The organism is Nonomuraea sp. NPDC052634 (genome assembly GCF_040678535.1).
In the GTDB taxonomy this organism is placed as follows: domain Bacteria; phylum Actinomycetota; class Actinomycetes; order Streptosporangiales; family Streptosporangiaceae; genus Nonomuraea; species Nonomuraea fastidiosa.
This window is the reverse complement of record NZ_JBFATY010000012.1, coordinates 1-222,163: the sequence shown is the minus strand read 5'-3', so window position 1 is coordinate 222,163 and position 222,163 is coordinate 1. Positions and strand designations below refer to the sequence as shown.

The window sequence follows — 222,163 nt, the reverse complement described above, 5'->3', positions numbered from 1 at the left end:
TCACAGTGGCGACGTCGGCATCAAGCCCGCGCCCGCCGCTGCCATTACCAGCGACAGCGACGAATCATCGATCACTAAATGCGGCTGGAGTATTAACCGTCCCCGGCCGTTCTCCCCATAGGGTTCGTGTGACTTCTGCGCCCGAGTTCGACGGGCTCAGTCCCCACCTCGAACGGCGTACCATGCAGTTGGGAGGAGCCTTGACCGCACACGGCCTGATCGATACCACGGAGATGTATCTCCGCACGATTTACGAGCTCGAAGAAGAGGGCATCGTCCCCCTCCGGGCCCGCATCGCAGAGCGCCTTCAGCAAAGTGGCCCCACTGTCAGCCAGACCGTCGCCCGCATGGAGCGCGACGGGTTGGTCCGCGTCGAAGGTGACCGTCACCTCGCGATGACCGAGCTGGGGCGCACGCTCGCCACCCGCGTGATGCGCAAGCACCGCCTCGCGGAATGCCTGCTCACCCAGGTCATCGGCCTGCCCTGGGAAGAGGTGCACATCGAGGCGTGCCGCTGGGAGCACGTCATGTCCGAGTCCGTCGAGACGCGGCTCGTGACGCTGCTCGACAACCCGACCGTCTGCCCGCACGGCAACCCGATCCCCGGCCTGGCGGAGCTGGGTGCCCGCGAGCCCGCCGAGACCGGCGACGACGCGCTCGCCACGATGAGCGAGCTCGCCGCCAACGGCGATACGGCCGTCGTCGTGCGCCGAATCAGCGAACAAGTGCAAAGCGATCCCGCTGCGATGCTTAAACTCAAGCAAGTTGGGATACAACCCGGACGCGAGGTGACGCTCGCGGCGAGCGACGACGGTGTACGGGTGACAGGTGACGGTGACGCGAACGAAACTCCTGCGGAACTCCCCCGCGATATCGCCGCGCACGTTTTTGTCTCCAAGCGCTGACGCGCGCGCGGCTACTTGGTTGAATCCCTCTAGGGAGGCCCTCCACTCTCCCCTGGCCAAGACTGTTGCAGGAGTGCCCGTGGTCCGTCGTGCAGACACGCCACCCCGAGGAGTGGTCTCCGGATGAAGCGTTGGGGGGATCTGTCACAAGAAGCGGCCGATCACCTGGCTGCCGGGGCCGTGCTCGACCAGGCCGAGATGGCGGTCATCGTCACCGACCGTTTCAGCAATCTCCTCTACTGGAACCCGTTCGCCGAAAAGCTCTTCGGCACGCAGGACAGGTCGCCGTCGCGTGACTCGTCGCTGTCCCTCGGGATCCTGGAGAAGGGCCACCCGGTCGCCGTCGAGCTGGCCAAACACGTGCTCAACGGCGGCGTCTGGGAGGGCACGTTCGACGTGCGGCGCGCCGACGGCACGATCGTCTACGTCCGGGCGCAGGCGGTGCCGCTGCGCCACCCCTCGGGGCAGGTGACGGGCATCGTCCTGACGGCCAGGGAGGCGCTGCGCAGCAACGAGCGGGAGAAGGACCGCTTCGGTCTGCTGGAGCGCATCGGCGAGCGGCTGGCCGGCTCGCTGTACGTCGAGGAGACGCTCAAGCGGGTCGCCGAGATGCTGGTCCCCCAGTTCGCCGACCACTGCTTCATCGAGCTGATGGAGGGCGACCGGCTGGTCCGCCGGGTCTCCCAGCACGTACAGGGGTGGACGCCGCCGTCGGGCACATGGAAGCCGGTGGGGGCGGAGATCCGCTACCCCTCCGGCCACTACGCCGACACCGCGCTCCGCCGCCAGGAGACGATCCTGGTCGAAGACTTTTCCCGCAGCCGCTACCCCGCGCCCCACGAGGGCAGCGCGCGGCTGTGCGGCGAGATCGGCATGACCTCGGCCATCGTGGCGCCGCTGCTGGTGCGGGGCGAGACGCTGGGGCTGATGTACCTCGGGCTGTCCAACCTCACCGACCGCCGCAGCCCCCACTACGACGCCTTCGACCGCGACTTCGTGGGCGCCATCGCCACCCGGGTCGCGCTCGCGATCGACAACGCGCTGCTCTTCGAAGAGGAGCGCCACACCGCCGAGTCTTTCCAGAAATACCTGCTGCCGCGCGCGCTGCCGCAGCTCGACGGCCTGCAGATCGCGGTGCGCTACTACCCGGCCGCCCCGCTCGCCTCCCACGGCCAGGGCATCCAGACCCAGGTCGGCGGCGACTGGTACGACGTCATCCCGCTGTCGGCCGGCCGCGTCGGCATCGTGATCGGCGACGTCGAGGGCAGAGGCGCCAAGGCGGCGGCCATCATGGGCCAGCTCAGGGCCGCGCTGCGGGCGTTCGCCCAGGACGACAAGTCGCCGGCCGACATCCTGGCCAGGCTCGACGAGTGGACCCGCATCATCGCCACCCCCGAGCAGGACGACAAGGGCGGCGAGGTCAGCATCCCGCCGATCGTCACCTGCCAATACCTGGTCTACGACGCCTGGTCGCGGCAGCTGTCGTTCGCCAACGCCGGGCACGCGCCGCCGCTGCTGCTGGTCGACGGCGAGTGCCGCGAGCTGGAGATCGAGGAGGTCGGCCAGCCGCTCGGCGTGCGCGCCAAGGGCCTGCACGCCGACCTCGTCTACAAGGAGGAGACCCGCACGCTCCCGCCGGGCGCTGCGCTGCTGCTCTACACCGACGGCCTGGTCGATCGCCGGCCCAGCCGCGACGGCACCTCGCCGAGCGAGGAGGAGACGCTCGGCATCCTGTGCGAGAAGCTCTCCAAGCTGTCCGGCGCCGAGGTCGAGCGCATCGCCGACGCCGCCACGGTCGCGGTGCCCGGCGAGATCGACGACGACATGGCGATCCTCGTGGTCCGCTCCAGCGACGTCGATCTCGACGTCGAGTCCCGCACCTTCCCCGCCCAGCCGATCATGGTCGGCGAGGCGCGGCGCATGGCCGCGGAGGCCTTCGCGAGCTGGAACGTCCCTGAAGAGCGGGCCGAGCTGGCCTGCCTGCTGGTCTCCGAGGTCGTGACCAACGTGGTGCTGCACGCCGCCGCCGCGGGCGTGCCGCGCAGGGAGCTGGTCGTCGAGGGGCCGCCGCTGCCGTTCGAGGAGTCGTGGGACGTCCCCGGCCTCGAAGAGGAGGAGGTCGGCGACAAGGAGTTCACGCTGCGGCTGCGCAGGGGCGCGGAGTCGGTCTGGGTCGAGGTGTTCGACCAGGACCTGCGGCTGCCCCGCATCCGCAGCGCGGGGGAGAACGACGAGGGTGGGCGCGGCCTTTACCTGGTGGATCAGCTCGCCAGGCGTTGGGGCTCGCGTCCTACCAGGGAAGGCAAAGCCGTCTGGTTCGAGATTCCCACGCGCGGCAGGTGAGTGTTCTACTGGCGCAATGGACCTGGCCTTCGAACGACGGGGCTCCGGCGCGCCGCTGATCCTCATCCACGGCATCGGCCACCACTGGCAGGGCTGGCTGCCGGTGCTCGACCGGCTGGCCGCCGCCCGTACGGTGATCGCGCTCGACCTGCCCGGGTTCGGCGCGTCGCCCCGCCTGCCCGACGGCGTCCCCTACACCGCCGAGTCGCTGGCGGACGCGGTCGAGTCGTTCTGCGCGCGGCTCGGCGTACGCGAGCCGCACGTCGCGGGCAACTCGCTGGGCGGCTACATCGCGCTCGAGCTGGCCTCGCGCGGCGTCGTGAGCTCGGCCACCGCGCTGTCTCCCGCCGGGTTCTGGTCCCGCTCCGAGCTGCTCTACTGCCAGGCGGTGCTGCGCGCGCTGCGCGCCACGGCCCGCTCGCTGCCGGCGGAGCGGCTCGCCAGGACGGCGGAGAGCCGCTACCTGCGTACGGTGTCGGCCGGCGTCATGGTCGCCCGCCCCGGACGCCTCGACCCCGCCGCTCTGACCGCGGCCACCGAGGCGCTGGCGCGCTCGACCGGGTTCGACGAGACGCTGGAGTCGTTCGCCGGACTGATGCCGCCCGCCCCGCCCAAGTCGCCCGTCACGATCGCGTGGGGCGAGCACGACCGGCTGCTGCTGCGCCGCCAGGCCGTACGCGCGGCGCGCTGGTCGGGTCAGCGGGTGAAGCTGCTCAAGGGCTGCGGCCATGTGCCGATGAGCGACGACCCTGAACTGGTGGCCGGGGTCATCCTGGGGTCATCCTGCGGGGCTGGTGCGCGCTAGATCTTCGTCTGGCCCCAGAGCAGCAGCATGACCAGGATGAACACGATCATCACACCGGCGTAGCCGACGGGGCCGAGGCGGATCGCCCGGCGCACGCGATTGAGGCCCCAGGCGAACAGCAGTGCCAGGAAGATCAGGAGGATCAGGCCGCTGTCCATGCTGTCCAGTATGCGGCGGAATCGGGGTTGCCGCGCTGAAGGCGTCAGAATTGGAAGGATCGGCCGATGATCTCCTTCATGATCTCGGTGGTGCCGCCGTAGATCGTCTGCACGCGGCTGTCCAGCCACGCCTTGGCGACCGGGTACTCCAGCATGTAGCCGTACCCGCCGTGCAACTGCACGCAGCGGTCGACGACCTTGTTCTGTAGCTCGGTCGTCCACCACTTGGCCTTGGCGGCGTCCACGGCCGTCAGCTTGCCGTCGTTCAGCGCGAGGACGCACTTGTCCACGTAGTGGCGGGCGATCTCGGTCTCGGTGGCCAGCTCCGCCAGGACGAAGCGGGTGTTCTGGAACGAGCCGATGCTGCGGCCGAACGCCTGGCGGGTCCCGCAGTACTCGATCGTCTGCTCAAGCACCGCCTCCGCCGCGGCCACCGCCGCCACCGCGATCGACAGGCGCTCCTGCGGCAGGTTGTTCATGAGCTGGAAGAAGCCCTCGCCCTCCTTGGGGCCGAGGCGGTTGGCCACGGGGACGCGGACGTTCTCGAAGAACAGCTCGGCCGTGTCCTGGGCTTTCATGCCGACCTTGTCCAGGTTCCTGCCGCGTTCGAAGCCCTCCATGCCCCGATCCACCACGAGCAGCGTGATGCCCCGCGCGCCCGCCTCCGGGTCCGTCTTGGCCACCACGACGACGAGGTCGGCGTTGATGCCGTTCGTGATGAACGTCTTCTGCCCGTTGAGCACGTAGTGGTCGCCGTCGCGGACCGCCGTGGTCCTGATGCCCTGAAGGTCGCTGCCCGCGCCCGGCTCGGTCATGGCGATCGCGGTGATCAGCTCGCCGCTCGCGAAGCCGGGCAGCCAGCGCTGTTTCTGCTCGTCATTCGTCAGATCGACGACGTACGGGGCCATGACGTCGTTGTGCAGCGAGAAGCCGAGGCCGGTCGCGCCGTGGCGCATGATCTCCTCGACGATGATCGCGTTGTACCGGAAGTCCTTGACGCCCGCGCCGCCGTACTCCACCGGCACCGAGAAGCCGAACATGCCCAGCTCCCCAGCCTTCTTCCAGACCTCGCGCGGCACGATGCCGTCCTTCTCCCATCGGGGGTGGTGCGGCACGACCTCGCGGGCCATGAACTCGCGGACGGTCTCGCGGAAGAGCAGGTGCTCCTCGTCGAAGAGGTCACGCTCCATCAACGCCTCCCGGGCCAGAACTCCATTCTGTTACCGCCACGTATACCCGCTTTCGCAGACTCGTGGGGGACCCGGACACGGGTTCATCACAAGTGCTGGAAGGAGGGGGAATCAGCATGTGTTGCGGTGTTTCCCGCCATAAGATCTACCCTCGGTCTATTTGTGGGTGATCGGAGTCTCCGTGAGTCGGTGGCGCAGGGTTTTGATCGCCGGATCGGTGAGCTTAGCGGCAACGGCGGCATTCGTCGCGACGTCCACGATTCCCGGCCAGGCCGAGTCCTCGCTGGTCATGAAGTACCACTGCACGGGCGGCATCGCCGGTGCGGGCGTCGATCTCGAAGCACGCATGACGCCGCAGATCGAGTCGGGCACCATGAACGTGCGCTGGGACATGAAGTACACGAGCGTGCAGCGGTTCGGCTCGCCCGGCTTCTTCCCCGAAGGGTCCTCGCTCGACCTGGAGGGCACCGTCGACGTCAGCGGCGCCTGGGTCGGCCAGCTCCGGCCGAGGGGCGGCCAGCCGCAGGGCGAGCTGGTGCCCGGTGACTTCCTTGACCTGCCGGAAGGTCTCTCCGACAACGCCTCGATCACCCGTGCGGGGAATATCCGCTTCAAGCCCGGCAAACTGACCGTCCGCTTCACGCCCGCCGAGGGCGAGGCCATGGTCAACAACTCGGAGTCCGAGGTCACCTACACCGGCACGTGGCGCTCGCGGTACACGGGCAACGAGTACGACGACTACAAGCACGACATCAACGTGACCAGGGAGAAGGACGCCACGGCGCGTCTGGACTTCGTCGGCACCCAGGTCGCCTACATCGGCCGGCGTGAGAAGGACCTGGGCCCGGTCAGGGTGCTCATCGACGGTCAGCACGTCACCGACGGATTGGTCGAGCCGGGCAAGGACCGCAGCGGCAACCCGATGACCGGCACCGAGACCCAGCAAGTGCTCTGGACCTCGCCGCCGCTCAAATACGGCCCCCACTGGATCGAGGTCATCAACACCGAGGACAAGCGCGCCTACGTGGACGCCTTCCAGGTGACCACCAGCGGCATCAGCGAGCCGCCCGAGTACGGGGAGGCCACCTGCGAGCTTCAGGGCGACCCCGGTGCCATCGACGTCAACGTCCCCGGCCCCACCACGGACCCCACGGACGACCCGACCGAGGACCCGACTGAGGACCCCACCGACGAGCCCACCGACCCCGGTGAGGACCCCAATGACCCGAACGACCCTGGCCAGGACGGTGACAACAACGACGTCGGGACCATCGGCGAGCACGTGAGGGTGGTGCCGCAGGCGTCGAGCAGCACCTCGTCCAGCCCGACGAGCACCGGCCCGACCGCGACCAAGTACTACCGCGCCCAGGTCGCCAAGACCCCCAGCGGTGGCGTGGAGACCGGCGTGGCCCCCGACGAGGACGACCGGCCGCCATACGGACTGATGGCTACCGGAATGGTCGTCGTGGCGGGCAGCGCCGGCGGCGGGCTGCTGTTGCGGCGGCGGCGGGCCGCGCACGCGGGAGGTGCGTAAGCGATGACCGAGCAGAAGACCCCGATGCAGCGGGCGATGCCCGGCCTGCTCGTCGCCGGTTCGCTCGGCGGTGTCGGCCTGGTCATGGTGACCCTGCTGTCGCTCGCGCCGCCGGTGGACGACGGCTCCGAGCCGCGCGTGGTGGCGCAGGCGGAGTCGACGACGGTGGAGATGCAGAACGCGGGCGCGTTCGTGCTCCCGCCGACCGTCGGGCCCGGTGGCAAGAACGTGCCCCTGACCCCGGCCCGCCTGGACGCGCCGCCTCCGCCGGCGGCCGCGCCGATCGTCCCGGCCATCCCCAAGCCCAAGACCAAGACCACGCGGGTGCGGCCGACCCGCATCAAGATCCCCAAGATCAAGGTGAACGCCCCGATCGGCGCGGTCACGGTGGACAAGAAGGGCGCTCTCGGCACGCCGCCGCTCAATCGGCCCAACAGGACCGGCTGGTACAAGTACTCACCGGTCCCCGGCGAGGCCGGTCCTGCGATCATCAACGGCCACGTCACCACCCGCAGGGGCCCCGCCGTCTTCGACCGCCTGCGCGAACTGGCCAAGGGCGACCACATCTACGTGTACCGATCGGACGGGAAGGTCACCCGCTTCACGGTCAGCGGAATCGAGCAGGCCAGCAAGAACGCGTTCCCGACCAAGCGTGTCTACGGCAACACCAAGGACGCCCAGCTCAGGCTCATCACCTGCGGTGGGGTCTACAACAAGAAGACCCACCACTACACGGACAACATCGTGGTGTACGCGACGCTGTCCAAGAAGAAGGGGTGAGTGTGGGAAAGTTGGGGTGGATTCGCCGGTTTACGGGAAGTTGACCGAGACAGTTCGTAGGATCTCTACCTGACCGTGACCAACGGCTGGAATTCTGGCACGACTGTTGACACCGCTGTGAAACGGAGAAGGACCCGTGCTTATGTCCCAGGTGGGGCGCCGCCTCGCCCAGAAGACGTCCGCATTGGGGCTTGCAGGCACGCTCGCGGTCTTTGTCGGCTCGGTTTTTGCGCTGTCGTCGCCGGCTGAGGCCGCAGCAGCAGAGCCACTGAAGATGACCTACACGTGCTCGGGTGGCTACCTGAGCAGTAACTCGATGGTCTTAACCGCGACTCCTCCCACGTCGGTGGAGCCGTCCAAGCCCGCGACGATCGAGTGGACCTTCTCCCCACTGACCGCCACCAAGGCGATCGCTGCCAATGCCGCAGTCACCACCAGCGGCGGTGACCTCTCCGTGACCGGCGGTACCCCCACGACGCTGGAGGGCTCAGGAAGCGGGACAGCGACGACGGTCAGCCAGGGCGGCACATATACGCCGCCGAAGATGACTGCCACGGTCAATGTGACTGCGACGACGGGCGGCAATCTCGTCTTGAAGGTGGGCAACGCGCCGGTGACCATCACCGTGGCCGGCGAGCGAACGACTTGCACCTTCAGCTCCGCCACGCCCACTGAGACCTCGATCCCCGTCCAGACGGGTAGTAACAACGGCGGCACCGGCACCGACGTCGTCGAGTACAGGTGTGTCGGCCCGGAGACGACCGACACGCAGGATGTCGAGATCAAGGTGGAGCTGACCATGCCCACCTCCGCCAGGGTCAACCAGCAGTTCGCGATCAAGTGGAAGGGCACCTACACGACCGGCAAGGAGCTGACGGCTCCCAGCGGGCAGACGCTCAGCCCGAAGATCTTCGCTTATGCGGCCTTGACCGGCATCACCGGCCTGAGCTCCGCGACGGGTGAAGGTTCGACGGGCACGATCACGGCCAACAGTCCGATTCCGCTTCCCACCACGGCCATCGACGTCAAGGCCACGGCCAGCGCGGCGGGCACGGTCACGGTGAAGCCATCGAAGGTCAACTTCGGCGCGAACAGCCGCACCGGTAACACGCCGATGATCGAGTGCACCGTTCAGAACGAGGCTGACCTGAAGACTTACACGTTCACGGTCAGCAACAGCACCACCAGTCCGACGCCGAGCCCGAGCCCGACCACGACCACCCCGCGTCCGACGCAGACGCACACCGCGACGGTGACGATCACGCCGAGCGCCACCCGTTCGACCAGCACCCCCACCAGGAACTCCCAGACCCCCAAGGCGGGCGCGGACACGGGTGCGGGCGGCATGGCGGGCCCTGACGGGCGGCTGTTCATCCTGACGGGCACCGCGCTGGTGGCGGCGGCCGCGATCGGCGGGCTGGTCCTGCGCCGGCGCTCGATCAGGAGCTGATCCGCGGTGTCCGGCTACTACCCGTACGGCGGCGCCCAGGCTCCGGTCCCTCCTCCTCCGGAGCACAAGGGCAGCGTGGCGCTGAGGGCGGTGCTGATCGTGGCGGCCATCGCCGGGGTCGCCACGGTCGTGGCCGGTTTGCTGATCGTGCTGCGCTCGCCGGCCGAGTACGGCCTGCAGAGCAGCCGCGACAGCCTCGACCTGCAGGCGCAGCCGAAGAGCACCGCCCAGCAGGAGCAGGCGTACTTCCAGGCGCCGGCGAACGTGCCGCCTCCGCTGCCGCAGATCAACCCGGCCCCGCCGATGCTGCCCTCGACTCCGGTGCGGATCGTGATCAAGCGGCTCGGCGTCAACGCGCCGATCAAATCCGTGGGCCTGCGGAAGAACGGCACGATCGAGGTGCCGCCGCCGGACAATCCCAACCTTGTGGGCTGGTATCGCAACATGTCCACGCCGGGTGAGGCGGGTCCCGCGGTGCTCCTCGGGCATGTGGACACGCGTACGCGCCCCGCGGTCTTCGCCAGGCTGAAGGAGATCAGGAACGGCGATACCATCGAGGTCAAGCGCCAGGACAAGACGACCGCGGTGTTCACCGTCGGTGGCGTGGAGCAGGCGAACAAGAAGACGTTCCCGACCCAGCGCGTCTATGGCGGCCAGCAGAACGCGCAGCTCCACCTGATCACCTGCAGTGGCACCTACGATCGCACCACTGGCCACTACACCGACAACCTGATCGTCTACGCGACGATGACGAGCTCCTATCGAAGCTGAGCGCGGAGGCTGGCATGGGCTGGATGGCGAAGCGGAGACTGCGAACTGGCCCGACGGCGGCCGTTCCCGCGAAACCGGCTCAGGCGGAGCTGCTGCGGCTGGTCCGGCTCGCCGACCCGAAGGCCCGGCTCGACGGCGACGACATCGTGGCCACCGACGTGCGCGTGCACGCGCCGGTCGAGGCCGAGCCCGAGCTGACGGGCGGGGTGCTGGAGAAGGTGTGGGCGGTGCGGGTGTCCGCCGAGGGGCCGCTGCCGCTCAACTACTTCGACCGCTATCTCGCCGAGGGCCTGGCGTTCCGGCTGGGCGGGCTGGCGATCTGCCGGGGCGAGGTGAGCGATCCCGCCGATGACGACCAGGGCGGTCCCGCGGTGATCCTCCCCGTACGCCCGGCGCCCCAGGAGCTGTCGCCGCACCTGGCGCAGGAGGAGGACGGCCCCGCGTTCACGGCGGGCGACATCAAGGCGGTGCTGGTGCCGCAGGCGGGGCAGCCGCCGGCCGCGGAGGAGCTGCTGCCGTTCGCCACCGAGCTGACGGCGATCGAGCTGCGCGGCGCCGAGCCGGTCAAGCTGGGCGCGCTGGCGCTGGAGCTGGCGGAGTCGCTCAACGGCATCGCGGTGGATCGGTGGCGGTTCAGGATCGACGCGGCGGAGGATCTCGTGGCCCCGGAGCGACCTGCGGCCGAATGAAATCCTGTTGTACGCTGCCTCTAGTAACCGAATAATGCTCGGTTCTCAGGAGGCACTGTGGCAGAGGCGTACATCGTCGGGGCGGTCCGCACCCCGGTCGGCAAGAAGAAGGGTGGCCTGTCCACCGTCCACCCCACTGACCTGGCCGCGCACACCCTCAAGGCGCTGATCGACCGCACCGGCGTCGACCCCGAGGCGGTCGAGGACGTCATCATGGGGTGCGTCATGCAGTTCGGCCCGCAGAGCATGGACATCGCGCGCAACGCGTGGCTCTCGGCCGGGCTCCCCGAGACGACTCCGGGCGTCACCATCGACCGGCAGTGCGGCTCCTCGCAGCAGGCCATCCACTTCGCCGCGCAGGGCGTGCTCTCCGGCACGCAGGACCTCGTCGTGGCGGGCGGCGTCGAGTCGATGAGCATCGTGCCCATGGGCTCCTCGATCAAGGCGGCGCTCGACATGGGCATGCCGTTCCCGTTCGGCGACAAGTGGGTCGAGCGTTACGGCAAGCAGGAGATCTCGCAGTTCCGCGGTGCCGAGCTGATGTGCGAGAAGTGGGGCTTCACCCGCGACGTCCTCGAACAGTACGCCCTCGAGTCCCACCAGCGGGCCGCCAAGGCCATCGCCAACGGCTACTTCAAGGACCAGATCGAGCCGATCAACGGCGTCGAGGACGACGAGGGCCCGCGGCCCGACACGACGCTGGAGAAGATGGCCGCGCTGAAGACCCTCAAGGAGGGCGGCCAGATCACCGCCGCCACCTCCTCGCAGATCTCCGACGGCTCCGGTGCCGTGCTCATCGCCTCCGAGCAGGCCGTACGCGACCATGGCCTGACCCCGAGGGCCCGCATCCACCAGCTCGCGCTCATGGGCGACGACCCGGTCTACATGCTGACCGCGCCGATCCCCGCGACGCGGCGGGCGCTGAAGAAGGCCGGCATGTCGATCGACGACATCGACGTGGTGGAGATCAACGAGGCGTTCGCCCCGGTGCCGCTGGCCTGGATGCGCGAGCTGGACGCCGACCCGGCCAAGGTCAACCCGAACGGCGGCGCCATCGCGCTCGGCCACCCGCTCGGCGGCACGGGCGCGATTCTCATGACCAAGCTGCTGCACGAGCTGGAGCGCACCGGCGGCCGCTACGGCCTGCAGACGATGTGCGAGGGCGGCGGCCAGGCCAACGTCACGATCATCGAACGGCTCTGACCGGTTTCCCGAAGCGGTGCGGGCGCCGCCTCCAGGCGTAACAAGGGGAGGCGGCGCCCGCTTCTAACTACCCATCCCGGTAGTTGGCTTCTATCGCCCCTTGGGCGGGATGCGGCGTGGCGGCATGATGGGCCGCTTCGGCATCTTGGGCATGGGTCGCACCACGGGCAGGTGCGGACGGTTGTGCTTGGTGGCGCGAGCGCGCATAAAAGGCTCCTTTACGTAATTCGGCGACGCGGCTCGACGATGTCGATCGAGAGCCGGCGGGCGACGTCAGCTACCGCGTCACTGAGTGGACGGGGGACGGACGGGTCGCGTCGGGCGCGAATCACAGGTAAAGGACCATGCGCATGAGGCTACGGGCGCGCTCGGAACCCGTGCAACCTATTTATCCGGCATGCCGGAAAGGCCGGCGCCCGATGTGCGGGCCGGGCACGACGGCGTCCGGTGCGCAGGAGGCGGGTGCCGCGTCAGCCGGCCCTTTCGCGCATCCCTGCGGAGATCACGCGGTCGAGGGCGTCGCGCGACTCGCGCAGGGCCTCCATCGCGCGGTCGATCCTGTCCCGCTCCGCGCGGAGCTGCCCCAGCACGTCCGGGCAGGTGGGCGCGAGGCGCTCGCCCTCGCTCTCCAGGCAGGGCAGCACGGTGGCTATCGCGGACGTGCCCAGCCCGGCGGCGAGCAGGCAGCGGATGCGGCGCACGGTCTCGACGTGGGCCTCGGTGTACTCCCGATAGCCGCTCGGCGAGCGCTCGGGCCGCAGCAGCCCCTGCTCCTCGTAGTAGCGCAGCAGCCGCTCGTGCACGCCGGTGCGCCGGACGAGCTCCCCGATCCGCATGTGATCTCCCTCACCGCGCCTTGACTCTCACATCCATGTGAGACTCTAGCGTTCCCGCATGAGAAGCAGTGTGCTGGTGCCGGCCGTGCTCATGGCGAGCGTGTTCGTGGTCGGCACGTCCGAGTATCTGATCGCGGGATTGCTCCCACAGATGGCCGCCGACCTGGAAGTCTCGGTGTCCACGGCGGGTCAGGCGGTGACGGCGTACGCGCTCGGTGTCGTGATCGGCGGGCCGCTGGTGACGATCGCGACCGTGCGCTTGCCGCGCAAGGGGCTGGCGCTGGGGTTGCTGGTGCTGTTCGCCGCGGGGAACGCGGTCTGCGCGGTGGCGGGGTCGTACGAGGTGCTGATCGCCGGGCGGGTGGTCGCCTCGCTCAGCCACGCCGCCTTCTTGACCGTGGCGCTGATGATGGTCACGCGGGTGGTCGCGCCGGACCGTGCGGGCAGCGCGATCGCCGCCGTCGCCGCCGGTTTCTCCGCCGCCACGCTGCTGGGCGTGCCGCTCGGCGTGCTGCTGGGGGAGGGCGCGGGGTGGCGCACGCCGTTCGCGGTGCTGGCCGCGCTGGCGCTCGCCGTCGCCGGGGCGCTGGCCGCCGCGCTGCCGCGCCAGGACGCGCCGGCCACGAGCGTGCGCGAGGAGATCGCCACGGTGCTCGGCCGCCGCGTGCTGGTCGTGATCGCCACCACGGCGGTCGGCCTGGCCGCGACCTCCACCGTCTTCACCTACCTTGCGCCGGCGCTGACCGGCATCACCGGCCTCGGGCCCGGCGCGGTCTCGACGCTGCTGCTCGTCTACGGGGCGGGCAGCCTGGCCGGCGGTCTGGTGGCCGGGCGGCTCGCGGACCGTTCACTCGCGGGCACGGTGCGCGGCACGTTCATCGGCCTGGCGGTGGTGCTGGCCGCGTTCCCGTTCGCCGTGCCGTGGGCGGGCACCGCCGTCGTGGTGGTGCTGGCGCTGGGCGTGCTGACCTCGGCCACCACGCCCGCGCTGCAGAGCCTGCTGCTCCGGCACGCCGGTCAGGCTCCGATGCTCGCGACGTCGGTGAACGTGTGCGCATTCAACATCGGCATCGCGGCCGGGTCGGCGCTGGGCGGCGGCCTGGTGGCGGCAGACGGGCTGCGCTGGCTCGGCCTGGCCGCCGCCGGGCTCAGCCTCGTCGCCCTCGCCATCAGCTACGCCGCCATCCCCCGCCGCCCCGCGCCCGCGAGCGTGTGAGCCGTCCGTGTCGGTATGCGGCGTCTGTGAGTGTGTGAGCCGTCCGTGCCGGTGCTCCGTATCCGTGCGCGAGCCGCCACGACAGTGGCGGCTCGCGCGGACGCTACTCCTCCAGCTGGCCGAGCCGCCACTCCGCCAACGTCTTGATCTGCTCGTCGCGTGACCGGGCGGCATGGCGCAGCAGCGCCGGGTCGTCCTCGGCCATGCGGGCCGCGATCGCCGCCGCGAACAGCCGGGCCACCGGGTCGTCGCTCGCCAGCCCGGCGACCACCTCGCCGGGGTCGGGCTCGCCGGTGTCGGCGGCGATCAGCGCCTCGGTGTGCCGCCGGAGCTCGGGATCGGTGAGCTGCGACAGCCCGGCCATGAGCTGCTCGGTCGAGGCCATCGCCAGGAAGTGCAGAACCTTCCACCGGACGGCGGTGTCGGGATCGCGGCTCAGGGTGATGGCCTGGGCGAGGACCGGAGCGTCCTCCGGCTCCTCGGCGGCGAACAGCACGAACGTGATGGCGAAGAACCGCACCTGGTTACGCGGGTGTGCGAGCAGCGCGGGGACCTCGTCCAGCAGCGACGCCGCGCGGCCTGCTCGGTGGCGCGGTCGATGTCCTCAGGACGGTTGTTCCTCTTGTCGATCTCGTAGCCGAATCTCACAGATCTCCCCCGTTCAGGTCACGCATCGCCGCGTCCACGCGCCGCCGGACGAAGGTCTCGTCCAGCGGCTCCGGCAGGGCCGCGACGTGCGGGGCGACGCCGTCCACGATCTCCTGCGAGCGCCGCGCCGCGTCGTCCTGTGCCTGCTGGATCGCCTTCGTCAGCTCGCGGCCGATGACCGCGGGGGACAGGCGGAGCAGACGCGGGTTCAGATCGATGCCGGTCAGGACGCCGCCCGCTCCGGCCGTGACCCGGATGAACCCGTCGGCGGCCTCGCCGGTGCCCCGCACCTGGCCGATGAGCTGCTTCGCGCCGGACATCTTTCTCGCGCCCAGGTGGCGTCGCAAAGCTCGCCGTTCCCGTGAAATCGGGCTATAACGGCGACAGGGTGCCATCACGGCGGGCAGTACCCATGAGCACAGAACGGCGCAACGTCCGGAGGTGCCATGACCGAGCACGCCAAGTACGCGGAGTCCCGGGAAGTCGGCGAGCAGGCACGCGAGAAGGAGTGGACCCGTCCCAGCTTCGCCAAGCAGCTCTTCCTCGGCGACTATCGGCTGGACCTGGTGCATCCGGCCCCCACGCCGCCCGGCGACGCGGCCAAGCGCGGCGAGGAGTTCGTCAGGTCGCTGCGCCGCTTCCTCGACGCCCACGTCGATCCCCAGCTCATCGAGCGCACCGCGCAGGTGCCCGACGACGTGGTCAAAGGGCTGGCGCGGCTCGGCGCGTTCGGGATCACGATCAAGGAGGAGTACGGCGGGCTCGGCCTGCCGTACCTGTACTACTGCCGCGCTCTCATGCTGGTCGGCTCCTACTGCCCGGCGCTGGCCACGCTGCTGTCGGCGCACCAGTCGATCGGCGTGCCGCAGCCGCTCAAGCTGTTCGGCACCGAGGAGCAGAAGCGCGAGTTCCTGCCCAGGTGCGCGGCGGGGGAGATCTCCGCGTTCCTGCTGACCGAGCCCGACGTCGGCTCCGACCCGGCGCGCCTGGCCACCACTGCCGTACGCGACGGCGACGAGTACGTGATCGACGGCGTCAAGCTGTGGACGACCAACGGCGTCATCGCCGATCTGCTGGTGGTCATGGCCAGGACCGGTAAGAAGATCAGCGCGTTCGTCGTCGAGGCCGACACGCCGGGCATCATGGTCAAGCGGCGCAACGAGTTCATGGGCCTGCGCGGCATCGAGAACGGCGTCACCGTGTTCGACCAGGTCAGGGTGCCCGCCAGGAATCTCATCGGCAAGGAGGGCGAAGGGCTCAAAATCGCGCTCACCACGCTCAACACCGGAAGGCTCTCCCTGCCCGCCACGTGCGCGGGCAACGCCAAGTGGGCGGTCAAGATCGCCCGCGAGTGGGGGAGCGCGCGCGTGCAGTGGGGCCGCCAGGTCGGGCGGCACGAGGCCGTCGCCACCAAGATCGCCTTCATCGCGGCCAGTGCGTATGCCCTGGAGGCCGTCTGCGAGCTGACCAGCAGGCTCGCCGACGACCGGCGCAACGACATCAGGATCGAGGCGGCGCTGGCCAAGCTGTACGCGTCGGAGCTGTCGTACCGGGTGCTCGACGAGCTGGTCCAGATTCGCGGCGGGCGCGGCTACGAGACGGCCGCGTCGCTGGCCGCACGGGGCGAGCGCGGCGTGCCCGCCGAGCAGATGCTGCGCGACTCCCGCATCAACCGCATCTTCGAGGGCTCGTCCGAGATCATGCGCCTGGCCATCACCAGGGAGGCGGTGGACGCGCACCTGACGGCCGCGGGCGAGCTGATCAACCCGGACGCCGGCCGCCACGAGCGCGCCCAGGCGCTGCGCCGGGCCGGCCGCTTCTACGCCACCTGGCTGCCCACCCTGGTCGCCGGTACGGGCAACCTGCCCACCTCGTACGCCGCGTTCGGCCCGCTCGCCGCCCACCTGCGCTTCGTGGAGCGGACCAGCAGGAAGCTGGCCAGGTCCACCTTCTACGGCATGTCCCGCTGGCAGGGCGGCCTGGAGCACAGGCAGTCCTTCCTGGGGCGCATCGTGGACATCGGGGCCGAGCTGTACGCCATGACCGCCGCCTGCCTCAAGGCCGAGGAGGACGCGCGGGACCTGGGGCGGCGGCCGTACGAGCTGGCCGACACCTTCTGCCACCAGGCCAGGCGCCGGGTGGACGCGCTGTTCGCCAGGCTCTGGGACAACACCGACAACCAGGACGTACGCCTTGCCGGGTACGTGCTGGACGGCCGCTACACGTTCCTGGAGGAGGGCATCCTCGACCCGTCGATCGAGGGCCCGTGGATCGGCACGCCGGAGGGCGGCGAGAGCGTCCGGAGGAAGATCTCCTGACATCCGGTCTAGACCGGTTGTGATCCCGCCTTTCGTCAGGTGTTGCAAAAACGAGACGGACCGGTATAGACCGGCCACTTATCTCAGGCTTACGCTGACGCAAAACGCGGGCAAGCCGTGACTCGCGTGCCACATCCCTCTGGGCTGGGTCGGCCTAACTGGTACGGACCAGCTCGACCCGTCCGGCGAGTAGGACGAGAAGGCGGTATCTGCAGTGAACATCAAGCTTGTGGGCGGCGCCGCTCTCGGCATCGCGACCATGCTGGTCCTGTCCAGTTGCGGTGGCGGCGCCGGCGGCGGCGCAGACGACTCCCAGGCGAGCGACGGCCAGGTCACGCTGAAGATGGTCGCCGCCGACTACGGCGACGGTCCCGGCAAGCCGAACTCGGGCGAGAACTTCTGGAAGGGCGTCGTGGACGAGTTCCAGGCGGCCAACCCGAACATCAAGGTCGACGTCCAGGTCATCAACTGGAACGACATCGACAAGCAGGTCGCCACCATGATCCAGAACGGTCAGGTGCCCGACATCCTGCAGACCGGCGACTACTCGGGCTTCGTCAAGGACGGCCTGCTCTACAAGGTGGACGAGGTCCTGTCGCCCGAGGTCTCCGGCGACCTGCTGGAGAAGTTCGCCGAGTTCGGCAAGGTGGACGGCACCGCGTACGGCATCCCGTTCGTCTCCTCCGCCCGCGCGCTGTTCTACAACAAGGACCTGTTCGACAAAGCCAAGATCGCCGAGCCGCCGAAAACCTGGGACGAGCTGAAGGCCGCCGCCGAGAAGCTCAAGGCCGTCGGCGTCACCCAGCCGTTCGGCCTGCCGCTCGGCCAGGAGGAGGCCCAGGCCGAGTCGTTCCTGTGGATGCTGGGCAACGGCGGCGGCTACAAGGACGCCTCCGGCAACTGGGCGATCGACTCCCCGCAGAACGTCGAGACGTTCACCTACATCAAGGGCCTGGTGGACGCCGGCCTGACCACCCCCAACCCGGGCACCAAGGACCGCAAGACGGTCTGGGAGGACTTCGGCGCGGGCAAAGTCGGCATGGTCAACGGCGGCCCCATGTCCATCCCGATCTTCGACGCGGCCGGGCTGAAGAACTACGGCGTCGCGCCCATCCCGGGCAAGAACGGCCCGCTCGACACCACGCTCGGCGTCATGGACTGGATCATGGCGTTCAACAAGAACGGCCACGCCGCCGAGATCAAGAAGTTCTTCGACTTCTTCTACACCGGCAACGCCGCCCAGAAGATCTCCGACACCTACAAGCTGCTGCCCGTCACCAAGAGCGGCATCGAGAAGCTGTCCGGCGACGAGAAGCTCAAGCCGTTCCTCGACGCCCTGCCCAACGCCAGCTTCTACCCCTTCCAGGACCCCAAGTGGGCCGAGGTGAACCCGGCCATCAAGCAGACCATCGGCGGCGCGGTCAAGGACGACCCCGCCAAGGTCCTCGGTGAGCTGCAGAAGACCGCCGAGTCGGCCGCCGGCTGATCCAGCAGGACCAAGGTACGGCCGGCGCGTCGCCGGCCGTACCGTCCTGGAAAGGTGACTGATGAGAAGGTTGCGCGCCCTCGAACCCCTCGTATGGGTCGGGCCCGCCATCGCGCTGATCGCCCTGGTCGTCCTCTGGCCCGTGATCGAGATGATCAGGTCGTCGTTCCTCGAGATCAGCCGTCTGGGCGTGGTACGCGGCTCCGCCGGGCTCGCGAACTACGACAAGCTCTTCGCCGAGAAGGACTTCGCGGACATCATGGTCCGCAGCGTCATCTGGGTGATCGCGGTCGTCGCGCTCACCGTGCTGGTCTCGCTCGCCCTGGCCCAGCTGTTCAACCAGCACTTCCCGCTGCGCAAGGTCGCCCGCTGGGCGCTCATCGCGCCGTGGGCCGCCTCGGTGCTGATGACCGCGATCATCTTCAAGTGGATGCTCGACCCCGAGGTCGGCGTGATCAACCAGATCCGGCTGAAACTCGGGCTGATCGACGCGATGGGCGGGGCCTCGGCCGACCAGCTCGGTGACGCCTCGACCGCCATGCCGTGGCTGATCTTCGTCGCGGTGTTCGTGTCGGTGCCGTTCACGACGTACGCGCTGCTCGCCGGCCTGGCCACCATCCCGGCCGACGTCTACGAGGCCGCCAAGATGGACGGAGCCGGGCGGCTGCGGACGTACTGGTCGATCACGCTGCCGCTGCTGCGTCCCGCGCTCACCGTGGCCACGCTGATCAACGTCATGAACGTCTTCAACAGCTTCCCGATCATCTGGGCCATGACGCACGGGCAGCCCGGCTACTCCACGGCCACCTCGACGATCTTCATGTACATCCTCAAGGGCTCCGACATCGGCGAATCCGCCGCCATGTCCGTGGTCAACTTCGGCATGGTCATCGTGCTCACCGTGATCTTCCTGCGGGTGTCGCGGTGGAACAGGGAGGTGGCGTGATGGCCGTCGAGACCGCGCCGGCCCCGGTCGAGCGGCGCTCCCAGCCCCGCACGGTACGCGGCCCGAACAGCACGCCGCGGCTCAAGACCGTCCTCATCGCGGCCACCGCGTACGTCATCGCGTTCATCTTCCTGTTCCCGTACGTGGTCATGCTGCTGACCTCGCTGCGTTCGCAGGAGTCGCTGCGCGACGTGACGTTCTGGCCAGAGGAATGGGTGTGGAGCAACCTCACCGAGTTCTGGGGCAGCGGCCTGGCCGGGAACCTGTGGGTGACGATCAAAGTGGCGGCCGGGGCGACGCTGCTCGTACTGCTGGTCGCGCTGCCCGCCGCGTACTACACGGCCCGCCACCGCTTCCGCGGCCGCACCGCGTTCCTGATCCTCGTGCTGATCACGCAGATGTTCCAGCCCACCGCCATGGTGGTCGGCATCTACCGCGAGTTCTTCCAGTTCGGGCTCGTGGACTCGATCTGGGCGCTGATCCTCGTCAACGGCGGGTTCAACCTCGCGTTCGCGGTGTGGATCCTGAACGCGTACTTCTCCTCGATCCCGCGTGAGCTGGAGGAGGCCGCGTTCATCGATGGCAACGGCCGTTTCGGCGCGCTGTTCAGGATCACGCTGCCGCTGGCCATGCCGGGCGTCATCACCGCGCTGATCTTCACGTTCATCGCCGCGTGGAACGAGTTCGTGGTCGCGCTCACGCTCACCACGACCCCCGAGAACCAGCCGCTGCCCGTGGCGCTCAACTCGTTCATCGGGCAGTACCAGGTGGACTGGCAGAACCTGTTCGCCGGTTCGGTGATCGCCACCATCCCGGTGATCATCCTGTTCGCTCTGATCGAGCGGAAGGTGGTCGGCGGCCTGACCGCCGGCTCCATCAAGTAGGCCCGATCACGTAGACCCGTCAGGCCGCCCCAGGGCACCCGAAGGGGGCGGCCTGACGCGTTTCCGCTCAGTTCTCGCTCAGCTCTTGGGCACGGGCACGCGCGCGACGCAGAACACCGTCTGGCCGAACGGCGGGCGCACGAACCGCTCGATCAGCCGCGTCATCGGCACCACCGTGCGGTCGTAGATCTTCACCAGCCGGGGGTCGGGGTAGCCGACGCCGCCCCGGCGGACCGCGACCCACCAGGCGATGCCGCCCAGGAAGTTGATCGGCTTGAGCACCTCGACGTCGAGCCCGGCCTTGGCGACCGTGGTGGCCAGCGTCTTCGGCGTGTAGCGCTGCACGTGTCCCACCTTGCGGTCGAAGTCGCCGTACAGCTGCATGTAGCCGGGCACCCAGATGACGATGCGCCCGCCCGGCAACGTGACGCGCGCCAGCGAGCGCAGCGCCTCGGCGTCGTCCTCGATGTGCTCCAAGACGTTCATCATGACGACCGTGTCGACCTTGTCCCGCAGCGGGATGTCGGTCGGCAGGCCGAACTGCAAAACCTCGACGTCGTCGCGGGCGGCGAAGCGCTTTTCGAGCTGCTCGACGCAGTAGGGGTCGAAGTCGCTGACCACGAGCCGGTCGAGCCGCGGCAGGAACTGCTCGGCGAAGTGCCCCAGGCCCGAGCCGATCTCCAGCATCGAACGCCCGACGTGCGGGGCGACCATGTCGAACTCGTACTGCCGGTAGTTCTTGGCCTCGTCCCCACCGAGGTGGTTCTCCAGGGCCTCGTCACCGGCCGCCGGTTGCACTACACGGTCATACCCAGAAGACATAATCCCGTTCCTTCAAGGGGCACATGGATTGCCAGAGTCTAATGCCCACGCCGGTCACCAGGATGACACGATCAGCGAAACTCCCTTCCCACCCCGCCCGTGATGCGGTGGAATCCGAGACGGCATGGACGACGACGAGGCGATCGCCCGTTCGCTCAAGGGAGACCTGGCCGCCTACGAGGTGCTGGTCGCCCGCTACAGCACGCTCGCCCACCGCACGGCCGCCATGCTCGGCGCGGGCGACGAGGCAGAGGACGTCGTGCAGGAGGCGTTCGTCAAGGCGTTTCGCCATCTGGCCGGCTTTCGCCCCGGCGCGCCGTTCAAACCCTGGCTGCTGCGCATCGTAGCCAATGAGACCCACAACCTCACCCGCGCCCGTGGACGCAGGAGCGACCTCGCGCTGCGGCTGACCGCCGGCGAAGATGTGCGCGCGCCCGACGACCCCGAAGGCGCCGCCGTCGCCACCGACCGCCGCACCCGGCTGCTCGCCGCCGTCCGCGCCCTGCCTGATCGGGAACGTCAGGCCGTGGTCTGCCGGTACTTCTTACAGCTGAGCGAGGCGGAGACCGCGCAGGTGCTCGACTGGCCCATCGGCACCGTCAAGTCCAGCACCCACCGGGGGCTGGCCCGGCTGAGGGAGGAGGTGGGCGATGAGCTCGCGTGACCCGCACGAGGGCGACGAGCCGTACGCACGGCCTGAGCGGCGCGAGGAGCAGGCGGAGTACGAGGCGATCGAGGCCGAGCTGCGCGCCCTCGGCGACCTCCTTGATCCCCCGGCCCCGGCGCCTGCCGACGTCGCCGCCGCCGTCCGCGCCCGCCTCACCACCCCGGCACCGGACACCTCACAAGCAGGCGGCACGGAAGACGTGCCGGAGAGGCGGCGGCGGATGAGACCGGCGCGGTGGAAAGTCGCGGCCGCCGTGGTCGTGGCGGTCGCCGCGCTGGTCGCGGCCACCCCGCAGGGGAGGGCGGCGGTGGAGCGCGTTCTGCGGTTCGCGGGGATCGAGCTGCGGGTGGGCGACGCCACGCCGCCGCCGGTCACCACGACGGCGCCGCTGCCGGGCGAGCACACGGTCGCACCCGCCGACGTGCCCCGCCTGGCGAGGACCCCGGCCGCGCTGGGCCCGCCGCGGCGGACCACGGTGAGCGACGGCGGCCGGGTCGTGTCGATGTTCTGGCCGGGCGGGATCAGGCTCGACCAGTTCGTCGGCACGATGGACCCGATCATGTTCAAGAAGCTCGGCCCGCCGTACCCGGACTTCGCCGAGGTCGGCGGGCGCACCGCGTGGTGGATCGAGGGCGAGCACCCGCTCGGCTACATCAAGCGGGATGACGGCACCGAGGTGCCGCTGCGCCAGGCCGGGCCCACCCTGATCTGGCAGCACGGCATGCTCACCCTCCGGCTCGAAGGGCTGGAGAGCAAGGAGGAGGCCGTCAGGATCGCGGAGTCACTCGGGTGAGCCGGCCAGCCAGTCGTCCACGCCCTTGAGCAGCTCCTTGCGCACCGACTCGGGTGCGGTCGAGGACCGTATGGACTGGCGGGCCAGCTCGGCCACCTCCGCGTCGGAGAACTCGTAGACCTCCCTGGCCAGCTCGTACTGGCGCAGCAGCCGCGTGCCGAACAGCAGCGGGTCGTCGGCGCCCAGCGCGATCGGCACCCCCGCGTCGAACAGCTTGCGCAGCGGCACGTCCTTGGGCTCCTCGGCGACGCCGAGCCCGACGTTCGACGTGGGGCAGATCTCGCAGCAGATCTGCCGGTCGGCGAGCCGCTGCATGAGCCGCTCGTCCTCGGCGGCGCGCACGCCGTGGCCAACCCGGTCGGCGCCCAGGTCGTCCACGCACTGCGCGACGCTGCGCGGCCCCATCAGCTCGCCGCCGTGGGGCACCGACAGCAGCCCGGCACGCTTGGCGATGCGGAAGGCCCGTTCGAACTCGCGCGCCTGGCCGCGCCGCTCGTCGTTGGACAGGCCGAAGCCGACGACGTTCTTGCCGGCGTACTGGGAGGCCAGGCGGGCCAGGGTGTTCGCGTCGAGCGGGTGCCGGGTGCGGTTGGCGGCCACGATCACCGCGATGCCGATGCCGGTGTGCGCGGCCGCCTGATCCACCGCGTCCAGCATCAGCTCGAGCGTGGCCGTCAGCCCGCCGAAGCGCTGCGCGTAGCCCGACGGGTCCACCTGGATCTCCAGCCACTGGCAGCCCGCCGCCACCTCGTCCTCGGCGGTCTCGCGCAGCAGCCGGTAGACGTGTTCCGGTTTGGTCAGCACGGATCTGGCGATGTCGTAGAGCCGCTGGAACCTGAACCAGCCCCGCTCGTCGGTGGCCCGCAGCTTGGGCGGCCAGTCCTGCTCCAGCGCGTCGGGGAGATGCATCCCTTGCTCCCTGGCCAGCTCGATGAGCGTGGCGTGCCGCATCGAACCGGTGAAGTGCAGGTGCAAGTGGGCCTTGGGAAGCGCGTGCAGAGGCCGTGGCATTGGCATATCTTGCCACCGGTGCGAGTGTGGGGGAGCAAAGAATCCAGGTCGAGCGGCCGGCCGGACGCGGTCTGTGACGCAGGTCGTTCCGTACGCCCGCCGTCGCGGCGCGAACTGCGACAAGCCGGGCGCGGAGCGCTGGCGCCCGTACGCCCGCCGTCGCGGCGCGACCTGGGACAAGCCGGGCGCGGAGCGCTGGCGGCGCTCTCCTTCGCGGCGGCCGCGCTGGCCATTTACGCGATCTTCTCGTCGGGGTTCGGACGCGTTCCGCGCGCCGCGATACGTGCCCCCGAGCCCCTGCCCGTCCCCGCGCCCCTCCCGGCCACGACTCCGCCCGCAGCGGGCTCCGTGGCGGTTCCAGGGCCCGCTGAGACGGTCGCGGTCGTCTCCGAGCGGCTGTGGCTCACGTACCTGCCCGGCGGCCTGGTACGGACCGGCGGCGACGGCGGCACCGCGCGGTTCGCCTCGGCGGCCGGCGGGTTCGTCGAGGCCCGCGTGACGCGGGGCGCGGCGGCTCTGGACTGGGCGCGGTTCCGCGGCGGGATCGCGGTACGTGACGCCCGCCCCACCGCCGTGCGCGGCAGGCCCGCGGTGGCCGGCAGGCACCCGCAGGGCGGCCGGATGATCGCCTGGCTGGAACGTCCGGGTACGGGCGTGTCGATCCGGGTCAGCGAGTCGCTGGGCGGCGAGCTGCTCGCTCTTGCCGCCTCCATCAGGGCTGCTGTAGGAGACTAAAGACCTTTACCCCGGTTTACTCCGGTCATCGGTCATGTCAAGGGGGGTGTGGATGCGGCGGCCGGCTGCGGTGCTCGTCATGCTCGCGCTGGTGTCATGCGGCGTCGGCGGCGCTCCTCCCGTGGCGTCGCCGACCACCACTTCGCCCGCGCCCAAACCGGCGCTCACCGGCAGGTACGGCACCGTGCTCTCCTGCGACGGCCCCGGCATACGGCTGCCGGAGTCGCCGGCGGGGCTCAGCCCTGCGGGCACGTTCAGCCGCCTCGACTCGCTGCGCCGCCCGCTCAAGGTGCGCGGCCGCATCTGGAGCGACAACGACGAGCGGCTGTACGTCGGCGTGGTCTGCGGCCCGCGCACGGCCGAGCAGTTCGTCACGCTCGTCGCGAAGGCCACGCTCACCCTGTACGGCGGCAAGCCCGCCCTGCGCTGGACCACGCGGACGGGCGTGCGCTGCTTCATGTGGCTGGAGAGGCCGGGCACCGCCGTCTACATCGGCGCCACACCCGGCCTCAGCGGCGAGATCAAGCCCGTCGCCGCCGACATCACGGCGGGCTGACCCCTCGGCACGCGCTTTTCTGAGCGCGCCGCCCCCTGGAGGCTCTTCGGGGTGCGTCGCCTCCTGGAGGCTCTTCCGGTGCGTGGCCCCCTGGGGCTCGTCGGCCTCAGCGGGCCTCGGCGAGCAGCTTGCCGAGGCGGCTGACGCCCTCGACGAGGTCGGAGTCGCCCAGCGCGTACGACAGCCGGAAGTAGCCCGGCGTGCCGAACGCCTCACCCGGCACCACCGCCACCTCGGCCTCCTCCAGGATCACCTCGGCCAGCTCGCTCGACGACTGCGGCCGCCGCCCGCGCAGCTCCTTGCCGATCAGCTCCTTGACCGAGGGATATGCGTAGAACGCCCCCTTAGGTTCCGGGCACAACACGCCCGGGATCTCGTTGAGCATCTTGACCATCGTCTGCCGCCGCCGGTCGAAGGCCGCCCGCATCTCCGCCACCGCCGAAAGGTCGCCGGAGACCGCCGCGAGCGCCGCCATCTGGGCGACGTTGGAGACGTTCGAGGTGGCGTGCGACTGCAGGTTGGTGGCCGCCTTGACGACGTCGGACGGCCCGATCAGCCAGCCGACCCGCCAGCCCGTCATCGCGTACGTCTTGGCCACGCCGTTGAGGATCACGACCTGGTCGCCCAGCTCGGGCACGGCCGTGGCGATGCTGGTGAACTCGGCGTCGCCGTACACGAGGTGCTCGTAGATCTCGTCGGTGACCACCCACAGCCCGTGCTCGGCCGCCCAGCGCCCGATCTCCACCGTCTGCTCGCGCGAGTAGACCGCGCCCGTTGGGTTGGACGGCGAGACGAACAGCAGCACCTTCGTACGCTCGGTGCGCGCCGCCTCCAGCTGCTCGACGGTCGCGAGGTAGCCGGTGGACTCGTCGGTCACGACGTCGATCTGGACGCCGCCCGCCAGCTTGATCGCCTCGGGGTAGGTCGTCCAGTAGGGGGCGACGACCAGCACCTCGTCACCCGGGTCGAGCAGCGTCGCGAACGCCTCGTAGACCGCCTGCTTGCCGCCGTTGGTGACCAGCACCTGCGAGGGCTCGACGGAGTAGCCGGAGTCGCGGCGCGTCTTCTCGGCGATCGCCTTCTTCAGCTCCGGCAGGCCGCCGGCCGGCGTGTACTTGTGAAAGCGCGGATCGCGGGCCGCCTCCACCGCGGCCTCGACGATGTAGCCGGGCGTCGGGAAGTCGGGCTCGCCCGCGCCGAAGCCGATGACGGGCCGCCCGGCCGCCTTCATCGCCTTCGCCTTGGCGTCCACGGCGAGCGTGGCGGACTCGGAAATCGCGGAAATTCTCGCGGAGATGCGGGGTCGGGTGGACATGCGTCCATGGTCCCACGGGGCCGCCACACGCGCGTGACCTGGGGGATCAGGTTTTGGTTCGACGTGACGGGCAATGACCCGTATGCTTTCGCCTGGTCCTTCCGCCGCATGTCGGCGAGCGGTTCGGTCCAGGCAGTGAGTCGATCAGGGTAGTCTGGTCTACGACATAGGGCACTGGCGCAATTGGTAGCGCACCGGTCTCCAAAACCGGCGGTTGGGGGTTCGAGTCCCTCGTGCCCTGCGAGTGCGGTCCGCGCAATAATGGCGTGTAAGAGCGCGCCGCAAAACTGCGTTGGATACGACTGATCAGGTGAGGACTGTGGCGATCGACACGCGCGGCGAGACCGCAGACAAGCCGAGCGGCGAGAAGAAGACCCGCACCACCCCTGCCCTCTTCTACCGGCAGGTCGTCAACGAGCTTCGTAAGGTCATCTGGCCGACTCGTAAGGATCTCGTCACCTACACCACGGTCGTTCTGGTTTTCGTTCTGATCATGGTCGCGATCGTGTACGGGCTCGACAGCGCCCTAGGATGGGCGGTCCTCCGCGTTTTCGGCGGATCCTGACCGAAGACTTCGCCGGTGATCGCCTGACGGAGTCGCCATTCGAAACCACGAAAGAGGAAGAGTCACCGTGTCCGAGTCTTCAGTTCCGGCCGGCGAGTCCCGCGAAGAGTGGGACGGCGAGCTGGAAGAGGCCACCGAGGAGTCCGCTGCGGCGGCGTCCGAGGAGGCCGAGGTCGAGGAGAGCGACGAGGCGGCTGACGAAGAGGCCGCCGCCGTCGAGGACGGTTCGGTTCTTCCCGACGTCGACCCCGTTGAGGAGTTCAAGGAGTCGCTGCGCGGGCTGCCCGGCGAGTGGTACGTCATCCACTCCTACGCCGGCTACGAGAACCGCGTGAAGTCCAACATCGAGAGCCGCAACGTGTCGCTCAACATGGAGGACTACATCTACCAGGTCGAGGTGCCCACGCACACCGTCCAGGAGTTCAAGAGCGGCAAGAAGGTCCCGGTCAAGGAGCGCGTGCTGCCCGGCTACGTCCTGGTGCGCATGGAGCTCACCGACGAGTCCTGGGCCGCCGTCCGCAACACGCCTGGCGTGACCGGCTTCGTGGGCCTGTCCAACAAGCCGAGCCCGCTGAGCCTCGACGAGGTCGCCAAGTTGCTGGCGCCCGAGCCGACAGAGGAGACGAAGAAGGCCACCACCAAGGCCGCCGCCGGCCCGGCCGTCGAGTTCGAGATCGGCGAGTCCGTCACCGTCATGGACGGCCCGTTCGCCACGCTGCCCGCCTCGGTGAGCGAGATCAGCCCCGAGCAGCAGAAGCTCAAGGTGCTCGTGTCGATCTTCGGCCGCGAGACTCCTGTGGAGCTCTCGTTCAACCAGGTCTCGAAGATCTGAGACCATCACATACACTTAGACGTTCGGCCGGCCGCCTCTCGCGAAGGGCGGCCGCCGACATGTCAGGGGCGCAACCGCGACTCTGACGGCATCGCAATCAGGACCCGGAGAAGGACACATGCCTCCGAAGAAGAAAATCGCCGCACTGGTGAAGGTCCAGCTCCCCGCTGGCCAGGCCACCCCGGCGCCGCCGGTGGGTACCGCCCTCGGTCCTCACGGCGTCAACATCATGGACTTCGTCAAGCAGTACAACGCCGCGACGGAGTCCCAGCGGGGCAACATCATCCCCGTTGAGATCACGATCTTCGAGGACCGCAGCTTCACCTTCATCACGAAGACGCCGCCGGCCCCCGAGCTGATCAAGAAGGCCCTGGGCATCGACAAGGGCAGCTCCGTGCCGCACCGCGACAAGGTGGGCAAGCTCACCCGCGAGCAGCTGCGCAGCATCGCCGAGACCAAGATGCCCGACCTCAACGCCAACGACATCGAGGCGGCCGAGAAGATCATCGCCGGCACCGCCCGGTCGATGGGCATCACGATCGCCGAGTAAGACCTTCCCCAGACATCGTGGGAGGGCCGTTGAGACACGGCCCGCGCACCACTAGGAGTAAGAAATGAAGCGCAGCAAGGCGCACAAGGACGCGGCCGCCAAAATCGACCGCGACAAGCTCTACACGCCCGCCGAGGCCGCGAAGCTCGCCAAGGAGACGTCGACCACGAAGTTCGACGCCACCGTCGAGGTCGCGCTCCGGCTGGGTGTCGACCCTCGTAAGGCCGACCAGATCGTGCGCGGCACGGTCAACCTCCCGCACGGCACCGGTAAGACCGCCCGGGTCCTGGTCTTCGCGACCGGTGACCGTGCCGAGGCGGCCCGCGAGGCCGGCGCCGACATCGTCGGCGCCGACGAGCTGATCGACGAGATCTCCAAGGGCAACCGCCTCAACGAGTTCGACGCCGTCGTGGCCACGCCTGACCTCATGGGCAAGGTCGGCCGCCTCGGTCGCGTGCTCGGCCCGCGTGGTCTCATGCCCAACCCCAAGACCGGCACCGTGACGCCCGACGTCGCCAAGGCTGTGTCCGACATCAAGGGCGGCAAGATCGAGTTCCGCACCGACCGGCAGGCCAACCTGCACTTCATCATCGGCAAGACGTCGTTCGGCGAGCGCCAGCTCGTGGAGAACTACGCCGCCGCCCTCGATGAGGTGCTGCGTCTCAAGCCGTCGGCGGCCAAGGGCCGTTACCTGAAGAAGGTCACCTTCTCCACCACGATGGGGCCGGGCGTTCCCGTCGACCCCAACATCACGCGCGGCATCACGGCCGAGCTGGAGAGCTGAGCCTCCGCTTTTCCCTGCGCCCCCGTCCGAGCCTCTCGGGCGGGGGCGCTTGCGTTTCCGTACAGGTTCTCGCAGGCGGTCGCGGGGCATATGCCGTAGGTGAAGAGAGGCCCTGAGTCCGGCGTACCCGAGGACAAGGGCGCTGAGCTGCCTCTTCGGAGGATTGTGCGGAAAGTGTGCAGAGGATGTGAGGGATAACCCTGGGTTTTCCCCTATTTGCCGGGGGAAGCCGCCATATCGGGAAAGTTAAACGTAGGGTCAAGAACATGCTGAAGCGCACGATGAGTATGACCGCGGCCGGGGCCGCACTGGTGATGGCCGCGGTCGCCGGTTGTGGATCGAACGCCCAGCCCATCCAGGTCAACCTGGCCGCGTCCGAGGTGCTCACCCTGGCCGCGCAGAAGACCGCGGAGGTCACGAGCTACACGGTCGACGCCGTGGTGAACCTGACGCACCCCCAGGAGGGCAGCGGCACGGTCCAGGGCCGCATGCTCTACCAGAGCAAGCCGCAGCTCGCCGCCGACGTCACCCTCGACACCGTGAACTTCGGGCAGCGCAGCGTGCCCGGCGGTGTCCGCGCCGTGCTGCAGGGCGACACCGTCTATGTGAAGGTCGAGGCGCTCAAGGAGCTCGTGGGCGCCACCAAGCCGTGGATCAAGGTCCCGCTCAAGGAGGCGGACGGCGGCTCCGGCGAGGTCAACGAGCTGCTCTCCCGTATCCAGCAGTTCGACCTCGGCAACATGACCCAGCTCGTCACGGCCTCGCAGGACGTCAAGGCCGCCGGCAACGAGACCGTCAACGGCGAGGACACCACCCACTACACCGGCACGTTCCCGGTGGACGCCGCCGTCCAGCAGCTTCCCGCCGACGAGCAGGAGCAGGCCCGCGACCACCTGGCCGAGCTGAAGGACGTCAAGTTCGACATCTGGGTGGCGGCCGACGGCCTGCCCCGCAAGCTCGCCATGAACGGCGCCAAGGACGGCGCGAGCCTCGATGCGACCCTGTTCTTCAAGGGCTTCAACGAGCCCGTGAGCATCCAGGCGCCGCCCGCCGACCAGATCGGCGAGCTGCCGAAGGACACCACCAACTGAGAGCGATTTGGAAACTCGGCGGCCAGCACGTACTCTGGTCGGTGCCGAAGACCGCCGGTCGTCGTCAGGTGCCTAAATCTGGCGACCGAAGGATCCACGTCATGTGGACGGCCCGCGCAGGTGTGTGATGCGAGTTTCCCACATGGTCGATCCGTGTGCGTGAGCCCCGTGCGCCCTGCGCCGGGGCTGTTCTCATGTCGGGGGCCTTCGCCGGTGGCACATCTGGAAGGAGGCCCATGGCGAGGGCGGATAAGGCGACAGCGGTTGCCGAGCTCAAGCGCGAGTTCGAGGGCAGCGCCGCCGCCGTTCTGACCGAGTACCGCGGTCTCACCGTCGCGCAGCTCAAGGAACTGCGCACCACTCTCGGTGAGAATGCGAAGTTCGCCGTGGCGAAGAACACCCTGACCAAGATTGCGGCCAACGAGGCCGGCGTGTCGGGCCTCGACAGCCTGCTCACCGGTCCGACCGCGATCGCTTTCGTCAACGGCGACGTTGTCGAGGCGGCCAAGGGTCTGCGTGACTTCGCCAAGGCCAATCCCCTCCTGGTGATCAAGGGTGGCGTTCTCGAGGGCAAGACGCTCGACGCCAACGAGATCACCAAGCTTGCCGATCTCGAATCCCGCGAGGTTCTCCTCGCGAAGCTTGCCGGTGCCTTGAAGGCCAAGCAGAGCGCCGCTGCCGCGATGTTCGCCGCTCTGCCCACGCAGATGGCTCAGCTGGCCGAGGCCCTGCGCGCCAAGCGCGAAGAGGCGGGCGAGTAGCACGGGGGTTGCCGCAGTACACCGCGGTCCCGTTACCAGTTTTCAAGCAGTTCCTAGCGTAAGGAAACCATCATGGCGAAGCTCAGCACCGACGAGCTGCTCGACGCTTTCAAGGAGATGACCCTCCTCGAGCTGTCCGAGTTCGTGAAGGTCTTCGAGGAGACCTTCGACGTCAAGGCCGCCGCCCCGGTCGCGGTCGCCGCTGCCGCTCCGGCTGCCGGCGCCGCCGGCGGTGAGGCCGCCGCCGCCGAGGAGCAGGACGAGTTCGAGGTCATCCTCGAGGCCGCCGGCGACAAGAAGATCCAGGTCATCAAGGAGATCCGCGCCCTGACGTCCCTGGGCCTCAAGGAGGCCAAGGACCTGGTCGACGGCGCTCCGAAGCCGGTCTTCGACGGCAAGGTCAACAAGGAGCAGGCGGAGAAGGCCAAGGCTGCCCTCGAGGGCGCCGGCGCCACCGTGACCGTGAAGTAACTTCCCCTTCGCTTCACGCACAGCTCAACGAGAAGAGGCGGACACACCCTGGTGCCGGGTGTGCCGCCTCTTTTCGCGTTTCCGAGGTGCTTCAGGTGTGGTCGGCCAGGCCGGGGCGGTTTTCCGCGTACCGGTGTGCGCCGGGTCAGGCCCCTGTCGTTTTCGGTGCGGTGGCGCGGGCGGATCAGGCCGCGGCTGCGCGTACCTGGGCGATGGCGGTGGCGTCCATGTAGTCCCTGGTGTGGACGATGCGGCCGTTCGTCCCACCTGCACGGCGTCGCCTGATCGGCCCGGCCGTGGCCTCGACGGCGCGGCTTCGCGTGATCGGCCCGGCCGTGGCCCTCACGGCGCGGCATCGCCTGGCCGGGGCTCACGGGATCGCCTGGCCTCCGGCCGCGCCTCCTGGCGCTCCTGGCGCCCCAGGCCAGCGAGGAGCCCTCAGGCCATCGCAAAGCCCCGCAGGTCACCCCACAAGCCGCCCGAGGGCTCTGAGAGCCTCCTGGAGCCCTCTCAGGGCCTCCTGGTGGCATTTGCGGGGAATAGGCATGCCCTGACCGTTTCATCCCCGAGAGCGGGCTCTTCTTCATCTCCGAGAGCGGGGTCTCCGCGGTCACCAACCGCCTCTGTCGTTTGGAGGGATTCGGCGGCGGGTGTCGCGTTATGATCCGGCAGCGGCCGGCCGGGAGGGGAGTGAGCAGGTGGCAGGACTCGGTGCTCGGCCCGCCCGGATCCTCATCGCGGCGCTCAGCGGGGTGCTGGCGGTCCTGGTCGGCACGGGCGTGTGGATCGCGGCCCAGGCGCGCGACGAGCAGGGCAGGGCGGGCGACAGGCGGGCGGTGCTCATCGCGGCGGGCGAGCACGCCAAGAACCTCATGTCGCTCGATCACAAGAGCGTGGACGCCGACCTGCGCCGCATACTCGACACCTCCACGGGCGAGGCGCACGAGGAGTACGAGACCAACGCCGCCAAGCTCAAGACCACCACGGTCGAGAACAAGGTCGTCCAGCAGGGCGTGCTGCGCGCGACCGGCCTGGTCTCGATGACCGCGACGACGGCGCGGGTGCTGGTGGTCGCCGACGTGGAGATCCGCTGGGAGGGCTCGCGCAGCAAGCCTCAGGAGCGCTATTACCGCTGGCAGATGGACCTGACGAAGACCGGCGGGCGGTGGCTGGTGTCGAAGGTGGTGCAGGTGCCGTGAGGATCTTCGCGATCGTGCTGCTCAGCCTGCTCGTGGCCGTGGGCGCGGTGCTCGTGCCGACGATGTGGTTCAACCTGCGCGACCTGCGCGACGCCGAGGCCTCCGCCGTCGCGGCCGTGGCCGCGGCCAAGAAGCTCGCGCCCGACCTGCTCTCGTACGACTACCGCACGGTCGAGGAGGACCTGGCGCGCGCCGGCACGTTCACCACGGGCGAGCTGACCGAGCACTACAAGGAACTGGCCAAGACCCTCGTCTCCCGGGCGAAAGAGCAGAAGATCGTCCAGAACGTCTCCGTGGCGGCGGCCGGTGTCGAGCGCGCCGAACCCGGCAGGGTAGAGGTTCTGCTGTTCGTGAACACTGGTACGGTCAAGGAGATCCCCGGCAAAGAAGGGCTCCAGCAAGAGTTCACCCAGAACCGGGCGAGGTTCGTCATGGTCCGGCAAGATTCGCGCTGGCTGGTGGCGGGCCTGTCCACGCTGCTGGGCACCGCCTGAGGTCGTGGAGATCACCGGCGCGCCGCTATCTTCAATTGTTACCAAAATTCAGGTTTAGCGCAGCCTTTGGCGGGGGTACCTCAGTCACAGCAACACCGGTTGTCGGCATGGGTTCGCCCCCCGGTGTGACGGAGCGTTAGCCGCCCCCGTTCGCGGGTATCGTCTTGGGCCTGGCGGTAGGCGATCAGTCACGCAGGGGAGAAAACCCAGCGTCCGGGCCCTGAGTCGGCTGAAAGTCGGGTTCGCGGGCTTGACGTTTCCGCCTGAACGGGCGATGCTGCGACCAACGTGGAGCATGCAGCGAGGGCGAAGTGGACAGGCGTGTGCCGTTCGGCTACACTGCCCCTTTGCGCTGCCCTTTGACGACCCGCGATGCTTGCTCACGTTGCGAGGTTGTCTGGCGTGCGTGTAGTCAGTCCGCCGCGAGCCCTCGGAAGGACATCTGTTGGCAGCCTCGCGCAACGCCTCCGCCGTACCCGCCGGTCCCCGTCGCGTCTCTTTCGCGCGCATCCAGGAGCCCCTCGAGGTTCCTGACCTCCTTGCTCTGCAGACCGAGTCCTTCGACTGGCTGCTCGGCAACGAGAAGTGGAAAGCCCGGGTAGAGGCGGCTCGTCAGGCCGGGCGCAAGGACGTCCCGACCCAGTCGGGTCTCGAAGAGATCTTCGAAGAGATCAGTCCTATCGAGGACTTCTCGGGGACCATGTCCTTGTCGTTCCGTGACCACCGGTTCGAGCCGCCGAAGTACTCCGTAGATGAGTGCAAAGAGAAGGACATGACCTTCTCCGCCCCGATGTTCGTCACGGCGGAGTTCATCAATAACACCACCGGTGAGATCAAGAGCCAGACGGTGTTCATGGGCGACTTCCCGCTCATGACGCCCAAGGGCACCTTCATCATCAACGGCACCGAGCGTGTCGTGGTGTCCCAGCTCGTCCGTTCGCCCGGTGTCTACTTCGAGCGGACCGTCGACAAGACGTCCGACAAGGACCTCTACGGCTGCAAGGTCATCCCGTCGCGGGGTGCGTGGCTGGAGTTCGAGATCGACAAGCGCGACAGCGTCGGTGTGCGCATCGACCGCAAGCGCAAGCAGGCCGTCACCGTGCTTCTCAAGGCTCTGGGATGGACCAACGAGCAGATCCTCGAGCGCTTCGGCCAGTACGAGTCGATGCGGGCCACCCTGGAGAAGGACCACACGGCCGGTCAGGACGACGCGCTGCTCGACATCTACCGCAAGCTGCGGCCGGGTGAGCCGCCGACCAAGGAGTCGGCGCAGACCCTGCTCGAAAACCTGTACTTCAACCCGAAGCGCTACGACCTGGCCAAGGTCGGCCGCTACAAGATCAACAAGAAGCTGGGCGTCGACGCCGACATCACCCAGGGCACGCTGACCGAGGACGACATCGTCGCCACGATCGAGTACATCGTGCGCCTGCACGCCGGCGAGGAGTCGATGCCGGGCGCCAACGGCGACGTTCTGGTCGAGATCGACGACATCGACCACTTCGGCAACCGCCGCCTGCGCAGCGTCGGCGAGCTGATCCAGAACCAGGTCCGCCTGGGTCTCGCCCGCATGGAGCGGGTCGTGCGCGAGCGCATGACCACCCAGGACGTCGAGGCGATCACGCCGCAGACCCTGATCAACATCCGCCCCGTGGTGGCCTCGATCAAGGAGTTCTTCGGCACCTCGCAGCTGTCGCAGTTCATGGACCAGACCAACCCGCTGGCCGGTCTGACGCACAAGCGGCGTCTGTCCGCGCTGGGCCCCGGTGGTCTGTCGCGTGAGCGGGCGGGCTTCGAGGTCCGTGACGTGCACCCGTCCCACTACGGCCGGATGTGCCCGATCGAGACCCCTGAAGGCCCCAACATCGGTCTCATCGGCTCGCTGGCCTCCTACGGCCGGATCAACGCCTTCGGTTTCGTCGAGACGCCGTACCGCAAGGTCGTCGACGGCAAGGTGACCGACCAGATCGACTACCTCACCGCCGACGAGGAGGACCGTTACGTCAAGGCGCAGGCCAACACGGCGCTCAACCCCGACGGCTCGTTCGCCGAGGCCCGCGTCCTGGTCCGCACCAAGGGCGGTGAGACCGAGCTGGCCCGCGCCGAGGAGGTCGACTACATCGACGTCTCGCCGCGCCAGATGGTGTCGGTGGCCACCGCGATGATCCCGTTCCTCGAGCACGACGACGCCAACCGCGCGCTCATGGGCTCCAACATGCAGCGCCAGTCGGTGCCGCTGCTCAAGAGCGAGGCGCCGCTGGTCGGCACCGGCATGGAATACCGTGCCGCGACCGACGCGGGCGACGTCATCAGCGCGGAGAAGGCCGGCGTGGTCGAGGAGGTCTCGGCCGACTACATCACGGTCATGAACGACGACGGCACGCGGACGACGTACCGCGTGGCGAAGTTCAAGCGCTCCAACCAGGGCACGAGCTTCAACCAGAAGCCGATCGTCTCCGAGGGCGACCGGGTCGAGGTCAACCAGGTCATCGCCGACGGTCCCTGCACCGACCAGGGCGAGATGGCGCTGGGCAAGAACCTCCTGGTGGCGTTCATGCCGTGGGAGGGCCACAACTACGAGGACGCGATCATCCTGTCCCAGCGGCTGGTGCAGGACGACGTGCTCTCCTCGATCCACATCGAGGAGCACGAGGTCGACGCCCGCGACACCAAGCTGGGCCCTGAGGAGATCACCCGCGACATCCCCAACGTCTCCGAGGAGGTGCTGGCCGACCTCGACGAGCGCGGCATCATCCGCATCGGCGCCGAGGTCGTGCCCGGTGACATCCTGGTCGGCAAGGTCACCCCGAAGGGTGAGACCGAGCTGACCCCGGAGGAGCGGCTGCTGCGCGCGATCTTCGGTGAGAAGGCCCGCGAGGTGCGCGACACCTCCCTGAAGGTGCCGCACGGCGAGCAGGGCAAGGTCATCGCAGTCCGCGTGTTCTCCCGCGAGGAGGGCGACGAGCTGCCGCCCGGTGTCAACGAGCTGGTGCGCGTCTACGTCGCGCAGAAGCGCAAGATCACCGACGGTGACAAGCTGGCCGGCCGTCACGGCAACAAGGGCGTCATCTCCAAGATCCTTCCGGTCGAGGACATGCCGTTCCTGGAGGACGGCACCCCGGTCGACATCATCCTCAACCCGCTGGGCGTTCCCGGCCGAATGAACGTCGGTCAGGTCCTGGAGACACATCTGGGCTGGATCGCCGCCAGAGGCTGGGACATCTCCGGAGTCCAGGAGGCGTGGGCCGAGCGCCTGCGCGAGAAGGGCTTCGAGAAGGTCGAGCCGCGCACCAACGTGGCCACGCCGGTGTTCGACGGCGCCCACGAGGAGGAGATCGTCGGCCTGCTCAAGAACACCATCCCCAACCGCGACGGCCAGCGCATGGTCGAGCCGACGGGTAAGGCGCAGCTGTTCGACGGGCGTTCCGGCGAGCCGTTCCCCTACCCGATCGCGGTGGGCTACATCTACATCCTGAAGCTGCTGCACCTGGTGGACGACAAGATCCACGCGCGGTCCACCGGCCCCTACTCGATGATCACGCAGCAGCCGCTGGGCGGTAAGGCCCAGTTCGGCGGCCAGCGGTTCGGAGAGATGGAGGTGTGGGCCCTTGAGGCCTACGGCGCCGCGTACGCTCTGCAGGAGCTGCTGACCATCAAGTCCGACGACGTTCTCGGCCGAGTCAAGGTCTACGAGGCCATCGTCAAGGGCGAGAACATCCCCGAGCCGGGCATCCCCGAGTCCTTCAAGGTCCTCATCAAGGAGATGCAGTCGCTGTGCCTGAATGTCGAGGTGCTCTCCAGCGACGGCATGTCCATCGAGATGCGCGACACCGACGAGGACGTCTTCCGCGCGGCGGAAGAGCTCGGTATCGATCTGTCCCGGCGTGAGCCGAGCAGCGTGGAAGAAGTCTGAGGGGGAGATCGCACAAATGCTGGACGTCAACTTCTTCGACGAGCTTCGGATCGGGCTGGCGACGGCCGACGATATCCGTCAGTGGTCGCACGGCGAGGTCAAGAAGCCGGAGACCATCAACTACCGCACCCTCAAGCCGGAGAAGGACGGGCTCTTCTGCGAGAAGATCTTCGGTCCGACCCGCGACTGGGAATGCTACTGCGGTAAGTACAAGCGGGTCCGGTTCAAGGGCATCATCTGTGAGCGCTGCGGTGTCGAGGTGACCCGAGCCAAGGTGCGTCGTGAGCGGATGGGCCACATCGAGCTGGCCGCCCCGGTCACGCACATCTGGTACTTCAAGGGTGTGCCGTCGCGCCTCGGTTACCTGCTCGACCTGGCTCCGAAGGACCTGGAGAAGGTCATCTACTTCGCGGCGTACATGATCACGCATGTCGACACCGAGATGCGTGAGCGTGACCTGCCCTCGCTGGAGGCGAAGATCTCCGTCGAGCGGCAGCACATCGAGCAGCGCCGCGACGCCGACATCGAGGCCAGGCAGAAGAAGCTCGAGGCCGACCTGGCCGAGCTCGAGGCCGCCGGCGCCAAGGGCGACCAGCGGCGCAAGGTCCGCGAGGGCGCCGAGCGCGAGATGCGCCAGATCCGCGACCGCGCCCAGCGCGAGCTGGACCGGCTCGAGGAGGTCTGGAACCGCTTCAAGAACCTCAAGGTCCAGGACCTCGAGGGCGACGAGCTGCTCTACCGCGAGATGCGCGACCGCTTCGGCCGCTACTTCAAGGGCGGCATGGGCGCGCAGGCGATCCAGGACCGCCTGATCAACTTCGACCTCGAGGCCGAGGCCGAGAGCCTGCGCGAGACCATCCGCAGCGGCAAGGGCCAGAAGAAGGCCCGCGCGCTCAAGCGGCTCAAGGTCGTGTCGGCGTTCCTCAACACGACCAACTCGCCGCGCGGCATGGTGCTCGACTGCATCCCGGTCATCCCGCCGGACCTGCGCCCGATGGTGCAGCTCGACGGTGGCCGGTTCGCGACCTCCGACCTCAACGACCTGTACCGCCGGGTCATCAACCGGAACAACCGCCTCAAGCGTCTGCTCGACCTCGGCGCGCCCGAGATCATCGTGAACAACGAGAAGCGGATGCTGCAGGAGGCCGTCGACGCGCTGTTCGACAACGGCCGCCGCGGTCGCCCGGTCACCGGTCCCGGCAACCGGCCGCTGAAGTCCCTCAGCGACATGCTGAAGGGTAAGCAGGGTCGCTTCCGCCAGAACCTCCTGGGCAAGCGAGTCGACTACTCCGGCCGTTCGGTCATCGTCGTCGGTCCGCAGCTCAAGCTGCACCAGTGCGGTCTGCCCAAGCAGATGGCGCTGGAGCTGTTCAAGCCGTTCGTGATGAAGAGGCTGGTCGACCTCAACCACGCCCAGAACATCAAGTCGGCCAAGCGGATGGTCGAGCGTGCCCGCCCCGTGGTGTGGGACGTGCTCGAAGAGGTCATCACCGAGCACCCGGTCCTGCTCAACCGCGCGCCCACGCTCCACCGTCTGGGCATCCAGGCGTTCGAGCCGCAGCTCGTCGAGGGTAAGGCCATCCAGATCCACCCGCTCGTCTGCACCGCGTTCAACGCGGACTTCGACGGCGACCAGATGGCGGTGCACCTGCCGCTGTCGGCTGAGGCCCAGGCCGAGGCGCGCATCCTGATGCTCTCGACCAACAACATCCTCAAGCCGGCCGACGGCAAGCCCGTCACCATGCCCACCCAGGACATGGTGATCGGCCTCTACTGGCTGACCACCATGAAGGAGGGCGCGAAGGGCGAGGGCCGCGTGTTCGGCTCGATCGCCGAGGCGCAGATGGCCTTCGACCGTCGTGAGCTGGACATCCAGGCGAAGATCCAGATTCGCCTCAAGGACGTCCTGCCGCCGCGCGACTGGGTGGCCCCCGAGGGCTGGGAGCCGGGCGACCCGATCCGGCTGGAGACCACGTTCGGGCGGTGCCTGTTCAACCAGACGCTGCCGGACAGCTACCCCTTCGTCGACTTCCAGGTCGGCAAGAAGCAGCTGTCGCAGATCGTGAACGAGCTGGCGGAGACCTACCCCAAGATCGAGGTGGCCGCTTCGCTCGACGCGCTCAAGGACGCCGGCTTCCGCTGGGCGACCCGCTCCGGTGTCACGATCTCGATCGAGGACGTCGTCGCGCCCCCGAACAAGACCGAGATCATGGAGAACTACGAGCGCCGGGCCGACAAGGTCCAGCGCGAGTACGAGCGTGGTCTGATCACCGACGAGGAGCGCCGCCAGGAGCTCATCGAGATCTGGACCCACGCCACGGCCGACGTCGAGACCGACATGGTCAACGCCTTCCCGGCGACCAACCCGGTCTGGATGATGGTCAACTCCGGCGCCCGTGGTAACAAGATGCAGGTCCGGCAGATCGCCGGTATCCGCGGCCTGGTGTCCAACACCAAGGGTGAGACGATCCCGCGGCCGATCAAGGCCTCGTTCCGCGAGGGCCTGTCGGTGCTGGAGTACTTCATCTCCACCCACGGTCAGCGGAAGGGTCTCGCCGACACCGCTCTGCGTACCGCCGACTCGGGTTACCTGACCCGTCGTCTGGTCGACGTCGCCCAGGACGTCATCGTGCGCGAGGTCGACTGCGGCACCGACCGCGCGGTCCCGCTCAACGTGGCCGAGCGCGACGCCGCGGGCAACCTGGTCAAGGCGGAGAACGCCGAGTCCAACGTGCACGGCCGCATCCTGGCCGAGGACGTCGTGGTCGACGGCAAGGTCATCGTCCCGGCGGGTGTCGACATCAACGACAGCCACGTGACGAAGCTGGTGGAGGCGGGCGTCGAGACCGTCCGCACCCGCAGCGCGCTCGTCTGCGAGGCCAAGATCGGTGTCTGCGCCAAGTGCTACGGCCGCTCGCTGGCCACCGGCAAGCTGGTGGACGTCGGTGAGGCCGTCGGCATCATCGCCGCCCAGTCCATCGGTGAGCCCGGTACGCAGCTGACGATGCGTACCTTCCACACCGGTGGTGTGGCCGGTGCCGACATCACCCACGGTCTGCCGCGTGTCACGGAGCTCTTCGAGGCCCGCATCCCCAAGGGTGTCGCCCCGATCTCCGAGGCCGAGGGCCGCGTCAGGATCGACGAGACCGACAAGACCAGGAAGGTCGTGATCATCCCCGACGACGGGTCGGAGGAGGTCGCCTACCCGGTGTCGATGCGCTCGCGCCTGCTCGTTCAGGAGGGCCAGCACGTCAAGGTCGGCCAGCAGCTGGTCGCCGGTGCGGTCAACCCGAACGAGGTGCTGCGCATCCTCGGTCCGCGCGCCGTGCAGCTGCACCTGGTGGCGGAGGTCCAGCAGGTCTACCGCTCGCAGGGTGTGTCGATCCACGACAAGCACATCGAGATCATCGTGCGGCAGATGCTCAAGCGCGTGAACGTGCTGGAGTCCGGTGACACCGACCTGCTGCCCGGCGAGCTCGTCGAGCGGCCGCGGTTCGAGCAGATCAACCGCGAGACCGTGGCCGAGGGCGGCCAGCCGGCCGCCGGTCGCCCGGTGCTCATGGGCATCACGAAGGCGTCGCTGGCCACCGAGTCCTGGCTGTCGGCGGCCTCCTTCCAGGAGACGACCAGGGTGCTGACGGACGCGGCGATCCACGCCAAGTCCGACTCGCTGCTGGGCCTGAAGGAGAACGTCATCATCGGTAAGCTCATCCCGGCCGGTACCGGCATGCCGCAGTACCGCAACATCCGGGTCGAGCCGACCGAGGAGGCCAAGGCCGCGATGTACACCGTCGGTGGCTACGACGGCTCGGCCGCCGACTACACCTTCGGCACCGGCAGCGGCGAGGCCGTGCCGCTGGAGGAGTACGACTTCGGTCAGTACAACCGGTAAGCGGCTGACATAGCCAAGAGCGACGCGCCCGGGTCCCCCGAAAGAGGGGCCCGGGCGCGCTGCTGTTTCAGCTTCGTGATGTCCGGCGTGTGTCGGGTCCGTGTGGTGATGCCCGGCCTGGGCTGAGTGCGTCGCGACGTGTGGCCGGGCCGGGCCCGGCGCCGCGCTGTGGCGGCGGCCGGGCGGTGCGGACGGCGGGCTCAGGCCCGGGTCGGCTCCAGGTGGATGACCTCGCCGGCCGTGGTGTCCGGGGTGTCGATCCAGTTGAGCGCGATGAAGACCCGGGCGAGGTCGTCGGGGTGGATGCGGATGCCGGTGCGGTCCACGATGACCCGGCCGTGGCTGTTCATGCGTTCCAGGTACGCCATGACCTCCGGCTGTTCGCAGGCGGTGCGCAGGGGGACGCCGGTGCGCTCCTGGTAGAGGCGGGCGTCCATGCCCTCCACCGTGGTCAGCGCCTGGGACAGGAAGTGCAGCGTGAGCTGCGGCGCGTCCGCGGGCGCGTTGACGTCGAAGGCCAGCGGGTTGGCGTTGTAATGGGCCAGCTTGCCCTTCTGGTAGCTGAGGTAGCGGCGGCCGATCAGGGAGTTGGCACCCGAGCCGAAGCCGATCCAGTCCATGCGGAGCTGGTAGTACGCCTCGTCCGACTGGCAGCGGGGCGCGCCGAAGTAGGACATGGCGTACTCGGGGAAGCCCGCGCCCTCCAGCAGCTCCTTGGTGATGGCGTACGCCTGGAGCTGCTGGTTGAGGTCGAGCTTGGCGCCCCTGTGGACCTGCTTGCGCAGCACCGTGCCGGGGCTCGCCCGGTACGGGTAGATCGAGAAGTGGTTGATGGGCAGGGCCAGGGCCCTGCGTACGGACTCGGCGACCTCGTCTCCGGTCTGGCCGGGGAAGCCGACGATCAGGTCGATGTTGATGTTGGTGAAGCCGGCGTCGCGGGCGTTCTCGACGGCGGCCACGGCCTGGGCGGCGGCGTGGGCGCGGCCCAGGCGGCGCAGGCGCGTGTCGTCGAACGACTGGACGCCGATGCTGATCCGGTTGAAGCCCAGCTCGCGGAGCAGGCGCAGCTTGCCGGGGTCGAGGGACTCCGGGCTGCCCTCGATCGTCGCCTCCTTGACCGTACTGAGGTCGAACTCCGCCGACAGCGTGCCGTACAGGGACTCGATCTCCTGGGGGCCGAGGATGCTCGCCGTACCGCCGCCCCAGTAGACGATCTCGGGGTGATAGTGCTCTCTCAGCGCGGGCGCCTGCACGCGGATCTGGGTCCTGATGGCCTCCAGGTACGCCACCCGCCCCGGGCTCTGCTCGTTCAGCCGCAGGTCGCGTACGGGGACCTGGACCACCCAGTCGCAGAAGTGGCACTTGGAGTTGCAGAACGGGACGTTGGCGTAGATGAGCAGGGGCTTGGTCATGAGGAACCTCTCATGTGCATCTCCCTGACGCCGAAGATCTGGCTTTCGTAGAAGGCGAGCTTGGCCGGTCGCAGCTCGGTGAAGCGCCCGAGCAGCCGCTCCAGCGCGATGCGGCCCTCCAGGCGGCCGAGCTGGGCGCCCAGGCAGAAGTGCACGCCGTGGCCGAAGGCGAGCTGGCCGGTGAGCCGCCGGTCCAGGTCGAACAGCTCGGGGTCGGTGAACTGGCGCTCGTCGTGGTTGGCCGACAGCAGCCAGGCCATGACGAACCTGTTGGCCGGGATCGTCTCGCCGGCCAGCTCCACGTCCTGCGTGGTCACCCGGCCCGCCTGCATGAACGGCGAGCGCAGGCGCATGCTCTCCTCCAGCGCCTTGGGTACGAGCGACGTGTCGGCCCTGACCCGGCGCTCGGCCTCGGGGGCCTCGGCCAGGCAGAGCACGGTGTTGCCGATCAGCACGGTGCTCGTGACGTGCCCGGCCAGGAGGAGCAGGCTCGCGGTGTTGACCACCTGCTCCTCCTCCAGCCGCTCGCCGTCCACCTCGGCGTGGACTAGGCGGCTCAGCAGGTCGTCCCGGGGGCGGGTGCGGCGCTCGGCGCAGTGCTCGCGCAGGTAGGCGTTCATCTCCGCCATGGCCTCGGCCACCCGCCGGGCGAGCGAGGGGTCGGTGAAGTCGGGCACCTGCAGCGACATGAGCCGGTCCGACCAGGTGCGGAACAGGTCGCGGTCACCCGGCGGGATGCCGAGCAGCTCGGCGATGACGATGACCGGCAGGGGGTAGGCCAGGTGCTCGACCAGGTCGAAGTCCGGGTCCGGGAGGGCGTCGAGCAGCTCGTCGGCGATCGCGGCGATGCGCGGCTCCAGCGCCGCGATGGAGGCGGGCGTGAAGGCGGCGGTGATCAGCCGGCGCTGGTGGCGGTGCTCAGGCGGGTCGATCATCGTGATGCCGCCCTGCCCGAACGGCTGCTGCCCCATGAGCCTGGTGCGGTCGGAGGAGAACCGCTCGTGGTCCGCCAGGACGGCACGGACGTCGTCGTAGCGGAACACGTGATACATCCCGTACGAGTCCCGCCAGACGGGATGTTCGTCCCGCATCGTGCGTAACCAAGCGAAGAGCGTGGTACCGCCGTCGGCGGACGAAGGCGGCCCGGCGGGGAGCCCTGCCTGGGGCCCCGCCAGGGCAGGCGCGGGCGGTCCGGCGGGTGGTCCGGCGGCCGGTCCTGCGGGCGGTCCGGCGGGTGGTCCGGCGGGTGGTCCGGCAGGGGGCCTCGCTGGAGCGGGCGAGGGCGGCATGGCGGGAAGATCCGCTGGAGCGGGCGAGGGCTGCCTGGCCGGGGGCTCTGCGGGGGAGTGGGCGGCGGCCGTCATCGCGCCGCCCGCTTGACGCGTACCGGAAGGCTCTTCACGCCGAACATCGGGTCCTCGTAGTACTCCAGCGTCGCGTCCGGCCGGATCTCGATGTGCTCGAACCGGTCGAACACCAGGTCGAGCGCGACCTTGCCCTCTACCCTGGCCAGCGGGGCGCCCAGGCAGAAGTGGATGCCGTGGCCGAAGGCGAACTGGCGGTTGGGCTGGCGGCTCGGGTCGAGCCGGTAGGGGTCGGGGAACTGGCGCTCGTCGTAGTTCGCCGACAGCAGCCAGTTGATGACCATGGACCCGGCCGGGATCGGCGTTCCCGCCACCTCGACGTCGGTCGTGCACAGCCGGGCCGCCTGAGTGAGCGGCGGACGCAGCCTGAGCACCTCTTCGAACGCCGCCCCGATCAGCTCCCTGTCGGCTCTGATGGCGCTCTCGACGCCGGGCGCGTCGCGGAAGCACAGGAACGCGTTGCCCAGCGCCATGGTGCTGGTGATCTGGCCGGCGAGCAGCAGCAGGCACGAGGAGTTGACGATTTCGGCGTCGGTGAGCCGGTCGCCGTCCACCTCGGCCGCGATGAGCCGGCTGACCAGGTCGTCCTGCGGCCGGGCGCGGCGCTCGTGCACGTGGGTGAGGACGTACTCGCCCATCTCGCGCATGGCCTGGCCGACCATGCGCCCGATCTCGATGTCCCTGGGGTCCTCGACGTGCAGGGCGACCAGCCGGTCGGCCCAGGTGCGGAACATCTCCCTGTCGTGGATCGGGATGCCGAGCAGCTCGGCGATCACCATCACGGGCAGCGGGTGCGCGATCTTCTCGACCAGGTCGAACTCGTCCTCGTCGATGTCGTCCAGCAGCGCTGTCGTCAGCTCCGCGATCCGGGGGACCATGTCGGCGGACATTTTCGGGGTGAACGCCTGGCTGATGAGTTTGCGGAGCTTGCGATGCTCCGGAGGGTCGGTGAGCATCAGGCTGCCCGCGCTGAACGGGTCGCCTCCGGGACGCAGCCGGTTGATGTCCGAAGAGAACGTCGCGTAGTCCGACATCACCCGCTGTACATCGGCATGCCGGAAAACGTGGAAGATGCCGAATGCGTCGCGCCAGACGGGTTGCTCGTCCCGCATAGTGCCGAGCCACTTGAGCAGCGCACCGCCGCCGTCCTTGATTCGTGGCCGGGCGTCGGCGGGCATCGGCATGGTCGCGTCGGGTCGCACGTGGGTCTCGTTCACTTTCGGCTCCTTAGACGGAGGCGGCCATGGGCCGGCGGATCAGTTGCGCCCGGTAATTCGCCGCGGCCTCGTCGAAGATCTCGACGGTACGCCGGGCGGCCTCGCTCAGCTCCTCGGCGGGGAGCCGGACGGCGGGTTCGAACGAGCTCCTGACCACGCCGGCCAGGCAGTCGGCGCGGGCACCCGCGTCTAACGTCGCCCCCGCGATCTCGGCGTGCAGATGGAGCTTGATGAATCCGGAGAGAACGGCATCGAGCGCGAAGCCGTCACAGGGGTTCCACAATTCTTTGCCGTGCAGCATCCCGAGGTACTCACGGAATGGCGCGAACGTGGTGAAGCGGTAGCACTGGAAATCGAACCGCGGGTCGTCGCACGCCTTTCCGAGGATCTCTTTGTCGTGAGTGTAGAGCGCTCGGAAAAGTGGATATCTGAAGACCAGCGTGAAAAGTTCTCGGGTCAGTTCCGAGAGCCGCGCGACGGCGGGCCGCAGGAGCGCAATCCGGGAAATGTCCTGGCACACTCCGGCGATTTCCTGGATGACGAGTGTTCTTATCAGATCGTCCTTGGTGTCCCAGCTGAGATAAATTGTGCCCTTTCCGATGTCCGCTCGGCGGGCGATCTCGTCCATCGTGGTCCGCTTGTAGCCGGACCGCAGGAGCAGGCTCCTTGTGACGTCCATCGTCCTGCGTACGCGGTCGTCACTGGTCCTCCCGCCCGTGCTGCCGGTCGAGACGGTGCTCATGGCTGGGTGACTCCTCCCCGTAAGAGCTGGTGCGCCTGCCGGATTCCCGACAGTTCCGATCGCTAATTGGCCCCCTTTGTGCAATCGAGATAGCGGCATGTCAGAAGCCGACGCCGGCTCTGGCTCCTTATAGAGGGTAGCTTTCAAATAAGTTGAAATGTCCGGCTCCCAGCAGCCGGATGTCCCCCTTGTGTCCTCCCCCTGACCGTCTGACCAATCTTCGATTTCAGTCAGACAGTTCGCATTATTGACTCTTATCCATATGTACACCTAGCGTCGGCGATGTCGCAAGGGTGTTACATACCCGGCGATCACCCCCCAGCGATGCACATCTGTGCGTTTGCGTGGAAAGTCGATGGGGGTATCCACCCCCGGGAAGGAGAGTCCTAATGGACCTCAATGACCTGCCCATGGACGTCTTCGAACTCGCCGGAGACGACCTCGCCGTGGAGTCCCTTACCGCTGGTCACGGCATGACCGAGGTCGGCGCCTCGTGCAACTGCTTCTGCTACATCTGCTGCTCCTGCTCGAGCGCCTGACCCACGGGCGCGGACGCCGTGCCGCTGCGGCGTCCGCGCCCGTTTTCCTGCCGGTGAAGGAGCGAATGGGGCACAGGTGATGACGCTTACCGAACGGGAAGGTCCGCCGGTCGCGGTGCGCACGTGCGGGGTCGCGACGGAGAGGCTGGAATCGCTGCGCTGGGAGGAGTCCTACACACTGGCGACCCGGCTGCTCGCCGAGACCGCCGGTGTCGAGGCCGACGGGCGGCGGCTGGCCGTGGAGATCGGTGACGTCATCGGTGGCCTCGGCGCCTCCGGGCCTCGGCCCCTGCTCGTCGGGCTGCGCAGGGCGCTGCACGCGGGGCGGCTGCCCGCGGGGCGCGAGTGGGGGCCGGAGGCCGAGGCGGCGCTGCCGTACGAGCTGAAGGAAGAGGTGGCCGCGTGGGTGCGGCGGGCGCGCGAGTGCGCGGAGCTGCGGTCGCGGCTGCCCGAGGTGGTCGCCGAGGAGAGCCTGGAGCGGGAGGAACGCCTGCGCGCGGTGGCCGGTGACCCCGCCTTCCGCCGCGGGCTGTCGCTCGCCGGGCCGGAGCTCGCGGCCGAACTGGAGCGCTGGCTCGCCGATCCACGCCGCCGCCCCAAGCCGCAGAAGCTCCTCAGGCTGGCGAAATACCTGGCGCGGGCGGCGGTGAAGACCAGCCCGTACAGCACGTTCACCAGCACCGGGCCCGCGCTCTGGGGGAGCGCGGAGCGGCCGCTCGACGCCGGCGAGCCGGTGCCGGTGCTGGAGCTCGACGGCGTCAGGACGCATGCGGGCGAGTGGGTGCGGCTCAACCCGTCGGCCACGGTCGCGGGCGGCAAGGTGGAGTTCATCGGGCCGCCGCCGGGGGAGGCGCTGGTGTCGATCGGGACGACCGAGGCCGTCGCCGCGTGCCTGCGCGTCGTGGCGGGCGGGGACTGGGTGCACCGTGATCGGTTCGCCGAGGAGCTGCGTGCCGAGCCTGCCGCGGTCGCCGCGTTCGTCGGCAAGCTGATCGCGGCCGGGCTGCTCGAAGCCCGCCCGGCCGGCCTGCCCGCCGAGCTGCGGGAGGGGATCGCCCGTGCCGAGCGCGCCGCCGATCCGGCCGCCTACCGCCGTGAGCTCCGCCGGCTCACCGCCGCCGCGCGAGCGCACGCGGGCGGTGCGGAGGCTCACGCGCGCGGCGCGAGCAGCGCCGAGAAAGGCGCGGTCGGCGGGAGCGCGGGCGGCGCAGAGAAGAGCGCGGGCGGCGCGGAGAAGGGCGTCGAGGAGACGGCGGCGGTCCATGAGGTGACCGTCACCACGCGGCCCGTCGCGGAGCTCGACCTCGAGCGGTGGCGCGACGGATTGGCGGACCTCGACGTCGTACGCCGCTGGCTGGCCGTCTTCGATCCCAAGCACGCCATGCGCCTGGCCGTGGCCGACTACCTCACCACCCGTTACGGCCCTGACCCCGCGGTGCCGTTCCTCACCCTGCACCGCCACGTACAGCAAGAGCTCGCCGGCACCGGCGAGGCGGGCAAGGAACTGCGGGCCTTCCTCGGCCCGACGGCGGCTTGGACGCAGCCGCTCGCCGCGTCGGCCGTGCCCAGGATCCGCGAGCTGGAACGCCTGCGCGCCGGGGCGCGGGAGCTGGCGCTGCGCGTGGAGGACCCCGACGGCACCTGCCGTGTCGCGCCCGGGATGCTGGCCGAGCAGCTGGAGTCGTGGCCCTCCTGGCTTGCGATCCCCGAGTCCTCCGCCTGCTACGTGCAGGCAGCCGGCGGTTCGCTGGTGCTCAACGTGATCCACTGCGGCCACGGCCGGGCCCTGCGCAGGCTCGACCACCTCATCGAGCGCGCCGCCGGCAGCGTCGTGCGGGCCAGTACCGGCCACCCGGCCGAGCGCGCCACGCCGCACCGCGTCGAGGATCCGCCTGACGCGGTGTACGCCGAGATCTCCGGCGACCTGGGCTCCAGCCTCAACGCCCGCCCGCCGAGCACCCGCTACGAGATCGACTACCCGCACTCGCCCGGCACCCGCCCGCCCGAGCTGCGGCTGCCGCTCACGGACCTGCACGTGACGCTCGGCTCCGAGACCGGCCTGCCCGAGCTGCGCTCCAAGCGGCTCGGCCGCCGGGTGATCCCGCTGCACCTCGGCATGGCCGCCGAGTTCCAGCTCCCGCCGGCCGCACGGTTCCTCGAACGCGTCTTCGGGCCCGGCTTCCTGCTCCATCCCAGCTCGCCGCCGTTGGTCCGGATGGGCAGGGTACCGCCGGAGGTCACCCGCTATCCGCGGGTCGAGGCCGGGCGGGTGGTCGTGCAGCGCCGCCGCTGGCTGGCGCCCGCCGCGACGCTGCCGGTCCGGCCGAAGGGCGAGGACGACGCGGCGTACCTGGTGCGGTTGATCGCGTGGGCGGATCAGTACGGCGTGCCGCACCGCTCGTTCGTACGGGCCTGGCCGGAGCAGACAGGACAGGCCGGCCAGGACAAGGCGCGCAAGCCACTCTTCCTGGACCTGGCCGATCTGTTCCTGGTCAAGAACTTCGAGCGCCAGATACGCGGCTGCGCGTTCGCGCTCTTCGAGGAGGCGCTGCCCGATCCGGGGCCGGACCGGGTGACCGAATACCTGATCGAGATGGGGGGCCGATGAGCTGGGTGAGCGTGCACGTCTTCTCGCAGGGACCGCTCGACCAGATGATCATGGAGCTGGCCGGGCCGCTGCTCGGGGACGACGGCTTCTTCCTGCGCTACTGGGAGGGCGGCCCGCACCTGCGGATCAGGGTCAAGTCGCACCCGGCCGAGCACGTCGTGGCGCGGGCGGAGGCGTACCTGCGCGACCATCCGTCCGAGGCGGTGATCGACCCGGAGGAGTACGCCAGGCTCGCCGCCACCCTCGCCGCCCGCGAAGGGCTGTCCGGCCACACCGGCCGCCTCTATCCGAACGACTCCGTGCACCTCATCCCATACCGGCCGGAACACCACCGCTACGGCACCGGCCGTTCGCTCGACGCGGCGGAGCGGCACTTCCACGAGTCCAGCAGGATCGCCCTTGAGCTGATCAGATCCGGGCTTCCTCCCGCGCGCCGGGGCGCGGCCTGGCTGACCATGCTGCTGGTGGCCTGGCAGGTGGCGGGGGAAGGCCGGATGTTCGCGCCGCCGCCCGGCGCGCCGGTCGAAGCGCCGCACGACCGGGCGACCCGCGAGCGGCTGGCGGCGCTGGCGGCGCACGCTCGTACGGTGACGGCGCAGCCACCGCAGAGCGAGCCCGCCGGCGTGGTCGCGAGCTGGTACGCCTCGATCGCCCGGCTGGCCGATGAACTGGCGGCGGCCGGGTTCGACGCGCGGCGGACCGGCGAGACCGTCGATCTCGCCGCCCATCTGCTGGCCAACAGGCTCGGCATCCGCGTGCAGGAGGAGGCGCGCCTGCGCCACCTGGCGACGGGAGCCGTGCGGGAGCCGGAGGTGAGCGTCGGATGACGTGGACACGGCTGCGGGTCGACTATCACGACGGCCCGATGGACGACCTCATCCTGGACGCGCTGCGCCCGGCCTGGCGCGAGGGTACCCGCGGATACTTCGTCCGCCACTGGATACGCGGCTCCCACCTGCGGGTCTTCGTGGACGGCGACGCGAGGCGGACCGTCCGCGCGATCGAGCGGTACCTGGCGGCCCATCCGTCCGCGGGCACCACCGCGCCGGAGTCGCTGCTCCCTCTGCACGAGCGCCTGGCCGAGCTGGAAGGCGAGCAGGGGCCGCTGATGCCGTGGGAACCTGACAACACGGTCACCGCCGAGCCGCTCGGCATCGACACCGAGCTCGACCGGTTCCTGGCCGGCTTCTACGCCGACACCACCGAGGCCGCCTTCGAGGCGCTCGACCGGGTGCGCGGCGGCACGCCCCTGCCGGGGATCGCCTTCGACCTGGTGGTCTCCACCGTGCACCACCTGTCCGGTGGCGGCCTGCCCGCCGCCAGGACGTCGCTGCGCTCGCACGCCGAGGCGTACCTGGCGCGCACGCCCGGCCTGCGCGAGCGCTGGCAGGCGCACTACGAACGCAACAGGGCGGCGCTGACCGCCAGGATCGAGGCCCTGACCGCCACCGCCGAGCCCGCCGGCTGGCTGGACACGCTGCGCCGCACCCGTGACCGCGGCAGGGCGCTCATCGACGAGGGCCGCCTGCGCCTCGGCTACGACACCGGCGGCACCGCCACGCAGCCGCCGCTCGCCGAGGTCTCGGCGTTCCACCGCCGCCTGGAGACCGACGAGAGCTGGCTGGCGGTCAAGGACACCCCTGCCTTCGCCGCGTACCGGCTGGTGCTGAACTGCACGTACCTCCACCTCACCCGGCTCGGGCTCTCGCCCGACCGGCGCTTCCTCGTCTGCTACCTCGCCGCGAACGCCGCCGACGACGTCTACCGGGCGGTGGCCTCATGAGTCTCCTTATAAGAGAGGAACGGTACGAGCTGCGGCCCGGCGTGCACCTCGCCAGGCTGGGCTCGGGAGCCCGCCTGTTCGCCTGGCCGCACGCCGAGACGCTCGGCGACCTGACCGAGGCCGAGCTGAACCTGCTCCGCGACCTGGCCAAGGGACCCCGCCCGGCCTCGGGGCCGCTCGTCGAACGGCTCCGCGCGGGCGGCTGGCTCAAGATCACGGTGACCGATGGGGACCGGCCGCTCTACACCCTGGACCCGCTCCGCCCGCCGCCGCCCCGGCCCCCGGTGCCGGAGGAGCCGGTCCTGTCCAGGTTCGCCGCGCTGCGGCGGGACGGGGAGACGCTGGTGGCGAGCTCCCCGCTCGCCTGGTGCGACCTGCGGATCCACGATCCGGCCCTGGTGGCGGACGTGGTCAGCCCCGCAGGCGCACTGCTGGCCGACCTGGCGTGGGCGGGACTGGCCGTGGCCCGCGGCTCCGAGGAGGCCGAGCTGCGCGTCAGGCAGTGGGCGCCGCACGAGCTGGAGTTCCACGAACGCAGCCGCGTCGGCTACCGGGGCTACCTGGGCGACGGTTTCGGCGGGACGTTCTGGGCGCGCGGCCGGTTCGAGCCGCTGCGCGCCAGGCCGGAGCCGTACCCGGGTGAGGTGATCGGGCTGCGCGTCCCCGACCTGGAGGAGCTGCGGCAGAAGGACCCCACGCTCACCGACGTCCTGGAAGGCCGCAGATCGAGGCGGGAGCACGACGACACCCGCCCGATCACCCTGGACCTGCTCGGCGAGCTGCTCTACCGCACGTCCAGGGTGCGCGAGACCTGGGTCGCGGACGGCGTCGAGTACACCAGCAAGCCGTACCCCTCCGGCGGATCCGTCTACGAGCTGGAGATCTACCCCGTCGTGCGGAACGTGGCCGGCCTCGAACCCGGCATGTACCACTACGACGCGCACGAACACGTCCTGCGGCAGGTGCGCGAGGCCGCGCATCCCGCCGTGCGCAGGCTGCTGACCGTCGCCGGCCACGGCGCCGCCACCGGACAGCGCCCCCAGGTCCTGCTCGCGATCTCCAGCAGGGCGGGCCGGCTGCTCTGGAAGTACGAAGGCATGGGGTACGCGCTGACGCTCAAGCACGTGGGCGTGCTCTACCAGACGCTCTACTGCGTGGCCACGGCGATGGGCCTGGCCGCCTGCGGGCTCGGCAGCGGCGACTCGGTCGCGTTCGCCGAGGCGACCGGACGGGACCCGCTGGAGGAGTGCGCGGTGGGCGAATTCATGATCGGAACCGTGGAGGCACCGCGTTGATCGACTTCAAGCCCCGACTGCCGGCCGACGTCCGCTTCGCGCCCACCTCCGGCGGTGTCGCCTTCCTCACCAGGGAGGGCATCGTGCGGATGAACGGCGCCTCCGCCCACCTGTGGATGGAGCGGCTGGCCACGTACCTTGACGGGAGCAGGACCGTGGCCGAGCTGACCGCCGGGCTGCCCGATGAGCGGCGCGCGTTCGTGACGGGCCTGCTGACCAAGCTGCACGAGCGCGGCCTCGTCGAGGACGCGGCGCGGCCCGGCGGGCGCGCCCGGACCGGGGCGCTGGACCTGCCCGCGGGCCTGCGCTGCTCGTTACTGGGCGGCGGCGGCCGCTTCGGCGCGCTGCCCGCGGCTCTGGCCGACGCCCTGACCCGGCTCGGGCTGGAGGTCGTCAGAGCGGCCGGCAGCGCGGGGGACACAGCGGCCGGCAGCGCGTGGGGCACAGCGGCCGGCGGGGCGGCGGACGCGGCGGCCGGCAGGGCGGCGGGCCTGCCAGGGGCGTGCGACGCGGTGGTGCACCTGGCGGCGGCCGACGCGGACGGGCTGGCCGCCGCCGCGGAACTCGACCGGTTGAGCGCCGAGCACGGGGTGCCCGTCACGCACGTTCTGCTGCGCGCGGGCGAGGCGTGGTGGAGCGAGGCGGGGATCGCGGGCCGCGAGGTACCACCGCTGGCCGCGGGCTGGCGGCGGCTGGCCGCCATGGACGCCGGCCCGCCCGAGGCCGGGCCCGCCCGCGTGTCGTCCGTCGCCGCCGCCGTCGTCGCCGGGCAGGTCGCGGCGGACCTGGGCCGCCGCCTGTCGGGGACGCCGCGGGCGGACGGCGATCCCCGGCTGCACGTGGTGGACCTCGCCGGGCTGCACACCCGTACGCACACCTTCCTGCCGCATCCCGCGGTGGTGCGGCCGGCCGGGAGCGCGCAGGCGGGGCACTTCATGGAGGAGCTGACGGAGGAGGAGTTCTCCCGGCGGGCCGCCAGGCTGATGGACTCGCGGACCGGCGTGTTCGCCGAGATCGACGAGGGGGAGTACGGCCAGCTCCCGCTGCACGTGTCGGTCACCACGGTGGCCGACCCCATGGGCGTGCTGGGCAAGGCCAGGCCACGGGTGATCGGCGTGGGGCACGACTTCGCCGTGGCGCGGTACCGGGCGGCGCTGAAAGCGCTCGCCGTTCACGGGCTGCTCGCCTGCGACCCGCGCCGCCTCGTCACGGCGGACGGCAAGCCGCTGCTCCCCGAGGCCGCCGCGCCGGACGGGCGCCTGCCGGGCGACAGCACGCCGCCGCTCTCAGAAGCCGCCGTGACGGGCGCGAGCCTGCTCGAAGCCGCCGTGACGGGCGCGAGCCTGCTCGAAGCCGCCGTGATGGACGCGAGCCTGCTCGAAGACGTCGCGGCGGGGCGGGCCGAGGCGTTCGTCCGCGGCCGGGACCTCGTCAACGGCGACGAGGTCCTGCTGCCCGCGCGCGAGGTGTTCCTCGACCCGCACGCCACCGGGGCCGCCGCCGGCTATTCGGCCGAGGAGGCGCTGGTGGCGGCGCTGCTCCAGCACTGCGCAGCCGCCAGCGCCGGACGCGACGGGCCGCTGCCGCCCGTGGACGCGGCCGGCGCGCGGGCGGCGGACACCGAGACCGACCGCTCGCTCGCGCTCCTGGACGCGACCGGCCTCGACCACCAGGTGCTGGACGCCACCGGCCCCTCCGGCGTGCCCGTGTACGCGGGAACGCTGGACGGCAGGCTCGTGGCGCGGGCGGCGGGCGTCACACCCCTGGCCGCCCTGCGGGCCACGCTCGAAGGGATGCTCGCCGCGTACCAGGGCATTCCACCCGCCGCTCCGCTCCCCGACCTGCACCTGACCGCCGCCGACCGGCCACCGATCACGGTGGACGCGCACGCGGAGCCGCTCAGCGCCGCGCGGCTCGCCGCCGCGCTGGCCGGTGAGGGGCTGCGGGTCAGCGCCGTTCCGCTGGACCACGACATGGCGGTGCACGCGCTCGTGCCGCATGTCGTCCGCGTCGTCACGCACCCCCTCCAGGAGCCGCTTCATGGCTGAGGTCATCGGCACGGGCCTGCTGGCCGAGGAGATCGAGATCGCGCTGAAGCACCGCGACGACCGGGGAGAGTCCCAGGTGGTGATCAGCGCAGAAGACGGCTGGGCGTGCGACAGGACGCCGGAGACCGGCGCGGCGGCGTGGCTGCCGGTGCGGGTGGAGTACAACGTCGCCGTCGTCGGCCCGCTGCGCAGGCCCGGCGAGCCCGGCTGCCTCACCTGCTTCGAGACGCGGCGCGAGCGGATCAGGACCGACAGCGCAGACCGGGCCGCCATCCTCGCCGCGCACGGCGAGGAGCTGGCCGAGCGGCCGTCGCCGTACCTCGGACGGCTGGCGGCGGGCACCGTCGCGGCGCTGGCCGCGCACGCCGTGGACGGCCCCACGTGCACCGTCTGGTACGTCGACCTGCGCACGCTCACGGTCGAACGCCACCCGTTCCTGCCGGAGCCGCACTGCCCCGACTGCGGCGACCTGCCGGACGACGACCGCGCGTCCGCCGTGTTCGAGCCGGGAGACCTCCCGCAGCCGCCCGCCTACCGGGTCAGGGACGTGCTCGCCGAGCACGGCGAGCTGCTCGATACGTACGTGGACGGCGAATGCGGCCTGATCAGGCCGCTCGTCAGGGACACGCTCGGTGGCCTGGTGATCGCCGGGGCGATGCTGCCACTGCGCTTCGACGGCGGCTCCGAGCCCGGCGTCGGCAGGACGCGGGGATACCGCTCCAGCGAGGTCACCGCCATGCTGGAGGCGCTCGAACGGTGGGGCGGCGTCGAGCCGGGCGGCAAACGCACCCGCGTGCGGGCCTCGTACGCGGAGGTGGCCGAGGACGCGCTCGACCCGCGGACGCTGGGCGTGCACGACCCCTCGTCGTACGCCAGGGAGGGCTTCGGCTTCCGGCCGTTCACCGAGGACGCCGTCTGCGACTGGGTGTGGGGGTACTCCTTCGCCCGCCGCGCCCCCGTCCTGGTGCCGGAGAGCGTGGCGTATTACTACGTGCGCGGGAAGGACCGGCCGTTCCTGTTCGAGATCTCCAACGGGTGCGCGCTCGGCGGCAGCATGGCCGAGGCCCTGCTGTACGGGCTGCTGGAGACGGTCGAGCGGGACGCGTTCCTCATGACGTGGTACGCCCGCCTCGCCGTGCCGCGCATCGACCTCGCCACGGCCCGCGACCGCACCATCCCCCTCCAGGCGGCCGCCATCACGGCGGAGACCGGCTACCGGGTCGAGCTGTACGACACGACGATGGAGCACGGCATCCCCAGCGTGTGGGCGATGGGGGTACGGCAGGACGGCGATCAGCGCAGGCCGCGCATGGTGTGCGCGGCGGGCGCGCACCTCGATCCCGAGAAGGCCGTGCTGAGCGCGCTGAGCGAGCTCGGCCCGCTGCTGGCCGACCTCATCCGGCGCTACCCGGACGAGATGGACAGAGCGCGGGAGATGGTGGCGGACTCCGACCTCGTGACCACCATGCACGACCACTCCACCCTGTACGGCGCGGACGCCGCCTTCGAGCGGCTGTCCTTCCTGACAGGGGGCCTGACAGGGGGCACGGACGTGAGGCGGCTGCCGGACATGGCGCGCGTACCGGGCCCGTTCGACACCGGGCGGCTGGTGGACCGCTTCCTCGCCGAGGGCATGGACGTGGTCGTCGTGGACCAGACGACGCCGGAGCACCGCGCGGGCGGCTTCCGCTGTGTCAAGGTGCTGGTGCCGGGGACGCTGCCGATGACCTTCGGCCATCGCAACCGCAGGGTCCATGGGCTGAGCCGGCCTCTTGAGGTGCCCTACCGGCTGGGCCACCGCGACGCGCCGCTGACGCCCGCCGACCTGAACCCCGATCCGCACCCCTTCCCATGACGGGCCTCCCATGACGGACGAGCTGCGCGACCTGGCGATCTTCCGCGCCGACCTGCACGCGCACCCCGAGCTGTCCCATCAGGAGTCGCGCACGGCCGGCCGCCTGGCGGAGCGGCTGGCCGGCGCCGGCTGCGAGGTCACGACCGGGGTGGGCGGCCACGGCGTGGTCGGGCGGCTGTCGCGGGGCGACGGGCCCGTGGTCATGCTCAGGGCCGAGCTGGACGCGCTGCCCGTCAAGGAGGAGAGCGGCCTGTCGTACGCCAGCGCCGCCACCGCGACCTCGCCCGGCGGCAGGACGGTGCCCGTGTCGCATGCCTGCGGCCATGACCTGCACCTGGCCTGCCTCGCCGGCGTCGCGGGGCGGCTGGCGGCGTCGGGCGGCTGGCGGGGGACCGTCCTGCTGGTCGGCCAGCCCGCCGAGGAGACGCTGGACGGCGCGGCGGCGATGCTCGCCGACGGCCTGTACGAGCGGTTCGGCACGCCGGACGTGGCGCTGGCCCAGCACGTCTCGCCCTTCCCCGCCGGCCTGATCGCCTACGCGGACCCGCCCACCGCGGCGGGGGCCGAGCTGCGCCTGGTCGTCAGGGGCGACGGCGGCCACGTCACCCGCCACGCCGCACGGGCCGCGCGTAACCCGGTGCCGGCGCTCGCCGCGCTCGTCCACCGGATCGACGGGACGGCCTTCGACGAGGCGACCGTCACCGTGGGGACGCTGCACGCGGGCGAGCGGCCGAACGTGGTGCCGTCCGTCGCCGAGGCGGGGTTGACGGTCAGGGCCGCCACGCTGGACGCGGTGGACCGCGCCGTCGCGCGGATCACGCGGCTGGCGGGGGAGTACGCGGGAGCCGAGGTCACCGTGGTCTCCCGGGTGCCGCAGGGCGCGAACGACCCGGTGGCCACCGCTACCGTACGCAAGGCGCACGAGGCGGCCCTGGGCACGGTCGTCACCGCCCCGGGCGGTGCCGCCTGCGAGGACTTCCCCCTGTACGGTGTTCCGTCCGTCTATTGGTACGTGGGCGCGGCCCCCCGTACCGGCCGGGTCGGACACCCCCATACCGGGACCTTCTGTCCCGACCCGGTGCCGACGTTGCGAGCGGGGGTCACCGCTTTGCACGCGGCGGCTCTGGCAGTACTCGCGAACCCGTCACAGATCACCTCGCCGTCCCGATATCATGGGCGCGGGGCTGTAGCCGAGCCCGGCTGAACAGGCTCGGCGTCCCGGAGTGGCAAGGCTTATCCGCTTTGCCGCGCCGCTTTGACGTGTCGCAGAGGCGTAGGTAGTCTTGTGCTTCGTGCCCGTCGTAAGCGGGCCCTCGACCGTGCGCTCATTGCGGCGCGGGACGGCTTCCTGGCTCGTAATCCTCGCGGACGTGTCTGTGCGAATAGCGCGACACGCCCGAGCGCGGGGGCACCGAGGCAAGAAAAATCAGCAGGTCATGACACCGGCAGTACCTGCGACAAGACACATGACGTAACACCGGCCAAGGCACGAAACGGAGTGGCAGTGCCCACTATTCAGCAGTTGGTCCGCAAGGGCCGGCAGGACAAGGTCGCGAAGACCAAGACTCCTGCCCTCAAGGGGAGTCCGCAGCGGCGCGGCGTGTGCCAGCGCGTTTACACCACCACCCCGAAGAAGCCCAATTCGGCACTGCGTAAGGTGGCCCGCGTTCGGCTCACGAACGGCATCGAGGTCACGGCCTACATCCCCGGTGTGGGCCACAACCTCCAGGAGCACTCCATCGTGCTCGTGCGCGGCGGTCGTGTGAAGGACCTGCCGGGTGTTCGCTACAAGATCATCCGTGGTTCGCTCGACACCCAGGGTGTGCGCAACCGCAAGCAGGCCCGTAGCCGCTACGGCGCGAAGAAGGAGAAGAGCTAACAATGCCGCGTAAGGGTTCTCCTGGCCGTCGTCAGCTCATGGCTGACCCGGTTTACAGCTCGCCGCTGGTGACCGCCCTGATCAACAAGGTGCTCCTGGACGGCAAGCGCTCCATCGCGCAGTCGATCGTCTACGGCGCGCTCGAGGGCTGCAGGGAGAAGACGGGCAACGACCCGGTCGTCACCCTGAAGCGCGCGCTTGACAACGTCAAGCCGACCCTTGAGGTTCGCAGCCGTCGCGTCGGTGGCGCGACCTACCAGGTGCCTGTCGAGGTGCGCGCGGCGCGCAGCACCACCCTGGCCCTGCGCTGGCTGGTGCAGTACGCCCGCGCCCGCCGCGAGAAGACCATGACCGAGCGCCTCATGAACGAGCTCCTCGACGCCAGCAACGGCCTCGGGGCGAGCGTGAAGAAGCGCGAGGACACCCACAAGATGGCCGAGTCCAACAAGGCCTTCGCCCACTACCGCTGGTAGTGGATCCGACGAGACGACGAGGACGCGAGAGAAGTGGCCACCACGACCGCTCTTGACCTGGCCAAGGTCCGCAACATCGGGATCATGGCCCACATCGACGCGGGCAAGACCACCACGACCGAGCGCATCCTGTTCTACACCGGTATCAACTACAAGATCGGTGAGGTCCACGAGGGCGCTGCCACGATGGACTGGATGGAGCAGGAGCAGGAGCGCGGCATCACCATCACGTCTGCCGCGACGACGTGCGAGTGGCTCGGTCACACCATCAACATCATCGACACTCCTGGCCACGTCGACTTCACGATCGAGGTGGAGCGCTCGCTCCGCGTCCTCGACGGGGCCGTCGCCGTCTTCGACGGCGTCGCGGGTGTCGAGCCCCAGTCGGAAATGGTGTGGCGGCAGGCAGACCGCTACAACGTTCCGCGCATCTGCTTCGTTAACAAGATGGACCGCGTCGGCGCCGAGTTCCACCGCTGCGTCGACATGATGGTCAGCCGTCTTGGCGCCACGCCGGCCGTCATCCAGCTGCCGCTGGGTGTCGAGGCCGACTTCAAGGGCGTCATCGACCTGGTCAAGATGAAGGGTCTCGTTTGGAGCGCCGAGGCGGCGAAGGGCGAGATGTACGACGTCGTCGACGTCCCCGCCGACCACGCCGAGGCCGCCCGCGAGTGGCGCGACCGGCTCATCGAGACCGTCGCCGAGAACGACGACGAGCTGATGGAGCTCTACCTCGAGGGCACCGAGCCCACCGAGGACCAGCTCGTCGCCGCGCTGCGCCGCGCGACGCTGGCCGGCAAGGTCAACCCGGTGCTGTGCGGCACCGCGTTCAAGAACAAGGGCGTGCAGCCCCTGCTCGACGCGATCGTCGCCTACCTCCCGGCCCCGACCGACATCCCGTCCTTCAAGGGCCACGCGGTCGGCAACGAGGACAAGGTCGTCGAGCGCCACGCGGACGTGAACGAGCCGTTCTCCGCGCTGGCGTTCAAGATCGCAAGCGACCCGCACCTGGGCAAGATCACCTACATCCGCATCTACTCGGGCAAGCTCGAGGCCGGTTCACAGGTCATGAACTCTGTGAAGGGCAAGAAGGAGCGGATCGGCAAGATCTACCAGATGCACGCCAACAAGCGCGAGGAGCGCCCGTCGGCGATCGCCGGTCAGATCGTCGCGGTCATGGGTCTGAAGGACACCACGACCGGCGACACGCTGTGCGACCCGGCGAACCAGGTCGTGCTCGAGTCGATGACGTTCCCGGCTCCGGTCATCAACGTCGCCATCGAGCCCAAGACCAAGGGCGACCAGGAGAAGCTGTCCACCGCCATCCAGCGGCTGGCCGAGGAGGACCCGTCCTTCCAGGTCCGCCGTGACGAGGAGACCGGCCAGACGGTCATCTGGGGCATGGGCGAGCTTCACCTGGAGATCCTCGTCGACCGCATGCGCCGCGAGTTCAAGGTCGAGGCCAACGTCGGCCGCCCGCAGGTCGCCTACCGCGAGACCATCCGCCGCAAGGTGGAGAAGGTCGACTACACCCACAAGAAGCAGACCGGTGGTTCCGGTCAGTTCGCCCGGGTGATCATCGACCTGGAGCCGCTGGGCGAGGGCAACGACGGCTACGAGTTCGAGAACAAGGTCACCGGTGGCCGCGTCCCGAGGGAGTACATCCCGTCGGTCGACGCCGGCGCCCAGGAGGCCGCCGAGTTCGGCGTGCTGGCCGGTTACCCGATGGTCGGCGTCAAGGTGACGCTGGTCGACGGTCAGGCCCACGACGTCGACTCCTCGGAGATGGCGTTCAAGATCGCCGGTTCGATGGCCTTCAAGGAGGCCGCCCGTAAGGCCGAGCCGGTGCTCCTCGAGCCGATGATGGCCGTCGAGGTCACCACCCCCGAGGACTACATGGGTGATGTCATCGGTGACCTCAACGGTCGCCGGGGGCAGATCCAGGCGATGGACGAGCGGGCCGGCGCCCGTGTCGTCCAGGCGCTCGTGCCGCTGTCTGAGATGTTCGGCTACGTGGGCGACCTGCGTAGCAAGACGCAGGGGCGGGCGAGCTACAGCATGATATTCGACTCCTACGCTGAGGTGCCTCCGGGCATCGCCAAGGAGATCGTCGCGAAGGCCCGGGGCGAGTAAGTTCCGATCCGGCCGCGCGAGCGGGCGGACCGGGCGTACGTCCTGGTCCCTAGGTGCGGTGGTCACAACGGCCGCCGCACCGCCAAGGGGTTCGGATCACCCGGGCCCGAGTGTGTAGACGAAAGTCAGTCAGATTCTCTAAGGAGAGAACCAGTGGGCAAGGCCAAGTTCGAGCGGACTAAGCCGCACATGAACATCGGCACCATTGGGCACATCGACCACGGCAAGACCACGCTGACCGCGGCGATCACCAAGGTGCTCCACGACCGTTACCCTGACCTCAACGCCGCCACGCCGTTCGACAAGATCGACAAGGCGCCGGAGGAGAAGGCTCGCGGCATCACCATCTCCATCGCGCACGTCGAGTACCAGACCGAGAAGCGTCACTACGCGCACGTCGACTGCCCTGGTCACGCCGACTACGTGAAGAACATGATCACCGGTGCCGCCCAGATGGACGGCGCCATCCTCGTGGTCGCCGCCACCGACGGCCCGATGCCGCAGACGAAGGAGCACGTCCTCCTGGCCCGCCAGGTCGGCGTCCCCTACATCGTCGTGGCCCTCAACAAGGCCGACATGGTCGACGACGAGGAGATCCTGGAGCTCGTCGAGCTCGAGGTCCGTGAGCTCCTCACCGCGCAGGAGTTCCCCGGCGACGACGTGCCGGTCGTCCGCGTCTCCGCCCTCAAGGCCCTTGAGGGCGACGAGAAGTGGGCCGACAGCATCATCGAGCTCATGAACGCCGTGGACGAGAACGTCCCCGAGCCGCCGCGTGAGACGGACAAGCCGTTCCTCATGCCGGTTGAGGACGTCTTCTCCATCACCGGTCGCGGTACGGTCGTCACCGGCCGTATCGAGCGCGGTGTCGTCAAGGTCAACGAGCAGGTCGACATCATCGGCATCAAGCCGGAGAAGATCTCGACCACCGTCACCAGCATCGAGATGTTCAACAAGATGCTGGACGAGGGTCACGCCGGTGACAACGCCGCCCTGCTGCTGCGCGGTATCAAGCGCGACGAGGTCGAGCGCGGCCAGTGTGTCATCAAGCCGGGCACGACCACCCCGCACACCGAGTTCGAGGGCCAGGTCTACATCCTGTCCAAGGACGAGGGCGGCCGCCACACGCCGTTCTTCAACAACTACCGCCCGCAGTTCTACTTCCGTACGACGGACGTGACCGGCGTGGTGCACCTGCCCGAGGGCACCGAGATGGTCATGCCGGGCGACAACACCGAGATGCGCGTTGAGCTGATCCAGCCCATCGCCATGGAGGAAGGCCTGAAGTTCGCGATCCGCGAGGGTGGCCGCACCGTCGGCGCCGGTCGGGTCACGAAGATCATCAAGTAGCCAGACCGTCGGGGCGGCGGCCGGCCCCGGGCTCCGGGACCGGCCGCCGCACCACGTCCCAGCCGGAACCCGTACGCGAGAGCGGGCGGGAGCCGGCGCGGGAAGCCCCACGCGGGACACCGTGATCCAGCAGTCGCTTCGGCCGGTACCACGTGACCGAAGTCACTGCCGGATCACGGAAGAAAAAGGCAGATCGACTACGTCTGCCACGTGGGGTTACGCGGGCTTTTACCTGCAAGAACAGCGGCAACAGGCCGCACGATACTTTTTCAGACGACAGCGAAGGACACCGAGGCCACTATGGCGGGACAGAAGATCCGCATCCGGCTTAAGGCCTATGACCACGAGGTCATCGACAGCTCGGCCAAGAAGATCGTCGAGACGGTGACGCGGACTGGCGCGAAGGTCGCGGGCCCGGTGCCGCTGCCGACCGAGAAGAACGTGTACTGCGTCATCCGCTCGCCGCACAAGTACAAGGACAGCCGCGAGCACTTTGAGATGCGCACGCACAAGCGGCTGATTGACATCATCGACCCGACCCCCAAGACGGTCGACTCGCTCATGCGACTCGACCTTCCCGCGGGTGTCGACATCTCGATCAAGCTCTGAGGGAACGCACTGACATGGCTAAGACGATCAAGGGCGTCCTGGGCAAGAAGCTCGGCATGACCCAGGTCTTCGACGCGGACAACCGGATCGTCCCGGTGACCGTGGTCGAGGCCGGTCCGTGCGTGGTGACCCGCGTCCGTACCCCCGAGAAGGACGGCTACTCCGCCATCCAGCTCGGCTTCGGGCAGGTCGACCCCCGGAAGGTCAACAAGCCGCTCGGCGACTACCTGCGTAAGCACGACATCACCCCGCGCCGTTACTTCGCGGAGATCCGCACCGACGACGCGAGCGACTACACCCTGGGCCAGGAGCTGCTGGCCGACACTTTCGAGGCCGGCCAGTACGTCGACGTGACTGGCAAGAGCAAGGGCAAGGGCTTCGCCGGTGTCATGAAGCGGCATGGCTTCGGTGGTCTGGGCGCGTCGCACGGTACGCAGCGCAAGCACCGCTCGCCGGGTTCCATCGGTGGCTGCGCCACCCCGGGCCGCGTTTTCAAGGGTCTGCGCATGGCTGGTCGGATGGGTAACGTCCGCACCACCGTGCAGAGCCTGAAGGTTCACGCCGTCGACGTCGAGAAGAATCTGCTCCTGATCAAGGGTGCGATTCCCGGCGCCAACGGCAGCCTGGTCCTCGTTCGCACCGCTGCCAAGAAGGGGGCTTCCAAGTGAGCACCACTATTGACGTCCTCGACGCCAGCGGCTCGAAGACCGGCACCGTAGACCTGCCCGAAGACGTCTTCGGCGCCAAGGTCAACGTACCGCTGATCCACCAGGTGGTCACGGCCCAGCTCGCCGCTCGCCGGCAGGGCACCCACAAGGCCAAGACCCGTGGTGAGGTCTCCGGCGGCGGCAAGAAGCCGTACCGCCAGAAGGGCACCGGTCGCGCCCGGCAGGGCTCGACCCGCGCGCCGCAGTTCACCGGCGGTGGCACCGTCCACGGCCCCGTGCCGCGCGACTACTCGCAGCGCACGCCCAAGAAGATGAAGGCCGCCGCGCTGCGCGGCGCCCTGTCCGACCGGGCCAGCGGCGGTCGCGTCCACGTGGTGAAGTCCCTGGTCACGGGTGACACGCCCAAGACCAAGGCCGCGCTGGAGGCCCTGCGCAAGGTCACCAAGGCTCCGCGCGTCCTCGTCGTCGTCGACGCCGACGACGAGCTGACCTGGCTGAGCCTGCGCAACGCCCCGGAGGTCCACCTGCTGGACGCCGGGCAGCTCAACACCTACGACGTGCTCGTCCACGACGACGTGGTCTTCACCCAGGAGGCGTACGACCAGGTCGTGGCGCGGCTGAGTGGCGGGAAGGAAGACGCCTGATGGAGAAGATCGCCGACCCGCGCGACGTCATCATCAAGCCGGTCGTCTCTGAGAAGAGCTACGGCTTGATCGATGAGCACAACAAGTACACGTTCCTGGTGAAGAAGACCGCGAACAAGACCCAGGTCAAGATCGCCGTTGAGCAGATCTTCGGGGTCAAGGTCACCAGCGTGAACACCATCAACCGGCAGGGCAAGCGCAAGCGGACCCGTACCGGCTACGGCAAGCGTCCCGACACCAAGCGCGCGATCGTGAGCCTGGTGGAGGGCGATCGGATCGACATTTTCGGTCAGGTCGGCTAGCAGCCTGAGAAATGAGCGCGGACCGCAGGTCACGCGCGGGGTGAGACCGTCGCACTCCGGTGCGGCGGGCTCACCCATGTAACCGACGAAGGATGAACGAAAAAGATGGGCATCCGTAAGTACAAGCCGACGACCCCAGGTCGCCGCGGGGCCAGCGTCTCGGACTTCTCCGAGATCACCCGCAGCACGCCTGAGAAGTCGCTGCTTGCGCCCCTTCACAGCAAGGGCGGCCGCAACGTACACGGCCGAGTCACCGCGCGCCACCAGGGCGGCGGTCACAAGCGCGCCTACCGGATCATCGACTTCCGTAGGCACGACAAGGACGGCATCCCGGCCAAGGTCGCTCACATCGAGTACGACCCCAACCGCACCGCCAACATCGCTCTGCTGCACTACGCCGACGGCGAGAAGCGCTACATCATCGCGCCGACCGGCCTCAAGCAGGGCGACCGCATCGAGAACGGCCCCAGCGCCGACATCAAGACGGGCAACTGCCTGCCGCTGCGCAACATCCCGACCGGTACCTTCATCCACGCGGTGGAGCTCCGTCCGGGCGGCGGCGCGAAGCTCGGCCGCTCCGCGGGCGCTCAGATCCAGCTGCTCGCCAAGGAAGGCCAGTACGCCACCCTGCGTATGCCGTCCGGTGAGATGCGCATGGTCGACGTGCGCTGCCGGGCGACCGTGGGCCAGGTCGGCAACGCCGAGCAGGCCAACATCAACTGGGGCAAGGCCGGCCGTATGCGCTGGAAGGGCAAGCGCCCGACCGTTCGCGGTGTCGCGATGAACCCCGTCGACCACCCGCACGGTGGTGGTGAGGGCAAGACCTCCGGTGGTCGCCACCCGGTGAACCCGAAGGGCAAGCCCGAGGGCCGCACCCGCCAGGCCAACAAGGCCAGCGACCGGCTGATCATCCGTCGTCGGAGCAAGAGGAAGAAGCGGTAGGAGCAGCCGAGATGCCACGTAGCCTTAAGAAGGGTCCCTTCGTGGACGAACACCTTCAGAAGAAGGTGGACGCTCAGAACGAGAAGGGCACCAAGAACGTCATCAAGACGTGGTCGCGGCGCTCCATGATCGTTCCCGACATGATCGGGCACACGATCGCCGTGCACGACGGCCGCAAGCACGTCCCGGTGTTCATCACCGAGGCCATGATCGGCCACAAACTCGGAGAGTTCGCCCCGACGCGGACGTTCCGCAGCCACGTCAAGGAAGACCGCCGCAGCCGGCGGTAAGCGTCCCGGAAGTAGGAGAAAGCGATGGAAGCCAGGGCTCAGGCGCGGTTCGTCCGTGTCACGCCCCTCAAGGCCCGCCGTGTGGTGGACCTTATTCGCGGGCTGCCCGCTTCGGAGGCGCAGGCCGTGCTGCAGTTCGCTCCTCAGTCGGCGAGCGAGCCTGTCTACAAGGTGCTCAGCAGCGCCATGGCGAATGCGGAGCACAACTTCAATCTCGACCCCAGCACGCTCTACGTGAGCCGCGCGTGGGTCGACGAGGGCCCGACGCTGAAGCGGTTCCGCCCGCGTGCACAGGGTCGTGCCTATCGGATCAACAAGCGGACCAGCCACATCACTGTGATCGTGGAGTCCCGCGAGCCGAAGGGAAGGACCCGATAGTGGGCCAGAAGGTTAACCCGCACGGGTTCCGCCTCGGCATCACGACCGACTTCAAGAGCCGGTGGTACGCCGACAAGCTGTACAAGTCGTACGTCGCTGAGGATGTCGCCATCCGCCGCATGCTGCAGAAGGGCATGGAGCGGGCCGGCATCTCCAAGGTAGAGATCGAGCGCACCACGGACCGCGTGCAGGTGGACATCCACACCGCACGTCCCGGCATCGTGATCGGCCGGCGCGGCGCCGAGGCGGACCGCATCCGCGGAGACCTGGAGAAGCTGACCAAGAAGCAGGTCCAGCTCAACATCCTCGAGGTCAAGAACCCGGAGATCGACGCGCAGCTCGTCGCGCAGGGCGTCGCCGAGCAGCTGTCCAGCCGTGTCTCGTTCCGCCGCGCCATGCGCAAGGCGATGCAGTCGGCCATGAAGTCCGGCGCCAAGGGCATCCGTGTCCAGTGCTCCGGTCGTCTGGGCGGCGCCGAGATGTCGAGGTCGGAGTTCTACCGCGAGGGCCGCGTGCCGCTGCACACGCTCCGCGCGGACATCGACTACGGCTTCTACGAGGCCCGTACGACCTTCGGCCGCATCGGCGTGAAGGTCTGGATCTACAAGGGCGAGGCTCCGACCAGCCGCGCCGAGCGCGAGGCGGCCGCCGCCGGCGCTCGTGCCGGTCAGCGTCGCGAGCGTGACGACCGCCGTGGCGGTGGCGACCGTCCGCGCCGTGGCGGCGACCGCTCCCGTCGTAGCCGCGCCCCCCGTACCGAGGCGGCCGCCCAGGCCGCCCCCGAGACCGGCCCGGCTGCTCAGCCGGGTGCTGAAGGGAGCTGACCATGCTGATCCCGCGCAGGGTCAAGCACCGCAAGCAGCACCGGCCTAACCGCAGCGGAGTCGCCAAGGGCGGCACCAGGGTCGTGTTCGGCGAGTTCGGCATTCAGGCGGTGGAGCACTCCTACGTGACCAACCGCCAGATCGAGTCGGCCCGTATCGCCATGACCCGTCACATCCGCCGTGGCGGCAAGGTGTGGATCAACATCTTCCCCGACCGCCCGCTGACGAAGAAGCCGGCCGAGACCCGTATGGGTTCCGGTAAGGGTTCTCCGGAATGGTGGGTCGCCAACGTCAAGCCCGGCCGCGTGCTCTTCGAGCTGTCGGGCGTGGCGGAGCCGGTCGCGCGCGAGGCGCTTCAGCGTGCGATCCACAAGCTGCCAATGAAGTGCAAGATCGTTAAGCGTGAAGTGGGTGAGGCGTGATGGCTAAGGGCCTGACCGCCGGCGAGCTGCGGCTCGAGGACGAGGAGACCCTCGTCCAGAAGCTGAAGGAGGCGAAGGAGGAGCTGTTCAACCTCCGCTTCCAGGCGGCGACCGGTCAGTTGGAAAGCCATGGGCGGCTGCGCGCCGTCCGCCGCGAGATCGCCCGTATCTACACCGTGATGCGCGAGCGCGAGCTCGGCATCGTCACGGTCGAGAAGGAGTCGAGCGATGGCTGAGACCGAGACCACCACTGAGACCACCGAGGGCGCGCGCCAGCGGAACTTCCGCAAGGTCCGCGAGGGCCTCGTCGTCAGCGACAAGATGGACAAGACCGTCGTCGTCGCCGTCGAGGACCGCGTCAAGCACCGCCTCTACGGCAAGGTCATCCGCCGTACGACCAAGTACAAGGCGCACGACGAGCAGAACGCCTGCGGCGTCGGCGACCGCGTGCTGCTGATGGAGACCCGCCCCCTCTCCGCCACCAAGCGGTGGAGGGTCGTGGAGATCCTCGAGAAGGCCAAGTAAGGCTCTCTCCGATAGACCGCGCCTCGTGGGGGCTCTCAGAGCCCCCATGACGGCGTCCAAGGACGCGGGGTCACTCGACCCCGCGTCGCCTGCGGTGCGGTGCCCTGAGGGGCGCTGTGGCCGTGGGAACAAGACAACGACGGGTTCCGCCAGGCTCAGCGATGAGAACCGGCGCGACTAACAGGAGTAGACGTGATCCAGCAGGAGTCGCGGCTCAAGGTCGCCGACAACACGGGTGCCAAGGAGATCCTCTGCATCCGCGTTCTCGGCGGCTCGGGCCGACGCTACGCGGGTATCGGCGACGTCATCGTCGCCACAGTCAAGGACGCGCTGCCCGGCAGCACAGGCGTCAAGAAGGGCGACGTGGTCAAGGCCGTCGTCGTCCGCACGACCAAGGAGCGCCGCCGGCCCGACGGCTCCTACATCCGCTTCGACGAGAACGCCGCCGTCATCATCCGTGACAGCGGTGACCCTCGCGGCACTCGTATCTTCGGCCCGGTCGGCCGCGAGCTGCGTGACAAGAAGTTCATGCGCATCATCTCGCTCGCCCCGGAGGTGCTGTAATGCCGAAGCTCAAGGTGAAGAAGGGTGACCTGGTCCAGGTCATCGCCGGCAAGGACAAGGGTGCCAAGGGTCGGGTGATCGCCGCTCTTCCGCGCGAGGAGCGCGTGGTGGTCGAGGGCGTCAACCTGATCAAGAAGCACACCAAGGAGACCCACCAGGGCCCGCGTGGCGCCAAGCAGGGCGGCGTGCAGACCATGGAGGCTCCGATCCACGTGTCCAACGTGAAGAAGCTGAAGGACGACAAGCCCGCCGAGAAGAAGGCCGACGACAAGAAGGCCGATGAGACGGGTGAGGACAGCTGATGACTGCCACCACCACCGAGACCGAGCGCCCCACGCCGCGGCTCAAGACGAAGTACCGCGAAGAGATCGTTGACCAGCTCCGTGAGCAGTTCGGCATCAAGAACGTCATGGAGATCCCGGCGCTCACGAAGATCAAGGTCAACATGGGTGTCGGCGAGGCGGCTCGCGACTCCAAGCTGATCGAAGGCGCCGTCCGCGACCTCACCGCGATCACCGGCCAGAAGCCGGCCGTCGTGCGGGCCCGCAAGTCCATCGCGCAGTTCAAGCTGCGTGAGGGCATGCCGATCGGCGCGCACGTCACGCTGCGCGGCGACCGCATGTGGGAGTTCCTCGACCGGCTGCTGTCGCTGGCGCTCCCGCGCATCAGGGACTTCCGCGGCCTGTCGCCGAAGCAGTTCGACGGCAACGGCAACTACACCTTCGGTCTGACCGAGCAGGTCATGTTCCACGAGGTCGACCAGGACAAGGTGGACCGGCCGCGGGGCATGGACATCACGATCGTGACCACCGCGAAGAACGACGAACAGGGCCGGGCGCTGCTGAAGCTCCTCGGCTTCCCCTTCAAGGAGGCCTGATCATGGCGAAGAAGGCGTTGATCGCCAAGGCGGGGCGCAAGCAGAAGTTCCAGGTCCGTGCCTACACGCGTTGCTCGCGCTGCGGCCGGCCGCGCGCCGTCTACCGCAAGTTCGGGCTCTGCCGCGTGTGCTTCCGTGAGATGGCGCACCGGGGCGAGCTGCCCGGCATCACCAAGTCGAGCTGGTAGGTAACCTGAAGGGCGGCCTCGTGCCGCCCGTTCAGGCATTCATATTCCGGAAGAAGAGACAGGGCGTCCCGAAAGGGGCGTCCGCGACCACGCCGTAGGTCCACCGGCAGAGCAGGGAAGCCAAGCTCGTCCCTGACTTGGCCGACTGGAAACCCCGGCGAGGAAGGCCACTGGCCATGACGATGACCGACCCGATCGCAGACATGCTCACGCGTCTGCGCAACGCGAACGCGGCGTACCACGACAGCGTGTCGATGCCGTACTCGAAGATCAAGGCGCACATCGCCGAGATCCTCCAGCAGGAGGGCTACATCCAGTCTTGGAGCGTCGAGGACGCCAAGGTTGGCAAGAACCTCGTGGTGGAGCTCAAGTTCGGGCCCACCCGTGAGCGGTCGCTCTCGGGCCTGCGCCGGGTGTCGAAGCCCGGTCTGCGGGTTTATGCAAAGAAGGACAACCTGCCTCGAGTCCTGGGCGGGCTGGGCGTCGCGATCATCTCGACGTCCCACGGCCTCATGACGGACAAGCAGGCCAGCAAGCGTGGTGTGGGCGGGGAAGTCCTCGCCTACGTCTGGTAGAGGGGAGGAACACAGCATGTCGCGAATCGGACGGCTGCCCATCCCTGTGCCGAGTGGCGTAGACATCACGATCAACGGCCAGGAGGTCCAGGTCAAGGGGCCGAAGGGCACGCTCACCCACACGGTCGCCGAGCCCATCAAGGTCTCGCGCGACGAGGACGGCTCGATCGCCGTCACCCGTCCCAACGACGAGAACAAGGTCCGTGCGCTGCACGGTCTGTCCAGGACGCTGATCGCCAACATGGTGCAGGGCGTCACTCAGGGCTACTCCAAGAGCCTTGAGATCGTCGGCGTCGGTTACCGCGTCCAGGCCAAGGGCCCGACGCAGCTGGAGTTCTCGCTGGGCTTCAGCCACCCGGTCATCGTGGACGCCCCCGAGGGCGTCACCTTCCGCGTCGAGAAGCCGACCCTGTTCCACGTGGACGGCATCGACAAGCAGAAGGTCGGCGAGGTCGCCGCCAACATCCGCAAGTTGCGCAAGCCCGACCCGTACAAGGGCAAGGGCGTGCGTTACCAGGGCGAACAGATCCGCCGCAAGGTCGGAAAGGCTGGTAAGTAGGCATGGCTCCGAAGACTGCGTTCAGCAAGCACACGGCTGCCCGCACCGTCTCGCGGGCCCGCCGTCACCGCCGCGTCCGCAAGAAGGTCGTCGGCACGCCCGAGCGTCCGCGCCTGGTCGTCAACCGTTCGACCCGTCACATGTTCGTCCAGATCGTCGACGACACCGTCGGCCACACGCTGGTGAGCGCCTCCACCATGGACGCCTCGCTGCGCGCCCTTGAGGCGGACAAGACCGAGAAGGCCAAGAAGGTCGGCGAGCTCCTCGCTCAGCGGGCCAAGGAAGCCGGCATCACCAAGGTCGTGTTCGACCGCGGTGGCAACCGGTACGCGGGCCGGATCGCGGCGCTGGCTGACAGCGCGCGCGAGGGCGGGCTCGAATTCTAATGAGGGCCCGAGGATCGCAAATGATGGCAACTGAGAAGAGGAACCACTGATGGCTGCAGCTCCGCGTCGCGGTGGCGGCACCGGTGGCGAGCGGCGGGACCGTCGTGACGATCGCCGCGGTGGCGCCGCTGACAAGGGCGTCTCGTACATCGAGCGCGTAGTGAAGATCAACCGAGTGGCCAAGGTCGTGAAGGGTGGTCGGCGCTTCAGCTTCACCGCCCTCGTCGTCGTCGGCGACGGCAACGGCCTGGTCGGTGTCGGTTACGGCAAGGCCAAGGAAGTGCCCGCGGCCATCGCCAAGGGTGTCGAAGAGGCCAAGAAGCACTTCTTCAAGGTGCCTCGCATCCAGGGCACGATCCCGCACACCGTGCAGGGCGAGGAGGCGGCGGGCGTCGTGTTCCTGCGGCCCGCCTCGGCCGGTACCGGCGTCATCGCCGGTGGCCCGGTGCGCGCGGTGCTGGAGTGCGCCGGCATCCACGACGTTCTGTCCAAGTCGCTCGGCTCGGACAACCCGATCAACATCGTGCACGCCACCGTGGCGGCCCTCAAGGCGCTCTCGCGCCCCGAGGAGATCGCCGCCCGCCGTGGCCTGCCGATCGAGGACGTCGCCCCGGCGGCCATGCTCAAGGCTCGTGCCGAGGGCCTGGCCGAGGCCGCGGCGGCTAAGGCGGTGAGCTAGTCATGGCACGCCTGAAGATCACTCAGGTTCGCTCCAAGATCGGTGGCAAGCAGAACCAGCGTGACTCGCTGCGTTCGCTTGGCCTGAAGCGAATCGGCGACGTCGTCGTCAAGGAGGACCGGCCCGAGATTCGCGGGATGGTCTCCGTGGTGACGCACCTCGTCGAGGTGGAAGAGGTCGACTAGTCATGACTGAGAGCTCCAACAACGCGGCTCCGCTGAAGATCCACGACCTGCGTCCCGCCCCCGGCGCCAACAAGCCGAAGATCCGCAAGGGTCGCGGCGAGGCGTCGAAGGGCAAGACGGCCGGTCGCGGCACCAAGGGCAGCCGCGCCCGTACGACGGTCCCCCTCGGCTTCGAGGGTGGCCAGGTGCCGCTGCAGAGGCGTCTGCCGAAGCTCAAGGGCTTCTCCAACGCCCTGTTCAAGACGACCTACCAGGTCGTCAACCTCGACAGGATCGGCGAGCTGTTCCCCGAGGGTGGCGATGTCACCGTCGAGGCGCTGGTCGCCAAGGGTGCTGTCCGGAAGAACCAGCTCGTTAAGGTGCTCGGCTCCGGCGAGATCTCCGTCGCGGTGAACGTGCAGGCTCACGCCTTCTCGTCCAGCGCGAAGGAGAAGATCACCGCTGCCGGTGGTTCCGTTACCGAGCTGTAAAGACGCTATGACGAGGCGTGGGGGCTCTTACAATGGGCCCCCACGCCCGTAGTGCGTTAGAGTTCGCGAGACGGCAGGCTTCTGTCCGGCTCGTTTGACAATGAGACTTCAGATGGCAGATCCCCGCACCATCGCTTACTCACATCGCCGTATAGGCGCGCAGGAGGGACCGTGCTGACCGCGTTTACCCGGGCGTTCCGGACACCGGACCTGCGCAAGAAGTTGCTCTTCACCCTGGGCATCATCGCGCTATTCCGTCTCGGCTCGGTTCTTCCGACTCCGGGAGTCCACGTCCAGAACCTCGCCGCCTGTTTCGACCAGGCTCGCAGCGGCGAAACCGGCAATATCTACGGGATGGTCCAGCTCTTCAGCGGCGGCGCGCTGCTGAAACTTTCAGTGTTCGCGCTGGGCATCATGCCGTACATCACCGCGAGCATCATCCTGCAGCTGCTCGTGGTGGTCATCCCGCGCCTTGAGGCGCTGAAGAAGGAAGGCCAGGCCGGCCAGGCCAAGATCACGCAGTATACGCGTTATCTGACGATCGGCCTCGCCGTGCTGCAGTCGACGGCGTTCATCGCTCTTGCGCGTACGGGCCAGCTCTTCCCGAACTGCCAGCAGGACGTGCTGCTCGACCCGGACAACATCTTCGGCATCGTGACGATGGTGATCATCATGACCGCCGGTACTTCGGTGATCATGTGGCTCGGTGAGCTCATCACCGACCGGGGCGTCGGCAACGGCATGTCCATCCTGATCTTCACTCAGGTCATCGCGGTCTTCCCGTCCGAGCTGGCCAACATCTTCCAGGCGAACAAGTTCACCTTCGCGGTCGTCATGGTCGTCGGTGTGTTCATGATCGCCGCGGTCGTCTTCGTCGAGCAGGCGCAGCGCCGCATCCCGGTCCAGTACGCCAAGCGCATGGTGGGCCGCAGGATGTACGGCGGCACCTCGACCTACATCCCGCTGAAGGTCAACCAGGCCGGCATCATCCCGGTCATCTTCGCCTCGTCGCTGCTCTACCTGCCGCAGCTGCTCACGTCGCTCTTCTCGACCAGCGACAACGTGGTCATCACCTGGATCTCGCAGAACCTCGCCACGGGTGACACGCCGATCTACATGGCCACGTTCTTCGTGCTGATCATCTTCTTCACGTACTTCTACGTGTCGATTACCTTCAACCCCCCTGAAGTCGCCGACAACATGAAGAAGTACGGTGGATTCATTCCGGGCATCCGCCCCGGCCGTCCGACGGCTGAATACCTGAACTTCGTGCTCACCCGTCTGACCGCGCCAGGCGCGCTCTATCTGGGTCTGATCTCCATGGTCCCGATCGTCGCGCTGGCCGTGGCCGGTGCGAGCCAGAACTTCCCGTTCGGAGGGACGAGCATTCTGATCATGGTTGGTGTCGGCCTGGACACGGTGAAGCAGATCGAGAGCCAGCTCCAGCAGCGCAACTACGAAGGTTTCCTGCGGTAGTGCGTCTCGTTCTGGTCGGGCCCCCCGGAGCGGGCAAGGGGACGCAGGCCCAGTACATCGCATCGAACCTGTCCATCCCGAAGATCTCGACAGGTGACATCTTCCGTGCCAACGTGTCCGGCGGCACGGAGCTCGGCAAGCTGGCCAAGACGTACATGGACCGCGGTGACCTGGTGCCGGACGAGGTCACCATCGCCATGGTCCGTGACCGTCTGTCGCAGGACGACGCGCAGGACGGCTTCCTGCTCGACGGCTTCCCGCGGAATGTCGCACAGGCGGAGATCCTGCGCGACATGCTCAAGGAGTGGGGCCAGGAGCTGGACATCGTCCTGTCGCTGATCGTGGACGACGACGAGGTGGTGCGGCGGCTCGCCGGCCGGCGCACCTGCAGCCAGTGCGGCCGCATCTGGCACGTCGAGTTCGACGACAAGAAGGACGACAAGTGCGACGCGTGCGGGGGCGCGTTGTTCCAGCGTGACGACGACAAGGAGGAGACCGTCAGGCACCGCCTGGAGGTCTACCAGGAGCAGACGGCGCCGATCATCTCCTACTACGCCGACGAGGGCATCCTGGTCGGTGTGGACGCCACAGGGCCGGTCGAGGAGGTCACCCAGCGGGCCATGGACGCGATCCGGCCTTTCATGGGCTGAGCGCCGAGTACGACTGATTCGCGGAGGTGGCACGGGTTTCCGTGCCACCTCGCGGTTATTGTGGGGGAATTGGGCCCCCAGCGTGGCCCGTTGAGACCCCAGGGGGCAGAACATGTTCAAACGCAACAGGCACGGCATCCAGATCAAGACGCCGGAGCAGCTCGAGAAGATGCGGGCGGCCGGCCTCGTGGTCGGGCGTACGCTCGACCTGCTCAAGCGCACGGTGGAGCCCGGCATGACGCCGCTCGACCTCGACGTCATCGCCGAGAAGGCGATCAGGGAAGAGGGCGCGATCCCGTCCTTCAAGGGCTACCAGGGCTTCCCCGCGACGATCTGCGCGTCCGTGAACAACGAGGTCGTCCACGGCATCCCGACCAACGCCCGTAAGCTGCGCGAGGGCGACATCATCTCGATCGACTGCGGCGCGATCCTGGACGGCTGGCACGGCGACTCGGCCGTCACGGTGCCGATCGGCGAGGTGGACCCGAAGCTGACCGAGCTGATCCGGGTGACGGAGGAGGCCATGTGGCGCGGTATCGCCGCGCTGCGGCCGGGGCGCCACCTGTCGGACATCGGCTACGAGGTCGAGCGGTACGTCAAGTCTCAGGGCCGCTACGGCATCCCTCCGGAGTACGGCGGCCACGGCATCGGCACCGAGATGCACATGGACCCGTGGATCGCCAACCACGGCAAGCCGGGCCGCGGCCCGCTGCTGGAGGCCGGCATGTGCCTGGCCATCGAGCCCATGGTCAACCTCGGCACCGAGCGCACCCGCGTACTGGCCGACGACTGGACCGTGGTCACTGTGGACGGCAAGCATTCGGCGCACTTCGAGCACAGCGTGGCCGTGACACATAATGGACCTTGGGTGCTCACCGCCCTCGATGGGGGCAAAGAGCGCCTCGCTCATCTGCAGCCCTAGCCCCCTGGAGTTGGTGGGATGGCGAACAGCCCCGAGATGCGAGCCTCCGACGCCGATCGCGACCGCGTCGCCGCCATCCTCCGCGAGCACACCGCGCAGGGCCGCCTCACGATGGACGAGTTCAACGAGCGGCTGGAGCAGGTCTACAAGAGCAAGACGTACGGTGAACTGGCCAAGCTGACCTCCGACCTGCCGGATGTGGACCTGCGCAACCTGCCCGCCAAGGTGGCGAGCTCGGCGCCGGAGAAGAAGGGCATGCACTCCGGCATGGCGGCGGCCTGGAGCGCCTGGGCCGCGGCCAGCGGCATCAACTGGGTGATCTGGCTGATCGTGAGCATCACGTCGGGCGAGATGATCTATCCATGGCCGCTGTGGGTGATGGGGCCGTGGGGCGTCATCCTTCTGGTCAGCACGATCTTCGGCGGCAATCAGCCGAAGGAGTCATGAGGGCGGTCATCAAGGCCCCGCGGCCGCCCTTGCGTCGTACGGTCTGATGAGGACGCGCCCGGTCCGATGAGGACGCGCCCGGTCTGATGAGGTTGCGCCCGGCATCGTCGCGGCGGCCACTGCGTCGTACGGTCTGATGAGTTGCGGCGTAGGGTACACTTCTACATGGTTGTGTCAGGACACCTGGCACGCGTTTCGCGTTTTGGGCCCAGGTGTCGTACACTCCTTAGTCGGCTCACTATGACTTCTCACGCGTCGGCGGTCTTTGCCGGCCGTCGCTCTCTTCGAAGCGTGAAGGTCGCGGCTGCGTAGTGAACCGGAGCCTCAGACGACCGATCAGTGAAACGCGAGGAATTTTGGCCAAGAAAGACGGCGCCATCGAGATCGAGGGCACTGTGGTCGAATCGCTCCCGAACGCGATGTTCCGGGTGCAGCTCGACAACGGCCACAAAGTCCTTGCCCATATCAGCGGACGGATGCGGATGCACTACATCCGGATCCTTCCTGACGACCGGGTAGTCGTTGAGCTGAGCCCCTACGACCTGAGTCGCGGGCGGATCGTCTACCGATACAAGTAAGACGTCTGAGGAACACAAAGGACAATGAAGGTAAAGCCGAGCGTCAAGAAGATCTGCGACAAGTGCAAGGTGATCCGCCGGCACGGTCGCGTCATGGTGATCTGCGACAACCTGCGCCACAAGCAGCGCCAGGGCTAGTCGCCGCAAGGCTTCTCCGAGTCCGCCCCGCAAGGGAGCGGGCTCGACGCATGAGGAGCCTGAGTCAGTTAGCGCGTCTCACACCTGAGAAGGCGGCGTCAGCCGAACCACTCAGGAGACCCCCGGTCGGAGGCCGGGGCCCTCACCCCGGGCATTGGGGAGGGGTAGTGCGGCGCAAGACCTCCGCCACATAGAAGGAGAATGCCCGACCATGGCTCGCCTGGTTGGCGTCGACCTCCCCCGCGACAAGCGGCTGGAGATCGCTCTCACCTACATCTACGGAATCGGCCGCACCCGGGCTCAGGAGATCCTGAAGGCCACCGGCGTCAACGGCGACCTCCGCGTGCACCAGCTCACCGACAACGAGCTCGTCCCGATGCGTGACTACATCGAGGCGAACTTCAAGATCGAGGGTGACCTGCGCCGCGAGGTTCAGGCCGACATCCGTCGCAAGATCGAGATCGGTTGCTACCAGGGCATCCGGCACCGCAAGGGCCTGCCCGTGCACGGTCAGCGCACGCAGACCAACGCGCGTACCCGTAAGGGCAAGAAGAAGACCGTCGCCGGCAAGAAGAAGCCCGGTAAGAAGTAGTCCCGCATGGGGGTCGCCGACGCCCGGACCCGGTCGTTCACACGACCGGCGAGTGCCGGGCCGGCGCGATCGTCACACACAGCCGCGGACCGAAGACCTCAGGAGTAATGGCAAACAATGCCTCCTAAGAGCCGCCAGGGCGCGCCGAAGAAGGTGCGCCGCAAGGAGAAGAAGAACGTCGCTCACGGGCACGCCCACATCAAGAGCACGTTCAACAACACGATCGTCTCGATCACCGACCCGAACGGGAATGTGATCTCCTGGGCCAGCGCCGGCCACGTGGGTTTCAAGGGCTCCCGTAAGTCCACCCCGTTCGCCGCCCAGATGGCCGCCGAGAACGCCGCCCGCCGCGCCATGGAGCACGGCATGCGCAAGGTCGACGTCTTCGTCAAGGGTCCCGGCTCCGGCCGCGAGACCGCGATCCGCTCGCTGCAGGCCACCGGCCTGGAGGTGGGCTCGATCCAGGACGTCACCCCGGTTCCGCACAACGGTTGCCGGCCGCCGAAGCGCCGCCGCGTCTGACTTAGCCCAGGAGATACAGAGAAATGGCTCGTTACACGGGCGCCGACTGCAAGCTCTGCCGCCGGGAGAAGACCAAGCTCTTCCTCAAGGGCAGCAAGTGCGAGTCCGCCAAGTGCCCCATCGAGATCCGTCCTTACCCGCCGGGTGAGCACGGTCGCGGACGTCCCAAGGAGTCCGAGTACCAGCTTCAGCTTCGTGAGAAGCAGAAGACCCGCCGCATCTACGGCGTCCTCGAGAAGCAGTTCCACAACTACTACGAGGAGGCCGCGAGCCGGTCGGGCAAGTCGGGTGAGGTTCTGCTCCAGATCCTGGAGAGCCGCCTCGACAACGTCGTCTACCGCGCCGGGTTCGCGCAGTCGCGCGACGCCGCCCGCCAGCAGGTCCGTCACGGGCACTTCCTGGTGAACGGCAAGAAGGTCGACATCCCGTCCTACCGCGTTCGCGAGCACGACATCATCGAGGTCCGCGAGAGCAAGCGGAACCTGATGCCGTACGAGGTGGCCCGCGCCACCGCCGGCGAGCGCACCGTTCCCGCCTGGCTCGGTGTCGTGCCGGACAAGCTGCGCATCCTGGTCCACCAGCTTCCGGTACGCCAGCAGATCGACACGCAGGTGCAAGAGCAGCTCATCGTCGAGTACTACTCGAAGTGAGCCTCGGCCGGGGTGCGCACTGTCGCATCCCGGCTACGCTGTTCATCGGAGTGGCGTCATATAGCGGGCGTCACACGAAAAAGGGGAGAACCCGCTCATGCTGATCGCTCAGCGTCCGACTCTTCTGGAAGAGTCGATCGACGAGACCCGGTCCCGGTTCGTCATCGAGCCGCTGGAGCCCGGCTTCGGCTACACCATCGGAAACTCGCTGCGCCGCACGCTGCTGTCGTCCATCCCGGGCGCCGCCGTGACGAGCATCCGCATCGAGGGCGTGCTGCACGAGTTCTCGACCGTCCCCGGGGTCAAGGAAGACGTCACCGACATCATCCTCAACCTCAAGGAACTGGTCGTGTCCTCCGAGCACGACGAGCCGGTCGTGATGTACCTGCGCAAGCAGGGCCCGGGTGAGGTGACCGCGGCCGACATCGCGCCGCCCGCCGGCGTCGAGGTGCACAACCCCGAACTGCGCATCGCCACGCTCAACAGCAAGGCCAAGCTGGAGATGGAGCTGACCGTCGAGCGCGGTCGCGGCTACGTCTCCGCCGCCCAGAACAAGCAGCCGGGCCAGGAGATCGGCCGCATCCCGATCGACTCGATCTACTCCCCGGTCCTCAAGGTCACCTACAAGGTCGAGGCCACCCGAGTCGAGCAGCGTACCGACTTCGACCGTCTCATCCTCGACGTCGAGACCAAGCCCGCGATGAAGCCCCGCGACGCGGTGGCCTCCGCCGGCAAGACCCTCGTCGAGCTCTTCGGCCTGGCCCGCGAGCTCAACGTCGAGGCCGAGGGCATCGACATCGGCCCGTCGCCGACCGACGCGGCCCTGGCCGCCGACCTGGCGCTGCCGATCGAAGAGCTCAACCTCACCGTCCGCTCCTACAACTGCCTCAAGCGCGAGGGCATCCACACCGTGGGTGAGCTCGTCGCCCGCAGCGAGCAGGACCTGCTCGACATCCGTAACTTCGGCGCCAAGTCGATCGAAGAGGTCAAGCAGAAGCTGCACGAGATGTCGCTGGCGCTGAAGGACTCCCCGCCCGGGTTCGACCCGAGCGCGGTGGCCGGTGGCGGCTACGAGGACGACGACAGCGCGTACGTCGAGACCGAGCAGTACTGATTCCCAGTTAGCGCGGGCCCCCGATGGCGGGGGCCTGGCGGCCCGACTCCGGTACCTGGTACGGCCGGGGCGGGTGAACCTCAAGGAGAAATGACATGCCCAAGCCCACCAAGGGTGCACGTCTTGGCGGCAGCCCGGCGCACGAGCGGCTGATCCTGGCCAACCTGGCCACGGACCTGTTCCGCCACGGCAAGATCCGCACGACGGTCGCCAAGGCCAAGCGCCTGCGTCCGCTGGCCGAGCGCCTGATCACCAAGGCGAAGAAGGGCGACATCCACAACCGGCGTCAGGTCCTGACCGTCGTTCGGGACAAGGGCGTCGTGCACCACCTCTTCACCGAAATCGCGCCGACGTTCGCTGAGCGTCCCGGCGGCTACACCCGCATCACCAAGATCGGTGCGCGTAAGGGCGACAACGCCCCGATGGCGGTCATCGAGCTGGTGACCGAGCCGATGAACGCCGTCACCACCCGCCGCACCACCCCGGCCGCCGCTGCCGAGGCTCCCAAGGCCGAGGAGGCGAAGGCTGAGGAGACCAAGGCTGAGGCTCCGGCTGAGGAGAGCGCCGCCGAGGCCCCCAAGGCTGAGGAGGCCAAGGCTGAGGCTCCGGCTGAGGAGTCCGCTCCGGCCGAGGGCGAGGCGAAGAAGGACGAGGCCTGATCTATCAGGATTTCAGGCTTCTCAGGCTGAAGGAAGCGGGCCCGACCCCCTTTGCGGGGTTCGGGCCCGTTTTCGATTAAGGGAGGATCATCGTGGTACGGCTCCGCCTCGACCTCGCGTACGACGGGACCGACTTCTCGGGATGGGCCAGGCAGCCGGGACTGCGTACCGTCCAGGGGGAGATCGAGCAGGCGCTCGGGCGGATCCTGCGCCTCGATGCGCCGGCCATGCTGACCGTGGCCGGGCGTACCGACGCGGGGGTGCACGCGCGCGGCCAGGTCGCGCACGTGGACGTGCCCGAGGCGGCGCTGAAGGAGCTCGACGGGAACCGGGGGCCGCTGAGCGTCGATGAGCGGCTCTCTGTGCTCGTGCGGCGGCTCGGTGGTGTCCTGGACCCAGATGTACGGATTTATCGGGTCTCCGTGGCTCCTGAGGGCTTTGACGCCCGATTCTCGGCGCTCTTCCGGCGGTACGCGTACCGCGTGGGCGACGCGCCCGGCGGCGTGGACCCGCTGCGGCGGCGCGAGGTCGTCTGGCACAACCGGCCTCTCGACATCGACGCGCTCAACGCCGCCGCCCAGCGGCTGCTCGGCGAGCACGACTTCGCCGCCTTCTGCAAGAAGCGCGAAGGCGCCACCACGATCAGGGAGCTGCAGCGGCTCGACTGGACGCGCGAGCCGGACGGCGTGCTGGTCGCCACCGTCGTCGCCGATGCGTTCTGCCACTCGATGGTGCGGGCGCTCGTGGGGTCGCTGCTCGCCGTGGGGGACGGGCGGCGGCCCGTCGAGTGGCCGGGCGAGGTGCTGCGGCGGGGGGTGCGGGACTCCGGAGTGCATGTGGCCCCCGCACACGGGCTGTGCCTGGAGGAGGTCCGGTACCCGGACGATGCCGAGCTCGCCGCTCGGGCCGCTGCTACGCGGCGGGTTCGCACAGTGGCGGCGGACGCCGGCTGAGGCCGGGGCCGGGCGCGCGCGCCTGAGGTTGCCGGGTCGCGCATCGTCGCCTCTGTGGTCGCACGGGCGAGATGGGAACCGGGCGCGTCACGCGTCGTCGCCCTCGGGCTGAGCCGGTGAGACAGGGCGCTTGCCGCTCGTCGTGCCGGGCTCGTGCCGGGCTCGTGCCGGGCTCGTGCCGGGCTCGTGGCGGGCGGGTGCGCGCACCGGGCGTCGGGCTGTTGCGGGGTGGCGCGGCGGTGCGTGGTCGCCCGGCTCGGTCGGCCTGCACGTGGTACGCGCCGGCGGCGTGGGGGGAAGGCGGGGCAGGGGGAAGGCGCTGCGAGGTGCACGGCCTCACAGCCCGGTCGGGGTTGGAGGTGCACGGCCTCACACCCCGGTCGGGGTTGGGTGCCTTAGCGCCCCAGTGGGGGTGAGGTGCGCGGCCGAGGGGCGGCCGCGCTTGCCTCAGTTCCTGCCGGCGCGGCGTTCGAGGACGTCCGAGGTCAGGTCGCGGAACGCGGCGCTGACCTTCGGCAGCGTCTTCTCATCGGCCTTCGGCGTGTGGCCGTCGGCGTGGGTCGCGTAGCTGAAGACGATGTAGCGGCCCCACACCAGGCCGGCCGCGTAGCCGCCCGCGATGTGGACGCGTTCGCCGCCCGAGCCGTCCGGGCCGGGCAGCGGCCGGAACCAGACGTTGTGCGACAGGTCCTTCGCCTGGTCCACGGCGGCCGCGGCGTCCTTGTCGGGCAGCACGGCGATGCCCGTGGTGACCGCGTAGCGGCGCTTGCCGTCGACGTACGTCGCCCGCAGCACCCGGCTGCACTTCTGCTCCTTCAGCGCGTCGGCGAACGCGCCCGTCGCGGCCTTGTCGCAGGTCGTCTCCATGCCGGCCTTGACGCGCGTGAACGTCGTGCCCGCCGCGCTGACCTTCTTCTTCGGGAACGCCTCCGTCAGGGACAGCTTCTGCGGGTCGGTCTCCTCCGAGTCGAGTACGGACGTGGCCGTCGGGCTCTCGGGCGGCGGCGCGGTGGTCGCCTGGACCGTGGGCGGCGGCGCGGACGCCCGGGTGGCCGCCGTCGTCGGGGCCGGCGAGGTCACCGTCTGGTACGCGAAGAAACCACCCGTCGCCACGCCCGCCAGGGCCAGCGCGCCCAGCGTCACCAGCAGGGCCCGCTTGCTCTTGGCCGGTGGCGGAGGCGGCGGTGGCGTCTGGAACGGCGGCTGCTTGAACGCGCCCGGCGGGAAGGCCGGGCTGCCCTGCCTCTGGGCGGGGACGTTGAAGGCCGACGTCGGCTTCTGGCCCCACGTTTCCCTGGGGAACGGAAGTTCGGGCAGCTTGTCACCGGCCGCCGCAGCCGGAGCCTGGGTCGGCGGCCAGACGGGGACGTCGCCGGGCTCGGCGGGACGGGCGCCTTCCTGGCCGTGGGGCGGCGGCGTGGCCGTCCCGCCCGCTCCGGGCGCACCTTGCCGGCCAGGCGCAGTGCCGGGCGCGCCGGGTGCGGTGCCGGGTCCGCCTTGTCCAGCGCCAGGCTTGCCGGGCCCAGCACTCGGCGTGCCGGCGGCGCTTCCGTGCTCGCCTGAGCCGGTGCCAGGCCCACTGGGCACAGCGCCGGCCTCGGCGGACTCGGTCCCCGGCTCGCCGGAGCCCGCAACGGGTGCGCCTGGCCCGCCGGAGCCCGCAACGGGCGCGCCTGGCCCGCCGGAGCCCGCAACGGGTGCGCCTGGCTCGCCGGGGGCTGCTTCGGGGGCGCCGGGTCCGGTGCTCGGGGTGCCGGGGCCGGTGGCGGGCTTGTCGGCTCCTGTTCCAGCGGCCTCTGAGCCGGCGGCTCCTGTTCCAGCGGCTCCCGTTGCAGCGGCTCCTGCGCCAGCCTCGCCGCCCGCTGCCGCAGCAGCAGCCGTCGGCTTGGCGGGCGCGGTTCCGGGCTCGCCTTGGCCGGCGGAGCCGGGCCGGGCGTTCGGTGCGGCGGAAGCGGACCCTGCGGCCGGGGCCTGCTCCGCGTTGTGCGGGGTGGTGGTGTGGCCCTGGCCCTGGCCCTGGCCCTGGCTCTGGTTCTGGTTCTGCAGGTTGGCGACGCGCTGGGTGCTGTTCGGGTCCGCGGCCGGATCCGCCTGCACCGCAGAAATCGCCTGGGCGTCCCCCTGGGTGCCGGAGGGCGCGTGGGAGTCGCCTTGCGTGCCTGGGGTTGCGGGGGCGTGGGCCTGCGCGCCATGGGTCGCGTGGGAGTCGCCTTGCGCTCCGGGCGTTGCGGGGGCGTCCCCAGGGGCTGCTTGCGTGTCCCCGTGCGTGGCGGCGTTCGGGCGGGGGTGGGCGGCCGTGGGCTGGTCCGTGGTGTCCCCGGACGGGACCTGCTCCCCGCTGTCATGAGGCCGCGAGGCGTTGTCGGCAGGGCGCGTGGCGGCCTTGCGCGGGTGGACGGCCGTCGTCGAGGACTCGTCGCTCTCGTGAGCGGTCGTCGCGTCCGCGTTTGCGGCGTTCTGCGCTGTTGCGTCCGGGTGGCCGGTGCTCGCGGCGGTGGCCGTCTTGCGCGGCGGCTCGTTGGACGACAGGGACGGCGGCGAGACGGGCGCCGGTGCGTCGCCCGCGCGCGCCTGTTCGGCACCCTCGCGTTGCGCCATGTAGTCGGCCGCCGGGATGCCTTCAGGGTCGGTCGCGTACACGTCGGGGTCGGTCGCGTCGGCGGCGGCGTCCGGTGCGTTCGGGCTGGTGCCCGGGCCTGCCGCGTTCGGGTCCGTGGTGTCGGCGCGCACGCTTGCGCCGATGACGTTCGGGTCGGTGGCGGTCGCGTCCGCGCCCGTTCCGCCGTGGGGGTCCGTCGTGATGGCGTCAGGCTGGTAGTCGGTGTCGCCTGCGGCCACCTGGTTCAGGACGAACGGGGTGGGGTTCGGGTTGAAGGGCGGCGGCATGAACGGCTCGTCCGCGTCGGGCACGGCCTCCAGCTCGCCTGTGGCGGCCGGCCACGGGGGCATGGCGTGTGAGTCGGACTGCGGTGCGGGCCATGCGGGCATGCCGGCCGCTGCCGCCGTGAACGCCGGTGGCGGCTCCCACGGCGGCGTGCCCGAACCCGCCCCCTGCGCAGGCCAGGCGCCCTGGCCGCTCTGGGGCTGGGCGTTCGGGTGCCCGCCCGGCTGCGGGCCTGCGTGATGCTGCTGGCCCTGCTGAGGTCCGGCGTTGGAGTGGTCGTCCTGCTGGGGAGCGGGCTGCGGGTGGGCTGCTCCCGGCGCGTTCCATGGGTGTACGTCCTGGGGCCGGCCCGGTTGCCCCGGCTGGCCTGCCTGGCCCGGGTGGCTTGGGTGGCCCGCCTGGTCTGCCTGGCCCGGGTGGCCTGGTTGCCCTGCCTGGCCCGGCTGGGCCTGGTCGGTGTGCGGTGCCGCGAGCGGTCGGCCCGGGTGGGCGGGGCCAGCCGGGGGGTGCGGCTGTGACACGCCGAACGGCGCTGCGGGCGGCTGCTGGCCGAACGCGTGCGGGCCGCCAGGAGGCGCGCCGAAAGCCGGCGGGTTGTGGGCAGGGGCGGGGTGCCCGCCGTCCGGATGCTGTGCACCGGACGGCGGCGTGCCAGGCCCGCCCTGCCCGAAGGCATGAGGCCCGCTCTGACCTGGCCCGGCCTGACCCGGCCCGTCCGCCTGACCTGGCCCGCTCTGACCTGGCCCGGCCTGACCCGGCCCGTCCGCCTGACCCGGCCCGCCCTGAGCCGGGCCGTCCTGCCCGAATGCGTGCGGGCCGTTCGGTGCCTGGCCGAGGGGCGTGGCGGGGCCGCCCTGCTCGAACGCGTGCGGGGCGCCCTGAGCTGGGCTGCCCGGTGCCTGGCCGAACGGCGGCTGGCCGGGCTGGCCCTGCGTGTGGTCGAAGGGTGGCTGGCCCTGAGGGTGGTTGAAGGGTGGCTGGGCCTGCGGGGGGCCGAAGGCGTGTGGGCCGCCCTGCGCAGGCGGGAACGGGGGCGGGGCGCTTTGGGGGCCGGTGAAGGCCGGCTGGCCGAAGCGGGGCGGGAGGGAAGCCTGGTTGTGCCCGGGCGCGGGTGCGGCCCCGAAGGGCGGCTGCGGCGCGGGCTGGGCCTGCGTGGGGTCGGCGAGCCAGTCGTAGGGCGCGGCTTCGTCGCCGGGGATCTCCCACGGCTGGGCGTCCGCGGGCCGCCCCGGAGGCGGGACGTGGGCGTTCTGGGCGCCAGCGGCGGCGCCAGAGATGGCGGAGTCATGGGCGGTGCCAGGCGCCGACGAGTCCGGCCCGGACGCCGATGCGCCAGGCCCGGACGAGCCCGCGTGAGGTGCCGTTGTGCCCGGCCCGGACGTCGGAGAGCCCGGCTGGGATGCCGGTGCGCCCGGCTGGGATGCCGGTGTGCTGGGGTGGCCGCCGGCAGCCTGGGCGGCCGGCCCTGGCTGGGTGCGGGGGTAGGGGTCGCTGAGCTGGGGCGGGGACGGGTGCCCGGGGGCACCCGCCGCCGTGTCGCTCAGGGATGGGTGTGGGTGGGACGGCGCCCGCTCGCCGGAGGGAGCGAACGCCGGTGGAACGTCTCGCCCGTCGGTCTGGCCGAAGCTCGGCGGTGGCGTCGCTGGGGCGGCCGAACCGTCGGCCTCCCTCTGATCGTGCTCAGACCCGGGTTCCTGGCCACGCATAGCTGGGAGCCTAGCGAGCCGAACGAGATCGTTAAGCCGGTATGGGCGTTCCCAGGGGCATCACCAGCCCCTTTGCAGGGGGTTCGCCCCAAAAGAACACTCAGCTCAGTGCGCTGCCGGTCAAGGCGCGGTTGTCCAGGGCCTCGTACACGGTGGCCTTGGTGATGTCGACGATGGCCTGCGAGATCCGCTTCGACCCCTTCGAGTCGGGCTTGGTGCCGTCCTTGCGCTGGAACCAGACGAGGATCGCGTAGTGGCCGTACGTCGAGATCTTCGCGCCGCCCGCGCCGGAGCCGAGCTGCTTGGTGACCTCGTCCTTGCCGGGCAGCGGCTTGACGTAGTTGCTCGAGCTGCCGGCCTTGGCGACCTTGGCCGCCTGCTTTTCGGAGCTGAGGTTGGCCACGCCGATCGTGCCGATCACCACGCCTTCCTTGTCACGGAAGCTCGCGCGGACGAACTGGGTGCACTTGGCGGACTTGAGCGCCTTCTGCAGGGCGTCGCCCAGTGCGCCGTCCGTGCACTTCTTGTCCTGGCTGGTGATCGTCATCTGGTAGCCGCGCTTCGAGACGGTGAACTTCCGTCTCTTGCCGAACATCTCCTTGACCGTGATCGGGTCGGGGTCGGTCTTGCGGCTGGCGGCGAAGCCGTACTTGCCGGGCGGGACCGAGGGCAGCGGCGCCGAGGTCTGGCGGGACGCGGTGGTCTCGGCGGTGACGGGCTCGTCGGCGTTGTACATCATGACCAGGCCGCCGGTGAGCAGGCCGAGCACGACCAGGCCGCCGATGCCGGCGAGCAGCGGGCCGCGCGAGCGGCTGTTCTCGTCGTACGGGCTCCAGCCGATGCGGCTTTGCGCGGTGGTCTTGGCCGGGCGGCCGTCGCCGGCGCCGTCCTTGCCGTTGTCGGCGCCGGCCGGGGCACCGCGGTCCTTACGGCCACGGCGACCTGAGGACTTGTCGCCCTTGCCCTTCTTCTTGCCGTCCGCGCCCTTGCCGCCGTCGGGCTCAGGAGGGGTGCCGAAAGCGGAGGTGGGCTCGTTGGGGCCGGGAATGTTCGGCGCTCCTGCCGGGGGCCGGCGTTCGGGGCCGCCCTGACCGGTGCCAGGGCCGCCGAAGGCGTCAGAACCGAAGCCGCCCTGCGGAGGAGGACCGGCAGGATCGCCGCCGAAACCGCCGCCGGGACCACCCGGGCCGCCGCCGTGGCGGCCACCGTCGCCCGGCCCGCCCGGACCGCCGGGCCCGCCGCCGTGCCGGCCCGAGCCGCTCATGAACAGGCTGCCGGGAGGCTCGGCACCGCCGGGGCCGTTCGCGAGGGGATCGTCGCCAGGCCCGCCTCTGCGGGCGCGGCCGCCGCCGGCCGGGCCGTCGGCGGCGGCGAACATGCCGCCCTGGGCGTCGGCGGCCCCGCCACCTGCGGGGACGTTGCTCGTGAAGAGGCTGCCCGCCGTCGCGTCCGACGGTGCGCCGCCGCCCCTGGGCCTGCCGCCCATGCCGTAGGGGGCGCTGCCGGTGCCGTGCTCACGTTCCCCACTGCCGTTGGAAACCATGCGGCGACATTACCGTGATGTTCGTCATTGGGTTCCGAAGTCTTGGGTCCACCATGGGCCTCCCGGCCCGGATGCGACCCCCACGCCGATGGCCTTCAGGCGGCAGTCGAGGATGTTCCTGCGGTGGTCACGGCTGGCCAGCCAGCCGTTCACGGCCTCGGCGGGGGTGCTGTAGCCGGCGCCGATGTTCTCGGCGGCGCCCCAGCGGTATCCGGCGCGCTCCATCCGGTCCCAGGGGGACGAGCCGTCGGGGGAGTTGTGCGCGAGCTCGCCGGATCGGGCCATCTCCAGCGAGTGCGTACGCGCCGACCTGGTGAGCCCCGCGTCGACCCTGAGCGGCCCGCATCCGCGCTTGACCCGCGCGGAGTTGGTCAGCGTGACGACCTCGGAGGCCATGTCGCTCAGCACCCGTACGTCCTCGCGCCCGTTGTCGAACGCCGCCGACGGGTCGTCGTGCGAGTTGAAGCCCTCGATGCGCCCGTCGGGGGTACGGCGCGGTGCGGACGTCGCGGTGGGCTCGCCGACCTCCTTCTTGATGGTGATGCCCCGCGGGATGCTCTCCACCTGCGGCTGCGCCTTCTTCTGCGCGGTCGGCTCCGGGGCGGCGGTGGCGGCTGCGGGCGGCGCGGTCTCGCTGAGGTAGATGTGGGGGGCAGGTTCCTCTTCGCTGCTCAGCCGGCCGATCAGCACACCCGTGAACAGGACCGCCAGGAGGCAGGTCAGCAGGCCCAGGTGGTTCCGGCGCCGGAGGCCGCGCTGGGTGTGCCGGGTGCGAGAGAACTGCCACATACCGCCGCCAACGATAGGGATGTCTGGTCCTGGGAAAGAAGAGGTCCCAGGGAAACGAAACCTAACCGTTCTGCGGTCAGGTAGACTCACACAGGGTTACCGGTCTTTTTGACCTGCACGCCTATTGGCGGGTAGCTTAGGTTCGTTGTGTGCATAGGTCCTGCGTGACCGATGCGCGGCGCGTCCGGCGTCATCTCCCATGTGATGGAGACGGAAGGTCCGGGCCGTCGTGTGCCCGCACCGACCGACCAATGTGTAGCTGTCGCATCCGACAGCGCCGAAGACGCGAGCATAAAGAAGGCTACGACCGTGCGCACGTACTCACCGAAGCCCGCCGACGTCCAGCGTCAGTGGTACGTCATCGACGCGACCGATGTCGTGCTGGGCCGGCTGGCCAGCCACGTCGCGACCCTGCTCCGCGGCAAGCACAAGCCGATCTATGCCCCCCACGTCGACACGGGTGACTTCGTCATCGTGATCAACGCGGACAAGGTCGCGCTGAGCGGCAACAAGCTTGAGCAGAAGAAGGCGTACCGCCACTCGGGCTACCCGGGCGGTCTGCGTTCCGTCACGTACGGCGAGCTCATGGAGAAGCGGCCGGAGAGGGCCGTCGAGAAGGCCGTCAAGGGCATGCTGCCGAAGAACTCCCTCGGCCGGAAGATGGCCAAGAAGCTGAAGGTCTACGCGGGCCCCGAGCACCCGCACAAGGCCCAGCAGCCCGTGCCGTTCCAGATCACCCAGATCGCCCAGTAGTAGTTCGAAAGAGTTAGAGGAGAACCGTGGCTGAGCCCACCGGTGTCGAGACGGCCGTAGAGGCCGAGCTGGAGGACTACTCCGGCGAGGACTTCCCGTCCGAGTACACCACCGAGTCCGCCGCCAGCGCTGACGCTCCCGTGCGCAAGCCCGTCACCACGGGCAACTCGTACGGCACCGGCCGCCGGAAGCAGGCGATCGCCCGCGTGCGCATCGTCCCCGGCACCGGCAAGTGGACGATCAACGGTCGTTCGCTGGACAACTACTTCCCGAACAAGGTCCACCAGCAGATCGTCAACGAGCCCTTCGTGGTGCTCGGCGCCGAGGAGGCGTTCGACGTCATCGCCCGCATCGACGGCGGTGGCGTGACCGGCCAGGCCGGTGCGCTGCGCATGGGCCTTTCCCGCGCGCTGGCGAGCCTCGACGTCGAGGTCAACCGCCCGCCGCTGAAGAAGGCCGGCTTCCTCACCCGTGACGCCCGCGCCACGGAGCGGAAGAAGTACGGCCTCAAGAAGGCCCGTAAGGCTCCGCAGTACAGCAAGCGCTGACGTTGGCGCGCCTCTTCGGCACCGACGGGGTACGCGGGGTCGCGGGCCGCGACCTCACGGCCGAGCTCGCCATGGACCTGTCCGTGGCGGCGGCCCATGTCCTCGGCGATGCAGGCGCGTTCGCCGCCACCGGACGCCGTCCGGTGGCGGTCGTAGGCCGGGACCCGCGTGCCTCGGGAGAGTTCCTCGAGGCCGCCGTGGTCGCCGGCCTCGCGGCGTCCGGTGTGGATGTGCTGCGCCTTGGCGTGCTGCCCACTCCGGCCGTCGCCCACCTCACCGCCGCGCTCGGCGCCGACCTCGGCGTCATGCTGTCGGCCTCGCACAATCCGGCGCCGGACAACGGCATCAAGTTCCTGGCCCGCGGCGGCTTCAAGCTGTCCGACGCGGTCGAGGACGAGATCGAGCGCCGGCTGGGCGAGGAGTGGAGCTTTCCCGTCGGCTCGGGCGTGGGGCGCGTGCGTGACGCGTACGGTGAGGCCGACCGCTACATCTCCCACGTGCTGACCACGATGAACGCCCGGCTCGACGGGCTGCACGTCGTGGTCGACTGCGCTCACGGAGCGGCCCACATGGTGGCCCCCGAGGCGCTGGTGCGCGCGGGAGCCCGGGTCGAGGCCATCGGCGCCAGGCCCGACGGCCTCAACATCAACGACGGTCACGGCTCGACCCACCTCGACAAGCTGCGTCAGGTGGTCGTCTCGCGCGCGGCCGACGTCGGCGTGGCCTACGACGGCGACGCCGACCGCTGCCTCGCGGTCGATCACACGGGCGCGGTCGTCGACGGCGACCACATCATGGCCGTCCTGGCCACCGCTCTGCACAGCGAGGGCCTGCTGGCCAAGGACACCGTGGTGGCGACCGTCATGTCCAATTTGGGCTTCAAGCTCGCGATGCGCGAGGCCGGCATCTCCGTGGTCGAGACCGCGGTGGGCGACCGCTACGTGCTGGAGCGGATGAAGGCAGACGGCTACAACCTGGGCGGCGAGCAGTCGGGCCACGTCATCATGCTCGACCACGCCACCACGGGTGACGGCTTGCTCACCTCGCTGCAGCTGCTGAGCGTGATGGCCAAGTCGGGCGTGCCGCTCAAGGAGCTGGCCTCGGTGATGACGCCGCTGCCGCAGGTCCTGATCAATGTCAAGGACGTCGACAAGGACAGGGCCTCGGCCCCCGAGCTGGCCGCCGCCGTCGCGGAGGCGGAGGCGGAGCTGGGCGAGACCGGGCGCGTGCTGATCAGGCCGAGCGGCACCGAGCCGATGATCCGGGTGATGGTCGAGGCGGCCTCGGAAGAGCACGCCACGATGGTGGCGGCCCGCCTGGCCGACGTGGTCCGCAAGGTCTGCGGCGTCTGACGTTTCCGGGATCGGCCTGGAAGCCGGCCCAGGAGCAGAGAGTCAGGCGAAGGCCCGCGGGGAGATCCCCGCGGGCCTTCATTCTTGGAAGGACTCGACGCGGTGAGTCCCAGAGGAGGGCTACTCCTCGCCGGTGAGTGAGAACGCGCGCAGCCGCTGCCCGGCCAGCGCCACGGCGACGACGGTGACGACGAGCATGGCCGGGATGGCGAAGCCGAGTGCGACGTCCGCCTTGAGGAACGGCGAGTCGCTGATCTGGTCGGCGATCGACTGGCCCCAGCGCTGGATGGAGAACCTCCGCGCTCCGGGCACGAAGTTGCCGATCAGGCTCTCCCAGACCAGGGCGTAGACGATGCCGATCGTCACCGCGTGCCGGGTGACGACGCCGAGCAGCAGGAACAGCGCGGCGTAGGCGATGCCGGCGGCCAGCGTGCCGAGGGCGAAGCCGGCCGCGACGCCGTCCTCGTTCCGCAGCAGCAGCCAGCCCGACACGTACGTCGGCACGGCCGCGAACAGCGCCAGCAGCGACGTGGCGACCACGAACTTGGTCGTGACGATGGTCGGGCGGGAGATCGGCTTCGACATCAGGTGGATGATCGTGCCGTCGTCGATCTCGGGGGCGATGACGCCCGTGCCGGCGATGAGGCCGAGCAGCGGCAGCATGGTGCCGATGGCGAAGTTCTGCAGCAGCAGCACGGCCGAGCGCTGGTCGGCGGCGCCGAAGACGCGGAAGAGCACGGCGAGGCCGATCAGGGCCAGCGGCAGCAGCAGGAGCAGGATGATCCGCCGGCGCCCCAGCAGGGCCCGGTACGTGATGCCCGCGACGACAGTGTTCATGGCTCAGGAGCTCCTGTTGATGAGGTAGGAGAAGACGCTCTCCAGGTCCTCGTCCGCGGGGGAGACCTGGTGCAGGCTGACGCCCTCGGCGCGGGCGACCTGGGGCAGGAGGCGGGCGAAGCGGCGGAACTCGGTGGCCTGCACCTCCAGGCCGTCGGGGCGCAGCGTGAGACCGCCGGTGGAGTCGTCGCGTACGAGTGCGGCGGCGAGCTTCCTGTCGTCGCTGGAGCGGATGTGGAACAGGTGGGGCCGGTCCGTCATCAGCCGCCTGATCTCGCGGAAGTTGCCGGACGCGGCGTGCCTGCCGGCGACCAGCACCTCGATGTGCTGGGCGACCCGCTCGACCTCCTCCAGGATGTGCGAGCTGAACAGGATGGTCTTGCCCGCCGCTCCCATGCTGCGGATCAGGTCCATCAGGTGCAGCCGCTGGCGCGGGTCCATGCCGTTGAACGGCTCGTCGAGCAGCAGCACGGGCGGGTCGTGGACGAGCGCGGCGGCGACCTTGACGCGCTGGCGCATGCCCTTGGAGTACGTCTCGACCCGCCGGTCCTTGGGCTCCTCCATCTCGACGGTGGCAAGGGCCTTGCGCGCGGCCTCGTCGGGGTCGGGCAGGCCGTGCAGGCGGGCGGCCGAGAGCACGAACTGCCAGCCGGTCAGGAAGCCGTACACGCCCTCCCGCTCGGGGACCAGGCCGATGTTCCGGTAGATGTGGTGATTTTTCCAGACGCGGGTGCCGTCCAGCGTGACCGTGCCGCTCGACGGCGCGAGGAAGCCCGCCATCATGTGCAGGAGCGTCGACTTGCCCGCCCCGTTGGGGCCGAGCAGGCCCGTGACGCCCGGCCCGATCGTCATCGTGACGTCGTTGACCGCCACCACGTTGCCGTACCAGCGGGAGACCTGCGAAAGCTCGATCTTCATTGCGCGGCCGCCTTCCTGTAGCGCAGTGCGAGAGCGGCCAGGCCGACGGCGAGCAGCACCAGCAGCGCGATGATCGACGTGGCGCCGCCCGGGTAGGCGGCGTCCTCGATCGCGTGGGACGGCGTGCCGAACAGCGCGTGCTGGACCGAGTCGACCAGCCAGAACGGGTTGACCAGCCAGGCGTAGGTGGCCGCGGCCTCGTTGCCGGTGGAGTAGAGGGTGCCGTAGATGATCGGGACCGCGGCCGACGACAGCAGGTAGACCGTGATCACGGAGGCCACGCCGAGCCCGCGCCTGGGCGTGAACGAGGCCAGCGCGAGCCCGTAGACCGACAGCAGCAGCGCGAGCACCAGAGCCATGAGCATGGAGCTGAGGTATTCGCCGGTGGCGGGCGGCCCCGGCATGTCGATGAGCAGCTCGCCCACGAAGACCGCCGTGATCGGCGCCGCGACGAGCCCGAACACCGCGATGGTCATCGCCGCGACCTTCGCGCCGACGTAATCGGCGATCGAGCCGGGGCGCGACAGGTAGAGCGGCAGGACGCGATGGCGCAGGTCGGGCGCGACCACGGTGGGCGCCTGCGAGGCCAGGAAGATCGCGACGACGGCCTGCATGACGACCGCGAAGCCGCTGTAGTCGATGCCGCGCTGCTGGGCCAGGGCCATCAGGGCGATGTTCACGATGGCCGGCATGAACATGATGGCGACCAGCGAGTACGGCACGATCTTGCTGCGCGCGGGACGGCCGAGACCGAAGACGCCGCGCAGGCTGTGCACGGCCAGCGCCCTGGTCGCGTAGCCGCGGCCGAGCCTCGGGCCCTCGTAGTGGCGGTAGCCGATGTCGTAGATCTCAGACATGCGCGACCTCATCCCTGAAGACGTCCTCGATGCGGTGACGTCCCTGTTCGAGGCGGATCAGGCACAGCCCCAGCTCGGCGGTGGCGTCGCGGATGGCGTCGTACGTGCCGGGCCCCGCGACCTTGACGACGAGCTGCCGGCCCTGGCGCGAGACCGTCTGCCCGTCGCCGGACAGCCTGGCGGCCAGCTCGTCGAGCCCCTCGTCCACTTCGACGGTCAGGGTCTGCGTGGCCTGGGTGAACTCGCCGATGTCCGAGGAGCGCAGCAGCCGGCCCGCGTCGATGACGATGACGTGGTCGCAGATGCGCTCCAGCTCGCCCAGCAGGTGGGAGGTCACCAGCACGCTGATGCCGAACTCGGTGCCGATGCGCCGGATCAGCGTCAGCATCTCGTCGCGCCCGCGCGGGTCGAGGCCGTTGGTCGGCTCGTCGAGGAAGATCAGCTTGGGGTCGTGGACGAGCGCCTGCGCCAGCTTCACCCGCTGCTTCATGCCGGTGGAGTAGGTGCCGATGGCGCGGTAGCGCTCTTCTGCGAGCCCCACGTGGCGCAGCACGTCGGCGGCGCGCTCGCGGGCCGCGGTGCGCGGCAGCCCGGACATGCGGGCGAGGTGGACGACTAATTCGGTCGCGGAGACGTCGGGGGGCAGGCATTCGTGCTCGGGCATGTAGCCGACGAGCCGGCGGATCTCGGCGCCCTGCGTGACGATGTCGAAGCCGAGCACGCGGGCGGTGCCCTCCGACGGCGCCAGCAGGCCGAGCATCATCTTGATCATCGTCGACTTGCCGGCGCCGTTCGCCCCGACCAGACCGGTGACCCCGGGCCCCACGGTGACCGTGAGGTGGTCGACCGCGGTGACGGTGGGGAAGCGCTTGGTCAGCCCCTCGGTGGCGAGGATGTGCATGTGCCGGACACTACCCGTACGCCCGATGCCGCCGCCTCGGTCATACGGATGAACGCCGTCCTCCTTGAGACCGGAATCCGGCCTGGACCGCGGGTGCGATCGCGGCCCGGACCGGTCATCCTCGCGACGGGCCGGCAATCGGATGTCAACGAGCTGATGACACCGGTACGCGAGATTTCCTCACATGATCCGGTTCTGGTGTCACGAGCACGGCGAGGAGTGCTGGTTCGCCGATATCGACGACCAGGGGTGTGCGGGCAGGTTCGGGCGTTACGTGTACGAGGAGGCGTTCAGGTCTGGCGAAGACGCACCCGTCGTACGGAGTGGTCTGGGCCCTTCTTGAGCACCAGGTCGGCGCGACCCCGGGTGGGGGCGATGTTCTCGATGAGGTTGCGCTCGTTGATGTCGCGCCAGACGTTGACCGCGAACTCCGTGGCCTCCTCGTACGACAGGTCCGCGATGTGCCGGAAGTACGACTTGGGGTCTTCGAACGCGGTGCGGCGCAGCTTGTGGAAGCGCTCGACGTACCAGGTGCGGATGTCCTCGACCTTGGCGTCGACGTAGATGGAGAAGTCGAAGTAGTCGTTGACGGCCAAAGACGTGGGCGGGGCGGGCTGGAGGACGTTGAGTCCTTCGATGATGAGGATGTCGGGGCTGCGCACGGTCTGAGTGGCGCCGGGGACGATGTCGTATTCGAGGTGGCTGTAGACCGGCGCCTTCACCTCGGCCGCGCCCGCCTTGACCTCGGCCACGAACCTGACCAGCGCCCGCCGGTCATAGCTTTCGGGAAAGCCCTTGCGGTGCATGATGCCCTTGGCCTCCAGCACCGCGTTGGGGTACAGGAAGCTGTCGGTGGTCACCAGCTCCACGTGCGGGTGCTCGGGCCAGCGCGCCAGGAGGGTGTGCAGCAGCCGGGCCGTGGTCGACTTGCCGACCGCGACGCTGCCCGCGATGCCCAGGATGTACGGGACCCGCTGCTCCTCGTGTCCCAGAAAAGCGCTCAACACGCTGCTGCGCGCCTTGGACCCGGTGAAGTGCAGGTTGAGCAGCCGGGTCAGGGGGAGATAGATGTCGGTGACTTCGGTCAGGTCGATGGGGTCGTCGACCCCGCGCAGCTCTTCCAGCTCGTCTGCGGTGAGAGTCAAGGGCGTGTTCTTGCGGAGCTCGCTCCACTGCTCCCTGCTCAGTTCCACGTAGCCGTTGTTCACCTAGGCAGAGTAACGATGTGCGACAAAGCGGATCATGGCCGGGGTTGTCCCAGGCAATCCACAGCCTGTGGATGAAAACGTGGGATTACCGAGAACGACTTCTGGGAAAGGATCAAGGTTTCGACGCGCGGACGCGAGAGGTACGGTGCGGATACCGTCCTGACGGAGGTCGCCATGGACCGTCGCCGCTTCATCTCCGCCGTGGCCGCCGGGGTCGCCGGGCCGTTCGCCGGTGTCGCGTGCGTGAGCAGGCGGGGGCGGGCCAGGCCGGTGCCGGGGTACGGGCCGCTGCGTCCCGCACGCGACCTGCGCGACGGCGAGGTGCGGCTGCACCTGCCCGAAGGCTTCCGCTACCGGTCGTTCAGCGCGGCGGGCGACAGGTTCGGCGACGGCTCGACGGTGCCGGGCAGGCACGACGGCATGGCCGCGTTCAACGGACCTGAGGGCAGCACGATCCTCATCCGCAACCACGAGGTCAACGGCCCGGTCGGCGCGTTCGGCGACAGGAAGCGGGCCTACGACCCGATGGCCGGCGGCGGCACCTCCACGCTGCGCGTCACCCGCCACGGCGAGGTGATCGAGAGCGCGCCCTCGCTCAGCGGCACCATGATGAACTGCTCGGGCGGCCCCATGGCCTGGCGCGCCTGGGTGACCTGCGAGGAGACGGTCAACGGCCCCGACGTGGGCGACGACTTCTCCGGCGGCGACAACTCCAAGCTCACCCGGAGGCACGGCTACATCTTCGAGGTGCCGGTCGGCCGGCCCGCGAGCGCCAGGCCCATCCGCGCGGCCGGCCGCTTCGCCCACGAGTCCGTCGCCTTCGACCCGGCCACCGGCGCCCTCTACCTCACCGAGGACAACTTCGGCTTCCCCTCCGGCTTCTACCGCTACCTGCCGCCCAAGCATCCGGTGCTGGCCGGGCGGCTGCTCGACGGCGGCCGGCTGCAGATGCTCGCCGTCAAGGGCGCGAAGAACAAGGACCTGTCGGCGGGGCAGGAGCCCGGCGCCACGTACGAGACCGCGTGGGTGGACATCGACGACCCCGACCCCGAGTTCCGCGGCAGGCCGTCCAACGACGAGGCCGTGCAGGCCGTGGGCCGGCAGGGCAGGGAGCAGGGCGCGGCCGTCTTCTCCCGCCTGGAGGGCGCCGTCTTCCACAACGGCACCGTCTACTTCGTCTCCACCCAGGGCGGGGCCACCGCGCCGGGCGACGAGCCGCCCGACGGCTTCGGCGACGGGCGCGGCCAGGTGTGGGGCTATGAGACGTGGAGCGGCAGGCTCAGGCTCGTCTACGAGTCGCCCCGCTCGGCGGTGCTCGACCTGCCCGACAACGTCACCGTCAGCCGCCGGGGCACGCTCGTGCTGTGCGAGGACGGCGACGGCGCCAACTACCTGCGCGGGCTCACCAGGTCGGGGGAGATCTTCGACTTCTGCCGCCTCGAACCCATCGAGGGCGACCCCGGCGCCGAGTTCGCCGGCTCCACGTTCGGTCCCGGCGGCCACACGCTCTTCGTCAACATCCAGGCCAGGCAGGGCAGATCGCTGGCCATCTGGGGGCCGTGGGAGCGCGGCCCGTTCTGAGGAGCCTCTACGCTGGGACGATGATCCTGGGTATCGGCGTCGACGTCGTCGACATCGCCCGCTTCGAAGCCGCGCTGCAGCGCACGCCCGGGCTCAAGGAGCGGCTGTTCACCGAGGTCGAACGCCCGCTGCCGGTGCGCTCGCTGGCCGCCAGGTTCGCCGCCAAGGAGGCCGTGGCCAAGGCGCTCGGCGCGCCGAAGGGCCTCGGCCACCTGGAGGCCGAGGTGCGCTGCGACGAGCTGGGCAAACCCGAGCTGCACGTCTACGGCAAGGTCGCCGAGGCCGCGTACGGGCTCGGCGTCAAGCGCTGGCACCTGTCGCTCAGCCATGACGCGGGGGTGGCCATCGCCTACGTGATCGCGGAGGGATAGCGTCGAATCATGAAGACCGCCTACACCGCCGACCAGATCAGGCAGGCCGAGCAGGCGCTCATGGCCCGGCTGCCCGAGGGCACGCTGATGCAGCGGGCCGCCTCCGGGCTCGCCTCCGTCTGCGCCGATCTTCTCGGCCGCGTCTACGCAAGCCGGGTGGTGCTGCTGGTGGGCAGCGGCGACAACGGCGGCGACGCGCTGTACGCCGGGCAGCGCCTGGCCAGGCGCGGTGCCAGGGTGGAGGCCGTCACGGCCGGTTCCAAGACGCACGAGGCCGGGCTGCGGGCGCTGCTCGACGCGGGCGGCAGGGTGCTCGACCCGTCCGCGGCCGGCGCGGCGATCGAGACGGCCGACCTGATCATCGACGGTCTCGTCGGCATCGGGGCATCCGGCGCGTTGCGCGAGCCGTACGCGGAGCTGGCCAAGGCGGTGGCCGCCGCGCGCGGGCACGTCGTGGCCGTGGACGTGCCGAGCGGGGTCGACGCCTCAACCGGGCGGGTCGAGGGCGCGGCGGTGCGGGCGCGGGTGACCGTGACCATGGGGGCGTACAAGACGGGGCTGCTCGTCGATCCCGGGGCCGCGTACGCGGGGCGGGTCGAGCTGGTGGACATCGGGCTGGGGGCGTACCTGCCGGACCCCGACGTGGCCGCGCTCACCGGCGCCGATCTCGACGTGCTGCTGCCGCGCCCCCGCAACGAGTCCGACAAATACCGCAGAGGCGTGGTGGGCGTCGCGGCGGGGAGCGACCTGTTCACCGGAGCGGCCGTGCTGGCCGTCGGCGGCGCATTGCGCGGCGGCGCCGGCATGGTGAGGTACGCGGGCCGCGCCGCTCCCGTCGCCCAGGTGCGCTCCCACTGGCCGGAGGCCGTGGTGACGCAGCTCGACGCGCCCTCGATCGACCGCGTCGGCCGGGTGCAGGCATGGGTGCTCGGGCCAGGGCTCGGCACCGACGACTGGGCCCACGAGCTGGCCGCCGCCGTGCTGGCGTCCGACGTGCCGGTGCTCATCGACGCCGACGGGCTCACGCTGGTCGCCAAGGACCGCACGCTGCTGCGGCGCGCCGCGCCCGTCCTCATCACGCCGCACGCCGGCGAGCTGTCCAGGCTCATCGGCGCCGGCCGCGACGCCATCGAGGCCGCCCGCCTCGACCACGCCCGCAGGGCGGCCGCGGAGCTGGGCGTCACGGTGCTGCTCAAGGGCTCGACCACGGTGGTGGCCGAGGACTCCCGCCCGGTGCGGGTCAACACCACCGGCACGTCCTGGCTGGCCACCGGCGGCACCGGAGACGTGCTCGCGGGTCTCGCGGGCGCGCTGCTCGCCCAGGGCCTGAGCTGCTACGACGCCGCGTCCTGCGCCGCCTACCTGCACGGCGTCGCCGGGCGGCTGGCCGCCGACGGCGCGCCGCTGGCCGCCGGTGACGTGGCCAGCGCGCTCCCCGCGGCGATCCGGGCCGTGACCAGCACCAATTCGTGACGTCCAGGCCGGGCGAAGCGTGCCCGGCCACGGGCGCGAGCTGCCAGACTGGAGAGATGGACCACCCGATGATCACCCCCGCCGAGGCACGGGTCGACCTGAGCGCCATCCGGCACAACGTCGCCCTGCTCAAGGAGCGGGCCGGGGGCGCCGAGCTGATGGGAGCGGTCAAGGCCGACGCCTACGGCCACGGCCTGGTGCCCACGTCCGAGGCCGTGCTGCAGGGCGGGGCGGGCCGGCTCGGCACCGCGTTCATCCAGGAGGCGCTGGCGCTGCGCGCGGGCGGGGTGACCGCGCCCATCCTGTCGTGGCTGATCACCCCGGGCGAGCCGATCGCCGAGGCGCTGGCCGCCGACGTGGAGCTGTCGGCCTCCCATCCCGGGCTGCTCGACGAGATCGCCGCCGCCGCGCGCCGCACCGGCCGCGCCGCGAAGCTCCACCTTGAGGCCGACACCGGCATGAGCAGGGGCGGGGCGCCGCTCGCCGCCTGGCCCGACCTGCTGGCCAAGGCGCTCGAGCTCAAGGCGGAGGGCGCCATCGAGATCGTCGGCATCTGGTCCCACTTCGCCTGCGCCGACATCCCCGGGCATCCGTCGATCGCGCGGCAGCTCGAGGCGTACGAGGCCGCGCTCAAGCTGGCCGAGCAGGCCGGCGCGGCGGGCTCCGAGGTCATCAGGCACATGTCCAACTCCGCCGCCATCGTCACGCTGCCCGAGGCCCGCTTCGACATGGTCAGGCCCGGCATCGCGATGTACGGCCTGAGCCCCATCCCCGAGCTCGGCGACTTCGGCCTGCGCCCGGCCATGACGCTGGTGGCCAGGATCGGGCTGGTCAAGCGGGTCGCCGAGGGCTGCGGCGTGTCGTACGGACACCTTTACACGACCTCGTGCGAGACCACGCTCGCCCTGGTGCCGCTCGGCTACGCCGACGGCGTGCTGCGCCACGCGACCGGGCGGGCCGAGGTGCTGGCGGGCGGGCGCCGCCGGACCATCGCCGGCCGGGTGTGCATGGACCAGTTCATGATCGATGTGGGCGACGATCCGGTGGCGGCGGGCGACGAGGTCGTGCTCTTCGGCCCCGGTGACGGGGGCGAGCCGACCGCTCAGGAGTGGGCCGATACCCTCGGCACGATCACGCATGAAATCGTGACGAGGATCGGTGCGCGAGTGCCCAGGGTCTACCACAAGTGACGAAGGGCGGATCGCGGCGGCCATGAGTGAAGAAGGATCGGGCACATGACGACGACGACCAAGCGGCGCAAGGTAGGGATCGCCGGCGCGCTCGTCGGCGCGGCCTCCGCAGGCGTCGCGGCGGCGGCGCTGGCCAAGCGTTACGCGGTCGGCCGCATCCGGCTGCGCCCCGACACCGAGGCCAGCGAGCCGTTCGGTGAGCTGCGCGGCCGCGAGCACACGCTCATCACCTCCGACGGCAAGGCGCTGCACGTCGAGATCGACGGCCCCGAGCGCAAGCACCCGGCGGAGGACGAGGACCCGCCGCTGACCGTCGTCTTCTGCCACGGCTACTGCCTCAGCATGGAGTCCTGGCACTACCAGCGCAAAGACCTGCGCGAGACCCACCGCCTCGTCCTGTGGGACCAGCGCTCGCACGGACGCTCCCAGCGCGCTTCGGCCGAGGAGTGCACGATCGACCGGCTCGGAGACGACCTCGCCGAGGTCATCGCCGCTTTCGTGCCCGGCCCGTGCGTGCTCGTCGGCCACTCCATGGGCGGCATGACGATCATGGCGCTGGCCGACCGCCACCCCCACCTGTTCGGCGACAAGATCCGCGCGGTGGCGCTCCTCGCGACCTCGGCGGGCAAGCTGGCCGAGCTGACGCTGGGCCTGCCCGCCGTGCTGTCGAAGGTCGTCCACAAGGTCGCCCCGGCGACGGTGTCGATGCTGGGCAAGCGCGGCTCGCTCATCGACAGGACCCGCAACGCCGGCAGCGACATCGCGTTCCTCATCACCCGCTACGTCGGCTTCGGCGACTCCAAGAACGTCAGCCCGACCGTGGTCGACTTCGCCGAGTCGATGATCAGGGCCACCCCCACCCAGGTGGTCGCCGACTTCTACCCGGCGCTGATGAACCACGACAAGCTTTCCGCGCTTCACGTGCTCGACGCCGTGCCCACCGCGATCCTGGTGGGCGACCGCGACTGGCTGACCCCGCCCGACCACAGCAAGGCCATCGCCGCCGCGCTGCCCAAGGCCCAGCTCACCGAGGTGCCCGACACCTCCCACCTGATCCAGCTCGAGCGGCCCGGCATCGTCAACGACGCGCTGCGCGACCTGCTGAAGAGAGTGGAGCTGTAGGTGCGCATCGCGACTCCCGAGGACATGCGGGCCTACGGCGCCCGCCTCGCCGCCCTGCTGCGCGCCGGCGACCTGGTCGTGCTGTCGGGCCCGCTCGGCGCCGGCAAGACCACGCTCGTGCAGGGCCTCGCCGAAGGGCTCAAGGTACGCGGGCCGATCACCTCGCCCACGTTCGTCATCGCCCGCGTGCACCCGTCGCTGCACCAGGGGCCGCCGCTGGTCCACGTGGACGCGTACCGGCTGGGCGGCGACCTGGAAGTGGACGACCTCGACCTGGACGCCTCGCTGGAGGAGTCTGTCACCGTCGTCGAGTGGGGCGAGGGGCTGGTCGAAGGGCTGGCCGACGATCGGCTGGAGATCCGCATCGACCGCGAGGCCGGTGACGAGGCCCGCGTCGTGACGCTGCGCGGCGTGGGCGCCCGATGGGCCGACACGCCGTCTGATCCGCCGGAAGGCTGAAACGCAGGTCAAAATCCGGTAAGGCTGGCACCCTTGACGTACGGGGCCGGCGGTCTGAAACATGATCGTTGGTCAGTGATTGGCCCAGATTTTCTGGGTATCAGGAGGGGCGACATCCATCGTTTCGGTGGATGCTGGGTAGCAGGACGGCAAAGTGGGGTGCGGCCGGTGCTCAGGGTCAGACGAGTCGCGTACGCGGGAGCCATCGCCATGATCGGCCTGACCGGATGCACGGCCTCGGCCGACAGCGATCCGACCCCCACACCGAGCGGCAGCCCATCGGACACGGTGACGACGACGGCCAGTCCGACCACCGCGAGGCGCGACATCAACGTCCAGGTCAACCCCGACCGGGTCACCGCGGGGGAGACGTCCAAGGTGTGGGTCCTGGCCAACTGCCCGGTGCCGACCGGCGGGCCCGCCCACACCGGCACGGCCACGTCCAAGGCGTTCGTCAACGGCGTCACGCTCAACCCCGTGCCGCCGCCGTCGGCCTCGCCGACCGCCACCGCGACGCCCGTCTCTCCCTCGCCGTGGGTGCGCGGCGAGGCGCAGGTGTCGGGAACGGTCCGGCGCGGCTCGTACCGGGTGGACGTCAAGTGCGACGGCACCAACGACATGGGCCGCGCCACGCTGCGCGTCGTCGCCCCTGAGCCGGACGAGCCGGACTCCACCTCCACCACCGTCGTGCCCACCAAGGCCCCGCGGGCGGGCGGCGGCGGCACGTACGCGCAGGACGTCTCCGAGGATTCGTCGATCGGGCCCGCGGGCGTGCTCATCGCGCTCGCGGCGGTCGGCGGCATCGCCTTCGCGGTCAAGCGGCGCACCAGGGCATAACGTCATGGCCCGTCCAGGACGGGTGGTGCTCGCCGGCGCCGTGACCGGCCTGCTGCTGTACGCGTTCGGACACAACGCCGACATCGGCACCACCGCGAAACCCGCGCAGGCGTCCGTCGTGCCCAAGACCATCGACATCCCGTCGATCGACGTCGAGGCGCCGCTGATGAAGCTCAGGCTGCTGGAGAACGGCGAGGTCGAGCTGCCGCCGTACGAGAAGCCGAAGGTGGCCGGCTGGTACACCGGCAGCGCCGTGCCCGGCGAGAAGGGCGCCTCGGTGATCATCGGGCACGTCGACACCAAGACCGCCCCCGCCGTGTTCTACAAACTCAGGGAGTTACGCAAGGGCGAGACCGTGAAGGTCGAGCGCAGCGACGGCAAGGTCGTGCGCTACAAGGTGGACCGCATCGAGCAGGTGCACAAGGACGAGTTCCCGGCGAAAAAGGTGTACCTGGAAGACGGGCTCAAACTGGTAACGTGCGGTGGCAAGTTCGACTACGCCAAGGGCGAGTACGTCGACAACATCATCGTCTACGCATCCCAGGTTTGAGGCCCATGACGGACACCGATTCGGCGACCGACACCAATCCGCCAGCGACGGGCGCGCGCGTGCCCTGGGCCGACGTGCCCGCCTCCGTACGGGCCGCCATCGAGGACTTCCTCGGCGACGCCGTGGCCGAGGCCGTCACCCAGCCCGGCGGCTTCTCCCCGGCCGCCGCCTGCCGCCTGCGCACCCGCGGCGGCGGCAAGCGCGCCTTCGTCAAGGCCGTCGGCCCCGAGCCCAACGCCGACGCCGTCCGCATCTACCGGTCGGAGCTGCGGGTCGCCAGGGCGCTGCCCGCATCGGTTCCCGCGCCCCGGCTGCTCACCGGCTTCGAGCTGGACGGCTGGGTCGTGCTCCTCTTCGAGGACGTCGAGGGCCGCCACCCCGCCATGCCCTGGCGGCGCGACGAGCTGGACCGGGTGCTGGCCGCCATCGAGGAGATGTCCGCCGCGCTCACCCCCGCGCCCATCGACGTGCCCCCGATCGGTGAGGTGTTCGGCAGCCAGTTCCAGGGCTGGCACCACCTTCTGGAGGAGGACACCACCGGGCTCGACCCCTGGGCGCTGCGCCACCTCGGCGAGCTGGCCGAGCTGGAGACCGGCTGGGACGCCGCGGCCGCCGGCGACACCCTCGTCCACGCCGACCTGCGGGCCGACAACGTCCTGCTCACCGACGACCGGGTCTACGTCGTGGACTGGCCGTGGGCCGCACGTGCCGCGCCCTGGTTCGACCTGGCCGCGATGCTGCCGTCGGTCGGCATGCAGGGCGGGCCGGCGCCGTGGGAGCTGGCCGAGCTGCCCGGCGACGACGTCACCAAGGCCGTGGCCGCCATGACCGGTTTCTTCGTCCGCATGTCCAGGCAGCCCCCGCCTCCCGGGCTGCCCACGCTCAGGGCGTTCCAGCGGGCGCAGGGCGTGGTGGCCCTCGATTGGCTGAAGCGGCGTACCGGCTGGGCGTGACCCGCCCGGCGGGTAGGCTAGACAGTCGTGCTGGTCCTGGCCTTTGACACCGCGACGCCCGCCGTCACCGCGGCGCTCCACGACGGGGAGCGCGTGCTCGCCGAACACACCACGATCGACGCCCGCCGCCATGGCGAGCTGCTCGTGCCCACCATCGAGCTGGTGCTGGGCGAGGCGCGGGTGACGCTGCGCGAGGTGACGGCCGTCGTGGCGGGCAGCGGTCCCGGCCCCTACACCGGTCTGCGCGTGGGGCTGATGACCGCACAGGGCCTTGCGACCACGCTGGGCGTGCCCGCGTACGGCATCTGCACGCTCGACGCCGTCGCCTACGCGAGCGGGCGCACAGAGCCGTTCATCGCCGCCACCGACGCGCGGCGCAAAGAGGTGTTCTGGGCGCGTTACGCAGATATGCGCACCCGGACCGACGGCCCCTTCGTCGACCGCCCCGCCGACGTCCCCGTCGAGGGGCTGCCGGTCGTCGGCGCGGGTGCCCAGCTCTATCCCGACCTGCTCGGCGACGGCGCTGGGGCGCCGCCCTACCCCTACGCGGGTGCGCTGGCCGCCCTGGCGGCCGAGCGGCTCGCCAAGGGCGTCCCGCTCGACCCGCCGCGCCCCATCTACCTGCGCAGGCCCGACGCCGTCGTGCCGGGCGCCCCCAAGAAGGTGACCGCGTGAAACTCAGGCCGATGACCGAGGCCGATCTGCCTGCGGTCATGGAGATCGAGCGGATCACGTTCCCGCTCGACGCATGGAGCGAGGGCATGATGCGCGGCGAGCTCGCCGACATGCCCCGCACCCGCCACTACGTCGTGGCCCTGGTCGATGACGAGATCGTCGGCTACGCCGGGCTCGCCGCCGCGGCCGACCAGGCCGACGTGCAGACCATCGCGGTGCTGGAGAAGCACCGGCGCTCCGGTATCGGCAGCGCCATGCTGAGCGAGCTGCTCGACGAGGCGCGCCGCAGGGGCGCGCGGGAGATCTTCCTGGAGGTACGCGCCGACAACCCGGCCGCCCAGAGCGTCTACCGGCGTTTCGGGTTCGAGGAGATCGGCACCCGCCGCCGCTACTACGACGACGGCACCGACGCGATCATGATGAGGAGGCGGCTGGGTGACTGACGCACCCGTGGTCCTGGGCATCGAGACGTCCTGCGACGAGACCGGCATCGGCATCGTCAGGGGCCACACGCTGCTCGCCAACACCGTCGCGTCCAGCATGGACGAGCACGCCAGGTTCGGCGGTGTCGTGCCCGAGGTCGCATCGCGCGCCCACCTGGAGGCCATGACGCCCACCGTGGAGGCCGCGCTGGCCGAGGCCGGGCTCGCCTTCTCCGACATCGACGCCATCGCGGTCACGGCCGGCCCGGGGCTCGCCGGGGCGCTGCTGGTGGGCGTCGCCGCGGCCAAGTCCTACGCGCTCGGCCTCGGCGTGCCGCTCTACGGCGTCAACCACCTGGCCGCCCACGTCGCCGTCGACCAGCTCGAACACGGGCCGCTGCCCAAGCCGTGCATCGCGCTGCTGGTCTCCGGCGGCCACTCGTCGCTGCTGCTCGTGCCCGACGTCGCCGAGGAGGTCATCTCGCTCGGCGCCACCGTCGACGACGCGGCCGGTGAGGCGTTCGACAAGGTGGCGAGGGTGCTGGGGCTGCCGTTCCCCGGCGGGCCGCACATCGACAAGGCCGCCCTCGAGGGGTCCGGCAGCGCCATCGCGTTCCCGCGCGGCAAGATCGACGACGGCACGCTCGACTTCTCCTTCTCCGGGCTCAAGACGGCCGTGGCCCGCTGGATCGAGGCCCGTGAGGCCGCAGGAGAGCCCATCCACGTGCCCGACGTGGCCGCCTCCTTCCAGGAGGCGGTGGTCGACGTGCTGACCCGCAAGGCGCTGCAGGCGTGCCGCAAGTACGACGTGCACGATCTGCTCATCGGCGGTGGCGTGGCGGCCAACTCGCGGCTGCGGGCGCTGGCCCAGGAGCGGTGCGACGCGGCCGGCGTACGGCTGCGCGTGCCCCGGCCGGGGCTGTGCACTGACAACGGCGCCATGGTCGCCGCCCTGGGGTCCGACATGGTGGCGGCCGGTGTGGCGCCGTCGTCGCTGCAGATCCCGGCCGACTCGTCGCTGCCGATCACGACCGTCCACGTCTGAGCCGCCGGGCTCCCTTTCCAGCGGCGCCCGTTTCCGGGCTTTCCAGTGGCGCCCGTTTCTGCGGGACCCCTGCCCCCGCCCATGCCGCGCGGCGCGGGCACGGGCACGGGCGGGCGGAGGCGGGGCCGGTCCGTGGGGCTGCGGGGGTCAGTCCTTAGGGCGGGTCGGGCGGAGCAGGGCCTCGGCGAGCGCCAGCATGGTCTCCTCCAGCGCACTCAGCCGCTTGGCCAGCTCCTCGGCCGCGGGCTGCACGGCCCCGGACACCGCGCCCGACATCGTGCCCGCCAGCTCGTCGCCGTCGGGCCGCGAGCGCACCAGCTCGCTGAGCGCCTCCGTGGCGGCGGCCAGGCGCTCGGCCTGCTCGCCGGCCTGCGCCTTGATCAGCTCGGCCTGCTCGCTCACGTGGGTCTTGATCAGCTCGCCGATCTGCCCGGTCACCTGCTCGGTGACCTGCTCGGTGACCTGCTTCGTGACCCGGTCGGTGTGGTCGAGCGCGGCGGGCAGCTCGTCCACGCGGCGGCCGACCGCCTCGATGCGGTCGTCGACCGACTCCAGATGCTCACCGACCGACTCAAGGTGCTCGCCGGTCTGCTCGGCGCGCGCGGCCAGGCCGTTGAGCTGGGTGTCGATGCCACGGAACCGGCCGTCGATGCCGCCGAGCTGCCCGTCGAGCGCGTCGAAGCGGCTGCTGATGTGCTCTTCGGCCTCGACCAGGCGCTCGTCGATGGCGTCGACCTGGCTGTCCAGCCGGTTGAAGCGGCCTTCGTTGCGGGTCGCGATCTCGGCGGCGCGCTGCTCGCCTGCCTGCAGGCGCTCGTCGAGCGAGGCGAAGCGGGTGTCCATGCGGACGTCGATCGCGTCGAAGCGGTCGTCGTGGCGGCCGAGGTGGGCGTCGAGCGAGCCCAGCCGCTTGTCGACGGCGCCGAGCTGGCCGTCCATGGACGACAGCCGCTTGTCCACGCCGCCGATGCGGTCGTCGAGCCCGTCGAGCCTGGTGTCGATCTCGGCCAGGCACTCGTCGGCGGATTCGAGCCGGCTGTCGAAGCCGGTGAGCCGGGAGTCGAGGCCGGAAAGGCGGCCCTCGACGCGTTCGAGCCTGGCGTCCACGCCGCTGAGCCGGGCGGTGAGGCGCTGCTCGCTCTCGCCGAGCTGCACGGCGAGGTGCTGGTCGGTCTCGTCGAGGCGGGTGGCCAGGCGCTGCTCGACGCCCGCCAGGCGGGCTCCGGCCAGCTCGTCGGCCTCCTTGAGCCGGGCGACGAGCCGTTCGTCGGCCTCCAGCAGGGCCGTGGCGAGCCGCTGGTCGGTCTCGTCGAGGCGGGTGCTCAGCCGCTGGTCGGTCTCGCCGAGCCGGGCGGTGAGCCGCTGGTCGGTCTCGTCGAGCCGGGACGTCAGCCGCTTGTCGGTCTCGTCCAGCCGGGCCGCGAGGCGCTGGGCGGTGTCGTCGATCCTGCTGGTGAGGTGTTCCGACAGGTCGGATACGGCGACCTCGACCCGGTCCGTACGGGAGGTCAGCTCCGCCATCGACCGGTCGAGCCGGGTGAAACGCCCGGCCGCGGCCTCCATGCTGGCGTTGAGCCCCTTCAGGGTGGCGGCGAAGTCGGCCATGCCCTTGGTGATGCCGTCGGTGGTGTCGAGCACCGACTGGAGGCGGTTGAGCGCCTCGTCCACGCTCTCACCGACGGTGCCGAGGTCGGCCCACAGGCTGGGCAGGTCGGTGATGGGGGACATCCTGGCGTCCACCGAGCCGACCCTGTCGCCCACGGCGTCCACGTGGTCGCGTACGGCCTCGACGTGCTGGGCCAGGCCCTCCGCCCACATCGGCGGCTTGACGGCGATCTCGTCGAGCCGCCCGTTCACCGCCTCAAGGGAGCCGCTCAGCCCGCCGAGCTCGCGTTCGCGCACCTCGCGCAGCAGCCATTCCATGCCCTCAAGACGCTGGCGGATCTCGTCGAGCACCGCGCCCTGGGTGCGCTGCTCGTAGACGTGGTCCTGTGCGGCACGCGCGAGCAGGTCTCGCATCCTCTTGGGGACGACGTCGGCGTTGTACGCGCCCGATTGGAGAAGGGTGGTGTGGTTGGAATGGTCCACCGAAAGCTCCTTCGCTCGCCGACGGACTGCCGCGCAGTGGTCGGGTAGGTCCGGTTCATATCTGAAAGAGCGAGAACGCGGTTAACCGCAATAGGGGGAGAACTCCCGCCCGGCTACCTTAGCCGCTGGAGCAAGGTCCGTCAGACGCGAGGAGAAAGATCGAGGAAAACGGTTCGATGGCCGAATTTGGAGATTCAGGCAGGTGAGGAGGGCTTGCAGAGGATTACCGAGGGTTTGTCGAGAATCCTGGTCAGGACGATGACCATGGCGTTGTCGCCGCTGAGTCGCAAATCGGCGCGAAGGCGTTCGATGTCGACGGCGGAGCCGCGCTTCTTGATGGTGACATTGCCGATTTGTCGCTCTCGGAGGGCGGCGCGTAGCTTTTTCAGATTGAAAGGGATGACGTCCTCTATTTCGTATCTGGCGGCCCATGGGGTGTCCGTCGCGGCGTCGCTCGTCACGTACGCGATCATCGGGTCGAGCAGCCGCCCGCCGACCAGCTCGGCCACCTCACCGACGAGGTGCGCGCGCACGGCGGCGCCGTCGGGCTCGTACAGGTAGCGGCCGGGCGGGCCCACCGGAGCCGTGACGCCGGTGGCGGCCAGCTCGTGGCCGCCGGGCAGCAGCGTCGCGCGCCTGCCGCCGGTCACGCCGGCTCCCGCCCACAGCGTGGCCTCTTTGACCTCCCCCTTGTACGAGATCCACTCGGCCAGCGCGCCATCGGGGATGAACTCGTACGGGATGCCGGGAGCGACCTTGAGGCAGGCGAGACCGGCGCGCGAGACCAGGTCGAGCACCACCGGCCAGGGCGGCGAGTACGCCATGGGGTCGAACGTCCTGCCCTTGCCCGTGCGCCTGGCCGGGTCGGCGAACAGCACGTCGTACTCCTCGGGCCGCACCTCGGCCGCGTCGCCCACCCGCACCGTCACCCGGTCGCCCAGCCCGAACGCCTCCGCGTTCGCCCGCGCCACGGCCGCCGTCAGCGGGTCGGCGTCCACGGCCGTCACCGTGCACCCCGCCTTGGCCAGCGCGAGCAGGTCGCCGCCGATGCCGCAGCAGGCGTCGGCCACCCGCCCGCGCCCAGGAGTGATAAGGGTGAGCAGGCGGCGCGCGCGGTGCTCGGCGACCTCGGGGCGGGTGGCCTGTTCGAGGCCGTGCGGTGTGAAGAACATGCGGCCCGCGTCCGCGCCGAACTTGGCCCTGGCCCGCTGCCGCAGCCCCGCCTGGGTGAGCGCGGCGGAGGTCAGCGCCGCGTCGTACGTCTTGCGCAACGTCGTGGCCGCGGCCACCGGATCGGCCCCCACCAGCTCGCCCGCCTCGGCGAGCGCCCGCAGGCCGCGCGGGGTCAGCAGCTCGGTGAAGGCGTCGAGGTCCACGCCACCCGACGTTAGCGCCACGCGCGCCCTCCTCGGCACGAGGGCGCTTGCTCTTATGGGTAGAAAACGTGCGGGCGGGGTAGGGCAGGACACGCCGGGCGCTGTGCACGTACGGGCGGACGCGGTGCGGCGGTGGGGCGGGACACGCCGGGCGCCGCACACGTAGAAGACGGACGGATGCAGTGCGACGGTGGAGCAGGACACGCCGGGCGCCGCACACGTACAGATGGACGGACGCGGTGCGGCGGTGGGGCGGGACATCTCGGGCACGTGGGACACTGAACGAGGTCACAGGGCCTTTCCACGAGCCCCGATCGCTGTCGGCAGACGCGTTCGTGTTGACTGTCAAGCCCCTCTTGCATATGTTTCCTGTTGGCACTCTCCCCTTGAGAGTGCCAACGTGCGACGAGGCAGGTCTGACACCCGCGACGGCAGGCCCAGCTGGTCGCCTCTTCTAGATCATCGAAATCTGAAGGGGAGGTCCGATCGTGACGACCGCCACCAAGGTTCCCGTTAAGCCGCTCGGCGACCGCATCGTGGTTCAGCCGCTTGAGGCCGAGCAGACCACCGCGTCCGGCCTGGTCATTCCGGACACTGCCAAGGAGAAGCCGCAGGAGGGCAAGGTCCTGGCGGTGGGCCCCGGCAACTGGGACGAGGACGGCGAGAAGCGGATCCCGCTCGACGTCTCTGAGGGCGACATCGTCCTCTACAGCAAGTACGGCGGCACCGAGGTCAAGTACGGCGGCGAGGAGTACCTCGTGCTCTCCGCCCGCGACGTTCTCGCGATCATCGAGAAGTAAGCCGGATGTGTCGAGCCCCGGGCGCTCTTGAGGGCGGCCGGGGCTTTCGACGCTAGGAGAGGACTTTCAGCAATGGCGAAGATCCTGGAGTTCGACGAGGACGCCCGTCGCGCGCTCGAGCGCGGCGTCAACGCCCTCGCCGACGCCGTCAAGGTAACGCTCGGCCCGCGTGGCCGTAACGTCGTCATCGACAAGAAGTTCGGTGCGCCGACGATCACGAACGACGGTGTGACCATCGCTCGTGAGATCGAGCTGGAGGAGCGCTACGAGAACCTCGGCGCCCAGCTCGCCAAGGAAGTGGCCACCAAGACCAACGACATCGCGGGTGACGGCACCACCACCGCGACCGTCCTGGCCCAGGCCATGGTCCGTGAGGGCCTGCGCAACGTCGCCGCCGGCGCCTCGCCGCTGGCGCTCAAGCGCGGCATCGACAAGGCCGCCAAGGAGATCAGCGACCGCCTGCTGTCGAGCGCCCGCGAGGTCGCCGACAAGAACGAGATCGCCAACGTCGCGACGATCTCCGCGCAGGACGCGCAGATCGGCAACCTGATCGCCGAGGCCTTCGACAAGGTGGGCAAGGACGGTGTCCTCACCGTCGAAGAGTCCAATGCCATGGGCATGGAGCTCGAGTTCACCGAGGGCATGCAGTTCGACAAGGGCTACCTGTCGGCCTACATGGTGACCGACCCCGAGCGGATGGAGACCGTCCTCGAGGACGCCTACATCCTGCTCCACCAGGGCAAGATCTCCTCCATCGCGGACTTCCTGCCGCTGCTGGAGAAGGTCGCCCAGACCAAGAAGCCGCTGCTCGTGGTCGCCGAGGACGTCGAGGGCGAGGCCCTGGCCGTCCTGGTCACCAACAAGATCCGCGGCACCTTCACCTCCGTCGCCGTCAAGGCCCCGGGCTTCGGCGACCGCCGCAAGGCGATGCTGCAGGACATGGCCATCCTCACCGGCGGCCAGGTCGTCAGCGAGGAGGTCGGCCTCAAGCTGGAGCACGTCGGCATCGAGGTGCTCGGCACGGCCCGCCGCGTCGTCGTCACCAAGGACACCACGACCATCGTCGACGGCGCCGGTGACGCGCAGGCCATCGAGGACCGCATCAAGGAGATCAAGATTGCCATCGAGCAGTCCGACTCCGACTGGGACCGCGAGAAGCTGCAGGAGCGTCTGGCCAAGCTGGCCGGCGGTGTGTGCGTGCTGCGCGTCGGCGCCGCCACCGAGGTCGAGCTGAAGGAGAAGAAGCACCGCCTCGAGGACGCGATCTCCGCGACCCGCGCCGCCATCGAGGAGGGCATCGTCTCCGGCGGTGGCTCCGCGCTGATCCACGCCTCCAAGGACCTCGACGACCTCGGCCTGACCGGCGACGAGGCCACCGGCGTCAGCATCGTGCGCCGCTCGCTCGTCGAGCCCGCCCGCTGGATCGCCGAGAACGCCGGCCTCGAGGGCTACGTCGTGACCCACAAGGTCGCCGAGCTGGAGCCCGGCCACGGCCTCAACGCCGCGACCGGCGAATACGGCGACCTGATCGCCCAGGGCGTCATCGACCCCGTCAAGGTCACCCGCTCGGCCGTCCAGAACGCCGCTTCGATCGCGGGCATGCTGCTCACGACCGAGGCGCTCGTGGTGGACAAGCCCGAGGAGGAGGCTCCGGCCAACGGCCAGGGCCACGGTCACGGCCACGGCCACTGACCCTTCTCACTCCTTTCGCTGACCGTACGGCCCGCACCCTGCGTTGGGTGCGGGCCGTACGGCGTTTCCGGGACTTTCGGGTGTGCGGGTCTCGGGGTGTGCGGGTCTTGGGGTGTGCGGGAGATGGTCGGCGGGTGCCCCTCTGCGGAATCGCCCCTATAGCGGTATGCCGCAGGTCCTGCTGTGCGCGGAGGGCGAGGCGGGGGCTCCGCGCGGCGCTCGGCCGGGCTCCGCTCGGCTCGGCGACGAGCTGAGGCCGCGGCCTGCGGCGCGCTGGCATTGCGGCTTGCGGTCTGCGGCGTGTCGGCATTGCGGTCTGCGGCGTGCTGTTTCCGCGGTCTGTGGGGCGGGCCGACCCTGCGGTCTGCGGCGGCGTCCTGCGGTCCGGCGGCAGTGCCTCGGGGTGTGGCTTTCGGGGGGCGTGTTCTCAGGAGCGGGCCGCCGGGCTGGGGTGAGGGGGGCGGAGGCGAGCACGTACGCTGGGCGGCGGTTCCGGCGGTGTGCGGTCGGTTCGTGTGCGGGTCGTCGACGCGAGGAGGTGGCGGGGCGTGTTGTACGAGCGGGCGGTGGAGCGGTTGCGCAGGCTGGCGCGGGCGTGCGAGCAGACCCGGAAGGTGCGGGCGGACGAGCCGTTCCTGCGCGCTGCGTACGTGTTCGGCGACCTGCTGGACGGGGCCGATCCCGTCGAGTGCCTTGAGGTGGCGTTCATGCTGAACCTGCCCGGCGAGGAGGTGGCGTGGGGCACGCAGCCGCCGGGGACCGCCTGGCTGGTGGACTTCCTGGAGCTGGACAAGGGCGGGGTGGCCTACGTCTGGCGGTCCCGCGAGGATCCGGTGGCCAACCATCACATCCGGGAACCGGTGCGCTTCTGGTCGCTGGACGGAGTCGAGGAGGGTGTGCTCGCGGCGCTGGCGGAGCGGAGGTTCGGCGAGGTACGTGCGGCGGCCTCGGCGAGCGGTGCCGCGGGCGGCGGGGTGGCCGACATCGAGGCGGAGTTGCGTACGGCGCTGGAGCACCTGAGGGCGGTGCACGAGGCGTACTGGGACCGCCGTTGGCGACGTGCGCACAGGGGAGTGGGCCGCTATCCCGAGCATCACCTGTGGGAGGCCGTCCAGGGCTATCTGGAGCTGCTGGACGCACGCCACGGCCCACGCCGCGACTGAGCCGTGGGGGAGCGGGGCGCTCATGCGGGCCCCGGCAGGGCCCACGCGCTGCTTGCGCTCGGCGGGCGGTGGGGTCGGGTGCGGGGCTGTGGTGATAGGCCAGGGCTGGCGGGGGTCGGAGCTGTGGGGGCTTATCGGGTGATGGGGGAAAATGGGCGGAAAGGTGGATTATTGGTCGTAAACCAAGAGCAGGTGATAAGCGTCGGGGGCTATGACAAATGTCTTGCATTCCGGGTAATCAGGTGAAATATTATGCCAGCATAAAGGCTTAGTGTGGCCATCCGATTACTGCTCGTTATCGTCGCTTCAATGTGACCAATCCGTAGCCATTCGCCATGACGACAGGCCGGATCAGTACGGGCATCATGCCTATCGTGAGCGAGGGAAGCGTCGCCGACGCCAAAATTGGGGTAAGGCTCGCGTCGAGACTTCCGGCACGGACGGATGACTCCGACCTTAGGGAACTGACGAGCCTCGCCGTACAGGGGGATCGCAGCGCGATCGAATCCCTGCTCGGCGAGTTGCGTCCGATGGTGGTGCGGTATTGCCGCGCCAGGCTGGGCAGGGTTTCAGGGCAATATCACATTGCCGATGACGTCGCCCAAGAGGTGTGCATCGCCGTGTTGTCCGCGCTGCCGCGATACCGCGACATGGGGCGGCCGTTCGCGTCGTTCGTGTTCGGGATCGCCTCGCACAAGGTGGCAGATGCGCTCCGCAGCTCGGTACGGTCGGCCGTGCCGACACAGGATCTGCCCGACGGCCCTGATGACGGTCCGGGGCCCGAGGAGACGGTGGTCCGCTACATCGAAGTGGAGCACGCCAGGCGCCTGCTCGCCCGGCTGCCCGAGAACCAGCGGGAGTTGCTGCTGCTGCGAGTGGTGTCGGGACTCTCGGCCGAGGAGACCGGTAATGTACTCGGCATGTCACCGGGTGCGGTACGCGTCGCCCAGCATCGAGCGCTGGCCAGGCTGCGGCAGATGGCCGAGCTGGAGTCGGCTTGACCCCAGAGGACGAGACCGACGCGCTGCTCGACGCGCTCGGTCGCGGAGAGATGCCCGATCCGTGTGATCCCGCGGTGCGGCTGCTGGCCGCGCTACGGGATGACGTGGCTCAGCGGCGCTCCTCCGTGTCGATGACACCGTCGACGTAGCCTCGGGCGTAGTCCCAGCTGACGTAGTCGGCGGGGTCGGGATGGAAGGCCGGCTCGTGCACCTGCGGCTGGCCTTTTTCGATCATTTGCTTCAGGTTGCCGCGCAGCAGCTCCCAGTCGAAGAAGTGCTGCTCGCCGCACTCCGGGCAGTCGAGTACGAGCCCCAGCACCCCCTGCGGTTCGAGCAGGGAACGGAAGACCTCGACGTCGGCGAGGTCGGTGATGGCCTCGTCGCGTTCGGCGGCCGTGAGCGGCTCGGCATCGTCGAGTGCGCCCATCGCTGCCGATGGGTCGTTCGGATCGTCCGCGAACGGATCGCGGGGAACGTCTTCCAGCACCTTCCCACCATATGACCGATGCGGCCCGCGCGGTGAGTATTAGCTCAGCCATCCGCGCCTGGCGGCCTCCACACCTGCGTGGAAGCGGGATTGGGCGCCCAGCTCGGTCATGGCGTCGGACCATCGGGCGCGTACGGTCCTGACGGAGACGCCGAGCCGGCGGGCGATGGAGTCGTCGCACAGGCCCTGGGCCGCCAGGCGCAGGACCTGCATGACGCCGTCGGTCCTGGGTGCCCACGGCAGCGGCTGAGCGCGGGCCCACAGCTCCTCGAACAGCGTGCTCAGCACGCCCACGACGACGGAGGTACGTACGAGATAGAAGGTGTAGGCGTGGTCGGGGAGGTTGCCACCCCAGTACGCGGGCAGCCCGGCCATCTCGGAGCCCACGGTCATGAACCAGCTCGGCACCCGGTCGAGCGTGCGCGCCTGGCCGCCCGCCTCGATGACGTTGGAGATCTGGTCGCGCACCTCGGGGATGGCGAGCGTGGACACCGGAATGATGGCACGTACGGTAAGAAGGTTTCGTTTCTGCGCGTCAATCCAAGGATCCGCGAATTTACGCGCAAAATCGGTCATGGTGCGCTCGTCGGGAATCGCGGTCAGTAATGGCATCGGCGGGGCGGGTGACTGCACCGCGATGCCGCTGACGCTTTCGTACAGGATGTCCGAACCGCTCGCCATCTCGACCGTGAAAGGGCCGTTGCGCAGGTCGCGCCCGGCGTCGTAATCCCGGATCAGGCTGCGGATCGAGCCGAGCGCGGAGTCGATCCTGCGGCTCTCCTCGGCGAGCCGGTCGAGGCGCTCGGCGATGACCCTGCCGAGCGCGGCCGCGGGATGTCTGGCCAGGTACTGGCCGGAACGCTCGTCGATGACGCCCATCTTCACCAGGTCGTCGAGCTGGCGGCCGACCTTCTCGATCGGGCCGTCCATCGCCTGGGCGAGGTCCGATCGGGTCGCCCTGTGCAGGCGCAGCACCGCGGTGTAAAGGGCGGTCTGGGCCGAGTCGAGACCCAGCGTCTCGAAGGGATCGGACACAGTGGGAGACTCGTCGGGCATTATGGGCGGCTCCGTAGGGGGGACACGGGCGTGCCGCGAGGATAACTCCGCCATCCACGCCTGTCCCGCCGTTTCGCGTACTCGATCCGGCTCGATGCGGCGGAGTTGCAGCTTCGTGCAGTTGCACGTTTGCACATTGCTAAACGCCGCTCTGTAACGCACGCTTTACCTAGCGTCGGCATTCAGCGATGGGCGCGGCGGCGCCGGCCATCAGGACGCGGAGGGGGGTTCGGTGGTGCGGAGCGCCGCCTGCCCGGATGCCGATGGCCCGGAGGCGGGACGGATCACCGACCGTCCCGTCCCCGGGCGCTTTCCGATGCCGGGAGTACGAAGGCCGTGGGGGCTTTCGTCCTCCCGGCATCCGTGCGTTCAGGTCCCGCAAGCCCCAGTACCAGGTCCCCGGAAGCCTCGGCACCTGTCCGTGCGCGCTCCACGTCCTCCTGCCCCGTCCCTCCTGTGCCGGGGCGTCCTCGTACGAAGCGGGCAGGCCGCCTCCCTGCATCAATGCGTTTGGAGGCAGGCCCTAGACTTAGCTCAATCACGCGTGCGAGGCAGGGAGGGGCCGCGGCATGTCCAAGTTCACCGAGATGGGTCTGACCTTCGATGACGTGCTGTTGGTGCCCGCATATTCAGATCTCCAGCCGGGCGAGGCCGACACCACGGCCCGCCTGTCGCGCAACATCACGCTGCGGATCCCGCTGATCTCGGCGGCCATGGACACCGTGACCGAGGCCCGCATGGCGGTCGCGATGGCCCGGCAGGGCGGCATCGGCATCCTGCACCGCAACCTGTCGGTCGACGAGCAGGCCCAGCAGGTCGACCTGGTGAAGCGGTCAGAGGCCGGCATGGTCACCAACCCGGTGACGTGCAGCCCCGACGACACGCTCGCCGACGTCGAGCGGCTGTGCGCGACGTACCGGATCTCCGGCGTGCCCGTCACCGACGAGTCGGGCACGCTCGTCGGCATCGTGACCAACCGCGACATGCGCTTCGAGACCGACCAGACGCGGCCCGTCCGCGAGGTCATGACGAAGATGCCGCTGGTCACCGCGCCGGTCGGGGTCTCGCGCGACGAGGCGTTCGCGCTGCTGCGACGCAACAAGGTCGAGAAGCTGCCGCTGGTCGATCCCGACGGCCGGCTGCGCGGCCTGATCACGGTCAAAGACTTCACCAAGAGCGAGCAGTACCCGCTGTCCACCAAAGACGCCGACGGCCGGCTGCTGGTCGGCGCCGCGGTGGGCGTCGGCGGTGACGCCGAGGTGCGGGCCAAGGCGCTGATCGAGGCCGGCGTCGACGTGATCGTCGTCGACGTGGCGCACGGCCACTCCAAGGGCCTGGCCGACATGATCGCCAAGATCAAGGCCAACAGCAGCGTCGACGTCATCGGCGGAAACGTCGCCACCAGGGCCGGCGCGCAGATGCTGGTCGACGCGGGCGCCGACGCCGTCAAGGTCGGCGTGGGCCCCGGCTCCATCTGCACCACCCGCGTCGTCGCCGGAGTCGGCGCGCCGCAGATCACGGCCATCTACGAAGCGTCCAAGGCGTGCGCGCCCGCCGGGGTGCCGGTCATCGGCGACGGTGGCCTGCAGTACTCCGGCGACATCGCCAAGGCCATCGCCGCCGGCGCCGACACCGTCATGCTGGGCTCGCTCCTCGCCGGCTGCGAGGAATCGCCCGGTGAGCTGATCTTCATCAACGGCAAGCAGTTCAAGTCGTACCGTGGCATGGGGTCGCTCGGCGCCGTACGCAACCGCGAGCGCGGCGGCACCTCCTTCAGCAAGGACCGCTACGCGCAGGCGGACGTCGGCGGCGAGGACAAGTACATCCCCGAGGGCATCGAGGGTCAGGTCCCCTACCGCGGGCCGGTCGCCGCCGTCGCCCACCAGCTCGTCGGCGGTCTGCGCCAGGGCATGTGGTACGCGGGCTGCCGCACCATCGAGCAGATGCACACCGACTGCGAGCTCATGCCGATCACCGCGGCGGGCCTCAAGGAGAGCCACCCCCACGACATCCAGATGACCGTGGAAGCTCCGAACTATCACAGAAGGTAAGTTCATGACTCAGCAGGTGGAGATCGGCCGGGGGAAGACCGGGCGGAGGGCGTACTCGCTCGACGAGATCGGTTTGGTGCCCTCGCGGCGCACCCGCGACCCGGAGGAGGTGTCGATCGCCTGGCAGATCGACGCCTACCGGTTCGAGCTGCCCGTGGTCGTCGCTCCCATGGACAGCGTGGTCTCGCCGGCCACCGCCATCGAGATCGGCCGGCTCGGCGGGCTCGCCCCGCTCGACCTCGAAGGGCTCTGGACGCGCTACGAGGACCCGCTGCCGCTGCTTGAGGAGTGCGCCGCCCTCGACCAGCAGGCGGCCACCAAGCGGCTCCAGGAGATCTACGCCGCGCCCATCCAGGAGGAGCTGATCGGCCGCAGGATCGAGGAGATCCGCGCGTCCGGGGTGACCACGGCCGTACGCCTGTCGCCGCAGCGCACCGTGCAGTACCACAAGGCCGTCATCGACGCGGGCGTCGACATCTTCGTCATCCGCGGCACCACGGTCTCGGCCGAGCACGTCTCGGGGCGGGCCGAGCCGCTCAACCTCAAGCAGTTCATCTACGAGCTCGACGTGCCGGTCATCGTGGGCGGCTGCGCGACCTACACCGCCGCGCTGCACCTGATGCGCACCGGTGCGGCCGGCGTGCTCGTCGGCTTCGGCGGCGGCGCCTCCCACACCACCCGCAACGTCCTGGGCGTGGCCGTGCCGATGGCGACCGCGATCTCCGACGTGGCGGCGGCTCGGCGCGACTACCTGGACGAGTCCGGCGGCCGCTACGTCCACGTGATCGCCGACGGCGGCATGGGCACCTCCGGCGACATCGCCAAGGCCATCGCCTGCGGGGCCGACGCCGTCATGGTGGGCTCGCCGCTGGCGCGCGCCGTCGAGGCCCCCGGCCACGGCTTCCACTGGGGCTCCGAGGCGCACCACCCCGACCTGCCGCGCGGCCGCCGCGTCCACTTCGGCACGGTCGGCACGCTGGAGCAGATCCTGCACGGGCCGTCCAGCGTGGCCGACGGGTCGATGAACCTCATGGGCGCGCTGAAGCGCACCATGGCCTCCACCGGCTACTCCGACATCAAGGAGTTCCAGCGGGTCGAGGTCGTCGTGGCGCCCATCCAGCGCTGAGTACGTCGAGCGCGAGGCGCCGGGGGTTCGGCGCTTCGCGCTGGTTCCGGCACCTTCCGCTTCTCTGGCACCGCAGGCCCACCGCCTGCGGTGCTTCTCTTTTCGGCCGGCGTCTTTGCTGTGCGCCGTGATTTGTGGTCTGGTCGTCGCCTCTTCCGGCCCTCTGGGGGTGATGGAGGGGCGCTGTCTGCGGTGCTCGCGTCTGGGCTGCTGTCTTCGCTGTGCGCCGTGGTTCGCGGTCTGGCCGTTGTCACTCCTGGTCGTGCGGGGGTGGTGGGGAGGGGCGCTGTCTGCGGTGCGTGCGTTCGAGCTGCCGCTTTCGCTGGGTGCCGTGGTTTGCGGCGCGTCGCCTTCCCGGAGTGGTGTTGGGCTTGGTGCGATGCTGGGGCCAAGGGTGGATATGCCGGGGTTTGGGGGCTGATGCCCGTGTGCGTGGAAGGGGGGCGCCGATAGAGTGCCTGTCCATGGATTCGGAATCACTCGAAGACAGGGTCAAGCGGCTCGAACAGCAGGTGGCCTCGCTCCAGCAGTACCTCGGCATCCGGCTCGACGACAGCGGTGAGCTGCGGCTGTCGCCGGAGTTTCATGCGGCGGTGCGCGACGGCAAGCTGGTCAAGGCCATCGCGATCTACCGTAAGGAGACCGGGGCCTCGCTGGTGAACGCCAAGAAGGCGGTGGAGGCGATGCAGCGCCGCCAGGACGCGATCGAACGCTGAGCGCGGATGGCCGACCTCACCCACACCCACGCACTGACGTACGAGGGCGGCCGGGTCGTCAAGCGCTACGTCGAGCCCAAGCCCGGCGCGGCCGAGCGGGAGTGGCGGGCGCTGACCGTCCTCGCCGAGCACACCCCCGGCCTCGCCCCCGAGCCGATCGCGTACGAGGACGGCGTGGTGACGATGTCGCGGCTGGACGGGGTGCCGCTGCGCGGCATGGGTGGGGCGCAGGTGCGCCGAGTGGCGGCCCAGGGGCGCTCAGGCGGACCTGGCCGTCAAGGAGGGCCTGCGCTGGCTGGAGAGCCGGACGCCCGGCGAGCAGGGCGTCACGCCCGCGTTCAGCACGGGTGACGGCGACCTCGCCAACTTCCTCTGGACGGCACGAGCGTCCGCATCGTCGACTTCGAGGACTCAGGCCGCAGCGACCTGGCGTACGAGGTGGCCGAGATGGCCGAGCACGTGTCGATGTGGGTGGACGGCGAGATCGACATCTTGGCGGACATCTTGGCGGACATCGTGGCGGGCATCGTGGCGGGCATCGTGGCGGGCATCGTGGCGGGCATCGCGGCGCGCGACCCGCAATGACCCCCGTCTACGACGGGTTGAGGACGCCGAGCAGGTGGGTGACCTCGCGGGCGACCGCGTCGCGGCCCGCTTTGAGGTACTTGCGCGAGTCCACCACCCGCTCATCGTGGGCCAGGTAGTCGCGGACGGCCCCGGTGAACGCCTTGTTCAGGTGTGTGGCGATGTTGATCTTCTTCATGCCCCGCCGTACGGCCTCGCGCAGCACGTCATCAGGCACCCCCGAGGAGCCGTGCAGCACCAGCGGCACCGGCACGGCGGCCCGTAGCTCGGCGATGAGGTCGAGGTCGAGCACCGCGTCCTTGGTGGTCATGGCGTGGGAGGTGCCGACGGCCACGGCCAGCGCGTCGACGCCGGTCCGCGCCACGTAGTCGGCGGCCTCGTGCGGCTTAGTGCGCGCGCCGGGCGCGTGCACGCCGTCCTTGCCCCCGACCTCGCCCAGCTCGGCCTCCACCCACACGCCGCGCTCGTGGCACCAGGCGGCGACCTCGGCGGTGCTCGCGACGTTCTCCTCGTCGGGCAGGGCGGAGGCGTCGTACATGACCGAGCCGAGGCCGAGGCCGACGGCCTCTTCGACGAGCGCCCGGTCGGTGGCGTGGTCGAGATGCACGGCGACCGGCACCTCGGCGCGGCGGGCGACGGCGAGCGCGGCCAGCGCGATGGGTTCGAGCGCGCCGTGGTAGCGCACGCAGTTCTCGCTGATCTGCAGCACGACGGGCAGGCCGAGCGCCTCGGCACCGGCGACGATGGCGGTGGCGTGTTCGAGCTGGATGACGTTGAACGCGCCCACCCCTGCGGGTGACCGGGTCACGATGTCGCCGATGGGGGCGAGGGGCATGGCGGGCTCCTTCAGCTGATGGTGATCTGCGGGTGGATGTCGGCGTACACGTCGGGGGCGAACTCGCCGGCGACGGGCGTGGCGACGGCGGCGGCGCCGAGCGCGGCGGCGCGGCGCAGGCGTTCCGGCCAGGGCTCGCGTTCGACGAGGCCGAGGGCGAGACCGGCGACGAGCGAGTCGCCCGCTCCTGTGGGGTTGCCGTGCACGGCGTACGGCATGCGCGCGCGGAAGGTGCCCTCGCCGGTGACGGCCAGCAGCCCGCCCGCGCCCATGGACACGACCACCGCCTCGGCCCCCTGCCCGCGCAGGGCCTCCGCGCCCTCTGCTGGGCTGCCGGGCACGGCCCTGGCCAGCTCCTCGGCGTTGGGTTTCAGGATGGACGGCCGCCCCTTGGTCGCGTGGCGCAGCGGCTCGCCGTCGGCGTCCACAATGGCGGGCACGCCCAGGGAGGCGGCGACGGCGGCGAGCGTGGCGTAGGCGTCGGACGGCACGCCGCGCGGCAGGCTGCCGGAGAGCACGACCGCGTCGGCCCCGGCCAGCAGGGACTCGTAGTAGCGGGTGAACCCGGCCAGCTCGGCGGCGCTCACCTCGGGCCCCGGCTCGTTGAACAGCGCCGTGCGGCCCGCGTCGGGGTCGGTGACGGCGAGCGTGGTGCGGGAGTCGGCGGCGACCGCGTACAGGTCGTGGGGGATGCCGGCGGCCCGCAGGTCGGCTTCGATCGCCTGGCCGGTCGGACCACCGGCCAGGCCGGTGACCAGCACGTCGCGGCCGAGCGCGCGCAGCACCCTGGCGACGTTCACGCCCTTGCCCCCGGCCCGCCGGTGCACGCCGGCCACGCGGTTGACGCCGTCCCAGTCGGCGCCGGGCACCCGGTAGGTGGTGTCGAGGGCGAGGTTGAGGGTCACCGTGACGATCATCAGGGCTCCATGATCCAGACGCCGTCTTTCAGCACGCCGTCGACCTGCAGGGAGTCGGAGAGCACGACCAGGTCGGCGGCCTTGCCGACGGCGATCGAGCCGATGCGGTCGGCCAGGCCGAGCACGCGGGCGGGGGTCAGCGAGGTCACCTGTACGGCGTCCGGCAGCGACATGCCGAGCTCCTGGACCGCGCGGCGGAAGGCGACGTCCATGGTGAGCGTGGAGCCCGCGATGGAGCCGCCCTCGGCCAGCCTGGCCACGCCGTCGCGCACGTGGACCTGCATCGGGCCGAGCACGTAGTCGCCGTCGCCGAGCCCGGTGGCGGACATGGCGTCGGTGACGAGCATCGTGCGGCCCGGCCCGGCCACCTCGTACGCCAGCCGCAGCATGGCCGCGTGGACGTGGACCCCGTCGTTGATCAGCTCGACCGTCACCCGCTCGTCGTCGAGCAGCGCCGCTACCGGGCCGGGTGCGCGGTGGCCGAGCGGTGGCATCGCGTTGTAGAGGTGGGTGGCCACGGTGGCGCCCGCGTCGATGCCGGCGATGGTCTGCTCGTAGTCGGCGTCGCTGTGTCCGATGGCGGCGATGACGCCTTCGTCCGCGGCCATCCTGATCGTGTCGAGCGCGCCGGGCAGCTCGGGCGCGATCGTCACCATGCGGGCGTGCCCGCGCGCGGCCTTGACCAGCCCGGCGAACTCCTGCGGTGAGGGCTCGCGCAGCAGCGTGGGGTCGTGGGCGCCGCAGCGGGCCTTGGCGATGTACGGGCCCTCGAAGTGCACACCGGCCAGCAGGCCCTCGTCGCACAGCTCGGCCAGCGCGGCGGCCGCCCTGGTCAGGCCCTCGACGGTGTCGGTGACGAGGCTGGCCACGGTCGTGGTGGTGCCGTGGCGGCGGTGCAGCGCCACGGCGTCGCGCGCCTTGTCCTGCTCACCGGTGGGGAACGAGCCCCCCGCGCCCCCGTGGTTGTGCACGTCCACGAACCCTGGGACCACGTGGCGCCCGCCCAGCCGCAGGCCGGGTCCGGGGGCGGCGCCGTGGCCGACATGCGTGATGCGGCCGTCTTCGATGGTCAGCCACCCCTCGTGAACTCCCTCGGGCGTCACGATCCTGGCGTCGGCAAGAGTAAGGCTCATGAAGAAAGGATCACAGATCGCGTGAGGTGCATGGGCTCGTCGGGGTCGAGCCCGCGCGCGAAGGCACGGGCCACGGCGACCCGCTGGACGCGGATCAGCTCGGCCATCGGGTCGAGCGCGCCCTCGATGAACGTGCCGCCGGTCGCCTCGACCTGGGCGCGCAGGCCCTCGGGCGCGGTGCCGAGCATCCACGTCACCCGGCCGGGGCCCGCGATGCTGATCGGGCCGTGACGGTACTCCATCGCCGGATACGCCTCCGTCCACGACCTGGACGCCTCGCGCATCTTCAGCGCCGCCTCCTGGGCGAGGCCGACCGACCAGCCGGTGCCGAGGAAGCTGAACTGCTCGGCGTTCACCAACTGGTCGGGCAGCGGCTCGGCGACGGCCCGCTCGGCGTCGGCGATGGCCTGGGTGAGGTCCTCGCCGAGGCTCGCGCGGAGCATGGCGAGCTGGGTGGTGGCGAACCTGGTCTGCACGACGGACTTCTCGTCGGCGTAGTCGAGCACGATCAGGTCCTGCGCGGCGTCCTTGATCGGCGTGTTGGGGTCGGCGGTGACGGCCGTGGTCCTGGTGTCGATCCTGCCGAGCAGGTCGAGCACCTCGGTCGTGGTGCCGGAACGGGTCAGCGCGAGCACCCGGTCGTAGCGGCGGCCCGCGGGGAACTCGGAGGCGGCGAACGCGTCGGTCTCGCCGTGCCCGGCCCGCTCGCGCAGCGCCGCGTACGCCATCGCGATGAACCACGACGTACCGCAGCCGACCACGGCGACCCGCTCACCCCGGGCGGGGAGCGCGTCGGCGGGGACGTTCGCCACGGCGCGCCGCCAGCACGACGGCTGGGACGCGATCTCGGCTTCGGTGTGGGTGGTCACCACTTACCTCCAAGCTTGATTGTTTCTGCGTTTTTTATAGCAGAAAACGGCAAAAATGAACATCGGTGGCTCTGGGGTCCCAGGTTGTGCCACGCTTGCTCCTGACCTCATCCCCTTAGGAGGCCGACGTGTCCCGCTACGACCGCTGGAACGCCATCCTCGAACTGCTGGCGCAGGAGGGCAGGCTGTCGGTGGAGGAGGCCGCGCAGGCGCTGGACGTCTCCACCGCCACGATCAGGCGGGACTTCGACCAGCTCGCCCAGCAGCAGATGCTCATGCGCACGCGCGGCGGCGCGGTGTCGCAGAGCGTCAGCTACGACCTGCCGCTGCGCTACAAGACCGCGCGGCACGCCGACGAGAAGCACCGCATCGCCGCGGCGGCGGCCGAGCTGGTCTCGCCCGGGGCGGTCGTCGGGCTGAACGGCGGCACCACCACCTCCGAGCTGGCCCGCACGCTCGCCACGCTGCCCGCGCTGGAGAGCGGCTTCACGATCGTCACGAACGCGCTCAACATCGCCTCCGAGCTCACCGTCCGCAAGCACGTCAAGATCGTGGTGACCGGCGGGGTGGCGCGGCCGCAGTCGTACGAGCTGATCGGCCCGCTCTCCACCGGCGTGCTGGAGCAGGTGACGCTCGACGTCGCCTTCCTCGGCGTGGACGCGCTCGACGTCGGGCTCGGCGCGTCCGCGCACCACGAGGGCGAGGCCAGCGTCAACAACCTGCTGATCAGCCGGGCCGCCCAGGTCGTGGTGGTGGCCGACTCCTCCAAGATCGGCAGGCGGGCGTTCTCCCGGATCTGCCCCATCGAGCGGATCGACACCCTCGTCACCGACGCCCGGCTCAGTGACGATCTCGCCGCCCGGCTCACCGAGGCGGGCGTGAAGGTCGTACGCGCCTGAAAGCGGCCTCCCCTCGGGCCTGAGCGCGGCTCCCGGCATAAAGCGTTACAGGTCGGACGCTGTGCGGGTAGGTACCAGGAACAGCGACAAAGCCGTTTCAGGGGGAAATATGGCGTCGGGAAAGTGCGCGGCCCGTCTCGGGCCCGCCGAACGGGCCGAGGCGCTGGAGCGCATGAGGGTCCAGGAACTCGACGTCGTCGTGGTAGGCGGCGGCGTCGTGGGTGCCGGCATCGCGCTCGACGCGGTGACCAGGGGCCTTGACGTGGGGCTCGTGGAGGCGCGGGACTTCGCCTCCGGCACGTCGTCACGTTCGTCCAAGCTCATCCACGGTGGCCTGCGCTACCTGGAGCAGCTCAACTTCGACCTGGTACGCGAGGCGCTGCAGGAACGCGCCCTGCTGCTCCAGCGCATCGCGCCCCACCTGGTCAGGCCCGTGCCGTTCCTGTTCCCGCTGACCCACTTCGGGTGGGAGCGCCCGTACGTGGGCGCCGGCGTCATGCTGTACGACACGCTCGGCTTCGCGACCGGCCTGACCCGCGGCGTGCCGGGGCACCGGCACCTGTCGAGGAAGCGGGCGCTGCGCCTTGCCCCCTCGCTGAAGAAGAGCGCATTCACCGGCGCCATCCAGTACTGGGACGCCCAGGTGGACGACGCCCGCTACGTCGTGACCACGCTGCGCACCGCCGCCACCTACGGCGCGCACATCGCGCAGCGGACCCAGGTCGTCGGATTCCTGCGCGAGGGCGAGCGGGTCACCGGCGTGCGGGTGCGCGACCTGGAGACTGGCGACGAGTTCGACGTACGCGCCAGGCAGGTGGTCAACGCGACCGGCGTGTGGACCGACGACATCCAGGAGCTGGTGGGCGGCAGGGGGCAGATCCACGTACGCGCCTCCAAGGGCATCCACCTGGTCGTGCCGCGCGACCGCATCCAGTCGCTGACCGGCATCATCCTGCGTACGGAGAAGTCGGTGCTGTTCGTCATCCCGTGGGGCCGCCACTGGATCATCGGCACCACCGACACGGAATGGACGCTCGACAGGAGCCATCCGGCCGCCTCCCGCGCCGACATCGACTACCTGCTCGACCACGTCAACGCGATCCTGTCGGTGCCGCTGACCCGCGACGACGTCGAGGGCGTCTACGCGGGGCTGCGGCCGCTGCTGTCGGGCGAGTCCGACGAGACGTCCAAGCTGTCCAGGGAGCACGTGGTCGCCCACCCCGTGCCCGGCCTGGTGATGGTGGCCGGGGGCAAGTACACGACGTACCGGGTGATGGCGCGCGACGCGGTGGACGCGGTGGCGCACGGCCTCGACTACCGGGTGCCGCAATCGTGCACCGACCGCATCCCGCTGGTCGGCGCCGAGGGCTTCCAGGCGCTGTGGAACTCCCGGCACCGCCTCGCCCAGGAGTCGGGGCTGCACGTGGCCAGGATCGAGCACCTGCTGCACCGCTACGGCTCGCTCATCGACGACATCCTGGAGCTGGTCGAGCAGGACCCGTCGCTGGGCCGCCCGCTGGACGGGGCCGACGACTACCTGCGCGCCGAGATCGTCTACGCCGCCACCCACGAGGGGGCCAGGCACCTCAACGACGTGCTGACCCGGCGTACCCGCATCTCCATCGAGACCTTCCACCGCGGGGTCGGGGTGGCGCGCGAGGCGGCGGAGCTGCTGGCCGGGCCGCTCGGCTGGGACGGCGAGCAGGTCAAGCGCGAGGTCGAGTACTACACCAAGCGGGTGGAGGCGGAACGGCGCTCGCAGGAGCAGGACTCCGACCAGGAGGCCGACGCGATCAGGCTGGGCGCGCCGGAGATCGTCCCGGTGGTGGCGCCGGAGAACGCCTAGGGCAGGGCGGTCCGCGGCGCTGCGGTTGTCCGCGGACCGCCCTCATCCGAGGTGGTTCTGCGTCAGGCGCGCCCCGGCTCAGGCCAGGTTGTAGACGCCGGCGTCGTGCACGTCGAGCAGGGGCTCCTTGACGCCGTCACCGGAGTCGTCGGTCCAGTCGGAGTTGCCGGTCGAGATCAGCGTGCTGCGCACGGCCAGCGAGCCTGCCCGCGTGGTCGGCTTGGCCGACCCCGAGGTGAGCAGGGCCGCCGCGCCCGCGACGTGCGGGCTGGCCATCGAGGTGCCGCTGATCGTGTTGTAGCCGCCGCCGGGCCACGTCGAGTAGATGCAGGTGCCGGGCGCGGTGATCTCCACGGTGGAGCCGTAGTTGGAGTAGAAGGCGAGGGTGTCGTCCTGGTCGGACTCGCTGCGGCAGGACAGCGTGCTGCCGCCCTGGCCGCCGGCCTGCCCGTCGTTGTCGGTCAGCGCGGAGACGGTGACCACGTCGGGGTGGTTGGCCGGGAAGAACGAGGCGGTGTTGGCGCTGCTGTTGCCCGCGGCCACCACGACCACGATGCCGGCGTTGACCGCGTTCGTGATGGCGCTGCTGATCGCGCTGCTGGAGCAGCCGCTGCAACCGAGGCTGAGGTTGATGACCTCGATGGTGGAGCTGCGCGCCACCACCCAGTCGATGCCGGCCGCGATGCCCGCGAGCGAGCCTGAGCCGGAGGCGTTGAGCACCTTGACCGCGTGGATGCGCGCGCCGGGTGCGACGCCGACCGGGCCGATCGCGTTGTCGATCGCGCCGATGGTGCCGGCGACGTGGGTGCCGTGGCCGTTGTCGTCGGTGCCGGAGTTGTTGATGCAGAGGCCGATCACGCAGTTGGTCCTGGCGACCACGTTCAGGTCGGGGTGGCTCTGGTCGACGCCGCTGTCCACCACGGCGACGTCCACGTCCACGCGGCGGTCGTCGGTGCCGTCGATGTCGAGGTTGGGGTTGTCCGGGCCGAAGATCCGGCTCACGCCGGTCGGGATGGTCTGGGCGAAGTGGGTGACCACGGCGTCGGGCTCCACGCTGAGCACGCTCGGGTCCTTCTTGAGCTTCTCGGCGGCGGCGGCGCTCAGCTTCGCGGTGTAGCCCTTGAACGCGTGCTGGTAGACGCCGACCAGCTCGCCGCCGAGCTGCGACACCTGGGTCTCGGCCGCGCCGCGCGGCGCGCGCAGCGACGGGTTGAGCTGGACGATGTACGTGCCTTCCTGAGCGGCCTCAGGCGGCTCTGCCGCGGAGGCGGGCAGCGGCGCCGCGGCTAACGCGAGCGCGCTGAGCAGCGATGCGAGCAGGGGGGTGCGTGATCGCATGGCAGCGTGGGGCCCTTTCTCGTGAAGGCGGACCGGCGGTGGCTCGTGACGGGCGCGCCGTGTCCGACAAGACGGTGTAAGCGAATTTTTCACCGGTTGTCGGGATAAGTCCATAAAAAAGGTGCCGGTTCATTTGCGAACCGGCACCTTTTGGTTGCTCAACGAAGCGGGATCCACACTTGTGAATCGAGCGTCTCCATGTCGTTGACCTGGACGCCTTCATACGACACTGTCCAGATCGAGTCGCCGATGACCAGCGAGCGTTCGATACCCGGCCGGTATGGGTACTCGCCGCGCCGCTCCGGATGCTCGATCATGCCCAGCCGCCGTACCTCCTTGTCGTCGATCCTGAGCACCAGCGCGCCCGACTTGTCCGGCTGCACCAGCGGCACCACCGCGAGACCGGTCTTCGGCCAGTACAGGAACGCGTGCGGGTCCCACTCCGCGCCCGAGCCCGAGTCGCGCTGGAAGAACTGCGACAGCCGGCGCGGCGCCGCCGGGTCGCTCACGTCGAACAGCGACACCTGCGTGCCCAGCGTCCTGCCCTTCTCGCTGGCCTCCTGGCCGATGCCGATCAGCCGGCCGTCGGCGGCGGGATGCAGGTACGCCGAGTACCCGGTGATCTTCAGCTCGCCCGTCACCCGGGGATGTGCGGGGTCGCGCAGGTCGAGCGTGTAGAGCGGGTCCACCTGGCGGAACGTCACGCAGTAGCCGACCGGGCCGATGAAGCGCACCGAGTAGATGCGCTCGCCCTTGCCGAGGCCGCCGACCTCGCCCACCTTCTCCATGGTGTCGGCCTTGAGCACGTAGACCGCGCTGGAGCTGTCGCGGCCGTCGGACCGGTTGAGCGTGGTGGCCACGCGGAGGTGGCCGTCGTGCTCGGAGAGCGCGTACTGGTTGAGCAGCCGGCCGGGCACCTTGTCCGAGGCCACGTACGCGGGCGCGCCTGGCTTCGTGATGTCGAAGCGGTGCACCTCCGTCTCCTCGGGCGGCTGCGCGGGGGTGGGCTCCGGCGTGGGCGTTTCCGCGGGCACCGTCTCGACCGGCACCGTCTCGGCCGGCACCGTCTCGGCCGGCACCGTCGCGGCCGGCGTGCTCCCTGTGGTGGTCGGCGCGATCGGCGGGTCGGTCACCGTCGGCTCCTCCGCCGGGGCCACGGCCGTCGGGCGAGGCGAGGGCGGCGGCGGAAGCCGTCGCACCACGGGGAACCACCAGCGCGGGTTGCTGGCCACGTACAGGCTCTGGCCGGTGCCGTAGACGATGTCGCCGTCGGCGGCCAGCGTGATCGGGTCGGTGCCCGCCGCCGTGATGCCCTGGGCCAGGTCGATCGTGTGCACGGTCAGCATCGAGGTGCCGGTGTAGTCGGCGGGGTGGCTGACCCGCTCGCACGGCACCCGGCTCTGCGTGGTCCTGCCGGACGCGTCGGTGATCTCGATCCTGGGCAGCCACGCCTCGGCTGGGGCGTTCGCGATGACGGCCCGGTTCGCCGCGATCAAGTCCGATTCGCTGCTGCCAGGGCGCCGCTCGTGGAAGACGACGTCGGGCCGGCTGCGGGTGACGAGGCGGACGGTGGAGCCGACCAGCCGCGCGTCCACGTACGATCCCTGCGGCTTGATCGTGCCCAGCACCTTCGGCTCGCCCGCGAGGTCCACCAGCACGTACCGGGTGTCGCCCACCGGACCCCCGGCGATCCGCTTGTACATGATGTCCCCGCCGGCCATCAGCACCAGCGCCCGGTCGCCCGACACCAGCAGGTCCGCGGGGAAGCCGGAGCCGCCCTCGCCCTCGGTCAGCCGGAGCGAGGCGGTGATCTTCCTGGTGGCCGTGTCGATGACGCGCAGGGTGCCGTCGGTGACGGTGATGAGCCGCTCGCCGTCGGTCTTGACCAGGTCGGGCTCGTCCACGCCCGCCTCGTGCACGTTCGTCGTCGAGTGCTCGGGCGACTGCGTGACCGCACGCGCTTTGGCCTCGCTGCGCACGCTGTCCTGCCCGACCATCATCGGCATCGCGTCGCCGAAGCCGTAGGGCCCGACGTTGGCCGCGCTGCGCTCGCGCAGCTCCTCCAGCAGGTCGTCGCACCCGTCGTACGCCACCAGGCGCACCGCGCCGAGGCTCGTCCTCACCGGCGGCGGGCCCTGGTCTCCACCCGGCGACGTGGTGCAGGCGGCCGTGACCGCGGCCAGCGCGGCGGCCGCCACGGTCGTGCGGATCAGCGTGTTCATGCCCCCCATCACGGCCGGATCCGCCGGATGGTTCACGAGCCGCGCGCCGGATTCCTGGTGAAGACGGGGTCGACGTCCAGCTCTTCCGGGGCCTCCAGGAGCTTGCGCACCAGCTTGCCCTTGAAGTCGACCACCTGCACCTCGGCGTTGGCGCCGTTGTCGTTCTCCCAGCAGTACAGGTGCTTGTCGTCGTAGAAGCCGAGCACCTCGTCGCAGTCGGAGTAGAACGTGTGCAGCCGCTTGCCGGTGGCGGCGTCCCAGATGCAGTGGTCGTTGTACGTGCCGTCAGGGCAGTTGGTGACGTACGCCTTGCCCGAAGGCGAGAAGATGTCCTCCGTCGTGCCGGCGGGGAGCGTGCCGATCTTCTCCTGCGAGCGCACCACCCGGCCTTGGGGGTCGAAGAAGCGCAGGTTCAGGTTGTCCTCGGGGCCGTAGACGTTGACCGTGCCGACGTTGTCGCCGTCGAAGGCGAACATGTTCCTCCTGACGGCGGTGTCGCTGACGTCCACCCGCCTGACGCGCTTGGTGGCCACGTCGACCAGCATGAACCCCGGGTAGGTCAGCTCGTCGCCGACCTCCCGCGCGATGCTGAGCAGGATCGTCCCGCCGTCCTTCGACCACCGCATGATGATGCCGTCCAGCGGGCTCTTGACGGTCTTGATCGTGTGGCGCTGCCCGGTCCGGCGGTCGGTGATGACGATGAAGTCGTGATCGTCGGGGGTGTACTGCCTGCCCCTTGACGCGAGGTAGCGTCCGTCGGGGGAGACCAGCGACTCCATGTTGCCCGCGTACTTGGTGAACTTGCCGCGCAGCGAGTCCCTGGCGTAGTCGATCCAGTCGTCCTTCTTCGCGTCCTTGACCTCGTACGAGGTGAGCACGATGGCGTCGGACGGGCTTTCGTACAGGGAGATGTCGCCGCCGGGCAGCTTCCGCTTGGTGCCCTCGCCGGGCACGTCCTCCGCCTGGTGCTCCGCCTGGTCCTCGGTCCGGCCCTCGGAGTCGTCTCCGGTGGCGTCCCCGGTGGGCTCCTCGCCGGAGCCGCTGGGCTGCCGCTCCGTGTCCGCCGACGGGGTCGTGGACTGGAGCGCGGCCGTGCTCGCCGTCCGGTACATCTGGACGCCCGCGAAGATGACGGCGGCCAGCAGCAGCGCGACCGCCGCGGTGACGCTCGCCACCACCTGCCCCCGCCTGCGGTCCGGCGGCTTGGCGGCGGGGTGCGTGGGCTGGAGGTGCTGCCACGCGTGGGGGTGGCCCGGCGGGATGTGCTGCTGGGAAGGCGGTCCTGCGGCGGGCGCGCCGGTGTGCGGGGGCGTGCTTGCGGCGGGTGCGCCTGTGACGGGCAGGCCCGCGGGCCGCGGGCCCGCCTGGGAGAGCGGCCCTGAGACGGGCGAACCTAAGGCGGGCGGGCCGGGGAAGGGCGCGGACGATGCCGCCGCCGCGCCCTCCGCCAGCATGCCCGAGCCGGACGCCGGGTGCCGCAGCAGCCGCACCATCACCTGCTCGGCCGTGGGCCGCTGCGCCGGATCTTTGGCCAGGCAGGCGGCCACGACCTCGCGCAGCGTGCCGTCGAGCGGGCCGAGGTCGGGCTGCCGGTTGAGCACGCGGTTGATCACCGCGGGCATCGTGTCGCTGCCGAACGGCGCCTGCCCCGTCGCCGCGAAAATGATCGTCCCGGCCCACGAGAACAGGTCGGCCGCCGGTCCCACCGCGTGGCCCATGAACTGCTCGGGCGCCATGTACGACGGGGTCCCCACCACCGACTGGCTGATCGTCGTGGCGTTCAGCGCCCGCGCGATGCCGAAGTCGATGACCCGGGGCCCGTCGGCGCCGATGATCACGTTGGCCGGCTTGAAGTCGCGGTGCACGATGCCCGCCTGATGGATCGCGGCGAGCGCGGTCGCGGTGCCGACGGCCAGCCGGTGCAGCGCCGTCCCCGTGCGCGGCCCCTGCTCCTGCACCACCCGATGCAGGGAGGGGCCCTCGATGTACTCGCTGACGATGTACGGCCGATCCTGCTCGATCCCTGTGCCCAGCACGGCGGCCGTGCAGAACGGCGCCACGTGCCTGGCCACCTCGACCTCGCGCAGGAAGCGCTGCACGCTCGACTCGTCGCCCGCCAGGTCGGCCCGCAGCCACTTGACCGCCGCCTTGCCGCCCTCGGCGTCCTCGCCCAGGTAGACGACGCCCTGGCCACCCTCGCCGAGCCTGCCGAGCAGACGCAGGCCCCCCAGCGAGCGCGGATCTGCCGGGCGGAGCGGAGCGAAGGAAGCCATGCCAGAATTCTGGCCCCATGCCGCCCGTCTCGTGGGACTCCGCCGAGAATAGGGGAAGTTACCGCTGTCCGGCATATTGCCGCGATTCACTACGTTCCTGGCGAAAGCACGGACCTCGCGGGGGCATGACTGAAAAAGTGGAGACGTGAGCTGGAACGCACGAGCCCTCGACGTGCTGGCCGCGGGGGAGCCGACCCCGCTGATCGAATTCCCGGTTCGGGTCCCCGGGATCACGTTGTTGCTGAAGGACGAGTCCCGGCATCCCACAGGCAGCCTCAGGCACCGCCACGCGCGCGCGTTATTCCGCCAGGCCGTGCTCGACGGCCTGGTCACCGAGGGCGCGACCGTGGTCGAGGCCACGGGCGGCAACGCGGCGGTGGCCCAGGCGTGGTTCGCCCGGCGGCTCGGCCTGCGGTACATCGTGGTGATGCCGGGCAAGGCGGGGCCCGAGCGGGCGCGGCCGGTGGAGGAGCTGGGCGGCGAGTGCAGGTTCGTCTCGCCGCCGCTGGCCATCTACGACGCGGCGCGGCGGATCGAAGGGCACTTCCTCGACCAGTTCGGCAGGGCGGCCGAGCACGACCTCGCCGAGGAGCTGTTCGCCCAGGTGAGCCCCGACTGGGTGGTGACGGGCGCGAGCACCGGCGCGACCTCGGCGACGCTCGGCAACTGGATCAAGAAGCATGACCTCGACTGCCGGGTCGCGGTGGCCGACCCGGAGAACTCCGCGTACTTTCCTGGCTGGACGCTCGACGTGCGCGACTACGCCACCGGCATGCCCTCGCGCATCGAGGGCATCGGCCGCCCGCGCATGGAGCCGGGCTTCCGTCCCGACCTGATCGACCTGGTGATCCCGGTGCCCGACGCGGCCACGGTGGCTGCGGCGCGGCACATCAGGGGGGTCACCGGGCTGCCCGTGGGCCCGTCGTCCGGCACCGTGCTCTGGGCGGCGCTCGAGCTGATCGAGCGCATGGTCATGCGGGGCGAGAGCGGCACGATCGTCTCGCTGATCGGCGACGCCTCCGAGCGCCACCTCGCCACCTGCCACGACGACGCCTGGGCCGCCGAGCGCGGCCTCGACGTCGCCCGCCACGCCGACCGCCTCCGTCTGGTCAGCCCGGCAGGCTGAGCGTCCTTGGGCTCGCTCCTGGCCGGTGCGGCGGGCCGGGCGCCTCGAAGGCCCGCTCCTGATCGGCCTGGAGGGCCGGGCGCCTCAAAGGCCCGCGCCCGGTCGGTCCGGCGCGGCCGGGCGCTCGCAAGGCCCGCTCAGGTCAGGGAGTGGGCCACCCAGACGTTCGGCTCCACGTAGACGGCGTGGTCGTGCTCCACATCGCAATGCACCGGCGTCAGCGCCCCCGGCACCTCCACCGGCCCCGACCGGTCGAACGGCAGGCCGGTCCAGGCCCGCCACTCCGCCAGCGTGCCCGGCACCACCATCGACCGGGGCGCCACCTTGACGATCTCGGCGCCCGCCCGTACGTGCACCCGCAGCCACGGGTCCTGGGGCAGGCCGTCGGGGCGGGTCCTGAAGGCGTACTCGCTCATGGGGGTGTGCGGTTCGAGGTGCTTGTGGTTGGGACGTACGGGGGCGACGAGCGTGCGGAAGCCGAGCCTGGCGGCATGCTCGCGCAGGGCGGCCACCATCAGCGCCGACAGGCCCCTGCCCTGCAGGTCGCGGCGGACGGTGATCTCCAGCGCGGAGACGGCGTCGGGCTCCTGGCCGCGCTCGCGGGCCAGCCAGCCCGCCCGGATCACGCCGTCCCAGCCGTCGTCGGGCAGGCCGTCGCCGCCGGACACGTACGGGATCAGGCACGCCCGCGCCACCGGCCGCCCGGGTTCCGCGTCGTCGTCGGCCACGAGCACGTGGTGCTGGTGGCGGGTGGTGACGAAGGGGTAGTAGAGATCCGCGATGGGGTCGTTCAGGACGAACTGCGCCCAGGTGTGCTCCATGTCCCACAGGGTCGCGGCGAACTCGGGACGCTCAGCGAGCGTGGTGATGCGGAGAGCCATGCTGATCATCTTGCACCGCGCAGCAGCCGAAAGTGCCCGAAATTTCAGCACTAAAGACCCCATACCAGGGGTGCGCTAGCGTCGGCGGCATGACAGAACTTGACGCCAGGCTACGAGCCATCACCGACCTGATCGTGGCCGAGGCGCGCGAGGGCGGCGGCAGGCACGAGTACGACGGCCGGATCCAGGACCTGTCGCCCGAGGGCGTACGGGCCGGGCTGGCGCGGCTCGGCGAGGGACCCGCGCCCGCTGACGCGCACGACGCCAGGCACCTACAGGTGTTCGAGGAGAGTCTGCGCACCCAGTTCGGCGAGCTGGAGCTGCACCGCAAGAACCCCCTGATCCACCTGTCCAACCTCGACCTCGCGTGCTACGACCGCGACTACGCGCCGGAGGAGGAGCGCGCGGCGGCCAAGGCGGCCCACCTCGCGCTCTGGCCCGAGGCCGTGGACCAGGCGCTCGCCTCGCTCGACCAGGTGCCGGCCCCGGTCGCGAAGTCCCTGATCGGCGCGGTCAAGGGCCTCGCCGCCGGCATCACCGACGAGGCCGCGCTGGCCGCGCACGCCAGGCTCGTCGCGCACGTCGAGCGGGCCGCGCAGGAGGGCGACCCCGACGCGGCGCTCGGCGGCGACGCGCTCGCCCGGCTCATGGGCACCGCCGAGGGCCTGCCGGTGGACCTGGGCAGGCTGGCCGAGCGGGCCGACGCCGAACGCGACCGGCTGCTCGGCCTGCTCGCCGAGTCGTGCGCGAAGCTCGGGGAGACCGGCAGGCCCCCGCTCGACGTCGTACGCGAGCTGGTCAAGGACCACCCCGACGCCGACGGCGTCATCGAGGCCGCGCGGATCGGCACGGAGAAGGCCATCGCGTTCACCCGCGAGAAGGACCTCGTGCCCTACCACGACGGCGAGTGCCTGGTCGGCCTGGCGCCCGAGTCGCGCCGCTGGGCGATGGCCATGATGGCGTGGAACTCGCCCGGCGAGCCCGAGGGGCCGTCCTGGTACTACATCACGCCGCCCGAGCCCGACTGGCCCGAGCAGGAGCAGGAGGAGTGGCTGCAGGTCTTCAGCCGCACCACGCTGCCCGCCATCAACGTCCACGAGGTGGCGCCCGGGCACTTCTCGCACGCCAGGGCGCTGCGCCGGGCCCCGTCGGAGGTGCGCAGGCTGCTGCAGTCGATGGCGTTCGTCGAGGGCTGGGCGCACTATGCCGAGGAGCTGTGCGTCGAGGAGGGCTTCGGCGACGGCGACCCGCGCTTCGAGATCGGCGTCTGGGTGGAGGCGCTCATCCGCGTCACCCGGCTGGCCTGCGCGATCGGCGTGCACACCGGCCAGATGACGGTCGAGGAGGGCGCGCGCCGCTTCGAGTCGGACACCCACCTGGCCGGTCCCGCCGCGCTGTCGGAGGCGCGCCGGGCCACGTTCGACCCGACCTACGGCCGCTACACCTGGGGCAAGCTGCTCATCCTCGACCTGCGCGAGCGGGCGCGCAAGGAGTGGGGAGCGGGCTTCACCCTCCAGCGCTTCCACAAGGCCCTGTTCGATCTCGGCTCGCCGCCTCTGGGCCTGATGGACGCGGTGCTGTAGCGTCGCTCGGACTGATCGGGGAACGACCTATGGCGTGTCCCTAGGGAGGTCTGTACGTGCGCGAGCTCTCCGGCAAGGTCGCGGTGGTGACGGGTGCGGCCAGTGGCATCGGGAGGGCGCTCGCCCTCCGGTTCGCGGCAGAGGGAATGACGTTGATGCTCGCCGACGTGGACCACGGCGGGCTGGCGGAGACGGCGGCCATGTGCGGCGGCACGAAGGTGCTGACACAGATCACCGACGTGTCCGATGCCTCGTCCGTACGTCACCTCGCCGACCGCTGCTTCGGTGAGCTGCGCGCCGTGCACGTGCTCTGCAACAACGCGGGCGTCTTCCAGGGCGGCCACATGTGGACGCGGGACGAGGAGGACTTCTCCTGGCTGCTCGGCGTGAACCTGTGGGGCGTGCTGCACGGCATCCACTGGTTCGTGCCGCGCATGATCGAGCAGGACACCGAGGGACACGTCGTCAACACCGTCTCCGTGGCGGGACTGCTGGTGTCGCCGGGGACCGGCGGGTACGCGATGGCCAAGCACGCCGCGCTCGCCGCGTCCCTGGCGCTCGCCCAGGACCTGGCCGCGACGGGGTCGAAGCTGCGCGTCAGCGCGCTGTGCCCCGGCGCGGTCAGGACTCGCATCGCCGACTCCGACCGGTCGCGCCCGCCCACTCTGGCCACCACGCCCGCCGCGGACGAGGTGGCCGTCAAGGAGCGGATCGGCAAGGCGGCCGAGCGCGGCATGGAGCCGTCCGAGGTGGCCGACCTGGTGATCCAGGGCATCCGCGAGGAGCGGTTCCTGCTGCTGACCGACTCCTCGTACGCGGCGAGCCTGCGCCTGTACGTCGAGTCGCTGCTGACCGGTGAGGTGCCCGGCTACCAGTGACGGTCGTGCGCCAGCACGCGCACCACCCAGCGGCGCGGCTTGACCAGCAGGCGTACGGAGTCGCCGGGCAGCACGTCGCGGTAGAGGCTCTCGCCGACCCGGAAGCTGATCGCCTTCTCCGAGTGGCCGTCGTGCAGCGCGATGTAGTACTCCACCGACCGGCCCTGGTCGTCGGTGGTCTCATGGACCCAGCGCTTGACGACGTGCCCGGCGATCTCCTGGCGGCCCGAGCGGAGCGGCAGGTTGGCCGGCTCGATCTCGACGCCCTTCCAGCCGCTGCCGGTGAAGATCCACTCCTGGTTGCGGTTCGCCGGCGGCGATCCGGATCCGGCCACCTCCCGCCCGCGCCGGGTCAGCAGGAAGCCCTTGCCGTCCGACAGCAGCGAGACGCCCGCGACCATCGCCCCCACCGTCGCGATCCCCGCGGGCCAGGAGAAGAGCGCCACCACCACGGTCATGAACCAGGGGATGAACAGGGCCATGGTCAGCAGCACGGGGACGCCCATGCTGCCCCAGCGGTGGCGGGCCAGGCCGATCTCGATGGCGTGCTCCCGGACGAGCGGGACGAAACCCCGCTCCAGGTCCTCGGACTCGGGCACGAGGGCGATCACGGGCGCCCTCGGCGCTCCCGCCATGCGGACGCGCACCCGTTCGAGCACCCAGACCTCGTACGGGCGCAACGGCTCCGGCGGACGAATCGGGTTCAGCGACAGGCGGTCGCCGTCGATCGTCACCCAGCCGCGTCCTGCCAGCTCGAAGAGCACGGTGTAGAACACGTCCTGGGGACGCATGCCACGTAAGAGCTCGGCCACCGCCGCGGGCACCGGGTACGGGGGCGCCTCCTCGCCCCTGTCACGGCCCGACACCTTGAAGGCGGTGACCGTCGCGATGACCCACAGGGCCCACGCGATGGCCGGCCAGACAAGATCCATCGTTCTGTGTTAGCACGCCGGACCCGGCCAGGCCAGGTGCTCGAGCCGGGGCCGATAGACTGGGGTCACCGCTCTTCGCCTTGTCAGGGGGTTCTCACGGTGTCTGAATTCGACACGGTCTTGGTGGTCGACTTCGGCGCTCAATACGCGCAGCTGATCGCCAGGCGGGTGCGTGAGTGCCACGTCTACTCCGAGATCGTTCCCTCGACCATGCCGGTCGAGGAGATGATGGCGAAGAACCCCAAGGCGATCATCCTGTCGGGCGGTCCTTCGTCGGTCTACGCCGAGGGCGCGCCGCCGGTGCCCCACGGGCTGTTCGACACCGGCGTGCCCACGTTCGGCATCTGCTACGGCTTCCAGGCCATGGCGCAGGCGCTGGGCGGTGAGGTCAAGCGCACCGGCGCCGCCGAATACGGCGGCACCCCGCTCACGGTGCTCGACGAGGGCGCCATCTTCGCCGGGCTGCCGTCTTCGCAGACCGTGTGGATGTCCCACGGCGACAGCGTGGTCAAGGCCCCCGAGGGCTTCAAGGTGACCGCGTCCACCGAGCAGACTCCGGTGGCCGCGTTCGAGAGCGCCGAGCGCGGGCTCTACGGCGTGCAGTTCCACCCCGAGGTGCTCCACTCCGAGCACGGCCAGACGGTGCTCAAGCACTTCCTGGAGGCCGCGGGCTGCCGTCCCACGTGGACGATGCTCAACATCGTCGAAGACTCCATCGAGGCCGTGCGCCGCCAGGTCGGCGACGGCCGCGCCATCTGCGCGCTGTCCGGCGGCGTCGACTCCGCGGTGGCCGCCGCGATCGTCCAGCGCGCCATCGGCGACCGGCTGACCTGCGTCTTCGTCGACCACGGCCTGCTGCGCAAGGGCGAGGCCGAGCAGGTCGAGCGCGACTTCGTGGCCGCCACCGGCGTCAAGCTGCGGGTGGTCGACGCCTCCGACCGGTTCCTCAAGGCGCTCGAAGGGGTCACCGACCCGGAGGAGAAGCGGAAGATCATCGGGCGTGAGTTCATCCGCGTCTTCGAGGACGAGCAGCGCGCCATCATGGCCGACGGTCCCGTCGACTTCCTCGTCCAGGGCACGCTCTACCCCGACGTCGTCGAGTCCGGCGGCGGCACCGGCACCGCCAACATCAAGTCACACCACAATGTCGGCGGCCTGCCGGAAGACCTGCGGTTCACGCTGGTCGAGCCGCTGCGCTCGCTGTTCAAGGACGAAGTCCGCAGGGCCGGCGAAGAGCTGGGCCTGCCGGCCGCGATGGTGTGGCGGCAGCCGTTCCCCGGGCCTGGGCTCGCGATCCGCATCGTCGGCGAGGTCACCGGCGAGCGGCTGGCCATCCTGCGCGAGGCCGACGCCATCGCCCGCGAGGAGCTGTCGCGGGCGGGTCTCGACCGGCAGATCTGGCAGTGCCCCGTCGTGCTGCTGGCCGACGTGCGGTCGGTGGGCGTGCAGGGCGACGGACGTACGTACGGCCACCCCATCGTGCTGCGCCCCGTCACCTCCGAGGACGCGATGACCGCCGACTGGGCGCGGGTGCCCTACGACGTGCTGTCGCGCATCTCCACCCGCATCACCAACGAGGTACGCGAGGTCAACCGCGTGGTGCTCGACGTGACGAGCAAGCCGCCGGGCACCATCGAGTGGGAGTGACCCGGCGCTGAGCCGGGCCCCGCGACCTCGCGTCCGGCGCCCGGCTCCGTTCCTGTGACCTCATGCCCGGTGCCTGGCGCGGTCCGTCTGGTTCGCCTGGTTCACGTGGCCCTGCCCTCGCGGGGTCAGGCGACGGGGGCCTTGCCCGCGCCCGGCTCGGGGGCCGGTGCCGGCTGGGCGGCGGCGGGCTTGATGTGCTTGGGCAGCAGGGTCAGTGCCGCCACCAGGGCGAGCAGGGCGAGGCCCGCCGATCCGGCGAACGCCGCGTGATAGCCCGACACCAGCGCCTGCGGCGTGGGCTCGTCGCCCGAGACGGCCGCGGCGACCGTGGCCAGAGCGGCGATGCCGACCGAGATGCCCACCTGCGTGGTCGTGTTGAACAGCCCGGAGGCCATGCCCGCCTCGTCGGGCGCCGCCTGCGATGTGGCGGCCACGGTGACCGCGCCGATGAGCAGGCCGAAGCCGAAGCCGCCGAGCAGCTCGGGCGCGAGCAGCGTGGTCAGGAAGTCGCCACGTACGTCGATGCGCTGGTAGAGCAGGCCGCCCGCGGTGATGGAGACGAGGCCGGCGACGGTCGTGGCGCGCACGCCGTACCGGGTGAGCACGCGGCCGCCGAGGAACGACGAGGTCAGCGCGATCGTCACCGAGATGGCGACCACCGACATGGCCGACCGGGTGGCGCTGTAGCCGAGCACGTCCTGCGTGTAGAGGGTGAGCAGGAAGAAGATCGGCTGCATGGAGGCGGCCACCAGCATAATGATCACGTTGCCGGCCGCCAGCGTACGGCGGCGGAAGACGTCCAGGGGCACCAGCGGGTTGGCCGAACGCCGCTCGACGAGCAGGAACGCGGCGATGAGCACGAGCGAAAGCGCACCGAGCCCGAGAGTCCTGGCCGACGCCCAGCCGGCCTCCGTGGCGTCCGTCAGCGTGTAGATGAGCAGGCCGAGCCCGGCGGTCGAGGTGAGCGCCCCGGCCACGTCGAAGCCGCGCCCGGCGCCCGCTCCGCGCACGGCCGGCAGCATCACCAGCGCGAGCCCGCCGACGGCGAGCCCGATCGGCGTGTTGACCAGGAACACCGCACGCCAGCCGAACCAGTCGGTGAGCAGCCCGCCGAGCACCACGCCCGCGGACGCGCCCATGCCGCCGACCGCTCCCCACAGCCCCATGGCCTTGTTCAGCGCCGGGTCACCCCGGAAGATCCCCATCACCAGCGACATGCCCGCCGGCGCCACGATCGCGCCCGTGAGACCCTGCACCGCGCGTACGGCGACCAGCACCCCGCCCGACGACGCCACGCCGCCGATCAGCGACACCAGCCCGAACGTGAGCATCCCGGCGACGAACATCCGCCGCCGCCCCAAGTAGTCGGCGAGCCGCCCGCCGAGCAGCAGCAGCCCGCCGAACACCAGCGAGTACGCCGTCGTCGTCCACGACAGGTCCTGCGCCGTCATCCCGAGCTCGCGGCCCATCGGCGGCAGCGCGATGCCCACGATCGTGGTGTCGAGGATGAGCACGAACTGGGTGGCGGCGAGCAACGAGAACGCCGCCCACTTGTTCTTCATGGCCGAACTCCCTAAGGGAACGATTTGTAACGGTGGCCATGATGTGTGACCATCGAGGTCACCCGGAAGAAGGCACTTTCATGTATCAGGGGAACATCGCTGTACCAGAGCAGCTCAGGACGATCGAGGACGCCGAATTCCTCATCGAGAGCGGAGAGTGTCCCGTCCCGCCCCGCGAGATCCTCGACAGGATCGCGGGCAAGTGGGCGATCTTCATCATCGTGGCGACCGCCCGCGCGCCCCGGCGCTTCACCGAGCTGGAGCGGCTCATCGAGGGCATCAGCCGCCGCATGCTCACCCTGACCCTGCGCAACCTGGAGCGCGACGGCCTGCTCGAACGCACGGTCTATCCGACGGTGCCGCCCAAGGTGGAGTACCGCGCCACCGACATGGCGCTGGAGCTGTACGAGGCGATGCTCACGCTGACCAACTGGTCGCGCAAGTACAGCTCCGCCGTGGCGGAGGCCAGGCGGCGCTACGACGAGCGCCAGGCCGCCGAATGCGACCGGCTCTGACCTCCGCGCGCGCCTGAAGCAGGCGCGGCGGCTCCTCGGCGGAGACCTGCCGCCTGAAACGGGGACGGCGGCTCCTCGGCGGAGACCCCCGCCTGAAGCAGGGGCGGCGGCTCCTCGGCGGAGACCTGCCGCCCGGTGCCGCGCCGCCGCGCCCGGCGGCGCGGCACCAGGCCGCCCAGCAGCAGCGGCACCAGCAGCGCCCCGGTGAGAATGGGCGCGGCCATGTAGCGGAAGTCCTGCGCCGAAATGTTGGCGAGGACCGCGAGCTGCTGGCCGGCGACCACGGCGGCGACGCCGAGCGCGTAGCGGTTGCGCCGCGTCAGCGCGGCCAGCGCCGCCGCCGCGTACGACAGGTACGCCCACGACGCCCCGCGCCACAGCACCCAGTCCCACTGCGGGGTGAGCGCGCCGGCCAGCCACGGCGACGCCACCTGGTACAGCTCCATGGACAGCGGGCGCAGCGAGAACACCCCGCGCCCGGGGAAGTCGGTGACCTTGCCGGGGCCGACGTAGGTGTCGGCGTTCGGCCGCAGCGACAGCCGGTAGGTGGCGCCGCCGGTCGCCGCCGCGTCGGCCACCGGCCGCCAGGCGATCGCGCCCCGGCACAGCCTGGCCCGCACCACCAGCTCGGGGTCGGTGACCAGCAGCCGCCGCCACAGGTCGAGCAGCTCGCCCGCGCGCATGTCGGCCTGCCGCCAGTCGAAGTCGCGCCGCCAGATCAGCGGGTTGATCGTGTAGCAGGTGCCGCCCTCCCACCAGCGGCGCAGCGGAGCGACCGAGCTCATCAGGCCGATGTCCCCCGGCGTGAACAACTCGGGGCGCTCCCGGTAGGCGACCGCGATGTCGCCGAAGGCGGTGTGGTAGACGTACGTCGGCGACGGGGCCACGATTCCGGCCCGCGGGTAGACGTGACCGGTGAGCACCAGGGGGAGCGAGGCGGCGAGCAGCCCGGTCAGCAGCAGGAGCACGCGCCTGGTCGTGACGATCACCACCAGCGCCAGCACGGTGACGCCCGCGATGAGGAAGCCGTTCGCGCGAAAGAGCCCGAGCAGCGCGAACAGCGCGCCGAGCCCGGCCAGCGCGGGCAGGGTGACGGCGCGCCTGGCCGCGATCCGCGCGCACGTGGCGGCGATCGCCACCGCGCAGATCGTGAACGGCACGTCCTTCCACAACGTCACCGTGAACGCGCCCACCGGCGGCGCGAGCGGCATCAGCATCGCCACCGCGGTCGTGAGCAGGCGCGGCGCGCCCAGCCGTTTCACCGACTGCGCCAGGTACGTCAGTGCCCCGGCCATGGCCGTCGTCTGGGCGAACGTCACGGCCCCGAGGTCGCCGGTCCCGGTGAAGCTCAGCCACAGCAGCGCGTCGTAGAGCACCGAGTGGTCGGCCACCCAGGGCCCGGCCACCGTGTGGCTGAGATAGAGCACCGAGTCGCGGCTGAACAGGCCGGGATAGAACGCCGCCCACCAGCAGCCGAGCACCGCCTGGACGATCAGGAAGGTCGCGAGCGCGACCCAGGGCCGGCCGGGCCGGGTGTCACTCCCCATGGTTCCCGTCTCGTGCTGCGGGAGCGCCTACTTCCTGAAGTAGCTCTCTCCGGCCACCGGACCCTTACCGCGCAGCAGCGTCGGCACGGTGACGAGGTGGTAGCCGCGCTTCTTGAGCTCCTTGAGGATCTCCGGCATCACCTGCACGGTCTGCGGCACCACGTCGTGCATGAGGATCACGCCGTCGCGCTTGGCCAGCTTCAGCACGGCAGCCTTGATCTTCTTCTTGTCGCGCAGGCTCCAGTCGAGCGTGCTGCCCGTCCAGAGGATCTGCGAGAGATCGTTCTGGTACGCGAAGTTCAGCACCCGGTCGTCGGTCTGGCCGTACGGCGGGCGGAACATTGTGGGCCGCTGACCGGTGACCTTCTGGATGGCCTGCTGGGCGAGCTTCAGCTCCTCGTTGATCTCGTCGTCGGAGCGGTGGGGCAGCGCGGCGTGCGAGTAGGAGTGGTTGCCGATCGCGTGTCCCTTGGCGAGGATCTGCCTGGCGATCTTGGGGTGTTTCTCGGCCCGCTTGCCCACGAGGAAGAACGTGGCCTTCGCGCCTGCCTTCTGCAGCGTCTTGAGCAGGGCGGGGGTGTAGGTGCCGGGCCCGTCATCGAACGTCAGGGCCAGACACTTGACCCGGGAGCAGTCGGTGGCGGCAGGCGCCTGCGCGGGCACGGAGGTCAAGGCCAGAGAGGCCGCGATAAGGGCATGAATCACCACATGCGCAAGCCTAGAGCCAACCAAGGGCCCCTCATGTGGCGGCAATGTCTCGTTCTGAACACCGATGAGCGCTGAGGCGGCGCGCGTGGCTTCCGGCGCGAGGCGCTGGGGCGTGCGGGTTCGTCGGCGCGAGGCGCGGGGCGGCGGAGTTCGTCCGTGCGAGGCGCTGGGGTGTGGGGGTTGGTCGGCGCGAGGCGTGGGGGCGCGGGGCGGGGACTCTTCGGCGCGGTGACGTGCCGCTGCCGGGGCGGCGGTGAGGTCCGTCAGCGGCGGAGGCGGGCGCGCAGGAACAGCGTGACGCCCTTCAGCGACCGCACCGGCAGCCACCGCTCGGCCTTGACGACCGCCGACAGCCCGGCGTTGACGGGGAACGGCAGCCTGCGCAGGTCGCTGCCCTCCGAGCGGCGCCGGTGCATGGCGACGAGTGGCCGCAGCAGCACGTTCCAGCTCCACACCCGCTCGACGGTCAGCCCGGCCTTCTCGACGACGACGGTGAGCGTGTCGCGGTCGTAGCGGCGTACGTGGCCGACGGCCTCGTCATGCGCCGACCACAGCGCCATGTCGCACGGCACCGCGATCAGCGCGTGCCCGCCGGGCGCGAGCACCCGCGCGATCTCGGCGGCGACCAGGTCGTCCTCGCGGATATGCTCGAGCACGTCGAACGCGGTCACCAGGTCCATGCTGCCCGCCAGGAACGGCAGCGCCCGCGCGTCGGCGCATACCGCGTCGAGCCCGCGCTCTCTGGCCGACTCCACCGCTTCGGGGGAGGTGTCGGCCGCCGTCGCGGCCCAGCCCGCCTCGGCCAGCACCCGCGTGTTGCCGCCGCCCGCCGCGCCGATGTCGAGCGCCCGGCCCGGCCGGCCCAGCCGGCGGAGCTGGGCGCGCAGGATGGCCCGCCGTTCGCGGTACCACCAGTGCGTGTCCTCCACCGCGACCAGCCGGCGGATCTCTGAGCGTTCCATCGGGTCAGTTCCTCGTGTCAATTCCTCGTGCGTGACAGGACGCAGCGGTCGAGTGCGGCGAAGCGGAGCAGGGTGAGCAGGCAGTACGTGGTGACGATCGCGCTCACCTCGGCCGCGAGCCCCGCCCACGGCGGCACGCTCAGCAGCGCGAGCGTGGTCAGCACGTACGTGGCGGCGACGAGCACGGGGCCGCGCAGCCGCATCGCGGCCCGCAGCCCGCAGGTCCAGCGCCGGTTGACCGCCAGCGTGCACAGCCCGGTGAGCACGAGCGCGCCCAGGTTGGCGGGCACCGGCGGCCAGAGGCCGCGCAGCGGCAGGTAGAGCAGCGCGTACAGGACGGCGGAGACGGTGCCGATGGCGGCGAAGGAGGTGATGGCGGCGCTGGTCACCACGCGCGGGGCGACCGGGGCCGGGCTCGGGTGCACGGGCGCCGGGTCGGGCCTGCGCACCTCGACGTCCGCGCGGCCGCGCGCCATCGACCAGGCGAGCCTGGCCAGCCCCTTGAGGTCGTCGAGCGCCGTCCTGAACACCTGGACGCGGGAGTCGGCGTCCTCGATCCAGTCCACCGGCACCTCGTGCACCCGCAGCCCGTTGTGCTCGGCGAGCAGCAGCAGCTCGGTGTCGAAGAACCAGGAGTCGTCCTTGACCCGGCTGAGCAGCGGCCTGACCACGTCGGCCCTGACCGCCTTGAACCCGCACTGGGCGTCGCTGAAGCGGGCGCCGAAGCCGTATCTGAGCAGGGCGTTGTAGCCACGCGAGACGATCTCCCTGCGCAGCGAGCGCCGGGTCCGCGCGCCGTGTGCGAGCCGGGTGCCGATCGCGATGTCGGAGTGCCCGCTCGCCACCGCGGCGAGCAGCGGAAACAGCGCGTCGAGGTCGGTGGACAGATCCACGTCCATGTACGCGACGATGTCGGCGGGGCTGGACCGCCAGGCCGCCCGCAGCGCCGCGCCCCGCCCCCTGACCTCCAGCCGCCTGGCGTGCACCTCCGCGAACTCGCCGGCCAGCGCCGCCGCGATCCGCCACGTGCCGTCGGTGCTGCCGTTGTCCACGATCGTGATGCGCCACGGCAGCGGGAAGCCGTCGAGGTAGTTGATCAGCGTGCGCACGCAGCCGGGCAGGGCGCGCTCCTCGTTGAGCACGGGGATGACGATGTCCACGCTCGCCGGGCGGCCGGCCTGCTGGTACGCCGGGCGGCGCACGGGGCGGACCGCCTTGCGGGGCACCGGGGCGTGGAGGCGGGGGCTCGGCTCCAGGGCGGCACGGGTCTCCATAGATCCCCCTGATGTTGCTCGTTGCCGTGAATCCACGACGATGGTGCTGGCGAAGTCAGGCGCGCCGGACGCGTTTCTCCGCGGCATTCCGCGGCGCGGTGCAAGCCTTTACCTTCGCCGCTCGCCTGAGCCGTCTACCTGAGCCGCCTGCTTGAGCCGTCTACCTGAGCCGCCTGCTTGAGCCGTCTACCTGGGCCGTCCGCCTGAGCCGGCGCTAGCGGAGCTGGTAGATCGAGGTGGTCGCGTTGCGGAAGCGCAGCCTGGCGTGCCCGTCCAGCTCGGGTCTGATCCCGGTGAACAGCCAGCGCACGCCGTAGGTCTCGGCGAGCCGCCGCACGTTCTCCGCCGTGGGGGTCAGGAACGCGGCGTCGTTGGCGGCCAGCCGCTGCCGGTCGGCGTACGGCACCGCGAGGTAGGACCGGTGGCCGGCCGCCCTGGACAGCGTGCTCTCCGCGTACGCCCAGCCTTCGACCAGCACCCGCCGCTCGCTGAACGCCGAGACGTGGAAATGCCTGCTGTCGCACACCCGCCAGCGGGGGTGGAGGCAGTGCAGGTCGGTGGCCACGACGTCGCCGGGCGATGAGTGGCCGCGCAGCCAGCGCCCGGCCTCCAGCGCGCCCTTGGGGATCAGCCGGGGCCGCCGCTCCTCGGGGGTGACGTGCGCGGCCATCACGCGTACGGAGGTGGGCAGCGCGTACCCGATGAGCAGCGCCACCACCGCGAGCAGGGGCCCGCGCCGCCGCAGCAGCCACCAGGCGACGACCGCCGCCACCACGAGCACCGCGTACGGCAGCACCACCCGCGCAAGCCGCCCGCCGCCGAACCCCGCGGCCGAGACCAGCAGCGCGCCCGCCGCCCCCAGACCGGCCAGGCAGGCAGCCCGCGCCCATGGCACCGGCCGTGCGGCGAGCATCCCGCACACCGCCGCGATCGACAGGTACGGCCGCGCGCCCTCCAGGAAGTAGAGCTGCGACTGCGCCGGATGCCCGAGCAGCACCACCGCGCCGATCCCGGCCGCCCCGACCCCCAGCATGAGCAGCAGCGGCGGCTCCAGCGCCCGCCGCCCCAGCCCGGCGGCCCCGCCCCACACGCAGACCAGGCAGAACAGGTGCACCACGGTCAGCACCGCCAGGACCGCGATCGGCGCCCGCGGTCCCCAGAGCGCGCGCATGGTGGCGAACGGGTCGAGCGCCGTGCCCTGGGCGGCGCCGCCGTACAGGACGACATGTGCGAACACCAGGAAACCCAGAGCCAGTCCCGCCGCGCTCAGCCATCGCCACGGCACCCGCCGCTGCACCGCCCACCGTACGGCCACGACCAGCGCCAGCCCGGCCAGCAGCAGCGGCAGGTACGTGGCCTTCGCCCCGCCCAGCACCGCGAGCAGCACCACCAGCGCCGCCCACCGCACCCGAGGCGCGAGGAGCACCGTCATCACGGCCGCGAACAGCAGCGCGCCGAACGTCTGCGTCGGGCTCGCCCAGACCGTGAACATCGACCGCGAGCTGAACACCACCCCAAGCACCAGCTCCGGGCTGAACAGGAAGTACGTCACCCCGGCCGCCGCCGCCCCCGCGCCCCAGCTCCCGCCTGCCCTGCGCCCCAGCACCGCCACCAGCACGACGGTCGCCGCCGCCATGGGCAGCGTGCCCAGCCCGTAGACCAGCGTCAGCGGCTCGATGCCGGTGACCCAGCTCGTGGCCGCCAGCTCGGCGTAGACGAACCAGTGGTAGGGCAGTGGCTCGCCCAGCACCACCGGCAGCGCGGGCGGCATGTGATGCCGCAGCTCGCCGACCAGCGCCAGGTGGTAGGGCATGTCCACGTACGCGGCCCGCACCGGCACCCCGTACAGGTGCACCGCGCTCCACACGATGAGGAACGCCACGATCCCGGCAAGCAGCCACGCGCACCACGGCGGCACCCGCTCGCTCAGCGCGGGCCCGCGCCAGTGCCGCCGCAGCCGGGGCACGCACGAAAACGCCGCCACCACGGCGACCGGCGCGACCAGCACCAGCAGCGGCCGTCCTGCGGCGCGGGCGGGGATGTAGGCGAGCACCTCGACCGCGTAGCCCATGGCCAGGCCCGCCGCGAGGTCCTCGGCCATCGACCGGCCGCCGCCCGCCAGCGCCCGCCACAGCAGCGTGCCCGGCAGCACCAGACCGAGTCCGGCGTACGCGGCGAAGATCGCCAGGTCGCGCCAGGACACCCCACACCACAGGAACGCCGCTGCGGCGAGCGCGCACACCAGCGCCGCCGGAGCCCACCCGGAGCCGAGCCCGCGCCCCCTGGACATCGACAGGCGGACCAGCGCGCTCGCGGGCGGGGCCAGCGTCATCCGATGACGGTCACCAGACGCGTGAACTCGGCCGGCAGATCGACGCCGTCCCACACCCGGTGGAAGCTCAGCGCGCTGCCCACCGGCACCATGCGATCGACGCCCCGCCCGGCCAGGTCGCGCGCCAGCTCCTCCAGCTCGCCCCTGCCGAACCCGAAGTGGGTCATCGTCTGGTCCCGCCGCTCGACCAGCGCCACCAGCTCCGCCAGCGACTCCAGCCTGGCGTGCGCGAACGTGCCCGCGCCCAGCCAGCGCCGGGGCGCCGCCGCCGCGGCCGACAGGCGCACGCAGGCCAGCGCGTTGCCGTGGAACTCCACGCTCTCCGCCAGCCCGTCGGCCGCCAGCCCGTACGTGGACACCCGCTTCTCCACCGCCATCGCCGCATCGACACCCCACCCGCGTACGGTCACCACCCGCGACACGTGCCCGGTGAAATCGGCCCGCGCCGCCTCGCAGTCGTCCTCGTCCCCGACCCAGAACACCGTGCGCGGCGACGAGCAGGCCGCCTGGTCGAACCAGTAGGTGTCGTTGACGAACCCCTCCGCGATCGACACCCGCGCCGCCCTCGGCGCGCACAGCCAGGCCGCCGCCCGCATCACCGCGAACGACGAGCGGTCGGGGAAGGTCAGGTCGCGGGCGTGCGGGGCCAGGGGGTGGCGGCGGATCTCGCGTACGGCTTCGTCGCCGCCCCACACCACCCGCAGGTCGCAGGCCGCCGACAGCGCGGCCGTGACCTCGTCGGAGCGGTGGTAGGAGATGATGCGCTGGGTCGCCGCCACCACCGGGTCGGCGGCGGCCAGCGTCTCGTGCAGCGTCTCCAGGATGGCCTGCGCCACCGTGCCCGAGCGGGGCGACAGGCGCACGACGTTGCGGTTGCCCATCAGCGCCGACAGCGCCCACGAGTAGACGAAGACCGTGTCGACGTTCGCGGGCGGCAGGTGGAAGATCAGGCCGCGCGGGACGCGTACGTGCTCGCCGCCCAGCTCCGCCACCGTACGGGCCAGCTCGCTCGGACGCAGGAAGAAGCCCAGCGAGCCCAGCTCGGGGTGGCGGCGGGCGAGCGCCGGCCGCAGCAGCCGCCTGCCGAACGCCGCCAGGAAGTCCCTGATCCGCTCGTCGCCCATTTGGAGCGGGTCGTCGGCGAGCTGCTTCAGCAACTCCTCGACCGGCACGGCCGCCCCCTTGGGGAACAGCACGTCAACGGTCTGGGGGCTTTGGTCGCGCCCGGGGCGGGCGTCGCGGGGGGAGAGGTCGTCGGACATCAGCCCCGCCCCATGGTGTCGCTACAGCCGCGCGCCTCGGCCCGCGGCAGCCGGCCCAGCACCTCGAAGCGCTTGCCCGGCCAGGGTCCGTCATCGACGCCGCGTACCACGCCGAGATCCTCGGTCAGCAGCACATGCCCCGGATACGACGTGGGCAACGTGCTGACCACCTCGACCAGCCCGGGGACGCCGGTGGGCGCCTCTTGCCAGGTCTCGGGGTCGCGGATCACGACGTCGGCGAAGTCAGGGCAGTAGAGCCCGTCACCCTCGGGTCCTTCCAAGAACACCGTCCCGATCTGCTCGACCATGCCGTAGAAGTTGTGCACCCTGCGCAGCCCGCACTCGGCCGCCAGCCGCCGCCGGAACTCGGCGTTGCCGACCGACTGCTCGGCCAGCCGCTTCCAGCCGCCCGAGTGGACGAGCACCCCCTGCGACAGGTCCTCGCCCAGGCCCAGCAGATGCAGCCAGACCATGAACGTGAACCCGAAGATCAGGAACGGCTCGCCGCCATGCCGGGCGAGGAAATCCTTGACCGCCCGCGCGTCCACCTCGCCCCGCTCGTCGAGCACGAAGGTGTGGTCGCGGCCGAAGTTCATCATCCCGAGCACGCCCGCGCCCCTGGCGCTCAGCATCGGGTCGCGCACCACCGAGCGCTGGTCCACCACCAGCATCGGCAGCCGCCGTTCGCCCAGCACCTGCCGCATCGTGGCGGCCAGCATGCGGGTCTGCGCCGCCGCGGCCGCCCGGTCGAGGAAGACGCGGCTCGGCGTCTGCCCGGTCGTGCCGCTCGACGTCAGCACCCTGAACACCTCGTGGGCGGGCACGCTGCGCAGCTCATGCGTCTTGAACAGGCGTACCGGCAGCCACGGCAGATCGGCGAGCCGCTCGTACGGCGGGTGCGCGCCGATCGCGTCGAGGATCCGGCGGTACGGCGGGCACGCGCGGCGGTGCCGCTCGGTCAGCGCGGCCAGCTCCGGCAGCAGCACGGCCTCCCGCTGAGCCGCTCCCAGCGTGAACACCGACCGCTCCGGCGGCGCCAGGACCGTGCCCGGCTGCGGGTGTGTCATGTCATCGACTCCAGCGCTCGATAGTCGACCTTGCCCGTCGCGAGCAGCGGCAGGCGGTCGATGTGGCGGACGTCGAAGCCGCTCCAGTGCAGCCTCAGCTGCGCCGCCAGCCGCCTGGCCAGCAGCGCCCGCGCGGGCTTGTCGAGGCTCTCCGTCCAGATCGTCACCCGGTCGTCGCCGCTGGTGGCGGCCACCGGGCCGGAGCCGCGCAGCAGGCGTTCGACGTCGTCGAGGTTGACGCGGGTGCCGAAGACCTTGGCGATGCGCTTGATCCGGCCCGTGACGTACAGGAAGCCCTCGTCGTCGAGCCTGCCGAGGTCGCCCGTGCGCAGCACGCCGCCCATGTCGTCGCCCCTCGCCAGGTCGGCGGCCGTCTCGGCGTAGCCCATCATCACGTTGGGCCCGAGGTAGACGACCTCGCCGTCGTCGATCTCCAGCCGCCCGCCGGGCACCGCCACGCCCACCGAGCCCGGCTTGTCGTCCAGCCGGTCGGGCGGCAGCACCGCGATGCGGGCGGTGGCCTCGGTCTGGCCGTACATCACGTAGAAGCGCTCCGCCTGCGCGGCGAACTCCTTCACCAGCTCCGGCGCCAGCCGCCCGCCCGCCTGGGTGAGCGTGGTGAGCGCGGGGTAGTCGGTGTGGTCGAAGCGCATCCGGCGCAGCATCGTGTACTGGTAGGGCACCGCGGCCAGCGAGGTGCAGGCGTGGGTGCGCAGATCGTTCCAGAACGAGCGCTCCAGCAGGCCCGCCTCGGTCAGCACCACCGTGCCGCCGGCCACCAGGTGGCTGTTGAGCACCGACAGGCCGTAGCTGTAGTGCAGCGGCAGGCTGGTGGGCGCGACCTCGCCAGGGCCGAGCGACAGGGCTGTGGCGATCGCGCGGGCGTTGGCGAGCACCGCGTGACGCGAGATGCGCACCAGTTTCGGGTTGCCCGTCGAACCCGAGGTGGCCAGCAGCAGGCCCAGGTCGGGATGCGGGTCCGGCGCGGTGCGGCGGCGCGGCGGCTCGGCCCCCGCCTGCGTGAACCCGATCAGCGCGCACGGCTCGAACCGCTCCGCCAGCTCCGCCAGCGTTGCGGCGGGCAGGTCGGGGTCGAGCAGCGCGATCGGCCGCCCGGCGTGCCACGCTCCGAGGTAGCAGAAGACGGACGCCAGCGTGTTGCGCATGCCGCAGAACACCGGCCCCGGCGGCAGCTTGTCGAGGTGCGCCGCCGCCCGCCTGATCGACCGCGCCAGATCCTCCCCGGACACGCCGTCCCGGTCACCTGCGGCGACCAGCCGGGCTTCCGGATGCGGGAACACCACGCTTTCGGGCGCCGCAACGGACCCGTCGGATTTTCCGGAACGCTGAGAACGCCAGACTGCGGTGGGACCGGCCTTGGCCCGCACCGAGACACCATCGGGTTCGCCGGCGTCCTGCGGACGCGAGAAGCCGGCGGGACCGGCGCCGGGCCCGCTGGACTCGTGGGCGGCCTGCAGAGGCGCGGCGGGCGCGGGATCGGCTTCGGACTTGCCGGATCCGGTGGCGGCTTGTAGAGGCGTGGTGGGCGCGGGATCGGCTTCGGGCTGCACCGGTGACCTCCCAGGCTCGTTGGCGACCTGCGGATGCGGAACGGCGTCGTGCCGTGCCTTCGTCCCGTCGGGGTCGCCGGCGGTTTGCTGCGGATGCGAGACATCGGAGGGAGGTGCGCCGGCGGGCCGCGCCGTCGGTTCGCCGAGTGCGCCGGCCGCCTGCGCGTGCGGCTGCGGGACGGCGGCGGGCACGGGTGGCGTGTCCTGGTCGCCGGTGTCATGGGAACGCGGGGTCGTCATGGGACCAGCCCGCCGTCCACGCCGAGCACCTGGCCGGTGATGAACCCGGCCTCGGGCGACAGCAGGAACGCCACCGCGTGCGCGACGTCGTCGGGCTCGCCGAGCCGGCCGAGCGGGGTCGCCGCGATCGTGGCGGCGCGCTCGTCGTCGCCGAGCGTGGCGAGCATGTCGGTACGGATGTAGCCGGGCGCGACGGCGTTGACCCTGATGCCGTGCGGGCCCAGCTCTTTGGCCGCCGCCATGGTGAGGCCGAGCACCGCCGCCTTCGTGGCGGAGTAGACGGTCTGCCCGGCGCCGCCCGCCCTGCCCATGATCGACGACACCAGCACCACGGCCGGATCGCCGCCCCTGCGCAGCAGCCTGAGCGCGGCCTGCAGGGTGTGGGCGGCACCGACGGCGTTGACGTCGAAGAGGCGGCCGATCGTCTCGCGGCTCGTCAGCCCGAGCAGACCCGCCGCGTGCACACCCGCGTTCACGACGAGCGCGTCCAGGCGGCCGTGCCGCTGGTAGATGCGCCGCATCATCGTGTTGATCTGCGCGGGGTCGGCGACGTCGCCGTGCACGGAGTCGGTGACGCCGCCGGTCTGCGCGGCCACCTCGGCCGCCGCCTTCGCGGCCCGCTCCTCGTCCCGGCCGTGCACCACGACCACGTATCCGGACGCCGCCAGCCGCACCGCCACCGCCCGCCCTATCCCCATCGTCGACCCGGTGACCAACGCCACCCGCGGCTCCACCGCCACCGCCTCCCCCTCCAGCTCGGCTTCCGGCTCCCGCGCAGGCCCGGCCTCCGCCGCGATCCGCCCGCCGGACGGGTGGGGCACACGGCGCTGCGCGGCCTCCCGGCCTTCCGCAAAACGCCGCACCGCCGTGGATCCCTCGCGCGCCGTGACCTCCCGCCTCGCCGCAGCCTCCCGGCTGCCCGTGGAACACCGGCTCGTCGCGGACTCGCGGTTCGCGGAGGGCACCCGGCGCTCGGCGGGCTCTCGACTCACCCCCGGCTCCCGGCACGCGTCGGACGCTCGATTCGGTGCGGATTCCAGGTGCACGGCAGGCTCCCGGCTCGCCGAAGGTGGCTGAGGTGCGGCGGCTTCTCGGCTCACCGCCGTGTCGCGGCTCACGGCCGGATCCCGCTGTGTGGCGGCTCTTCGCCCGTCTGCCGACGCGCGGTGCGCTGCGGGCTGTCGGTGCGCTGCCTGCTCTTGGCGCGCTGTGGGTGGTCGGCCCACCGCCGTCGTGCGGCGCGTCGTGGGCTCCTCGCTTGCTTCGGGTGGCTGCGGTGCTGTGGGCTCTTGGACTGCCGCGGGCTCTTGGCCGGTCGGCGGCGGCTCTCGGTGAGTCAGCGAGATTTCGCTTGGCGCGCACGTTCGGCGTGTCGCGGGCTTGCGGACCGCCCTCGGCTCGGCGCGTGGCCTTCTCCCTCCGCGGAGGGACTGCTGGGCGGGCTCCCCGTGCGGGGGGCGTGGGTGGAGGAGCGTGCGCGGGTCGGGGCCCCGGACGGCACCGGGGGTGAGGAGGGCGGCTGGAGCGACCTCGCGCTCAGACGGCGGCGGCGCCGATGCCATGCTTCTCCAGCAGCTCGGCCGCCTTGGCGAACGAGCTCATGTCGATCATCTCATCGGTGTCGATCATGATGGAGAACTCGTCCTCCATCGCCGCGATGAGCGCCATGTGCGCGAGGGAGTCCCACTCCGGGATGGCGCGGTATTCGAGGTCGTCGACGCCGGCGTCGGGCGGAAGATTGAGCGCCATGCGGAACACGGCCCGCAGGCGGTCGAGATGACTCATGATCACTCACTCTCTGTCTTCGAGCCATGACGAAGTGTAGCCGTATCGGGAACGCCTTGAAAAACCAAGCCCCCGACCTGAGTAATGGAAGCGTATAACGATGCGTGACCCGTGATGGGTGCTGGGAATGTCGGGAAGGACACGCCAGCCGTACGGGGGGAATGATGGACGAATCCAATCACTGGTACGGGCACTCCCGCATTCTCGGCAGATACTGTGGCATGCCGGATGAGGCGCCAAAGCGCATTCAAGGTTTCCTCCAGCATGGATGGAACTATCTGCATGGATTTCCGCCAAACGACCACTGGTGCAGCCCGGGATATCCGCGTTTCATCTGGTCGGACGTGCTGCGTCGCAGGGGATGGTCGATGGGCCGGCGGGGGCACTATCTCATCGGCGCGCCGTGGATCTACCTTCTTTACCTGGAGCCCGACCTCGGCGTACGGCAGGATCGCGAGGGTACGATCTGGTATCCCTTTCATGGCTGGGAGAAGTATTCCGTCAGCGGAGACCATGCCAGGCTCGCCGATGAAATCCGAGATGTCGAGATTGGCCCGGTAACGGTCTGCCTTTATTGGTTGGAATTCGCAAATCCGGACATTCGGCGGGCGTACGAATCGAGGGGGTTCCGGGTCATCTGTCACGGTGAGCGCGGCTCCCGCTGGGACGCGAGAGGCCGCGACTTCCTGCGCAAGCAGCTCGTCGAGCTGCGGCGCCACCGCAGGGTGGCCTCCAACCGGCTCGGCAGCGCGCTGTTCTACGGCGCGTCCGTCGGCTGCGAGGTCGCCGTCTACGGAGACCCGATGCAGTACGAGGACGAGCGGCCCGAGTACGGCGGCACCGCCCGCCGCATGCGGCTCTGGCCCGAGTTGCACGGCACGCAGGTCGATACCGAGCTGGCGGCCGAGGTGGCGCGGCGCGAGCTGGGATTCGAGTATCAGGCGACACCGGAGGAGCTACGGCGAATGTTCGGATGGAAGCGGGCCCGCAGCGCACCGTCGGCGGCGGTGACGAGACGCCGCCCCCGGCCCACCGCCGCGGCCACCCATCCCGGAGCGGGCGCGGCGGTCCGTGCCGACCTCCCGAAGGCGGCCGCACGTTTCGGGGCCGCCGCACGTTCCGAGGAGGGCGCACGTTCTGGGGCGGGTGCGGTGGTCCGTGCCGACCTGCCGAAGGCGGCGGCCGGACTCAAGGGGGCTGAAGCGGGCGATCGGGGTGGAGTGCGGAGATGAGCGTGAACGAGGCGCCCGCGAACGTACGGCTGATCGGCGGCGAGATGCTGCTCTGGTCGGACATGTCAGGCATCGGGGGCGTCACCGAGTGGCGCGGCGCGGCACTGGAGCTGATCAGGCGGCTGGTGCCCCCGGACGGCAGGGTGCTGCTGGTGGGCCCGCACCCGGAGCAGGTGGTGGACGACGTGGTGGCCAGGGCGGGCTCGGCGGCGGCGCTGGTGCGCTCGTTCCCCGACGCCCGCGCCCTGGGGGAGCGGCACCCGGAGCTGGAGGTGTTCTGCGGGCGGCTTGAGGCGCTGGACGTCGCCGAGCCGTACGACCTGGTGCTGGCGCTCGACGGCCTGCTGCGTACGCACTCGGCGGAGGCGCCCGCGTCGGCGTGGAGCGAGTCGCTGGCCGCGCTGGCCGGGCTGACCAGACCGGGCGGCCGGCTGGTCCTCGTGGTGCGCAACGATCTCGGCATCGACCGGTTCATCGAGGCCAGGCCCGCCGACCGCGAGTGCGGTGACGACCAGTGGGCGCCGCACGGCTTCGACCCCAGCTACCCGGGCGGCCCGGCGGCGCTGGACCACGGGCTGGAGTCGGCGGGGCTGAGCCCGCAGCGCTGCTACGCCGCCTACCCCGACCGGGAGGCGCCGCGCTCGCTGCTGTCGCGCGAGGCGCTGGCGGGCGAGCTGCCCGAGGCGCTGACGTTCCCGCTGAGCGCCCGGGAGAGCGACCGCATGCTGGTGGCCGACCCGCTCAGCCTGACCAGGCTCGTCTTCAGGCACGGGCTCGGCGAGGAGCTGGCACCGCTGTGGCTGGCCGTCGCCACGCGCCCGCCGCTCACCGCCGACCAGGCGCATCCGGCGCCGTCGGGGCCGGTGTCCGCGGACAGCGGTGACCGGGTGCAGCCGGCGCCGGCGGAAAGCGGGCACCCGGCGCATCCGGTGGAGCTGCCGCTCGGCCTCATCGAGGAGGGGCGGTCCCTGTACGAGCTGACCGGACACGGCACCAGGCGCCTGCCCGACGGCGAGGAGCGCCCGGTCCCCGCAGGCCGCGTGGTCGAGGAGATCCTGGTCGAGGCGTGCGCCCGCGAGGACGTCAAGACCGTGCGCGAGCTGCTGTCGTCGCTGGCCGAGTGGCTGGAGCGAAGCGGTGAGGTGTCGGCGGCGACCGACAGCCTGGTCTACGACGGCGAGCGCTTCGCCGCGGTCAACCCGTCCGCCGCCCCGGTCACGCCGCGGGAGCCGCGCGTGGTGCTGTGCCGGATCCTGTGGCGGTTCGCGGTCCGGCTGCTCGCGGCCGGGCACCACCATCCGTGGCCGTGGCCGCTGCAGGCCGACCAGCTCGCGCTGACGCTGTGCGGCATGGCCGAGCGGCCCTGCGACCACGGTGACCTCGACCTGGCACGCAAGCTGGACGCCGAGCTGGGCCAGCCGGCCGAGCTGGGCGAGCACGCGCCGACGTACCGGGATCTGCTGGGCGCCCGCGACCGGCTCGCCGACCAGCTCACCGCCGCCCTCGCCAGGATCTCCCGCCTGGAGACCAAGCTGTCCTACCGCGAGCGCGAGCTGGTGCGGGCCAAGGCCAAGCTGCGCAGGACGCAGCGCAAGGCCACCGCCTACCGCAGAACGCTCGGATACCGCCTCTCCCGCCGACTGGCCCGCCCCCGCAAGGTCGCCCGCCGCGTCATGCGGCTGCTGTCCGGCTGACCACACGATGAGGAGCTCCTGTGCCGGTTCTTTCGGTGATCGTCCCGTTCCACAACGTCGAGAAGTACATCGGACCCTGCCTTGACTCCATCACCGCGCAGACGCTGGACGACCTGGAGGTGATCTGCGTGGACGACGGCAGCGGCGACGAGGGGGCCGCCGCCGTCGAGGCCAGAATGGCGCAGGACCCGCGCATCAAGCTGCTCAGCCAGGACAATCACGGGGTGGGCCACGCCCGCAACGTGGGCGTACGCCATGCGACGGGCACCTACCTGGCGTTCGTGGACGGCGACGACACCGTGCCGCGCGACGCGTTCAAGCGCATGGTGTCCTCGCTGGAGACGACGGGCTCCGATCTTGCCTGCGGCAACGTGATGCGGCTCTACCGCAACCTGCTCATCCCGTCGTGGGCGCACCGGCAGGCGTTCGCCAAACCGGCCAAGCGCACCCACATCACCCGGCATCCGCTGCTGGTCCGCGACCGCATGCTGTGGAACAAGGTCTACCGCCGCTCCTTCTGGGACCGCCTCGGCCTGAGCTTCCCCGAGCGCATGTACGAAGACCAGCCGGTCGCCATGGCCGCCCACGTCGGTGCCGAGTCGGTGGACGTGCTGGCCAGGGTCGTCTACCACTGGCGGCAGCGCGACGAGCAGAACGCCTCGATCACCCAGCGCCGCCTTGAGCCGGCCAACCTGCGCGACCGCCTGCTGTCGGTGACGCAGACGGCCGAGCTGCTGGCGCGCGGCGCCCCCGGGCTCAAGACCGACTTCGACCGCGACACGCTGGACATCGACATGACGGTCGCGGTGGAGGCGATGGCCGCCATGGGCGAGGACGCCGAACCCGACCTGGTGGACCTGGCCGCCCGCTATCTCGACGGCGTGTCGCGTGAGGCGTGGCTGAGCATCCCGTTCGAGCACCGCCTGATGGTGCACCTGCTGCACCGGCGCAGGCTCGGCGAGCTGTCGCGGGTCTACGCCGAGGCCAGGCAGGGCCGGCTGCTGCCGAAGGTCGGCTCGTCGGGGTGGCTGCGCAAGCGCTGGTACGGCCGCCACCCCGCCATGCCGGGACACCTGTCGGAGGTCTCGGAGGAGCTGGGCCTGCAGGCCAGGCTGGTCAGCCTCGACTGGCACGACGGCGTGCTGCACGGCGCGGGCCGGGTCGCGGTCGGCAGGTTCGACGTGGGCGACCTGCGGCGGGCGCGGGTGCGTACGTGGCTGCGCGAGCGCGGCACCGGCGACACCGTCGTGCTGTCGGAGAACGACAGCTTCCCCACCTGGGAGGATGTCGAGCAGGAGGACGGCGTCCGCGCGCCCGAGCACGCCTTCCCGTTCAGGTTCGCCTTCGACCCGGAGGTGATGTCGCGGGGGCAGCTCGCCCGGCACGGCCAGTGGGATCTGCACGTGCGGGTGAAAGGCGGCGGGCTGCGCCTTGAGTGCCGGGTGGCCGGGCCGCGCTGGCTGCCGCCGCTGATACCCGCGCCGCGCCGCACGTCGGGGGTGTGGCTGGTGCCGGTACGCAGCGCCAAGGGAGCCTGGGGCATCCGGGTGCGCACCGCACAGGCGGTCATCGGCGACTGCCGGGTGGACGGCGGCGACCTGCTGCTGTCGGGACGGCTCACCGACCTGGGCGACGGCGAGCCCGTGCTGCGCCTGCGGCGCAAGAGCGATGGCGAGGAGATGTACTTCCCGGTGGAGCTGGACGGCCAGAAGTTCAGCGCATGCGTCCCGCTGGCCGGCATCGACGAGTGCGTGGGCCACGAGTCGTGGTGGGAAGTGATGATCGACCAGGGCCGCCCGCTGCGCCCGATCGTACGCTCGCGGCAGCGCACGATCACGACCGTGGACGAGCGCCGCTTCCTCATCGACCGCAGTGAGGACGGCTGCCTGCTGCTGGCCGAGCGCTGACGACCGGGCTCAGCGCAGGATGCCCGCCAGCGTCTCGACGACGCGGTCCTGCTGGGCGTCGGTCATGCCGGGCCACAGCGGCAGCGACAGCTCCTCGGCGTAGTAGGACTCGGCGTCGGGGCACAGGCCGCGGCGGTAGCCGAGGTCTTCGAACACCGGATGCCAGTAGGCCGGTACGTAGTTGACCTGCACGCCGATGCCGGCCGCGCGCATGCGGTCGTAGACCTCGCGCCGCCGCCCGCCGCCGATCCTGACCGGATAGAGGTGCCGGCAGGGGCTGACGTAGGCGCGCTGCGCGGGCAGCGTCAGCCCCGGCACGTCGCGCAGCAGCGTGTCGTAACGGGCGACCAGCCGAGCCCGCCGCTCGCGGAAGCGCGCGAGCCTGCGGAGCTGGCTGATGCCGAGCGCGCACAGCACGTCGGGCAGCCGGTAGTTGAGCCCGAACGCGTGCACCTCCTGGTGCCAGCCGCCCTCGTCGGGGTGACGCTGCTCGGCCGGCTCCCTGACCAGGCCGTGGTTCCTGAAGCGGGCCGCGCGCCGCAGCATGGCGGGGTCGGCCGCCGCCACCGCGCCGCCCTCGGCCGTGGTGACGTTCTTGGTGGGAAAGAACGAGAACGTGGTCAGGTCGGCGAGCGACCCCACCGGCCGGTCCTTGTACGCCGACCCGAGCGAGTGCGCGGCGTCGGCCACCAGCGCCGCCCCGCAACGCCCGGCCACCTCGCGCAGCTCGTCGTAGTCGGCGGGATGGCCGGCGTAGTCGACGGCGGTGATCGCCCGAGTCCTGGAGGTGACGAGCGCGGCGGCGGCGTCGGGGTCGAGGTTGCCGGTGTCGGGCTGCACGTCGGCGAAGACCACCCGCGCGCCGAGCAGCGCCGCCGTCGAGGCCGTCGCGACGAACGTCAGCGGCGAGGTGATGACCTCGTCGCCCGCGCCCACCCCGGCCGCGACGTAGGCGACGTGGAGCGCGGCGGTGCCCGAGGTGACCGACACGCACGGCACGCCGCCCGTCCACCACGCCAGCTCCGCCTCGAACCTGCCGACCGCGGGCCCGGTGGTCAGCCAGTCGCCGCGCAGCACCTCGGCGACGGCCTCGACGTCGGACTCGTCGATCGACTGGCGGCCGTAGGGCAGCATCAGCCGTTCACCATGGCGCGCAGGTCGTCGACCGACAGCCACTGGTCGTTGGTGTCGGAGCGGTAGGAGAAGCCCTCCGGCAGGGTCTCGCCGCCCTCCGGCGGCTTGTAGCCCCAGGTGGCGATGGTCGGCTGGACGACGTAGCGGTCGGCCAGGCGCAGCGCCCTGCGGCTGTCGTCGGGGCCGATCATCTCCTCGTGGAGCTTCTCGCCCGGCCGCACGCCGATCTCGTAGATCGGGCTGCCCGGCGCCAGCGCCTCGGCGAGGTCGGTGATGCGCATGCTGGGGATGCGCGGAACGTACAGCTCGCCGCCCTGCATCAGGTCGAACGAGTCGACCACGAACCTGACGGCCTGCTCCAGCGTGATCCAGAACCTCGTCATGCGCTTGTCGGTGATCGGCAGGCTGCCGCCCTGCTCGGCCAGGCGCTGGAAGAGCGGCACCACCGAGCCCCTGCTGCCGACGACGTTGCCGTAGCGCACGACGGAGAAGCGGGTCTCGTGGGCGGCGGCGTAGTGGTTGGCCGAGACGAACAGCTTGTCGGCGACCAGCTTGGTGGCCCCATAGAGGTTGATGGGGCTGCTCGCCTTGTCGGTGGAGAGCGCCACGACCTTGCGCACGCCGCAGTCGATGGCGGCCTCCACGACGTTCTGCGACCCGGCGATGTTGGTGCGGACGTACTCGAACGGGTTGTACTCGGCGGTGTCGACCTGCTTGAGCGCGGCGGCGTGGACGACGTGGTCGACGCCGTGCATGGCGCGGGTGAGGCGGTCGCGATCGCGTACGTCGCCGATGAACCAGCGAAGGCGCTCGTCGTCGCCGAAGAGCTGCTTGCTCTCGTACTGCTTGAGCTCGTCGCGGGAGAAGACCACCAGGCGGCGGACCCCGAGCGAGTCGAGCGCGTGGCGGATGAAGGCCTTGCCGAAGGACCCCGTGCCTCCGGTGATCAGAATCGACGATCCACTGAGAATGCTCACGTGGCCCCCTGAGTGCGCCGGACGGCGCTGTAGTCGTCGTGGCAAGCCGGTAGCATAGCGCGACCACACGATGACGAAGAGTCACACGGGGGATTGGGGCTTCGGTGCGGATTGTGGGGATCATCCAGGCTCGGATGGGATCGACGCGGCTGCCCGGCAAGGTGCTGCGCGAGCTGGGCGGGCGCTCGGTGCTCGCCTGGGTCGTACGCGCGGCGCGCGAGGCGGGCGCGCTCGACGACCTGCTCGTCGCCACCACCACCGAGCAGGCCGACGACGCGGTGGCCCGCGAGTGCGACCGGCTCGGCGTGGCCTGCCACCGGGGGCCGGTCGACGACGTGCTGACCCGGTTCGTGCAGGCGCTGGACGGGCGCCGGTGCGACGCGGTCATGCGGTTCACCGCCGACTGCCCGCTGCTCGACCCGGCCGTGATCAGGGAGGCCGCGCTGGTCTTCCGCGCCGTTCCCGGGCTCGACTACCTGAGCACGAGCCTGGAGCGCACGCTGCCGCGCGGGCTCGACGTCGAGATCGCCGGGCGCTCCGCGCTGGCCAGGGCCGACCGTGAGGCCACCGGCTTCCACCGCACCCACGTCACCTCCTACCTGTACGAGCATCCCGGCGAGTCCCGGCTGCTCGGCCTCACCTACCGCCCGGCGGCCGGCGACCTGCGGGTGACGCTCGACACCGAGGACGACTGGCGGCTGATCTCCGCCGTCGTCGCCGCGCTCGGCGACCGGTGCGTCCCGGCGAGAACGCTGATCGGGTGGCTGCGCGAGCATCCCGAGGTGTGCGGTCTCAACGCCCACGTCCGGCAGAAGGCACTCCAGGACGCGTGAGCGCCGGGTCTCTGGGCGCGGCCGTGCCGGGCGGTTCGCCCGGCGGGTCTTCGGGCGAGGTGCCGGGCGGGTCTTCGGGCGAGGTGCCGGGCGGGGCGGTGCGCGTCGGGGTGCGCTGTGACGCGGGCGCGCGCAGCGGGGTCGGCCATCTCGTACGTTGCGTGGCGCTCGCGGAGGAGCTGGTCACCCGCGGCGTCGAGGTCGTCTTCCTGGGCGAGGTACGCGACTCGCCGTGGGCGCGGGCCCAGCTCGACGGGCGCGGGCTGCCGCTGGTCCCGGCCCCTGGCGAGCCCGCCGGCCTGGCGGCACTGGCCCGCGAGCTGGCCTTGGACGCGGTGGTACTCGACTCGTACGCGCTGCCGCAGGACACCGGGGCGACGCTGAGGGCGGCGGGCCTGCCGGTGCTGGCCATCATCGACGGCGACCCGCTCGGCCAGGAGGCCGACCTCTACCTCGACCAGAACCTCGGGGCCGAGCGACGGCCCTTCACGCTGCCGGGCCGGCGGCTTGCCGGCGCCCGTTACGTGCTGCTGCGCGACAGCGTGCGGGCGCGTACGCGGCCACCGCGCGAGCCGGGACCGCCGCGCGTGCTCTGCTTCTTCGGCGGCACTGACAGCGCGGGCGTCGCCCCTCGCTGGGCGGACGCGCTCAACGCCACCGGCCTGCCCTTCTCCGGTACGGTCGTCAGCCCGGCGCCGTTCGACGCCGGCTCGATCGCCGTCATCCCGCCCACCGACCGGCTGCCCGAGCTGATGGCGGCGGCCGACCTGGTGGTGACGGCGGCGGGCTCGGCCGTCTGGGAGCTGCTGCACCTCGGCGTCCCGACGGCGCTGACCTGGGTGGCCGACAACCAGCTCATCGGCTACGAGGAACTGGTCGGCCTGGGCGCGGCCGCCCCGCTCGGCCCGTCCCCCTGTGGCGAGGCCACCGGCGTGCTGGCGCGGCTGCTCGCCGACCCCGCCGCCCGCGACGAGCTCGGCGGCCGAGGCCGGGGGCTGGTGGACGGCAAAGGCAGGGAGCGCGTCGCCGACGCCCTCCTCGCCCTCCTGCCGAAACGCCGGCTCCTGCTGAAGCCTCGGATCCAGCCGTGAGTGGCGCTAGATCAGATCCCAGCTCAGCGGCGTACCGAGCGGAACATCACGGACGAACCGCCGTCCCACGACCTGGTCGAAAGCGTCGGGATGCAGCCCACCGGCGGGCCGGATCGAGCGCACGTTCTCAGGGGTGACCGGCTCGCCCGCCCGCACATCGCGTACGACATGCAGAGAACGACGGAACCGCAGCCCCTCACGCTCCGACGGCCGCGGCCCGATCACCGGCTCGCCCAGCGCCTGCCAGGCCCGCTCGCTCTCGGCCACCAGCGCGGCCAGCTCGGCCGGCTCCAGCGAGAACGCGGCGTCCACGCCGCCGTCGGCCCGCGACAGCGTCACGTGCTTCTCGATCACGCACGCGCCCAGAGCGACCGCCGCCAGCGCGGCCCCGATGCCCGGCGTGTGATCCGACAGACCCACCACCGCGCCGGTGAGCGCGGACAGCAGCGGCAGCGAGCGCAGGTTGCTCTCGCCGGGCGGCGCGGGATAGGTGGCCGTGCAGGACAGCACGGCGAGCTGCGTGCACCCGGCGCCCCTGGCCGCCGCGACGGCGGCGTCGATCTCGGCGGCGGTGGCCATGCCGGTCGAGATGATGAGCGGCTTGCCGGTGCCGGCCGCGAGCCGGATCAGCGGCAGGTCCACGATCTCCGACGAGGCGATCTTGTACGCCGGCGTCTCCAGCTTCTCCAGCAGCTCGACCGCCGTGGGGTCGAAGGGCGCGGAGAACGCGACGAGCCCGCGCTCGCGGGCCCGCTCGAAGATCGGCCGGTGCCACTCCCACGGCGTGCTGGCGCGTTCGAAGAGCCGGTAGAGCGTCTCGCCGCCCCACAGCTCGTGCTCGTCGCCCACCCGGAACGCGGGCGCGTCGCAGTCGACGGTCAGCGTGTCGGGCGTGTACGTCTGCAGCTTCAGCGCGTGGGCCCCGGCGTCGGCCACCGCGTCCACGATGGCCAGCGCCCGCTCCAGGCTGCCGTTGTGGTTGCCGGACATCTCGGCGACGACGAACGGCGGATGCCCGGGCCCGATCGGCCGCCCCCCGATGGAGATCATGCGTGCTCCTTCCTGAGTTCGATGGTGACGACGTCGCGCGGCACGCCGTCGATCTCGCGCCGGTAGGAGCCCACCTCGGCGAAGCCGAACCGCCGGTGCAGCCGCAGCACCGGCTCGTTGCCGGCCAGCACCTCGCCGCGCAGCGTGGTCAGCCCGAGCGGGCCGAAGGCGTGCTGGATGGCCGCGCGCTCCAGGCCGATCCAGGCGGGCAGCAGCAGCCCCTGCCGCTCCAGGCCGTCGAGGTCGAGGTAGTAGCCCCAGTGGGCGGCGCCGCCCGCGATGCCGGTGTAGGTGACGACCCCGGCGGCGGCCCCCTCGTGGTGGTAGATCAGCACGCGTCTGCTCGTGTCGGCGCGGGTGGCCGCCCACCAGCGGGCGTGCTCGTCCGGCGTGATCTCGTGCGTGGTGAAGCTGGTGGCGCGGACCCGAGGGTGGTTGCGCCAGTGGCGCATGGCCGGCAGGTCGTCCTCGCGGGCTGCTCTCAACACGGCTCCCCCTACCGTTCGTGCTCGATCCTTTGCACAACGTAGCGGATTACGTGCTCGGTAAAGAGCTCATCAGGGACGGCCATCGCAGGCGTAGGCGGGGCGGGCGCCACGGCATGCTGCCCTCGAACGCACACCGAGTGCAAGGAGCAATAAGGCATGATCCCCCTGCTCAGCGTGGTCGTCCCCATTCACGACGTGGAGCCGTACCTGACCGAGTGCCTGAAGTCGCTGGCGGCGCAGACCCTTGAGGACATCGAGGTGATCGTCGTGGACGACGGCTCCACCGACGGCGGCGGGCGCGTCGCCGAGGACTTCGCCGCGCGCGACAGCCGCTTCGTCCTGGTCGTCCAGCACAACATGGGGCCGGGTCCTGCGCGCAACCGGGGCATCGCCAGGGCGCGCGGCACGTACCTGGCCTTCGCCGACGGCGACGACGTGGTGCCGCCCGAGGCGTACGAGCGGCTGGTCGGCACGCTCTCCGAGACCGGCTCCGACCTCGCCACCGGCGCCGTGCGGCGGCTCGTGGACGGCGAGCTCGAAGAGTCGGTCCTGCACGAGAAGGTGTTCAGGAGGCCGCACCTGTGCACGCACATCACCGACAAGCCGGTCCTGATCAGGGACCGCACGGTCTGGAACAAGGTGTACCGGCGCGCCTTCTGGGACCGCTGCGGCCTGCGCTTCCCCGCCGGCATCTACGAGGACGTGCCGGTCGCCATGCAGGCCCACGTGCTCGCGACCGGCGTGGACATGGTCGGCGACGTCGTCTACCACTGGCGCAAACGCGAGGAGGGCGGCACCTCGATCACCCAGCGCCGTTCCGAGCTGCCCAACCTCCAGGAGCGGCTGTCGGCCATCCGCTCGGTGCGCACGTTCCTCGACGACCGCGCGCCCGAGCTGCTCGACGGGTTCGACGCGCTCGTGCTGGAGAAGGACACGGTCTTCCTGTTCCAGGCCCTGGAGCGGTGCGCGGAGGGATCGCAGGACCCGGGGCCGCTGCTGGAGCTGGGCCGGGCCTGGCTGGCCGAGCTGGGGCCGCACGTGCTGGCGAGCGCGCCCTCGCTGCGCCGCCTTGAGCTGCACCTGCTGCGGCGCGGGCTGCTGCGGGAGCTGCGCACCGTGCGGGAGTTCCGTCGCGGACGCGAGGACAGCGCCCGCGTGGTGCCGCGCGGCTGGCGCACGACCGGCTGGTACGGCGACTACCCGTTCTTCCGCGACCGCCGCCTGCGCATCCCCGACGAGGTGTTCGACGCCCGCGACGAGCTCAAGCTGATCGCCAAGGTCGAGGAGTGGACGTGGACGGGCGGCGAGTACCGGCTGCGCGTCCACGTCGGCATCCACCGGGTGGACCGCAAGGTGCCCAAGGTGAACCTCTGGCTCAGCGACGGCCGCCGCAGGGTGCCGCTGGAGGTGCGGCGCAAGGGCCGCTACGGCGTCATCGCGACCGTGGACCCCGCCCGCCTGGCCGGCGCCGCCCGCCCCTGGAAGCTCGGCGTGCGGGCCGAGATGCGCGGCCTGGTCTTCAAGGGCTGGTGCCGCGACGGGGAGTCGGGGGGAACGTGGCGGTGGTCGTCGCTGGGGTCAGTGCCGGGATGGTCAAGAACAGGCATGGACATCCCCCAGTAGTTCCAGAGCGTAATCGCTTCGGCGCGTCGCGTGGTCATGCTGGGATCCATGAGGACCTATTCGCTGGATGACGTCTACGAGACACGCAAGCGGAGAGACTCCTGGTGGACCGTCTATTTCGTGGATCCGGTCGCCTGCCGGGTCGCCCTTCCCGTCGCCAACCACACCCGGCTCACGCCCAACGCCCTCACCGTGCTCTCGCTGGTCCTCGGCACGGTGTCGGCCGCATGTTTCGCGGCGAACCACCTCATAGCGGGCGCGGGCTTCTTCTATCTGAGCTTCATGATCGACTGCGTGGACGGCAAAATCGCCCGGCTGAAGGGCACGGGCACGCCGTTCGGCCTCTGGCTGGACTACGTGGGGGATCGCATCAGGGTCGTCCTGTGCGCCGGGGGGCTGGCGTACGGGCAGTACGCGCTGACAGGCGACGTGCGCTACGTCGTGCTCGGCGCGGCGGTGGCGGTCCTGGACCTGTTCAGATACGTCAACGCACCGCAGATGAAGCGCGTGCGCGAGGCCATCAGAGAGGAACGGCAGGAGGCCGAACCGCACCTCCTGGGCGGCCCGCAGCAGATCAGCGCCGATCCACTAGGGGCCGATCCACTCGGGGTGGACCCGGTCGGCCCGGATCCCTTCCTCACCGAGCACCCGGAGGGCGAGCCGCGGGGGCGTACGCCCCGGTCGCGGACCTTCCACCGGTTCTTCCGCAGGCTCAACAGGTTCCTGGCCCGTCATCGCGTGCGCTCGCACCTCGTGAGCGGCATCGAGTTTCACGCGGCGGTGTTCGTGATCGCGCCCATCGCGGGGGCGTGGGCGCTCATCCCGCTCGCCGCGGCGTCGGGGGCGCTGCTGCTCGCCAACGAGGTCTTCCTTGTGTACCGGATGTGGCTCTTCACGCGCAGGCACGGCGTGGGCTCGCCTCAGCAGAGCCGAGAGCACGTTCTCGTCTAAGTTTTCGGGGGTTAGTACGACATGAACGACCGGCCAGTCTTCGTCATCGGATGCCCGCGGTCCGGCACCACGATGCTCCAGCTCATGCTCCACTCGCACCCGCGCATCGCGGTGCCGCCGGAGACGCGCTTCCTCGTTCCCGCTTATTACCGCCGCCGCAAGTGGGGCGACCTGCGGGTCCCCCAGCGGCGCCGCGCGCTGGCGCAGTGGATCGCGACCGACCGCAGCACGAAGTTCCGCGAGCTGAAGATCGACAAGGACGAGTTCGTCCAGCAGGTCGTCGAAGGCCCCGGCTCGCTCGGCTCGGTGTTCGGCACCGCCTTCCGCATGTACGCCGACCGCTTCGACAAGGTCCGCTGGGGTGACAAGCGGCCCAGCTACGTCAAGCAGGTCGACATGCTGCTCAGGCTCTTCCCCGACGCCCAGTTCATCCACCTCATCAGGGACGGCCGCGACTGCGTGGCCTCGCTGAAGGAGATGCCCTGGTACACCCTCGACTCCTTCCACGCCATCTCGACCTGGGCCGAGGCCATCGACGCCGGCGGCAAGCTGCGCCGTACGCTGCCCGACGACACCTACTACGAGCTGCGCTACGAAGACCTCACCGACGACCCGATGACCGAGCTGAAGAAGCTCTGCCACTTCCTCGACGAGGAATTCTCGCCCGCGATGATCTCGCCGCGCGAGGCGGCCAGCGTGGCCGTGCCGCAGCACAAGGTCTGGCACAGCAACACCCACCGCGAGGTCACCCGCAGCCGGGTCGGCAGCTGGGCCAACCGGCTGGAGCCCTGGGAGATCTCGCTGTGCGAGCACATGCTCGGCGACCGCCTGGAGTCGATGGGCTACGAGCTGAGCGGCGCGCCCAAGCCGTCCAAGGAGCACATCACCACGGCCCAGAAGACGATGCAGAAGCGCAAGGCGAGCAGGATGCGCAAGCACATGCGCGACCGGATCAACCGGCTGCGCGAGCCCAGCCCGGTCGCCGCCCTGCTCACCTCGCGGCAGCGGTCGCTGGCCGGCGTGCCGCAGCAGCGCAAGGAGCTCACCGAGCCGGTGTGACCGGCTCGGCCCGGGTCAGCGCTCGATGTGGGCGAAGACCCGTTCCCAGCCGTCCAGCACGTGGTCGAGGCGGAACGCCTCGGCCCGTGCGCGGGCGTCGGCGCCCAGCCTGCGCCGCTCCTCCTCGTCCGACACCAGCCGGGCCAGCTCCGCCGCGAACGCCGCCACGTCGCCGGGCGGCACCAGCACCGGCGCGGCGGAGCGCACACCGCCCGACACGTCGAACGCCACCGCGGGCACCCCGTGCGCGGCCGAATCGAGCAGCACGATCGGCAGGCCCTCGTGCTCGCTGGTCAGCCCCAGGATCGAGGCGTTGAGATACTCGCCCGGCATGCGCTCGGCGGGCACCACCCCGCGGAACACCACGCGATCGGCCACGCCCTCGCGCTCGGCGTGCGCGCGCAGCCGCTCCAGCTCGCCGCCGTCGCCGATGAGGTGCAGCTCCCACGGCGGCGGCGCCTGCGACCTGGCGAACGCGCTGATCAGCCGGTCGAAGCGCTTGACCCCCTCAAGCCGGCCCACTCCCAGCACCCGGGGCGCGTCCAGCCTGGACATCTCCTGCGGCCAGCGGGCCAGCGGGTTCGGCAGCGCGCCCGCGTTCGGCAGCAGCGCGTGCTCAGAAAAGCGCACGGCGTCGTCATCACTGAGGAAGAGCGCCTGGTCGAGCGGCGGGTAGTGGCGGCGGATCGAGGCCAGGTGCCAGCAGCCGCGGGCGTGGTCGTACGAGCCGTGATACTGGCCGATCGGCCGGAAGCCGCGCGGCAGCAGCCCCGACACGCGGGCCACCACGGACGGCGAGGTCAGCACCGCGTAGCCGGGCGGGATCTCCCGTAGCAGCTCCCTCAGCCGCCGGTCGGCCAGCCTGCGGGCGATCGGGCCGTCGGCGGGCCGCCGGCTGATCAGGTGCCGGTGGTAGCGGGGCGCGTCCACGTACCGGAACGGGCGGCCCGTGCGGTGCAGGCCGATGACGTGCACCTCGTGGCCGCGCTCGGCCAGCCCCTGCGCCAGGGTGTGGGTGACCTGCTGGATGCCGCCGAGCGTGTCGGCGTCCAGGCAGGTGAACACGACGCTGCTCACCGGGCCTCCTCGAAGAAGTCGGAGACGATCCGCGCCGCCGCGTCGCCCCGCTCCTCCGCGCACCACATGCGGCGGAAGGCGGCGTAGCGCTCGGCGTAGGATTCGTGCACGGCGGGCAGGCGGCGCAGCACCTCGGCCAGCTCCTCCGTGGTCGTCACGCATGGCCCTGGGGCGATGGACGGCAGGTCGTGGTAGACGCCGCGCTCCGACAGGCGGTACTCGTCCCAGTCGTCGATGAAGAACACCATCGGCTTGCCGGTCAGCGCGTAGTCGCACATGACGGAGGAGTAGTCCGTCAGCAGCGCGTCCGAGGCGAGCATGAGGTCGTTGATCTCCGGATAGGAGCCCGCGGGGCGGACGAAGTGCCGCAGGCGCTCGGGTGGCCGGTAGCGCTCGACCGGGTGCGTGCGCAGCAGCACCACCCACTCGTCGGCCAGCTCCTCGGCCAGCAGCTCCAGGTCCACCCGCACCGACCGGCCGCTGCCCTTGGCCCGGTCGCGGTACGTCGGCGCGTACAGCAGGACCCGCTTGCCCGGCGGCACTTCGAGCCGCCGCAGCACCTCAAGGGCGCCGTCGCTGCGGCCGCCCGCCTTGACCAGCGCGTCGCAGCGGGGCGTGCCGCACCGGTACACCTTGCCCGCGTAGCCGTTGGACGGCAGGAACAGCCGGGAGAACTCCGCGCTCGGCGCGACCAGCGCGTCCCACCTGGCCACTGCGGCCCGCCAGCGCGCCCGCGGCCCGTCGAAGTCGCCGCGCAGGTCGGGCGCGTCGAACCCGATCGACTTGATGCCCTGGCCGTGCCAGGTCTGCAGGTAGCGAGTGCCGCGCGGCTTGGGGTAGTCGAGCGGGAAGCCGTGACTGTCCACCCAGATCCCGGCCCTGGCCATGGTGTAGACGTAGCGCCAGCTTCCCCTGCGGACGAGCTTGGCGTCGGCGGGGAAGTTGCCGCGCCCCCTGGCCACCGACCAGACCGCCTCGATGGGCAGCCGCCTCCGGCGCATCTCCTCGTAGATGGCGCGCGGGCTGCCGCTGTAGTTCTTGCCGACGTCCGACTCGAACAGCGCCAGGTTCTTGCGCGGCGGCAGCACCCTGACCAGCAGCTTGTACGCCAGCAGCTTCGTCCGCGGCGTGCTGATCCGCTTGATGACCTTCTGCTTGACCCGCCGCAGCACCGCCCTGGTGATCGAGTCGGGGCGCACGCACAGGTAGGCCGCGTACCCCTCGACCCCGACCGTGCAGCCGCGCAGCTCGATCGGCTCGGTACGCGGGTCCACGATGAGCCGGTCGGTCGTGGTGAGCCCGTCGGAGAGCCGGGTGAAGCCGATGCGCGGCTCGCACCTGGCGGCGGGCGGCGTGAACTCGACACGCGTGACGTACGCGCCCTCCGCCGACGGCTGCGGCTCGATCGGCACACGCAGCCGGCCGAGCTGGAGGAAGGCCATCCACTCCGGCGGCAGCGCGCCGAACGGATCGTACGTGCGCACGGTCATCCGCACCCGCCGCCCGTCGGAGGACAGGTCGATCACCTCGTGCCGCAGCCGGGAGGCGCTGAACGGCAGCTCGGCCAGCCGCAGCCGGGTGATGTCCATGCCGGGGGAGGGCGTGCTGCCCCAGTACGTGCGCCCGCCGCGCTGCACCGCCGTCCTGGGGGCGGCGCGCGGCCCGGTGAGCGAGCCCGCCGCCACCCGCAGGTCCTCGATCCGATCGTCGAGGATGAGCTGGGAGCAGACCCGGTCCAGCGGGTCCAGCCGGTCGAGCACCTCGCCGGGGATCTCCTCCAGGTACGGCCGCACGATCGAGGCGAATTCCTTGACCCACACCAGGTCGCGGGCGGGCAGCGGGTTGAGATAGACCCGTAGGTCCTGGCGCAGGAACCGGTACTGCCGGTGCGGCACCAGGTCGGCGGCCCCGTGCTCGCGCAGGATGTCGTCGCTCAGCCGGGCCGCGATCACCCGCTGGCGCACGTTCTCCAGGTCGGCGATGCTGAGCGAGATGGAGTCGTTCGCGGTCGAGCGGTGCCAGTGGTAGACCGTCCACGGCACGATCGCGAACCTGCGGGTCACCGCGTACAGCTCGGCGGCGAAGACGTGGTCCTCGTAGTGGACGTCCTCGGGGAAGCGCAGCACGCGGTCGCGCAGCAGCCGCACGTCGTAGAGCTTGTTGGTGCTGAAGCTGTCGAGGAACAGCTCCGGCTCCTGCCTGATGCCCTCGACCACGCGCCGCCGGGCGAACAGCGACGGGTAGTAGGGGTACAGCCGGCCGTTCGACTCGTGCAGCCGGGAGATCTGGCCGGCGACGAACTCGGCCCCGGTCCGCTCGATCTCGGCGAGCAGGCTCTTGCACGCGTGCCTCGGCAGCTCGTCGTCGCTGTCGAGGAACATCACGTACGGGGAGCGCGCGGCGTCGATGCCGTCGTTGCGCGGCGCGCCGCAGCCGCCGCTGTTGACCTGCCTGCGCAGGTAGCGGACGCGGGGGTCGCTCGCGACCAGGCGCCGGGCCACCTCGGGCGTGCCGTCGGTGCTGGCGTCGTCGGCGATGATCACTTCCAGGTCGCGCAGCGACTGGCCGAGCACGGAACGTACGGCTCTGGGCAGGCGGGCCGCGTCGTTGTAGGTGATCACGACCACGGTGCAATCCGGCATCGCACATCCCCCCGTTTGACGAACCCGGCGGGAATGGCACTTCCCCCGGCCCGGGAGAAGTGACCGGACTTGATGGACTATTTGCCCAAAATCACCGCATTATCCGGCGAATCACCCAGATGATGACAAGGAGCGCGGCCGCCGCGCCCGCGATCGGCAGGACGCGCTTGAGCAGCGGCTGCCCGGCGATCTCCAGCAGGTCGAGCGCCTCCTCGTCGGGCGTGCGGGACGAGCGCAGCGAGTCGACCCGCCGTTCCCGTGCCGACTCCTCGGCCGCCCGCTGTGCAGCCTCCTGTGCCGCCTGCTGTGCCGCCTCCTGCGAGGTTTCGGGGACCGCGCTCAGGTGCCGCTCCTCCTCGTGCGGCCCGCCATCGGACGGCTGAGCCGGCTCCACCTGCTCCACGGTGGGCTCCGACAGCAGCTCGGCCAGATTGGCCGCGAACCGCTCGATGAGCTTGCCGCCCACCTCCGCCATCACGCCGCGCCCGAACTGCGCAGGCCGGCCCGTGACGTTGAACGAGGTCTCCACCGTCACCAGCGTGGACTCCTCGCGCGCCCGCATGCGGGCCTTGACCGTGGCCGAGGCGGTGCCCGTGCCCCTGGCCTCCTTGCCCGACGCCTGGATCGTGAGCGAGTAGGAGTCTTTGTCGACGTCCTCGAACCTGGCCGTGCCCCGGTAGGTCACCGTGATCGGGCCGACCTTGACCTTCATCCTGCCGGTGAACTCGTCACCCTCGAAGGTGTCCAGCGTCGCCCCCGGCAGGCACGGCGCGACCCGCTCGACATCGAGCAGCACGGCCCACGCCTGCTCGATCGGGACCGGAACAGTGAACTCGTGCTCGAACCGCATCGCCATCGATCCGCTCCTTCTGCCGATGCTGTGACACTACGTCGCGATGGAAACACCCTGGAAGACCGGGGTCGCCCGGCACGGCGGGGCGCCCCGGAGGATGGGGACGCCCCGGAAGAGGGCGCCCCCGTCACGTCGTCAGGGCGCTCCGGCCGCGGCGCGGACCGCGCGGTAGGTCAGCACCCTGGCCAGATGTCGCCGGTAGTCCGGCTGGGCGTGCAGGTCGGCCGGGGGCGAGGTGCCCTCCGCCGCCGCCTCGCACGCCTGGCGTACCCGGTCGCCCAGCTCCACGCCGCTCAGGGCGCTCTCCGCGGCGGTGGCCCGCAGCGGGGTGGTGCCCATGTTCGTCAGCCCGATCCTGGCCTCGGCGATCGAGCCGTTCGAGCGCTTGACCGCGGCCGCCACGCCGACGATCGCCCACGACTGCGCGGTGCGGTGGAACTTCTCGTAGTGGAAGCCCCACCCCTCGCCCAGCTTGGGGATCTTCACGCCGGCCAGGATCTCGCCCTGGGCCAGCGCCGGCTCCCAGTAGTCCACGAAGAACTCCGACGCCGCAATCTCCCGCTCGCCCTGCGCCGAGACCGCCACCATGACAGCGTCCAGCGCCAGCACCACGGCGGGCAGGTCACCGGCCGGGTCCGCGTGCGCCAGCGAGCCGCCGAACGTGCCCCGGTGCCGGATCGCCGGGTCCGCCACGTGCGCCGTCGCCTGCGCCACCAGCGGGCAGCCCGCCCGCACCACCGGAGAGCGCATGACCTCGTCGTGCGTGGTCAGCGCGCCGATGTAGACGTGGTCGCCCCGGTCGTGCACGCCCTTGAGCTCGTCCAGCCGGCCCACGTCCACCAGCGTCGACGGGTACGCGAGCCGCAGCCGCAGCAGCGGCAGCAGCGACTGGCCGCCCGCCAGGACCTTGGCGTCCTCGTCACCGGCCAGCACCTCGCACGCCTCGGCGACCGAACCGGGACGCACGTAGTCGAACTGCGCGGGGATCATGGCCGCACTCCTTCCTGCGCGCGCTCCTGCAGGGCCCTCCAGATCCGCTCCGGCGTGCACGGCATCTGCACGTCGTTGATCCCGTACGGCCGCAGCGCGTCCACGACCGCGTTCACCACGGCCGGGGTCGAGGCGATCGTGCCCGCCTCGCCGACGCCCTTGACGCCCAGCGGGTTCGTGGTCGAGGGCGTCTCCGTCCTGTCCAGCGTGAAGCCGGGCAGGTCGGCGGCCGACGGCAGCAGGTAGTCGGCCATGGTCGTGGTCAGCAGGTTGCCCTCGGCGTCGTACACGGCCTCCTCGAACAGCGCCTGCGCGATGCCCTGCGCGATGCCGCCGTGCAACTGGCCGTTGACGATCAGCGGGTTGATCACCTTGCCGATGTCGTCCACCGCCACGTACGAGCGGATCCTCGTCTGGCCCGTCTCGGTGTCCACCTCCACGGCGCACAGGTGGGTGCCGTGCGGGAACGAGTACGTCTCCGGGTCGAAGGTGACCTCGGAGTCCAGCCGCGGCTCCACCCCGTCGGGCAGGTCGTGCGCGGTGAACGCGGCGTAGGCCAGCTCCTGGATCGTCTTGGCCGAGTCGGTGCCGCGCACCTTGAACGTCCCGGCCTCGAACTCCAGGTCGTCCGGCGAGCACTCCAGCAGGTGCGCCGCCAGCGTACGCGCCTTGTCCTTGACCTTCTCGCACGCCTTGAGCACCGCGATGCCGCCGACCACCAGCGAGCGCGAGCCGTAGGTGTCCATGCCCTTCGGCGCGATCGCCGTGTCGCCGTGCAGCACCGTGACGTCCTCGAACGGCACGCCCAGCGCGTCGGCCACGATCTGGCTCCACGACGTCACGTGGCCCTGACCGTGCGGCGAGCTGCCGGTGACGACCTCGACCTTGCCGGTGGGCAGCATGCGCACCGCGCCGTGCTCCCAGCCGCCCGCGCCGAACCTGGCCTCGGCCAGCAGCCGCGACGGCGCCAGCCCGCACATCTCCGTGTACGTGCTGACCCCGATGCCGAGCTGCACCGGGTCGCCCCTGTCACGCCGGTCGGCCTGCTCGGCGCGCAGCTTGTCGTAGCCGAAGAGCGAAAGCGCACGCTCGGTCGCCGCCTCGTAGTTGCCCGAGTCGTACGTCAGGCCCGAGATCGTGGTGTACGGGAACTCCTCGTGCTTGATCCAGTTGCGCCTGCGTACCTCCAGCGGGTCCAGGTTCAGCTCGGCGGCCAGCTCGTCCATCATCCGCTCGATGCCGAACGTGGCCTCAGGCCGGCCCGCGCCCCGGTAGGCGTCCGTGGGCATCTTCGTGGTGAACACGCCCGTGCAGGCGAACTCGTACGCGTCCATCTTGTAGATCGCGTTGAACATCGACGCGCCGAGCAGCGGCACGCCCGGCGTCAGCAGCAGCAGGTACGCGCCCATGTCCGCGAGCAGCTCCACCTTCAGCCCGCGGATACGCCCGTCGGCGTCGGCCGCGAGGCGGAGGCGCTGGATCTGGTCGCGGCCGTGATGCACGGTCAGGTTGCCCTCGGAGCGCGACTCCGTCCACTTCACCGGCCTGCCGAGCTTGCGCGCCAGCACCAGGCAGAGCACTTCCTCCGCGGTGACCTGCAGCTTCGAGCCGAACCCGCCGCCCACGTCGGGCGCGATCACCCGCAGCTTGTGCTCGGGGATGCCGGTCACCACGGCCAGCATGACCCGCAGCACGTGCGGGATCTGCGTGGACGAGTAGACGGTGAACGACTCGCCGTCGGTGTCGGCCAGCACCGCGCGCGGCTCCATCGCGGTCGGGATGAGCCGCTGCTGCCGGAACGTCCGCTCGATGACGACCGGCGCGCCCCTGAACGCCGTCTCGATGTCGCCCGAGACGGTCTTCATGCTGTACGCCTTGTTGCCCGCCTCGTGCACCTTCGGGCTGTCCGGCGCGAGCGCCTCCTCCATGTCGAGCACCGCCGGCAGCGGCTCGTAGTCGACCTCGATCGCGTCCAGCGCGTCGGCCGCGCGGTACCGGTCGGTCGCGATCACGCAGGCCACGGCCTCGCCGACGTACCGGACCTCCGACACCGCCATCGGCGGATGGTCCGGGATCACGATGTCCTCGGTCACCGGCCACGCGCACGGCAGGCTGCCCTGCTCATCCGCGAGGTCCTGGCCGCTGAACGCGGCCACCACTCCTGGCAGGTCGCGCGCCCCGGAAACGTCGACCCGCGTGATCCTCGCGTGCGCCATCGGGCTGCGCAGGAACATCACGTGCAGCATGCCGGGCCGGGAAAGGTTGTCCGTCCACTGCGTGCGCCCCGTCAGCAGCTTGGTGTCCTCTTTCCGCCTGCGCGGACGGCCGATCTCCTGGACGGTCATGACGTGCTCACCGCCTGCCCCATCTCCTGGGCGCCCTTGCGGACGGCCCGCACGATGTTGCAGTAGCCGGTGCAGCGGCAGAGGTTGCCCTCCAGGCCCTGCCTGATCGTCTCCTCCGACGGCTCGGGATCCTCCCTGAGCAGGTCGATCGCCGCCATGACCATGCCCGGCGTGCAGTAGCCGCACTGCAGCGCGTGCTCCTCGTGGAAGGCCCGCTGCATCGGATGCATCTGGCCGTTCGCGCCCAGGCCCTCGATGGTGACGACGTCGCAGCCGTCGGCCTGCACGGCCAGCACCGAACAGCTCTTGACGCTCTTGCCGTCGAGCATGACCGTGCAGGCCCCGCAGTTGCTCGTGTCGCAACCGACGGGCGTGCCGGTCTTGCCCAGCCGCTCTCGTAGCAGGTGAACGAGGAGAAGCCGCGGCTCGACGTCCTCCTCGTACTTGACCCCGTCGACGGTGACGGTGATTCGGGGCATACGTCCTCCCTCACTTAGCAGGGGGAAAAGCGGACACTCCGAACCTACGCCGGTGTCTTGCCCGGTCAAGGGTCACTTACCGCGGACGGCCTTCGAGATGATCGCCACCAGCCCCGCGAAGGCCAGTCCCAGCACCAGCACGCCCACCAGGACCAGCGGATCCGTGAGCGCGCGGGTCACCGTCAAAATTCCCAAAACTATGAACAGGACACCGCTCAGCAGCGCCATCCAGTCCGTTCTGTGCACGCGGCGCGGCCGCTCCTCGAGATCACGCCGCATGGCGCACCGTCATGTCGCCGAGGCCGCCCTTGAGGTTCAGCACGATCGTCGAGACCTTGCCCTCCGGATCGACCTCAGGCTCCAGCACCTTGTTCACCTTCAGGTCCACGCCGCCGCGCAGCGACTGGCCGATCACGATGTCGCCGACCTTGTTCGTCGCGTGCACCTCGACCCTGACCGTCGGCGGCACGATCACCTCCAGCTCGCCCGCCTGCACCGCCGCGTTGAACGTGACCTTCGACCCCGGTGGCAGCTCCAGCTCCGACAGGTCCAGCTTGCCGTCGCCCACTCCCACGTCGTACAGCCTGCCGGCCTCCGCCACGCTCGTCGGCACCCACTCCGCCGGGCCGATGTTCTTCGGCATGCCTCCGAGCACGAACCCCATGCCCACGACCAGCGCCACCGCCGTGCCGCCCGCCACCAGACCGGCGCCCCTGCCCCACCAGGCGGCCACGAGCAGGCCCGCGCCGATGGTGATGAGCATGGCGCCGCCGACGATGGTCGGGCTCACCCCGGCGGCCGACCGGGCTTGTGCGACCACGACGATCCCTCCAACGATGATGGCGAGCAGAATGGTTATCGCGCCGATGTAGGACTTCGGCTGCGGCGCGCGCTGCGGCCGATGCGGCGGCCGCGGGTGCGGTCCCGGCGCGGGCATCGGACGCCGGTAGAGCGCCGGATCGTACGGCGAGTAGGCGGCCGCCCGCCTGGCCGGATCCAGCGGGCGGTACGGGCCGTGCGGGGCGAACGGCTCGCCCTGCCCGTGATCCACCGCCGTCGGCGGGTCGGGGCGGTAGCCCTGCTGCGCGTACGAGCCCTCCTGCGCGTACGGCGGCACCGGGTGCTCGGCCGTCACCGCCTCCGGTGACGCCGGGCCCTCGAACTGCTCCCGCCAGTACTGCCGCTCCTCCCAGTCCCGGGAGGTGGGGCGTGGTGTTTCCGGCGCTGCGGCGGGGTCCGTGTCCTCCGCCTGCCCGCTCGCGTCCTGCGTCTGCGCGCCCGTGTCCTGGGCCTGCGCGCTCGCGTCCGGGGCGTGTGCTGCGTCCGTGTCCTGGGCGTGTGCGCTCGCGTCCTGGGCGTGTGCTGCGTCCGTGTCCTGGGCGTGCGCGCTCGCGTCCTGGGCGTGTGCTGCGTCCGTGTCCTGGGCCTGTGCGCTCGCGTGGGAAGCCTGCGCGGCCGCGTCCTCAGACGTCGCGCCTGCGTGCGGTGGCTGCGCGCCTGCGTGCGGTGGCTGCGCTCCTGCGTCGTCCTGTGCCGCCTGCCCGGCGGCGTAAGGAGTCTGCGCGTCCGGCGCGTTCACAGCCGGGGTCGCCGTGTCGCGGTCGCCCTGGCGGTGGCGGCTGGCTCGGTAGGCGGCGTCGCGTACGCCCGCCGCGGCCTGGCGCAGGCCCTCGATGGCCGTGGCCGGGCTGGTCTTGCCGGGCGGGTCGCTGACGGCCTCCTCGACGGGCACCGCTTCCTGGCGCATGGCCGCCGCACGTTCCTGAGGCGCGTCCGCCGCGCCGGGAGCCGTCGTCTCCGGCGTACTCGTACCGGATGTTTCCGGGACGCCCGCAGTGGGAGGCGGGCCGACGGGGGAGTCCGCCCGGTCGCGGCCCGGCTCGGTAACCGGGGACGGGCGGCGTACCGCAGTGGTGGGGGGAGCCGCACCGGCGGGAGCGCCGAAGCCCGGCGCGGAGACCGGGAAGGCGGGGTTGTGGCCGGAGTCGAACGCGGCGGACCCGGCCGGGCGCCGGCGGCTCAGACGTTCCGGCATCGACCGGACCAGCGCCACCAGATCGACGCCGTGCGTGTGCGCCGCCAGCAGCGACACGGCCAGGAACACCCCGACCACCAGCGAGCCCATGTCCAGCCACACGGTGGCCAGATTGATCGCCAGCCCGAACGCCAGAACCGCCGTCAGCAGCGCCATCACGGTCTCGGCGTCGAAGTCGCGCCGCGTCCACTGCTCGATGATCCCCGGCCGCCCGTTCGGCTCCTTCATCAGCAAGTACGCCGCCAGATACAGAAACAGCCCGATACCGGACCCGAGCAGCAGCACCGCGAAGGCGACGCGGAAGACCACGGGATCGATGCGGGTGTACCGCCCGAGCCCGGCGCAGACTCCCATGAGGAAGCGTCCCTCGCTGCTGCGTCGCAGCTGGGAGGGGGGCGAGGCCGGTTGCCTTGGCGGTGCTTGCGTCATGTACCCCATCGTGGCGCGCGCGAGCCTTGCCCGCATCCGGGAGACCCCTGACCGGACCCTGGGGCCGTTCCCTGATGCCTCTTCACCCCAAGGCATGTGACCATGGCCATGTTATGGCTGACCAGAAGACACTCGCCGAGCAGAGCGGCGACACGCCTTATCGCCGGATGCTGCGCCCCATGGAGGGCCGCCTGCTCGGTGGTGTCGCCCAGGGGCTCGCGGCACAGCTCAAGCTCGATCCGGTCGTGATCAGGCTGATGTTCGTGCTGCTCTCCGTCGTGGGCGGGGTGGGCGCGGTGGCGTACGCGGTGCTGTGGATGGTGACGCCGCGCGAGCCGCATGAGGGACAGATCCCGCCGCGCGACTGGAGCCAGCTCGCCGCGTTCTGCGCGATCGGGGTGGCGCTGCTGGCGTTCGGCTGGCTGACGGGGGCCTCGCAGGGCGGCATCGGCATGCTGCCGTTCGCGGTGGGCGGGATCGGCGCGCTGATCCTGTGGCAGCAGGCCGACCCGGAGCGGCGCCGGAGCTGGATGAGCGGCGCGACCAAGAGCATCAGGAAGAACCGCGTGCGCACGCTCCTCGGCGTCGCGCTGGTGGTGATCGGTGCGGCGGGCTTCCTGTACTCCCAGGGCGAGCTGGTGCAGGCCAGCCAGGGGCTGCTGTTCACGGTCGTGGTGGTGGGCGGCCTCGCGGTGATCGCCGCCCCCTGGCTGGCCGGCCTGTGGAAGGAGCTCCAGCTCGAACGGCGCGAGCGCATCCGCCAGGAGGAACGCGCCGAGGTCGCGGCCATGGTGCACGACTCCGTGCTGCACACCCTCACCCTGATCCAGCGGGTGGCGCACGACCCGCGCGAGGTCACGCGGCTGGCCCGCTCCCAGGAGCGCGAGCTGCGCAACTGGCTCTACCAGCCGGCGCAGGACGCCGACGCGACGGTGGCGGCGGCCGTACGCAGGATCGCCGCCGAGGAGGAGGACGCGCACGGCGTGCCCATCGAGGTGGTCTGCGTGGGCGACATCGACCTCGACCCGGGCGGCAAGCTCGCCGCCATGCTGAAGGCGTCCCGCCAGGCGATGGTCAACGCGGCGAAATACTCTGAAAGTCCGTCCATCTCGGTGTACGCGGAGGTCGAGGGTGAAGAAGTCACGATTTTCGTGAAGGATCGTGGCAAGGGGTTCGACCTCGACGCGATCCCGGTCGACCGGATGGGCATCAGGGAGTCCATCATCGGCAGAATGGAGCGGCACGGCGGCACCGCCCGCATCCGCACCGCGCCGGGTGAGGGCACGGAAGTGATGTTGACGATGAAGGTGGAGAAGGCATGACGCGCGTACTGATCGTCGATGACCACCGGTTGTTCCGATCGGGCGTGCGCGCCGAGCTGGGCGACTCGATCGAGGTGGTCGGCGAGGCCGAGGACGTCGAGTCGGCGGTCCAGGCGATCGCCGAGCACCAGCCCGACGTGGTCCTGCTTGACGTGCACATGCCGGGCGGCGGCGGCCAGGAGGTGCTGCGGCGGGTGCTCGGGTCCGGGTCGCAGGTGCGGTTCCTGGCATTGTCGGTGTCCGACGCGGCCGAGGACGTCATCGGCGTCATCCGGGGCGGGGCTCGCGGCTACGTCACCAAGAACATCAGCGGCAAGGAGCTGACCGACGCCATCAAGCGGGTCGCCGAGGGCGACGCGGTCTTCTCACCGCGGCTCGCCGGGTTCGTGCTCGACGCGTTCGCCTCCTCCGAGGCGCCGTCCATCGACCCCGAGCTCGACTCGCTCACCCAGCGGGAGCGCGAGGTGCTGCGGCTGATCGCGCGCGGGTACGCGTACAAGGAGATCGCGAAGGAGTTGTTCATCTCGGTCAAGACCGTCGAGACGCACGTGTCGTCGGTGCTGCGCAAGCTCCAGCTCTCGAACCGCCACGAACTCTCCCGCTGGGCCACCGCCCGCCGCCTCGTCTGACCCTCGCCTTCGAACGGCGGCTCGCCGTCCCGCTCTGATCGTCCGTTCAGAACGGCCGCCGGTGGGCTCGTCCGGCCGCTCCGCTGCACGGCGGCTCGCCGCGCCGCCCAGCCGTCTCGTGTGATCGGCGACCTGCCGTCTGTTGAACGGCGGCTCGCCGCGCCGCCCGGGCCGCGCGCCGCCCGGGCCCCGCGCGCCGGCCAGATTCCGCCGCGCCGGCACGATTCCGCCGCGCCCCCGGCAGTCCCGCTGAGCGGCCGCCCATCGGATCGCTCGGCAGCGCGGCTGGACGGCCGTCCGTGGGCTCGTCCGCTGCCTCGCTGGGCGTCAGCCCTGCGCCCCCCGCACGGTCCTCTTGTGCAAGCTGCCGCTCGCAGGCCCGCCTGCTCGTCACCCTGGCGACGGCGGCAGCCTGCCGCCACCTACGTGGCCCCGTGAGCGGCTCCGCCAGTGGGTGCCTGCTCACCTGCCTGAGCGCCCCGGTCGCTTCGGCCCTCCCTCACAGCCCTCAGCCGCCTGCTCCGGCAGCCCCTCGGGCGCGAGAACGGGCTTGCTCGCAGACCGCCTGGCCCGGTCCCGCCGGTCGCACGTCGGCCACCCGGCCCTTCCCGAGGGGTCGTGCGCACCGGCCACCGGGTTTGCTCCCGGCAGTTGCGCACCGGCCACCGGGTCCTTCCCGGCAGTTGCGCGCTGGCCATCGGGTCCTTCCCTGGAGGTCGCGCACCGGCCACCGGGTCCTTCCCCAGGAGGCCGCACACTGACCACCGGCCCCTGGCCGCTTTCCCCGGAGGTCGCGCACTGGCCGCGTGCTCGTCGTTCCGTGTGGCCACCTGCTGCCTACCTGCTGCCCACCTGGGCCGTTCCCCCGTGCGGTGGGGCACTGGCGCGTCTGACCTCCCTCTGAAGGCCACCCATCTTGCAGGTTTTTGTTCAGTTTTGGACGTTACGAGAAAGTTACCCGCATTAGGCAGTCGAATCGGTTGCCCAGTTTGTCAGATAAGGAGGTAGTCGAAAGCACTTAGTCCAGGAGTACCCCCTTGAAGCGCGTCACCCGGATGCTTCCGGCCCTGGTCGCGCTCGCCGCCGCGTCGGCCTGCGCGGCGCAGAGCGCCCCCGCCTTCCAAGCCCAGAGCGCGGTCGTCGTCCCGGCGGCCGTCACGACCAGCCCCACCGCCGCTCCGAAGGCCACTCCGACCTCCGGGTCCGGCGTGGCCCGTACGGCGAAGAAGGTCAAGCTGGGCATCGCCGACATCACCCCGATGGGGGAGAAGACGGAGAAAGTCGGGGTCGGGTTTCCGATCATCGTCACCTTCGACCGCGACGTGAAGAACAAGGCACAGGTCGAGGCGCTGCTCGACGTGCAGCCTGAAAAGCCGGTCGAGGGGGCCTGGCGCTGGGTGTCGAAGCGCAAGGTGATCTACCGGACGAAGACGTACTGGAAGCCGTATCAGAAGGTGCGCTTCACCGCGCGACTGTCCGAGCTGCCCGGCAACACCGGCGCCAAGGACGTCTCGCGCACGTTCGCGGTGGGCGCGAAGAACATCTCCGTCGTGAACACCCGGACGCACCAGATGAAGGTGTACCGCAACGGCAAGCTCGCGAAGAAGATCCCGATCAGCGCGGGCAAGGGCGGCCTCATCCGCAACGGCGTGGACGTCTACCTCACCACCAGCGGCGTTCACCTCACCATGGGCAAGAAGGCCGTGGAGACCATGACGTCCTCCTGGATGGGCGTCACCGACCCGAAGGATCCCCGCTACTACAAGGAGGAGATCCCGTGGGCGGTGCGGATCTCCGACAGCGGTGAGTACGTCCACCAGAGCGCCGGCTACTACCAGTACCTCGGCCGCTCCAACCAGAGCCACGGCTGCGTCCGCGCCACCCCGGCCGGCGCCAAGTGGTTCTACAAGATCACCCAGCGCGGCGACGTCGTGAAGATCACCGGCACCAAGCGCAAGCTCCAGTGGAACAACGGCTGGAGCTACTGGCAGCTCAACTGGACCCAGTGGAAGAAGGGCAGCGCGCTCAAGAGCAGCTGACCTGCCTCTGGAGTTCCGCCGCAGGGCCGCTCACCCCGCACCGGGGGAGCGGCCCTGCGCCGTTGGTACATGAACGCCCGAACCAGCGGAATCCCGGCGGTCGGCGCGGCTCTACCGTCGTACGGCCGGCCCTTCAGGAAAGGCGGGGCGACAGCCCTTCAGGAGCGGCGGCGCGGCGCAGCGCCGTACCGCCGGCCCGTACCGCCGGCTCAGCAGAAGATCCGGCTCAGAGCTTCAGAAGAAGTGCGGCTCAGAGCTTCTCCAGCGGCGCGTACGCCAGCAACAGCGTCTTCTCCCCGCCACTACCGAAGTCGATCTTCACCTTGGTCTTCTCCGCGACCCCGTCCACGGACACCACCGTGCCCAGCCCGAACGCGTCGTGCGAGACCCGGTCACCGGGCGCCAGCGACGGCACCGATCGGCCGCCCCCGCCCTTCTTGGCAGGGGCCGGGCGCGCGGCCGGCTCGCGCCGCGTGGCCGCGCTCCAGGCGGACTTCTCCGGGTCGGTACGCCACTCGATGAGCTTGGCCGGCACCTCGTTGACGAATCGGGACGCGGGGTTGAACGACGGTGCGCCCCACGAGCTGCGCACGGCCGCCCGGGTCAGGTAGAGCCGCTGCTGGGCCCTGGTGATGCCGACGTAGGCCAGCCGCCGCTCCTCCTCCAGCTCCTTGGGCTCGCCGAGCGACCGCACGTGGGGGAACACCCCGTCCTCCATGGCCGTCAGGAACACGACCGGGAACTCCAGGCCCTTGGCGGTGTGGAGGGTCATCAGCGTCACCACGCCCTGCCCGCCGTCGTTGTCGGGGATCTGGTCGGCGTCGGCCACCAGCGACACCTGCTCCAGGAACTCGACCAGCGTGCCCTCCGGGTTGGCCTCCTCGAACTCCTGGGCCACCGAGATCAGCTCGTTGAGGTTTTCCAGGCGGGACTCGTCCTGCGGGTCCTCCGAGGCCTCCAGCTCGGCGCGGTAGCCGGTGGCGACCAGCACCTCCTCGGCCAGCGCCGACGGCGGCATGCCCTCGGCCTTGCCGGTCAGCTCCTCGATGAGCGCCACGAACTCGCGTACGGCGTTGAGCGAGCGCGTGGCCATCCCGTGGGCCTCGTCGGCGCGGCGCAGCGCGTCCCAGAACGAGATGCGCTCGCGCGACGACAGCGCCTCGATCATCGCCTCGGCCCGCTCGCCGATGCCGCGCTTGGGCACGTTGAGTATCCGCCGCAGCGAGACCACGTCGTTGGGGTTGGCCAGCACCCGCAGGTAGGCCAGCAGGTCCTTGACCTCTTTGCGCTCGTAGAAGCGCACGCCGCCGACCACCTTGTAGGGCAGGCCGGTGCGGATGAAGATCTCTTCGAACACGCGGGAGGCCGCGTTGGTGCGGTAGAAGACCGCCACGTCGCCGGGCTTGACGCCCTCCTCGTCGCTGAGCCGGTCGACCTCCTGGGCGACGAACATGGCCTCGTCGTGCTCGTTGTCGGCGACGTACCCGACGATCTTGGGGCCGTCGCCCTGGTCGGACCAGAGGTTCTTCGGCTTGCGCGACTCGTTGCGGGAGATGACGGCGTTGGCGGCGGCCAGGATGTTCTGGGTCGAGCGGTAGTTCTGCTCCAGCAGGATCGTGCGGGCGTCGGGGTAGTCGCGCTCGAACTCCAGGATGTTGCGGATCGTCGCGCCGCGGAAGGCGTAGATCGACTGGTCGGCGTCGCCCACCACGCACAGCTCGGACATGTCACTGCCCGAACGCACCAGCTCGCCGTCGTCGGTGCGCAGCTCAGGATGCCCCACCAGCTCCCTGATCAGGACGTATTGGGCGTGGTTGGTGTCCTGGTACTCGTCGACCAGCACGTGCCTGAACCGCATCCGGTAGTGCTCGGCGACGTCGGGGAAGAGCTGGAACAACGTCACCGTGTTCATGATGATGTCGTCGAAGTCCATCGCGCCGGCCTCGGTCAGCTTGAGCTGATAGGCCTTGTACGCCTGCGCGAGCGTCTTCTCCAGATGCGAGCCCGCCCGGTCGAGCGCGGTCTCGTAGTCGACCAGCTCGTTCTTGAAGTTGCTCACCTGCGCGGAGAACGAGCGCGGCGGATAGCGCTTGGGGTCGAGATCCATCTCCCGGCACACCATGGCCATCAGCCGCTGCGAGTCGGCCTGGTCGTAGATGGAGAAGCTGGACGGGAACCCCAGCCGCTTCGCCTCACGCCGCAGGACCCGCATGCAGGCACTGTGGAACGTCATGATCCACATCGCCCGGGAACGCGGACCGACGAGCTTGTCGATGCGCTCCTTCATCTCCTTGGCGGCCTTGTTGGTGAAGGTGATGGCGAGGATCTCGCCGGGATGCACCTCGCGCTCGGCCAGCAGGTAGGCGATGCGGTGCGTGAGCACCCGCGTCTTCCCCGAGCCCGCCCCGGCCACGATGAGCAGGGGACTGCCATGATGGATCACGGCCTCGCGCTGCTGTGCGTTGAGGCCATCGAGCAAGGGGTGGTCAACAGAGACTTGGGTCGGCACCCACCCAGGGTAAGACGCTTCACCGACAAAAGACGCCCGGATGCCGGCGACGGGCGCTCCGGTCGGCCCCCGAGTGCGTCAGGAAAGAGGGATCATGCTGGCTGAAAGCGAGATCAACCGCGTGCTCGTGGTGACCGCACACCCCGACGACGTCGACTTCGGCGCGGCGGGGACGGTGGCGCTGTTCGTCGATCGGGGCGTACAGGTCACGTACCTGCTCGTCACCGACGGCGACGCGGGTGGCAACGAGCGCGCACTCGACAACTCCGGCATGGCCCAGCTCCGCCGCTCCGAACAGCTCGCCGCCGCCAAGGCCGTAGGCGTGACCGACGTACGCTTCCTCGGCTACTCCGACGGCCGGGTGACCCCCACGCTGGAGCTCCGCCGCGACATCGCCCGCGTCATCCGCCAGGTCAAACCCGACCTGGTCATCACCCACCACCCCGACCGCAACTACAAGTTCATCGCCCCCAGCCACCCCGACCACCGCGCCGTCGGCGGTGCCGCCCTCGACGCCGTCTATCCGGACGCGCGCAACCCGTACGCGTTCCCCGAGCTGCTCAAGGAGGAAGGCTTGGAGGCGTGGACCGTACGCGAGGTCTGGCTCACCGGCGGGCCCACCCCCGACCACTGGGTGGACATCACCGCCACCATGGAGCGCAAGCTCGCGGCCCTGCAGTCCCACGTGAGCCAGGTCTCCCACGTCGAAGGCTTCACCGACTTCGTCAGGAGCCGCTTCGCGGCGTGGGCCGAACAGGCCGGCTTCGGCCCAGACCACTACGCCGAAGGCTTCCAGGTAGTCCCCACTGCCTGACCCCCTCGCCCCGCTCCCCAGGTCCTTGATCCTCCGCTCACCGCCCCGCCCCTCCCGTAACCCCGGCGCACGTGTTCCTCTGCCGCTTACGTCTTACGTCGCCGACGAGAACTTCAGCCCGCCATCCGGCCTGACGCTGGAGAACGTTCTGGCACGGACCGACGGTCGAGGGTGGCAAGCGAGGCGGAGACGCGGGCGAAGAGGTAGCCGAGGGAGTTCGTGGCCAGGTGGAGCATGGCGGGGGTGAGGAGCCCACGGTGCCGGCGTAGCTCGCAGAAGAGCACCCCGGCGGCCGCCGTGGACACGACGCTGCCCACGACCACCCGGGCCGCGTCGAGCCGACCCGGCGACTCCCCGGCCGTCAGCGCGCCCAGCGCCGGGTTGGCCCTGGCCATGTCGATGGACGGCAGGATGTGCCACAGCCCGAACAGCCCGGAGGAAACGGCCGTGGCGGCGACCGTGCCGTGACGTTTGCGCAGCATGCCGTACAGCGCCCCTCGGAAACCCACCTCCTCCAGCAGCACCGTCCCGAGAGGAACCTGAAGCAGCGCCTCCTCGACGACCCGGGCGCGCGACAACGACAGCGCCCGCTCGTCGTGGAAGAGCGGCCTCGTACGCGGCGACGCGACGCCCACGGTGTACACCGCGGCCACCGCCGCCGCCAGCACACCCCCGGCGACCGCCCCCCGCCGCCCCTGCTCGAACCCGATCTCCTCCCACGTCAACCCGGACCTGCGCGCCATGGCCACGAGCGCGCCGGTGGCGACCGTGGACGTCAGGGGCCCGAGGCGCGGAGCGACCTTGTTGTTGAGCACGTTGGCGGCGGCCAGCACGGCCATCGAGCGAAGCAGCACCCTTGCAGGCTACGTCCCTGCTTCCCGCCCCTTGCCCTGTACGGCCATCCGAGTCCCGCACGGCCATCCGAAGTCCCGCACGGCCATCCGAAGTCCCGCACGGCCATCCGAAGTCCCGCACGGCCATCCGAAGTCCCGCACGGCCATCCGAGTCCTGCACGGTCATCCGAGTCCTGCACGGCCATCCGAAGTCCCGCGCCGCACGGCTACGCGAGCCCAATGAGCCACGCGAGTGCCGCACGGCCACGCGAGCCTCGCGCAGCCCACCGATCCCTGGACGGCCACCCCGGCGCCTTGCGCTCCCGAGCCCTGGGTGGCTGCCCTGCGCCCCCGGCAGTGTCCCGTGTCATGGTCGACCGTCTCGTGCCTTCCGCGGTGCCCATGCGGTTCGCGCAGCCGTCCCATCGTCTTTGCACGGCCGTGGTTGCCCGTGCGGTTTGTGCAGCCGTCTGGTCGTCTCCACACGGCCGCGCGCGTCGTTTGCGCAGTCGCTCCGCGTCTCTCGGACAGCGTGCGCGTCCTCTGCTCACGTTGCGCGGCTCGCGGCTGCGCTCGGTCGTCCCGCGTCTCGCCTTGCTGCCCGCGCGACTCGCGTAGCCGTTCTGCGCGTCCGCACGGCTGGGCGGGCCTGCGCCGCCAGCCGCGCTTCGCGCGGCTTACTGAGCCCCGCGCGGCCGCCCTGCGTCTTACACGGCGAGCCGAGCCCCGCACGGCAACCCGCGTACCGCACGGGCATCCCGCGGATCGCACGGGCATCCTGTCCCGCACAGAGCCTGTCCCGCACGCGCCCCCAGGCCCACGACCTGACCTACTCCCACTGCCGCTTGGGCCGCGGGGTCGCTCGCCCCGGCGAAGTCCACGTGCTGGGGTGCCGGTCGTGGAGTTGTCGCCGTTGTGAGCTGCGGGCGTGGGCACGGCTTCACGTGCGCTGTTTGGTCGCCTGGGTCAGGAGGCGGTGGGGCGGGCTAGGCGGGTGCGGCGGCGTTCTGCGGGGGTGAGGCCGCCCCAGATGCCCTCCGCCTCTCCGGCGTCTAATGCGTATGCTCGGCACTCCTCCAGCACCTGGCAGCCGGCGCAGATCGCCTTGGCCTGGGCCTCCTGTATGGGGGTGGGGGCGAGGGGGAAGAAGAGGTCAGGGTCGCTGGTGCGGCACGCCCCCCTGCGCAACCAGCCGATCTCCTCCAGTGGCATGCAGCAACGGTAGGCCCAAAGGAAGATCGGCGGCATCATCCTGTGGGTTGAACTGTGGTGTACGACCAGGTGGTGATGCGTCCCAGATCCCGGGTGTCGCAGACCCGACGTTCCAGATCCTGGGTGTCCCAGATCCCGGGCGTTTCAGATCCCGGGTGTCCCAGATCCCGGGCGTTTCAGATCCCGGGTGTCCCATATCCCGGGCGTCCGAGACCGCGGGCATCCCAGACCGCGGGTGGTGCGACGTCCGCGCCCCAACGGTCCTCCGCAATGTCGTCGATGGTCATCAGGCCGATCGTCGATTCCTGCAGCCTGGGTCTGCTGCCGCGTCGCTTGTCCATGCGGGTCCGCTGCGCGTCGCTTGTGCACTCGGGTCCGCTGCGCGTCGCTTGTACACCAGGGGCCGCTGGAGCGTCGCGTGTTACCAGGGCCTGGTGGCGTGTCCCTGTCGTCACGTTCGTCTCGCATGTCGCCTGGTCCTGACACACCGACGTGACGTTCGTCGCCGTGATGTCGGCCGACGCGACGCTCGCCATCTGAGCTCACTGCGCAAGGCCCAGCCCGACCGCGGGTCCGGCGACGCGACCCGCCCGATCAGCAGGCGCCCACGCCCTCCTGGTACCCGGTGGCGAACGACGCCTGCCGCTGCTCCGCCGTCCCATGGGCGGACGGGTCGAGCCAGTCGTCCGTGGGGTCGCCGGCCGCCGCGAGGCTGAGGAGCAGCTCCTCCTCGTCGCCCTCCTCGGCGGCCAGGGCGCCCGAGTTGACCAGGCCGGCCAGGGTGGCGCCCGCGTAGCAGTCGGCCTGCAGCTCCATCTGGACGTTCAGCTCGAAGCCGGTCCGGAGCTGCGCCTGAACGGCATGCCCGAACTCATGCGGAATGATGACATAGACGGATCCGTCCCCCATTTCGCTCCACAAGGACTCCAGCCAGTCCTGGTCGAACGCGATGAAGTGCCCGATCGGGCAGTAGAAGGCGTTGTTGGGCACGGCAGGCTCATCACCGCAACTCGGCCCGAACCGCCCCGAGTAGGGGATGAAGTCAGCGATAGGCCGATAGATCCGCCCGGACTCCTCGAACTGTGCCCGCCAGAACTGCTCGGTCAGCGTGCGCGCCGTCCGTACGTCCCCCTCGAACGTGTCGTCCCCCGCCCGATCCGTGGACGACCGGTGGACCGCCCCGCAACCGGAGACCGCGACCAGCACCAGCGTCAGGACGGCGGCGACCAGCGCGCGCGCCACGGGCGTCACGCGTCCCACGTGTGCACGGGTTCGTTGGTGTGCATGCGTTCGATGTACTCCAAGGTCATGGCCCGCAGCGCCGAGTGCCTGTCGCCGCCCCGCGCGCGCACCTGCTCCACCTGCCAGCTCGCCCCCGTACGCCCCGTCAGGCACCGCCCCTCGATGATCCCCAGCAACCGGTCCGCCACGACCCCGTCCACACCCCACTCGGCAAGCCCTTCACGCGCCAGCGGCAGCAGCCGCCGCAAGATCAGCTCGGCGGCCGGCACCTCGCCCACTCCCGGCCAGTACAGCCGCGCGTCAAGACCGTATCGTGCGGCAGCGGCCAGATTGTCCGCCGCCGCCTGGAACGACATCCGGCTCCACACCGGACGCTCGTCGTACGGCAGCACCTGCATCAACCCGTAGTAGAACGCCGCGTTGGCCGCGATGTCGGCCACGGAGGGCCCCGCTGGCAACACGCGGTTCTCCACGCGCAGATGCGGTACTCCGTCAACGACCGCGTACACCGGCCGGTTCCAGCGGTAGATGGTGCCGTTGTGCAGGGTCAGCTCGTGCAGCTCTGGGGTGCGGCCCCGTTCCAGCTCGGCGCGCGGGTCCTCGTCCGCGCACAGGGGCAGCAGCGCGGGGTAGTAGCTGACGTTCTCCTCGAACAGGTCGAAGACGCTGGTGATCCACCGTTCGCCGAACCACACCCGCGGCCGTACGCCCTGCGCCTTCAGCTCCGCCGGCCGCGTGTCCGTCGCCTGCTCGAACAGCGCGATCCTGGTCTCCCTGTGCAGTTCCTTGCCGAACAGGTACGGCGAGTTCGCCGCGACCGCCACCTGTGCGCCCGCGATGGCCTGGGCGGCGTTCCAGTGCGCGGCGAACATGTCGGGGCTGACCTGGAGGTGCAGCTGGACGCTCGTGCACGCCGCCTCGGGGGCGACGCTGTCGGCGTGGGTGTCGAGCCGTTCGACGCCCTCGATGAGCAGGTGCAGGTCCTCGCCCCTGGCGGCGAAGATCTGCTCGTTGAGCAGGCGGAAGCGGGGGTTCGCCGAGAGCGTGCCCTCGCCGATGTCCTGTTCGCGCAGCGTGGGCAGGATTCCGACCAGTACGAGGTGCGCGCCCACGGAACGCGCCCGGGACTCGGCGTGGTTGAGCCGGGCCCGTACGTCGTTCTCCAGACTCGGGACGCCGTCACCCGCCAGGTCCTGGGGCTCGATGTTGATCTCGACGTTGAACTGCCCCAGCTCGGTGGCCCAGTCCGGCTGCGCGATGGCGGCGAGCACCTCGGCGTTGCGCATGGCTGCCTCGCCCCGCGCGTCCACGATGTTCAGCTCGATCTCCAGGCCGGCGAGCGGGCGGTCGAACGCGAAACGGGACTCGCGCAGCATCGTGGCGAACACGTCGAGGCAGCGGTGCACCTTTTCCCGGTATTGCCGGCGGTCGTCCCTGCTGAACACGACGACCGGCACATCCCTGCCCATATCTCGAAATGTCGCACGTCGAAGCCCACTAGGCCATACCGCGAAGGCAAAGGAACGCCGGTTTTCCACAGGCTCGGCGGTGTTGTCCACAGGACGGCTCGCGGGGGTCGCGGGGCTGGCTAGGGTTCAGGCATGCGCGTACTGATCACCGGCGGCGCCGGTTACATCGGGAGCACGATCGCCTCGGCGTGCCTCGATGCGGGGATCGACCCCGTGATCCTCGACAGCCTCGTCAGGGGGCGGCGGGAGTTCACCGAGGGGCGGGTGTTCTACGAGGGGGATATCAGCGACGGGCCGCTCATCGACAAGATTTTCGCCGAACATCCCGACATATCAGCCGTCGTCCACTGCGCCGCGCTCATCGTCGTCCCCGACTCCGTGTCCGACCCCATCGGCTACTACCGCGCCAACGTCGCCAAGAGCCTCGACCTCGTCGAACACCTCATCCGCAACGGATGCACGCGCATGATCTTCAGCTCTTCGGCGTCGATCTACCAGGCGGGCGACGACCACACGGTGACCGAGGAGTCGCCGCTCGCCCCGCAGAGCCCGTACGCGCGGACGAAGGCGGTCTGCGAGGGCATGTTCGCCGACATCGCCGCGAGCCGGCCCATCAAGATCCTGTCGTTGCGCTACTTCAACCCCGTCGGGGCCGACCCGCGCATGCGCACCGGCCTGCAGCTCCGCCGGCCCAGTCACGCGCTGGGCAAGATGATCGAGGCGTACGAGAAGGGCGTGCCGTTCCAAATCACCGGCACCCGCTACCCCACCCGCGACGGCACCGGCATCCGCGACTACATCCACGTCTGGGACCTCGCCGAGGCCCACGTGGCGGCGCTGCGGCGGTTCGACTCGCTGGAGACCGGCGCGATCAACCTCGGCACCGGCGCCGGCACCACCGTCCGCGAGCTGGTGGAAGCCTTCAACCGGGTGGCGGACCGGCCGATCGAGACCGTCGATGCGCCCGCGCGCCCCGGCGACGTGGCCGGCGCCTACACCCGCAGCGACCGGGCTCGTGAGCTGCTGGGGTGGCAGGCCCGCTACTCGCTGGAGGACGGCATCCGCCACTCCCTCCAATGGGCCGCCCTCCGCCCCACCCGCCTCCCCGACCCTGCGGAGGCCGTGGCGGGGTGAGGGAACCTCCGGCCGGGGGCGGGGTCGCCGGTACGGGCCGGCTTGGTGAGGCTGCTTGGAAAGCACGGGGGTGCGGTCGCCCCGACGAGGCGGCTGGTGAGCTTTCCGGGGGGGCAGGGCGCGGTCGCCTGTGCGGGTCGGGGTGAGGCCGTACGGACGGAGCGAAGCTGTACGGACGAGGGCGAAGCCATACGCACTGGGTGAGGCCGTGTGGGTGGGGGTCTGCCCCGGCAAGGGCGCCGGAGCAGGGCAGAACGGCCTCTCGGAGGCGGTCGGTTGGCCTGACGCCGGGCCCTCAAGGCGTAACGCGGGCCCCACAAGACGTAACGCCGGGCTCCGCGAAGAGCGGGACCCGGCGCAAGGGGGTCGTTACTCGACCGGGTTGAGCGCGTCCAGCGAACTGTCAGGGATCTCCTGCGGCACGCCGCTGTCCTCGCCGAGCTCGCTGTAGTCGATGACCTGGTCCGCCGGCGGGGCCTTGACCGTGACCTTGCTGCCCCAGCCGGTGTAGCGGGTGTTCACGGTGGACGTGGTCTTGCCGAGCAGGCCGAAGTCGAACGCGTACTGGCTGCGCAGCCGGCTGACCAGGCCCTTGGAGTTGACGTCGAGCACGTAGCTGATGGCGACCTTGCCGAGCCGCTTGTCGACCTTCTCGCCGTAGAGCTTGGCGAGCCGTCCGAAGGTGATGGCTCCCCGGTACGAGCCGCCCTTGACGCTCTTGGCCTCGCTCACGAGCTCCTTGAGCACCTTGGGCCGGAAGATGTCCAGCGGCTGGTTGCCGGTGCGCGGGATGCCGGTGTTCGGGTAGCGCACCCACTTCTTGCCGTCGGGAAGTTGCTGGCTGAACAACCCGCCTTGCGCGTACGTGTATTTACCGACCGTGATCGACCGCGGCGGCGCCGCACTGAGCAAGCTCGCGCCTTTCCCGCCGCTACGCAGGTCCGACGCCACGATTCCGGACTTGCCGAAAGCGAGGGTGCCGTTCGTGGTGACGGTTCCGTCGGTCTTCGTGCCCGAGACCTTGGTGACGGCGGACTCGGAGATCCGCACGCCCTTACCGGCGGTGTACTGCTTCTTCAGCGCCTTCACCGGGTCCGCGGGCGCGGCCTGCGCGGGCGTTGCGGTCACGAGCGTGGCCGCCGACGCCAGCGCCAGGCCCGCGAGAATTCGCTTCATAGAGTTTCCTTCAGCATTTAAGGCAAGAGCGGGGAGCAAGCCTGACATTGGAAGATCACGAAGATATATCGCGCGGCGGGTCTTATGTCGGCTAAATGATGCAATTGAGATCTGACGCCCGCCCTGAAGAAGTGAGATCACCGTCACATAGCGGAAGAACCGCGACCCGATGACCTGGGCAGGTCAAGCTTCGGGCTAGGCTTCACTGGCGGAAACGCCCGGCACGACCCCTGAGCGTAGGAGCTCGCCGTGACAGAGCAGAGCGAGGAACGAAGCCGCGCACGGCGAAGCGCACGCGACCATCAGCACAGATGCCCGGGCCGTCGAACATCAGTCGGATAAGCAAGGACGGACCCTCGTGGACCTGTTCGAACATCAGGCGAAGGAGCTCTTCGCTGACTACGGCATCCCGGTGCCACGCGGCATCGTCGCCCACAACGTGGAGGAGGTGCGGTCGGCGGCCGAGCAGCTGACCGGCCGCGTTGTCGTCAAGGCCCAGGTCAAGACCGGCGGCCGGGGCAAGGCCGGCGGTGTGAAGGTGGCCGACGACGCCGCCGACGCCGTGGCCAAGGCTCAGGCGATCCTGGGCATGGACATCAAGGGCCACACGGTCCACAAGGTACTGGTCGAAGAGGCCAGCGACATCGCCGAGGAATACTACTTCTCCTTCCTGCTCGACCGGGCCAACCGCACCTTCCTCGCCATCTGCTCGGCCTCGGGCGGCATGGACATCGAAGAGGTCGCGCACGCCACGCCGGAGAAGGTCGCCAAGGTCCCCGTCTCGGCGCTGACCGGCGTCGACCGCGCCAAGGCCCGCGAGATCGCGGTGGCCGGCGGTCTGCCGGAGAAGGCCCTCGACGGCGCCGCCGAGCTCATCGAGAAGCTCTGGTGCTGCTTCGTCGACGAGGACGCCACGCTGGTCGAGGTCAACCCGATGATCCTGTCGGCCGACGGCCAGGTGAAGGCGCTCGACGGCAAGGTCACGCTCGATGACAACGCCGCGTTCCGCCAGCCCGACCACGAGGCGCTCGCCGACAAGGCCGCCGAGGACCCGCTCGAGGCCAGGGCCAAGGAGAAGGACCTCAACTACGTCAAGCTCGACGGCAGCGTCGGCATCATCGGCAACGGCGCCGGCCTGGTCATGTCCACGCTCGACGTGGTGGCCTACGCCGGTGAGGAATTCCCCGGCAAGCCGAGGCCCGCGAACTTCCTCGACATCGGCGGTGGCGCGTCCGCCGAGGTCATGGCGGCCGGCCTGGAGATCATCCTCTCCGACCCCGACGTGAAGTCGATTTTCGTGAACGTCTTCGGCGGCATCACCGCCTGCGACGCGGTCGCCAACGGCATCGTCGCGGCGTTCAAGCTGCTGGAGAGCCGCGGCGAGGCCGTGACCCGCCCGCTGGTGGTCCGGCTCGACGGCAACAACGCCCAGCTCGGGCGGCAGATCCTGGCCGACGCCGCGCTTCCCGGCGTCGAGCTGGTTGACACGATGGACGAGGCGGCCAAGCGCGCCGCCCAGCTCGCTGCGGTAGGTGCGTGACCCATGGCCATCTGGTTGACGGAGAACAGCAAGATCATCGTTCAGGGCATGACCGGTGGTGAGGGCACCAAGCACACCCGCCGCATGCTGGCCGCCGGCGCCAAGGTCGTGGGCGGCGTGAACGCCCGCAAGGCGGGCACCGTCCACGAGGGCCTGCCCGTGTTCGGCACGGTCAAGGAGGCCATCGAGAAGACCGGCGCGGACGTGTCGGTCGTGTTCGTGCCGCCGAAGTTCACCAAGGACGCGGTGAAGGAGGCCATCGACGCCGAGATCCCGCTCTGCGTGGTGATCACCGAGGGCGTGCCGGTGCACGACTCGACGGAGTTCTGGGCGTACGCGGTGGCCAAGGGCAACAAGACCCGCATCATCGGCCCCAACTGCCCGGGCATCGCCTCGCCCGGCGCCTCCAACGCCGGCATCATCCCCGCCGACATCACCACGGCCGGCCGCATCGGCCTGGTCTCGAAGTCCGGCACGCTGACCTACCAGCTCATGTACGAGCTGCGCGACTTCGGCTTCTCCACGGCCGTCGGCATCGGCGGTGACCCGGTCATCGGCACCACCCACATCGATGCGCTGCAGGCGTTCCAGGAGGATCCGGGCACCGACGCGATCGTGATGATCGGCGAGATCGGCGGCGACGCCGAGGAGCGGGCCGCCGCCTACATCGAGCAGCACGTCACCAAGCCGGTCGTCGCCTACGTCGCGGGCTTCACCGCCCCCGAGGGCAAGACGATGGGCCACGCGGGCGCCATCGTGTCCGGCTCGGCCGGCACCGCCCAGGCCAAGAAGGAGGCGCTGGAGAAGGTCGGCGTCCGCGTCGGCAAGACCCCCTCCGAGACGGCCCGCCTCATGCGCGAGATCATGCAGGCTCGCTGATCGTTTCCCACAGGGCTTCGCGTGGTATGCCGCCATGCGAAGCCCTGCGCGTGTCCGGGTGCCGGACGGGTGCCGCCTGTGCCGGAAGCGACGGCGGAACAGAACAAGGCGATGCCCGGCGCGTCAACCAAGCTTCGGTCGGGAAAGATTGAGAAAATCGCCTACTGTGACGGCGATCCTCGACCAGTTGCGTACTGCCCCCCGGTCAGTACTCGGCAAGCTCCCCGGAGCCCCGAGCGACGACGACGAGACGCGGCGGCCGCTGCCGGTGTCGGGAATGCTGGCCGCCGCCTGCACCCTCGGTGTCGGCCTCGCCGTGCTCACCACGCTCACGCTCGTCGGCTGGATAGCCGCGCCGCGCGGCACCCTGGGCGCCGGGCTGCCCGGAGTCTTCCGAACGGCGGCGCAGCTCTGGCTGGCCGCGCACCACGCGGGCTTCGCGATCCCCGGCGGCCGGGTCGGTCTGCTGCCGCTCGGCCTGGTGATCCTGCCCGCCATCCTGCTCTACCGCGCGGCGCGGTGGATGGCCCGCGACGCCGACCTGCGGCTGCGCCTGCCCGCCCGGCTGCCCAAGAACAGCCCCAAGGAGCAGGCCGGCGCGCGGCGGCGGGCCCAGCTCGTGCTCGTCGTGCAGGCGGGGGTGTCGCTGGCGGCCCCGTACGCGATGCTGGCCGGCCTGATCGCGCTCGTGGCCAGGAACGAGATCACCCAGCCGTTCATCGGCGAGGCGCTGCTCAGCCACTTCCTGCTGGCGTTCCTGGCCGGTTCGCTGGCCACGGCCAGGATGATCGGGCCGTGGCGGGTCATGCTGCGGCTGCTGCCCGAGCGCGTCCGCGCCCTCACCGTCGGCACGGCGGTGGCCACGGCGGTGCTGCTGGTGGCCGGGCTGGCGCTGGTGCTGCTCGCTGTCGTGCTCAACTTCGGCCAGGTCAGGCAGCTGTCGGAGGTGCTCTCGCCGGGGTTCGTCGGCGGGCTGCTGCTCATCCTGCTCCAGCTGCTCTACCTGCTGAACGCCGTCATCTGGGCGTTCTCCTACATCGCCGGGCCCGGGTTCGCGATCGGCGCGGACGCCCTGGTCGCGCCCACGGGCGTGCAGCTCGGCACCGTGCCCAGCCTGCCGATGCTGGGCGCCCTGCCCGAGAGCGGTCCGGTGCCCGCGTGGATGATGGCCGTGATCGCGGTGCCGTTCGCGGCGGGCGCGGTGGCGGGCGTGATGGTGGCTCGCATCTCGCCGTCTCCGTCGTACGAGGCGGCGCCGCTGTGGGGGTTCCTGACCGGCATCACCAGCGGGCTGGTGGCCGGGGTGCTCGCGGCGCTGTCGGGCGGGCCGATCGGCGGCGCGCGGCTGGCCACGGTCGGGCCGTCGCCCTGGGAGGTGGCGCTGTCGGTGGCGCTGGAGGTCGGCGTGGCGGCCGGCATCTCCGCGGGTGTGACGAACCTGCTGCTGCTCAACAAGCGGGCCAGGAAGCCGCTGGACAAGGCCGCGGCTCCCGTACGGAAGGCCGGCGCCGCGCTGGCCAGGGCGGCGAGCAAGGTCGGGCTCGCCGAGAGCGACCCGCGCCCGCTGCCCGGTCACTGGCTCGACGCCACCGAGGCCGACACCCAGGAGATCCCCGTCATCAGGGACGACTGGCAGGACGAGCACGCGTCCGCGGAGGCCGAGACGCTGGCCCAGGCCAGGCCGCGGCCCGCGGGGCCGGACCCGTCGGTGCCCCGGCCGCCGCGCAAGGACATCGTGGACGAGTCGGACGACAAGGGAGGCCACGTGATCTACGTCGACCCGTACGCCTGGGACCGCGACTAACGCCCGTACGCATGGGACCGCGACTCGCGCACGTACGGCTGGGACCGCGACTCGCGCACGTACGCCTGGGACCGCGAACAGCGGCCGTCACGGCCAGCGGCCATCACGGCCGCATCGCCCGGAGCGCACGTTACGGCTGCATCGCCCCGAGCATCTGCAGGACGTCGGCGGGAAGCTTGCGCTGGGCCGCCTCCTTGAACTCGGCGAAGCACTCGCCCTGCGAGGCCACCGTGCCTGCGCCCTTCATGCACTCCTGGTAGGCGGCGTATTCGTCCGCGAGATAAAGCTGCATGGCCGTGGCCATGGCCGACAGCACCAGCGCGAGCGAGGAGACGGTGATGCCGCCGACCGCCACGCCCGTGGGCTTGCCCTCGCTCTTGAGCAACGGCAGCGCCCGGATCCCCGCCATCAGCGCGAACAACGCCATGACCAGGCCCGCAAGGGGCAGCATGAACGTCATGGCCAGCGCTGCGATGGCCAACCAGATCGCTCGGCGGCCCGCTGACTCCGCGGGCTGCTGGCCTGCCGGTGCCTTCACCGGTGTCGACACCTGACCTCCTCTGCGTCGCCGGACGATGAACAGATACCCTGTGACCCCCACCCTGTTTCCTCACTTGGAGTGTGCGTGTCTAAGGCTGGGCGGCTCGTCGTCCTCGTCTCCGGCTCTGGAACCAACCTACAGGCCCTGCTGGACGCTTCCGCCGATCCGTCGTACGGCGCCCGCGTGGTCGCGGTAGGTGCGGACAGGGATGGCATAGAAGGGCTGGTCAGGGCCGAACGGGCGCAGGTCCCGACTTTTGTCGAGAAATTGGGTGATTACGCGACCCGAGATGAATGGGATCGCGCGATCGCGGCGCGTATCGCCGCGTACGAGCCCGACCTCGTCGTGTCCGCGGGCTTCATGAAGATCTTGGGCGCGCCCACCCTCGACGCGTTCCCCGTGCTCAATACCCACCCGGCGCTGCTGCCGTCGTTCCCCGGGGCCCACGGCGTGCGCGACGCGCTCGCCTACGGCGTCAAGATCACCGGCTGCACGGTGATGCTCGCCGACGAGGGCGTCGACACCGGGCCCATCGTGGCGCAGGCGGCCGTGCCCGTGCTTCCCGGCGACGACGAGGCGGTCCTGCACGAGCGCATCAAGCAGGTCGAGCGGCGCCTGCTCGTCGAAACCGTCGGCCGGATGGCCCGCGAGGGCTGGACGGTCAGCGGACGTATGGTCCGCATCGGCAACAACACAGGAGGGGAAACCACGTGACTCGCATCGCCATCCGGCGCGCGTTGATCGCCGTATACGACAAGTCCGGGCTCGAAGAGCTGGCCAGAGCCCTCGACGCTGCCGGGGTGGAGATCGTCTCGACCGGCGGCACCGCCGCCGCGATCTCCTCCTACGGCATCCCGGTGACGAAGGTGGAGCAGCTCACCGGGTTCCCCGAGTGCCTCGACGGGCGGGTCAAGACGCTGCACCCGCGCGTACACGCCGGGCTGCTCGCCGACGTCACCAAGCCGAACCACGTCGCCCAGCTCGAAGAGCTGGAGATCGACCCGTTCCAGCTCGTCGTCGTCAACCTCTACCCGTTCCAGCAGACGGTGGCCTCCGGCGCGTCCGACGCCGAGTGCGTCGAACAGATCGACATCGGCGGGCCCGCGATGATCCGCGGCGCGGCCAAGAACCACAACACCTGCGCCGTCGTCGTCGATCCCTCCTTCTACGGCGATGTCCGCAACGCGCTCGACGCGGGCGGCTTCACGCTCACCGAGCGCCGCCGTCTCGCCGGCATCGCCTACGCCCACACCGCCTCCTACGACGTGGCCGTGGCCAACTGGTTCGCCGGCACGTACGCGGGCGAGGAGGAGTTCCCGAGCTTCACCGGGTCCGCGTACGAGCGCAAGGCCACCCTGCGCTACGGCGAGAACCCGCACCAGCGCGCCGCACTCTACACCGCGGGCGAGGGCGGGCTCGCAGGCGCCGAGCAGCTGCACGGCAAGGAGATGTCCTACAACAACTACCTCGACGCCGACGCCGCCTGGCGGGCCGCGTGGGACTTCTCCGACCCCTGCGTCGCCATCATCAAGCACCAGAACCCGTGCGGCATCGCCATCGGCGCCGACGTGGCCGACGCCCACCGCAAGGCGCACGCGTGCGACCCCGTCTCCGCGTACGGCGGCGTCATCGCCGTCAACCGGCCCGTCAGCGAAGAGCTGGCCAGGCAGATCTTCGACGTCTTCACCGAAGTGGTCATCGCGCCAGACTTCGACGCCGAGGCCCTTGAGGTGCTGCGCGGCAAGAAGAACCTCCGCCTGCTGCGCTGCCCCGAAGGCCCCGCCAACGCCACCGAGTTCCGCAGGATCGACGGCGGCCTGCTCGTCCAGACCACCGACCGCGTCGACGCCTCCGGCGACTCCGCCGCCCAGTGGGAGCTCAAGACCGGCGCACCCGCCTCGCCCGAGGTGCTCGCCGACCTCGAGTTCGCCTGGCGGGCCTGCCGCTCGGTGAAGTCCAACGCCATCCTCCTCGCCAGCGGCGGCGCCACCGTGGGCGTCGGCATGGGCCAGGTCAACCGCGTCGACTCCTGCCGCCTCGCCGTCACCAGGGCCGGCGAGCGCGTCGCGGGCTCCGTCGCCGCCTCCGACGCGTTCTTCCCGTTCCCGGACGGGCTGGAGGTGCTGGCTGAGGCCGGCGTACGGGCGATCGTGGAGCCCGGTGGGTCGGTACGTGACGCGGAGGTCATCGAGGCGGCCGAGAAGGCCGGCGTCACCCTGTACTTCACCGGCACCCGCCACTTCTTCCACTGACGGCCGAACGCCGCTGGAGTATTGACCACGAGCGTTGTTGACAGTGGGGCTTGATCATCGAAGAAGCCTCCGATGTGGTGAAGGTGTCGAATCTGCACCGCTCGGAGGCGTCATGCCCCACCGTGACGCGCGTCTGACCGTCCACGCCCGCCGCGTGCCGGTCGAGCGGGTCCTGGCCGGGCGTCCGGGCTTACGCATGACGCCCCGGGCCTGCGCGGGTCGCTTGGGCCTGTGCGGGCGTTCGGGCTTGCGTGGGTGGCTTGGGCGTGGCCGTGACGTCCGGGGGCTTGCGCCGTGGCGTGCAGGGATCCGCCCGGTGCGTGAGCGCCTCCACAGCAGCCTGGGCTACCGCAGCCCCGCCGACTACGAGACCATTGCCGCTACCTGACCACCACAACGACGGTGTCCGCCAAAACGGAGCAAGCTCAGGAGTGTCTAGCTTCTCTGCGGCGCGCAGGGCCGCGTGGCGTGAGGGCAGGTGGTTCGGGTGCCTTCCGGCGCGGTCAGATGCGTGGAGCGCCGTGGCGTGCGTGGGCGCCTGGTGCGTGAGCGCCTCCGGTGCGTGAGGCGCGTCCGGTGTGTGAGTGCCTCCGGTGCGTGCAGGCGCGGCTGGCCTTGTGCGGCGCGTGTATGGCTCGGGCGCTAAGGCGCGTTCTGGCGTATCGGAACGTCTCAGCGCTGAGGTGCGCGCGGCGCGTCGGGCGCATTCACCGAAGGGACGCCGAACGCTGGGTGCGTTCAGCGTCGAAACGCCGAACGTCGGGCGTGCACGGAACGGACGCCGAGCGTTGGGTGCGTTCAGCGTCGGAACGCCGAACGTCATGCGCGCACCGCGGGACGCCGAGCGTTGGGTGCGTCAGCGTTCGGGACGCCGAACGTCGGGCGCGCACCGTGGGGACGCCGAACGTCGGGACGTAACCCGAACGCGCGTCGGGCGCGTTCAGCGTTCGGGACGCCGAACGTGGGGTGCGTTGAGTGCCGGAGGAGTAGAGCAGGGCCGGGGGCGACGCGCGAACCCGGGAGAACCGCTCCACGAGCGCCAAGGAACTTTGCTCAATCTTGTCGCTTTTATCCGTTTAATTGGCGATCAGTCGCTAACGGCGGTTAGCCTGAACTCCTCCTCCCCACCCGTCCTTCGGAGTTCCTCTATGGCCCTCGACACGTTCCTGCAGGCATTCATCACCCTGAACGGCCTCGCCACGAACCCCGTGGTCCTCGTGGTGCTCGCCCTCATCGGTGCATACCTGGGCGGACGCGTCGTGGAACTCATCCCGTACACCCGCCGCATCATCGAGCGCCGCGAAGCCCAGCTCGCCGAACGCGAGTAGACGGCCCCGCGCAGACGCCCCGTCGACCTGCCCGAGCCCATCGACTCGCCCGAGCCCATCGACTCGCCCGAGTAGGCATCGAGCGGCACTCGAACCCCACCTCGGTGCGATCTCCGTAGACGGAGCACCCCTCTTCGTGCCCGCGGCCGTGATGCGCTGCGCTAGACGCACAACGACACCACCGAGGGGTGCGAACGCCCGTCCACCGGTCAGGTCGTTGACGCGAGTGCCTGCCAGGCCAGGTTCGCGGCCCCGGCCAGCCCGGCGCGGACCCCCAGCGTGCTCTGCTTCACCTGGACAGCCCGTACGAACGCGAGCCCGGCCACGTCATCGAGCGCCCGCTCCAGCGGATCGAACAGCACAGGGCCCGCCGCCGACACCCCGCCGCCGATCACCACCATCGTGACCTCGGCGGCGGCGGCCGTGGACGCGATCATGCCGGCCAGCGCCCTCGCACCCCGCTCGAACGCCTTGACCGCGATCTCGTCCCCGGCGGCGGCGTCCCGAGCCAGCGCCCGCGCGTCCGGCCGCTGCCCGTCGCCCTGAGCCTGGCCCTCTTCACCCTGGGCTTGCCTCCGTCCGCCCTGACCCCGGCTCTTCTCACCCTGGGCCTGCCCCTCTCCGCCTCGGGCCTGCCCCTCTCCGCCCTGGGCCTGCCCCTCTCCGCCCTGGGCCTGCCCCTCTCCGCCCTGGGCCTGCCGCTCTCCGCCATGATCGCGTGCCTCGGGGAGCCCTTCCCTTTGCACGCCTTCGTCGACGGGGGAGTCTGCGGAGCCGTTCAGGGAGGGGGACCAGCCGTTCTCCAGGGCCCAGCGCGTCATGTTCGGCCCGCTGGCATAACGCTCCACGCAGCCACGACCGCCGCACTCGCAGCGTTCGCCGTACGGGTCGATGCTCATATGCCCGACATGCCCGGCATTGCCTGTGGGGCCGAGGAGCGGGGCGCCGTCGATGACCAGACCGCCGCCGATGCCGGTCGACACCACGATGCCCAAGAGCGACGAACACCCGCGTCCGGCGCCCAGCCAGTGCTCCCCGAGCGCGAAGCACTGCGCGTCGCCCGCCAGCAGCGTCGGCAGCCCGGTGAGCTTGTGCACTTCGTCTCGCAGCGGGAACCCGCGCCAGCTCGGCATGTTGACAGGGCTCACGGTGCCGGTCGCCAGGTCCAGCGGGCCGGCACAGCCGATGCCGACCGCCTGCGGCTCGGGACCGCCGGCCGTCACCTCCGCGATGAGGGCGGCGAGGGCCGACATGACCTCCGTACGCGGGGTCGGCCGGGTCGCGGAGCGCAGGATGGCCCCCTGCTCGTCCACCAGCGCGGCGGCGAGCTTGGTCCCTCCGATGTCAATGGCAAGTACGCAGTTCATCAGTGTTTGTGGTGGTTGTCGGGCTGGCGAGGGTCGCCGGGATGCTCCAGGCCGGGTACGAGGGTGACCTTCCTGGCCCGCATGTCGTCGAGCCAGCGCGCGAACGCTTTCCGCCGAGCTGCGGCGAGCAGGTCGGCGTCGGGGCCGGTCGGCCGGGAGGTGTGTCGAGTCAGTGTCTGCACGGTTCCTTCCGGTACGTAGGGCTGCGCTGTGGCCTCGGCTGCCGGGGAGGGTGATGAGGCGACGGCTGCCAGAGGCTGTGCAGCGGTGTGGGCCGCCTGGATTGGTGGCGTGGCGGGGACCGTTCGGGTCGGTGACGAGGTGAGGACTGTCTGAGTCGGTGGTGCGGAGGGGGACATTGGGGTCGGCGGCGTAGTGGTGGCCGCTTGGGTGAAGGCCGTGGGTCCAGTCGTCCGCGCGGCGGGGCCGGTCGTCTCGGAGGCGGGGCTGTTCGTCTGAGGGGCGGGGCTGGTCGTCTCGGAGGCGGGGCTGGTCGCCTGAGGGGCAGGGTCGTTCGCCTGGGGTGGCGTGGGTGTGGCGGTTGCCACGTGCCAGCCGAGGGTGTCGCGGACGGGGCCGACCAGGGTGTCGTACGGGTGGCTCTGCAGGGCTTCGGCGATCGCGGTGGGCAGGGAGTCGAGCGTGATCGGGCCGAGGGGTTCGAGGTCGGACGGCGTCGCCGCCTGCGCCTCCGCGAGGGTGTCGAAGAGGCGGTGGCGTACGTAGTGACGGGCCGGTTGCTCGGGAGCCGGTGGACGACGCCATTCCTCAGGAACGGTCACCGTGGCCGTGACGTGCTCGAACACGGCCCGCACCCAGGGGCTGCCGTTGTAGGCAGCCGCGTTGATCGAACCAAGTTCTACTGCGGCCACCCGATCGAGGGTAAGGGCTTCCGTCCCGCCCCTTACGCCCGGGTCTCCCAAGGCAGCGCCCGGCGCCGACGGCGAGGCTGGCGGCGAGGCCGGGGCTGGAGCGGGTGCTGGCGGCGAGGCCAGGGCAGGGGCGGGTGCTGACGGGGAGGCCGAGGTCGGCAGTGGCGAGGAGGCGGAGGTCGGTTGCGGTCCTGGGGTCAGGCCGAGGTCGGCTGCCGTGGACTCGCACAGGATCTCGGTGAGGATGACCTGGGTGAGCCAGCGGGCGAGCTGACGGTCCTCCGAGGTGCCGGGCGTGGGAAGGGCAGCCTTGAGGGGGCCGTTCCGCAGAGCGGCGAGGCGAGCGTCGAGGCGCTCGCGGGGGACCGGGCGACCATCCACCCAGCCGATCACCGACGTCGTGCCGTCTTTGGTCGGCCCGTCGGCCGGTGTGGTGGTGTCGTCAGCGGCCCACCCGCTGTTCGGTGTGGTGGTGTCGTCTTCGGTCCGCCCGCTGTTCGGTGTGGTGGTGTCGTCTCCGGCCAGCCCGCCGGCCGGTGTCGTCGTGTCGTCTCCTGACGGCACGACGGCCGGCGGGGTTCGGGTGTCCGTGTCCAGGCGGTGTGGCGGGGTCATCGGGTCACCTCCAGCCGTACTGCCGGTGCGTACTGGCAGCGGCCGAACCACATGACCTTGGCCAGGGCCCACGCGTGGCCGGCCGCGTGGTCGCGGGGGACCTCCACCGGGAACGACAGCTCGGTGGTGGCCCCGGCCGCCACGGTGAAGCCCTGGATGACCTCAGGAAGCATGGCCCAGGTGCCCCACGGAGAGGCCAGCTGGGCCTCGCCGCGGATCTCGTCGGATGTGGTGTTGGCGAGCCGCAAGGTGAGCCGGGCCCGGTCGCCCGGCCGCAGCGTGAGGGCGCCGGTGACCGGGGTGACGGACAGGCCCGTGGGACGTGCCGTGTCAGAGGTGGTGCCCTTGGTGGCGACGGACTGCTCGGGCCACGCGCCGGAGACCGGCAGCTCGGGGACCGGGCCGATGGCCACGGTGGTGATGTCTTCGATGAGCTGCCCGTTCGTACGGGTGCGCGCGGCGATGAAGTGCAGGCCGGGCGCGGGCTCGGCAGGCGGCGCCACCGTGACGGGGAAGCGGACGTGCCCGCCGGGGGCGAGACGGAACGGGCGGGCCGACGGGGTGGCCGTCCAGCCCTCCGGGACGCGGATGTCCACGATGCCCTCGTGGGGGGCGTCTGTGAGATGGGAGGCCAGGACGACCTCCACCTCGAACGGCCCTTCCGGCGACTCCACGAGGCCCGGCGAGACGGCGATGGAGACCGGCAGGTAGCCGAGCGGTGCCGGGCCCTTGTTGTGCAGCCAGTAGCGGCTGTAGACGGGCTGGGCCTGCTCCGTCGTACGGGCGAGCTCGGGTGCCGTGGGCGGGAGCGGGGCGGAGGCGAGGTACGTGGCCACCTCGAACCCGCCCAGCTCGATGCTCGCCCCCGAGGTGGTGACCGGAGCCCCGGGTGCCCCCAAGGTGGTGGCCGGAGCCCCGGGTGCCCCCAAGGCGGTGGCCGGAGCCCCGGGTGCCCCCAAGGCGGTGGCCGGAGCCCCGGGTGCCCCCGAGGTGGTGGCCGGAGCCCCGGGTGCCTCCAAGGTGGTGGCCGGAGCCCCGGGCAGCCCTGTCGGCGTGGACGCGGGGGAGATGGGGTCTTCGAGGAGGGTGGCGGGGGTGAGGGTGTCGAGGGGGAGCACGGGGGAGGTCAGCTCGGCGCGGGAGCCCAGGCCGGTGGACTCGATCAGGCGGATGGTCACCGAGGAACGGGCCGAGGAACGAGCGGAGTCGCGCTTGCCCGCCTGGCCGGTCTCGCGCCCGGCCCCGCCACCGGTCACCTGCCCGGCCCCGTCACCGGTCCGCTCGTCGAGCCCGTCCTGCTCCGCGATGGCGAGCCCGTCCTGCTCCGCGATGGCGAGCCCGTCCTGCTCCGCGGTGGACAGGCCGTGGGCGTGCGGGTTGCCGGTGGCCTTGAGGGTGCTCAGCAGGACGTCGCGCTCCGGAGAGACGGTGAGCAGGGAGTGGACGGGCGGCAGGGAGCCTGATTGGGGCGCGTCGAGGACGCGGGTGTGGAGCGGGGTGATGTGTTCCTGGGCGGCGGCGGGCAGGCGCAGGGCGCGCCAGTCGCCGGGCCCGGAGACCAGGGAGTAGGAGAACTCGTGCGTCCAGTGCTGGAGCTGGAAGGCGGAGCCGTCGGGGGTGGTGCGGCGGGGCGGGTCGAGCCAGATGCCGGACGGCCAGCCGGTGCAGGATCGCATGAGCGACAGGTGGAGGGCGCCGGACGGATCGACGGCGAACCCGGGCAGCCCGTACGCGATCAGCGCCACCGTACGGTCCTCGAGCCGCTCGGCCCCCAGCGGGCACACGGCCTCGATGGTCGCGTCGGCCAGGTCGGCCACGAGGTCGGCGATGGGGTCGGTGACGATGAGGGCCGGGAGGGCGCGCAGGTCGCGCAGGTCGGCGCTGGGCTGCCAGGTCTCGGCCAGCGGGCGCTCGGCGGGGATCCAGACGCGGGCGGCCCCTTCGCTCAGCGCTTTGGCGTACGCCTCGTCGGACCTGGCGAGCAGCTCGGCGGCCACCGGGTTGGTGTCGGGGCCGCCCAGCACGAGGCGTACGTCGGGCAGGTTGGAGTCGACGTCGAGCCAGCCGTAGCGGGTGCCGGCGGCCGATGACGTGGTCGCGGTGACGCCGGCCCTGGCCAGCGCCACCACCAGGTCGCGGGCCTGCGGGGCGTCCTCGAGGGCGGGCACCACGACCTCGGCCACGCCGAGCGCGCGTGCGCCCGCCGCGCCCAGATCGACCTTCGCGGTGGCGGAGAGGCCGAACCAGGTGTTGGCCGGGTTGTCGAGCGTCCACGGATGCTCGGCGGTGTCGACGTCGGGCAGCGCGAAGCCGCGCCCCACCACCGCGCCCGAGACGTCGGACACCGGCAGCGCCCCCTCCACGCGGGCCGGGAAGCGCACTCGCAGCAGCCGGTCGGCGCCGGTGTGGTCGATGACGCGGGTGGTGAAGTCGATGCGGTCGGAGCCGGCCGGCAGGGTGATGACCTGCTCGTACGTGATCTCGCCGACCTGCCCCGTGACGATCAGCCGCTGACCGACCGGGCTGGCCTCGGCGCGGACACCGGTGGACGCCGCCTCCGACGAGCCCACGACGTGGCCGGTCGGGATGAGGTGCCAGGGACCCTCGCCCATGTCGGGATGCTGGGGGTATTCGTCGTAGAGGCGCAGCTCGTTGCCGGGGCCGGTGAGGAGCTCCTGGCCGGTGGCGCGGTCGCGGATCGAGGCGAGCGTGCCGCCCTTGGCGGGATCGGCGGTGACCTGCCAGCGGTCGTTCTCGATGGTGACGCCGGGGACGGGTTGCCACGTCTCGGGGGTGCCGGGCACCACGTCGTACGTGCGCCAGCCCACCGAGGGCACGTCGCGGGCCAGGAACGTGAGCGTGCCGTTCTCCGCCACGGCCGGGAGCGGGGCGCCCGACGCGTCGGCGGGCACGTGACCCTCGGGCAGGACGGCCGAGGCCAGGCCGTCGCGGGTGAACGGCAGCGTGTTGGCGACCACCACTCCAGGCGCCTCGGTCGCGATCTGGCCGGACAGGGCCGACAGCGCGTTGTCGCGGGCCTCGGCGGCCAGGTCGTACGCCTCGCGCCAGCCGGTCAGCAGGTCGATGTAGACCTGGTCGGACTCGGAGCCGGTGATGGCGTCGTGGTGCGCGCCGTAGGCGAGCTGCCGCCACACCTTGTCGAGCGCCGTGTGCGGGTAGCCGCCCAGCCCCAGCAGGTGGGCGAACGTGGCCAGCCGCTCGGCGTCCAGCGCCGCCACCTCGGCCGCGCGCTGTGCCTGCTTGGTGTCGATGTAGGAGACGTCTTTGCCGGTGTAGATGGGGTTCATGTCCCGCGTCTGCGGGCTGAACGACGACAGCCCGGCGCGTACGGCGTCGAGGAAGTCGCGCGGCGTGGCGCAGACGAATCGGGGCCAGACGTAGCGGGCGGCCCACGTGCGGTGGATGTCGGTCACCCACTTGTTGGGCGGGGTGTAGTCGGTGCCGACGGGAAGCAGGATGTTCTTCGTCGCGGCGACCGGCTTGAGCGAGCGGTAGAGGTCGTAGACCGCCTTGCAGGCCTCGTCGAGCGAGGCCGAGGAGTCCATCCACCAGCCTGCGGAGTAGTGGGCCGGCATGTAGTGGGTCAGCACGCCCTGCCCGGACGGCGCGATCCACTCGAACTCGCTGGGGAACTGCATCAGCGCCGCGTCGTTCTTGGCCTCTTTGAAGTTCTTACTGATCGGGCCCCACTGGTGGAACGGCCCGCGCGCCCACGCGCTCGCGGTCAGCCCGGCCGCCGCGAGGTAGCCGGGGAACTGCGGGTCGTGGCCGAACACGTCGAGCTGCCACGCCGTGCGCGGATCGCCGCCGAGGATGTCGCGCTGGTAGCCGATGCCGTAGACGAGGTTGCGGATCGTGGTCTCGGCGCCGGTGAGGTTGGTGTTGGGCTCGTTGTACGTGCCGCCGACCAGCTCGACCCGGCCTTCGGCCAGGAGCGCGCGCAGGTCGGCCCTGCGCTCGGGATGGGTGTCGAAGAACGGCTTGAGATAGTCGACCTCGGCCAGCACGAAGCGGTAGTCGGGGTCGCGCAGCGCCAGGTCGATGTGGGCCTCGACCAGGGCGAATGCGTTGCCCTCCCAGAGCGGCCTGGTGGTGGCGTCGGCCGACAGCAGCTCCCACGGGCTGGTGTAGGCGGCCTGGGTGTTCCACCACACCGGGTCGTAGTGGAAGTGGGACACCATGAACATCGTCCAGCCCGGCTCCTCGGCCGTGACCTCCACTTCCAGCGACTCGCCGTCGAGGGTGAGCAGGCACGGCACGGTCGTGCCCGGCGGGACCGACACCGCCAGCGGGACCTCGTGGACTCCCTCGGCGGCCGGGATCGTCACAGGACCGGCGAGGCGCACGCCGGCGCCGCGCAGCTCCAGCGAGGACTCGCGCTCGCCCGCCGCCACGGTGACGCGCAGGACTTGGTGCGGCTCCTCGGGCGAGCCGACGAACAGGTCGGTGGACTCGGCGGACAAGAGGCGGAACGACAAGGGGGACCTCCGGGCGCGCGTGATGCTGGCGCCGAAAACACTAAGCCTTCGCCGAATCTATGACAACGATGTCAGCCGTTGGCTGTGGATAACCGGGATCGGCTGCCTGCTGCCTGTGGATAACCGGCCGCCGATGATCGCAACCGATGCACCGCGTACGGACGACTCAACAGGGGTGCGGGGCGGTGCGGGAGAGGTCGGAGGGCATGACAGGATTGCCGCATGAGCGCTGTGAAACTCGATGGCAAGGCCACCGCCGCAAAGATCAAGGCAGATCTCACCAAGCGGGTGGCCGCGCTCAAGGAACGCGGGATCACGCCCGGTCTGGGCACCATTCTGGTGGGGGACGACCCCGGCAGCCAGATCTACGTCGCGGGCAAGCATCGCGACTGCGCGGAGGTGGGCATCGCCTCCATCCGCGTCGACCTGCCTGCCACCGCGACCCAGGCCGACGTCGAAGCGGCCATCGACGAGCTCAACGCCTCCCCGGAGTGCACCGGCTACATCGTCCAGCTTCCGCTGCCCAAGCACCTCGACACGATGGCGCTGCTTGAGCGCATCGACCCGGCCAAGGACGCCGACGGGCTGCACCCGGTCAACCTGGGGCGGCTCGTCCACATGGTCGACGCGCCGCTGCCCTGCACCCCGCACGGCATCGTGCTGCTTCTTCGCGAGTACGGCGTACCGATCAAGGGCGCCGAGGTCACCGTGGTCGGGCGCGGCATCACGGTGGGCCGCTCGCTCGGGCTGCTGCTCACCCGGCGCAGCGAGAACGCCACCGTGACCCTCTGCCACACCGGCACCCGCGACCTCGCCGCGCACGTGCGCCGCGCCGACATCGTGGTGGCGGCGGCCGGCGTGCCCGAGCTGATCACCCGCGACATGGTCAAGCCCGGCGCCGCCGTGCTCGACGTCGGGGTCTCCCGGGTGGACGGCAAGATCGCCGGGGACGTCGCCGCTGACGTCGAGGAGGTCGCCGGCTACCTCACGCCCAACCCGGGCGGCGTCGGCCCGATGACCCGCGCCCTGCTGCTGGCCAACGTCGTCGAAGCCGCCGAACGCCTCAACCCCTGACCTCCGCGCCGCCTCTGGCGGCTCCCGCCGAGCTCACGCCGGCGTCCCAACGCCTGTGGGCGCCGGCCGCGTCGGGAGCGGTGAGCGGGCGGTTCCAGCCGGCGCCCCGCCACACGTGAGGCGCCGGCTTCGTCGTGCCCGCGGACGGCTCTCCGGCCCCGGCGCACGCGCCGGACGCCGGGGAAGCGGCGGGGGCACGCCGCCATGGCGGGACTGCTGGCAGAGCGCGAGGCGATGGCAGCGTCGTGTGCTGTGGAGAGATCACGGCGAGCCCGCGGGTGAGCGACTGCACGTGGTCGGCCATGGGATGCCCCCTTGACAGCGGCCTGCAGGAGCGTAGCTTCCGCGATACGGGGGTGTTCGGCACGAGAACACCTGTGCGCAGAGCGAACGAAAGGGGAGCGGCCCGTGCGTCGCGCTCTCGCGATCCTCACCACCCGGTCGCTGCCGCGTTTCGGCGCGCTGCGCGGGCACGTCTACCGGCGGATCCAGCGGGCGAGGGGGAACCGATGACCACCGTCAAGGACGCCGTGTTCGACGTGCTGCGCCGCCACGGGCTGACCACGCTGTTCTGCAATCCGGGCTCGACCGAGGTGCCGCTGCTCACCGGGCTCCCCGACGACCTGCGCTTCGTGCTCGGTCTGCACGAGGGCTCGGTGGTCGGCATGGCGACGGGCTGGGCGATCGGCCGCGACGCGCCCGCGACGGCCGTCCTGCACACCACGGCGGGGCTGGGCAACGCCGTCGGCGCGCTCGCGACCGCGCGCGAGAACCGGGTGCCGCTGGTCGTCCTCGTCGGCCAGCAGGACCGGCGGCACCTCGCGCTTGAGCCGTTCCTGGCCGGGCGGCTCGCGGGGCTGGCCGGTGACTACCCGGTCCGGGTGGATCAGCCCGTACGTCCCCAGGACGTGCCGGGAGCGGTCGCCAGGGCCGTCCACGAGGCGCGCACCCACCGGGGGCCCGCGCTGGTCGTGGTGCCGATGGACGACTGGGCCGCGCCGTTCGACGGCGAGATCGTCGCGGCCCCGGCCCGGCTGGTGCGGCCCACCGCGGTCTCGGACGCCGAGCTGGCCCCGCTGCTGGAGCTGCTGTCCGGGGCGCGCAGGCCGGCGATCGTGGCGGGCGCGGGCGTCCGCGAGGGGTGGGACGCGCTCGTGGAGCTGGCCGAGCGGCTGGGCTGCCCGGTGCACCAGGAGCCGTTCGGCGGGCGGGCCGGGTTCCCCCAGGACCATCCCCAGTACGCCGGGGTGCTGCCCGCCGACAGGGCCAGGCTGCGCGAGGTGCTCGCGGCCTACGACGTGGTGCTCGCCGTGGGGGCGCCGGTGTTCCGCCAGTACCCGTACGTGCCGGGGCCGCTGGTGCCGCAGGGCACCGCCGTCGCGCTGGTCACCGACGACCCCGCAGAAGCCCACCGCAGCCCGGCCGGCCTCGCGGTCCTGGCCGCGCCGTCCGCCGTCTGCGCCCGCCTGGCCGCCCTGCTCCCGCAGCGCCCGCGCCTGGAGCGCAGGCCGTCAGAAGAGCCGCAGGTCGGTACGGCGGAAGGGCCCCTTCGGCCCGCCGACGTGCTGCGCGAGCTGGCGGCGCGGCTGCCCGCCGACGCCGCGCTGATCGAGGAGACCCCGTCCGCCCGCCCCGACCTGCACCGCCTCGTCCCCGCCAGGAGCTCGCTCGGCTTCCTGTCGGCGGCGATGGGCGGGCTCGGGTTCGCGCTGCCCGCCGCCGTGGGACTGAAGATGGCGCTGCCCGACCGGCCCGTGGTGGCCGTCACCGGCGACGGCTCCGCGCTCTACGGCCTGCACGCCCTGTGGAGCGCCGCGCACTACCGCGTCGGCGCGCTGTTCGTGGTGCTCGCCAACGGCAGGTACGCGATCATGGACCGGCTGGCCGAGCGGCACGGTGGCGGCAAGGCGCCGTGGCCCGCGTTCACCGAGATCGACATGGCCGCGCTGGCGGGGTCGCTCGGCTGCCCGGCCGTCAAGGTCGGCTCGCACGCCGAGCTGACCGCCGTACTCGACGACATCATGCCCGTGCTGCCGGACCGCGACAGCCCCTTGCTGCTCGACGTGGCCGTGGCGGTGGACGAGCGGTTCCAGCCCTGAAGCCCCTGAGGAGGCGCGACAATGACGTTCCTTGACCCGAAGACATGGACCGGGATGATCTTCGACGGGAGCTGGACCGCGTCACGGGCCGGCGAGGCGCCCGTCATCGAGCCCGCGACCGGCAACGAGCTCGGCCGGGCGGGCACGGCCGGCGCCGGCGACGTGGCGGCCGCCGCCGAGACGGCCGGGCGGGAGCAGCGGGCCTGGGCGGCGACCCCGTACGAGGAGCGTGCCGCGCTGCTGCGCCGCGCCGGGCGGCTGTTCGAAGAGCACGCCCAGGAGATCCAGGACTGGATCGTCAGGGAGTCGGGCGGGGTGCCGGGCAAGGCCGCGTTCGAGACGCACGTGGCCGCCCAGGAGTGCTACGAGGCGGCGGCGCTGGCCGGCCAGCCGGCCGGCGAGGTGCTGCCCACGGCGCGCAAGCGGCTCAGCTTCGCCCGCAGGGTGCCGGTCGGCGTGGTCGGGGTGATCGCGCCGTTCAACTTCCCGCTCATCCTCGGCATCAGGTCGGTCGCCCCTGCGCTGGCGCTGGGCAACGCGGTGGTGTTCAAGCCGGACCAGCGCACCGCCGTCTGCGGCGGATACGCCATCGCCCGCGTCTTCGAGGAGGCCGGTCTGCCGCCTGGGCTGCTGCATGTGCTGCCCGGAGGCCCCGAGGCCGGGCAGGCGCTGGTCGCCGACCCGAACGTCCCCGTCATCTCCTTCACCGGCTCGACGGCGGCCGGCCGCAAGGTCGGCGAGGCGGCCGCCCGCGCGCTCAAGCGGGTGCACCTGGAGCTGGGCGGCAACTCGGCGTTAGTGATCTTCGACGACGCCGACCTGGACGCGGCGGTCTCGGCGGGCGCGTGGGCCTCGTTCTTCCACCAGGGCCAGATCTGCATGACCTCAGGGCGGCACATCGTGCACGAGTCGGTGGCGCGCGAGTACGTCGAGCGCCTGGCCGCCAAGGCCGACGGCCTGCCGGTCGGCGACCCGGCCATCGGGCAGGTCGCGCTGGGCCCGCTCATCGACGCCGGGCAGCGCGACCGGGTGCACCGCCTGGTCACCGAGAGCGTGGAGGCCGGGGCCAGGCTCGCGGCGGGCGGCTCGTACGAGGGGCTGTTCTACCGTCCGACGGTGCTGGCCGAGGTGCCGAGACAGGCGCCCGCGTACGCCGAGGAGGTGTTCGGCCCGGTCGCGCCGGTCACCACGTTCTCCACCCTGGAGGAGGCGGCGGCGCTGGCGGCCGACTCCGAGTACGGCCTGTCGCTCGGCATCCTCACCAAGGACGTCATGAAGGGCCTCGCGCTGGCCGAGCAGGTGCCGACCGGCATCGTGCACATCAACGACCAGACCGTGGACGACGAGGCCGTGGCGCCGTTCGGCGGCGTGGGCGCCTCGGGCACCGGCAGCCGCTTCGGCGGTACGCGCGCGAACCTCGACGCCTTCACCGAGACCCAGTGGGTCACGATGCAGGGCGATATCGCGAAATATCCGTTCTAAGCGGTCAGCGGGACTGCCGGCTGCGATAGCGGTCGGTCGCCTCACGGGTGACGCGGATGGCGGCCTCCGCCGTCTCGTACCGCCGCTGCGCCAGCCCGACGAAGATGCAGTCCACGATGAGGAGCTGGCTGATCCGGCTGGCCAGCGCGGCCGGGCGGAAGGCCGTCTCGCGGCCCGCCGAGACCAGCGTGTGGTCGGCCAGCCCCGCCAGCGACGAGCGCGGGTTGTCGGTGATGGCCACCACCAGCGCGCCCGCCTCCGAGGCGGTGCGGGCCGGCACCAGCACGTCGGGCGTCTCGCCGCTGCAGCTCACCGCCACCACGACGTCGCCTTCGCGCAGCAGGGCCGCGCTGGTCAGCGCCAGGTGGGCGTCGCTGAACGGGTGGCTGGACAGCCCGATCCGCAGCAGCTTCTGCGACATGTCGGCGGCCACCAGGCCCGATGCGGCGACGCCGTACACGTCGATGCGCCGCGCCTCCGAGATGGCCTTGACGACCTCGCCGAGCCGGTCGGGGTCGAGCTGGGCGGCGGTGTCGGCGAGCGCCTCGGACTCGGCCCGCGCCACCTTGGCGATCACGTCGGTGAGCGGGTCGTCGGGCGCGAGGTCGCCGGGCACCAGGCGCTCCGGCTCCTTGGCGACGGCGGCGGCCAGCGCGAAGCGCATCTGCGAGTAGCCCGCGAAGCCGAGCGCCCGCGCGGTGCGCACGATCGTCGCCTCGCTCGTCCCCGACACGGCGCTGAACTCGGTGATGGTGCTGCGCACGACGAGGCCGGGGTCGTCCACGATGAGGCGGGCGATCGACTGCGCGGCAGGGGTGAGCGAGGGCAGGACGGCGCGTACGGCCGCCACGGGGTTCGCCGGTTCGACGCTCATCGGACCAGCCACTCGGCCGCGGCCTGCGCCGACACCCGGGAGACGCCGTGCGTGTGAACGTGCGTCCCGGATCCGGCAGGTGCGGGCACGCCCGTGTCCACCACGATCGCATCCGGCCGCGCGGCCTGGGCTCTGGCGACCGTCTCGCGCACCCAGGGGTGCCTGGCCGCGTCGTGCACCACCAGCACCACCGGCCGGTCGTCGAACGGCGGCAGCTCGCCGTCCTGCTCGAGCCGCATCCTCGCGGTGCCCGGCAGCAGGGCGGTCAGCGCTGCCGAGACGCCGGTCGGCGTGTCGGCGTCGATGGCCCTGTTGAGCCGGGTGTTGACCTCGACGACCAGCGGGGGGCGCTCCAGCCTGCCGGTGCCGGTCGTGGTGAGCGCGCGGCGGGCGGCGTCCAGGCCCACCTCATCGTCCACGTCGCCGTGGACCTTGGCGCGCAGCTCGGCCTGGCCCGCGTACCAGGAGGACAGCTCCCGCACCCGCGCGGCGGCCTGCGCCAGCCGGTCCTCGGCCAGCCGGCCCTCGCGCACGGCCGCGACGATCGCCTCGACGATCGCGCGCAGGCCGTCCTCGTCGATCAGCCCGGCGCAGATCGCGTCCACGCCGGCGTCGAGCGCGCGCACGGCGATCTCGCCCGGCGGGAACATGGCGGCCACCGCCCGCATCTCGATCGCGTCGGTGACCAGCATCCCGTCGAAACCGAGCTCGCCCCTCAGGAGCTCGGTCATCACGGTACGGCTGAGCGTCGCGGGCAGCGACGGATCGAGCGCGGGGACGAGCAGGTGGCCGGACATGATCGAGCGCACTCCGGCCTCGATCGCGGCGCGGAACGGCGGCAGGTCGCGCTCCTGGATCAGCTCCCGCGAGGCGTGCACGGTGGGCAGCGCCAGGTGGGAGTCGGTGACCGTGTCGCCGTGCCCGGGGAAGTGCTTGGCGCAGGCGGCCACCCCCGCGCCCTGCACGCCCCGCACGTACGCGGCGGTGTGGCGGGAGACCAGCTCGGCCGTGGGCCCGAACGAGCGAACGCCGATCACCGGGTTGGCCGGGTCGGCGTTCACATCCGCGGAGGGCGCGTAGTCGAGCGTGATGTCCAGGTCGGCGAGCATCCTGCCGATCTGGCGGCCCACCCGCTCGGTGAGCCGCACGTCGTCCACCACGCCGAGCGCCCGGTTGCCGGGGAAGGAGCTGCCGTCCTCCGCCTCCAGCCGGGTAACGGTGCCGCCCTCCTCGTCGATGGCGATGACGACGTCAGGGTTCTCGGCCCGGAGCTCGCGTATCAGGCCGGCGCCGATGGCGTTGCGGGCGAACAGCACCACGCCGCCCAGACCCTCGCCCAGCGCGCGGCGCAGCCAGTCGGGAGCAGAGGTCCCCTCGAACCCCGGATGCAGCACCGTCCTCGCCAGTCTGTACAGGTCACCGCTCATCGGCATTTTCCTTCACGGTTGTTGATCTGAAGGTAATTTTCTGTCATCGTCGCCTTCGATACAACCACTTCCGAGAGGCACCCCCCATGCCCAGCAGAAGGACTCTCCTGAAGGGTCTCGCCCTCGCCGCCGCCGCATCGGCCGTTCCCCTCCCGGCCTTCGCACAGCCCGGGTACGTGCCCCCGCTGCGCCAGATGCGCGGCATGTGGATCGCGTCGGTGGTCAACATCAACTGGCCGTCGAAGCCGGGGCTCAGCGCCGAGCAGCAGAAGGCGGAATACCTCGCCTGGCTGGACGTGGCCGTGCAGCGCAAGCTCAACTCGGTCTTCGTGCAGATCAGGCCCACCGCCGACGCGTTCTGGCCGTCACCGTACGAGCCGTGGTCGCAGTACCTCACCGGCGAGCAGGGCAAGGACCCCGGTTACGACCCGCTGAAGTTCGCCGTCGAGGAGACGCACAAGCGCGGCCTGGCCTTCCACGCGTGGTTCAACCCGTACCGCGTCTCGATGCAGGCCGACCCCGCGCAGCTGCACCCCGACCACCCCGGGCGCAAGCACCCGGACTGGATCGTGGCCTACGGCGGCAAGCTCTACTACAACCCCGGCATGCCCGAGGTCAGGAAGTTCTGCCAGGACGCGATGATGGACGCGGTGCTCCGCTACGACATCGACGGCCTGCACTTCGACGACTACTTCTACCCGACCAACACCACTGACTTCGACGACGCCGAGGAGTTCGCCAAGTACGGGGCCGGCTTCCCCGACCTCGCCGCCTGGCGGCGCAACAACGTGGACCTCATGGTCCAGGAGATGCAGCAGCGCGTGCTCGAGGCCAAGCCGGAGATCGCCTGGGGCATCAGCCCGTCGGGCATCTGGCGCAATAAGGCCAGCGACCCGCTCGGCTCCGACACCAACGGCGGCCAGTCGTACGACAACCTGCACGCCGACACCCGCGGCTGGGTCAAGAAGGGCTGGCTCGACTACATCGCGCCGCAGCTCTACTGGTACATCGGGCAGCCGCCGGCCGACTACTCCAAGCTCGTGCCGTGGTGGGCCGACGTCGCCGCGGGCACCGAGACGCTGCTGTGGATCGGGCAGGCGGCGTACAAGGCGGGCGATCCCGCGCAGGCGCCCGAGTGGCAGCAGCCGGACGAGCTGTCCAGGCACCTGACGCTCAACCGCGACCACCCCGAGATCAGCGGCGACATCTGGTACAACGCCAACGACGTCAAGGTGGACAGGATCGGCTCCATCTCCACCGCGGTCGCCGACCACTACCAGCGGCCCGCGCTCGCGCCCGTGCTGCCCAGGCTCGCGCGCGGCAAGGCGCCGTCGCGGCCGGTGGTGGCGTACGCGCTGCACCGCCACGGCGGGGTCGAGGTGCGGATGGTGGCGACCGGCAGGGAAGAGCCCTTCCTGTACGCCGTCTTCCGCTTCGACCGGCCCGCGGGCCCCGGCGCCTTCGACGACGCCCGCAACCTGGTCGCGATCGTGCCGGGCGACCGGCAGGTCCGCTGGGTAGACCCCGACGGCAGGCGCGGACACCACTACTACGCGCTCGCGGTGGACCGGGCCAACCGGACCAGCAAGCCGAGCAACGGCTTCCGGGTGATCTGACGCGGCGTCCGCCCTGTTTCAGGGCGCGCTGAGCCCGGCCACGTCGCCGGCCATGCCGGCGGCGGGCCGCGGCGTGCGCCCCCTGCCCGCAGGCGTACGCCGATGCCCGCGCCCGTGCCCCTTGGGAAAAGGGGCACGGTGTCGGATGTTCAGGTTCCGACGCTGCCGGAACCCCTCGCCGTGGCCCCGGTCGCGAAGGAAGGTCGCGATCCTGAGACTCCGAGACTACGAAGCCCTGCGCCCGGCGGCCGAAGCCTGCTCGGGGGCGGCTCCCGACGACCTCTGCGGTGGCACCACGGGGGTCGGGCGGACCAGACCGAGCGCCACGACCTCGTTGGCGAGGCGCGTGCGCCGGTTGGTGCCCTCGGGAATCCTGAACTTCTGGTAGAGCCGCAGCAGATGCTGCTTGACCGCGGCCTCGGTCACGACCAGGTCGTCGGCGATCTCGCGTGCCGTCGCCGGAGCGACGAACGCCTCGTCGGACAGCGCCGGCCTGCAGAGCGAGGTCAGCACATCGACCTCGCGCCTGGTCAGCTCGGGTGCCGCCGCCCTGCGCAGCTCGACCTCCGGGGTGAAGTCCTCACGGGGGACTCCACCGATCCGGCCGCGCGCCGCGCCGAAGGACACGACGTCGCCGTCGTCGAGGACCCTCCGGGCGATCGGCCTGCCGTTCACCCGCGTGCCGTTCCTGGACAGCCCCAGGTCGACGACATACAGGTACGGTCCTCGTCTGACGAACTCGGCATGGAGTCGAGACACGCTGGGGTCGGTGAGCCGGATGTCGACACCCCGGCCCCTTCCGACCGTCGTGATCTCGGGGCGCAACGGGACCACCTCGCCAGTGTCCTCGATGCGTATGAACGGCCCCTCCACGGCAGTTCCTCCCCAGGTAGCCCGCCGTAACTATTACTACAGCTCCGGCTTACCCAACCGAGGGGATGCGGAATCGCCTTTGCCGTAAGGAGAATCCGTCGTGAAATTGGTCTGGACCTTTACAGCCGGTTTTGCCTGCTCACGGGTAGACTTCGGGCGGAGATAAGCGGAGGAAACACTCATGGCGGACAAGCCCACGAAAGGTCTGGCCGATGTCGTCGCCGCGTCCACCGCGCTGAGCGACATCGACGGAAAGGCCGGTCGCCTCTTCTACCGTGGATACGACATCCACGATCTGGCCGGCCGCGCGACGTTCGAGGAGACCGCACACCTGCTCCAACGTGGCAAGCTGCCCACCCGCTCAGAGCTCGACGCCTACCGCGAGGAGCTGGCGCGGGGCCGCGAGCTGGGCGCCCTGGTGTCCGCGAACATCGCCGAAATCGCCGAGAAACAGAAACCGATGGAGGCGCTGCGCTCCCTCGTCTCCCTCGCCGGCGCCGACGACCCCGACAAGGACTCCGTCGAACACGAGGCCAATCTGCGCAAGGCCGCCCGCCTGGTGGCGCAGCAGCCGCTGCTCGTGGCCCGCTACCACGCCGCACGCACCGGCGCCGAGCTCCCCGACCCCGACCCGTCACTGAGCATCGCCGCGAACTTCCTGCTCCAGGTCACCGGCCGCACCCCCGACCCGCGCGAGGTCGAGATCTTCGACGAGTGCCTGGTTTTGCACGCCGACCACACCATGAACGCCTCCACGTTCGCCGCCCGGGTGTGCGCCGCGACGCTGTCGGACATGCACTCCGCCATCGTCGCCGCCATCGGCACCCTCAAGGGCCCGCTGCACGGCGGGGCGAACGAGCAGGTCATGAAGACGCTGGAGTCGATCTCGCCCAGCGGCGTCGCCCAGGCCGTACGCGACAAGCTCGCCCGCGGCGAGAAGATCATGGGCTTCGGCCACCGCGTCTACAAGACCGAGGACCCCCGCGCCACGCACCTGCGCCGCATGTCCGCCGAGCTCGCCGAGGCCAGCGGAGACGACACCTACTACCGGATGTCGAAGGAGATGGAGGAGGTCGTCTTCGAGGCCAAGGGTCTTTATCCGAACGTCGATTTCTACGCCGCCTCCGTCTACCACTACCTTGGCATTCCGACAGACCTGTTCACGCCGGTCTTCTCCGTCAGCCGCATGTCCGGCTGGACGGCTCACGTGATCGAGCAGCACGCCGACAACCGGCTGATCCGCCCCGACAGTGAGTACATCGGTGAGACCGACCAGAAGTGGAAGCCGATAGAAGAGCGTTGAGCAACGGGACCGAACGCGAGACCTGGGGGCCGTACCCGCTGATCCTGGTGGGTGCGGCCGCCGGTGTGCTCACCATGTTCATGGCCGACCCGCGCTGGGGCGGGTTCGTGCTGGGGGCCGTCATCATGATCGCCGGCGCTCTGCGCTTCGCCGGATACGGCGGTCAGCTCGCGATCAGGAGCAAGAAGGTCGACGTCATAACCATGTCCGTATCCGGATTCGTACTCGTGCTGACCTCGCTCCTGCTCGGTAACAACGAGCTGAAAGCGATCATCCTGTCCCTTTTCGCCCCGTGACCTGACGGTCCGATAGCCTCAACGCATCCATTCATTGAAGGGGAACCATTCGCATGCCCAAGATCAAGGTGGAGGGCCCCGTCGTCGAGCTCGACGGCGACGAGATGACCCGGATCATCTGGCAGTTCATCAAGGACCAGCTGATCCTTCCCTACCTCGACATCGACCTGAAGTACTACGACCTCGGCATCGAGAACCGAGACGCGACTGACGACCAGGTCACCATCGACGCCGCGAACGCCATCAAGAAGTACGGCGTCGGTGTGAAGTGCGCCACCATCACCCCGGACGAGGCGCGGGTCGAGGAGTTCGGGCTCAAGAAGATGTGGAAGTCCCCCAACGGGACCATCCGCAACATCCTCGGCGGCGTGATCTTCCGTGAGCCGATCATCATGAGCAACGTGCCCCGGCTCGTGCCCGGCTGGAAGAAGCCCATCGTGGTCGGCCGTCACGCCTTCGGTGACCAGTACCGCGCCACCGACCTGAAGATCCCCGGCGAGGGCACGCTGACCCTGACGTACACGCCGAAGGACGGCTCCGAGCCGATCGAGCTCGACGTCTACGACTTCCCCGGCCCCGGCGTCGCGATGGCGATGTACAACCTGGACGAGTCGATCCGCGACTTCGCCCGCGCCTCCATGCGGTACGGCCTGGCCCGCAACTACCCGGTCTACCTCTCCACGAAGAACACGATCCTCAAGGCGTACGACGGCCGCTTCAAGGACATCTTCGCCGAGGTCTACGAGACCGAGTTCAAGGAGGAGTTCGAGAAGGCCGGCCTGACCTACGAGCACCGCCTCATCGACGACATGGTCGCCGCGGCGCTCAAGTGGGAGGGCGGCTACGTCTGGGCCGCGAAGAACTACGACGGCGACGTCCAGTCCGACACCGTCGCCCAGGGCTTCGGCTCCCTCGGCCTGATGACCTCGGTCCTGATGACCCCCGACGGCAAGACCGTCGAGGCCGAGGCCGCCCACGGCACCGTGACCCGCCACTACCGCCAGCACCAGCAGGGCAAGCCCACCTCCACCAACCCGATCGCCTCGATCTTCGCGTGGACTCGCGGCCTCGCCCACCGCGGCAAGCTCGACAACACCCCCGCGGTCACCGAGTTCGCCGAGAAGCTCGAGCAGGTCTGCATCGAGACCGTCGAGGGCGGCCAGATGACCAAGGACCTCGCGCTCCTCGTCGGCGGCGACGCCAAGTGGCTCACCACGCAGGAATTCCTCGCCGCTCTGGACGAGAACCTCAAGAAGAAGATGTCCGCCTGAACAGGACCTTCGTTCTCCGCGACGGCCTCTGCCCTCCGGCAGGGGCCGTTCTCTTGTCACCGGCCCTTCGCCATCGATGTCCCCGGGCGTGTCTTGGCGGCCTTGATCGCGGCGTTTTCCCAGGTCTTGACCGCCGCGACGGCGTGGCGTAGTTGATCACGTGGGTAAGAGCCAGCTCAGAACAGTCGTACGCGTTTCGGGGGGTTAGGATGCGACTGCGAATTCTGAGTGGGCTGGGGGCGCTCATCGCCGCCGCCATCCTGACGGGCTGCGGCTCACAGCCCGAGACCGCCAAGATGGCCGGCAACAAGGTGGACGCCGTCGCCAAGGCCAAGGCGGAGAGGGCGGCCAAGATCAAGCGCGCCGCCGCGGTCAAGGCCAACGAGCTCGGGCAGATCCCGGTGCTGATGTTCCACCGTATCGTGCCCAAGCCGCAGACCACCGACGACCGGACGCCCGCGCAGTTCAGGGCCGACCTGGAACGGCTGGTGAAAGAGGACTACGTGCCCATCTCGGCGGCCGAGCTGGTCACCGGCAAGATCGACATCCCCGCGGGCAAGCACCCCGTGGTGCTCACGTTCGACGACTCATCCCCCTCCCAGCTCACGCTGAACGCGCTCGGCGTGCCCCAGAAGGACACCGCGGTCGCGATACTCAAAGAGGTCGCCGCCAAGCACCCGGGCTGGAAGCCGAAGGCCACCTTCTACGTGACGCGCGACATGTTCGGCAGGACCGTCCGCGAGGAGCAGGCGCAGGCGCTGCTCTGGCTCAAGGACAACGGCTTCGACATCGGCAACCACACCCGCGACCACCTCAACCTGCGCGGCCGCTCGCAGAAGGAGGTCGAGGAGCAGATCGGCACCATCGGCAAGCAGATCCAGGAGCTGTCGTACATCAAGCCGGTCACCATCGCCCTGCCGTACGGCAACCAGCCGAACAAGAAGCAGTGGGCGCTGCGCGGCAAGTCGTACAAGCACGCCGGCGCGTTCCTGGCCGGCTACACCCCGGCGCAGTCGCCGTTCAGCAAGGCGTTCGACCCGGCAGGCATCCCGAGGATCAAGGTCATGGAGAAGAAGGGCGACTGCGCGCAGTTCTGCTCCGAGGCGTGGCTCGACTGGCTGAAGAAGAACCCGGACATGCGCTACACCTCCGACGGTGACGTGAGCACGGTGGCGTATCCGAAGTTCAAGGCGCCCTCGCTGCGCAAGGCGTTCGCCGCCTGGAGCCTGCCCTACTGAACGGTCCCGTACGGCCCTTCCGCCGTCCGCCGCGGCCCGTGCCCGGGCCGCGGCGGACGGCTTTTCGCGGCTTCACCCGTCCCGGCTCCCGGCAGTGCGCGCCGGGGCCGGAAAGAGGCGAACCCGTGACGTGCCTAATACTCCAGCCGCATTTAGTGATCGATGATTCGTCGCTGTCGCTGGTAATGGCAGCGGCGGGCGCGGGCTTGATGCCGACGTCGCCACTGTGA

At 70.6% G+C, this 222,163-nt stretch carries 203 protein-coding genes and 1 tRNA gene; 134 read left to right on the top strand and 70 right to left on the bottom strand.

Annotated elements, in window-relative coordinates:
- Positions 1–200: 200 nt before the first annotated feature.
- The 3 genes from AB0K67_RS35185 to AB0K67_RS35175 all read left to right on the top strand — a co-directional run bounded on the left by AB0K67_RS35185 (position 201) and on the right by AB0K67_RS35175 (position 4,053).
- Positions 201–905: a metal-dependent transcriptional regulator gene (locus tag AB0K67_RS35185; protein WP_364068764.1), complete on the top strand. Its 705-nt coding sequence runs from the start codon at positions 201–203 to the stop codon at positions 903–905.
- Positions 906–1,028: 123 nt separating this feature from the next.
- A complete protein-coding gene (locus tag AB0K67_RS35180) occupies positions 1,029–3,248 on the top strand; it encodes a SpoIIE family protein phosphatase (RefSeq protein WP_364068762.1) in 2,220 nt (739 codons plus the stop codon).
- A 16-nt stretch (positions 3,249–3,264) separates the two neighbouring features.
- Entirely contained in the window at positions 3,265–4,053 is a 789-nt protein-coding gene (locus tag AB0K67_RS35175; RefSeq protein WP_364068760.1) for an alpha/beta fold hydrolase, read from the top strand.
- On the opposite strand, the gene AB0K67_RS35170 is transcribed toward AB0K67_RS35175, so the two are convergent.
- Positions 4,050–4,211, bottom strand: a complete 162-nt coding sequence (locus AB0K67_RS35170) for a hypothetical protein (protein ID WP_364068758.1) — start codon at positions 4,209–4,211, stop codon at positions 4,050–4,052. The two genes, AB0K67_RS35175 and AB0K67_RS35170, sit on opposite strands and share 4 nt — an antisense overlap.
- A 44-nt stretch (positions 4,212–4,255) precedes the next feature.
- Entirely contained in the window at positions 4,256–5,401 is a 1,146-nt protein-coding gene (locus AB0K67_RS35165) for an acyl-CoA dehydrogenase family protein (RefSeq protein ID WP_364068756.1), read from the bottom strand.
- Positions 5,402–5,618: 217 nt separating this feature from the next.
- Here AB0K67_RS35165 and AB0K67_RS35160 point away from each other — a divergent pair, with 217 nt between their 5' ends.
- From AB0K67_RS35160 to AB0K67_RS35135, 6 genes are all read left to right on the top strand, one after another.
- On the top strand, positions 5,619–6,935 hold the full coding sequence (locus tag AB0K67_RS35160) for a hypothetical protein (protein WP_364068754.1): 1,317 nt from the start codon (positions 5,619–5,621) through the stop codon (positions 6,933–6,935).
- Positions 6,936–6,938: 3 nt separating this feature from the next.
- A complete protein-coding gene (locus AB0K67_RS35155; protein ID WP_364068752.1) occupies positions 6,939–7,715 on the top strand; it encodes a class F sortase in 777 nt (258 codons plus the stop codon).
- Between the two features lie 142 nt (positions 7,716–7,857).
- On the top strand, positions 7,858–9,165 hold the full coding sequence (locus tag AB0K67_RS35150; protein ID WP_364068750.1) for a hypothetical protein: 1,308 nt from the start codon (positions 7,858–7,860) through the stop codon (positions 9,163–9,165).
- 6 nt (positions 9,166–9,171) lie between these two features.
- Positions 9,172–9,936, top strand: a complete 765-nt coding sequence (locus tag AB0K67_RS35145; RefSeq protein ID WP_364068748.1) for a class F sortase — start codon at positions 9,172–9,174, stop codon at positions 9,934–9,936.
- Positions 9,937–9,959: 23 nt separating this feature from the next.
- Positions 9,960–10,625, top strand: a complete 666-nt coding sequence (locus AB0K67_RS35140) for a hypothetical protein (RefSeq protein WP_364068746.1) — start codon at positions 9,960–9,962, stop codon at positions 10,623–10,625.
- Between the two features lie 57 nt (positions 10,626–10,682).
- Positions 10,683–11,828 carry an acetyl-CoA C-acetyltransferase gene (locus AB0K67_RS35135; protein WP_364068745.1) on the top strand — a complete coding sequence of 382 codons (1,146 nt, stop codon included), beginning with the start codon at positions 10,683–10,685 and terminating at the stop codon, positions 11,826–11,828.
- A 470-nt stretch (positions 11,829–12,298) separates the two neighbouring features.
- On the opposite strand, the gene AB0K67_RS35130 is transcribed toward AB0K67_RS35135, so the two are convergent.
- Positions 12,299–12,664 (bottom strand): MerR family transcriptional regulator, encoded by a 366-nt coding sequence (locus tag AB0K67_RS35130; protein WP_364068743.1) that lies wholly within the window; start codon positions 12,662–12,664, stop codon positions 12,299–12,301.
- A gap of 58 nt (positions 12,665–12,722) precedes the next feature.
- Here AB0K67_RS35130 and AB0K67_RS35125 point away from each other — a divergent pair, with 58 nt between their 5' ends.
- Positions 12,723–13,880 (top strand): MFS transporter, encoded by a 1,158-nt coding sequence (locus AB0K67_RS35125; RefSeq protein WP_364068741.1) that lies wholly within the window; start codon positions 12,723–12,725, stop codon positions 13,878–13,880.
- Between the two features lie 103 nt (positions 13,881–13,983).
- Here AB0K67_RS35125 and AB0K67_RS35120 read toward each other — a convergent pair whose 3' ends face one another.
- Together AB0K67_RS35120 and AB0K67_RS35115 are read right to left on the bottom strand one after the other, a co-directional pair.
- Positions 13,984–14,400 carry a hypothetical protein gene (locus AB0K67_RS35120; RefSeq protein WP_364068739.1) on the bottom strand — a complete coding sequence of 139 codons (417 nt, stop codon included), beginning with the start codon at positions 14,398–14,400 and terminating at the stop codon, positions 13,984–13,986.
- Positions 14,401–14,524: 124 nt separating this feature from the next.
- Positions 14,525–14,848 carry a YbaB/EbfC family nucleoid-associated protein gene (locus AB0K67_RS35115; protein ID WP_364068737.1) on the bottom strand — a complete coding sequence of 108 codons (324 nt, stop codon included), beginning with the start codon at positions 14,846–14,848 and terminating at the stop codon, positions 14,525–14,527.
- A gap of 126 nt (positions 14,849–14,974) precedes the next feature.
- Between AB0K67_RS35115 and AB0K67_RS35110 the strand changes: the two genes are divergently transcribed.
- The 4 genes from AB0K67_RS35110 (at position 14,975) to AB0K67_RS35095 (ending at position 20,162) form a co-directional block, all read left to right on the top strand.
- Positions 14,975–16,846, top strand: a complete 1,872-nt coding sequence (locus AB0K67_RS35110) for an acyl-CoA dehydrogenase family protein (protein ID WP_364068735.1) — start codon at positions 14,975–14,977, stop codon at positions 16,844–16,846.
- A 214-nt stretch (positions 16,847–17,060) separates the two neighbouring features.
- The gene (locus AB0K67_RS35105; protein ID WP_364068733.1) at positions 17,061–18,332 is read left to right on the top strand and encodes an extracellular solute-binding protein; all 1,272 of its coding nucleotides are present in this window, start codon (positions 17,061–17,063) and stop codon (positions 18,330–18,332) included.
- Positions 18,333–18,393: 61 nt separating this feature from the next.
- A complete protein-coding gene (locus tag AB0K67_RS35100) occupies positions 18,394–19,278 on the top strand; it encodes a sugar ABC transporter permease (RefSeq protein ID WP_364068731.1) in 885 nt (294 codons plus the stop codon).
- Positions 19,278–20,162 carry a carbohydrate ABC transporter permease gene (locus AB0K67_RS35095; protein WP_364068729.1) on the top strand — a complete coding sequence of 295 codons (885 nt, stop codon included), beginning with the start codon at positions 19,278–19,280 and terminating at the stop codon, positions 20,160–20,162. The genes AB0K67_RS35100 and AB0K67_RS35095 overlap by 1 nt, the downstream gene beginning before the upstream one ends.
- Before the next feature lie 78 nt (positions 20,163–20,240).
- Here AB0K67_RS35095 and AB0K67_RS35090 read toward each other — a convergent pair whose 3' ends face one another.
- Positions 20,241–20,984 (bottom strand): methyltransferase domain-containing protein, encoded by a 744-nt coding sequence (locus tag AB0K67_RS35090; RefSeq protein ID WP_364068727.1) that lies wholly within the window; start codon positions 20,982–20,984, stop codon positions 20,241–20,243.
- A gap of 124 nt (positions 20,985–21,108) precedes the next feature.
- Here AB0K67_RS35090 and AB0K67_RS35085 point away from each other — a divergent pair, with 124 nt between their 5' ends.
- Entirely contained in the window at positions 21,109–21,648 is a 540-nt protein-coding gene (locus tag AB0K67_RS35085) for an RNA polymerase sigma factor (protein ID WP_364068725.1), read from the top strand.
- Positions 21,635–22,444: a hypothetical protein gene (locus AB0K67_RS35080; RefSeq protein ID WP_364068723.1), complete on the top strand. Its 810-nt coding sequence runs from the start codon at positions 21,635–21,637 to the stop codon at positions 22,442–22,444. Before AB0K67_RS35085 ends, AB0K67_RS35080 begins: the two co-directional genes overlap by 14 nt.
- Here AB0K67_RS35080 and AB0K67_RS35075 read toward each other — a convergent pair.
- The gene (locus tag AB0K67_RS35075; protein WP_364068721.1) at positions 22,433–23,455 is read right to left on the bottom strand and encodes an adenosine deaminase; all 1,023 of its coding nucleotides are present in this window, start codon (positions 23,453–23,455) and stop codon (positions 22,433–22,435) included. The genes AB0K67_RS35080 and AB0K67_RS35075 overlap by 12 nt on opposite strands.
- Positions 23,456–23,473: 18 nt before the next feature.
- Here AB0K67_RS35075 and AB0K67_RS35070 point away from each other — a divergent pair, with 18 nt between their 5' ends.
- Positions 23,474–24,190, top strand: coding sequence for a hypothetical protein (locus AB0K67_RS35070; protein WP_364068719.1), 717 nt, complete (start codon positions 23,474–23,476; stop codon positions 24,188–24,190).
- A gap of 52 nt (positions 24,191–24,242) precedes the next feature.
- Positions 24,243–24,746 (top strand): hypothetical protein, encoded by a 504-nt coding sequence (locus tag AB0K67_RS35065; protein WP_364068717.1) that lies wholly within the window; start codon positions 24,243–24,245, stop codon positions 24,744–24,746.
- A 106-nt stretch (positions 24,747–24,852) separates the two neighbouring features.
- Here AB0K67_RS35065 and AB0K67_RS35060 read toward each other — a convergent pair whose 3' ends face one another.
- Entirely contained in the window at positions 24,853–26,061 is a 1,209-nt protein-coding gene (locus AB0K67_RS35060; protein WP_364068715.1) for a pyridoxal phosphate-dependent aminotransferase, read from the bottom strand.
- 168 nt (positions 26,062–26,229) lie between these two features.
- Between AB0K67_RS35060 and AB0K67_RS35055 the strand changes: the two genes are divergently transcribed.
- The 8 genes from AB0K67_RS35055 to rplL all read left to right on the top strand — a co-directional run bounded on the left by AB0K67_RS35055 (position 26,230) and on the right by rplL (position 31,115).
- Positions 26,230–26,302, top strand: a tRNA-Trp gene (locus tag AB0K67_RS35055).
- Positions 26,303–26,380: 78 nt separating this feature from the next.
- Positions 26,381–26,626 (top strand): preprotein translocase subunit SecE, encoded by a 246-nt coding sequence (gene secE / locus AB0K67_RS35050; protein ID WP_364068713.1) that lies wholly within the window; start codon positions 26,381–26,383, stop codon positions 26,624–26,626.
- A gap of 67 nt (positions 26,627–26,693) precedes the next feature.
- Complete coding sequence (nusG, locus tag AB0K67_RS35045; protein WP_364068711.1) at positions 26,694–27,458, top strand: transcription termination/antitermination protein NusG; 765 nt, start codon at positions 26,694–26,696, stop codon at positions 27,456–27,458.
- Positions 27,459–27,576: 118 nt separating this feature from the next.
- Complete coding sequence (gene rplK, locus AB0K67_RS35040) at positions 27,577–28,008, top strand: 50S ribosomal protein L11 (protein ID WP_364068709.1); 432 nt, start codon at positions 27,577–27,579, stop codon at positions 28,006–28,008.
- A gap of 64 nt (positions 28,009–28,072) precedes the next feature.
- Entirely contained in the window at positions 28,073–28,792 is a 720-nt protein-coding gene (gene rplA / locus AB0K67_RS35035) for a 50S ribosomal protein L1 (RefSeq protein WP_364068707.1), read from the top strand.
- A 266-nt stretch (positions 28,793–29,058) separates the two neighbouring features.
- Positions 29,059–29,883 (top strand): LppX_LprAFG lipoprotein, encoded by an 825-nt coding sequence (locus AB0K67_RS35030; protein ID WP_364068705.1) that lies wholly within the window; start codon positions 29,059–29,061, stop codon positions 29,881–29,883.
- Between the two features lie 236 nt (positions 29,884–30,119).
- Positions 30,120–30,644 carry a 50S ribosomal protein L10 gene (rplJ, locus tag AB0K67_RS35025; protein ID WP_364068703.1) on the top strand — a complete coding sequence of 175 codons (525 nt, stop codon included), beginning with the start codon at positions 30,120–30,122 and terminating at the stop codon, positions 30,642–30,644.
- 72 nt (positions 30,645–30,716) lie between these two features.
- Complete coding sequence (gene rplL / locus AB0K67_RS35020) at positions 30,717–31,115, top strand: 50S ribosomal protein L7/L12 (protein WP_364068701.1); 399 nt, start codon at positions 30,717–30,719, stop codon at positions 31,113–31,115.
- 184 nt (positions 31,116–31,299) lie between these two features.
- Here the strand turns inward: rplL and AB0K67_RS35015 are convergent, their stop codons facing one another.
- A complete protein-coding gene (locus AB0K67_RS35015; protein ID WP_364068699.1) occupies positions 31,300–31,461 on the bottom strand; it encodes a hypothetical protein in 162 nt (53 codons plus the stop codon).
- A 352-nt stretch (positions 31,462–31,813) separates the two neighbouring features.
- On the opposite strand from AB0K67_RS35015, the gene AB0K67_RS35010 reads away from it, so the two are divergent.
- The 4 genes from AB0K67_RS35010 to AB0K67_RS34995 all read left to right on the top strand — a co-directional run bounded on the left by AB0K67_RS35010 (position 31,814) and on the right by AB0K67_RS34995 (position 40,613).
- On the top strand, positions 31,814–32,314 hold the full coding sequence (locus AB0K67_RS35010; protein ID WP_364068697.1) for a hypothetical protein: 501 nt from the start codon (positions 31,814–31,816) through the stop codon (positions 32,312–32,314).
- On the top strand, positions 32,311–32,808 hold the full coding sequence (locus AB0K67_RS35005) for a hypothetical protein (RefSeq protein WP_364068695.1): 498 nt from the start codon (positions 32,311–32,313) through the stop codon (positions 32,806–32,808). The genes AB0K67_RS35010 and AB0K67_RS35005 overlap by 4 nt, the downstream gene beginning before the upstream one ends.
- A 445-nt stretch (positions 32,809–33,253) precedes the next feature.
- Positions 33,254–36,721 (top strand): DNA-directed RNA polymerase subunit beta, encoded by a 3,468-nt coding sequence (gene rpoB, locus AB0K67_RS35000; protein ID WP_364068693.1) that lies wholly within the window; start codon positions 33,254–33,256, stop codon positions 36,719–36,721.
- 16 nt (positions 36,722–36,737) lie between these two features.
- Positions 36,738–40,613 (top strand): DNA-directed RNA polymerase subunit beta', encoded by a 3,876-nt coding sequence (locus tag AB0K67_RS34995; RefSeq protein WP_364068691.1) that lies wholly within the window; start codon positions 36,738–36,740, stop codon positions 40,611–40,613.
- A gap of 200 nt (positions 40,614–40,813) precedes the next feature.
- Here AB0K67_RS34995 and AB0K67_RS34990 read toward each other — a convergent pair whose 3' ends face one another.
- The 4 genes from AB0K67_RS34990 to AB0K67_RS34975 form a co-directional block, all read right to left on the bottom strand.
- Entirely contained in the window at positions 40,814–42,025 is a 1,212-nt protein-coding gene (locus tag AB0K67_RS34990; protein ID WP_364068689.1) for a coproporphyrinogen-III oxidase family protein, read from the bottom strand.
- On the bottom strand, positions 42,022–43,116 hold the full coding sequence (locus tag AB0K67_RS34985) for a cytochrome P450 (protein ID WP_364068687.1): 1,095 nt from the start codon (positions 43,114–43,116) through the stop codon (positions 42,022–42,024). Before AB0K67_RS34985 ends, AB0K67_RS34990 begins: the two co-directional genes overlap by 4 nt.
- Positions 43,117–43,385: 269 nt before the next feature.
- On the bottom strand, positions 43,386–44,606 hold the full coding sequence (locus AB0K67_RS34980) for a cytochrome P450 (protein ID WP_364068685.1): 1,221 nt from the start codon (positions 44,604–44,606) through the stop codon (positions 43,386–43,388).
- A 10-nt stretch (positions 44,607–44,616) separates the two neighbouring features.
- Positions 44,617–45,348 (bottom strand): helix-turn-helix domain-containing protein, encoded by a 732-nt coding sequence (locus AB0K67_RS34975; protein ID WP_364068683.1) that lies wholly within the window; start codon positions 45,346–45,348, stop codon positions 44,617–44,619.
- Positions 45,349–45,737: 389 nt separating this feature from the next.
- Here AB0K67_RS34975 and AB0K67_RS34970 point away from each other — a divergent pair, with 389 nt between their 5' ends.
- The 45 genes from AB0K67_RS34970 (at position 45,738) to truA (ending at position 80,096) form a co-directional block, all read left to right on the top strand.
- A complete protein-coding gene (locus AB0K67_RS34970) occupies positions 45,738–45,887 on the top strand; it encodes a thiomuracin/GE37468 family thiazolyl RiPP peptide (protein WP_364068681.1) in 150 nt (49 codons plus the stop codon).
- A 79-nt stretch (positions 45,888–45,966) separates the two neighbouring features.
- The gene (locus tag AB0K67_RS34965) at positions 45,967–48,495 is read left to right on the top strand and encodes a lantibiotic dehydratase (RefSeq protein ID WP_364068773.1); all 2,529 of its coding nucleotides are present in this window, start codon (positions 45,967–45,969) and stop codon (positions 48,493–48,495) included.
- Complete coding sequence (locus tag AB0K67_RS34960) at positions 48,492–49,322, top strand: thiopeptide-type bacteriocin biosynthesis protein (RefSeq protein WP_364068679.1); 831 nt, start codon at positions 48,492–48,494, stop codon at positions 49,320–49,322. The genes AB0K67_RS34965 and AB0K67_RS34960 overlap by 4 nt, the downstream gene beginning before the upstream one ends.
- Positions 49,319–50,278 carry a lantibiotic dehydratase C-terminal domain-containing protein gene (locus tag AB0K67_RS34955; protein WP_364068677.1) on the top strand — a complete coding sequence of 320 codons (960 nt, stop codon included), beginning with the start codon at positions 49,319–49,321 and terminating at the stop codon, positions 50,276–50,278. The genes AB0K67_RS34960 and AB0K67_RS34955 overlap by 4 nt, the downstream gene beginning before the upstream one ends.
- Positions 50,275–51,573, top strand: coding sequence for a SagB family peptide dehydrogenase (locus tag AB0K67_RS34950; protein ID WP_364068675.1), 1,299 nt, complete (start codon positions 50,275–50,277; stop codon positions 51,571–51,573). The genes AB0K67_RS34955 and AB0K67_RS34950 overlap by 4 nt, the downstream gene beginning before the upstream one ends.
- Positions 51,570–53,621 (top strand): hypothetical protein, encoded by a 2,052-nt coding sequence (locus tag AB0K67_RS34945; protein WP_364068673.1) that lies wholly within the window; start codon positions 51,570–51,572, stop codon positions 53,619–53,621. Before AB0K67_RS34950 ends, AB0K67_RS34945 begins: the two co-directional genes overlap by 4 nt.
- Positions 53,614–55,476, top strand: coding sequence for a TOMM precursor leader peptide-binding protein (locus AB0K67_RS34940; RefSeq protein ID WP_364068671.1), 1,863 nt, complete (start codon positions 53,614–53,616; stop codon positions 55,474–55,476). Before AB0K67_RS34945 ends, AB0K67_RS34940 begins: the two co-directional genes overlap by 8 nt.
- A 10-nt stretch (positions 55,477–55,486) precedes the next feature.
- Complete coding sequence (locus tag AB0K67_RS34935) at positions 55,487–56,680, top strand: amidohydrolase (RefSeq protein WP_364068669.1); 1,194 nt, start codon at positions 55,487–55,489, stop codon at positions 56,678–56,680.
- A 300-nt stretch (positions 56,681–56,980) separates the two neighbouring features.
- Complete coding sequence (gene rpsL, locus AB0K67_RS34930; protein WP_043623420.1) at positions 56,981–57,355, top strand: 30S ribosomal protein S12; 375 nt, start codon at positions 56,981–56,983, stop codon at positions 57,353–57,355.
- Positions 57,356–57,357: 2 nt separating this feature from the next.
- Positions 57,358–57,828 carry a 30S ribosomal protein S7 gene (rpsG, locus tag AB0K67_RS34925; RefSeq protein ID WP_364068667.1) on the top strand — a complete coding sequence of 157 codons (471 nt, stop codon included), beginning with the start codon at positions 57,358–57,360 and terminating at the stop codon, positions 57,826–57,828.
- Positions 57,829–57,861: 33 nt separating this feature from the next.
- On the top strand, positions 57,862–59,961 hold the full coding sequence (gene fusA, locus AB0K67_RS34920; RefSeq protein WP_364068665.1) for an elongation factor G: 2,100 nt from the start codon (positions 57,862–57,864) through the stop codon (positions 59,959–59,961).
- A gap of 153 nt (positions 59,962–60,114) precedes the next feature.
- Complete coding sequence (gene tuf / locus AB0K67_RS34915; RefSeq protein ID WP_364068663.1) at positions 60,115–61,308, top strand: elongation factor Tu; 1,194 nt, start codon at positions 60,115–60,117, stop codon at positions 61,306–61,308.
- Between the two features lie 300 nt (positions 61,309–61,608).
- Entirely contained in the window at positions 61,609–61,917 is a 309-nt protein-coding gene (rpsJ, locus tag AB0K67_RS34910) for a 30S ribosomal protein S10 (RefSeq protein ID WP_012887830.1), read from the top strand.
- 14 nt (positions 61,918–61,931) lie between these two features.
- Entirely contained in the window at positions 61,932–62,585 is a 654-nt protein-coding gene (gene rplC / locus AB0K67_RS34905; protein ID WP_364068661.1) for a 50S ribosomal protein L3, read from the top strand.
- The gene (gene rplD, locus AB0K67_RS34900; protein WP_364068659.1) at positions 62,582–63,229 is read left to right on the top strand and encodes a 50S ribosomal protein L4; all 648 of its coding nucleotides are present in this window, start codon (positions 62,582–62,584) and stop codon (positions 63,227–63,229) included. The genes rplC and rplD overlap by 4 nt, the downstream gene beginning before the upstream one ends.
- Positions 63,229–63,531 (top strand): 50S ribosomal protein L23, encoded by a 303-nt coding sequence (gene rplW, locus AB0K67_RS34895; RefSeq protein ID WP_364068657.1) that lies wholly within the window; start codon positions 63,229–63,231, stop codon positions 63,529–63,531. The genes rplD and rplW overlap by 1 nt, the downstream gene beginning before the upstream one ends.
- Positions 63,532–63,636: 105 nt before the next feature.
- Positions 63,637–64,473 carry a 50S ribosomal protein L2 gene (gene rplB / locus AB0K67_RS34890; RefSeq protein ID WP_364068655.1) on the top strand — a complete coding sequence of 279 codons (837 nt, stop codon included), beginning with the start codon at positions 63,637–63,639 and terminating at the stop codon, positions 64,471–64,473.
- A gap of 11 nt (positions 64,474–64,484) precedes the next feature.
- A complete protein-coding gene (gene rpsS / locus AB0K67_RS34885) occupies positions 64,485–64,763 on the top strand; it encodes a 30S ribosomal protein S19 (protein WP_364068653.1) in 279 nt (92 codons plus the stop codon).
- A 24-nt stretch (positions 64,764–64,787) separates the two neighbouring features.
- Positions 64,788–65,141 carry a 50S ribosomal protein L22 gene (gene rplV, locus AB0K67_RS34880; protein ID WP_364068651.1) on the top strand — a complete coding sequence of 118 codons (354 nt, stop codon included), beginning with the start codon at positions 64,788–64,790 and terminating at the stop codon, positions 65,139–65,141.
- Complete coding sequence (gene rpsC / locus AB0K67_RS34875) at positions 65,141–65,965, top strand: 30S ribosomal protein S3 (RefSeq protein WP_364068649.1); 825 nt, start codon at positions 65,141–65,143, stop codon at positions 65,963–65,965. The genes rplV and rpsC overlap by 1 nt, the downstream gene beginning before the upstream one ends.
- Positions 65,966–65,967: 2 nt before the next feature.
- Positions 65,968–66,387, top strand: coding sequence for a 50S ribosomal protein L16 (rplP, locus tag AB0K67_RS34870; RefSeq protein WP_364068647.1), 420 nt, complete (start codon positions 65,968–65,970; stop codon positions 66,385–66,387).
- Positions 66,387–66,623 carry a 50S ribosomal protein L29 gene (rpmC, locus tag AB0K67_RS34865; protein WP_355425606.1) on the top strand — a complete coding sequence of 79 codons (237 nt, stop codon included), beginning with the start codon at positions 66,387–66,389 and terminating at the stop codon, positions 66,621–66,623. The genes rplP and rpmC overlap by 1 nt, the downstream gene beginning before the upstream one ends.
- The gene (gene rpsQ, locus AB0K67_RS34860; protein ID WP_364068644.1) at positions 66,616–66,912 is read left to right on the top strand and encodes a 30S ribosomal protein S17; all 297 of its coding nucleotides are present in this window, start codon (positions 66,616–66,618) and stop codon (positions 66,910–66,912) included. Before rpmC ends, rpsQ begins: the two co-directional genes overlap by 8 nt.
- 192 nt (positions 66,913–67,104) lie before the next feature.
- On the top strand, positions 67,105–67,476 hold the full coding sequence (gene rplN, locus AB0K67_RS34855; protein WP_364068642.1) for a 50S ribosomal protein L14: 372 nt from the start codon (positions 67,105–67,107) through the stop codon (positions 67,474–67,476).
- Complete coding sequence (gene rplX, locus AB0K67_RS34850) at positions 67,476–67,778, top strand: 50S ribosomal protein L24 (RefSeq protein WP_364068640.1); 303 nt, start codon at positions 67,476–67,478, stop codon at positions 67,776–67,778. The genes rplN and rplX overlap by 1 nt, the downstream gene beginning before the upstream one ends.
- Entirely contained in the window at positions 67,778–68,353 is a 576-nt protein-coding gene (rplE, locus tag AB0K67_RS34845) for a 50S ribosomal protein L5 (protein WP_364068638.1), read from the top strand. The genes rplX and rplE overlap by 1 nt, the downstream gene beginning before the upstream one ends.
- 2 nt (positions 68,354–68,355) lie before the next feature.
- A complete protein-coding gene (locus AB0K67_RS34840; protein WP_364068636.1) occupies positions 68,356–68,541 on the top strand; it encodes a type Z 30S ribosomal protein S14 in 186 nt (61 codons plus the stop codon).
- 176 nt (positions 68,542–68,717) lie between these two features.
- Positions 68,718–69,116: a 30S ribosomal protein S8 gene (gene rpsH, locus AB0K67_RS34835; RefSeq protein ID WP_364068634.1), complete on the top strand. Its 399-nt coding sequence runs from the start codon at positions 68,718–68,720 to the stop codon at positions 69,114–69,116.
- A gap of 16 nt (positions 69,117–69,132) precedes the next feature.
- Complete coding sequence (rplF, locus tag AB0K67_RS34830; RefSeq protein ID WP_364068632.1) at positions 69,133–69,675, top strand: 50S ribosomal protein L6; 543 nt, start codon at positions 69,133–69,135, stop codon at positions 69,673–69,675.
- A 2-nt stretch (positions 69,676–69,677) separates the two neighbouring features.
- Complete coding sequence (gene rplR / locus AB0K67_RS34825; protein ID WP_364068630.1) at positions 69,678–70,061, top strand: 50S ribosomal protein L18; 384 nt, start codon at positions 69,678–69,680, stop codon at positions 70,059–70,061.
- Between the two features lie 49 nt (positions 70,062–70,110).
- The gene (rpsE, locus tag AB0K67_RS34820; RefSeq protein WP_364068628.1) at positions 70,111–70,740 is read left to right on the top strand and encodes a 30S ribosomal protein S5; all 630 of its coding nucleotides are present in this window, start codon (positions 70,111–70,113) and stop codon (positions 70,738–70,740) included.
- Positions 70,741–70,742: 2 nt separating this feature from the next.
- Positions 70,743–70,925, top strand: a complete 183-nt coding sequence (gene rpmD, locus AB0K67_RS34815; RefSeq protein WP_080043226.1) for a 50S ribosomal protein L30 — start codon at positions 70,743–70,745, stop codon at positions 70,923–70,925.
- 2 nt (positions 70,926–70,927) lie between these two features.
- Positions 70,928–71,395 carry a 50S ribosomal protein L15 gene (rplO, locus tag AB0K67_RS34810; protein WP_364068626.1) on the top strand — a complete coding sequence of 156 codons (468 nt, stop codon included), beginning with the start codon at positions 70,928–70,930 and terminating at the stop codon, positions 71,393–71,395.
- A gap of 171 nt (positions 71,396–71,566) precedes the next feature.
- Positions 71,567–72,871, top strand: coding sequence for a preprotein translocase subunit SecY (gene secY, locus AB0K67_RS34805; RefSeq protein WP_364068624.1), 1,305 nt, complete (start codon positions 71,567–71,569; stop codon positions 72,869–72,871).
- Positions 72,871–73,521 (top strand): adenylate kinase, encoded by a 651-nt coding sequence (locus AB0K67_RS34800; RefSeq protein WP_364068622.1) that lies wholly within the window; start codon positions 72,871–72,873, stop codon positions 73,519–73,521. Before secY ends, AB0K67_RS34800 begins: the two co-directional genes overlap by 1 nt.
- Before the next feature lie 112 nt (positions 73,522–73,633).
- The gene (gene map / locus AB0K67_RS34795) at positions 73,634–74,443 is read left to right on the top strand and encodes a type I methionyl aminopeptidase (protein WP_364068620.1); all 810 of its coding nucleotides are present in this window, start codon (positions 73,634–73,636) and stop codon (positions 74,441–74,443) included.
- Positions 74,444–74,461: 18 nt separating this feature from the next.
- Positions 74,462–74,890: a DUF1707 domain-containing protein gene (locus AB0K67_RS34790; RefSeq protein WP_364068618.1), complete on the top strand. Its 429-nt coding sequence runs from the start codon at positions 74,462–74,464 to the stop codon at positions 74,888–74,890.
- Between the two features lie 356 nt (positions 74,891–75,246).
- Complete coding sequence (gene infA, locus AB0K67_RS34785) at positions 75,247–75,468, top strand: translation initiation factor IF-1 (protein ID WP_012887858.1); 222 nt, start codon at positions 75,247–75,249, stop codon at positions 75,466–75,468.
- A gap of 24 nt (positions 75,469–75,492) precedes the next feature.
- Complete coding sequence (gene rpmJ, locus AB0K67_RS34780) at positions 75,493–75,606, top strand: 50S ribosomal protein L36 (protein ID WP_003956441.1); 114 nt, start codon at positions 75,493–75,495, stop codon at positions 75,604–75,606.
- A gap of 211 nt (positions 75,607–75,817) precedes the next feature.
- Positions 75,818–76,198 (top strand): 30S ribosomal protein S13, encoded by a 381-nt coding sequence (gene rpsM, locus AB0K67_RS34775; RefSeq protein ID WP_364068616.1) that lies wholly within the window; start codon positions 75,818–75,820, stop codon positions 76,196–76,198.
- Between the two features lie 117 nt (positions 76,199–76,315).
- Entirely contained in the window at positions 76,316–76,720 is a 405-nt protein-coding gene (gene rpsK / locus AB0K67_RS34770; RefSeq protein WP_020542285.1) for a 30S ribosomal protein S11, read from the top strand.
- A gap of 23 nt (positions 76,721–76,743) precedes the next feature.
- A complete protein-coding gene (rpsD, locus tag AB0K67_RS34765; protein ID WP_364068614.1) occupies positions 76,744–77,370 on the top strand; it encodes a 30S ribosomal protein S4 in 627 nt (208 codons plus the stop codon).
- Positions 77,371–77,467: 97 nt separating this feature from the next.
- Positions 77,468–78,484, top strand: coding sequence for a DNA-directed RNA polymerase subunit alpha (locus tag AB0K67_RS34760; RefSeq protein ID WP_364068612.1), 1,017 nt, complete (start codon positions 77,468–77,470; stop codon positions 78,482–78,484).
- Positions 78,485–78,579: 95 nt separating this feature from the next.
- The gene (rplQ, locus tag AB0K67_RS34755) at positions 78,580–79,143 is read left to right on the top strand and encodes a 50S ribosomal protein L17 (RefSeq protein WP_364068610.1); all 564 of its coding nucleotides are present in this window, start codon (positions 78,580–78,582) and stop codon (positions 79,141–79,143) included.
- A gap of 92 nt (positions 79,144–79,235) precedes the next feature.
- Complete coding sequence (truA, locus tag AB0K67_RS34750) at positions 79,236–80,096, top strand: tRNA pseudouridine(38-40) synthase TruA (RefSeq protein ID WP_364068608.1); 861 nt, start codon at positions 79,236–79,238, stop codon at positions 80,094–80,096.
- Between the two features lie 447 nt (positions 80,097–80,543).
- On the opposite strand, the gene AB0K67_RS34745 is transcribed toward truA, so the two are convergent.
- The gene (locus AB0K67_RS34745) at positions 80,544–83,045 is read right to left on the bottom strand and encodes a hypothetical protein (RefSeq protein ID WP_364068606.1); all 2,502 of its coding nucleotides are present in this window, start codon (positions 83,043–83,045) and stop codon (positions 80,544–80,546) included.
- A 147-nt stretch (positions 83,046–83,192) separates the two neighbouring features.
- On the opposite strand from AB0K67_RS34745, the gene AB0K67_RS34740 reads away from it, so the two are divergent.
- Positions 83,193–83,498, top strand: a complete 306-nt coding sequence (locus tag AB0K67_RS34740; RefSeq protein ID WP_364068604.1) for a hypothetical protein — start codon at positions 83,193–83,195, stop codon at positions 83,496–83,498.
- Between the two features lie 1,288 nt (positions 83,499–84,786).
- Here AB0K67_RS34740 and AB0K67_RS34735 read toward each other — a convergent pair.
- Positions 84,787–86,229: a hypothetical protein gene (locus tag AB0K67_RS34735; protein ID WP_364068602.1), complete on the bottom strand. Its 1,443-nt coding sequence runs from the start codon at positions 86,227–86,229 to the stop codon at positions 84,787–84,789.
- 24 nt (positions 86,230–86,253) lie between these two features.
- Positions 86,254–87,018: a CAP domain-containing protein gene (locus AB0K67_RS34730; RefSeq protein ID WP_364068600.1), complete on the bottom strand. Its 765-nt coding sequence runs from the start codon at positions 87,016–87,018 to the stop codon at positions 86,254–86,256.
- A gap of 309 nt (positions 87,019–87,327) precedes the next feature.
- Here AB0K67_RS34730 and rplM point away from each other — a divergent pair, with 309 nt between their 5' ends.
- From rplM to glmM, 3 genes are read left to right on the top strand one after another with little or no spacing between them, the layout of a single operon-like run.
- A complete protein-coding gene (rplM, locus tag AB0K67_RS34725; protein ID WP_364068598.1) occupies positions 87,328–87,771 on the top strand; it encodes a 50S ribosomal protein L13 in 444 nt (147 codons plus the stop codon).
- A gap of 26 nt (positions 87,772–87,797) precedes the next feature.
- Positions 87,798–88,319 carry a 30S ribosomal protein S9 gene (rpsI, locus tag AB0K67_RS34720; protein ID WP_364068596.1) on the top strand — a complete coding sequence of 174 codons (522 nt, stop codon included), beginning with the start codon at positions 87,798–87,800 and terminating at the stop codon, positions 88,317–88,319.
- Between the two features lie 2 nt (positions 88,320–88,321).
- Positions 88,322–89,671: a phosphoglucosamine mutase gene (glmM, locus tag AB0K67_RS34715; protein WP_364068594.1), complete on the top strand. Its 1,350-nt coding sequence runs from the start codon at positions 88,322–88,324 to the stop codon at positions 89,669–89,671.
- A gap of 120 nt (positions 89,672–89,791) precedes the next feature.
- Here glmM and AB0K67_RS34710 read toward each other — a convergent pair whose 3' ends face one another.
- The 5 genes from AB0K67_RS34710 to coaA form a co-directional block, all read right to left on the bottom strand.
- Complete coding sequence (locus AB0K67_RS34710; protein WP_364068592.1) at positions 89,792–90,508, bottom strand: ABC transporter permease subunit; 717 nt, start codon at positions 90,506–90,508, stop codon at positions 89,792–89,794.
- A gap of 3 nt (positions 90,509–90,511) precedes the next feature.
- On the bottom strand, positions 90,512–91,426 hold the full coding sequence (locus tag AB0K67_RS34705) for an ABC transporter ATP-binding protein (RefSeq protein WP_364068590.1): 915 nt from the start codon (positions 91,424–91,426) through the stop codon (positions 90,512–90,514).
- The gene (locus tag AB0K67_RS34700; RefSeq protein WP_364068588.1) at positions 91,423–92,283 is read right to left on the bottom strand and encodes an ABC transporter permease; all 861 of its coding nucleotides are present in this window, start codon (positions 92,281–92,283) and stop codon (positions 91,423–91,425) included. The genes AB0K67_RS34705 and AB0K67_RS34700 overlap by 4 nt, the downstream gene beginning before the upstream one ends.
- Positions 92,276–93,184: an ABC transporter ATP-binding protein gene (locus AB0K67_RS34695; RefSeq protein WP_364068586.1), complete on the bottom strand. Its 909-nt coding sequence runs from the start codon at positions 93,182–93,184 to the stop codon at positions 92,276–92,278. The genes AB0K67_RS34700 and AB0K67_RS34695 overlap by 8 nt, the downstream gene beginning before the upstream one ends.
- A gap of 290 nt (positions 93,185–93,474) precedes the next feature.
- On the bottom strand, positions 93,475–94,377 hold the full coding sequence (gene coaA / locus AB0K67_RS34690) for a type I pantothenate kinase (protein ID WP_364068771.1): 903 nt from the start codon (positions 94,375–94,377) through the stop codon (positions 93,475–93,477).
- Positions 94,378–94,566: 189 nt separating this feature from the next.
- Between coaA and AB0K67_RS34685 the strand changes: the two genes are divergently transcribed.
- From AB0K67_RS34685 to tsaD, 12 genes are all read left to right on the top strand, one after another.
- The gene (locus AB0K67_RS34685) at positions 94,567–95,973 is read left to right on the top strand and encodes an alkaline phosphatase PhoX (protein WP_364068584.1); all 1,407 of its coding nucleotides are present in this window, start codon (positions 94,567–94,569) and stop codon (positions 95,971–95,973) included.
- A gap of 20 nt (positions 95,974–95,993) precedes the next feature.
- Positions 95,994–96,344 carry a holo-ACP synthase gene (locus AB0K67_RS34680; protein WP_364068582.1) on the top strand — a complete coding sequence of 117 codons (351 nt, stop codon included), beginning with the start codon at positions 95,994–95,996 and terminating at the stop codon, positions 96,342–96,344.
- Positions 96,345–96,353: 9 nt separating this feature from the next.
- Positions 96,354–97,817, top strand: a complete 1,464-nt coding sequence (locus AB0K67_RS34675; RefSeq protein ID WP_364068580.1) for an NAD(P)H-hydrate dehydratase — start codon at positions 96,354–96,356, stop codon at positions 97,815–97,817.
- A 56-nt stretch (positions 97,818–97,873) separates the two neighbouring features.
- A complete protein-coding gene (gene alr, locus AB0K67_RS34670) occupies positions 97,874–99,007 on the top strand; it encodes an alanine racemase (protein ID WP_364068578.1) in 1,134 nt (377 codons plus the stop codon).
- Between the two features lie 45 nt (positions 99,008–99,052).
- Positions 99,053–100,129, top strand: a complete 1,077-nt coding sequence (locus tag AB0K67_RS34665) for an alpha/beta hydrolase (protein WP_364068576.1) — start codon at positions 99,053–99,055, stop codon at positions 100,127–100,129.
- Positions 100,130–100,588 carry a tRNA (adenosine(37)-N6)-threonylcarbamoyltransferase complex ATPase subunit type 1 TsaE gene (gene tsaE, locus AB0K67_RS34660; RefSeq protein ID WP_364068574.1) on the top strand — a complete coding sequence of 153 codons (459 nt, stop codon included), beginning with the start codon at positions 100,130–100,132 and terminating at the stop codon, positions 100,586–100,588.
- Positions 100,589–100,756: 168 nt separating this feature from the next.
- Positions 100,757–101,425, top strand: coding sequence for a hypothetical protein (locus tag AB0K67_RS34655; protein ID WP_364068572.1), 669 nt, complete (start codon positions 100,757–100,759; stop codon positions 101,423–101,425).
- A gap of 4 nt (positions 101,426–101,429) precedes the next feature.
- Positions 101,430–101,975, top strand: coding sequence for a class F sortase (locus AB0K67_RS34650; protein WP_364068570.1), 546 nt, complete (start codon positions 101,430–101,432; stop codon positions 101,973–101,975).
- A 5-nt stretch (positions 101,976–101,980) separates the two neighbouring features.
- A complete protein-coding gene (locus tag AB0K67_RS34645) occupies positions 101,981–102,928 on the top strand; it encodes a phosphotransferase (protein WP_364068568.1) in 948 nt (315 codons plus the stop codon).
- 27 nt (positions 102,929–102,955) lie between these two features.
- A complete protein-coding gene (tsaB, locus tag AB0K67_RS34640) occupies positions 102,956–103,603 on the top strand; it encodes a tRNA (adenosine(37)-N6)-threonylcarbamoyltransferase complex dimerization subunit type 1 TsaB (RefSeq protein ID WP_364068566.1) in 648 nt (215 codons plus the stop codon).
- A gap of 11 nt (positions 103,604–103,614) precedes the next feature.
- Entirely contained in the window at positions 103,615–104,046 is a 432-nt protein-coding gene (rimI, locus tag AB0K67_RS34635; protein ID WP_364068769.1) for a ribosomal protein S18-alanine N-acetyltransferase, read from the top strand.
- Positions 104,039–105,070, top strand: a complete 1,032-nt coding sequence (gene tsaD, locus AB0K67_RS34630; protein WP_364068564.1) for a tRNA (adenosine(37)-N6)-threonylcarbamoyltransferase complex transferase subunit TsaD — start codon at positions 104,039–104,041, stop codon at positions 105,068–105,070. Before rimI ends, tsaD begins: the two co-directional genes overlap by 8 nt.
- Before the next feature lie 147 nt (positions 105,071–105,217).
- Here the strand turns inward: tsaD and AB0K67_RS34625 are convergent, their stop codons facing one another.
- Together AB0K67_RS34625 and AB0K67_RS34620 are read right to left on the bottom strand one after the other, a co-directional pair.
- Entirely contained in the window at positions 105,218–107,158 is a 1,941-nt protein-coding gene (locus AB0K67_RS34625) for a hypothetical protein (protein WP_364068562.1), read from the bottom strand.
- Between the two features lie 194 nt (positions 107,159–107,352).
- Positions 107,353–108,555: a class I SAM-dependent methyltransferase gene (locus AB0K67_RS34620; RefSeq protein ID WP_364068560.1), complete on the bottom strand. Its 1,203-nt coding sequence runs from the start codon at positions 108,553–108,555 to the stop codon at positions 107,353–107,355.
- 464 nt (positions 108,556–109,019) lie between these two features.
- Between AB0K67_RS34620 and groES the strand changes: the two genes are divergently transcribed.
- From groES to AB0K67_RS34600, 4 genes are all read left to right on the top strand, one after another.
- Positions 109,020–109,334, top strand: a complete 315-nt coding sequence (gene groES, locus AB0K67_RS34615; protein ID WP_219545199.1) for a co-chaperone GroES — start codon at positions 109,020–109,022, stop codon at positions 109,332–109,334.
- Positions 109,335–109,406: 72 nt separating this feature from the next.
- The gene (gene groL / locus AB0K67_RS34610; protein ID WP_364068558.1) at positions 109,407–111,026 is read left to right on the top strand and encodes a chaperonin GroEL; all 1,620 of its coding nucleotides are present in this window, start codon (positions 109,407–109,409) and stop codon (positions 111,024–111,026) included.
- A 548-nt stretch (positions 111,027–111,574) separates the two neighbouring features.
- On the top strand, positions 111,575–112,189 hold the full coding sequence (locus tag AB0K67_RS34605; RefSeq protein WP_364068556.1) for a hypothetical protein: 615 nt from the start codon (positions 111,575–111,577) through the stop codon (positions 112,187–112,189).
- 365 nt (positions 112,190–112,554) lie between these two features.
- Positions 112,555–113,190, top strand: coding sequence for a sigma-70 family RNA polymerase sigma factor (locus AB0K67_RS34600; RefSeq protein WP_132334441.1), 636 nt, complete (start codon positions 112,555–112,557; stop codon positions 113,188–113,190).
- A 109-nt stretch (positions 113,191–113,299) separates the two neighbouring features.
- Here AB0K67_RS34600 and AB0K67_RS34595 read toward each other — a convergent pair whose 3' ends face one another.
- Both AB0K67_RS34595 and AB0K67_RS34590 read right to left on the bottom strand, forming a co-directional pair.
- On the bottom strand, positions 113,300–113,677 hold the full coding sequence (locus tag AB0K67_RS34595; protein WP_043623573.1) for a DUF5319 domain-containing protein: 378 nt from the start codon (positions 113,675–113,677) through the stop codon (positions 113,300–113,302).
- Between the two features lie 39 nt (positions 113,678–113,716).
- Complete coding sequence (locus AB0K67_RS34590) at positions 113,717–114,712, bottom strand: helix-turn-helix domain-containing protein (protein WP_364068554.1); 996 nt, start codon at positions 114,710–114,712, stop codon at positions 113,717–113,719.
- 590 nt (positions 114,713–115,302) lie between these two features.
- Between AB0K67_RS34590 and guaB the strand changes: the two genes are divergently transcribed.
- The 5 genes from guaB to AB0K67_RS34565 all read left to right on the top strand — a co-directional run bounded on the left by guaB (position 115,303) and on the right by AB0K67_RS34565 (position 119,211).
- Positions 115,303–116,784 carry an IMP dehydrogenase gene (guaB, locus tag AB0K67_RS34585; protein ID WP_364068552.1) on the top strand — a complete coding sequence of 494 codons (1,482 nt, stop codon included), beginning with the start codon at positions 115,303–115,305 and terminating at the stop codon, positions 116,782–116,784.
- A 4-nt stretch (positions 116,785–116,788) separates the two neighbouring features.
- Positions 116,789–117,910 carry a GuaB3 family IMP dehydrogenase-related protein gene (locus tag AB0K67_RS34580; protein WP_364068550.1) on the top strand — a complete coding sequence of 374 codons (1,122 nt, stop codon included), beginning with the start codon at positions 116,789–116,791 and terminating at the stop codon, positions 117,908–117,910.
- Positions 117,911–118,374: 464 nt separating this feature from the next.
- Positions 118,375–118,626, top strand: coding sequence for a hypothetical protein (locus AB0K67_RS34575; RefSeq protein ID WP_364068548.1), 252 nt, complete (start codon positions 118,375–118,377; stop codon positions 118,624–118,626).
- Positions 118,627–118,632: 6 nt separating this feature from the next.
- A complete protein-coding gene (locus AB0K67_RS34570; RefSeq protein ID WP_364068546.1) occupies positions 118,633–118,977 on the top strand; it encodes a hypothetical protein in 345 nt (114 codons plus the stop codon).
- Between the two features lie 96 nt (positions 118,978–119,073).
- Positions 119,074–119,211 carry a hypothetical protein gene (locus tag AB0K67_RS34565; protein WP_364068544.1) on the top strand — a complete coding sequence of 46 codons (138 nt, stop codon included), beginning with the start codon at positions 119,074–119,076 and terminating at the stop codon, positions 119,209–119,211.
- Between the two features lie 7 nt (positions 119,212–119,218).
- On the opposite strand, the gene AB0K67_RS34560 is transcribed toward AB0K67_RS34565, so the two are convergent.
- The 4 genes from AB0K67_RS34560 to AB0K67_RS34545 are packed head-to-tail and all read right to left on the bottom strand — an operon-like array spanning position 119,219 to position 122,965.
- Entirely contained in the window at positions 119,219–120,046 is an 828-nt protein-coding gene (locus AB0K67_RS34560; protein ID WP_364068542.1) for a class II fructose-bisphosphate aldolase, read from the bottom strand.
- A gap of 11 nt (positions 120,047–120,057) precedes the next feature.
- Positions 120,058–120,963: a 1-phosphofructokinase family hexose kinase gene (locus AB0K67_RS34555; protein ID WP_364068540.1), complete on the bottom strand. Its 906-nt coding sequence runs from the start codon at positions 120,961–120,963 to the stop codon at positions 120,058–120,060.
- Entirely contained in the window at positions 120,963–122,096 is a 1,134-nt protein-coding gene (gene nagA / locus AB0K67_RS34550; RefSeq protein WP_364068538.1) for an N-acetylglucosamine-6-phosphate deacetylase, read from the bottom strand. The genes AB0K67_RS34555 and nagA overlap by 1 nt, the downstream gene beginning before the upstream one ends.
- Positions 122,093–122,965 (bottom strand): sugar isomerase, encoded by an 873-nt coding sequence (locus tag AB0K67_RS34545; RefSeq protein ID WP_364068536.1) that lies wholly within the window; start codon positions 122,963–122,965, stop codon positions 122,093–122,095. The genes nagA and AB0K67_RS34545 overlap by 4 nt, the downstream gene beginning before the upstream one ends.
- Before the next feature lie 128 nt (positions 122,966–123,093).
- Between AB0K67_RS34545 and AB0K67_RS34540 the strand changes: the two genes are divergently transcribed.
- Together AB0K67_RS34540 and glpD are read left to right on the top strand one after the other, a co-directional pair.
- Entirely contained in the window at positions 123,094–123,864 is a 771-nt protein-coding gene (locus tag AB0K67_RS34540) for a DeoR/GlpR family DNA-binding transcription regulator (protein WP_364068534.1), read from the top strand.
- Positions 123,865–123,973: 109 nt separating this feature from the next.
- A complete protein-coding gene (glpD, locus tag AB0K67_RS34535) occupies positions 123,974–125,710 on the top strand; it encodes a glycerol-3-phosphate dehydrogenase (RefSeq protein WP_364068532.1) in 1,737 nt (578 codons plus the stop codon).
- A gap of 78 nt (positions 125,711–125,788) precedes the next feature.
- Here the strand turns inward: glpD and AB0K67_RS34530 are convergent, their stop codons facing one another.
- The 3 genes from AB0K67_RS34530 to AB0K67_RS34520 form a co-directional block, all read right to left on the bottom strand.
- On the bottom strand, positions 125,789–127,048 hold the full coding sequence (locus tag AB0K67_RS34530) for a S8 family serine peptidase (RefSeq protein WP_364068530.1): 1,260 nt from the start codon (positions 127,046–127,048) through the stop codon (positions 125,789–125,791).
- A gap of 158 nt (positions 127,049–127,206) precedes the next feature.
- Positions 127,207–129,270, bottom strand: a complete 2,064-nt coding sequence (locus AB0K67_RS34525) for a beta-propeller domain-containing protein (protein ID WP_364068528.1) — start codon at positions 129,268–129,270, stop codon at positions 127,207–127,209.
- Positions 129,271–129,302: 32 nt separating this feature from the next.
- Positions 129,303–131,543 (bottom strand): protein kinase, encoded by a 2,241-nt coding sequence (locus AB0K67_RS34520; protein ID WP_364068526.1) that lies wholly within the window; start codon positions 131,541–131,543, stop codon positions 129,303–129,305.
- 145 nt (positions 131,544–131,688) lie between these two features.
- On the opposite strand from AB0K67_RS34520, the gene AB0K67_RS34515 reads away from it, so the two are divergent.
- Complete coding sequence (locus AB0K67_RS34515) at positions 131,689–132,669, top strand: pyridoxal-phosphate dependent enzyme (protein WP_364068524.1); 981 nt, start codon at positions 131,689–131,691, stop codon at positions 132,667–132,669.
- 137 nt (positions 132,670–132,806) lie between these two features.
- Here AB0K67_RS34515 and AB0K67_RS34510 read toward each other — a convergent pair whose 3' ends face one another.
- Positions 132,807–133,550 carry an N-acetyltransferase gene (locus AB0K67_RS34510; RefSeq protein ID WP_364068522.1) on the bottom strand — a complete coding sequence of 248 codons (744 nt, stop codon included), beginning with the start codon at positions 133,548–133,550 and terminating at the stop codon, positions 132,807–132,809.
- Positions 133,551–133,639: 89 nt separating this feature from the next.
- On the opposite strand from AB0K67_RS34510, the gene AB0K67_RS34505 reads away from it, so the two are divergent.
- Both AB0K67_RS34505 and AB0K67_RS34500 read left to right on the top strand, forming a co-directional pair.
- The gene (locus AB0K67_RS34505; protein WP_364068520.1) at positions 133,640–135,133 is read left to right on the top strand and encodes a DUF885 family protein; all 1,494 of its coding nucleotides are present in this window, start codon (positions 133,640–133,642) and stop codon (positions 135,131–135,133) included.
- Between the two features lie 56 nt (positions 135,134–135,189).
- Positions 135,190–136,011 (top strand): SDR family NAD(P)-dependent oxidoreductase, encoded by an 822-nt coding sequence (locus AB0K67_RS34500; RefSeq protein ID WP_364068518.1) that lies wholly within the window; start codon positions 135,190–135,192, stop codon positions 136,009–136,011.
- Here AB0K67_RS34500 and AB0K67_RS34495 read toward each other — a convergent pair.
- A complete protein-coding gene (locus tag AB0K67_RS34495; RefSeq protein WP_364068516.1) occupies positions 136,002–136,943 on the bottom strand; it encodes a hypothetical protein in 942 nt (313 codons plus the stop codon). The two genes, AB0K67_RS34500 and AB0K67_RS34495, sit on opposite strands and share 10 nt — an antisense overlap.
- 99 nt (positions 136,944–137,042) lie before the next feature.
- Here AB0K67_RS34495 and guaA point away from each other — a divergent pair, with 99 nt between their 5' ends.
- A complete protein-coding gene (gene guaA, locus AB0K67_RS34490; RefSeq protein WP_364068514.1) occupies positions 137,043–138,590 on the top strand; it encodes a glutamine-hydrolyzing GMP synthase in 1,548 nt (515 codons plus the stop codon).
- A 125-nt stretch (positions 138,591–138,715) separates the two neighbouring features.
- Here guaA and AB0K67_RS34485 read toward each other — a convergent pair whose 3' ends face one another.
- Complete coding sequence (locus AB0K67_RS34485; RefSeq protein ID WP_364068512.1) at positions 138,716–140,152, bottom strand: MFS transporter; 1,437 nt, start codon at positions 140,150–140,152, stop codon at positions 138,716–138,718.
- Between the two features lie 80 nt (positions 140,153–140,232).
- On the opposite strand from AB0K67_RS34485, the gene AB0K67_RS34480 reads away from it, so the two are divergent.
- Positions 140,233–140,667, top strand: coding sequence for a helix-turn-helix domain-containing protein (locus AB0K67_RS34480; protein ID WP_364068510.1), 435 nt, complete (start codon positions 140,233–140,235; stop codon positions 140,665–140,667).
- Here AB0K67_RS34480 and AB0K67_RS34475 read toward each other — a convergent pair.
- From AB0K67_RS34475 to AB0K67_RS34430, 10 genes are all read right to left on the bottom strand, one after another.
- Positions 140,628–142,214 carry a hypothetical protein gene (locus AB0K67_RS34475; RefSeq protein ID WP_364068508.1) on the bottom strand — a complete coding sequence of 529 codons (1,587 nt, stop codon included), beginning with the start codon at positions 142,212–142,214 and terminating at the stop codon, positions 140,628–140,630. The two genes, AB0K67_RS34480 and AB0K67_RS34475, sit on opposite strands and share 40 nt — an antisense overlap.
- Positions 142,215–142,241: 27 nt before the next feature.
- On the bottom strand, positions 142,242–142,919 hold the full coding sequence (locus AB0K67_RS34470) for a polysaccharide deacetylase family protein (protein ID WP_364068506.1): 678 nt from the start codon (positions 142,917–142,919) through the stop codon (positions 142,242–142,244).
- A gap of 266 nt (positions 142,920–143,185) precedes the next feature.
- A complete protein-coding gene (locus tag AB0K67_RS34465) occupies positions 143,186–143,884 on the bottom strand; it encodes a class I SAM-dependent methyltransferase (RefSeq protein WP_364068504.1) in 699 nt (232 codons plus the stop codon).
- A gap of 17 nt (positions 143,885–143,901) precedes the next feature.
- Positions 143,902–145,158: a glycosyltransferase gene (locus tag AB0K67_RS34460; protein WP_364068502.1), complete on the bottom strand. Its 1,257-nt coding sequence runs from the start codon at positions 145,156–145,158 to the stop codon at positions 143,902–143,904.
- 214 nt (positions 145,159–145,372) lie between these two features.
- Positions 145,373–147,490: a hypothetical protein gene (locus AB0K67_RS34455; RefSeq protein ID WP_364068500.1), complete on the bottom strand. Its 2,118-nt coding sequence runs from the start codon at positions 147,488–147,490 to the stop codon at positions 145,373–145,375.
- Positions 147,487–148,752, bottom strand: a complete 1,266-nt coding sequence (locus AB0K67_RS34450; RefSeq protein WP_364068498.1) for an acyl-CoA reductase — start codon at positions 148,750–148,752, stop codon at positions 147,487–147,489. The genes AB0K67_RS34455 and AB0K67_RS34450 overlap by 4 nt, the downstream gene beginning before the upstream one ends.
- Positions 148,752–149,819 carry an acyl-protein synthetase gene (locus tag AB0K67_RS34445; protein ID WP_364068496.1) on the bottom strand — a complete coding sequence of 356 codons (1,068 nt, stop codon included), beginning with the start codon at positions 149,817–149,819 and terminating at the stop codon, positions 148,752–148,754. The genes AB0K67_RS34450 and AB0K67_RS34445 overlap by 1 nt, the downstream gene beginning before the upstream one ends.
- On the bottom strand, positions 149,816–151,630 hold the full coding sequence (locus tag AB0K67_RS34440; RefSeq protein WP_364068494.1) for an AMP-binding protein: 1,815 nt from the start codon (positions 151,628–151,630) through the stop codon (positions 149,816–149,818). Before AB0K67_RS34440 ends, AB0K67_RS34445 begins: the two co-directional genes overlap by 4 nt.
- Positions 151,627–152,493 (bottom strand): glucose 1-dehydrogenase, encoded by an 867-nt coding sequence (locus AB0K67_RS34435; protein WP_364068492.1) that lies wholly within the window; start codon positions 152,491–152,493, stop codon positions 151,627–151,629. The genes AB0K67_RS34440 and AB0K67_RS34435 overlap by 4 nt, the downstream gene beginning before the upstream one ends.
- Before the next feature lie 673 nt (positions 152,494–153,166).
- Complete coding sequence (locus AB0K67_RS34430; RefSeq protein WP_364068490.1) at positions 153,167–153,415, bottom strand: acyl carrier protein; 249 nt, start codon at positions 153,413–153,415, stop codon at positions 153,167–153,169.
- Positions 153,416–153,636: 221 nt separating this feature from the next.
- Between AB0K67_RS34430 and AB0K67_RS34425 the strand changes: the two genes are divergently transcribed.
- From AB0K67_RS34425 to AB0K67_RS34415, 3 genes are read left to right on the top strand one after another with little or no spacing between them, the layout of a single operon-like run.
- Entirely contained in the window at positions 153,637–154,647 is a 1,011-nt protein-coding gene (locus AB0K67_RS34425; RefSeq protein WP_364068488.1) for a hypothetical protein, read from the top strand.
- Positions 154,644–156,341, top strand: a complete 1,698-nt coding sequence (locus AB0K67_RS34420) for a hypothetical protein (protein ID WP_364068486.1) — start codon at positions 154,644–154,646, stop codon at positions 156,339–156,341. Before AB0K67_RS34425 ends, AB0K67_RS34420 begins: the two co-directional genes overlap by 4 nt.
- 20 nt (positions 156,342–156,361) lie before the next feature.
- A complete protein-coding gene (locus tag AB0K67_RS34415) occupies positions 156,362–158,248 on the top strand; it encodes a glycosyltransferase family 2 protein (RefSeq protein WP_364068484.1) in 1,887 nt (628 codons plus the stop codon).
- A gap of 9 nt (positions 158,249–158,257) precedes the next feature.
- Here AB0K67_RS34415 and AB0K67_RS34410 read toward each other — a convergent pair whose 3' ends face one another.
- Both AB0K67_RS34410 and pseB read right to left on the bottom strand, forming a co-directional pair.
- Positions 158,258–159,382 carry a DegT/DnrJ/EryC1/StrS family aminotransferase gene (locus tag AB0K67_RS34410; RefSeq protein WP_364068482.1) on the bottom strand — a complete coding sequence of 375 codons (1,125 nt, stop codon included), beginning with the start codon at positions 159,380–159,382 and terminating at the stop codon, positions 158,258–158,260.
- Entirely contained in the window at positions 159,382–160,359 is a 978-nt protein-coding gene (gene pseB, locus AB0K67_RS34405; protein WP_364068479.1) for a UDP-N-acetylglucosamine 4,6-dehydratase (inverting), read from the bottom strand. The genes AB0K67_RS34410 and pseB overlap by 1 nt, the downstream gene beginning before the upstream one ends.
- Positions 160,360–160,463: 104 nt before the next feature.
- On the opposite strand from pseB, the gene AB0K67_RS34400 reads away from it, so the two are divergent.
- Positions 160,464–161,192, top strand: a complete 729-nt coding sequence (locus tag AB0K67_RS34400; protein WP_364068477.1) for a glycosyltransferase family protein — start codon at positions 160,464–160,466, stop codon at positions 161,190–161,192.
- On the top strand, positions 161,189–162,283 hold the full coding sequence (locus tag AB0K67_RS34395) for a hypothetical protein (protein ID WP_364068475.1): 1,095 nt from the start codon (positions 161,189–161,191) through the stop codon (positions 162,281–162,283). The genes AB0K67_RS34400 and AB0K67_RS34395 overlap by 4 nt, the downstream gene beginning before the upstream one ends.
- Before the next feature lie 6 nt (positions 162,284–162,289).
- On the opposite strand, the gene pseI is transcribed toward AB0K67_RS34395, so the two are convergent.
- A complete protein-coding gene (pseI, locus tag AB0K67_RS34390) occupies positions 162,290–163,333 on the bottom strand; it encodes a pseudaminic acid synthase (RefSeq protein ID WP_364068473.1) in 1,044 nt (347 codons plus the stop codon).
- Positions 163,330–163,821, bottom strand: a complete 492-nt coding sequence (locus AB0K67_RS34385; protein WP_364068471.1) for a GNAT family N-acetyltransferase — start codon at positions 163,819–163,821, stop codon at positions 163,330–163,332. Before AB0K67_RS34385 ends, pseI begins: the two co-directional genes overlap by 4 nt.
- A 156-nt stretch (positions 163,822–163,977) precedes the next feature.
- On the opposite strand from AB0K67_RS34385, the gene AB0K67_RS34380 reads away from it, so the two are divergent.
- Genes AB0K67_RS34380 through AB0K67_RS34370 form a run of 3 tightly spaced genes read left to right on the top strand, consistent with a single transcriptional unit; the run spans position 163,978 to position 167,454 of the window.
- Positions 163,978–165,444, top strand: a complete 1,467-nt coding sequence (locus AB0K67_RS34380; RefSeq protein WP_364068469.1) for a glycosyltransferase family 2 protein — start codon at positions 163,978–163,980, stop codon at positions 165,442–165,444.
- A gap of 48 nt (positions 165,445–165,492) precedes the next feature.
- Complete coding sequence (locus AB0K67_RS34375) at positions 165,493–166,395, top strand: CDP-alcohol phosphatidyltransferase family protein (RefSeq protein ID WP_364068467.1); 903 nt, start codon at positions 165,493–165,495, stop codon at positions 166,393–166,395.
- A gap of 21 nt (positions 166,396–166,416) precedes the next feature.
- The gene (locus tag AB0K67_RS34370; protein WP_364068465.1) at positions 166,417–167,454 is read left to right on the top strand and encodes a sulfotransferase; all 1,038 of its coding nucleotides are present in this window, start codon (positions 166,417–166,419) and stop codon (positions 167,452–167,454) included.
- A 15-nt stretch (positions 167,455–167,469) separates the two neighbouring features.
- On the opposite strand, the gene AB0K67_RS34365 is transcribed toward AB0K67_RS34370, so the two are convergent.
- The 8 genes from AB0K67_RS34365 to AB0K67_RS34330 form a co-directional block, all read right to left on the bottom strand.
- Positions 167,470–168,531, bottom strand: a complete 1,062-nt coding sequence (locus AB0K67_RS34365; protein WP_364068463.1) for a glycosyltransferase — start codon at positions 168,529–168,531, stop codon at positions 167,470–167,472.
- Positions 168,528–171,173, bottom strand: a complete 2,646-nt coding sequence (locus AB0K67_RS34360; protein WP_364068461.1) for a CDP-glycerol glycerophosphotransferase family protein — start codon at positions 171,171–171,173, stop codon at positions 168,528–168,530. Before AB0K67_RS34360 ends, AB0K67_RS34365 begins: the two co-directional genes overlap by 4 nt.
- Positions 171,174–171,264: 91 nt before the next feature.
- Entirely contained in the window at positions 171,265–172,029 is a 765-nt protein-coding gene (locus tag AB0K67_RS34355; RefSeq protein WP_364068459.1) for an SRPBCC family protein, read from the bottom strand.
- A 132-nt stretch (positions 172,030–172,161) separates the two neighbouring features.
- The gene (locus AB0K67_RS34350; RefSeq protein WP_364068457.1) at positions 172,162–173,016 is read right to left on the bottom strand and encodes a xanthine dehydrogenase family protein subunit M; all 855 of its coding nucleotides are present in this window, start codon (positions 173,014–173,016) and stop codon (positions 172,162–172,164) included.
- Positions 173,013–175,361, bottom strand: coding sequence for a xanthine dehydrogenase family protein molybdopterin-binding subunit (locus AB0K67_RS34345; protein WP_364068455.1), 2,349 nt, complete (start codon positions 175,359–175,361; stop codon positions 173,013–173,015). Before AB0K67_RS34345 ends, AB0K67_RS34350 begins: the two co-directional genes overlap by 4 nt.
- On the bottom strand, positions 175,358–175,840 hold the full coding sequence (locus AB0K67_RS34340; RefSeq protein ID WP_364068453.1) for a (2Fe-2S)-binding protein: 483 nt from the start codon (positions 175,838–175,840) through the stop codon (positions 175,358–175,360). The genes AB0K67_RS34345 and AB0K67_RS34340 overlap by 4 nt, the downstream gene beginning before the upstream one ends.
- 72 nt (positions 175,841–175,912) lie before the next feature.
- Positions 175,913–176,119: a hypothetical protein gene (locus AB0K67_RS34335; protein ID WP_364068451.1), complete on the bottom strand. Its 207-nt coding sequence runs from the start codon at positions 176,117–176,119 to the stop codon at positions 175,913–175,915.
- Positions 176,109–178,304, bottom strand: coding sequence for a PspC domain-containing protein (locus tag AB0K67_RS34330; RefSeq protein ID WP_364068449.1), 2,196 nt, complete (start codon positions 178,302–178,304; stop codon positions 176,109–176,111). The genes AB0K67_RS34335 and AB0K67_RS34330 overlap by 11 nt, the downstream gene beginning before the upstream one ends.
- A 113-nt stretch (positions 178,305–178,417) precedes the next feature.
- On the opposite strand from AB0K67_RS34330, the gene AB0K67_RS34325 reads away from it, so the two are divergent.
- The 3 genes from AB0K67_RS34325 to AB0K67_RS34315 all read left to right on the top strand — a co-directional run bounded on the left by AB0K67_RS34325 (position 178,418) and on the right by AB0K67_RS34315 (position 182,294).
- Positions 178,418–179,626: a PspC domain-containing protein gene (locus AB0K67_RS34325; protein WP_364068448.1), complete on the top strand. Its 1,209-nt coding sequence runs from the start codon at positions 178,418–178,420 to the stop codon at positions 179,624–179,626.
- Positions 179,623–180,255: a response regulator transcription factor gene (locus AB0K67_RS34320; RefSeq protein WP_364068446.1), complete on the top strand. Its 633-nt coding sequence runs from the start codon at positions 179,623–179,625 to the stop codon at positions 180,253–180,255. Before AB0K67_RS34325 ends, AB0K67_RS34320 begins: the two co-directional genes overlap by 4 nt.
- A gap of 1,037 nt (positions 180,256–181,292) precedes the next feature.
- The gene (locus tag AB0K67_RS34315; protein ID WP_364068444.1) at positions 181,293–182,294 is read left to right on the top strand and encodes a L,D-transpeptidase; all 1,002 of its coding nucleotides are present in this window, start codon (positions 181,293–181,295) and stop codon (positions 182,292–182,294) included.
- A 250-nt stretch (positions 182,295–182,544) separates the two neighbouring features.
- Here AB0K67_RS34315 and pcrA read toward each other — a convergent pair whose 3' ends face one another.
- On the bottom strand, positions 182,545–184,773 hold the full coding sequence (gene pcrA, locus AB0K67_RS34310) for a DNA helicase PcrA (protein WP_364068766.1): 2,229 nt from the start codon (positions 184,771–184,773) through the stop codon (positions 182,545–182,547).
- A gap of 124 nt (positions 184,774–184,897) precedes the next feature.
- Here pcrA and AB0K67_RS34305 point away from each other — a divergent pair, with 124 nt between their 5' ends.
- On the top strand, positions 184,898–185,617 hold the full coding sequence (locus AB0K67_RS34305) for a PIG-L deacetylase family protein (protein WP_364068442.1): 720 nt from the start codon (positions 184,898–184,900) through the stop codon (positions 185,615–185,617).
- Positions 185,618–185,730: 113 nt separating this feature from the next.
- On the opposite strand, the gene AB0K67_RS34300 is transcribed toward AB0K67_RS34305, so the two are convergent.
- The 4 genes from AB0K67_RS34300 to AB0K67_RS34285 form a co-directional block, all read right to left on the bottom strand.
- A complete protein-coding gene (locus AB0K67_RS34300; RefSeq protein ID WP_364068440.1) occupies positions 185,731–186,471 on the bottom strand; it encodes a CPBP family intramembrane glutamic endopeptidase in 741 nt (246 codons plus the stop codon).
- 945 nt (positions 186,472–187,416) lie between these two features.
- Entirely contained in the window at positions 187,417–187,662 is a 246-nt protein-coding gene (locus AB0K67_RS34295) for a WhiB family transcriptional regulator (protein ID WP_364068438.1), read from the bottom strand.
- 594 nt (positions 187,663–188,256) lie between these two features.
- Positions 188,257–188,913: a neutral zinc metallopeptidase gene (locus tag AB0K67_RS34290; protein WP_364068437.1), complete on the bottom strand. Its 657-nt coding sequence runs from the start codon at positions 188,911–188,913 to the stop codon at positions 188,257–188,259.
- Positions 188,910–190,373, bottom strand: coding sequence for a glutamate--cysteine ligase (locus AB0K67_RS34285; RefSeq protein WP_364068435.1), 1,464 nt, complete (start codon positions 190,371–190,373; stop codon positions 188,910–188,912). The genes AB0K67_RS34290 and AB0K67_RS34285 overlap by 4 nt, the downstream gene beginning before the upstream one ends.
- 132 nt (positions 190,374–190,505) lie before the next feature.
- Between AB0K67_RS34285 and galE the strand changes: the two genes are divergently transcribed.
- A complete protein-coding gene (gene galE / locus AB0K67_RS34280; RefSeq protein ID WP_364068433.1) occupies positions 190,506–191,507 on the top strand; it encodes a UDP-glucose 4-epimerase GalE in 1,002 nt (333 codons plus the stop codon).
- Between the two features lie 369 nt (positions 191,508–191,876).
- On the opposite strand, the gene AB0K67_RS34275 is transcribed toward galE, so the two are convergent.
- Entirely contained in the window at positions 191,877–192,683 is an 807-nt protein-coding gene (locus AB0K67_RS34275) for a hypothetical protein (protein WP_364068431.1), read from the bottom strand.
- A gap of 358 nt (positions 192,684–193,041) precedes the next feature.
- Here AB0K67_RS34275 and sucC point away from each other — a divergent pair, with 358 nt between their 5' ends.
- The 3 genes from sucC to AB0K67_RS34260 all read left to right on the top strand — a co-directional run bounded on the left by sucC (position 193,042) and on the right by AB0K67_RS34260 (position 196,906).
- A complete protein-coding gene (gene sucC / locus AB0K67_RS34270; protein ID WP_364068429.1) occupies positions 193,042–194,223 on the top strand; it encodes an ADP-forming succinate--CoA ligase subunit beta in 1,182 nt (393 codons plus the stop codon).
- Positions 194,224–194,226: 3 nt separating this feature from the next.
- Positions 194,227–195,102 carry a succinate--CoA ligase subunit alpha gene (gene sucD, locus AB0K67_RS34265; RefSeq protein ID WP_364068427.1) on the top strand — a complete coding sequence of 292 codons (876 nt, stop codon included), beginning with the start codon at positions 194,227–194,229 and terminating at the stop codon, positions 195,100–195,102.
- A gap of 166 nt (positions 195,103–195,268) precedes the next feature.
- Entirely contained in the window at positions 195,269–196,906 is a 1,638-nt protein-coding gene (locus AB0K67_RS34260) for a DUF6350 family protein (RefSeq protein ID WP_364068425.1), read from the top strand.
- 130 nt (positions 196,907–197,036) lie between these two features.
- On the opposite strand, the gene AB0K67_RS34255 is transcribed toward AB0K67_RS34260, so the two are convergent.
- Positions 197,037–197,387: a hypothetical protein gene (locus AB0K67_RS34255; RefSeq protein ID WP_364068423.1), complete on the bottom strand. Its 351-nt coding sequence runs from the start codon at positions 197,385–197,387 to the stop codon at positions 197,037–197,039.
- A 144-nt stretch (positions 197,388–197,531) separates the two neighbouring features.
- Here AB0K67_RS34255 and purN point away from each other — a divergent pair, with 144 nt between their 5' ends.
- The 3 genes from purN to AB0K67_RS34240 all read left to right on the top strand — a co-directional run bounded on the left by purN (position 197,532) and on the right by AB0K67_RS34240 (position 201,027).
- Positions 197,532–198,161: a phosphoribosylglycinamide formyltransferase gene (gene purN / locus AB0K67_RS34250; RefSeq protein WP_364068421.1), complete on the top strand. Its 630-nt coding sequence runs from the start codon at positions 197,532–197,534 to the stop codon at positions 198,159–198,161.
- Entirely contained in the window at positions 198,158–199,699 is a 1,542-nt protein-coding gene (gene purH, locus AB0K67_RS34245; RefSeq protein ID WP_364068419.1) for a bifunctional phosphoribosylaminoimidazolecarboxamide formyltransferase/IMP cyclohydrolase, read from the top strand. The genes purN and purH overlap by 4 nt, the downstream gene beginning before the upstream one ends.
- A 1,148-nt stretch (positions 199,700–200,847) precedes the next feature.
- Positions 200,848–201,027 carry a hypothetical protein gene (locus tag AB0K67_RS34240; RefSeq protein WP_364068417.1) on the top strand — a complete coding sequence of 60 codons (180 nt, stop codon included), beginning with the start codon at positions 200,848–200,850 and terminating at the stop codon, positions 201,025–201,027.
- A 209-nt stretch (positions 201,028–201,236) separates the two neighbouring features.
- On the opposite strand, the gene AB0K67_RS34235 is transcribed toward AB0K67_RS34240, so the two are convergent.
- The 3 genes from AB0K67_RS34235 to AB0K67_RS34225 form a co-directional block, all read right to left on the bottom strand.
- Positions 201,237–202,394, bottom strand: a complete 1,158-nt coding sequence (locus AB0K67_RS34235) for an ROK family protein (RefSeq protein WP_364068415.1) — start codon at positions 202,392–202,394, stop codon at positions 201,237–201,239.
- Positions 202,394–203,266 carry a hypothetical protein gene (locus AB0K67_RS34230; protein ID WP_364068413.1) on the bottom strand — a complete coding sequence of 291 codons (873 nt, stop codon included), beginning with the start codon at positions 203,264–203,266 and terminating at the stop codon, positions 202,394–202,396. The genes AB0K67_RS34235 and AB0K67_RS34230 overlap by 1 nt, the downstream gene beginning before the upstream one ends.
- Positions 203,267–203,877: 611 nt before the next feature.
- Positions 203,878–208,380, bottom strand: a complete 4,503-nt coding sequence (locus tag AB0K67_RS34225; protein ID WP_364068411.1) for an NEW3 domain-containing protein — start codon at positions 208,378–208,380, stop codon at positions 203,878–203,880.
- A 222-nt stretch (positions 208,381–208,602) separates the two neighbouring features.
- Between AB0K67_RS34225 and AB0K67_RS34220 the strand changes: the two genes are divergently transcribed.
- From AB0K67_RS34220 to AB0K67_RS34210, 3 genes are all read left to right on the top strand, one after another.
- Entirely contained in the window at positions 208,603–209,454 is an 852-nt protein-coding gene (locus AB0K67_RS34220) for a bifunctional methylenetetrahydrofolate dehydrogenase/methenyltetrahydrofolate cyclohydrolase (protein WP_364068409.1), read from the top strand.
- 509 nt (positions 209,455–209,963) lie between these two features.
- Entirely contained in the window at positions 209,964–211,553 is a 1,590-nt protein-coding gene (locus AB0K67_RS34215; RefSeq protein ID WP_364068407.1) for a thiamine pyrophosphate-dependent enzyme, read from the top strand.
- A 21-nt stretch (positions 211,554–211,574) separates the two neighbouring features.
- On the top strand, positions 211,575–213,035 hold the full coding sequence (locus AB0K67_RS34210; protein WP_364068405.1) for a benzaldehyde dehydrogenase: 1,461 nt from the start codon (positions 211,575–211,577) through the stop codon (positions 213,033–213,035).
- Between the two features lie 4 nt (positions 213,036–213,039).
- Here AB0K67_RS34210 and AB0K67_RS34205 read toward each other — a convergent pair whose 3' ends face one another.
- Both AB0K67_RS34205 and AB0K67_RS34200 read right to left on the bottom strand, forming a co-directional pair.
- The gene (locus AB0K67_RS34205) at positions 213,040–213,909 is read right to left on the bottom strand and encodes a MurR/RpiR family transcriptional regulator (RefSeq protein ID WP_364068403.1); all 870 of its coding nucleotides are present in this window, start codon (positions 213,907–213,909) and stop codon (positions 213,040–213,042) included.
- Entirely contained in the window at positions 213,906–215,336 is a 1,431-nt protein-coding gene (locus AB0K67_RS34200; protein ID WP_364068401.1) for a glycoside hydrolase family 3 N-terminal domain-containing protein, read from the bottom strand. The genes AB0K67_RS34205 and AB0K67_RS34200 overlap by 4 nt, the downstream gene beginning before the upstream one ends.
- 86 nt (positions 215,337–215,422) lie before the next feature.
- Here AB0K67_RS34200 and AB0K67_RS34195 point away from each other — a divergent pair, with 86 nt between their 5' ends.
- On the top strand, positions 215,423–216,952 hold the full coding sequence (locus AB0K67_RS34195) for a family 10 glycosylhydrolase (protein ID WP_364068399.1): 1,530 nt from the start codon (positions 215,423–215,425) through the stop codon (positions 216,950–216,952).
- A 225-nt stretch (positions 216,953–217,177) separates the two neighbouring features.
- On the opposite strand, the gene AB0K67_RS34190 is transcribed toward AB0K67_RS34195, so the two are convergent.
- Positions 217,178–217,825 (bottom strand): FHA domain-containing protein, encoded by a 648-nt coding sequence (locus AB0K67_RS34190; protein WP_345396031.1) that lies wholly within the window; start codon positions 217,823–217,825, stop codon positions 217,178–217,180.
- Between the two features lie 181 nt (positions 217,826–218,006).
- Between AB0K67_RS34190 and AB0K67_RS34185 the strand changes: the two genes are divergently transcribed.
- From AB0K67_RS34185 to AB0K67_RS34170, 4 genes are all read left to right on the top strand, one after another.
- A complete protein-coding gene (locus AB0K67_RS34185) occupies positions 218,007–219,128 on the top strand; it encodes a citrate/2-methylcitrate synthase (protein ID WP_364068397.1) in 1,122 nt (373 codons plus the stop codon).
- Positions 219,125–219,424 carry a DUF3017 domain-containing protein gene (locus tag AB0K67_RS34180; RefSeq protein ID WP_364068395.1) on the top strand — a complete coding sequence of 100 codons (300 nt, stop codon included), beginning with the start codon at positions 219,125–219,127 and terminating at the stop codon, positions 219,422–219,424. The genes AB0K67_RS34185 and AB0K67_RS34180 overlap by 4 nt, the downstream gene beginning before the upstream one ends.
- Before the next feature lie 53 nt (positions 219,425–219,477).
- Positions 219,478–220,695, top strand: coding sequence for an NADP-dependent isocitrate dehydrogenase (locus AB0K67_RS34175; protein ID WP_364068393.1), 1,218 nt, complete (start codon positions 219,478–219,480; stop codon positions 220,693–220,695).
- Between the two features lie 209 nt (positions 220,696–220,904).
- On the top strand, positions 220,905–221,933 hold the full coding sequence (locus tag AB0K67_RS34170; RefSeq protein ID WP_364068392.1) for a polysaccharide deacetylase family protein: 1,029 nt from the start codon (positions 220,905–220,907) through the stop codon (positions 221,931–221,933).
- The last annotated feature ends 230 nt before the right edge of the window (positions 221,934–222,163 follow it).

Bases quoted from the DNA above. Each gene is read 5' to 3' on its own strand.
- AB0K67_RS35180 (WP_364068762.1), top strand. From the start codon at position 1,029: ATGAAGCGTTGGGGGGATCTGTCACAAGAAGCGGCCGATCACCTGGCT.
- AB0K67_RS35175 (WP_364068760.1), top strand. From the start codon at position 3,265: ATGGACCTGGCCTTCGAACGACGGGGCTCCGGCGCGCCGCTGATCCTC.
- AB0K67_RS35170 (WP_364068758.1), bottom strand. From the start codon at position 4,211: ATGGACAGCGGCCTGATCCTCCTGATCTTCCTGGCACTGCTGTTCGCC.
- AB0K67_RS35165 (WP_364068756.1), bottom strand. From the start codon at position 5,401: ATGGAGCGTGACCTCTTCGACGAGGAGCACCTGCTCTTCCGCGAGACC.
- AB0K67_RS35155 (WP_364068752.1), top strand. From the start codon at position 6,939: ATGACCGAGCAGAAGACCCCGATGCAGCGGGCGATGCCCGGCCTGCTC.
- AB0K67_RS35150 (WP_364068750.1), top strand. From the start codon at position 7,858: ATGTCCCAGGTGGGGCGCCGCCTCGCCCAGAAGACGTCCGCATTGGGG.
- AB0K67_RS35140 (WP_364068746.1), top strand. From the start codon at position 9,960: ATGGCGAAGCGGAGACTGCGAACTGGCCCGACGGCGGCCGTTCCCGCG.
- AB0K67_RS35130 (WP_364068743.1), bottom strand. From the start codon at position 12,664: ATGCGGATCGGGGAGCTCGTCCGGCGCACCGGCGTGCACGAGCGGCTG.
- AB0K67_RS35125 (WP_364068741.1), top strand. From the start codon at position 12,723: ATGAGAAGCAGTGTGCTGGTGCCGGCCGTGCTCATGGCGAGCGTGTTC.
- AB0K67_RS35115 (WP_364068737.1), bottom strand. From the start codon at position 14,848: ATGTCCGGCGCGAAGCAGCTCATCGGCCAGGTGCGGGGCACCGGCGAG.
- AB0K67_RS35110 (WP_364068735.1), top strand. From the start codon at position 14,975: ATGACCGAGCACGCCAAGTACGCGGAGTCCCGGGAAGTCGGCGAGCAG.
- AB0K67_RS35100 (WP_364068731.1), top strand. From the start codon at position 18,394: ATGAGAAGGTTGCGCGCCCTCGAACCCCTCGTATGGGTCGGGCCCGCC.
- AB0K67_RS35095 (WP_364068729.1), top strand. From the start codon at position 19,278: ATGGCCGTCGAGACCGCGCCGGCCCCGGTCGAGCGGCGCTCCCAGCCC.
- AB0K67_RS35090 (WP_364068727.1), bottom strand. From the start codon at position 20,984: ATGTCTTCTGGGTATGACCGTGTAGTGCAACCGGCGGCCGGTGACGAG.
- AB0K67_RS35085 (WP_364068725.1), top strand. From the start codon at position 21,109: ATGGACGACGACGAGGCGATCGCCCGTTCGCTCAAGGGAGACCTGGCC.
- AB0K67_RS35080 (WP_364068723.1), top strand. From the start codon at position 21,635: ATGAGCTCGCGTGACCCGCACGAGGGCGACGAGCCGTACGCACGGCCT.
- AB0K67_RS35075 (WP_364068721.1), bottom strand. From the start codon at position 23,455: ATGCCACGGCCTCTGCACGCGCTTCCCAAGGCCCACTTGCACCTGCAC.
- AB0K67_RS35065 (WP_364068717.1), top strand. From the start codon at position 24,243: ATGCGGCGGCCGGCTGCGGTGCTCGTCATGCTCGCGCTGGTGTCATGC.
- AB0K67_RS35060 (WP_364068715.1), bottom strand. From the start codon at position 26,061: ATGTCCACCCGACCCCGCATCTCCGCGAGAATTTCCGCGATTTCCGAG.
- rplK (WP_364068709.1), top strand. From the start codon at position 27,577: ATGCCTCCGAAGAAGAAAATCGCCGCACTGGTGAAGGTCCAGCTCCCC.
- rplA (WP_364068707.1), top strand. From the start codon at position 28,073: ATGAAGCGCAGCAAGGCGCACAAGGACGCGGCCGCCAAAATCGACCGC.
- AB0K67_RS35030 (WP_364068705.1), top strand. From the start codon at position 29,059: ATGCTGAAGCGCACGATGAGTATGACCGCGGCCGGGGCCGCACTGGTG.
- rplJ (WP_364068703.1), top strand. From the start codon at position 30,120: ATGGCGAGGGCGGATAAGGCGACAGCGGTTGCCGAGCTCAAGCGCGAG.
- rplL (WP_364068701.1), top strand. From the start codon at position 30,717: ATGGCGAAGCTCAGCACCGACGAGCTGCTCGACGCTTTCAAGGAGATG.
- AB0K67_RS34995 (WP_364068691.1), top strand. From the start codon at position 36,738: ATGCTGGACGTCAACTTCTTCGACGAGCTTCGGATCGGGCTGGCGACG.
- AB0K67_RS34990 (WP_364068689.1), bottom strand. From the start codon at position 42,025: ATGACCAAGCCCCTGCTCATCTACGCCAACGTCCCGTTCTGCAACTCC.
- AB0K67_RS34985 (WP_364068687.1), bottom strand. From the start codon at position 43,116: ATGCGGGACGAACATCCCGTCTGGCGGGACTCGTACGGGATGTATCAC.
- AB0K67_RS34975 (WP_364068683.1), bottom strand. From the start codon at position 45,348: ATGAGCACCGTCTCGACCGGCAGCACGGGCGGGAGGACCAGTGACGAC.
- AB0K67_RS34970 (WP_364068681.1), top strand. From the start codon at position 45,738: ATGGACCTCAATGACCTGCCCATGGACGTCTTCGAACTCGCCGGAGAC.
- AB0K67_RS34965 (WP_364068773.1), top strand. From the start codon at position 45,967: ATGACGCTTACCGAACGGGAAGGTCCGCCGGTCGCGGTGCGCACGTGC.
- AB0K67_RS34960 (WP_364068679.1), top strand. From the start codon at position 48,492: ATGAGCTGGGTGAGCGTGCACGTCTTCTCGCAGGGACCGCTCGACCAG.
- AB0K67_RS34955 (WP_364068677.1), top strand. From the start codon at position 49,319: ATGACGTGGACACGGCTGCGGGTCGACTATCACGACGGCCCGATGGAC.
- AB0K67_RS34950 (WP_364068675.1), top strand. From the start codon at position 50,275: ATGAGTCTCCTTATAAGAGAGGAACGGTACGAGCTGCGGCCCGGCGTG.
- AB0K67_RS34940 (WP_364068671.1), top strand. From the start codon at position 53,614: ATGGCTGAGGTCATCGGCACGGGCCTGCTGGCCGAGGAGATCGAGATC.
- AB0K67_RS34935 (WP_364068669.1), top strand. From the start codon at position 55,487: ATGACGGACGAGCTGCGCGACCTGGCGATCTTCCGCGCCGACCTGCAC.
- rpsG (WP_364068667.1), top strand. From the start codon at position 57,358: ATGCCGCGTAAGGGTTCTCCTGGCCGTCGTCAGCTCATGGCTGACCCG.
- rpsJ (WP_012887830.1), top strand. From the start codon at position 61,609: ATGGCGGGACAGAAGATCCGCATCCGGCTTAAGGCCTATGACCACGAG.
- rplC (WP_364068661.1), top strand. From the start codon at position 61,932: ATGGCTAAGACGATCAAGGGCGTCCTGGGCAAGAAGCTCGGCATGACC.
- rplW (WP_364068657.1), top strand. From the start codon at position 63,229: ATGGAGAAGATCGCCGACCCGCGCGACGTCATCATCAAGCCGGTCGTC.
- rplB (WP_364068655.1), top strand. From the start codon at position 63,637: ATGGGCATCCGTAAGTACAAGCCGACGACCCCAGGTCGCCGCGGGGCC.
- rpsS (WP_364068653.1), top strand. From the start codon at position 64,485: ATGCCACGTAGCCTTAAGAAGGGTCCCTTCGTGGACGAACACCTTCAG.
- rplV (WP_364068651.1), top strand. From the start codon at position 64,788: ATGGAAGCCAGGGCTCAGGCGCGGTTCGTCCGTGTCACGCCCCTCAAG.
- rplP (WP_364068647.1), top strand. From the start codon at position 65,968: ATGCTGATCCCGCGCAGGGTCAAGCACCGCAAGCAGCACCGGCCTAAC.
- rpmC (WP_355425606.1), top strand. From the start codon at position 66,387: ATGGCTAAGGGCCTGACCGCCGGCGAGCTGCGGCTCGAGGACGAGGAG.
- rpsQ (WP_364068644.1), top strand. From the start codon at position 66,616: ATGGCTGAGACCGAGACCACCACTGAGACCACCGAGGGCGCGCGCCAG.
- rplX (WP_364068640.1), top strand. From the start codon at position 67,476: ATGCCGAAGCTCAAGGTGAAGAAGGGTGACCTGGTCCAGGTCATCGCC.
- rplE (WP_364068638.1), top strand. From the start codon at position 67,778: ATGACTGCCACCACCACCGAGACCGAGCGCCCCACGCCGCGGCTCAAG.
- AB0K67_RS34840 (WP_364068636.1), top strand. From the start codon at position 68,356: ATGGCGAAGAAGGCGTTGATCGCCAAGGCGGGGCGCAAGCAGAAGTTC.
- rpsH (WP_364068634.1), top strand. From the start codon at position 68,718: ATGACGATGACCGACCCGATCGCAGACATGCTCACGCGTCTGCGCAAC.
- rplF (WP_364068632.1), top strand. From the start codon at position 69,133: ATGTCGCGAATCGGACGGCTGCCCATCCCTGTGCCGAGTGGCGTAGAC.
- rplR (WP_364068630.1), top strand. From the start codon at position 69,678: ATGGCTCCGAAGACTGCGTTCAGCAAGCACACGGCTGCCCGCACCGTC.
- rpsE (WP_364068628.1), top strand. From the start codon at position 70,111: ATGGCTGCAGCTCCGCGTCGCGGTGGCGGCACCGGTGGCGAGCGGCGG.
- rpmD (WP_080043226.1), top strand. From the start codon at position 70,743: ATGGCACGCCTGAAGATCACTCAGGTTCGCTCCAAGATCGGTGGCAAG.
- rplO (WP_364068626.1), top strand. From the start codon at position 70,928: ATGACTGAGAGCTCCAACAACGCGGCTCCGCTGAAGATCCACGACCTG.
- map (WP_364068620.1), top strand. From the start codon at position 73,634: ATGTTCAAACGCAACAGGCACGGCATCCAGATCAAGACGCCGGAGCAG.
- AB0K67_RS34790 (WP_364068618.1), top strand. From the start codon at position 74,462: ATGGCGAACAGCCCCGAGATGCGAGCCTCCGACGCCGATCGCGACCGC.
- rpmJ (WP_003956441.1), top strand. From the start codon at position 75,493: ATGAAGGTAAAGCCGAGCGTCAAGAAGATCTGCGACAAGTGCAAGGTG.
- rpsM (WP_364068616.1), top strand. From the start codon at position 75,818: ATGGCTCGCCTGGTTGGCGTCGACCTCCCCCGCGACAAGCGGCTGGAG.
- rpsK (WP_020542285.1), top strand. From the start codon at position 76,316: ATGCCTCCTAAGAGCCGCCAGGGCGCGCCGAAGAAGGTGCGCCGCAAG.
- rpsD (WP_364068614.1), top strand. From the start codon at position 76,744: ATGGCTCGTTACACGGGCGCCGACTGCAAGCTCTGCCGCCGGGAGAAG.
- AB0K67_RS34760 (WP_364068612.1), top strand. From the start codon at position 77,468: ATGCTGATCGCTCAGCGTCCGACTCTTCTGGAAGAGTCGATCGACGAG.
- rplQ (WP_364068610.1), top strand. From the start codon at position 78,580: ATGCCCAAGCCCACCAAGGGTGCACGTCTTGGCGGCAGCCCGGCGCAC.
- AB0K67_RS34745 (WP_364068606.1), bottom strand. From the start codon at position 83,045: ATGCCCCCGTGGCCGGCCGCCACAGGCGAGCTGGAGGCCGTGCCCGAC.
- AB0K67_RS34735 (WP_364068602.1), bottom strand. From the start codon at position 86,229: ATGGTTTCCAACGGCAGTGGGGAACGTGAGCACGGCACCGGCAGCGCC.
- AB0K67_RS34730 (WP_364068600.1), bottom strand. From the start codon at position 87,018: ATGTGGCAGTTCTCTCGCACCCGGCACACCCAGCGCGGCCTCCGGCGC.
- AB0K67_RS34710 (WP_364068592.1), bottom strand. From the start codon at position 90,508: ATGAACACTGTCGTCGCGGGCATCACGTACCGGGCCCTGCTGGGGCGC.
- AB0K67_RS34705 (WP_364068590.1), bottom strand. From the start codon at position 91,426: ATGAAGATCGAGCTTTCGCAGGTCTCCCGCTGGTACGGCAACGTGGTG.
- AB0K67_RS34700 (WP_364068588.1), bottom strand. From the start codon at position 92,283: ATGTCTGAGATCTACGACATCGGCTACCGCCACTACGAGGGCCCGAGG.
- AB0K67_RS34695 (WP_364068586.1), bottom strand. From the start codon at position 93,184: ATGCACATCCTCGCCACCGAGGGGCTGACCAAGCGCTTCCCCACCGTC.
- AB0K67_RS34685 (WP_364068584.1), top strand. From the start codon at position 94,567: ATGGACCGTCGCCGCTTCATCTCCGCCGTGGCCGCCGGGGTCGCCGGG.
- AB0K67_RS34680 (WP_364068582.1), top strand. From the start codon at position 95,994: ATGATCCTGGGTATCGGCGTCGACGTCGTCGACATCGCCCGCTTCGAA.
- AB0K67_RS34675 (WP_364068580.1), top strand. From the start codon at position 96,354: ATGAAGACCGCCTACACCGCCGACCAGATCAGGCAGGCCGAGCAGGCG.
- alr (WP_364068578.1), top strand. From the start codon at position 97,874: ATGGACCACCCGATGATCACCCCCGCCGAGGCACGGGTCGACCTGAGC.
- AB0K67_RS34665 (WP_364068576.1), top strand. From the start codon at position 99,053: ATGACGACGACGACCAAGCGGCGCAAGGTAGGGATCGCCGGCGCGCTC.
- AB0K67_RS34650 (WP_364068570.1), top strand. From the start codon at position 101,430: ATGGCCCGTCCAGGACGGGTGGTGCTCGCCGGCGCCGTGACCGGCCTG.
- AB0K67_RS34645 (WP_364068568.1), top strand. From the start codon at position 101,981: ATGACGGACACCGATTCGGCGACCGACACCAATCCGCCAGCGACGGGC.
- rimI (WP_364068769.1), top strand. From the start codon at position 103,615: ATGACCGAGGCCGATCTGCCTGCGGTCATGGAGATCGAGCGGATCACG.
- groL (WP_364068558.1), top strand. From the start codon at position 109,407: ATGGCGAAGATCCTGGAGTTCGACGAGGACGCCCGTCGCGCGCTCGAG.
- AB0K67_RS34600 (WP_132334441.1), top strand. From the start codon at position 112,555: ATGCCTATCGTGAGCGAGGGAAGCGTCGCCGACGCCAAAATTGGGGTA.
- guaB (WP_364068552.1), top strand. From the start codon at position 115,303: ATGTCCAAGTTCACCGAGATGGGTCTGACCTTCGATGACGTGCTGTTG.
- AB0K67_RS34580 (WP_364068550.1), top strand. From the start codon at position 116,789: ATGACTCAGCAGGTGGAGATCGGCCGGGGGAAGACCGGGCGGAGGGCG.
- AB0K67_RS34575 (WP_364068548.1), top strand. From the start codon at position 118,375: ATGGATTCGGAATCACTCGAAGACAGGGTCAAGCGGCTCGAACAGCAG.
- AB0K67_RS34570 (WP_364068546.1), top strand. From the start codon at position 118,633: ATGGCCGACCTCACCCACACCCACGCACTGACGTACGAGGGCGGCCGG.
- AB0K67_RS34565 (WP_364068544.1), top strand. From the start codon at position 119,074: ATGGCCGAGCACGTGTCGATGTGGGTGGACGGCGAGATCGACATCTTG.
- AB0K67_RS34560 (WP_364068542.1), bottom strand. From the start codon at position 120,046: ATGCCCCTCGCCCCCATCGGCGACATCGTGACCCGGTCACCCGCAGGG.
- AB0K67_RS34555 (WP_364068540.1), bottom strand. From the start codon at position 120,963: ATGATCGTCACGGTGACCCTCAACCTCGCCCTCGACACCACCTACCGG.
- nagA (WP_364068538.1), bottom strand. From the start codon at position 122,096: ATGAGCCTTACTCTTGCCGACGCCAGGATCGTGACGCCCGAGGGAGTT.
- glpD (WP_364068532.1), top strand. From the start codon at position 123,974: ATGGCGTCGGGAAAGTGCGCGGCCCGTCTCGGGCCCGCCGAACGGGCC.
- AB0K67_RS34530 (WP_364068530.1), bottom strand. From the start codon at position 127,048: ATGCGATCACGCACCCCCCTGCTCGCATCGCTGCTCAGCGCGCTCGCG.
- AB0K67_RS34525 (WP_364068528.1), bottom strand. From the start codon at position 129,270: ATGAACACGCTGATCCGCACGACCGTGGCGGCCGCCGCGCTGGCCGCG.
- AB0K67_RS34520 (WP_364068526.1), bottom strand. From the start codon at position 131,543: ATGGCTTCCTTCGCTCCGCTCCGCCCGGCAGATCCGCGCTCGCTGGGG.
- AB0K67_RS34510 (WP_364068522.1), bottom strand. From the start codon at position 133,550: ATGGCTCTCCGCATCACCACGCTCGCTGAGCGTCCCGAGTTCGCCGCG.
- AB0K67_RS34505 (WP_364068520.1), top strand. From the start codon at position 133,640: ATGACAGAACTTGACGCCAGGCTACGAGCCATCACCGACCTGATCGTG.
- AB0K67_RS34495 (WP_364068516.1), bottom strand. From the start codon at position 136,943: ATGGATCTTGTCTGGCCGGCCATCGCGTGGGCCCTGTGGGTCATCGCG.
- AB0K67_RS34485 (WP_364068512.1), bottom strand. From the start codon at position 140,152: ATGAAGAACAAGTGGGCGGCGTTCTCGTTGCTCGCCGCCACCCAGTTC.
- AB0K67_RS34480 (WP_364068510.1), top strand. From the start codon at position 140,233: ATGTATCAGGGGAACATCGCTGTACCAGAGCAGCTCAGGACGATCGAG.
- AB0K67_RS34475 (WP_364068508.1), bottom strand. From the start codon at position 142,214: ATGGGGAGTGACACCCGGCCCGGCCGGCCCTGGGTCGCGCTCGCGACC.
- AB0K67_RS34465 (WP_364068504.1), bottom strand. From the start codon at position 143,884: ATGGAACGCTCAGAGATCCGCCGGCTGGTCGCGGTGGAGGACACGCAC.
- AB0K67_RS34460 (WP_364068502.1), bottom strand. From the start codon at position 145,158: ATGGAGACCCGTGCCGCCCTGGAGCCGAGCCCCCGCCTCCACGCCCCG.
- AB0K67_RS34455 (WP_364068500.1), bottom strand. From the start codon at position 147,490: ATGACGCTGGCCCCGCCCGCGAGCGCGCTGGTCCGCCTGTCGATGTCC.
- AB0K67_RS34450 (WP_364068498.1), bottom strand. From the start codon at position 148,752: ATGTCCGACGACCTCTCCCCCCGCGACGCCCGCCCCGGGCGCGACCAA.
- AB0K67_RS34445 (WP_364068496.1), bottom strand. From the start codon at position 149,819: ATGACACACCCGCAGCCGGGCACGGTCCTGGCGCCGCCGGAGCGGTCG.
- AB0K67_RS34440 (WP_364068494.1), bottom strand. From the start codon at position 151,630: ATGACGACCCCGCGTTCCCATGACACCGGCGACCAGGACACGCCACCC.
- AB0K67_RS34430 (WP_364068490.1), bottom strand. From the start codon at position 153,415: ATGAGTCATCTCGACCGCCTGCGGGCCGTGTTCCGCATGGCGCTCAAT.
- AB0K67_RS34425 (WP_364068488.1), top strand. From the start codon at position 153,637: ATGCCGGATGAGGCGCCAAAGCGCATTCAAGGTTTCCTCCAGCATGGA.
- AB0K67_RS34420 (WP_364068486.1), top strand. From the start codon at position 154,644: ATGAGCGTGAACGAGGCGCCCGCGAACGTACGGCTGATCGGCGGCGAG.
- AB0K67_RS34410 (WP_364068482.1), bottom strand. From the start codon at position 159,382: ATGCTGCCCTACGGCCGCCAGTCGATCGACGAGTCCGACGTCGAGGCC.
- pseI (WP_364068473.1), bottom strand. From the start codon at position 163,333: ATGATCTCCATCGGGGGGCGGCCGATCGGGCCCGGGCATCCGCCGTTC.
- AB0K67_RS34380 (WP_364068469.1), top strand. From the start codon at position 163,978: ATGATCCCCCTGCTCAGCGTGGTCGTCCCCATTCACGACGTGGAGCCG.
- AB0K67_RS34375 (WP_364068467.1), top strand. From the start codon at position 165,493: ATGAGGACCTATTCGCTGGATGACGTCTACGAGACACGCAAGCGGAGA.
- AB0K67_RS34370 (WP_364068465.1), top strand. From the start codon at position 166,417: ATGAACGACCGGCCAGTCTTCGTCATCGGATGCCCGCGGTCCGGCACC.
- AB0K67_RS34360 (WP_364068461.1), bottom strand. From the start codon at position 171,173: ATGCCGGATTGCACCGTGGTCGTGATCACCTACAACGACGCGGCCCGC.
- AB0K67_RS34355 (WP_364068459.1), bottom strand. From the start codon at position 172,029: ATGGCGATGCGGTTCGAGCACGAGTTCACTGTTCCGGTCCCGATCGAG.
- AB0K67_RS34350 (WP_364068457.1), bottom strand. From the start codon at position 173,016: ATGATCCCCGCGCAGTTCGACTACGTGCGTCCCGGTTCGGTCGCCGAG.
- AB0K67_RS34345 (WP_364068455.1), bottom strand. From the start codon at position 175,361: ATGACCGTCCAGGAGATCGGCCGTCCGCGCAGGCGGAAAGAGGACACC.
- AB0K67_RS34340 (WP_364068453.1), bottom strand. From the start codon at position 175,840: ATGCCCCGAATCACCGTCACCGTCGACGGGGTCAAGTACGAGGAGGAC.
- AB0K67_RS34335 (WP_364068451.1), bottom strand. From the start codon at position 176,119: ATGCGGCGTGATCTCGAGGAGCGGCCGCGCCGCGTGCACAGAACGGAC.
- AB0K67_RS34330 (WP_364068449.1), bottom strand. From the start codon at position 178,304: ATGACGCAAGCACCGCCAAGGCAACCGGCCTCGCCCCCCTCCCAGCTG.
- AB0K67_RS34325 (WP_364068448.1), top strand. From the start codon at position 178,418: ATGGCTGACCAGAAGACACTCGCCGAGCAGAGCGGCGACACGCCTTAT.
- AB0K67_RS34320 (WP_364068446.1), top strand. From the start codon at position 179,623: ATGACGCGCGTACTGATCGTCGATGACCACCGGTTGTTCCGATCGGGC.
- AB0K67_RS34305 (WP_364068442.1), top strand. From the start codon at position 184,898: ATGCTGGCTGAAAGCGAGATCAACCGCGTGCTCGTGGTGACCGCACAC.
- AB0K67_RS34295 (WP_364068438.1), bottom strand. From the start codon at position 187,662: ATGCCACTGGAGGAGATCGGCTGGTTGCGCAGGGGGGCGTGCCGCACC.
- AB0K67_RS34285 (WP_364068435.1), bottom strand. From the start codon at position 190,373: ATGGGCAGGGATGTGCCGGTCGTCGTGTTCAGCAGGGACGACCGCCGG.
- galE (WP_364068433.1), top strand. From the start codon at position 190,506: ATGCGCGTACTGATCACCGGCGGCGCCGGTTACATCGGGAGCACGATC.
- AB0K67_RS34275 (WP_364068431.1), bottom strand. From the start codon at position 192,683: ATGAAGCGAATTCTCGCGGGCCTGGCGCTGGCGTCGGCGGCCACGCTC.
- sucD (WP_364068427.1), top strand. From the start codon at position 194,227: ATGGCCATCTGGTTGACGGAGAACAGCAAGATCATCGTTCAGGGCATG.
- AB0K67_RS34240 (WP_364068417.1), top strand. From the start codon at position 200,848: ATGGCCCTCGACACGTTCCTGCAGGCATTCATCACCCTGAACGGCCTC.
- AB0K67_RS34235 (WP_364068415.1), bottom strand. From the start codon at position 202,394: ATGAACTGCGTACTTGCCATTGACATCGGAGGGACCAAGCTCGCCGCC.
- AB0K67_RS34220 (WP_364068409.1), top strand. From the start codon at position 208,603: ATGAGCGCTGTGAAACTCGATGGCAAGGCCACCGCCGCAAAGATCAAG.
- AB0K67_RS34215 (WP_364068407.1), top strand. From the start codon at position 209,964: ATGACCACCGTCAAGGACGCCGTGTTCGACGTGCTGCGCCGCCACGGG.
- AB0K67_RS34210 (WP_364068405.1), top strand. From the start codon at position 211,575: ATGACGTTCCTTGACCCGAAGACATGGACCGGGATGATCTTCGACGGG.
- AB0K67_RS34205 (WP_364068403.1), bottom strand. From the start codon at position 213,909: ATGAGCGTCGAACCGGCGAACCCCGTGGCGGCCGTACGCGCCGTCCTG.
- AB0K67_RS34200 (WP_364068401.1), bottom strand. From the start codon at position 215,336: ATGAGCGGTGACCTGTACAGACTGGCGAGGACGGTGCTGCATCCGGGG.
- AB0K67_RS34195 (WP_364068399.1), top strand. From the start codon at position 215,423: ATGCCCAGCAGAAGGACTCTCCTGAAGGGTCTCGCCCTCGCCGCCGCC.
- AB0K67_RS34185 (WP_364068397.1), top strand. From the start codon at position 218,007: ATGGCGGACAAGCCCACGAAAGGTCTGGCCGATGTCGTCGCCGCGTCC.
- AB0K67_RS34175 (WP_364068393.1), top strand. From the start codon at position 219,478: ATGCCCAAGATCAAGGTGGAGGGCCCCGTCGTCGAGCTCGACGGCGAC.
- AB0K67_RS34170 (WP_364068392.1), top strand. From the start codon at position 220,905: ATGCGACTGCGAATTCTGAGTGGGCTGGGGGCGCTCATCGCCGCCGCC.